Origin of the sequence: Maribellus maritimus, from assembly GCF_022267315.1 — a bacterium.
In the GTDB taxonomy this organism is placed as follows: Bacteria; Bacteroidota; Bacteroidia; order Bacteroidales; family Prolixibacteraceae; genus Draconibacterium; species Draconibacterium maritimum.
This window is the reverse complement of sequence record NZ_JAIKLE010000001.1, coordinates 230,686-461,371: the sequence shown is the minus strand read 5'-3', so window position 1 is coordinate 461,371 and position 230,686 is coordinate 230,686. Positions and strand designations below refer to the sequence as shown.

Genomic DNA, 230,686 nt, shown 5'->3' with positions numbered 1-230,686 from the left:
TAAATTCAGCAACTTCGATAATTTCATTTTCGCGTTCCGAGTTTTTACCCCCAAATTCAAGTTCCAGTCTCGGGTAACGAACCCAGGTGATGCTTACCAGTTTATTATCAGGATTATCGCCAACAAAACGATACAATTTTCCTTCTGCTTCTTCTATTTCAAAACGTTTTACATAGTAGTACTGCATTTCAGCGTCAAAATAAACAGCCGACAGTACTTTTCCTGAATCAAATTTTTCAATACAAAGAATGTCGTCATCAAAATGGTTACTCAAGTCGTAGTTGTATAGCTGGTATTCTCCTTTTTTGTATAGAACGAGAATTTTATCTTCGCCGGAAAATTCACCCAAATATTTTCCGCGTTTATCCGCATTTAATCGAAGCACGTCTTCATCGAACCAGATTTTGCGTCCTCCCAGTGTTGATACGCCTTTTTCTTTTAGGTTAATTTTGTGGACATCGTGTTTGGTGAGAAGATTTCCCATCGACTGGCGACCTTTTATAGCCAGTTCTCCCAAATCAACTTCAAAATGTAATTTTTTTAAACGCGGCTTGGGTTTTAAAATTACTTTCAGAACTTCGGCTTCGCCATTTGGATTCGCCGAGAAATAAGCAATGCGCGAACCTTTTGAACCTTTTGTTACATCGTATTCTTTGTCACGGGTAACTCCCGTAACAGAAAAACGTTTCATGTAGAAATTGCCTGATTTCCCATCTTTATAAACCACATTGTAAATGGTTCTTTTGTCATTCTTTTTGAAAACTGCAATGTGTAACGGATTTTTATCGATAAAAGCTTTGTCTGAAACTTTGGTTATAAAATAGGTGCCGTCGCGTCTGAAAACAATAATATCGTCAATATCGGAGCAATCGCAGATATATTCGGCTTTTTTCAGTCCGGTTCCCATAAAACCTTCTTTCCGGTCGATATAAAGCTTTTCGTTTTTTACCACAACTTTTGATGCTTCAATATTTTCAAAACTTCGGATTTCTGTTTTACGTTCACGTCCTTTTCCATATTTGTTTTTCAAATGGCTAAACCATTTAATGGTATAAGGAATAATGTTTTCAATATTATTAACAACATCGGCAATTTCATCTTCGATAGCACGCAATAAATCCTCAGCTTTGTCTTTGTTGAATTTAAGGATACGAGCCATTCTGATTTCCATCAGTTTTAAAATATCTTCGCGGGTAACTTCGCGTTTTAGCTTTGGCTTCCAGGGATCCAGTCTTTTGTCGATGTGCGCAATCGCCTGGTCCATGTTTTCCGAATCTTCAAATTTTTTGTCTTTGTATATGCGTTCTTCAATAAATATTTTTTCCAGCGAAGAAAAATGCCATGCTTCTTCCAGTTCGGCCTTTTTTATCTCCAGCTCCATTTTCAGCAAATCCACTGTGCTGTCAGCCGATCTTTTCAGAATTTCCTTTACCCCAATAAAAAGAGGTTTGTCGTTCTCGATAATACATGCATTGGGTGAAAGTGAAACTTCACAATCGGTAAAAGCATACAATGCATCAATGGTCTTGTCGGAAGAAACGCCTGAAGCCAGGTGAACAAGGATTTCAACATCCTGGGCTGTGTTGTCGTCAATCTTTTTTATTTTGATTTTTCCCTTGTCATTTGCTTTAATTATCGACTCGATTAAAGTTGTAGTCGTTTTTCCATATGGAATTTCTGTAATAACAAGGGTTTTGTTATCGAGTTTTTCGATTTTTGCCCGAACTTTAACCGAACCGCCTCTTAAACCATCGTTGTACTTACTGAAATCTGCCATACCTGCGGTTGGAAAGTCGGGGACGATTTCAAAGTCCTGCTTACGGAGGTAGGCAATGGATGCATCGATAAGTTCGTTAAAGTTATGAGGGAAAAGTTTTGAAGCCAGACCAACAGCAATCCCATCTACTCCCTGTGCCAGAAGCAAAGGAAATTTTACAGGAAGAGTAAGTGGTTCTCTTTTTCGTCCGTCGTAAGAAAGTTTCCACTCTGTAGTTTTCGGATTAAAAAGAACTTCCAAAGCAAATTTTGAAAGACGGGCCTCAATGTAACGGGCAGCTGCGGCTCCGTCACCTGTAAGGATATTCCCCCAGTTTCCCTGAGCATCAATCAATAAGTCTTTTTGCCCCAGTTGAACAATGGCATCGGCAATCGATGCATCGCCATGTGGGTGATATTGCATGGTTTGCCCGATAATGTTGGCTACTTTGTTGTAGCGGCCATCGTCCATTTCGCGCATTGCATGCATAATTCGACGCTGCACCGGTTTTAGTCCGTCGTTTATATAAGGAACGGCACGTTCCAAAATTACATAAGATGCATAGTCGAGAAACCAGTTGCGATACATCCCCGGCAAATAGGTAATTTCCTCTTTGATGTTATCGTCCCGGAGTTCCTCTTCATTTATATTTTCTTCTGACATTCCCTCTTTTTCGTCCATACTGTGTTAGAACAAATGGCTTGTATATGGTTAGTAAAAATTTATGCTACTTCGTCTTTTTCGACATACAAGTTGTCGATTATAAATTCCTGTCGGTCGGGAGTATTTTTTCCCATGTAAAATTCCAGCATTTGTGCAACCGATTCGTGCTTTTTCATCATAACAGGATCAAGGCGAATATCCTTCCCGATAAAATTTTTGAATTCATCCGGAGAAATTTCTCCCAACCCTTTAAACCGTGTGATTTCCGGTTTTCCTTTTAATTTTTTTATGGCTTTTTCTTTTTCTTCTTCCGAATAACAATAGTAGGTTTTTTGTTTGTTTCTCACCCTGAAAAGCGGGGTTTGAAGAATGTGAACATGGCCTTTCCGAATCAACTCGGGGAAAAACTGTAAAAAGAAAGTGATAAGCAGCAGCCGGATATGCATCCCGTCAACATCGGCATCAGTGGCAATAATTACCTTGTTGTAACGAAGGTCTTCCATACTTTCTTCAATGTTTAAGGCTGCCTGAAGAAGATTAAACTCTTCATTTTCGTATACCACCTTTTTGGTTAAACCGTATGTATTAAGCGGTTTTCCCCGTAAGCTGAAAACAGCCTGGGTGTTTACATCGCGCGATTTTGTAATTGAACCGCTGGCTGAATCCCCCTCGGTAATAAAAATACTCGATTCTTCGTTTCTTTCATTTTTGTCGTTAAAATGAACGCGACAGTCGCGCAATTTTTTGTTGTGCAGATTGGCTTTTTTTGCGCGCTGTTTTGCCAGTTTTTTAATTCCGGAAATGGCTTTTCTTTCCCGTTCCGATTCAACGATTCTTTTTAAAAGAATCTCCGCTGTTTCCTGGTTTTTGTGGAGATAATTATCCAGTTCTTTCTGGAGGAAATTTCCAACATGCGCCCTCACTGAAGGGCCGTTGGGGCCGATATCTTTTGAACCCAGTTTGGTTTTGGTTTGCGATTCAAAAACCGGTTCTTCTACCTTTATGCTAATTGCCGCAACAATGGAAGCCCTGATATCTGAAGGGTCAAAATCTTTTTTGTAAAATTCGCGGATGGTTTTTACCAACACTTCCCGAAATGCCTGTAAGTGGGTTCCTCCCTGTGTGGTGTGTTGTCCGTTAACAAACGAGTAGTAATCTTCTCCGTATTGATTCCCGTGGGTGATCGCAACTTCAATGTCCTCCCCTTTTAAATGGATGATGGGATATATGAGATCGTGGTTCATGTTTTCTTCCAGAAGGTCGCGAAGACCGTTGCGTGAATAAAACTTTTCCCCGTTAAATTCAACCGTTAAACCCGCATTCAAAAAGGTATAGTTTTTCATCATATTTACGACATAGTCGCTGATGAAACGAAATTTTTTGAAAACAGTTTGGTCGGGCTCAAATACCACCTGTGTGCCATTGGGTTCGTCCAGCCCTTTATAGTCTTTTTCATCGGTTTTTATACCCTGACTAAAAAATACTTCTTTCGCCACTCCCTCACGAACGGCTTTTATTGTAAAATTAGACGAAAGTGCGTTAACCGCTTTTATTCCGACTCCATTTAAACCCACCGACTTTTTAAATACTTTTGAATCGTACTTGGCCCCGGTATTCATTTTGCTGGCAACATCCACCAGTTTCCCCAAAGGAATTCCACGTCCGTAGTCGCGAACAACTACTTTCTCCTGATCGATGTTTATGGTTATTTTTTTCCCAAATCCCATCATAAACTCATCGATGGAGTTGTCCATAACTTCCTTTAAAAGAACATAAATTCCGTCGTCGGGTGCTGAGCCGTCGCCCAATTTTCCAATGTACATTCCCGGACGCTTCTGTATGTGTTCCTGCCAGTCGAGTGTTTTAATTGTCCCTTCGTCGTAATTCGGAGTCATAGTTATCTTCAATTTGGCACAAATATAACTAAAACAATGATGGTTTTCGAGATTAAAATACTTCAGTATTTAACAGTGTGTGGTTGAAAAGTGTGCTCTGTAAGTGCCGTTTTTACTGGGATTAGCTAAGTTTTCAACAATCATTTTTTAATATCGTGGATTTCTTTGACTCGACTAGAAAATTTAAATAATACCCATTTTTTTCATCAAAAAAGTAGCGTTCATGGTTCGTGTAACACCATCCGAAAGTTTGTAATCAAAAACCAGTTCATCGTTTTCAATTTTTATTTCAAAACATTTGTTAAACACCTGTTGCGGGAATTCTTCTTCCATTTCGCTAAGTTTTAAATCGTGTGTTGCAATCAACGAAACTGATCTAAACTCTACCAGTTTGCGAATAAGTTCTTTTGAGCCATTTAATTTGTCAACAGAGTTGGTTCCTTTGAGCATTTCGTCAAGAATTACAAAAATTCGCTCGCCTTTTTGTAGTCTGTCCAGAACGCCTTTTATCCTTTTTAATTCAGCGAAGAAGTACGATTCGTCCTTTAACAATGAATCGGTTGTGCGCATATTGGTATAAATCCTTACCGGCGTGAATTTCATTTCATTGGCGCAAACCGGTGCTCCAATGCGCCCAAGAATAAGATTAACACCAACGGTACGCAAAAAAGTACTCTTTCCGGCCATATTTGCTCCGGTTACAATCATGACTTTTGACCAGCCGTTTATTTCAAAATCATTACATACTCTTTTTTCCGACAGAAGGAGCGGGTGTCCCAATTGATTTGCCCGGAAAGTGAAACCTCCGTCGTGTATTTTGGGAAAGATAAAATCCGGTTGGTTATTGGCAAAATTGGCTAAACTTATTAAAGCGTCCATTTCTGCAATTACATCAAGCCAGGCGGTCAGTTTTTTATGATTTTTGTTATGCCATTTCCAAAGTTTATAAACACAACGAATATCCCACACGAAAAGTGAATTCAAAATAAATCCTACAATAATATTTCCCCGGTACTCAAATTCTGTTACCCGTTTTTTTAAGTTATTGAAAACATGACTTGCCGAATCGGGAGCAATAATCTTTTTTTGCAGCTCAAGAAGATATACGGTTTGGAACTCCCTTTCTTCGATAAGTTTCAACGATTGCATGTATTTTTCAAGCAGGTTCGATTTCTGTCCAAAGTAGCGAAAGTACTGACGAATCCTTTTCCCATAAAAAAACATCAGAATCCATTGTGCCAGAATTGCAGAGGAGATGTAAAAATTGGAAAAACCGGTAACTGCGGGTATTAGTGCAATAAACGTCAGCAGCGGCAAAATGCCAATTAGCCACTTTGTAGCTTTTCTGTTTTTTAAATCCAGTTTGGTGTTTGACCAGTTTTTAATTTCTCTGCTCATCTCCTCGGTTTCTTCAAAGAGTAATCCGTTTACTAAAAACTGAAGTCGCCACTCTGGTATTTCAGACAGCTCTTTTACGGCTTCCTGTTTTTTCTCGATTTCATTTTTATCCAGCGATGGATGAATGAGCCAGTTCGCCAGTTTTTTACGTCCGCTTTGGGTAGAGGTCCGGTTTAAAAACTGAAACAGGGAACCCTCGCCAAAAACATCGAGGTCGTATGTGAAAAAATGTTCGGTATTCAAAAAAGATTCCCCGTTTTCAAAATGCGAAAACGAATGCTGTAAAGCCAGAAGTTCGTTTTTTGTAATTTTTAAAAGAACAGAAATTTTTTTCTTTCTTTTTTCGTGCTCAATATTCTTTTTTACCAAAATGGAAAAAAGGACAAGAGCCCCGATAGTAAAAAACAGTGTTAGCCAGGTGTCGAAACCAAGTGTTGAAACGGGAATGAAAATTAAAATAAATGAGGCTAAACGATACCAGACAAAACGTCGAAGCAGGCCTGATACACTTTTTAAATCCTCTGTATATTTTTCTTTTCTATCGTTGTAAAAATCTGAAACGGGTCGGTTCATTTTACAGATAATTATAGTAGTGGAGAATGGAAACAACAATCAAAACAGTTGTTATTAATGTGAGAAATACAAGAAAAACTGTACCGGACTGTTTTAAGACTAAACCTGTTGCTTCAATTTTAGGCATTCGTGTGCCAAAAAAGTGAATGTCGAGAAAAATTAATGTTTTGAACATTATCCAACCAATACCCCATCCTAAAAGTGCACCAAAAAGAATATCGGTTGGGTAGTGAACTCCTGAGTAAATACGCGAATACGAGAGCAAAAGTGCCCAAAGTAATATTAGAATACTGTAACTGCGATTTTTGAAAATACGGGAAGTGAAAACATAAATACCAAAAGTGTTGGCCGCATGAGAAGATACAAAGCCATATTTTCCTCCTTTTCGTAAAACATTATGTACAAGATGTTCGATTTCCGGATTATATACAGGTCGCAGGCGTTCAACCCAATGTTTGATAAAAACTGAAATCTGGTCGCTGGCTAAAATTGTTAAAGCCAGAAAAATCACAATTAAAATTGATTTTTCACGGTAGTTTTTTACAAAATAATACAAAATAACAGCATAAAAAGGAAACCATGTTTCTTTTCGCGTGGCCATTAACATGATTGTGTCCCAGAAATCATTATGAAAACTGTTCAGGTATAAAAAAAGTTCGGTATCTAATTCCGATATTTTTTGAAGTAACTCCATTAACTGTTTAATATTTCCCAGATTTTATCTTTTAGTTTTTGAATGTTGAATCCCGTAACCGATGAAAAAAACATGTGCGGAATTCCTTTTAATTCGTTACTGATTTCTTTCATTAGTTCTTCATCCAGCATGTCTGCTTTTCCGATGGATAAAAAGCGCTGTTTATCAAGTAATTCAGGATTATATTTTTCAAGCTCATTTAAAAGAATTTTATATTCTTTGAGATGATCTTTGCTGTCGGCCGGTACAATAAAAAGCAACATCGAATTACGTTCAATATGTCTTAAAAAACGAATTCCCAAACCTTTCCCCTGGTGTGCACCTTCAATAATCCCCGGAATGTCGGCCATTACAAACGAACGTTGTTCCCGGTGTCCTACAATTCCTAAATTTGGTACAAGGGTAGTAAAATGATATTCGGCGATTTTAGGTTTTGCCGCCGAGACCACAGAAAGTAAGGTTGATTTGCCTGCACTGGGAAAACCAACCAGTCCAACATCAGCGAGAACTTTTAATTCCAGTATTTTCCAGCCTTCAACACCTTCTTCGCCTGGCTGGGCGTAGCGCGGTGTTTGGTTGGTTGATGATTTAAAGTGGTCGTTCCCCAGTCCGCCACGACCGCCTTCCATTAAAATTTGTGATTCGCCATGTTTTGTGATTTCAAACAGAAATTCGCCTGACTCGGCATCTCGTGCTACGGTTCCCAGCGGAACTTCCAGAATGATATCTTCCCCATCTGCTCCTGTACTCCTTTGTTTACCTCCTGCTTCGCCATGCCCGGCTTTGATGTGTTTCTGATATTTTAAATGAAGGAGAGTCCACATATTTTGGTTTCCTTGAAGGATAATGTGCCCGCCGCGGCCACCATCGCCTCCGTCAGGGCCTCCTTTCGGAATATACTTTTCTCTTCGCAAATGCGCTGAACCAGCTCCTCCGTTTCCCGATTTACAAAAAATATTTACGTAATCAACAAAATTTGATTCAGCCATTTTCTTCCCTTTTTGCTCCTTCTTTTTTAAATGATAATGTTTTTTGCTGTAAACTTCGCTGTTAAAGCGGAAATACAAACAAAAGCAATTAAAATTTTCCCACTACTTCTTTTAATCTTCCGGCAATTTCTTCGATGGTTCCCATACCGTTTATCCCAAAATGTTTGCCTTGTGGTTTGTAATATTCAATTAACGGCAATGTTTTTTTGTTGTATACATTAATCCGGTTTTCAATTACTGATTGATCCTGGTCATCTGCTCTGCCTGAAACTTTTCCCCGGCTCAATAAACGGTTTATCAATTCTTGTTTTTCTACCTCAAGACTCAACATACCTGAAATAGGTGTGTCATTTTCTTTCAGAAGCTTATCCAGTGCTTTTGCTTGTTCAACGGTTCGTGGAAAACCGTCAAATATAAAGCCTTTTGCATCTTTATTGCTTTCCAGTTTGCTTTTTATCATCCCGATAACTACTTCGTCGGGTACCAGTTCTCCTTTATCCATATAACTTTTGGCTTCCAGACCAAGCTCTGTTCCCGCAGCAATTTCACTTCGAAGTAAATCGCCTGTCGATAAGTGGTTCAATCCAAATGAGTTGATTAGAAATTCAGCCTGCGTTCCTTTTCCCGCTCCCGGAGGGCCAAACAATACAAGATTTAGCATTTTTTTGGTTTTTAATCGTTAATAACTGAGTAAATATCTATTAAATTTCTACCATAGCCATCGTAATCCAAACCATATCCAACAATAAAATCGTTAGGAATTTCCAAACCAATATAATCCAACTGAACTTGTTTTTGTAAAGCATCCGGTTTTAGTAAGAGTGTCGCAATTTTTACTTCTTTCGGATTCATTCCTTCGAGTTGTTTCAGAATATTTTCAATGGTGATTCCTGTATCCACTATATCTTCAAGCACAACAACCGTCCTGCCCTCAATTCTTTCGTTTATCCCGATTAACTGTTTAACATTTCCTGTTGTTTTATTTCCTTCGTAAGATGCCAGTTTTACAAAAGTGATTTCAGAATCCAGCAAATCGATACGTTTAAAGAGTTCGGCGGCAAACATAAATGACCCGTTTAATATGCAGATAAAAAGAGGATTTTTATTTGCTAACTCATTGTTCATTTTTTCCGCCATTTTTTCTACTTCGGAACGAATTTTTTCGTACGGAATAAAGAGTTTAAACTCTTTGTCAAGGATTTTTACCTGTTTCATCAAAGAAAAATGATTTTTTTTAGTTGTTAAATTGCCGTAATTTCGCCTTTGAAAAATAAAATGTACAAATTAACAAAACAATTCGATTAACTGAAAATATAAGTTATAAAACATGGAGCCAAAAGTAAGTATTATTATGGGGAGTACATCTGATTTGGATGTGATGGCAAAAGCAGCAAAATTACTCGACGATTTTGAAATTCCGTTTGAAATGAATGCGCTTTCAGCACATCGTACGCCGGATGAAGTGGAGGAGTTTGCAAAAGGAGCCAGGGACAAGGGAATTAAAGTGATTATTGCCGGTGCCGGAATGGCAGCTCACCTGCCTGGAGTAATTGCTGCAATGACTCCGGTTCCTGTAATTGGCGTTCCGATTAATGCGAGTCTTTCCGGTTTCGATTCAATTCTGGCTATCCTCCAAATGCCTCCGGGAATTCCGGTTGCTACCGTTGCTGTAAACGGTGCGATGAATGCTGCTATTTTGGCTGTTCAGATGATGGCTACAGGTAATGATGTGTTGATGCAAAAATTAGTAGATTATAAAGAGAGTCTGAAACAGAAGATTGTGAAAGCAAATTCCGAACTCTCAGAGGTGAAATACAACTTCAAAACCAATTGATTTTTAGAAAATAAGATATTTTAGTAAATTAGTGGGGACGGATTTTTCCGTCTCTTCTAATTTATGATGAAACAGTTTTTGTTTACAGTTAGCTTCCTGATTCTCGGTATTTTTGCATTTTCTATTGAGAATTACCATTCCGGTGCACGTTCACTGGCACTTTCGCATGCGTCAGTTTCTTTTTCCGATGTTTGGAGTACCTTTCACAATCAGGCCGGGTTGACTGCTGTAAATACTTTTTCTGCCGGTTTTTTCTACGAGTCGAAATTTCAGATTGAGGAACTTTCTCTTGTTTCAGGAGCCTTGGTGTTGCCAACTGCTTCTGGAAATTTTGGTGTCAGCTTTTTTCAATTTGGAAAGGGAAATTTTAAAGAAAATAAATTTGGACTGGCTTTTTCAAAGCTGCTGACAAAAAGGCTTAGCGCAGGAATTCAACTCGATTATCTGTCGCAAACATTTCCGGAAAACTTTCGCTCAAAAGGCTTTGTAACGATAGAGGGAGGCGTTATTTTCTCAGCTTCGGAGGATTTGGTGTTTGGGGCGCATGTTTTTAATCCTTTTTTGCGTGGAATAGAAACATTAAACGGGAAACAAAAGGTGCCTGCTGTTTTTCGTTTTGGGGGGCGCTATCATTTTGATACAATGGTTCTCCTGGCCTTTGAAGTCGAAAAAAATAACAGGAGTCCATTACTCCTGAAAACAGGAGTGGAATGTAAACCGGTGGAGAACCTGGCTTTACGTTTTGGAGTTTCGGGAAAACCTTTTAAATACACATCCGGACTTGGCTACACCTTTGGGAAGGTTACAACTGATATCGGTTTTAGCTATCACGGAAACCTTGGGCTTACACCGTCAGTTTCACTTCAGTTTAATTTATAATGAAATGGGGCAGAGAACATATCATTGCTTTTGCGCTTTTGCTTTTTGCCATAGGTTTATCTGCACAGGAAACAGATCCGGTTCGAACCATTGAAGCGATTTTGGAATCATTGGCAGGAACACTGGAAGAGGAGTCAGGTGCCGCACTGATAATTGAAGACTTGGAGCGTTTGGCAGAAAATCCTCTTAATATTAATTCTGCTTCGGTATCAGAACTTTCGCGTTTACACTTTCTGAATGACATTCAAATTCAAAATTTAATTCATTACCGCGAACAGTACGGTGCTGTTTATTCCATTTATGAACTAAATACCATTGAAGGGTTTTCACCTGATTTGCTTTTGAAAATGGAGCCATTTGTTTCGTTTGGTAATTTTGAAGAAGAACCTCAACGTTTTTCTGAAACCTTAAAATACGGGCGACATCAGTTGTTGATTCGAACGCTGACAACAATACAGATTCCAAAGGGGTATAAAAAAAGAGATGATGGTTCTATTCCTTATGAGGGGAACCGGTTCAGATATTATTCGCGTTACCGTTTTGAAGCTGGAGATAATTTCTCTGTAGGTTTTACCGCTGAAAAAGATCCGGGCGAGGCATTTTTTTTGGGCTCAAACAGAAGTGGATTTGATTTTTATTCTGGTCATATAAGCACCAAAATTAGTTCGGTTATTGAAAATGTTACCGTCGGTGATTTTTGGATTCGATCGGGACAGGGTCTGGTGCTTTGGCAGGGGTTTTCTATGAATAAATCGCTTAATGCCCTTGATATTTCTAAAACCAACCAGGGAGTGCGTCCATTTACTTCGACCGATGAAAACAAGTTTTTCAGAGGTCTTGCAACGTCATTAAAATTTGAAGACCTTGGCCTGATTTTTTTTTACTCTCACAAAAACGATGATGCAAATATCATTTTTACCGATTCGGTTCCAACAAGTTTTTCCAGTTTGCAAACTTCAGGTTATCATCGCACGGAAAATGAAACAGCCGATGAAAAATCGCTTGAAAATTTAAATTGGGGAGCAATTGTAACCTGGCAGTTTAACTACCTGAAGCTGGGAGCTACTTTTGTTGCAGAGCAGTTTGGTTTGTCTTTTGTTCGAAGTGATCAGTTATACAATAAGTTTCGTTTTTCCGGGTCGAAAAATTATACGGCCGGCACGGATTATCTTTTCAGCAGAGGAAAATACCAGTTGTTTGGCGAAGCAGCAATTTCAAAATCAAAAGGAAAAGCATTTTTGCAGGGTGCAGTAGCACATTGGCACGACCGTTTTAGTTTATCATTGTTATTTCGCCATTTCGATAAAGATTATCATGCACTTTGGGCAAATCCGTTTGCCGAAGGAGGTTCAGCCGAAAATGAAACAGGCTTGTATTTGGGCACCCGGATTTTGCCGGTTAAATATGTGACACTTTCAGCCTATACCGATTTTTACCATTCGGAGTGGGTGAATTATACAACTGCCGGTCCCGCATCCGGCTGGGAGGTTTTTGCACAAGCCGATTTTCGGTTTTCAGAGAAATTTCAGTTTTATCTTCGTTATAAAAATGAAGAAAAAGATCAGAAAGTAAAGCTTGATAAATTATATCAGAATAAAATTGAACAAAACAGAAAAATTCGTTTGCATCTTCAGTATAAACCGGGTGAAAAGCTTACTTATAAAACCCGTTTCGAGCATTCATTTTTTGAAGGACTGGAAAAAGAGAAAGGATTTTTAATGTTTCAGGATATACAATATTCATCGGTTTCGTTTCCGTTGAATTGTTCAGTCCGGCTGGCCTGGTTTTCAACCGGGGGATACAATTCGCGTATTTATGCTTACGAAAACGACCTGCTTTATACTTTTTCTGTTCCGGCGTTTTACGATAAAGGGTTTCGGGGATATTTAAATTTAAAATATCAAATTTCAGAAAAATTAGATTGCTGGTTCAAAATAGGACACACCATTTACAACGAACGGGAATCAATCAGTTCGGGCTACAATGAAATAGCCGGTAATCAAAAAACCGAACTAAAATTTCAATTGAGGTTGAAAATATAGATTTGAATTCATTACTTTGCCCTGTTTTACAAAAAAGCTAAAAATGCCTGAATTTAATTTTGATGACATACGCCCTTATACCGACAAGGAAGTTAAAGAGAAAATAAAACTGCTGACTAAAGACCCTGTTTTTGATGAGGTTTTAATGCACATGTTCAAAGTCCGGCCTAAGGTGGAGATGATAAAATTACAGTTGCGAATGGTGCGAACTGTGCGGCAGTTACAGGGAACTTTTGTATATGATATGCTCCGGATGATTATCAATAAAACCTCTGATGGGCTGACTCACACAGGACTTGATAAACTTGATAAAAAGAAAGCGTACCTTTTTATTTCCAATCACCGCGATATAGTACTCGATGCAGCATTTATAAATTATCTCATTTTTGAAAAGGGAATGAATACAACGAATGTTGCTATCGGGAATAACCTGCTTTTATATACCTGGATTGAACATGCAGTAAAACTTAACCGGGCTTTTGTTGTAAAGCGGAATCTTCCGCCGCGGGAATTAATGGAATCTTCAAAGAAAGTTTCTCACTACATACGAAAATCAATTGTTGAAGACAATGTTTCTGTTTGGATTGCACAGCGGGAAGGCCGCACTAAAGACGGATTTGATAAAACGCAGGTGAGTGTGCTGAAAATGCTGAATATGAGTAATACGGCAGGTTTTTCAGAAGGTTTTAACGAATTGAATATTGTTCCGGTATCAATCTCTTACGAGATAGAACCTTGTGGTTTGGCAAAAATGAAAGAGCTGATAAAAAAGGAACACTATGGCCAGAAAAAAACCAGCAAAGACGATTTGAAAAGTATGTCGATGGGAATGTTTAATCCAAAAGGAAGAATGCGTTTTTCATTTGGAACTCAAATTAAAATAGATCTTGAGGAAGCAAAAACAAGAGAAAAACAAAATCAACTGGCAGAGGTACTGGCTGCTAAAATTGACAGCCAGATATATTCCAACTTTAAATTGTGGCCAAGCAATTATGTTGCCTATGATTTACTGATGGGGGAGGACCGGTTCAGACATAAATATTCGGAAGAAGAGAAAAAACACTTTGAGTTGATGTTGGAACAGGCGATGATTTTTATCGATTTCCCGATTACAGATATTACCGAGCGATTTTTAAGAATTTATGCCAATCCGGTAATAAATAAACTTGCTGTAACAGAAGGATGAAAATGACAAAGTCAATTATCTGGGACTGGAACGGAACGCTTTTAAATGATCTTGATTTTTGTATTTCAACAATAAATATTTTACTAAAAAGAAGAGAGCTGCCCTTGTTAAACCGGAACAGTTACAAAGAGGTGTTTTCTTTTCCTGTGAAAGATTATTATAAAGCAATCGGTTTCAATTTTAAAAAGGAAGACTTTTCAATTCCCGCAAAAGAATTTATCGATTTATATGACGGCGGCGTCGGAAATTGTGGGCTGCACCCATCTGCTAAAGATGTACTTGAGTTCTTCAGGAATCAGGGATTCCGGCAGTTTGTTCTTTCGGCGATGAAACAAAATATGCTTGAAAAGACACTTCAACAAAACAAAATTTTTCATTTTTTTGAAGGAGTAGCAGGCTTAAATGATCACTATGCAGTTTCAAAAATAGAAAGAGGAAAAGAGTTGATTCAACAGTATCAAATTAACGTTGAAAGTTCATGGATTGTAGGGGATACGACTCATGATTTTGAAGTAGCTGAGCAACTTGGAATAAAATGTATTTTAGTTGCCGACGGGCATCAATCAGTACAAAGACTCAAAGGAACCAACATGCCGGTAATGGAAAAGCTTTTGGAGTTAAAAAGCTGGCAGGAATTTAGCATTAACGGGGCTTAAAAAATATCACGTTTTTTTATGTCGCGAATATATAACTGAAGGTTGGTTTTTCCCCTGTATTCATTTTCGGCGATGGAATAACATACATCAAACGGAAGTCCGGAAGTAATCAGGTCGAATTTGTCTGATTGGTTAAAAGCAATTCCGGGAAATATTCCAGAGTTCACATCGGGTTCAACCAAATCAAGTTTAAGGTGTTCCTGATTTTTTCCAACCAATCGGCTGGTTCCTGCATCAAAAACATCTTCCGTAACAAAAATCGGCGTCATATTATGTGGTCCGAATGGCGCGAATTGTTTTAAGATCCTAAAAAAACGCGGTGTAATTTCACTTAACGGGATTTTTGCATCAACCTCAATTGTTTGTGTTTGCTGAAGGTCGGTGATTTGCTCTGTAACAATTTCCTCAAAACGCTTTCTGAATTCCGGAATATTTTCAATTTTCATGGTTAGTCCGGCGGCGTACATATGCCCACCGTACGATTCGAGCAAATCGCTGCATTTTCCGATTGCTTCATATAGATCAAAATCTCCCACCGAGCGTGCAGAACCGGTTGCCTGTCCGTTTGATTCCGTTAAAATGACAGTGGGGCGGTAATATTGCTCTGTAATTCTGGATGCAACAATTCCAACAACGCCTTTGTGCCAGTCGCGGTTATATAAAACCGTACTGTTCATATTTTTCAGTTCTTCGTTCTCTTCAATTGTATCCAGCGCATCCTGAGTAATGTCGCGGTCAAGGGTTTTTCTGATTTCATTAAACGAATCAATTTCTTCACCCAGCAAATCCGATTTATCCTCATCGTTGGAAACCAGGATCTGAACCGATTTTTTACCATGTTCAATTCTGCCCGAAGCATTTAAACGTGGTCCTATTTTGAAAACAATATCACTTATTGTGATTTCATTTCCATTCAACCCCGCAAAATTGATAATGGTTTGCAGCCCAATTCCGGGGTTTGAGTTTAGCTTTTTTAATCCGTAATATGAAAGAACACGATTTTCTCCTGTAAGTGGAACAATATCAGAAGCGATACTTACCACAACCAAATCCAGTAAATCGTGAACCTCTTCCTGCTCGATATTATTTTTCTGACAATATGCCTGTAAAAACTTAAAGCCCACTCCACATCCCGATAAATCTTTGTAAGGATATTTACAGTCAGACTGTTTGGGATCTAAAACCGCTACTGCCGGAGGAACTTCATCATCAGGGTTGTGGTGATCGCAAATGATAAAATCAAGCCCGCGCTCTTTTGCATTTGCAATTTTTTCCACAGCTTTAATACCGCAGTCAAGGGCAATCACAAGCGAGAATCCATTGTCAACCGAGTAATCGATGCTTTTGGGTGAAATCCCGTACCCCTCGCTGTATCGGTCTGGGATATAATATTCAATATGCTGAAAACGCGATTTTAAAAAGGTGTACATCAGAGCAACGGAAGTGGTACCATCGACGTCATAGTCGCCATAAATCAGAATTTTTTCCTGGTTGGCAATGGCCTTTTCCAGCCGTTCAACTGCTTTCCCCATATCTTTCATCAGGAAAGGGTCGTGGAGGTCGCTCAATCGGGGTCTGAAAAATGCTTTTGCTTCGTTGAAGGTTTTTATTCCGCGTTGAACTAACAGTTTGGCAATTACCATATTTACGTTTAGGGCAACCGACAAATGTTTAATTTCATTTTGATCGCCCCGCTTTTTTAGATTCCACACTTTTTCCATAAATATTGTTCCAAACCGTTAATCTGCAAAGATAGAAATTGCCGGCTGAAATTTGAAAAATATTTATTTAACCTTACCATTTATTTTCTTTTCCTTTCAATTCTTCTGAGAACAAAAGCGATACAAGTTCTTTTATTATCTTTGCCGGAAAATTTTTCGAAAGAGATAAAATGAGTAATCAGGAATTAAGCGAACAGCAAGTTATCAGGAGAAATTCGTTGCAGAAATTACGCGAACTGGGCATCGATCCGTATCCTGCGGCTGAGTTTAGAGTAAATGCAACAAGCACCGAAATAAAAGCAAATTTTAGTGAGGAGAAGAGCAATTATCAGGATGTTGTTCTTGCCGGAAGATTAATGAGCCGGAGGATAATGGGAAAGGCCTCGTTTGCCGAAATTCAGGATTATAAAGGACGAATTCAGATATATGTAAACCGCGATGAGTTGTGCACCGGAGAAGACAAAACCATGTACAACGAGGTGTTTAAAAAACTGCTTGATATTGGCGACATTATCGGTATTAAAGGTTTTGTTTTTAAAACACAAATGGGAGAGATTTCTATTCATGTAAAAGAATTAACGGTTCTGAATAAATCGCTTCGTCCGCTGCCCATCGTAAAAGAAAAAGATGGCAAAACTTACGATGCTTTTTCCGATGCTGAACAACGGTACCGTCAGCGTTATGTCGATTTAATCGTAAATCCGCAGGTGAAAGATGTATTTATCAAGCGTACAAAAATCATCAATACCATGCGCGAGATGTTTAACGAGTACGGTTATTTTGAAGTTGAAACACCAATTTTGCAACCAATTCCCGGAGGTGCTGCGGCACGCCCTTTTATTACACATCATAATTCGCTGAATATTCCGCTTTATCTGCGTATCGCCAACGAACTTTATCTGAAACGCTTGATTGTTGGTGGTTTCGATGGTGTATATGAATTTGCCAAAGATTTCCGTAACGAAGGGATGGACCGCACACATAACCCGGAATTCACCGTGATGGAAATTTATGTAGCTTACAAAGATTACAAATGGATGATGAGTTTCACCGAGCAGATTTGTGAACGTGTGGCGCTGGCGCTTCATGGAACCACAAAGGTGCAGTTGGGCGAAAATATTATTGATTACAAAACACCCTATCCGCGTGTAACCATGACCGAAGCGATAAAAGAATATACCGGTTATGACATTTCGGGCAAAAGCGAAGAGGAATTGCGTGAGATTTGCGACAAACTGGGAATTGAAATAGATCCGAGCATGGGAAAAGGAAAACTGATTGACGAGATTTTTGGGGAGAAATGCGAACATAATTACATTCAGCCAACGTTTATTACCGATTATCCGGTTGAAATGTCACCGCTGACAAAAAAACACAGGGAAAACCCGGAGTTGACCGAACGTTTTGAATTGATGGTAAATGGGAAAGAGCTGGCAAATGCCTATTCGGAATTAAACGACCCGATTGACCAGCGCGAGCGTTTTGAAGAACAGTTGCGTTTGTCGGAAAAAGGCGATGACGAAGCCATGTTTATCGACCAGGATTTTTTGCGTGCGCTGGAATACGGAATGCCACCAACTTCCGGAATGGGAATGGGAATCGACCGTTTAACCATGTTTATGACCAACAGTCCATCGATTCAGGATGTACTTTTCTTCCCGCAAATGAAACCCGAAAAGAAAGTTACAGTTGAGCTTACCGAAGATGAAAAAGCGGTGATGGAACTGTTAAAAACGCAATCGCCGGTTTATTTAAATGAGCTAAAAGAAAAGTCTGGCCTTAGTAACAAAAAATGGGATAAAGCCATTAAAGGCCTCACCAAACACAAACTGGCCAAAGTAGAAAAAAACGATGATGGTTTGTTTGTGGAATTAGTGTAAAGTATGTAGCAATGATATGTGAGCCTTCAGTCTGTTGACTGGGGGCTTTTTTTGTGGATTGGGAACAACCAATGCTTAATAACACAATATTGAATTTCCAGAGGTTAAATATTGAAAGTTGAGTATTCGGTATAGGATATTTTGTGGTTCGATGTATTATGTATAATTTTTTTCTAAATTTTATTAACACCAGAGTGTTGAGTGTCAGTATTTTGTAAGTTTGAGGGATTTAAATATTAACCTGAATAAGATACATTCAAATACAAGAACTTTTTTTTCTGAAGAACTTATTGAGAAAATACCAGATGATTTAATTGACGGAGTAAGATATATATGTCGTGAGTACTTCAATAATATTAAAGATTTTGAATGAGGTTCAAATTTACAAATTGAACTTTTTGCTGCATACGCAGTATTAAGTAATTTCCTTAAAAATCACAATGTTGATTCAGGCAGTTTCTTAGAGTTTACGATGGATGTCAATAAACTTAAAGATAAGGTTAATGGCTACTTTCGACATTACTCAGCAATTAATAATAAATATGCATAACGAGAGGCTACCAGAAAATTCGAAGAGCTAAATGCTACAATTTCTTCAAAATTTGGAAATGACATCATTTATGAGTTATCCGAAGATCAAATAGGAAATATTCAAAATTTGATTAATGAACTTAGAAATAAAATTTTAGAATGTGATGTTATTGAGGAGAATCATCGTCAAAGAGTTCTGGAAAGGTTAGAAAAACTTCAAAGTGAGTTACATATCAAAATGACTAATTATGATAGAATTTTTGGATTTGTCGTGGAAGCCAACCTTTTATATCAAAACTATAAGGAGGCTAAACCAATATTTGAACTTGCTGTAAAAATTGCAAATATTACCTTAGAAACGATGGCGCTGGCCAATGGATTGCCGGCTGCTACTTTAATTCAACTACCTCTTTAAAAATTAATGTCCTAAACATAGACGTTTCTTTTGGAAGTTGCCACCTATCTTATAATTTAATCCAAAGATTAGATGATGAAAGTACATCCCTGAATGAGGAAATCAATAAGATCCACCCAATCAAATAGTAGCTAAAGTTTTATTTTGGTTTTTCAGTTGCTGTGTCGATTAATGTCGTACCTTGACCGTAATTAAAAACGAAGCTAACTGACTTATGAAAACCTTGTCCGGTAGAATTTTAGAAAAGTGTGGATGGCGAATAACGGGTGATTATGGCGATTTAAAAAAGTCGGTTACCATTTTTGCACCTCACACCGCACACATCGATGCGATTTACGGGAAACTCGGATTCACGGAGCTGGGTGTTAAATTTAAATTTCTTTCAAAAAAAGAACTCTTCTTTTTTCCCATGAATTTGGTTATGAGGAAATTTGGTTCGATTCCGGTTCGCGGGGTAAAAGGTAAAAATGCCATTTATCAGGTTGTTGATCTTTTGGAATCATCAGAAGAATTGCATATTGTTGTTTCTCCGGAGGGGTGGATAAAAAAGATGGAAAAATGGAATAAAGGGTTTTTCTATATGGCTCAAAAAGCTCAGGTTCCTATTGTTGTGGCTGCGCTTGATTATGGGAAAAAAGAAATGGGCGTACTTGGAATTATTTATGACACTTCTGACTTTACTGCTGTTATGGGGCAGATTAAAGAATTTTATAAAGAAGTAAAAGGGAAAAAACCGGAACAATTTGCCCTGCATGTGGATTAATTAAACAGGTAAAGCTGCTGATACCGGAGCTCTATTGTTTTCAGGGAGGAGCGTTTTGTTAAAATATCCGCATTTCTAATAAATACAGAATGTTTGATATTGGTTATTCTGTTGTAAGTATAAAAATCAGCGATCAACTTCATCGCTAATATTGAACCCCTCTTTTATCCGTTTGTTAGTTTATTTCGAAGTGTAAATCGTTTCTTTTCAATAGACAAACAAAATGTTGCTATTTTTGATAAACCAACTAAAAACAACAAGTATGAAAACTCAAAAGCTAAGCATTGCAACAGTTTTGATCCTGGCGTTTTCCGTTGCAATAACTACCATGTCAAAAGCAGAAAAACCAATTCGTCTGGCAGTGGCTGGAATGTCGCACGGGCATATTTCATTTATTTTAGGCCGGCCCGATAAGGGTGACTTTGAATTGGTAGGAGTTTGCGATACAAACCGGGTATTAACCCGGAATGTAAAAGTAAGGTACGAATTGCCTGCTGAAATTATTTATCACAATCTGGAAAAAATGCTCGATGAAACAAAACCGGAAGCTGTGGTCGCATTTGGTTCTATTTTCGACCATTTGTCGGTGGTTGAAGCCTGTGCTCCCCGCGGTATTCATGTGATGGTGGAAAAACCGTTGGCGGTAAATATGGAACATGCAAAACAAATGGCAGAATTGGCAGAAAAACACGATATTTTTTTGCTAACGGATTATGAAACTTCGTGGTACCCCACAACGGCGCAATCGCTGAAAATGGTGCGAGAAGATGATTTTGTCGGGAATTTGAGGAAAGTGGTTATTCACGATGGGCATCGGGGACCAAAGGAAATTGGTTGCGACCGGTTTTTTCTTGAGTGGCTGACCGATCCGGTTTTAAATGGCGGCGGTGCTATTATCGACTTTGGGTGTTATGGGGCCAATCTGATGACCGCGTTAACAAACGGGCAAGAGGCTGTTTCTGTTACGGCAGTAACCCGCCAGTTTAAACCCGATGTTTATCCAAAGGTTGACGACGAGGCGACCATAATTGTTTCTTATCCTGAAGCGCAGTGTATTATTCAGGCATCGTGGAACTGGCCGTTTAGCAGGAAAGACATGGAAATTTACGGAGATGAGGGATATATTTATGCACTTAACAGGTCGGATATAAAATTCAGAGGTGCTGATGTAAGTTCAGAAGTTCAAAAAAAGATTACACCAGACGATATCCCGGTTTACGAGGATCCATTTGCCTATTTTGCTGATGTGATCCACAAAAAAATTGTTCAGCCTGAATATGGTCTTTATTCGCTTAAAAACAATTTGGAAGTGGTAAAAATACTCGATGCAGCCCGTGAATCGGCCAGAACCGGCAGAGCAGTTTTTTTTTAAAAGTAGATTTTTTTTTAGCCTCCAAAATTCAATATAACAGATGTTTGCACCTTTGTTGTATGCCTACGTCTTTTGTAGCGGAGATTACCTTTTCCTGTTTTTCCGAATATATATATATATACAAAAGGACGCAACTAATTATAATTTTTGAAAGAAGAAGATGACTGTATCATTTCGGTACAGAAAGATCTTGTTTTTGAAGGCAAGATCGTTTGTGATGGTTTACAAACCCCAAACCACACTTTTTTTGGGATGGGTCACATTTAGTTTGGCGGGGTTATCTATATCCTGACAAATTCAGTATAAATTGTAAATGGCTTTTTTCGGGTCATTTACGTTTTTATACTTGATTTGAAACCAATCATTAAATCGCGATAGTATGAAGAAATTTTATTTGTTAAAAGAAATAACCCTTTTACTGTTTTTTCTATTATTCACGTATTCTGTATTTAGTCAGGAATCGTTGTTTATAACAACACCGGATATTGAACTGGCTCCAGGCGAGACAATTTCCGTAAGCGCCGGTTATACTGACAGTATGGGAATAGAGCAGGAGGTGAAAATAAAATGGAATACCGAGCCCGGCTATCTTGGCAAAGTAGACAAAAACGGATTATTTACTGCAAGTCATTCCGGAGAAGGGATTTTAATTGCTAAGTATAAGGAACTTCGCGATTCTGTGAATTTAAAAGTGACAGGGACCCCCAAAGGTACTGAAGAAGAGAATACTGCATATCCCAAAGTAAAGGTTACTCCCGGCAAAATTAAGGTAATGGCCGGCGATTCGGTTGAATTGGCTGCATTTTATATCAACGAACTGGATCAAAAGGTTGACACTATTTTTTCCTGGTCGGTTTGGCCGGCGGAACTTGGAAGCTTTTCCTATTCTTCAGAAAATATGTTTTATGCTCATAATGTTGGTAAAGGAATTCTTGTAGCATCGCTGGGAGAATTAGCTGATACGGTAAAACTTGAGGTTGAAGAGCCAAAAGTAAAAACCAACAACGGCAATAACAGCAGGCAAATGCAAATTCTGCCGGGCGACACAATAGTTGCGCTGGGCAGCTTAATGCAAATCCAGTACGATGCTGTTTATAAAACAAACGGGAATAAACACGACGATGCAGAAGTTGTGTGGAGCCTGTCCGGTGATTCGATAGGGGCAATTGACGTAAGTACTGGCTTGCTGACTCTGTCGGGTGAAACCGGGTTGGCCTTGATCAAAGCAGAATATAGTAATTTTAGTGAGTCAGTAGAGTTGCTGGTGGTTGATTCTCTTGTTGATCCGGTAGTAAATACAATAACCATACATCGCGTTCTTCCCGATGGAACAGAACTGCCGGCTAAATTATTTAATGAAGGTGAGTCATATAAGATTGGCGGATTACCCTTTCCCTTGAATATTTTGAATGGAGGAATGATTCATTTCCCCTTTGGATGTATTGATGAAGATATCCTTATTTATATGTTTATTCCTGACGAATATGCAGAAGTAGATGAGGACAGCGTTGAAGTAGAGTTTGAAAATGAAATTATTACCGGGGTGAAGTTTAATGTAATGCCTGTTGGGAGTGACTCAATTGTTGAGCCTTATTACTTTAATATTCCTTTGAACTTAAGCCTGGTTTATAAATATGGCCTGTTGGATTCGCTTGGTGTTAGCCCCAAAAATCTGGACGTATTTTTTGCGGAAAATACCGGATTTACAGATGATGGTACCGGAAGTGTAGCCGTTGACACTGTAAAAAACAAAATTTACGCAGCAATTGAGCATTTTAGTACTATTGTTGTAAAACAGAAAGAGATTGAAACTTTTTCCAAAGATTTAGAAGAAAACATAGGGGAAATGTTAATGGCTTATCCAAATCCGTTCAGCGTTTCAACACAATTGGCATTTAAACTTTCCAGAAAATCAGACATTGATCTCAGCATTTACAATTTGTACGGACAAAAAGTAAAAGTTTTGGTACACGAAAAGAAATCAGAAGGTCTTCATACTGTTGAATGGAACGGGATGAATGAAAATGGCACCCTTTCTTCACCCGGAATTTACTTTTGCAGGATGCTTCTGAATGGTGATAAAGCAGTTGTAAAACAACTTATTTTGAACAATAGGTAATAGGTAGTTTTAATTTTATCTTAGACAGTGGCCCCGGAGAATTCCGGGGTTTTTTTGTTTCCTTGCGTTTTTTGACCTATTATTTTGGAACGGCCAACCGGCCGGTTACTGGTTTGATGAATATTCAGAATAGTTACCTATTTTTAACAAATTATCTTTCTGCTTAAAATTTTGGAAATGAGTTCGTTTGTTAAAAATAAACAATATTACAAATTTAGTTTTTACGGATTTTTAAAAAATCTTCGGTTTTTTGATGCTTTTTTTATTTTGTTTTTGGTTGAAAAAGGATTGTCTTATACCGAAATAGGTGTATTGTATGCAGCAAGGGAAATCTGTATAAACATTTTTGAAGTACCATCCGGAATTGTTGCTGATACTTACGGACGAAAAAATTCGTTGATGGGATCTTTTGTAGCTTATATTTTATCGTTTGTTGTATTTTTTATTTCCGCTAACTTCTGGTTGTTTTTAGTTGCTTTTATTTTTTATGGTGTAGGCGATGCATTTCGGAGTGGTACCCACAAAGGAATGATTATGGAATACCTGAAAATTGAGAACTGGGAAGATCAGAAAATAGATTATTACGGGCATACTCGTTCGTGGTCGCAAATGGGCTCTGCAATTTCGTCGTTAATTGCAGGCGGAATTGTTTTTTATTCCGGAGAGTATCATAATATTTTTCTGTATTCCATTGTTCCGTACATGATAAATTTATTTCTGATCATGTCATACCCCAATGCATTAAACCATTCATCAAATCAGTCGGAAAAGAATAAGAAAGTGAGCTTTGTTTTTATGGTTAAGTCGCTGATTAAAATGGTTAAACGCCCTAAGGTCTTGAAAATAATAAATACGGCTGCGCTTCATTCGGCCTATTTAAAAGCGGTAAAAGATTATATTCAGCCATTAATGGCAAGTGTGGCGCTTTTAATTCCGGTTTTTGTAAACCAGGAAGATGAGAAAAGAAACGGGGCAATAATAGGAGTTATTTATTTTTTGATTTACCTGGGCACTTCCCGGGCGTCAAAATATTCATCAAAACTGGAAAAGAACAATAAAATTGACCTTCCTTTTGTTACACTGTTGTTTGGCTTTTTTCTTGGAACAGTCACTGGATTTTTTTACAGCTGCGAGATTTGGGTGGTGGCGTTGGTCGCTTTTATTGGGATTTATTTGGTTGAGAATGTACGAAAACCGGTTTTAACCGGATATATTTCAGATAACGTCCCTAACGAAGTTTTAACATCGGTTATTTCGGCCCAGTCCTTGCTCAAAACCATCTTAACATCTGTTTTGGCCTTTGTTTTTGGAGTGGTTGCCGACCATTTTGGAATTGGAATTTCGTTTATAGTGGTTTCTGTGTTTCTTGGAGTATTTTCAATTTTCATCTACTATCTCAAAGGTTTAAGAAATTAAATCAGTTAAGTATGTCTTCCAAAATTAAATATGTTCATACCAATATTGTTGCTGCAAACTGGAGAGAGTTGGCCGCATTTTATATCAAAGTTTTTGATTGCATTCCAATTTTGCCGGAACGGAATTTAAGCGGAAACTGGTTAGACCAATTAACAGGTTTGAAAAAAGCAGGTATAAGAGGAATTCATCTTCAACTCCCTGGTTTTGAAAAAGACCCGACACTTGAAATATTTGAATATTCGCCGGAGAATTTGGCGGAAAATAATCGTGTAATCAATCGAGCAGGATTTGCACACATCGCATTTCATGTTGAAGATGTGGAGGACGTTTTGGAGAAACTGGTTCAAAATGGCGGTGAAAAGTATGGCGAACTTATTAAAACAAAAATTGAAGGAGTTGGAATTTTAAATGCAGTCTATACCCGGGATCCTGAAGGGAATATTGTGGAGATTCAACATTGGGAAAACGATAAAGGAGTTAGCCGGTAAACTATTTTCCGTTTCCTTTAAAACTTACCATCAAGGTGTAAATTAGAATTTTAAAATCGATGTACAGCGAAATATTTTTCAGATACATCATATCGAAAGGCAATCTTTCAAGCATTTCTTCCACATTTGAAGCATAACCGTATTTTACTTGTCCCCACGAGGTTATTCCCGGTCGTAATTTGTGAAGGTGGGTGTAATGAGGTGCTTTTTGAATGATTTGGTCAATGTAATATTTTCTTTCAGGGCGGGGACCCACCAGTGACATTTCACCTTTAATTACATTTATAAATTGCGGAATTTCGTCGAGGTGTGTTTTTCGCATGAACCGCCCAATATTAGTAATTCGCTCATCGTTTTCGTTCGATAGTTCAGGAATTCCGTTTTCGGCATTAAAAACCATACTTCTTAATTTGTAGATTTTAAACGGTTGTCCGAAACGCCCCACTCTTTCCTGTTTATATATTATAGGGCCTTTCGATGTGGTTTTGATAACCACAGCTAAAACCAAAAAAACAGGGAAAAACAAAACCAATGCAATAAACGAGAACAATACATCGATTAAACGTTTGGTATTTTCCTGCCAGCCCGGCATCAAACCGTTTGATATTTTTATCAGGGGACTGCTGTAAATGGTATTTACTTTTACCGTGCCCGACAGAAAATCGTACAAATCAGGAATTCCCCAAATTGTTACCTGCCGGTTTTCAATTATTGTAAGAATGTCGCTTAATCTTTTGTGTTCAATGGTTTCAAGCGCAATTATTACCTCTTCAATCTGTTTTCTTTCAATAATATTTGTCAGGTCGTTTACACCGCCTAATTTTGGAATGTAATCGCTTAAAAGCGCATCGTTGTTGTTTTCAACTCCCACAAAACCAACAAATAAGTTTCCGGCAGGGCGCTGCTGGTTCATCATCTCATTATACACTTTTACTGCTTTTTCGTTGCTTCCTATAATAAGCGTGTTAAACCCTATTTTACGTTTGTGAATTCGATGTATTGTTCGTGTGGTAAGAATTAGGCGAAACGAATAGGTAAGGAAGAAGTGGAGGATAAAAAGAATAAAAAAGAGTTCGTAATAATCTTTATACGATGTTATAAAATCATCTAAAATCAAAGCAAAGAAAATAATTACTACACCTACAACCGATGTTAAAAAAGTCTGTCCGAGTTCAAGCAGCCGCGATCTGTGAAAAATGTTTTTATAAAATCCGGTGATATAATAAAAAGTAAGCCAAAAAACTGGAATAAACAGCAAGCCAAGAAAATAACGGTTGGTAAAATCCAAAGGTATGTCAATGCCAAAGCGCTGGGGCTCTATAACCAGTTTGCGGTAAATGAAAAATATAGTCCAACCAAGGGCCGCTGCTAAAAAATCAAAAACCAAGTATTTTGCAACCTGTCTTTTTTTGTTCATTCTTTGCCGGTTAAGTCTGGTAATTCAGCTAATGCATTAGTGTAACGGTTGCCAGACTGAAATATTGCCGCAAAAATAATTTTTTAGACGACTTAATGAGTGGAAAACTGCATTATCTTTTTGTTGATTTTCTGCACGGCGTATAAAACAATCAGATAGTCCTCTATATTGCTGATTTGTTTTGACTTTTTTTGAACCACATGGAGGAACCTGTCAATTTCATTTACAGGGGGGTACTCTGACAGATTGATGGGTTTATTGTTACATTGAAAAACTTTTGTGGAAAAGTTTAATGTTACAAACTGGCCTGGTGAGTATGATTTTATTTTGAATTCATTTAACGGAGGCAGATTTCCGTAATTGATATTCACCACAGAGGCATCACCAAATTCAAGCCTTACATTGTTAAATTTCGACTCGGTTTCTTTTGTCCGGAAAGTAACAGCACCAATTTTTTTTGGACTAGTTCCTGTTGTCCCAATTAACATTAGTAAAAGGGAAATAAGTGTGCTGTCGGTGATTGTTTCCTCTGTTACGTATGAAATATCAAGGAATGTAGGTGTAATTAAATGATTGTTCAGCCATTGGGTTGCCGGTGTAAAATAACGCGGATTTGTAACCTGAATAACCGACCCTGATTCATTCGCCAGGCTGACAAGCTGCGAACACTCATCAATAGTAAGTTTTAAATATTCAATGGTGAAAATGTGTTTCGATTTTTTTACGATATCACACAACATTTTAAAGGGTAAAATTGAAGAGTTGTCCATGATAATAATGTCTGCTCTTTCAATCAGTTCAATCCGGTTAATTTCCGGAATTGAAAAATGAAAACTATTTAAGTGGGCATCTGTTCCTACCGAGGTTTTTCCTACAATATTTACCCCTTTAATTTTTTGTATCCGCTTAACGTGCGGTTCCAAAATTTCTGTTTTCCCTATGAGTCCAATGTTCAGCATATTACAAATATAAAGTTCAAAACACTCTGTTTACCTTTCATTAAAAAGAACTTATCAACGTTAAATGTTAATATTGAAAAAGAATCTTTAAATTGAAATCAAGGGGATTTAGGTTATTTTAGTACCGTATTTTTTGAAGAATGGAAATGAATGATGATCTGAGACATCAGGGAATGAGAAAGAAACTGGCCACCGGATTAAAAATAAAGGGAATTCGGAATGAAAAGGTTTTGCAGGCTATTGAGCAGGTTCCAAGACATCTTTTTATGGAAAGTAGTTTTATAAATTTTGCTTATAAAGACCAGGCGTTTCCTATCGGAGCAGGGCAAACAATTTCGCAGCCCTACACCGTTGCATTTCAAACACAGCTGCTTCAGGTCAGTAAAAACGATAAAATTCTGGAAGTTGGAACAGGCTCAGGATATCAGGCAGCCGTTTTGCTTGAAATGGGGGCAAAAGTTTTTACGATTGAAAGACAAAAGGAATTGTATCAGAAAGCCCAGTCGTTTCTTCCCGAGATCGGGTACCACCCGGCTTGTTTTTTTGGAGACGGCTATAAAGGATTACCTCATTTTGCACCTTTCGACAGAATATTGGTAACAGCTGGTGCCCCGTCTGTGCCGGAGGATTTGAAATACCAATTAAAAATTGACGGTCGTTTGGTTGTGCCGGTGGGAACAGAAAAACGACAGGAAATGACCGTAATAATCCGGATCTCGGAAAATGAATTTAAAACCGAAAAACATGGAGGCTTTGTTTTTGTTCCTTTGTTGAAAGGAACGGTAAATTCGTAACTATGATAAAAATTAAAAAGTTTGTTGTAAATCCTCTACAGGAAAATTCATATATCCTATCCGACGAAACAGGAGAATGTATTTTTATTGATCCTGGTTTTTTTTATGAGGAGGAACATGATGAAATCAGAGAATACATTTCGGAAAATAATTTGAAACCAAAAAAAATTACCAACACGCATTGCCATTTTGATCATATTATGGGGGTTGAATTTTTACGGTCCGAATATCAAATACCTCTTTTTGCACATCCTGACGATGCATTTTGGATTGAACGCGCGATAGACCAGGGGCAGATGTTTGGTTTTGACATGCAACCGGTGAACCCTATTGATGCACTGTTTAAAGAAGGCGAAAAAGTAAAATTCGGAAATACTGAACTTGAAATTTTTCATGTTCCGGGGCACTCACCAGGGCATGTTGTTTTTTATAGCCGGAATAATGATTTTCTCATTGCAGGCGACGTACTTTTTTATGGTAGTATAGGACGTACCGATTTACCCGGAGGAAACCACCAACAGTTAATTTCAGGGATAAAAGACCAGCTTTTTAAATTGCCTGACGAGACAAAAGTGTATTGTGGACACGGCCCGGAAACAACACTGGGGTTTGAAAAAACAAACAATCCCTTTTTAACCTGACTAACAAAATGTAACCTTGATTTTAATTTGTGGTTTAAAATCATTTTTTACAAAAATTGGAAAATTTATACTTGCAAATATTTCACTATAAATAAAATAGATAGATGCCTTACGATAATTTTGTAACCCGCCATATTGGCCCACGTGAAAATGATGTAACAGAGATGTTGGAAGCAGTTGGTGTATCTTCGATGGATGAATTGATTGAACAAACTGTTCCTGCGAATATTAGGTTAAAAGAACCGCTAAAATTACAGGAGGGGCTCACCGAACGAAAATATTACCGGAAAATTCTTAGTCTGGCTGCCAAAAATAAGGTGTTTAATACCTATATCGGAATGGGATATTATGATACAATAACTCCCGCAGTCATTCTTCGGAATGTACTGGAAAATCCGGTGTGGTATACTTCTTACACTCCCTATCAGGCTGAAATTTCTCAGGGCAGGCTGGAGGCATTGTTAAATTTCCAGACCATGGTTTGCGAACTTACCGGAATGGAAATTGCCAATGCATCACTGTTGGATGAATCAACTGCTGCTGCTGAGGCGATGATTATGATGATGAATTTGCGGTCGCGTAAAATGGTAAAGAATGGTGTAAATGCAGTTTTGGTAGATGAGAAAATGTGGCCGCAAACTCATGATGTGTTAAAAACAAGAGCTTATCCGCTTGGCATCGAACTTCGAATTCAATCAAAAGAAAATTTTGAATTCACCGATGATGTGTTTGGTGTATTGGTGCAATATCCAAATTCTGACGGAGAAATTATTGATTATTCGGAACTGGTAACACAGGCACATGAAAAAGATATAAAAGTAGCTGTTGCTGCTGATTTGCTTTCACTTGCTATTTTAGTTCCTCCGGGTGAATGGGGAGCCGATATTGTTTTTGGAAACAGCCAGCGTTTTGGGGTGCCGATGGGATATGGTGGTCCGCATGCGGCTTTTTTTACAGCGAAAGAAGCATTCAAACGAAGCATGCCTGGCCGAATTATTGGAGTGACTAAAGACATTCACGGAAACCGCGCACTGCGAATGGCGCTTCAAACAAGAGAACAACATATCAAGCGGGAGAAAGCAACGTCAAATATTTGTACGGCACAAGCGCTTTTGGCAACCATGGCAGGCTTTTTTGGAGTTTATCATGGTCCCGAAGGTGTGAGAAATATCGCTGATAGGGTTCATAATATTGCCGCGTTTTTGATTGAAGAGATTGAAAAGCTGGGATACAAACAGCTAAACCGGAATTATTTTGATACCATTCGTTTTGCTTTGCCAAAACACGTAAAACACGAAGATATTGAGTGGCTGTCATTGGAGTTGGAGATGAACTTCAGATATTTCGAAAATGGTGAGGTTGGAATTAGTATTGATGAAACAACCAACCGGGAAGACATCACCTGGATTTTGGAAGTGTTTGCAAAAGCAGCCAACAAACGCTGGCAAGTCATTCATGAGTATCCCAAAGGATATTCTGTAGATAAAAAATATGCCCGAACTTCGGAATATATGACCCAGGAAGTATTTAACAAATACCGGTCGGAAACTGAAATGGTACGTTACATCAAACGATTGGAGCACAAAGATATTTCACTCACACATTCCATGATTTCGTTGGGCTCATGTACAATGAAGTTAAATGCGGCAACAGAAATGCTCCCGTTGAGCTGGATAGAGTTTAATGGAATTCATCCTTTTGTTCCCAAAAATCAGGCGCGTGGTTACCACGAAATGATGGAAGAATTGCGTCGGGATTTATCTGAGATAACCGGGATGTCAGATGTGAGTTTGATGCCAAACTCAGGTGCCGCCGGCGAATATGCAGGATTGTTAGTTATACAGGCTTATCACGAAAGCAGGGGAGAGGGCAAACGGAATGTGGTTCTGATTCCTTCATCTGCGCATGGAACAAATCCGGCAAGTGCAGTTATGGCGGGGATGAAAGTAATTGTTGTTGCCTGCGATGAACAAGGAAACATTGACCTGGAGGATTTACGCAAGAAGGCAGATGAACACAGAGAATTCCTTTCTTCTTTTATGGTAACCTATCCGTCAACACATGGTGTATTTGAGTCGTCGATAGTAGAGATGTGTGAGATCATACATAAAAACGGTGGTCAGGTTTATATGGATGGAGCAAATATGAACGCACAGGTTGGTTTAACCAATCCCAAAAGTATTGGAGCTGATGTTTGTCATCTGAATTTACATAAAACCTTTGCTATCCCTCATGGTGGGGGAGGTCCCGGAGTTGGACCGATAGCAGTAGCCGGGCATCTGGTTGAGTTTTTACCCTCTCATCCAATCATGAATAACGGACACGTCGGAATTAACGCGGTTGCAGGCGCTCCGTGGGGAAGTGCTTCTGTTCTTACGATTACGTACGGTTACATAAAAATGATGGGAGCAAAGGGCTTAACCGAGGCAACTCAAATGGCCATTTTAAACGCCAATTATATCGCAAAAGCATTGGAAGCAAATTACGGAATTTTGTATACCGGCGAAAATGGGCGTATTGCACACGAAATGATTCTGGAATGCAGGCATTTTAAAGCATCTTCCGGAATTACGGAAGAAGACATCGCCAAACGTTTAATGGATTACGGTTTTCATGCTCCAACGCTTTCTTTTCCGGTTCATGGAACTTTAATGATTGAACCTACGGAAAGTGAATCTAAAGAAGAACTGGATCGTTTTATCGATGCCCTGAATTCTATTTTTAATGAAATAAAAGAAATAGAAAACGGCACGGCAGATAAAATCGACAACGTGTTAAAAAATGCACCACATACCTCTGAAAGAGTTTGTGCCAATGAATGGGGACACGAATATTCAAGAGAAAAGGCTGCCTTTCCATTGGATTGGATCAGGGAAAATAAGTTCTGGGTGCCCGTAGGACGTGTTAATAATGCATGGGGTGACCGCCATTTGATATGTACCTGTGGTTCGCCTGAAGAATATGAATTGATGACTCAGGATTAATAGAAATCAAATAGTTTATTTGGATGGTCGTTTTTCCAAATGCAAAAATAAATATTGGCTTGAATGTGGTTTCCAGGCGGGAAGATGGATATCATAATCTGGAAACCATATTTTATCCGGTAAAACTCGCTGATGCGTTGGAAATTGCTGAATCGGATGAAACGGAGTTTTCGTATTCTGGCTTGCATATTGACGGTGCCCCTGAAAGTAATTTGGTGTACAAAGCTTATTCTTTGTTAAAAAGTGATTTCGAACTTCCCGGTCTAAAAATTCATTTGCACAAAGTAATTCCATTTGGTGCCGGGCTGGGAGGTGGTTCTTCTGATGCAGCTTTTGTACTAAAATTAATAAATGAATATTGCAGTTTAGGTTTAAACTCAACTGAATTAAAGCAATACGCTAAGAAAATTGGCGCTGATTGTCCTTTCTTTATCGAAAATAAAGCTTCTTTTGCCAGAGGAATTGGCGATCAGCTCGAACCAATCCAAATTGACCTTTCGAAATTTGAGATTGTTATTGTTAAACCTCAAATATCGGTAAGTACACCCGACGCTTACCGGAATATAAAACCTTCTCAGCCATCGTTTAATTTAAAAGAGCTAAATAAAATTCCGTTTGAAGAATGGAGAGATTTTGTTGTAAACGATTTTGAAAAGACGGTTTTTCCAAAGTATCCTGAAATCCAAAGTATAAAAGAGGCTCTTTATAAAATGGGAGCTTTGTACGCTGCTATGTCAGGCAGTGGCTCGGCGGTTTTTGGTATTTTTCGCCATTTACCGGCAAATACCGACAAATTCCTACCCAAAGGTATTTTTATTTACCGATAGTTTCTGACACTTACCGACCTTAAGGTTTCATTAACAAAATATTCATACTTTTTAACAAAAAGCAATGTAACCTTTGTGCTTGTAAATAGTCTATTATAGTGAAAACAAAATTTGGAAAACAAGAGAAGAAAAAGACGAAAACAAAAACAATTAGTAAGAAAGCAGAAAAAATAGAAACAATGAAAACAAGAATCAGTCAAGTAGTAGCCATAGCAATTTTCACCCTGATATTATTTGGAGGAAATAGTTATGCAAAAGGAACAGAATTAATTGCCTCAAGTTTGAAAACAATTGAAGAGCCAGCTATGGAAATGGAAAGCTGGATGATTGACGAAGCATACTGGAACAAAAACAATTCAGCTTATTTATTTGAAGAAGCGTCTGATGAAGTTTTAAATTTGGAGGCGTGGATGCTTAATGAAAGTAACTGGGGAAAAATTGATTTGAAATACACTGAAACAGAAGTTGAAAACAGTTTGGTTCTGGAATCATGGATGACAAACGAAAACCTTTGGGAAAAAGAAAAGCTAAGTTTTAATGAAACAGAAACAGAAAATAATTTGATTCTGGAGTCGTGGATGACAGACGAAAATACATGGAATATTCAATAGGGAAAAGGTAAAGTTAAAACGCGATAGCTTAATTGGATTTTTAAAGGAGGACTGTCAAAAGGCAGTCCTTTTCTTTTTTGCAAAAAAATAGGTCGGCTCGATAGTCGACCTATTTCATTTAATAAAACAGCCTTATTTTAATATTTTTGGTTTAATTTCAATCATAAGATGTCTTTTGGGTATTACATCTTCTTTTTTTACATAAATCTTTACAATCTCCCCGTCAAAGGGCATCCGAACCTGATTTTGCATTTTCATTGCTTCAAGCAGTAATAAAGTTTCACCTTCTTTAACTTTATCCTTTGGTTTGATATAGATGTCAATTATTGTCCCTGGGATAAATGAATAAAGCAGATTTTCATTTGGCGCCTCCCACATTAACCTATCTTCAAACTTTCGGGTATATGTGGTTTTGTAAATCGCCCCCTGAACAATGAGATTTTTATATTCTTTTTCTTCAGTCATAAATTTTAATTTTAGAATGGTGGTACACCATGTTTTTTAGCTGGCAAATGAACGCTTTTATTTTCCGAAACTTTTAGGGCATGTAAGATACGTGGCCTGGTTTCTTTGGGTTCAATTACTTCGTCAATATACCCCTGCGCTGCAGCAACATACGGATTTGCGAATTTTTCCTTGTACTCCAGAATTTTTTGCTGACGCATTTCTTCCGGATTTTCGGCTTCTGCGATTTCTTTACGGAATACGATGTTTGCGGCACCTTCCGGTCCCATTACAGCAATCTCTGCGGTTGGCCATGCAAATACAAAATCAGCACGTAAGTGGCGTGAGTTCATTGCAATATAACCACCGCCGTATGCTTTTCTTAAAATGACTGTTACTTTTGGAACTGTCGCTTCACTGTATGCATAAAGGATTTTCGCACCGTGACGGATTACACCTGCATGTTCCTGATCAACTCCCGGTAAATATCCGGGCAAATCTTCTAATGTGACAATTGGAATATTAAAAGCATCGCAATAACGAATAAACCTCGCTGCTTTGTCAGAACTGTCGGTATCCAGAACGCCTGCCAGAACCATTGGCTGGTTAGCTACGAATCCTACAGTTTCACCTTCCATCCTTCCAAAACCAATAATAATATTTGGTGCGAAATGTTCCATAACTTCAAAAAAGTCAGAACCATCGGTAATTCCTTTTATAATGTCGCGCATATCGTAAGGAATTCTTGGGTCGCCTGGAACTATGTCTTCAATTTTTCTGCCTTTTTGCGGCGATTTTGGCGGATAAGGAAGCGCTTTCCTGGAATTATTACGGGGAATAAAACTGATAAGTTTTTTTATTTGGTCGAAACATTCAAGCTCATTTTGAGCATAAAAATGGGCATTCCCTGTAATTTCCGCATGAACACGCGCACCACCGAGTTCTTCCATCGAAATTTCTTCGCCAAGCACCGATTTTATTACACTTGGCCCGGTAATAAACATCTTGGAGATATTTTCCACAACAAAAACGAAGTCGGTTAGCGCCGGCGAATAAACTGCTCCACCTGCGCATGGGCCAAGGATTACTGAGATTTGGGGAATTACTCCGGATGCCAGGGTATTGCGGAAGAAGATTTCTCCATATCCGGCCAGAGAGTTAACACCCTCCTGAATACGCGCACCACCAGAGTCGTTAATACCAATCAACGGAACCCTCATTTTTAAGGCATGATCCATGATTTTTGTAATTTTTCTGGCGTGCATTAGTCCGAGTGAGCCCCCTGCTACAGTGAAGTCCTGGGCGAAAATACAAACTGGTTTATTGTAAATGGTGCCTGTACCGATAATTACACCGTCGCCATGTAATACTTTTGATTCCATACCAAAATCTTTGGCGCTGTGTTCAACGAACAGGTCATATTCGTGAAAAGAATTTTTATCAAGAAGGGCAAGAATACGTTCGCGGGCAGTGAGTTTACCCATTTTAGCCTGTTTCTCAATGGCTTTATCCCCACCACCTTTTTGTACTTCTCTTTTCCTTTTTCGAAGGTCAAGGACATTGCTTCTTAGTGACATAAAGTTTGTTTTAAGTTAAAATTTCTCTTTTGCATTTATCAGCAAAAGGTTTTAATTAAGCATTTCAAAGTGGGAGCAAAATTATAATTTTTTTCTTTTGACTTTCGCTTTCACGAAATAGTACTACGTAATTTAAACTACAATGATTCATTCTGCTCGAATAATGGTACTTGTTGTTTGAAAAGTAATGCTAACGCGCAGCCCAGCGGAATACAAAGAAAGCGATTAAACTGTAAAATACGTTGGGGATCCAAACTGCAACGATAGGCGGAGTATTGCCGCTAATGGCAAAAACTGTAGATATTTGCATAAAAAGTATATACGAGAAAGCTAAAAGTAAACCGAGCCCCAGATGCAGTCCCAGTCCACCTTTTATTTTGCGGGAAGCAAGTCCGGCACCAATAATTGTTAAAATGAAGGCTGAAAATGGTCCGGCAACTCTTTTATGATTTTCTATTTCCCATTCGACGTAGTTGACACCACGCATTTTCATTTGTTTTATTTCCTGTTTTAATGCCGGTGTGGTAAATGTTTCCATTTGGTTTTTCATTACCTTATAATCATTTGGGGTCATATTTAAGGTTGTATCCATCCGGTAACCTTTTACGAAATCTTCCCCGTCTTCATGAATGTACCGTATAACATAATTATTAATTACCCACTTTTCTGTCTCTTCATTCCAGCGAATATTATCGGCGCTAATTTTTTCTTTCAGTTCAGCGCCGTCGAATTTTTCAAGTGTAAAGCGGTATCCTACATTGTTGGCATTAAAACTTTGCATATAAATATATACACCTGGCTCAATTTGCCGATGGATGTTTCTCTCAACAATAACTTTATTATTATCGATATATTTATTTCTAAAGTTATTTAAAGTTGCGTTTGCAGGCGGAATAACATAATTGCCCAGGGCAAAAGAAAAAGCTGCCAGAATAAATGCCGATGTTAAATACGGACGCATCAGGCGCGGGTACGAAACTCCACTGCTTAAAATGGCAATTATCTCTGTGTTGTATGCCATTTTTGAGGTAAAGTATATTACTGCAATAAAGGTAAACAACGGACTAAACAGATTGGCAAAATAAGGAATAAAATTCAGGTAGTATTCAAGTATAATAACCTTTGCAGGAATGTCTTTTGAAATAAATTCATCCAGATTTTCCGCCATATCGAAAACGATAGCAATACTTAGAATTAAAGCAATGGTGTAAAAGAAAGTTCCCAGAAACTTTTTAGTAATATATAAATCTATTGTTTTATAAATTTTCATTCCCGAGTTATAATCTTTCTTTTAGTTTTATCACCATTTCTCTTTTCCAGCTTTCAAAAATTCCGGCAATTACTTTCTGCCGGGCTGTTTTTACCAGCCACAAATAAAACGCCAGATTATGCTGACTGGCAATTTGTGCGCCAAGCATTTCGTTTGAAATTATTAAATGGCGAAGATAAGATTTTGAATACTGGTCGACAAATGAGTGTTCATCTTCGTCGATGGGAGAGTGATCGTTTTCCCACTTTTTATTTTTGATATTAATAATCCCCTTGCTCGTAAATAACATTCCGTTTCTGCCATTACGCGTTGGCATTACACAGTCAAACATGTCAATGCCCCTTTCAATAGATTCCAGAATATTTAGGGGAGTTCCCACACCCATAAGATACCTTGGTTTGTTTGATGGCAAATCAATCGTGCAAACTTCGGTCATTTCATACATTATTTCTTCAGCCTCACCAACAGAAAGCCCCCCTATAGCGTAGCCGTCTGCATCAAAATTTTTTACATGAGCAACAGCAGTTTTGCGTAAATCTTCAAATGTATTTCCCTGTACAATTGGGAAAAGTGATTGCCGGTAGCCGTACTTTGGTTCTGTTTTGTTAAACTGAACAAAACATCTCTCCAGCCAGCGTTGTGTTAATTCAAGCGAATTTTTTGCATAGTTGTAATCTGCATCTCCCGGAGAACATTCATCAAAAGCCATGATTATATCAGCTCCGATAGAACGCTGAATATCCATTACATTTTCCGGTGTAAACATGTGATACGATCCGTCGATATGTGATTGAAAACGGGCTCCTTCTTCACTGAGTTTTCTGATGTCGCCAAGCGAAAAAACCTGGTATCCGCCACTGTCTGTTAATATTGGTCCATTCCAGCGATTAAACTTGTGTAAGCCTCCTGCTTTTTCAATCACGTCAATTCCGGGGCGGAGATACAAATGATATGTGTTTCCAAGAATGATTTGAGCATTTATATCTTCATGCAGATCACGCGTGTGTATTCCTTTTACAGAACCGGCAGTCCCCACCGGCATAAAAATTGGTGTTTCTATTTTGCCGTGGTCGGTAGTAATAATACCTGCACGTGCACGCGAATTTTCTGAGGTCTTTAATAACTCAAATTCCATCTCTTTTTTTTGAGGGTTCAAATATAGTTATTCTGTCTGAATCAAGCGGACGTATTTTCTTTTGCCTCTGTTAATTATTTTTAAACCCTGTGAATAAAAATAAAATAGATTTTTTGTTGAATATTTTGTAGTTGGAGTGAATGTTTCCATTTTTGTGTTTGACTAATCTTTATCTGATTTATTTTTCTGAATGATCAACGATGTATTGAAAGTAATCTCTGAAGCAGAGATTTTTCAAATAGTACTTTTCTTTGTTTTGTTAACGCTCATTTTGATTCAGATTATTTTTAAAATCGTCTTTTTTGTTCAGATTTTAAGAGGAAAGAAATCTGCAAAAGGAGATGGGCAAAGCCCTGTTTCTCTATTAATGGCTGTACGAAACGAAGAAAATAACCTTTCTGAAAAATTACCGCATTTACTTGAACTTGACCGGGATAATTACGAAGTGATTGTTGTCGACGACTTTTCTCAAGACAATACTCTTTCTGTTTTGGGGAGACTAAAAAAGGAGAATTCAAAGTTAAAAGTTTCTGTTTTAAACCAGGAAACACGTTTTTCGATAAAGTTGTCGCAAAACATAGCTCTGAAATCAGCGAAAAACGACTGGGTGTTGTTTATTCCGCCTTCGATAACGCAATATCATGATAACTGGTTGGAAAGTATATCAGATTCGGTTGCCGAATCTCTGGATGTTGTTGTGAACTATTCAAATGTTTGCAAAAACGGAAAGTTCTTTAACAAACTCTATCGTATTGAAACATTTTTACTTTACTTAAAAAGTATGAAGTATTCTCTGACCGGATTTCCAATTGTTTATTTTGAAAATAATGTTGTTTTCAGGAAAGATAAATATTTTGGGTTGGGAGGCTATGGGAAAAAAATCAAGGAACCATTTGCCAATCTCGAATTATTAATTAACCAGTTTCTTTCGAAAAAGAAACTCAATATTGTATTAAATAGTGAGACTTCGATTCGTTTTTCAGAAAAAATTACACGACATGATTATTTTGATTTAATGCGAAAAAGTTTTCGAATAGAACAACATTTATCTTATATAAAAAGGGTTTTAATAACTTTAAGTTCGGGGCTCAAATTAATAACACTTCCTCTTGTAATTGCTGTAATCTTTTTATTTATTGATGTTTGGCCGTTTGTTTCTACAGGTATTGGTCTTCTTTTGATTTTACACTTGCTTATCATAAAAACAATGCAAAATCGTTTGAATGAACGTAAAATATTCATAACTTCGTTAGTATATGAGTTGATAATGCCCTACTATAAAATAGTTTTCCGAAGGCGTTTCAACGGTAAAATCCGAAGGCAAAATGGAAGAGCAAAATTTAAGATTATCTGAAAAAGCACGCCAGGATTATATTTTGGTTCTGGATGCTTTGAAAGGTGATGAAAAAGCTTTTGCACGTTTGCTCAGTAAATACAAGGATGCCATATATTTTATGCTTCTCAAAATGGTAAACAACCGGAGCGATGCTGAGGATTTAACACTCGAAGCTTTTGGAAAAGCTTTTAAAAATCTTCACCAGTATTCTCCAACTTATGCATTTAGTACATGGTTGTTTAAAATTGCATCAAACAATTGTATCGATTTTTTACGCAAGAAAAAAGGGGTACATATTTCAATCGAAAATACAAACGATCAAAATGAAAACGGGGAGCAATTACGACTTAAATCAAAAGATCCTGATCCAGAAGAGAAACTAATCCGGCAACAAAAAGCAATTCTGCTGCGAAAGGTTGTCAGGCGATTAAAACCCCGTTATCAAACGCTCGTTGAATTAAGATATTTCCGTGAATTTTCGTACGAAGAAATTGCAAAAGAATTAAATTTGCCGCTCGGTACTGTAAAAGCTCAGTTGTTTAGGGCGCGCGAAATGTTGTTTAAAATGATTGAAAGTACCGAAATGGCAGATCATTAATAATTCTTTTGAATGGATATTATCCTGAAATATTTTCCAAAACTCGACAACAGAAAAGTAGAACAATTCCGGTTGCTCGAAGAGTTGTATGCTGAATGGAACCAAAAAATCAATGTTATTTCAAGAAGAGATTTTTCATCGCTTTATGAAAAACATGTTTTGCATTCGTTAAGTATTGCAAAATTTGTGCGGTTTGCCGGCAATACCCAGGTTTTGGATGTCGGAACAGGAGGTGGCTTTCCGGGAATTCCTCTCGCTATTTTTTTTCCTGAGGTTCAGTTTCATTTGGTTGATTCAATCGGGAAAAAGATTAGAGTAGTAAATGGTGTTGCCGAATCGTTAGAATTAAAAAATGTTACGGCAGAACAGATTAGGGCAGAGCAAATAAAAAAGAGATATGATTTTGTAATTAGCCGCGCAGTGACACGTTTGCCGGAATTCGTTCCATGGGTAAAAAACAGTATTTCGCAAAAACAAAAAAATGCCATTCCCAACGGCATTTTATATTTAAAAGGAGGTGATATTCACGCCGAACTCAAACCGTTCAAAAACAGAGTCTTTGTCCAAAAACTTTCAGAATATTTTGAAGAAGAGTTTTTTGAAACCAAAAAGCTGGTTCATCTTTCTTTTTAACGTTTTTTACTCAATAAGTTGGTATTCATCACCAAACGAAACACCCATTTTCCGGGCTTTTGTAATTAGTGGGTGCCCAGGCTGAACCAACCTTAAATTGCTGCCAACTTCTTCCAGTGAAACAGTAGTCAGTTCGTTATTTTTCATAGCCACCATTGTCCCAAAATTACTTTCTGCAATACATTGCGCTGCATGAGCACCGTAACGTGTAGCTAAGATTCTGTCCATAGGTGTTGGACTACCGCCGCGTTGAATATATCCCAAAACGGTTTCCCGAGTTTCAATTCCGGTATAGGTTTGAATCGCCTCAGAAAGATGTGATGCAGCTGTTTGGTTTTTGGGATGATCGATTCCTTCGGCAACAACGACAATCGAATAAGGTTTGTTGTCTTCATACCGATTCTCAATTTTTTTACATACCGAACGAATGTTGTAAGGAATTTCCGGCAACAAAATTATATCGCCTCCACCGGCAACACCTGAATAAAGAGCCAGCCAACCTGCATGATGTCCCATGATTTCTATGATCATTACGCGCTGATGCGAGTTTGCTGTCGTATGTAAACGGTCGATGGCATCGGTAGCAATTTGTACTGCCGAGTCAAAACCAAAAGTAACATCAGTTCCCCAAACATCGTTGTCAATAGTTTTGGGAATTCCAATAACATTTAATCCTTCTTTTGCGAGCATACTGGCCGTTTTCATGGTTCCGTTGCCACCAATACAAACAATACAATCGAGGCCGAGTTTTTTATAATTCTTCTTTATTTTTTCGGGTTTATGCGTGTCTGTTTTCCCGTTTTTTTTAACCATTTTGTATGGTTTTTCTCTTGATGTACCCAAAATGGTTCCGCCTAAGGTTAAAATACCCGAGAGTTGAGATTCTTTTAATTCCGTGTAGTCGTTGTTTATCAGCCCCAAATAACCGGCGTTAAAACCAAGAACTTCCATTCCATATTCAACAATTGCAGTTTTGCCCACTCCCCGAATGGCTGCGTTTAATCCCGGGCAATCTCCTCCAGCTGTTAAAATTCCTATTTTTTGGGCTTTTTTTGAAGTTTCCATATCTGATATCTTTTATAAAAAACTTAAATCAAAATCGAATTTACAAAAGAATACCCGAAATTGTTAATTTTGTAGGAAACGTTTATTAACTATTAAGTAAATTTCAGAAATAAACGATAATTGGAAGGAAATAAAGCTTAATTTTTATATTTTCGTTTTACTTCGGAAAGGAATATTTAATTAACCAATAAAAAAACAACAAAATGAAAAGAGTATTCTCATTACTTTTAGCAGGAGCATTTGTTTTTGGTATGTCGTGTCAAAGCGGTCAGAAGAAAACAACTGATGAGCCTGAGGAAAAAGCTGCAGTTGAAGAAACTGTTGGACCAAACGAATTAACACAGGCTGAAAAAGATCAGGGCTGGGTTTTGCTTTTTGATGGAAAAACAAGCAACGGATGGCATAGTTACGGGAAGGAATCTTTCCCCGCCGGATGGCAGGTTGTTGACGGAACTTTGATGTGCAACGGTTCGGGAAGAGGTGAAGCCGGGGCAGAGGATGGTGGTGACATTGTTACCGATAAGGAGTACTCAAACTTTCATTTAAAAATGGAGTGGAAAATTTCGGAAGGTGGCAATTCCGGGATTTTTTATTTGGGAAAGGAAGACCCACGTTTTGACAAAATATATTATACTGCTCCTGAAATGCAGGTTTTGGATAACGAAAGGCATCCTGATGCAATGCTTGGAAAAGACGGAAACCGCAAAGCAGGTTCTTTATACGATTTAATTCCTGCTGATCCTCAAAACGCAAAACCAGCAGGCGAATGGAACTCAATTGAGATTATTTGCTACAAAGGCACAGTCGTGCACAAACAAAATGACGAAACTGTTTTGGAATATCACTTGTGGACGGAAGACTGGAATAGTCTTGTCGCCGGTTCAAAATTCCCGGAATTAAATCCCGATTGGGCAAATGTTGCACAATCAGGTGTAATTGCATTACAGGATCATGGTGATGATGTTTGGTATAGAAATATCAAAATCAGAGAATTGTAAGAAGGAGTTGACACATACTACGACAAAAAATCCCGGGTGGTTATCCCGGGATTTTTTATTCAGGGAAATATCCCGATTCATTTAATATTTTTTGGTAGTCAGTATTCTGCATCAGTTGAGGAAGCGTAATTTCCGGATGTTCGTTCATGTATTTCCGCACAATTTGCCAGCCAATCCAAACTCCGGTGCGCGCAGGCGATGCCAACGGAAATCCGTTCGTGTAGGGCCCGTCGTTGATGTACCTGATGATATCCATTCGTTTACTGGAATACAACATTTTCGTTTCTACCAGTCTTAGCCACATTTCTGCTTCGTTTTTTTTGCACCATTCCAACTGTTTTTCTGTATATCCGATTTTGAGCGAATCGTTCATTGCCGGTAAAAGTGCATCAACAAAATACATTAGCTTTCCCTGGTGAATCATGTTTCCTAAAAGGTTGGTTGCTTTATTGGTCTGGTCAAATTCAGTCATTCCCCAGGCAAACGCAAGGTCTGAAACAATCTTATTTTTATGCATGTTGAGGATTTTGTATTGCGGGGTTGTACTCAGTCGCTGATAATAGCTGCAATCTCTTCCTAAATATTTGTCCAGGCTTATACCGATAATATCTTCTGTTGTTACAACCGACTGGTTAAATCCTGAAATATAGGTGTAAACAGACGGAATATTTTTTTCGGGGAAATGGTATTTATAATATTTAAATGCCTTGGTCACTTGATTTTGTATTTCGCGAAAGTTTGAAAATTCCTCTTCAACCATCGAATTTATATTTAGTATCATGGTATCCGTAAGAAATGTATTCATATACCCCACAAAACCTTCGTCGTCAATTCCTCCAATATTTATGATTTTGTAAGTAAAAAGGTCAAAAAAACCGGGATGTTTTTCATGCAAATCAATAAGCTCCTGCAAGGTGTCTTTTTGAGGAAGTGAAAATAGTTCCTTTTCAAACCGAACAAATTCAGGTTGGGCATCAATTCCTGAAATGTCAACTTTTAAAGGGTTTCGCTTGCAGGAAATGAAAATCATAAATAAAAACAGAATCAGGATTCCTCGTTTCATTTTATAAGAATTTTAATTCAATACGCATCCTTTAGATAATTATTGCGAAATTGAACTAAAAATTGGAGATTTGCAATCATAAAGAATAATCGTGGTATACTTATAGTGAAAGCATAAGGAATTACAATAAATAATCCATTTTCACTACAGTTTGAAACAATGGTGGAAATTAATTTTTACGCAAATGAAAGTTGCACTGGCACAGTTAAATTATATCATCGGAGATTTTGAAGGAAACGCTGAAAAGATAATTCAAAATATCAATAGGGGAAAGAACGAAGGTGCCGACCTTGTTATTTTTTCGGAACTTTCGGTTACCGGATATTATCCGCACGATTTACTGGAGAAAAAAGAGTTTATTCAAAAGGCAGAAGATGCAGTCCTGAAAATTGCCGCCTCTTGCCACGGAATTGCCGCAATACTAGGTGCACCAAAAATTAATGAGCGGGAGCGCGGGAAAAAATTATACAACTCGGCTCTGTTTATCTCTGATGGGAAAGTGCAAAGCACACACAACAAGACATTGTTACCTACTTACGATGTTTTTGACGAATACCGCCATTTTGAGCCCAATCAGAATTTTAATGTGGTTGACTTTAAAGGCGAAAAGATAGCCATAACCATTTGCGAAGATTTATGGGATGAACAACCCACGGCAAACGAATTTGGTAAAGACAAATTGTACCAGACATCACCCATGGAAAAACTAAGTCCTTTGAACCCTGATTTTGTAGTGAATATTTCGGCTTCTCCTTTTTCGTATAATCAGGAATCCTGGCGAAAAGACATTTTAATAACAAAAGCTCAAAAATATAATGTGCCGGTTTTGTACGTGAATCAGGTTGGCGCACAAACCGAGTTGGTTTTTGATGGTGGCTCGGTTTGGATCGACAAGAAAGGAGAAATTTTGAAAGAACTGAAGTACTTTAATGAGGACTTTTTGATTTTTGATACCCAAAATCCAGGAGAGAAATTGGTACAAAAAGAAGCTGATTATATCGAAAAGATACATGATGCACTGGTTCTAGGTATTCGCGACTATTTTAAAAAGATGGGGTTTAAAAGCGCAACACTTGGACTTTCTGGCGGAATAGATTCAGCAGTAACCGCGGTTTTAGCGGTTCGTGCATTGGGAGCAGAAAATGTCAGGGTTTTACTTATGCCTTCAAAATATTCTTCGGATCATAGTTTGAACGATGCCCGGGAACTGGCTGACAATTTGGGAATACAATATGATGTTGTAAATATTCAAACAGCAGTTGATGCTTTTGAAAAAGAGCTGGCTCCGCTGTTTAAAGGGAAAGCCCCGGATATTACAGAAGAGAATATCCAGGCACGTGCCCGTGGAGTTTATGTGATGGCGCTTTCAAATAAATTTGGTCATATCCTGTTAAATACAACCAACAAAAGTGAGAGTGCGGTTGGATACGGAACATTATACGGAGACATGAACGGAGGCCTCGCAGTATTGGGCGATGTTTACAAAATGGATGTTTTCCGGCTTTCTAGGTTTATGAATAAAGATGGCGAAGTGATTCCCGAAAATACAATTGTTAAACCACCTTCAGCAGAGCTGCGTCCCGACCAAAAGGATACTGATTCATTGCCTGAATATGAAGATTTAGACAAAATTCTTTTCAATTTTATTGAATTAAATAAATCGCCAATAGAAATTGTTGCTTTAGGCTATGAAGAAGAAGTGGTGAGAAAAGTTATACGAATGGTAAATATGAATGAGTACAAGCGGTTTCAGGCGGCACCTATTTTAAGAGTTAGTTCAAAAGCATTCGGATTTGGAAGAAAGATACCTTTGGTAGCCAAATATTAGTAAAATGACAGATTTTGTATTGTTTACAATTTTCTAAATACATGATTTGTGACAGTTGCAATGTAAAATAACTGTTAAAAATGAATTCTATTTTTACAAAATTTTTAACTTTGATGCTTTAAAACATACAAGGCATTTATATGTTAAATTCAGAGTTGGGAGTAAAAGATATAGTTGATAATCCAAAGTCGATCTTTTATCTTTTGAATCAGGAAGAAAAAGATGAATTGCAGCATCATATTTCTCTCGCGCATTATAAAAAAAACGAATTCATTTTTAAAGAGGGCGATAAACCTACCGGATTTCTTTTATTGGTTGATGGCAAAGTAAAGATTTTCAAGGAAGGCGTTGGTGGAAGGGAACAGATTGTTCGTATGGCCAAACCTCTTGGTGTAATTGGTTACAGGGCGCTTTTTAGTGACGAAATCCACAATTCGTCGGCAGTTACTTTGGAAGAGTCTCTTGTTTGTACAATAAGTCCCGATTTTATTTTTAATCGTGCTTTAAAAAACAGTGATTTTTCGTTCAAAATCATTCGTAAGTTGTCAAAAGAATTAGGTTTTTCAAATTCAAGAACAGTAACACTCACTCAAAAACATATTCGGGGCAGGCTGGCTGAATCATTGCTTCTGCTTAAGGATAAGTATGGTTTTGAACACGATGGAACGACACTCCGAGTATACTTGTCAAGGGAAGATATTGCCAATTTATCGAACATGACAACATCAAATGCAATTCGTACGTTATCGACTTTTGCCAGCGAAAAGGTAATTGCTATTGATGGACGGAAAATTAAAATCTTGGATGCCAATCGCTTGGAGAGAGTAAGCAAGTTAGGATAGGTTTAATTGCATTCACAGCAATTTTCTTTCTTTTTTTATTCCTGCAAATAGATTCGTTTTACACGTTGCGAAATCCCCGTTAAAACTTCATACGGAATTGTACCCGCTTTTTCAGCTACTTCTGAAATAGTGTTGTTTGAACCAAAAAATTCTACCTCGTCACCCGCATTTACATCAATACCTGTTACATCAAGCATTAACATATCCATACAAATATTACCAATTATTGGTGCCAATTTCCCGCCGACAAAAGCAGAACCATTTTTATTACTGAGTTTTCTGTCCAGACCGTCGGCATAGCCCAGCGGGACCACTGCTATTTTGCTCGTTTTCTCAATTTTTCCCTTTCGGTTATAGCCTACCGTCTCCGTTTTTTGAACTGTTTTTACCTGAGAAACAGTACTTTTTAATGTACCAACATGTTCCAATCCCAGCCCTGTTTGAGAAACGCCGTAAAGACCGATGCCAAGTCTCACCATTTCAAACTGGTATTTTGTGAAACGCTCAATTCCTGCCGAATTCAATATGTGCCGATCTATATTATATGAAAACTGTTTTGAGATATTCCTGGCGATTTCATTGAATCTAGAAATTTGCGTTTTTGTAAAGTCATCCATTTCCGGATCGTCACTTGCTGCAAGATGCGAAAAAACAGACTTGACTTTTAGCCATCTGGTTGCCTTTATTGTTGAGATAGCTTGTTGTGTTTCAGAGTTAGTTTTGAAACCTAAACGATTCATCCCTGTATCAATTTTTAAATGAATCGGGAACTCCTCCAAGGCGTTTTGAGAAACGGTTTTAGTAAATGCTTGCAGCAGTTCCAGGCTGTAAATGTTCGGCTCCAACCGGTAGTCGATAAAATTTTGAAAGCTGTGTTCTTCCGGATTCATTACAATAATTGGTGTTTGAATTCCGGCATTTCGCAACTGTACACCTTCATCGGCAACTGCAACTGCAAGATAATCTACATTCTGAAACTGAAGCATTTTTGCAATTTCCACATCGCCTGTGCCATATGAAAAGGCTTTTACCATCACCATAACTTTTGTTTCGGGTTTTAAAAGTTTTCGAAACGCGTTGAGATTATAAACCAGTGCATTCAAATTAACTTCCAGAACCGTTTGATGTGTTTTCTGCTGAAGAAGAGCAGATATTTTTTCGAAAGTAAATTTTCGGGCACCTTTAATTAAGATTACTGAGTCTTTTAGATTTTCTTTCTGAAATGATTTTTTAAAGTCAATTAAATTGGAATAACACTCTTTTCTGACCGAAAATACTTCAAAATATTCAGTTATTTCAGGACCAATTCCTATGAGGTTGTCAATTTTCCAGTCCAATAAAAGTTGGTTTACCTGTTTATATAAATCTGGTTTTGGAATACCGGTTTGTTGAATATCGGAAAGTATAACTGTTTTTTGTAAATGACCTTTTGCTGCTTGCTGCTGAAGCACGGACAATGCAATGGAAAACGAATTAAGGTCAGAGTTATAGTAATCGTTGATAAGAAGGCAGTTGTTGATTCCCTGTTTAATTTCCAAACGCATGGCAACAGGTTCGAGTTTTTCAAATCTTTTTAAAACCAGATCTGGTTTTTGGGTCAGCGCCCATATACCTGCAAAACAGTGGCAGGCATTTTCAATGGATGAGGAGTCAGAAAAAGGAATTTTAAATACATATTTTTTTGACTCAATTTTAGCTGAAATTTTAGTGTAACTTTCCTTCTTTTCTGCCGAAAAAGAAAGGAACACATTTTTGTTTTTTTGCAACGACCAGCTAACCGGTGTTACAGAATGCTCTTCGCAGAAACGAGTAATCTTTTTTTTATACAATTGGTTGTCCACCGAAAAAATCAATTTTTCAGAGGATTTAAAAAGCTGGAGTTTTTCTTCTGTTTTTTGCTCGTACGATTCAAAATTTTCCTGGTGGGCATCTCCAAGATTTGTAAAAATCCCGATTTCCGGTTTTATAATTTCTGTCAGCTTTTTCATTTCACCAGGTTCTGAAATACCGGCTTCAAAAATTCCCAGGTTGTAATTTTTATTCATCAATAGTACAGAAAGCGGAACACCAATTTGAGAATTGTAGCTTTTGGGGCTTCTAACGATTGAGAAATTTTCAGATAAAATATCGTGCAGCCACTCTTTTACAATTGTTTTTCCATTGCTTCCCGTAATTCCCATAACCGGATACAGGTTTTTCCGGCGGTTAAAAGTGGCCAGTTTTTGTAATGCTTCTGTAGTGTTTTTTACAAAAACAAAAGAGGCTTTTGAGTTGACCCATTTTTTTTCAGAAACTACAAAGTTTTTTATACCCCGTTTCATCAATTGGGGAATATAGTTGTGTCCGTTATTTCGCGGCCCTGTAAGTGCAAAAAAAACAGCATTTCCTCCTGCGAAAAATGTTCGGCTGTCGGTAACAATATTTGTGATAATCTCATCTGAGGTGTTCGGAGATGAATATAATTTACCTTCTGTAATTTTTGAGATTTCTGAAATTGTGAATTGATTCATTTTTTTGAATTTGCCTCTCGGTAGCAACTGCGACAGAGGGGTTCGTAAATGTCTTTCTCTCCCAAAAGTACAACCTGTTCTTTTTCTGAAAGCCGGTGAGAAAACTGAGCGATATTTCCACACCTTACACAAATGGCATGTACTTTTGTAATATGATCTGCAATGGCCATTAATCCGGGAATTGGACCAAACGGAACGCCTTTAAAGTCCATGTCCAGTCCGGCTACAATTACACGTATTCCCATGTTTGCCAGTTTTGCAGCAACTTCAATAAGTCCTTTGTCGAAGAATTGTGCTTCGTCTATTCCAATAACGTCAACATCGTTTGAGTAAAGCAATATATTTGCAGAATTTTCTACGGGAGTTGAACGGATAGAATTTTCATCGTGTGAAACCACTTCTGTTTCTGAATAACGCACATCAATCATCGGTTTATAAATTTCCACACGCTGTTTTGCTATTTTTGCCCGTTTTAACCTACGTATCAATTCCTCAGTTTTTCCTGAAAACATTGAGCCCGCAACAACTTCAATCACCCCCACTTTTTTATGGGCGTTTACATCCCTTTCTATAAACATTTACGTTATATGAATAAGAAATTAGTACTTTTACAAAAATAATCTTTAAAAATAATAGGTCGGGCAAGAATGGAAAATAAAAAACTGGTAAATATTCTTTTAAAAGATATGGGCGAATTGGAGGAACTGGTTGTTGAAATAAAAGAAAAAGGGAATTTCGACTCGCTTGAAATTGAATTTCTGCATACCCGGGCAAAAGGTATTATGCAGCTTTTACAGATGTTAAACGGATATGAAAGTGAGAACCTCATTCCTGAAGCGATTCAGAAAATTGTTGAAGAAATTCCTGAAAATATAAATCCCGAAAAAATGTCACCAGCTCCGATGATTGAATCTACTGTAAAGGAAGAAGAGATTATTTCAAAGCCTGAAAAAGAAGAACCGGTTCCTGAGCCTGAAATAAAGGAGGAGCCTCAAATTTCGACTGAAGAAACGAAAGAAGAAGTTGTTGAAAGTAAGGTTGAAGAGTTTAAAGAAGATATTTCCGGTAATTTTGGAGGAGGTGGAGAAGAAGAGGAATCAGCTGATTTTGAAAATGGCGATGTGGAATTGGAAGAAGAGGAAGTAACAGAAAAAAATCCGCGTCTGGGTGATAGCTTTTTTAAGGGAAAATCAGTGAATGATATTATACATGATCAAAACAAACTTGAATTTAAGCTGTCTAATCGTCCGGTAGACAGTATTCGTTCAGCGATTGGAATTAATGACCGTTTTCAGTATATAAGGGAACTTTTTGACGGAAACCCTGAACGGTTTTCAGAAACGGTGACATCTATCGATGCTATGAAAAGTATAAATGAAGCAGTGACCTACTTGCAGCAAAACTTTAAATGGAAAAAGAACGAAACCAGCTTGAAATTTGTAAACCTTGTAAAGCGGCGTTTCACAAATGAATAGTTTTGGAAGATTGATTCTTGTTCCCACACCCATCGGAAACCTTGAGGATATTACGTTGCGGGCAATTAATGTTTTAAAAGGTGCTGATTTAATTTTGGCTGAAGATACACGCGTTTCATCAAAATTAATGAAACATCTGGAAATTGATAAAAGGCTAATTCCACATCACAAATTCAACGAACACAAAACACTTCAGAATATTATTTCCAAATTGAAGGAAGGTTTACATGTTGCAATGATTTCAGATGCCGGAACTCCCGGAATTTCAGATCCCGGGTTTTTATTGGTTCGAACCTGCATCGAAAACACCATTGATGTAGAGTGTCTTCCCGGAGCTACAGCTTTAATTCCTGCACTTGCAGTTTCAGGTTTGCCAACCGATAAATTTGTTTTTGAAGGTTTTCTTCCTCAAAAAAAAGGGCGGCAGAAAAGATTAATTCAACTCTCGGAGGAAAACCGGACAATGGTGTTTTATGAATCTCCTTTTCGGCTGGTAAAGGCGATTTCTCAGTTTTCCGCGTTTTTTGGTGCAGAAAGACAGGCATGTGTTTGCCGGGAACTCAGTAAAATGTTCGAAGAAATAAAACGCGGAACTTTAGCTGAACTTGAAAAATATTATTCAGAAAATACACCTAAAGGTGAAATAGTGATTGTTGTAGAAGGCTTTTCAAAAAAAGGAAAGTAAGATTATTTTTCAAGGTGAAGATACTAAATGATAAAAAAGTACAAGCATATATTTTTTGACCTCGATAACACTTTATGGGATTTTGAGAAGAATTCGAAAAATGCCATGGAAATAGCATTTGCACATTTTTTTGATAATACTCAACTACCATTTGCCGAGTTTTTTGAGACTTATTCCCGCATTAACGACTATTTGTGGGATGAGTATAAAAAAAGGAATATTCAAAAAAAAGAATTAATCTTTTTGAGGTTCAAACAGACTTTTAGCACTCACAAGCTTTCCGGGGTGGATCCTGAAGAAATGAATTCGTTTTATCTGGATGAAATGGCAAAGCAAAAGGACTTGAAAGTTGGAGCACTTGAAATACTTCAATATCTAAAACAAAAGAGTTACATATTACATATTATTACAAATGGTTTTAAGGAAGTCCAGTATAAAAAAATGGAAACCTCAGGCTTAATGCCTTTTTTTAAAAATATTTTTGTATCGGAGGATGTGAAGGTGCCAAAACCCGGATTTGAAATTTTTGAATATGCAATAAAATCTTCAAATGCCAGAAAATTGGAATGCCTTATGGTAGGGGATGATTGGCATGTGGATATTATTGGAGCAAATCAGTTTGGGATTGATTCGATTTATATTCCATTAGATAAGCATAGTGAATATGGTCGTTTCTGTGGAGAAGTAAAGAGTAGGAATAGTATTGATGTTGTTGACGAAATAATAGATTTAAAGCGGATTTTATAAAAAAAATCTTTTAAATACTTATGTTAATTACTTTTTGTAAGTTAAATCTTCTTTTTCAAAACAAAAAAATGTGTAATATTTATTTTTAATTTTCATTTCTTTTTATAACATTTGCAAGTGTTAATATTTTTAACATTTAACTAATTTTGCATAAAACATATTAAAAAGGGGGAACTATAAACGTTTTATACGGGATTTGGGGGAATTCCATCAAGACGTGAAAAAATCTTTATTCTATAAATAATGCTGTTTAATTATTAATTTAAAACTATTTCTATGAAAAAAATTGCGCTTTTTTTATCGATTCTTCTTTTCATGGGAATTTCGATGGCCAATGCTCAGACAAAGGTTTTAACCGGTACGGTTACTTCCTCTGAGGATGGTACACCGATTCCCGGAGTCTCGGTAGCAGTTAAAGGAACAACTCTTGGAACTATCACTAACATTGACGGTGAATATTCTTTGCAGGTTCCGGAAGATGCTCAGACTTTGGTTGCGAGCTTTGTTGGTATGAAAAAGCAGGAAATTCCTATTGGTTCTTCAACAACTATTGATATTGTTATGGAACCTGATGTTTTTGGTATTGATGAGGTCGTTGTAACGGCTATGGGGATTTCTCAGGAAAGAAAGGGTTTAGGTTATAACGTTCAGGAAGTTAGTTCTGAAAAGTTATCTACAAAACCAAATGCCGACATTGTTAACTCACTTTCAGGACAGACGTCAGGTGTTCAAATTACAAGTTCAGCTGGTGATGCCGGTGCTTCCACTTACATAACCATTAGGGGAGCTGCTTCGATTACGGGAAACAACCAGCCTTTGTTTGTTGTTAACGGAATGCCAATTATATCCAGCGGTGGTTCAGGTGACGTTGGGGGGGTAACTACATCCAGCCGGTCTATTGATATCAACCCTGATGATATTGAGTCGATTACTGTATTGAAAGGTGGAGCTGCAACTGCGCTTTACGGTTTAAGAGCCGCAAACGGCGCTTTAATTATCACTACTAAAAGTGGTAAAAGTGTTCAGCAGAAAAAAATCGAATTTCATACTTCTGTAAGTTTCGATGAAATTTCTCAGGTTCCTGAACGCCAGTCTATGTGGGCACAAGGAAATAACGGAAGCTGGATTGGGGGAAATGCAGCCTCTTTTGGTCCGAAAATCTCTGAATTGGAGTATGATGGAGATACCGATTACAAATGGGATCCTAATGGAAGGTTGGTACCCAAGGGAACGGGAAATGGAGTGCCTGCTAAGGCATATGATCAGTATAGCTTTTTTCAAACGGGTGTTTCTACTAATAATCGTTTGAATATCAGTAATGGGAACGATATGGGAAGTTATTACTTTTCTATTTCTCACCTGAATCAGGAAGGTATTATTCCCAATAACATATATAAGAGGTTAACCATGCGTTTGAATGCAACTACAAAATTGCATGAGAAAGTAACGATAGGAACTGATTTTGCTTATACAAATTCTGTGGCAACTCAAATTCAAAAAGGTTCTAACGTGTCTGGTGTAATGCTCGGTTTAGTTAGATCTGCGACTACTTTCGATAACAGCGCCGGGTATGAGTTCCCGGATGGAACGCAACGTAATTACAGAAATGGAGGTGGTTATGATAATCCATACTGGACTGCCAATAATATTGCTTTTGACGAAAATGTAAATCGTTTTACAGGTAGTGGAAATTTGAATATTCGGTTCACCGATTATTTAAGTTTGTCATATACAGCAGGTGTTGACTGGTTTAACAGAAGGTATCAGGATAAATTTGCAAATAATTCAAGAGCTTATCCTAGTGGTTATGTGGAAGAGTATATGAATTACAATGGTATTTTCAACTCGGATTTGCTGTTAAATTTTCAGACTGACATAAGTGAATCGTTCAATATTAAAGCTACTCTTGGCCATAATATGTATGAAACTTTCTTCAAAAGAATAACAGGTTCGGCTGAAGGTTTGGAGATAGAAAGATTTTATCAGTTATCAAATTCTGCTAACGCAGTTGTTAGTACTGCAACAAGTAACTATAGAACAGCTGCTATTTTTGGAGATATTCACCTCGCCTGGAACGACATGTTATATCTAGGTATAACTGGTCGTAACGACTGGTCGACAACGATGCCTGAAGCAAATTTATCAGCATTTTATCCTTCTGTTAGTTTAGGTTTTGTATTTACTGAATTGAGTGCTTTCGAAGGCAGTTTCTTAACTTTTGGTAAATTACGTGCATCAGCAGCTCGTACTGCTAATATCGCAGGGGCTTATAACACAACGAATTATTTCTACAGTGCGGGAACAGGTGACGGCTGGACAAATGGAGCAGGCTTCCCTTATCAGGGACAAACTGGTTTCCAGGTTGGAACAACTCTTGGAAGTCCGGATTTGAAACACGAAACCATGGATTCGTGGGAAGTTGGTTTGGAAGCACGCATGTTTAACGGACGTGTAGGATTTGATGTTTCGTATTTTGAAAATTTAAATAAAGACCTTTTAATGGAGGTTCCTATTGCACGTTCGTCTGGATTTGCATCAGTGTATAAAAATGCTGCTACAATGGAATCTAAGGGTATTGAGTTAAGCTTTGATGCTGCGATTGTTCAGTCAAATAGTTTCCAATGGGATATTTTGGCAAACTTTACCAAAATGACGAACACGGTTACCGAACTGGCAGAAGGTGTTGATAACATCTTCCTGGGAGGTTTCACTGTTCCACAGGTTAGGGCAGTTGTTGGAGAAGAGTACGGAAGTGTTTTTGGAAACGATTGGTATCGGGATTCAAATGGAAATGTTCTTATCAATGATGACCCGGGAGATAACCTTCGTGATGGATACCCATTCCCTGATACACGTTCGATGGTTCCAATTGGAAACACAAATCCTGATTGGACTGCAAATATTACCAATACTTTTACATACAAAGATCTTTCCCTGAGTTTCCTTGTTGATATTAAAAAGGGTGGTATGATGTACAACGGTACTGCGTTTGCAATGAATTATTTTGGTACGCACAAACGAACTGAAAACCGCGAAGTGTATTATACTCCCGAAGGAACTATAGACTTCGATTTAACGCCTTCTGAAAATATTGTTGTTTTTGATGGTGTATACGGACATGTTGATGCTGATGGAAATCCCGTTAGTTCAGGACAAGCCAACGTGACACCGGTTGTGTTGGATGAAGACTGGTTTGAAGGAAATGGCAGTAACTTTGGTGGTGGACCTTCTGTTGCTGCGATGGAACCTGCAGGATGGGTAAGACTTAGAGATATAACATTAAGTTATAGTTTGCCGGTAAAAAATACATTCCTGAGTGATGCAATGATTTATGTTAGCGGTAAAAACTTGTTGTTATTTACTCCATATACAGGTGTTGATCCGGAAACAAACTTGTTGGGTTCTTCGAATGCCCGTGGTATGGATTACTTTAACAACCCGGGTACTAAAACTTACATGGTTGGTTTAAAAGTAACCTTTTAATTATCACCTCAAAAAATAAGTAATCATGAAAAAATACAATAATATTTTAAAGACAGTAGGATTGGCGTTGATACTTATGTTGTCAATCTCGTCTTGCGAAAAATGGATAGATACTGATCTTAATATTGATCCAGACGCGCCTGCCGAAGTTCCAATGAAATTGATGTTGCCTGCTATTGAACAATCATACGGTTACATTATGGCCGGATTTGACTTGGTGGGAACAACAAACCTTTGGATGCAGCAAATTGATGGTGTTGCCCGTCAGGGACATACTATTGCCAGATACCAGCTACTACCGGCGGACGTTAACAATACATGGAACTCGATTTATACAGAGATTTTCATGAATGGTAAAATTATGGTTGACATAGCTGAAAATACAGAGGGAAGTTATTCTCCTCACAACGCCGGTGTAGCTAAAGTTATTATCGGAGCAACATTAGGAACTTCAACCGATTTTTGGGGTGATATGCCGTTTAGTGAAAGCTTTAGAGGGAATGAGAATGTTTTAACACCGGCATTCGATACACAGGAAGAAATTTATGATACGATAAATGTAATTCTAGATGAGGCGATTGCCGATCTGGGAGCTTCTGAAAATGCTGTGGATGTAGAGGGAGATGTTATTTACGGAGGAGATGTGGATCTTTGGACAAAAGCTGCATATTCTATTAAGGCTCGTCATGCGTTGCAGCTTTCCGTAATTAATGGTAATGCAGCGTACAATGCGGCATTAGCAGCGGCTGCAAATGGCTTTGCTTCTAATGATGACAACCTCGAAGTACCATGGGAATCATCCAACCATAACCCAATGTACCAGTTTATGGAACAACGCGGTGATGTTCGGATGGCTTCAACTTTTGTTGATATGTTGGTAGCTCAGGAGGATCCTCGGTTGCCATATTATGCCGAAGCAGATGAAGAAGAAAACTACAGAGGTAGTATCATCGGCTCACAGGATGAGTCTGCTTCATCGCTGGGTGCCTATATTGCAGGGGCAGAAGCATCTACCGTGATGATGTCATTTGCTGAATTGAAATTCATCGAAGCTGAAGCGTATTTTCAACTGGGAGAGACTGCTGAAGCTGAAGCTGCATTTGAAGCAGGTGTAAAAGCTTCTGTAGAAAGAGTAACAGGAACAGCCTGGGATGACGAAGATGCCAATTATCAAGATTGGTATGATACCAATTTGGGGAGTCAAACTTTGACACTGGATCTTATCATGAAGGAAAAATATATCGCGACATTTGGTACCAATCAGGCTTATGCCGATTACAGAAGAACAGGATTGCCGGTTTTGGAGATGCATCCGGACGCTGTATTGTCTGCTATACCAACTCGTTTCCCGTATTCTCAAAACGAGATGGATTATAACGGAAACAATGTGCCTTCTGTGACCATTAGTGACAAACTGTGGTGGGATAACTAAAATGTCATGCTTTAATTATTAAATGAAGAAATCATGAAAAATATTTTTAAAATCTTATTAACCATAATAATATCAGGGGCATTATTTATTTCCTGCGAGGAAGAAGAAACTAATTTTGATGCTCTAACAAATGACGTTGATCCAACAGTAGAGGGTAGTGTAGTGTTTTCAAATGGAAATAAAATTTTCGAAGTTGAAAATAATGCTACCGGTGATACAATTGTTCCTTTGACTGTTCAGGTTTGGGGAGTTCCAATCTCAAGTGATGCATCTGTTAATGTCAGCGTTGATGGATCCTCTACTGCAGTAGAAGGTACACACTATTCTATTGGAGCAACTTCATTGACAATTCCTGGTGGTTCAGGAGGAGTAGAGGTAGCTTTGACTATGCACACAGACAATTTCTCAAAGGGCGACACAGTTCTACTGGTATTGAATTTGAGCAGTGATAATTTTGGGACAGATTTATTTGCTTCAATGGCAGATTTGTATTTAAGTAAGAAGCCAGAGTGCCCATTTGATATCAAAACCTTTACCGGTGCCTATATTGCAAATGAGACAGGGTACGGAGAATATGACGTATCTTTTAAAGCTGACAGCGAGAATCCAAATCGTATCTGGCAGACAAATTTTTGGGACTGGACAAGCGATCTCTTAGCTTTTGATTTGGATCCTGAAACAGGAATTGTTACGGTTCCCGAGCAAAATATTACCATGGGAGATGGAAACTCATATCTTGTTGTTGGAAGTGGCACTTATGATCCTTGTACAGGGATCATGATTGTTGATTTTCAGGGAGATGTTGACGGAACTCATGAAGAATACAGACCTGGATCTCTTTAGGAAATTATTAAATAGGATTTTTTAGCCTTTTTAAAGCAAGATCTCCTATATTCTGATTAAAAAAATACAAATGGAACCCGGCGAGTAAATTTCTCACTGGGTTCCAAAACTAAATTTTCTTATATTTTTTTTTCTAAATGTTGACTTTTAAATTCTTTGAGTAGTAACAAACCACAATGTTATGAAGGGAGTTTTTTTATTTTTTACAGTTTGTGTATTCAACTTTGCTTGTTTGGCGCAGGATTTGAAAACAGTTGAGGTGCCGAGAGGGGCCCAAAGACAATCAAAACAGATAGTTGACGGGATTACAACTCATAATTATACAAAGAGAAGTAGTGTTCCCGTAAATGGTAATCCATATTTTGAGCAAGATTTTTTGCCAGGAATTCTTGAATTAAACGATGGGTCAAAGTCGGATGAAATGCCTTTACGATACAATATTGCGTCCGACGCATTTGAAGTAATTCAAAGTACTGACACTTTATCATTGAACCAACCATATAAGTTGAAACAAATAGTTTATGACGATAAGGTTTTTATTTTTGATCCGGAACTGAGATCAAAAGCAGAAAGAAAATATAATGGCTTTTTTGAATTAAAAGTCAAAGGAAAATTGTCGTTATATATAAAAAGAAACAAAGACTTATTGCTCGATAGTTTTACTTCAAATTACCAGGGAGGAAGTGGTACGAAAGAGTATTACTATGTTGACAAAGTGAGTTATGTCGGAAAATTTAACGATGGTTCAGGTTTTTTAATAAAATCGAAAAAAGACTTTTTAGACCAGGTTGAAGGTCAGGAAAAGGCTGAGATCAAATCTTTTATCAAGAAGAATAAGATAAAATTTAGAAGCGAGGAAGATATCATAAAGTTGGTTGAATACGTAAATAGTATTTGACAACCGGCTTTTCCCAGCGGCCGGGAATCGGGATAGTATTAAAGAAGTTCTGTTTAAAAAAATGTTGAAATTAAATTATAAAAGCCAGGGGGCGTTTTACACTATATGATTATAGTTTCCCTTCATAGATAAATTAATTCACTGCCTCCTGGCTTCTTTTTTTTCAACTGTTTTTTTTGAAAGCTATCTGAATCAGGTTTTCCGTTTCTTTTTCTTTGCAGCCGGAAACAAAACATTGTTTAGAATCAATCTATACCCTGGGGAGTTTGGATGTAAACTCAAATCGGTTGGAGGATCTCCAATTAAATGGCGATAATCCTCTGGATCATGTCCTCCGTAGAATGTCCAAAAGCCTTTTCCCGTTTCGCCATGTATGTATCGCGCTTCATTTGCAGGTTTATTTTCTCCCATAATTAATACATTGGGTTTAATAACTTCCTTTCTATATGAAGTGGTTTGTCCCATAAAGCCTTTAATCAAATTTTTATGATTTTGACACAACATGGTAGGAATCGGATCCCACTTGGCAGAGAATTCAAAAAGTGTAAAATAGTCGTTTTCGCGAATCACCTTCCGAGTTTCTGTTGCATCAATATCCGAAAATTCATAGACATAAGGATTCATCTGCAAATGAAAATTTTCGAAGGCAAATGTGTTTGAGAAATTTAGTTTTTCATTTGCTTGCTTATCTGCAGGATCGCCGTCAAACATTGGTTCACAAATGTCAATTCCAACAGACGCCAACGAAATATCATAGGTGTCGGTAGCTGCGCACATGGCAAACAGAAAACCGCCATTCATTACATATTTTTGTATTTCGCGCGTGATATATGATTTCATCTCTGAAACTTTCAGAAACCCCAAATTCTGCGCCAGCTGATTGTTGATACTAACTTCCTGCTGATACCATGGCATATGTTGGTATGTCCTCCAGAATTTTCCAAATTGTCCTGTAAAATCTTCGTGATGCAAGTGCAGCCAATCATATTCAGAAAGCTTGCCATTAACAATTTCCTCATCATAAATAATATCGTAGTTGATTTCCGCATAGGTAAGAACGAGCGTAACAGCATCATCCCAGGGTTGCTTGTTCGGAGGAGAGTAAACGGCAATTTTAGGTGCTTTATTCATGCTTACAGCGTCCTGGTTAGCATCGGGTTGTGCAATTTCGTTTAAAATTCCGTCAGCCTGCGTGTCGGTAATTGATTCGTAACTGACACCTCGAACGATACATTCGTTTTCTATTTCGGGATAGTGTTGTACCAAAAAACTTCCCCCGCGATAGTTAAGAAGCCATTTTACCTCGATGTCTTTTTCAAGAGCCCAGTAAGCAATTCCATATGATTTTAAGTGGTCTTTCTGAGCATCATCCATAGGAATTAAGATTTGGATACACTTTGCCTGAAAGGTAACAAATAAGCTAAAAATTATAAGCAAAAACTTTTGTTTCATTTTCTGTTTTCTTCCAAAGTAAGTACAAATGTAGAAAGAATAAGTTCACTGCATCAGAACGGTGTGTCATTGGTGGAAGGGTTCTGGTTATCAAAACTGTTATTCGATGAAATTCCAACTCCCAAATCATCATCATCTTCATTCATTTTTGAGCTAAATGTTTGTGCATCACCCAGCCCGTCGCCAAAATTTGTTTCCATATCCGAGAATTTGGCCAGTTCTTTTTTGAAGGACAAGTGCACATCTCCGGTAGCACCATTTCTATGCTTTGCAATAATAATTTCAGCAACACCGAGTAGCGAATTTCCAGATTCGTCTTCAGTTATTCCAAAATATTCCGGGCGGTGAATAAAAGTTACAATATCAGCATCCTGTTCAATTGCGCCGGATTCACGGAGGTCGGACAACTGAGGACGTTTGCCTTCTCTTGACTCCACCGAACGGTTTAACTGCGACAATGCCATAATCGGTACATCAAGTTCTTTTGCAATAGCTTTTAACGAGCGGGAAATTGTACTTACTTCCTGTTCGCGGCTACCTCGACTATCGGTTCCCGCAGTCATCAGCTGGAGGTAATCGACAATCACGGCCTGAATATCATATTGCATTTTCAGACGCCTGCATTTGGCCCGAAATTCAAAAATAGACAATGCCGGTGTGTCGTCAATAAATATTGGGGCCTTGTCAAGATTTGCTATTTTACGGTTCAGGTGTTCCCATTCCCAATCTTCCAGCTGCCCGGTTTTTAATTTGTTGGCACTAATCTCTGTTTCAGAAGAAATCAGACGGGTAACAAGCTGAAGTGATGACATTTCCAGTGAAAAAATAGCTACAGGGCGGTTGTGGTCTACTGCCATATTACGTGTCATGGAAAGAACAAAGGCAGTTTTTCCCATCGCCGGACGGGCGGCGATAATAATAAGATCGGTTTTTTGCCAGCCGTTGGTAATCCGGTCAAGGCCAGTAAAACCCGATGGAACTCCGCTTAATCCGTCTTTCTGGTTTCGCGCCTTTTCAATTTGTAAAATGGCATCGTTTAGAACAGGTTTTATCGGAACGGTTTCCTTTTTTATGTTTCCCTCTGCCACCTGAAAAAGAGACGATTCTGAGAAATCAATCAAATCGTCAACATCAATGGTGTCGTCATACGATTTTGCCTGAATTTCAGAGGAAACGCGAATGAGTTCTCTTTGGATATATTTTTGGGCAATAATTCTGGCGTGAAACTCAATATGCGCAGCTGAGGCAACCCTGCGTGTTAGTTGAGTAATGTATCCGGGGCCTCCTACTTCATCCAGTTGCTCCCGGTCTTTTAATTCCTGCGTAACCATTAACAAATCGACAGGTTTTTCCTTGCCCGAAAGTTTTTTTATGGCTTCAAATATTTTTTGGTGTTCTTCCTTGTAAAAGCTGGAGGTGTCAATAATATCGGCAACTGTAACATATGCATCTCTTTCCAGCATTAATGCTCCTAAAACCGCCTCTTCCACTTCAACTGCCTGGGGAGGTAGTTTCCCATACTGCGCATTTATCTGTTCAATTGAAAATTGTGCTTGTGTCTTTTTTCTTTCAGCCATAAATTTTTAATAAAATAATCAATCGTTTTCCATTGGAAGGTCAAAAGTAGAAAATCAAATAGAGCGAAACAAAATAAAAACGCTACTCTTTTTCAACCTTTGAAAACTCTTTTTAACTATCTGAATTCACAATTGTTAATTGGATTATTTTTCCTGTTTTCTTTCAGTTGTAAGCAAAATTGGTTCCGGAAATAAAGTCCTGGTGCTCCGATTTGATGCGGAATAATGCTGGTTTTTTCTCATCGGAAATAAATTATTCTATAGTATGGAGGTTTTTACTTCTTAATCGAAAATCTCTTTTTGCGGGAGATTCTAATTCCTTTGATTCATCTTTTTTTAGTGAGAACTTTGGGGCTTTTTTTCCGGGTATTTAAACTGTTTTCAATTTTCCGACGTTTTTTAACTCTTTCTATACCCACCTTTAATCTCCCAATAATCTGGCTTAAGGTTTTGGTTTGCTAGTCATTCCTGTACGCAATATAATTTTCCCATTTATCAATTACCGTACTCATGTCTTCGGGGAGTTCCGAATCAAACTGCATAAACTTACCCGTTGACGGATGTGTGAACCCGAGCGTCTTGGCATGTAGGGCCTGTCTTGGCAGAATTTTAAAACAGTTTTGTACAAACTGCCGGTATTTGCTAAAAGTTGTTCCTCTTAAAATCTGGTCGCCACCATAATTTGCATCGTTAAACAGCGGATGGTTTATATATTTCATATGAACCCGGATTTGATGTGTGCGTCCGGTTTCAAGTTTACATTCTACCAGAGTTACATAGCCGATTCGTTTTAAAACTTTATAATGAGTGACAGCATGTTTGCCGTAATCACTTTCAGGGAATACAGTAAAAACCTGTCTGTTCTTCAGGCTTCTTCCTATATTGCCGGTTATTGTAGCTTGATCTTCTTTTACACTACCCCAAACCAGGGCCTGGTATCTTCGCTCCGATGTTTTTTCGTAGAACTGAAGTGCCAGTTTGTTTTTTGCTGTTTCTGTTTTTGCTACCACCATCAATCCCGAGGTGTCTTTGTCAATTCGATGGACCAGGCCAGGCCGTGGATCCTCGCTGTTGAACAAGGGAAGATCGCGAAAATAATATGCCAGTGCATTTACCAAAGTGCCGGAGTAATTTCCATGTCCGGGATGGACGACAAAATCCGGTGGTTTGTTGATTACCAGTAATTGGTCGTCTTCATACACGATATCCAGCGAAATATCTTCAGGAATGATTTTTAATTCACGTCGCGGGTAATCCATGACGATAAGGATTTCATCGTTTGGCTTTACCTTGTAGTTGGGTTTTACGGACATCTGGTTAACCAATATATTACCTGCATCAGCAGCTGCCTGTATTCTGCTGCGCGAAGCATTGTCGATACGATTGGAAAGAAACTTATCGATACGAAGAGAAGACTGACCCGGATCAACTGTCAAACGATAATGTTCAAACATTTCGCCTTCTTCAACCTCTTCGCTATACTCGTTTAAATGGTCTTCCATAGTTTTAAAATTCAGGTTCCGATGTCTCTTCAATTTTTAATTCATCTATGGTAATCCAAATGTCAACCGAAGATCCGAGATTTACATTGCCTACAATTTTGGGATTTGGACTTTGTTTCCACACCCTGGCATTTACTGAGTCCTCTTCCGAAATAACTGTTTCGTCGTAAATTAATACCCCCATGTTTAGCATCGCGTGCGTCAATGTATTTTCGGCTTCTTCAATAGAAAGTCCAATTAGGTTGGGGAGGGGAGTTGCTGTGTTTCCCTGCGTGCGCCCGATAATCAAATCGATGTTTGTTCCTTTTGATATTTTTTTTCCGGGTTTTACTTTTTCTGAATTGATCAGAACACTCAGCACTAAATCGTTATATTCCGATGGTTGATAAGAAATCTCTCCGACTTTAAGGCCGCTGTTTTCAATCAAAACCTGGGCCTGCCTGTAAGAAATATCTGTAAGTTTCGGAAGGATTACCTGTTCCGGTTGCGTCGAATTAATCGTTAAAAAAATAGTCCTGCTTTCTTTTACTCTAAAGCCTGCTTCCGGCACCTGATCTATAATTTCGCCCGGCGCAACATCATCTGTATAAACCGAATCAACTATTTTCACCTTCAGATTCTGGTTTGCAGCAACCTGAGCAGCTTCATCCTGATTCATTCCCTCAAAATTGGGGACAGGGTAGGACTCTCCGTGTTTTGTGTATATTTTTAGCCCATGCATCGTGATAAAAATAAGCGAAGAGACGATTATGGCAGCAATAATTATCTGTATCAGAAATGTGCGGCTTAAAAGAAATTTTTTCAAACTCATATTTTAAAATATCGGTCAATTAGAAAACAAAAATAATCCAAAATTAGTATGCTGAAAGTGTTTGAAATGAATTTCTTAAATTTTAAAGATTCCGGGGGTAGTTTTTAATTGTAAAAATGAATACCTATAAACACAAAAAGGTAAAGAATTTGTATTCCTTACCTTCCCGCTAAAACTAATTGAGGTATAAATTATCTTTTATGCCTTGGTTCGTCTGAAACGGTCAATTTTTTTCTTCCTTTTGCACGACGTGATTTTAAAACTTTTCTTCCGTTTGCGGTTGACATTCTTTCTCTAAAACCGTGCTTGTTTTTTCTTTTTCTATTCGATGGTTGAAATGTTCTTTTCATTTCTATTTATTTTTTCGCGTTTACCCATTAAAATTTTCGGACTGCAAAAATAGCTGTTTTTTTATTTCTTCCAAAAACAAAAAGCTTTTTATTGGAATAATTTGTCAATCAGCCCAATTATTTTGAAATAATCATTTTTACAGCTACAAAAAGTAATAAAATTCAAAAAATCTTCCGGAGTATTTTATCTGGTATATTTACTGAGAATTTGGATCCCCAATAGGCTCCTACCACAAAGGTAAGCGAAAGAATCAATGCAAATTTCCAGTTTACATAATCTGCTTTCCAGTAGTTCCAGGCCGCAAGTATCCCAATTGGCGGAATCATAAATGCAAGGCTTGTGCCCTGCGCTTGGTGTTGGGTAAGTCCCATAATAAAAACTAATGCCGGAATAACAATAATTGCACCGCCAACACCAAAAACTCCGGCAAGCATGCCGGACAGCAGACCGATAATGACCAATAGTATTAATTGGTACAAACTCATTCTTGTATTTTTTTATCCTTCGTTTTTTACCGAAAACCGAAAGCCAATACCATGAAGATTGGTAATTTTTATGCTGGGATCCGCTTTGAAATATTTACGTAACCGCGATATAAAAACGTCGAGGCTTCGTCCGAGAAAATAGTCATTCGAGCCCCACACATTTTCCAAAATGTCATTTCGGCCTAAAACTTTGTTGGCGTTTTCAGCAAAATATTTTACCAGTTCGGCTTCTTTAAGTGTGAGGCTGCGCACATCTCCGTTAATGGAAAGCGATAATTCATCAGGTTGAAAGATAAAATTTCCGATTTTTATGTTTTTTGTTTGGAATTCTTCCCCGATTGGAACAGTTTGGCTGCGTTTTAAAAAAATTTTAATTTTTAACAGCAGTTCTTCCATGCTAAAGGGTTTCGGAATATAGTCATCGCCACCAATCGTAAGCCCCGCAATTTTATCTTCAGTCATCGACCGTGCCGTTAGAAAAATGATGGGTACATGCTCGTTTTGTTCCCTGATTTTTTTGGCTACCTGAAATCCATCAACTTTTGGGAGCATGACGTCTAAAATTATCAAATCGAAATTATTCTTGCTAAAAAGTTGAATGGCCTTCTCACCATCTTCAGCAACTAAAACATTGTAGTTATTTTGTTCAAGATTGTCTTTTACAATAAAACGTAAAGCATCGTCGTCTTCAACAAGTAATATTGTATAAACAGGTTTGTTCATTTTGTATTTTGTATTGTGAGTGTAAATATACTTCCTCCTTTTGGATTTTCCTCCACTCTTATTTTCCAACCCTGTGCATTAACGATTTTATAAACATAATCAAGCCCCAAGCCAAATCCTTTTACATTATGAACATTTCCGGTTGGTACTCTGTAGAATTTTTTAAATATTTTTTTCCGATGTTCTTTTGGAATCCCAATGCCGTTATCAATTATTTCGAGTTCATACTTACCTTTAATTTTTTTCAGTTCAATGTCGATTTCCGGTTTCTGTTCGCAATATTTTACAGCATTTTCAAGTATATTAATAACTAAATTGGAGAAATGAAATTTGTCTGCATAAATAACTGCATTAAAGCCATTTAGTTTTGTATTGATGTTTGCTTTTTGACCAAAATCAGACTGTTTAAAGTGTTCGATGGTTTCGCTTAAAAACGACGAAAGATGAATATCTTCTTTGTCCAGGTGAATCCGGTTTTTTTCAATCGAAGCCAGATTGAGCACATTCTCTACATTTTTGGATAAACGGTTGTTTTGTTCCTGGATTATTTTGGTGTATTCGAACAAACGCTGAGGTGTTTCCAGAATTTTTTTATTGTTGATGACTTTTGCCGACAAGCCAATCGATGAAATCGGCGTTTTTAGTTCGTGTGTGAGATTATTAATAAAGTTTTTTTGAATTTCGGAAAGTTGGCGTTGTTTGATAATTACCCACAGCGTATATCCGAAAAAGAAAACAACCAGCATCAGTAATGCTGTAAAAAAGTACCAAACAGATAACCGAGAATTAAAATATGATGTGCGATTAGGGAAATGAACACTAAAGTAATCGGTGCATCGTTCACTCAGCGGAAAGGTAAAATAAGTTTGTTTTTCATCCAGATCTGAGGTGATGAGTGTTCCTTCGCCCATTTGTTCCGTTTCGGGATTAAAAACGGCAAATTCAAAATTGGTATATATTTCATGTTTTTTCAGTTCTTCAATAAGTTGTTGTTTTAATAGTTCCCTGTCGAAAACCTGAATATATACTCTGTACATGTTGTCAGCAACAATCTCAACCGGGGTAATACTATCGAAATTTGCTGTGTTCCCTGTTTCCTGTAACAATTGCCAGGCCACCTCTTTTAAGGCTACGGCGGTACTCTCGGTAAATTGTTTTTCACTGTATTTGTATGAATTTCTTAAAAGAAAAAATTGGATAGACAGGACACCAGTGATAGAAACTAAGGCCAGAAAAATGATATATTTTAAGGTTTTGCCTTTCATCGAGTAAGTTGATTTGCCTCTAAACTAAACAAATTTTTGTTTGAAACTGTTTGTTAACAGTTCATTAACAAAATATTGGCCTTGGTTAACACAGTTTACAATAATGCTTTATACATTTGTTTATTAAACTGGATGGTAAAGGTATAAAATATAAAACCAACACATTTTAAAAAGCATATTATGAAACGAATTTTACAAATGATTACCGTTTTTGCTTTGGTAATTGCTGTAACTAATGCATTTGCCCAGGGAAAAGCTAAAATTGTTTTTGATGAACTTGAACACGATTTTGGAAACTTTAAAGAAGCTGAAGGTGTTCAAAAAACTTCTTTTAAATTTACCAATCGGGGAGAAACTCCACTTGTTTTAAACAATGTAAGAGCGTCTTGTGGTTGTACTACTCCCAGGTGGACAAAAGAGCCGGTTGCACCAGGAGGTGAAGGGGAAATTATCGTGAGTTATGATCCTAAAAATCGCCCGGGCTCGTTTAATAAATCAGTTACAGTTCAGTCAAATGCTGAAAATTCTACTGTAGTATTAAGGATAACGGGGAGTGCTCAGCAAAGGGAAAAGACGTTGGCAGAACTGTATCCCAGGAAAGTAGGTGCTTTAAGGGTGAAAACCAACCATATTTCTTTTTCCAGAATGAAAGAAAAAGATATAGAAACAAAAGAACTGGAGTTGGTCAATGATACTGATAGTCCGGTTAAGGTTGGATTCCGGAGCGTTCCCGGACATTTGACAGCTAAAGTTGAGCCAGAAACCATCCCTGCACATGAAACAGGGAAGCTTTTAGTTACTTACGATGCTGAAAAAGTAAATACTTTTGGTTTTGCATCGCATCGTATTTATCTTTCGCTTGATGGAAGTAACGATTATAAAAGTTCAATCGGGATTAGTGCAACTATCGAAGAAGATTTTTCGAACCTTACATCTGAACAACTGGCAAACGCGCCAGTAGCAAATTATCCGGAAAAAGCTTTTGACTTTGGTGAAATGACCCAAGGGGAGAAAAAAGAACATACGTTTACTTTAAAAAATGAGGGAAAATCAGATTTGATAATTCGTAATGTACGTTCTTCTTGCGGATGTACAGCCGTTGCTCCGGCTAAAAAGGTTATTGCAGCTGGCGAAACCGCACCCATTAAAGTTACTTTTGATTCACGCGGGAAACGTGGTCGTCAGAGTAAATCCATAACGGTTATCACAAACGACCCGAAAAATCCAACAACAACACTGCGCATTTCGAGCAATGTTGTTACAACTACTGAAAGTTAAAAAAACGTTTATTTATTAGTCATGACAAAGAGTGTCGCAGGTTATTGCCTGCGGCATTTTTTTATTGGTCACTTTAATTGAATAGTCGTATTTTTGCATAAAATTGGAGAAAAAGAATGGAAGATAATTCACTGGAACATGTTGAGAATAGTTCTGAATATAAGGGGCTTAAAGTAAATAAAGGAATTCCGCAACCCGAAATTGTAAACAATGAATCGGTGCAACGTTTTCTTACAAAAAAACGGAAACTACTGTCGGTTGATGAATATGTTAACGGTATTTTAAAAGGAGACATCACACTCTTGAGCCGGGCGGTTACTTTGGTTGAAAGCGCAAAGCCCGAACACCAGAAAATAGCTCAACAGATTATTGAAAAATGTTTGCCGCACAGTGGGAATTCATTACGAATTGGAATAACCGGAGTTCCCGGGGTTGGGAAAAGTACGTTTATTGAAGCTCTTGGAAAATATTTAACGGGACAGGGAAATAAGCTTGCCGTGCTGGCAATTGATCCGAGCAGCGAACGTTCGAAGGGAAGTATTCTTGGAGATAAAACCCGGATGGAAGATTTGTCTGGCGATAAAAATGCATACATCCGTCCTAGCCCCTCAGCAGGTTCGCTGGGAGGTGTTGCCCGAAAAACCCGAGAAACTATTGTGCTTTGTGAAGCTGCTGGGTTTTCCCATATTTTTATAGAAACAGTAGGAGTAGGGCAAAGCGAAACTGCTGTGCATTCGATGACCGATTTTTTTCTTTTACTTATGCTTGCCGGTGCAGGTGATGAATTACAAGGCATAAAACGCGGAATTATGGAAATGGCTGATTTAATTGCTATTAATAAAGCTGATGGTCATAATGTGGATAAAGCTAAGATGGCAAAACGACAGTATGAGAATGCTCTTCATTTGTTCCCTGCCAAAGAATCGGAATGGCGACCACAGGTTTTAACTTGTTCAGCCGCAACGAAAAAAGGAATAACGGATGTTTGGGATAAAATTGAAGAACATAAAAAACAAACGGCAGAAAATGGATATTTCTCCCGTAAACGAAATCAGCAGGCAATTTTCTGGATGCATGAAACCATTCAGGAACAATTGAAAAGAGATTTTTATCAGAATCCTTTCATCAAGGGAAAAATTGAAGAAATGGAGTCCAGTGTTTTAAATAGCCAAATGAGTTCTTTTGTTGCCGCAGGCGAACTATTAAAAATACATAACGAGAATCAAAAAGAGAGTTGAAAACTCTCTTTTTTTCTTTACTGTTTTTCTGTTTCTTCATCATTGTGAAAACCTTTTTCTTTCATTCTTTGAATAATTTTTTCTTTTTTTTCATCCGGAATTTTTTTCCATTTTTCATTCAAACGGCTGTGCCAGTATTTTTTCTTACGGTCTGAATGCCAGCTACGTCCATGGCAACCACCTGAAAACAGAATTTTTGATAAAATAAGTATGCCGGCGGCCTGCCAAAAGGTAATCGCTCCCAGGCTGAACAGGGCAGGCATTAACCAGTTCCAAAGCCACATTGTGACAAATATGGCCAGTACAAAAAATGCGGTTCCAAAAAATATTGCGCCTGTAATATACCTTACTTTTTTCATGACTTTATTGTTTTAATTGTTGATATAATCCTTTTAATTTTTCGCGTAAATAGACTACTGCGTATCTTTTTCGCGAAATGAGTGTATTTACTTTCTCTCCTGAAATCCGGCTTATTTCCCGGAACGAACGGTTTTCGAATTCATGGAGAACGAAGACTTCCCGCTGTTCCTCTGGCAATTCATCAAGGGCTTCTTCAATTTCTTCCCAGATTATTTTACGAAATAAGTCTTCTTCCGGACCGTCGTTTAGTGTTGGCAGAATATCTTCGAGATGTAAAACCTCATCATCGCTTGCAGAGTTTTTTATTTCTTTATCGCTGAACAAATCCGGCTTTTTTTTTCGTTTTAAATCGATAACACGGTTGATGGCTGTTTTGTACAACCACGAGGAAATATTTTCAACAGACCGAATGTGTTCGTAGCTACTAAAAAATTGGATGAAAACATCCTGCAAAACATCTTCCGCTTGTTCCAGGGGCAAATGTTGACGGATATAATTCAGCAAACTTTTATTTTGTTTGCGGAAAGTTTGTTCAACATGTTCTGTTTTCACCATTGTTTAATTGTCTTCTGCTTTTTGAGACGATCAACTCAAAAATATATTTTAGGAAATTTCGTATTATTTTTCTAATATGTTGAAATTGTTTTCGGTAAGCAGACTAATTCTGAATAGAACCATACACTACAGTATGGTTAAAAGCTTCAAATGCGTTAAATTTGTAGAACCTTTCAAAATTAGAAATGTTATAATAACTTAAAGTCAATAATCAAAAAAAACAGACATAATGAATTACGATGTAATTGTTGTTGGAAGTGGTCCTGGTGGATATGTTGCTGCCATTCGAGCATCGCAGCTTGGATTAAAAGTTGCCGTTGTTGAAAAAGAAAATATTGGTGGTATTTGTTTAAACTGGGGATGTATTCCAACCAAATCATTACTTAAAAGTGCGCAAGCCTTTGAATATGCCAAGCATGCTTCAGATTACGGAGTTTCAATAAAAGGTGATGTAAAACCCGACCTCGCTGCGATGGTAAAACGCAGCCGTGGAGTTGCTGATGGAATGAGCAAAGGAGTTCAGTTCCTTTTAAAGAAGAATAAAATTGAACAGTTGCTGGGCTTTGGTAAGTTAACTGCAAAAAATACTGTTGAAGTTACCGATGATTCGGGTAAGAAAAATTCATACACAGCAAAACATATTATTATAGCCACTGGAGCCCGCTCGCGTGAATTACCAAATTTAACGCAGGACGGAGAGAAGATTATTGGTTACCGCAAAGCGCTGGTTTTAGATAAACAACCTGAAAGCATGGTTGTGGTTGGCTCCGGAGCCATTGGTAGTGAGTTCGCATATTTTTATCAATCAATAGGAACCCAGGTGACTCTGGTTGAGTTTATGCCAACTTTGGTTCCGAACGAAGACGAGGAAGTTGCCAAACAGTTGGAGCGGTCTTTCAAAAAAATGAAAATGAAGGTGCTGACTTCTTCTTCGGTTGAAAAAGTGGATACTTCAGGTAAGAAATGTAAGGTTACTGTTAAAACTAAAAAAGGAGAAGAGGTTGTTGAAGCCGATGTTGTTCTTTCTGCCGTGGGAATTACTCCAAATACAGAAGGAATTGGTTTGGAAGAATTAGGCGTGGAAACCGATAAGGGGCGTGTAAAAGTTGATGATTTTTATCGCACAAATATTGAAGGAGTTTATGCCATTGGCGATATTCTGGCAGGACCCGCTTTAGCGCATGTTGCATCGGCAGAAGGAATTGTTTGCGTAGAAAAAATTGCCGGTCTGAATCCGAAACCGGTTGATTATGGTAATATCCCGGGATGTACATATACAAGCCCTGAGGTATCATCGGTAGGAATGACTGAAGCCAAAGCAAAAGATGCAGGTTACGAAATTAAAGTAGGAAAATTTCCTTATTCGGCGAGTGGAAAAGCAAGCGCTGCCGGCCAAAAAGATGGCTTTGTGAAATTAATATTTGATGCTAAGTATGGTGAACTTTTAGGGGCACACATGATTGGAGGGAATGTTACCGAAATGATTGCAGAAATGGTAGTAGCCAAAAAATTGGAAATTACTGGTCACGAATTGATTAAGTCAATCCATCCGCATCCGACAATGAGTGAAGCGATAATGGAAGCTGCAGCTGCTGCTTATGATGAAGTGATACATTTATAACAATATTAACATAAGACTTGAACCCGGGAGTTTTCTTCCGGGTTTTTTATTTTACGGTATTCGACGAAGCGATTGAATTGGTCGAAAATTCTGTAATTAATTGAAAATCAGAAAGAATGTTTTGCGGGTAAAGATTTAATTATAAATTTGCTTCCGTTAAATAAACAGCTACACACTGAATGAATATCTCATTTATCGATTTCAAGAGAAAATTGAATTTAATTAACACACTTAATAAATTTTAAACGAATGAAAAAACTAACGCTATTCGCAGCATTTTTTATGCTGATTCAGGTAACTTTTGCCGGTGGTATATTAACAAATACTAACCAAAGTGCCCAGTTCATTCGCATGATGTCGAGAAATGCATCAACCGATATTGATGCGGTTTATTTTAATCCTGCGGGTTTAATAAAGTTGGAAGATGGTTGGCATTTTGCCTTTTACAGCCAAACTATTTTTCAGGATAAAACGGTTGACAGTAAATTCCCTTTGCTAAACGATGGGCACTATGTAGGAGAAGTAGCTGTACCTGTTTTTCCTAATGCGTATGCGGTTTACAAAAAAGAAAACTGGGCATTCTCGCTGGGATTTGGTCCAAATGCAGGTGGTGGTTCTGCCGATTTTGACAGAGGGTTACCTTCGTTTGAAATACCAATAACCAAAGTTGTTCCCGGACTTGCTGGCTTAACTCAAATAGACCCTGCGTTGGATGTAACTGGATATAGTGCTGATTTGTCGTTTAACGGCAGTTCTATTTTTTGGGGGATTCAATTTGGCGCAACATATAAAATAAACGATATTCTTTCCGTTTATGGTGGCGTTAGATATATGCCCTCGAAAAATAAATATGAAGGTACTATCAAAAATATTCAGTTGCAGGTTGGCGGACAAAATTATGCAGCTCCTGCCTGGCTTTCAGGAACTGCTTCAACAGTTGGAGGGTTAGGAGACCAAATGCAAATGCTGGCTGATATGCCTCAGACACTATCACCTTACTTGGCTGCTGCTGGTGAATATACGCTTAGTCAATTAGAAGGAGCAGGTCAAATAACTACAGAAATGAGGGCCGGAATTGAAGCTGGTTTAGGGTTGATGGGGTTACCACAAGAGCAGGTCGACATAATGACGTTAAATCAAATAAATGGTGCCTATGTACAAGCAAGTCCTCAATTTCAGGGACAAGCAACAACACTGCAGACAACTTCAGCTACTTTGAATGGAACTGCAGAGCAATTAGGAGACAAAGAAGTTAAAACAGAACAAACAGGTGCTGGTTTTACACCAATGCTTGGGATACATATTTCACCAACCGAAAACCTGGATGTTGCGGTAAAATATGAGATGAAAACCATCCTTAAACTTACTAACGATACGGAAGTTGACGATCTTGGATTATTCCCCGATGGAGATGAAACAAGGAACGATATTCCGGCTATTCTTGGAATAGGAATTGGCTATAAACCGGTAAACTGGTTGGAAGCTCAATTTTCATATACTGGTTATTTTAACAAAGGTGTTGATTGGGGATACAACACAAGATATCTGGCAGGCGGAACGATGGTTAAACGCGAAATTGATAAGAATGGATATGAACTTGGCCTGGGACTTCAGTTTAATCTGAGTGAAAAATTTGCAGTAAGTGTTGGCGGACTTGTTGGAGATATGGGGGTGGCAGACAGCTACCAAAGCGACTTTAGTTACAGTAATCCTTCCTCTACCATTGGTTTGGGTTTTATGTGGAAAATTACGGACAAACTGGTATTTGATGCCGGTTTCTCCGATACATTTTATAAAGACCAGACTGTCTCCTTCACCGACCCTGATTTAGGTAGCTACGAGGAAACACTAGGTAAAACTACGCTTACATTTGCGGCGGGACTTTCTTACAGTATTTTCTAAAAAAAGATGATATAAGAGTTAAGCTGTCCGGTTTGGGCAGCTTTTTTATTTTAATAACCCCGAAACATTTGCAAAAACCATTTCAAAACTTTTATCTACCAATGCCGACTTTTCAGAGTTGTAAACCGGGAATGGATTTTCGTGTGAATACTGGTACGGAAAATCAATTGTATGAAGTTGAAAGTGAAATTTTTTATGACCACTTTTTAATGTGTTATTGATGTGTTTTGCCGGAATTACCTGATCCTTTAATAATCCAATGGCAGTTATTTTTTTTGATAATCTTGAAAGCCCCTTTTCTTTTAACTTTGAAAATGACGGAATCGGAATCATAGCTTTGAACGATTTTACGACAGAATGTAAGGGAGCTGATAGATTTTTTTTTGTTTCTGTATCAGATTTTCGTTCAAAGGTGTGGAGGTAGAAATCATTTAAATTGCGATAAGCAAGGTTGTCCATGATAAGTTTCGAAGTTCCGCTCATATTATCAAAAGTAGTTCCGCCGCAAAACAAAACAGCCTTCGATTTTTTTAAAAGATTTCCAGGATTAGCCATAAACATTATTTGGGTGAGGAATGCGCCAATTGAATATCCGAAGAAATTGATTTGCGTATCTTTTTCAAGCAAAGGATAATTGCCGTTTTTGATTTGATTTAGAAGCTGAATCAAATCATGGGCGCTTTGTAGTCCACCACGGTAAAAGCGCATAGGATCTTCGGATAAACGGTCGCTTAAAGCAGCATTCGCAAAAGAAGACTGAATAATATTTTGATACATATTTTTTCTTGAGCTAACCAGCACATTCATTACCCGCGGGTCGCTCCATTCTTTTTTCCCGCGGTTCATATGAAATGCCAGGGGGAAAAGAATGATGGTCCGGGCGGTTTGTTCTGCCAAATAAGTTGCCCAGGACAGGTACTTACTCCAGTCGCGTTCATTTAATCCATGTAATAAAATAATAGCCCGGTTATTTTTTTTGTCGGAAGGAGTGAATACAGGGTATTTAAAATGCCAGTTTTCTTCAATTTTTGAATCTTCAACACCAAATTGATTTTGGAAAATGCCATTTTTTAACAATGATGTTTGGAAGGAAGAATAAAAATCAAGATTTCGGATACAAACATCAGAATCAGGAACTTTGATAAAATCCTTGTTAAGGGAGAAAAGTGTTGTGAGTTGCTGGTGTAAGTGTGTGTAATTCATGTTCTTCCAATTTTGGGGAATGAAATTAGCTGGGTTTTTTCTGTGTTGCAAAAGAATGGGATTGCTTCCTGAAATCTGGGACAGAATTGTTGATTTAGGGGGGAGATTATTTATTTAGGGGTGAAAGTTTGCGATTAGATTCTACGATTCTGATGCGATTTCTTTATTTAAAGTTTATTTTTGAAAAAAATCTGGACTATGCTTATCTGGGAAAAAAAGATACCCGAATTTCTGATTTTTAGAAAAAACATTGTCAACCGAATTCTTTTTACGGCTGCTTTTGCTTTGGTATTCATAAATATTTATGCGCCGTTTGGAGTAAATACCTGGTACAATGTTACCAAATTGGAACTGTTTTTATATTCCAGCGGTTTAATCTTAACCGGGATTTTAGTTATGGTAATCAGTCGCATCTTAATGTTTCGGATAAATAAGAAGCATAAATTAAATTATTTACAGTACGGAAGCTGGGAACTGACAGAAATTGTTATAATGGCATTTGTTTACACATTGCTAAAAGTATTTTTTCTTCACGAAAAGAGCGATATTGTCGATGATTTTGTTGTTTCGCTTCAGATAACTGCCCTGGTTGTTATTTTGCCATATATGATACTCACCTTATATTTTTCCTGGCAGGACAAATCAAAAAAGCTGGAGAGCCTTGAGCAATTGAAAGAGGATATCAATGTAAAAGCAACCAAACTTCTCCCTTTCTACGACGAAAAGGAGGTTATGCGGTTTTCGATGTTGCCTTCAGATATTCTCTATCTTGAGGCCGCTGATAATTATGTAACCATCTATTTTTTGAATAAACAGAAAATATCACATTATCTTCTTCGTAACAGCTTGAAAAATCTTGGAGAATATCTTTCTGAATATTCATTTATTCGCTGTCACCGTTCGTTTATTGTAAATTTTGAAAAAGTAAAACTTATCCGCAAAGAAAAAGAGGGGTTAAAGCTTGAAATTGATGCGCCATCAGAATTAGTTATTCCGGTTTCAAAGACATATTCACAGGAAGTTTTAAATGAGTTTATAAAAACAGGCGGTTAATTCGAGGGTTTCCATCGGAAAGATTTGTTGTCAACAGCACGTTGCACTGCAAGAATGCCATCCAAATGATCAAATTCATGTTGTATAAGTTCCGCCATGTCGTCTTCCAACTGCCATGTTTGTTTTTCCCAGTTTAAGTCGTAAAATGAAAGTGTGAGTTTTTTGTGTCGTTTTACTTTTACGCACAGATTGGGAAAGCTCATACAATCGTCCCATAACTCAATCATCTCGTTGCTTGGGTTTTTAAGTTCAGGATTTATGATTGCAACAGGTTTATCAATGTTTAAACAAATAATTCGTTTTAAGAGACCAATTTGAGGTGCGGCAATGCCGCGTCCTGCACCGTATTTTTTTTGGAAATCAAGTACAGTTTCAAACATGAGATTAAAATGCGGTAGTAATTCATTGAGTTCTGTTTTTTTTACAGGGGCTGATTCTTCGTAAAGTTTTGGATCTCCCAGTAGTAATATATCCTTTACAGCCATTTATTTTTTATGTAAATATACTTTTTCGAAATGAAAAAAGGCTGCCCGAAAAATTCGGACAACCTTAAAGACTAACCTGGTATCAAAAAATAAAAAATACGGGTGATGGTTATTAATTAATTCAAATCAAAAATTTCTGAGTAATCTTCCCCGTCAGCTAATTTGGCTGTAAGAACAAATTCCGTTTTACCTTCTTGTTTAAGCGGTGTTAAATCGAACCGAAGTTCTTTGGTAAATAGTGCTTCACACATGTCTCCATTGGCGTTGTGCCTGATTTCCAAAGTAGGTATATTGGATGAACCAGTTACCCAGGGGTGCATACGTGCGAGATCTATCGTATGTTCCTGACACCCTCCACTGTACGATAGTTTTATCTGCAAACAATCGCCATCAACAAAAGCTTCATGAATAAAAACCGGATCGCGTGCAAGGCTGTCATAGTTGTTAAAGTTTAAGTTTATATATGGGGCACAATTTAACTCTTCCACATATGAAATGTCGCTGGCAGTTCCCCGGTCGCAAGTTGGGATAATATTTGGCAATTCTTTGTATTCAACCAAAACACGTTGCCCCTGAGTAAAAGTAAAACCATCGGGGAAATAAAGCGGTTGAATACGGTTACCATTGTCAAGCTCAATTACAACGCCACAACTTGCGGCACCCGCATAATCTACCACTGTGCCGGTTTCCATCAGCATTACTTCATCATCCTGCTGGCAACTTGCAAACAAAAAAACAGCAAATATTAATGTGATTAATAATTGTTTCATGGCATTTTGTTTCTGTTGAATAATTAACGCATAAACGAGATGCTTTATTTTGTCATCCTGATAAATTATTCATATACAGGATTTTTTACTGTTCCCATAAATAAGACAGCGCCGGTACTTTTTTCTGTAATGGCAAACAAAAATGGCTTGTTTGCATAAAACGGAATTGTGCTATTTCCTGTACCTGTAGTCCTGTATGCAATAGCAACCGCCGTAACTGCGGCGGCTTCCGTTCCTTCTTCGTTTACTTCAATAAAAGATTTGTGTTTTACGAAGTCGATGTATAATCCTCCGCCACTGTTGATTCCCTTGAAATCAGCGTAATCAGGCGAAAATGCAATCTCCATTCCCATTTCAGATAACACATCGTTTAGTTTTATTTCGTATTCATATTTGAATTTAGGGAATTCAATATCCGCATTTGTTTCGGTAAAGCTTTCCCTCCATAAATCCCAGTTTCCCTTATTCATATTTTCGGCAAGGTCCTGCAGGGTTTTGTCAGTTTGAGGTAAGAAAACATACATATTAAAGTTTCCTTGTCCGTATGGCAGTTGAATCGCTTCAAACAGCTCGTTTGATGTATAAAAAACTGAATTGGTTTGCTGCATGAAATCGGTTTGGATTGTAGTGCCGTCTTCCAAATAAAAATCTTTTTTTTCTGTATTTTTCTTATCAAATTCTGATTCCCAAATTCCTTTAAAGTAAATAGCATTTAAAAGAAACATTATCTGATTTTCTTTTATTTCATCTACAATGCTTTTAATTTTATTCTTTGTTTTATCTGCTACCCAGTTATTTATAATATCCACAACACCGGTGGCCGTAAAGTCGAGCGCACTTACCTCCGCATCGTAATAATTTTCGTTGGTATTTATAAAGTCTTGTTCCACCGGAAAGTTATTGCGATAATAAATGGCATTTGCAATTTCGAGAAGAACTTTGCTGTCCAGCGATTTTAAAGCCGCTAGCAAAGTCTGATAAGACGTATTGATTTCTTCAGGTGTCAGACCATGTAATTTCAGGGTTTCTTCCATGGCTGTTTTTGTTTCCCCCTTGGCTCCGTTATACGTCATTGCCAAAGCAAGTGAAACACTTAATGGCGAAATCATGATATTTTCGTATTCGGTTTCCGACGTATAAACATGTTGAAATAACTCGAAACCAAATGTATTATCAGCTTCTATTATTTGTGCAGACTTTTCGTCGATTTGAATTTCCTGGTATTCATTTTTTGAAGCATCTATCTCTTCTTTTTGACAGGAAAAGAAAGTAAAAAGAACGACGATGGTTAAAAAAGCTGTTGTTTTTTTCATTTGCCTGGTATTAATTTATTTGTGGTTTTTTTACAGTTCCCATAAAAAGGATTGCTTTGGTATCTTTTTCAGTAATGGCGTAAAAAAACGGGCGATTGGCATTAAATTCTACATATAATGGCATTGAGGTTGTCTCAATTCCAACTGAAGTGACGGCGGCAGCTTCCGTTCCTTCCTCGTTTACCTCAATAAAAGTCTTGTGTTTTACAAAGTCGATTTTTAGCTGCCCGTTTTTGTTCATTCCTGTAAAATCAGCGGCGTCGGTAAATGCAACTCCCATTCCCATTTCCGACAAAACATCGTTTAATTTTATTTCGTATTTGTATTTAAATTTTGGAAGACTTATTATGACGTCTTCCGTCTCTGCAAAACTTTGCATCCATGTTTCCCAATTGTCTTTATCCAGTTTGTCTACAATATCCTGAAGTGTTTTATCTGTTTCAGGAAGAAAAACAAGCATGTTGTATTTTCCTTTTCCATAGGGGAGTTGAATAGCGCTAAACAAATTGTTGGATGCCATCTCAACGGTTTGGGTTTGATTCATAAAATCAGTTTGAATAGTAGACCCGTTATCCAGATAAAAAGGATCTTTCGTTGTTTTATCTTTGTCAAATTCCGAAGCCCACATTCCTTTAAAATAAATGGCATTAATAAGAAACATCGCTTGTTCTGGTGAAATTTCATCTAAAATCTTGTCAATTTTATCATGTGTTTTTTCGGCAACCCATCCATTGATGGTTTCCAAAGCGCTGGGCGAACTAAAGTCCTGTGCCTCTACATCAGCGTTGTAATATTCTTTGTTCGTCGAGATAAAATCCTGCTCCACATCAAAACCTTCACGGTAATATATTGCATTTGCGATTTCAAGAAGTACTTTTTTATCCAGCGATTTTAATCCGTCAATCAATGTTTGGTACGATGTGTTGATTGCTTCAGATGTTAACCCGTATACTTTTAATGTTTTTTCCATCGCCGTTTTTGTTTCTCCGTTGGCTCCGTTGTATGTCATTGCCAATGCCAGGCTCACACTTAATGGCGACACCATAATATTGTCGGATTGGGTTTCAAAGGCATAGATGTTCTGGAAGAGTTCAAAACCAAAATTATTCTCGGCCTCTAGTAATTGAGCCGTTTTTTCAGTGAGTTTTATTTCATCAATTTCGTCGTTTGAATTTGCCAAATCGCAGCCAAAGACAAAAAAAGAAGCCAGTACGAGTGAGAAAATGAATTTAAGTTTCATAGCTTTTGTTTTATTTTCTGTTGTTCTCCTGCAATTGATGTTCCAAAGATGAGTGAACACAGAAAAAGGTTGCGTGAATTTGTTTAGTGGGAAAACGCAACCTTTTATTTTGTTATTTCGTCTGGATAATGTTTTCGTGTAGTTTTTATCGTTTGTAGTATAAAATTGAGGATAGACGTTCGGGATTGGTTAAAGGAATATTCCTTAATTTTGAACGGAATTTATGTAACCTGATTTGGAAGACCTTAAAAATATAGTTGAAGCTTGTGCTTCCGGTGATGTGCGTGCACAGGAGAAATTGTACAAAATGTTTGCTCCGAAAATGTACGGCGTTTGTCTTCGCTATGCGAAAGACGCTACAGAAGCTGAGGATAACTTACAGGATGGATTTTTTAAGGTCTTTACAAATATTAAAGGATTCAGACATGAAGGTTCTTTGGAAGGTTGGATACGGAGGATAATGGTGAATGTGTCATTGGAAAAGTACAGGAAACAAAACATGTTGCATCCGGTTGAAGATGTTTCAATTTATGACAGTCAGCATATTTCTGAAGATATTTTAGATAAGATTTCAGCAAAGGAGTTGATAGAACTTATTCACCAGCTTCCGCCACGATACAGGATGGTGTTTAACCTCTTCGTAATGGAAGGTCTGAGTCATCAGCAGATAAGTGAAGAAATGCAAATTACAGTTGGAACCTCGAAGTCGAACCTCGCACGCGCACGGGATATTTTAAAACGTAAAGTGACCGAGCTTTACAGAGTTGTTGGAACAAATGAAAATTACTCTGCATGAATATGGAGGAACAAAATATGGATAAGGCCATTCGCGAGAAACTGGAAAGGTTTTCGCAGCAACCGCCGTTGCATGTCTGGGACAATATCCAGGGGCAGTTGCAGGCGCAAAAGCGAAAACACAGGATTGTGTTTTTTAGTCGAATTGCTGCAGCAGCAGTAGTGTTACTGGCGTTTATGGCAGGATGGTATTTTAATGAGAAGTCGGGACAGATTACTCCTGTCGTAACACAAAATGAAATACAAAATACAAATAGGAATATTCAAAACGAAAATGCCAAATCAAACAGTGACAGTGGGAAAATAGACCCCAATGCGTTTAATGAGAATAACATAGCTGGAACAGAAAGTAAAAGCCAGACAAAGCATATTGAAAAAGAAACCGATCATGAATCGATTGTTCCAAAAGAAGAAACTGCAGATTTTATAGCCGATGCCAAAATTCATCAAAAACTGTCAGGAGAAGAATCATCTGAATCAGAGACAAAAGAAGTTGCTCATCTTGATTTGCTGGATAAAATTGAAACACTGTTTAAAACGAGTGAAGACAGAAATTTAAAGCTAAAAGAAAAATCAATTCCGGTAAATAGAATAAGTGAAGCTGATGAAGTTCTGATTGCTGAAAATATCAGGAATCTGAATGAATCCGGCGGAGAGGAATCAAAATGGAAACTGGGGCTTCAGGTGTCGCCGGGCTACTCTTCTCAAAATTCGAACTATTCCGAAAATTACTCTAATTCAATGACTTATTCCGGTCAAAACGGAAATGCAAATGTCACGGGTGGTATTTCGGTACAGATGAAAGCCGGGAAAAAATGGAGCGTTGAAAGCGGTGTGTATTATTCACAAAACGGGCAGCGATCGACAAATTCGGAGGCGTTTAATTCCAATTCGTTGATGTACGCAGCAGATTACGCACCATTGGGGGGAGAGAGAAAATCATATTTTAATACGGCAGTAAATTTGTCCAATGGTCAGATTGAAATGAATAGTACCGCGGGAACAATTCAGTTCTCTTCTGCTCCGGCAGGTACAGAGGTTGGTTCTGAACTTGACGGAGATGAATTTAGTCCAAGTCCCGCAAGTCCCAATACACTGTTGACTGAAGGAGAATTTTCACAAGTTTTTGATTTTATTGAAATTCCTTTGTATTTGCGTTATTCATTGGTCGACGCAAAATTTGGTGTTGAACTGCTGGGGGGTGTAAATGCCGGAATTATTGCCGGAAACAAAGTTTATATGGAAAATCAGTACGGCAACGAGAACATTGGTAAAACCAAAGATATTTCATCTGTAAACATATCCGGAACTGTGGGAGTGGGCTTAAATTATGCGTTAAACAAAAATATCTCTTTGGCTGTGGAACCTCGTTTTAACTACTATCTGAATTCCATTAATCAAAATCCTGATGTGAGCTTTCGTCCTTATCGTATTGGTGTTTACACCGGGCTTTATTATGAGTTTTAATTTTTTTTATTGTTTGGTTGCGCTACAAAAATTATTCATCGGTGATATTTTTATGATTAACTTGTTAATAACAAACCACAAATTATTTTTAATAAAAAGGCCTGGTTAACCGAAATTGAAACTTTGTCTAATGGAGTGAAGCGCTTAAAGCTAACTTATCATGAAAAACCTTTTGTTTTATGCAAAGAAAATTCAGGTCTTAAATGGCTGCCTTTAAAATAAGGAAAATAAAATACCTTCCTTAATTAATTTGTTTATACTGAAGGCATTTACAAAGCAACGGATTAAGCGCACTTCTACTGAATAATATCTCCAAAGAATACTCCGTTCATAAACATTTTATTGGTTCCAAGCCAGAATCCACGGAAGGTCATGTTTTCATAAAAACTAATCAGATTCCCGCGACCAACTGATTGAACTGAAACCACCGGTGCATTTTTTATTCGTTCAATATTTTTTTCTGAAACATAACCGCTCACATAAGGTTCGGAAGTATATTTTACCGGTTCTGTGTATTTTTTATCCAGAGTTTCAGCAACAGAAGCACCGGTTTTAAAAAATGCCAGGTTGTTTCTTGTATATCCGTAACAAAGCGGGTGCGTGATATCCATTTCTGTATTCAAAATTATTCCGCTTATCGAGTGAATGTTATATTCTTTTGAACGGTCGGCATACGAAAAGTTCAGGGTGGTATCATTTTCAATGTTGTTTTTGAATTTGGTTTTTCCTATTTCGTTTTTGCTTGCCCAGGAAACCGCATTTTTATAAGCGATTAAAGTTCCGCCATCCTGCACCCACGATTTTATTTTTTGAACATCAGAATTGCCAAGTTCATAGTACGAACCACCAGGCATAATCAATGTTGTATACTGGCTTAAATTTACTGAACGTAAATCTCCGGTTTCAGTCAAACAAATTGGAATTTTAAACCGTTGATCAAACATGTGCCATATTTCCCCGGCATCACTGCTTCTTGTGCTTCCGGCAACAAGCATTAAAACTTCGGGGCGTTTTAATACATCAAAATTACCACTTCCCAAATCAATTCCTTCCGGCGAGAGTCCGGTGTCCATTCCGTAAAAATCGACGCCTGTTTTTTTTGCAACTCTTGTTACGAGGCTGTAGATCTGGTTTTCATCCAATCGCTGACCACTTACCGGAATCAGAATCGTTCCATAAGTAAAATTTTCCTTTTTCCCTTCAATGTCAAAGGTGAAACTTTTGGTGGCAACCTTGGTAATAAGCCCTGCTTTTTGAATTGTATACAAAGCTTCCGGTGTGTAAAAGTCGTTCCAACGGAAAAGATAAGCCAGATTGCTTTTTCCTCCAACAATTTTTCCCTCTGGGGTTTCGGAATAGATTTCTGCAGACGATTGTTGAATATCTTTTAGTGCAGTGATCTCTGCATAAGGAATATCGTATGCAAAAGGGAAAGTCCATGTGGAAACATCGTAGAATGTGCTATCGGTAAAAGTAGTCGCCTTTCCAAAAATCGACTTTAAAAGCCGGTATTGAATTTGTTTTACCGGAACAACAAAAGACTGATTCGCTTTAAACAGGACTCCTTCTTTAATAATATCCTTTTGATTTGTATAAACTTTTATTTGGTGTCGGTTCAACAGGTCGATAAACAATTGTGTTTTCATTTGATCGTTTTCATCACCAAACAAATAAGCTTTTACAGCGTCTTTTCCTGCCAGACCGAAAGCTTCCACATTACATTCTTTTTGGAAACGGAGCAGTTCATTTTTCAGGTTTAAAGCTGCTTCCAGTGTCGAAAGTGTAACCGTAAACTGGTTTCGAATGGCAAATGCAAGTGTTTTTTTTCCGTTTATGGTATTTCTTGTTCTTCCTCTAAAACCAGCTTGCTCGAACAGGATACCTACGCTTCCGTTTACATCGGGATACGAAGAACCTTTCCCAAAGTAATAGTCGTCATATTGTTCTTCCGAAAAATAAGGTGAACCAATTTTATCCAGAAACTGAGCATGGTAACCGGCAATTTCGTGCGTGAGTTCATAATTTTTTTCAGGTGTTAACGGGTTATTCCGGCTTGGTACACCCGGTTGAAAGAAAAAAGTACTGTTGGCTCCCATTTCATGATGGTCGGTAACAATATTGGGTTTCCATTCATAAAACTTAGCAACCCGTCCACGACTTTCGGGATGAACCTGTAAAAGATAGTCGCGGTTTAAATCGAACCAGTAATGATTGGTTCTCCCCCCCGGCCATACTTCATTAAACTGCCTCGACTCTGATTTACCCACCGGAACGTAACTCTGATGCATATTGGCCCAGGTGCTGTGTCTTGTAAATCCGTCCGGATTTAAACACGGATCAACTAAAATTATCGTATGGTTTAAAAGCCGGTCAATTTTATCGCTGTTTGCAGCAGCCAAATAGTAAATTGTTAGCACCGAAGAGTTGGTTGCACTCGATTCATTCCCATGGACGCCATATCCCAGTGTTACAACCAGTGGAACATCATCGGCATTTAAATTTGAATTGACTTCCGAAAATGAATTATGGAGATTTTTTAACTCCTCAAGTTTTTTTTGATTCTCCTGCGAAGTAAAAATCATATGAACTAAAGGTCGGTTCTCATACGACCGGGCATATTCCTGAATAATTGCCCTTCCTGATAAACGATTTATCTCATGGAAATAGCTTAAAATTTGTTCGTAATTTAAATGCCATTCTCCGATTTTTTGTCCAAAAAATTCCTCGGGCGTAGGAATATTCTTATCATAGACAACATCTTTTGGAAGGAAATATTCCATTGTTTCCTGTGCACGTGCAAATAGCGAAATGCAGGAAAACATAAAAATTGCAAACAGAATTTTTTTCATTTTGATCAAATTAAACAGCCTGTAAACAGTATTTTGAAGTATTTAAATATTGGAAAAAAAAATGACGGAATCAAAAGCTGAGCTAAAATTGTGTGTAAATGTTAATTTTGGGTTTAATTTTTATGCACGGAATAGCATTCATTTGTAATTAGTTTATTGGAGCATTTGTTTGAAAAAAAATAAGCATTATGTTTTAGAATATAATTCGAAGAGTAGGGTTTTTTGAATTTAAATTGTAATCTTTACAAAAAACATTAAATTTTTTTATAACACACAGCCCAAAATATCACGAATAGAATTGTTTGTTGACCTAAATTAAAATAACTTAAACTAATCAGAACCAGGTTGAAACCAAAACACATTTATACATTATTTATTTTGTGGGCAATATTAGCCTGTTTAATTTCCCGGGAAGGATATGCTCAAAGCATTGATGAAATTCAAATTAGCGGTAATTTCCAAGATGTACCCCTTTCTTCTTTTTTTGATGCACTTGAAGAACAGTATGGTGTACAAGTCTATTATAAAAGGGCCTGGGTTGACAAATATTCTGTAAATATTTCATTCAATAATAATCCATTGTCGCGCGCCTTGAACAGTATTTTTGTGAGTCATGAGTTAACTTATGAAGTTTTTCAGGATAATTCCATTGTTGTTTTTCCACGGAGATTAGATACTAGATCCAATTTAGAAGGTGTCAACCAAACTTTGGTAATAGGAAATCCGATAAACAAAGGACGTTACAAAAAAGCTTTAATTACAGGTAAGGTAATCGATGGGAAAACAGGAGAACCACTTCCCGGAGCGGTTATTTACAATTCGAAACTTGATAAAGGTGCAACAACAGGTAGTGGCGGATCATTTAAGTTTGAACTGCCAACGGGAGAACATTATCTAAGTATTTCATTTATGGGATTTCAGGGCTACGAAAAACAAATCAACTTAATTGAACCCGGAGAGGTTGAATTTGAGCTTTTTGAAGAATCGCACAGTATTGGAGAGATTTTGGTTGTGGCTGATGAGTTCAACACATCACGTACCCAAATGAGTATGGTCCAGATGAGTGCAAAAGATATAAAAAACCTTCCTTTATTAATGGGAGAGAGAGACGTGATGAAAAGTATTGTAATGCTCCCCGGTATCCAATCGGTGGGTGAACTTTCATCTGGATTTAATGTGCGTGGAGGCAATTCGGATCAGAACCTTATCTTGCTCGAAAATTCGCCTATTTTTAATACTTCACATTTATTCGGATTCATATCTGCTATCAATCCTGATGTGGTAGAAGACATGAGAGTATTTAAAGGCGGTTTACCGGCGCGTTTTGGTGAACGTGTTTCATCAATTATGGAAATTGAAATGAAGGACGGGAATGAAGACAAAATAAAGTTCTACGGAGGGTTGGGAGTCATTAACTCAAGACTCGCACTTGAAGGGCCACTTACAAAAAATAAAAAACTTACATTTATTGCCGCGGGCAGAATGTCGTACACTAATTGGGTGCTCAAGCAAGTTCCTGATGCTGATATTTCCAATAGTGTAACTGATTTTTACGATGTAAGTGGAAAGATCTCCTATAAATTTGATAAAAATAACTGGCTAAATATTTTTGGTTATGCAAGTAATGATGAGTTTAGTACCAGTGCTCAATCTATAAATGATTACGGGAATGCCTTATTAAATTTTGAATCACATAATAAATACGGCGAGGAATTAAATGCTGAGTTCAACTTATCTTTTAGTCGATATAAATTTCGATTGACAGATTTTGCAAATGGGAAGGAATTTGAGGCTTATTATCTCGACAACCAGATTCAATATGGCTCAGCAAAATATAACCTTATCTGGCACCCGCATCCGCAACATAATATTCAGGCTGGTTTTAATGCCATTAATTATTTGAATGATCCGGGCAAGATTACTCCTGTAGCTGAAAATACGATCATAAATAGTGATGAACTTGACAGAGAAAATGCATTTGAGGGAGCGCTTTTTTTGAGTGATGAGTTTGACATTTTCCCTGGATTAACTGTAAATATTGGTATGAGATACAGTTTGTTTGCACTTTTGGGTGAGAAGACTGTTTTTTTATACGATGAGAATCAGGCAAAAAGTGCATCCACTGTTGTTGATTCACTTGTTTTTGATAAAAATGAAATTGTAAAAAGATATGGAGGTATTGAACCTAGGTTAGCCTTAAACTGGGAAACGGATGGTGGTTACTCCTATAAAGTAAGTTACCAGAGAACAAAACAATACATAAGTCAAATAAGTAATAATGCTGTGATGTCACCCGCAGAAATGTGGAAGACCAGTGATTACGATCTCGAACCTCTGGTGAATGACCAAATTGCTATAGGAGTTCAAAAAGAGAATATATTCAATGAGTATTCTTTTTCTTCGGAGTTGTACTACAAGCAACTTCATAATTTGATTGAATATAAAAACGGTGCGCAAATTATTATGAATAAACATCTTGAAACCGATTTAATTCCTTCAGATGGTTATTCTTACGGTGTCGAGCTATCGCTCAGAAAACCATATGGTCGTTTAACAGGCTGGATGAACTACACATTTTCCCGAACCATGCGAAAAACAAACGGTGAGTTTGACGACGAACAGATCAATAAGGGAAAGTATTATCCGTCGATTTACGACAAACCACACGATTTATCAATTGTTGCTAACTATAATATAAGTCGCAGATGGCGTGTTTCCGGGAATTTTGTGTTTATTTCGGGCCGTCCGGTTACTTTGCCTGAAGTTACCTACCAGTATGCCGGTGAAACGTTGATATATTATTCGGATAGAAATAAATACCGTATGCCACCATATCACAGGTTTGATATTTCCGTAACTTTTGATGAAAATCTGCGGAGAAGAAGAATGTGGAAAGGAAGTTGGACGCTTTCTGTTTATAATTTATACGGAAGAAAAAATCCATATTCTGTTTATTACAGGAAAACCATTGCTGATGGCGGAACAGATTATAAGTCGTATTCTTTGTTTAAACTGGCAGTGATTGGAATACCTGTTCCTTCAATAACGTATAATTTCACTTTCTGACATGGTGAAGCAACTTATATATATCATCTTATTAATTCTGTCAATTGTGGCTTGCGAGGAAATTTACAGGCCGGTGCTTGAAGAGGTAGATGATTTATTGGTTGTAGAAGCTGTTTTAGTTTCAAATCAAACAGAAAACGAAATATTTTTATATAAAACAGTTAATTTCAATAACTGGGATAATAGTTATCCTGTTGTTTCCGACGCGCAGGTTTATGTGGTTGACGAAAACAACAATCGCATTCAATGTGAAGAAACTGCCCCCGGAACCTATAAATTAGTTTATCAGTTGGAAGCAAATGGTTCATATTATCTTTATATTGAATATGCGAGGGAGAAATACCAGTCGAAGGTGCAAGCGGTTCCCGAACTTCCGGAAATAGATTCAATGTATACTGATTTTACAACAAAAACATTTGTTTCCGGGGTTTCAAATTCAACAGACAAAATTTCAACGGTGGAAGGAATTCAGGTATATACAGATATAGACTATAAAGGCGGCCTGAATCATTATCGTTTTTATGCCCGTAAAATACTTCAGCATATCGATTTTTTTGAAGAAATAACAGGAATGTCTCCAATACCTGATGTATTTGCCGAGTACCGTTGGATGTCTTATTATCCTACCGGAATTTTTAATATTGCCGGTCCACGGGAATACAGTTCAGAAAAAAGTATCATAAAGCATGAACTGGATTTTTTCGAATCCAATTATAATAAATATATAGACGACAGTTTGCTTTTTTCTGGCTGGATATATATTCTTTATCAATATGGAATAAATGAAGACACGTATAATTTTTATTCTGATTTAAACAGCCAGTTGGATGCTGAGGGTAAGATTTTCGATCCAGTGTATACCCAGACAAAAGGAAATATTTCGTGTATTTCAGATTCTACAAAGGTAGTGCTTGGCAATTTTGAAATTTCATCTTTTAGTGAAAGACGTTTTTTCATTGATTACAGTAAATTTAAAGATACTGTAACTGCTTTTGAAACAATTCCTGATTTTTATGATATCCCTGAAAGAGGACAGCAGAAAAAAATTAAGCCGGAATTTTGGGTTCCATATTTGAATAGTTAAAACATGCGTGAACAACCTGAAAATATCACTTTATTCGTATCGAAAGTTTTGCTTCTTGTAAAATTGGCTTTGCCCTGAATTTTATGTTGAAATGATAAAACGAATTATATATATTCTAATGGTCTTTTTTACGATTGTGGCTTGTGAGGAAATTTACAAGCCTGATTTGGAGGAGGTAGATGATTTATTGGTTGTCGAAGCTGTTTTAATTTCAAATCAAACAGAAAACGACATTTATTTATACAAAACGATTAATTTTAACAGAGAAGATAATTCTTACCCGTCTGTTTCTGGCGCACAGGTTTACCTGGTAGACGCAAACAATAATCAGGTGAAATGTGAAGAAACTGCTCCGGGAGCCTATAAACTAAATTATCAACTGGATGCAAACGGTTCGTATTATCTTTATATTGAATACGCCGGAGAAAGGTATCAATCGGGCTTACAAACTGTCCCCGAACTTCCACATATTGATTCTGTTTACACTGATTTTATAACAAAAAGTGTTGTTGTCGGCGCCTCGAACTCAACAGATAAAATCACAGAAGTGAGAGGCGTGCAGATTTATGCAGATATGAAGCATAAGGGAGGAGTGAATCATTACCGTTTTTATGCCAGGAAGATTGTTCAGTATATAACTTATTTCGATTCAATAGTGCTTCCTTCATTGTTTCCTCAGGAATTTTCTGATTTCCACTGGTCTTCGTTTTATCCAAAGGGTACCTATAATATTGCCGGGCCTCAGGAATTTAGTACTGAAAAAGATATTACCATGCATGAACTGGATTTTTTTGAGTCAGATTACAGCAAGTATAAACCACTTGATGGTCTGTTTGCGGGCTGGATTTATATTGTTTACCAATATGGAATAAGTGAAGATGCCTATAATTTTTATTCCGATTTAAACAGCCAGCTGGATGCTGAGGGAAAAATTTTTGATCCCGTTTACACCCAGACAAAAGGAAATATTCAGTGTGTTACTGATCCTGAAAAAGTTGTATTAGGTAATTTTGAAATTTCTTCTTTTAGTGAAAAGCGTTTTTTTCTTGATTATAATAAATTTAAGGATACGGTAAGAACTCTTGAGAGTATTCCCTTCTTCTACGATATTCCTGAAAGAGGTCATCGTAAAATTACGAAACCCGATTTTTGGATTCCAAATTTCAATAATAAAACAAATGAATGAAAAGTTTGGAAATATTAGTTTGTATCTGTCAAGTATTTTGCTTCTGATTGTTTTGACTATACCAACAAAGGCTCAAGAACAAATTTATTTGTTTCCCGACAGAAGTTTGGCAGTTTCAGGTGATACCATCTGGTTTAGTATCAGTGTTTTTAACAGTGAACAGGAGGAAATGAGTAATGTTGTTCATGTTCAGCTCGATAATATGGAGAATACTCACATTTCAAAAGTATCAGTACTCTGCGATAATGGAACGGGAACAGGTTATATTCCCGTTCCTGATTCGCTTTCCTCCGGGATATATGCGCTTCGGGCGTTTTCGCTAATACAAAATAGTAATTATGAATCAGAGGTAAACCAGAGGTTTGTTACCGTTTACAACCGGTTTGAAGAAGAGCTGTTTACATTTGATTTTCCGTTGCCGGAGAATGAAATAAAATATCAATACAGTACTGCTGTACATATTGAAACGGAAAAGGAAGATTATAAAAAAGGAGAGGAGGTTGTTGTCAGTTTGGATATTTTGCAAGATGTTTTGGCCAATACTTCTCAGGTAATAGTAACAGCAGGATTGGAAGAGGCTTCTAACGTGGATTTTGCAACTTCCTGGTATCCGGCAGCTCATAAATCGGCAGTAAAATTGCCCGTTCCTGTGGTGGAGAAAAACGGAATTTTAGTTTCAGGGAAAGTGCATTCTGCGGAAGATAATCAACCTGTACCCAATGCTGTGGTTATTCTTAGTATTCCGGATTCAATTCCATATCTTGATTATTGTGTTTCGGACTCATTCGGTGTTTTTTATTTCTATTTGCGGAATGCTTTTGGAACAGCCGATATTGTGTTACAGGCACTAGCAAAAAACTCAATGCCATGTACCATTGATTTGTTTGAGGACTATATTGATGCGGACAGACTTGTCGTTTCAGAAAAGATGCTCAACCACGAAGAATTGGTATTTGGCGAGAGTGTGATAAAAGCGTCCTATTTTACGAAGCTTTTTAGCGGTTATAAAATCGAATCTTCTCGCTCTTTCGCAATGCAGCGGCAGTTTAGGCATCCGTTTTATGGCGAGCCAACTAAAACATTTTATCCCGATTTGTTTGTCGATTTGCCTGATTTTCAGGATGTATCCCGCGAAATTTTACACGGTGTGCAATATCGCGAAAGAAAGGGGGAGACAACAATCAGGTTATTAAATCTGGGAGGAGATGCCGTTTTTAAAGAAGAGCCTTTAAAATTACTGGATGGTATTCCCGTTTTTGATCCCGAAGTGTTTGCACCTATGGGCACAGACGATATTGCCCGGGTAGATGTGGTTTACGAAAAGAAGTTTTTTGGCGACTTGTCATTTTCAGGAATCTTGTCGATTTATACAAAGAACAGGTCATTAAGCTGGGTTGACGTAAATCAGTCAACAGGGCATTTTGAATATCCCTGCTTGCAAATGCAAAAAACATGGAGTTTTAAAAACCATGATGTTGACAATACTCACATTCCGAATTTTAGAAGGGTATTGTACCGAAATAAATTTGACTCTTTAAACGGTAAAAAAGAGTTGCGTTTTGTAACGTCAGATTTAAAAGGAGATGCTATAATTCGCGTGATTTTGATTCAGAAAGACCAAAAAGTATTATATAGTCAAAAAATAATAAAAGTTGAATGAATGTCCGGGGTAAAATAGTAATGTCGGTTTTGGCCGTTTTTATGGTCGCAGCGGTTTCTGCTCAGCAGTTTTATAATTCTGTAAACCCTTTAACCACAGCATCGAACACATTAAATTATAAACTCACCGGTAACCAATATTATTTCTGGCCGAAATATATTGGATCGGTATATTTAAATGAAGAATGGTGTCATGCAAAGCTGGAGCTTGAAAATGGTGATATCTATGAAGACGTATACGTCAAATTGAATACTTATCTCGATGAAATGATAATGTATAACGAGAGAGTAGGCTCTGTAATCTCACTCGATAAAACTATTATTCACGAGTTCGAAATGGAACAGGGGTATGGAACTTATGGTTTATTTCGAAAAGTTAATTTTGATAGAATTCCTAAAGGTTATCACTATGTGAATGTGTTGTACGATGGTAGTGTAAAGCTTTATCTTTGGCATAAGACAGAGGTTGTAAAAAGGTCGCTGTACAAAGATGAAATTCATGGAGGAATGCGGGATTCAGAATACAAGCATATGTTAAACTATTATATCATTTTTCCTGATGGTTCGATGAATAAAGTTTCTCTAGACCGCCGTTCTTTCTTGCAGCTTTTCCCTGAACAAAGAAGAACATTAAAAAGACTATTCCGAAGAAATAAAATTCATTTTTATACTGCAACTGACCTCGTTCAGGCAACAAAAATTATTGAAGAAGAAATATTTTAATGCCTTTTTATATTTGACCGTATTTTCGGCACTGAGAATAAATAGGTTTTCTATATAGTATTTCCGCAAAAGAACCCAAATGTTAAAAAGTTTTTAGGTTAACGCAACCTTTTGCATCTGCTTTCCCATCTTCTACAAAATTACAAACAAATGATTTTCAAACCTGTTGTCTGAAAGGCAGAAAAGAAAATTCATTTAGCCGTTTAATAATTAAGCTTATGAAGAAATTGTTGCTCTTCTTTTTTGCAATTTTTGTTGCATTTCCGGTTTTTTCACAATTGGAAAAAGGACACATTCATTTAAAAAACGGAACGGTATTAAAAGGGAAATATCAATACTCCGATGATAAAATCCATATCATTTCAGCGGGAAACTTATGGACATTTGAAGCCTCAGAAGTAGATACAATAATAGATACCCGAAATAAAAAATTAAATTTTAACAGAAATTTCTCAGGCGAATCAGCACTTTTCTACAGAATTGAAGCAGGGCTTCTGGTCGGTAACTCACAAAACAGTCAATCGGCCCCTTTTAGTTTGACGGGTTCTGTAAACTACCGGCTTGAGCCTAGGTTTTCTTTAGGTGTGGGATTTGGTGCCGAGTTTTTTAATGAATCCTATCTGCCGGTATTTTTAAACCTGGAATATAAACTCAACGATAATTTTTCTTCACCTTATGTTTTTTTGAAAGGAGGTTACCAAATTGCTTTGGAGGATGGGAGTATGTTTTATTACGATGTTTATCCTGCATGGAACAGCATTTGGCCAGGGTATTATTATGCCCAGGATAATCTGAATGCAAAAGGGGGAGTTCTGATACATCCGGGCGTTGGGTATACACATATGTTTTCGTCAGGTATCGGGATGTCGTTCGCAGTTGGATATCAGTTCCATCGTCTGCAGTACAAAGCTGAAGAAGATGATTACCGGCTCGATGTAGACTATAACCGGTTGGTAATAAAAATCGGGATTCTTTTCAATTAAAATCATTCGAACATGAAGACGATCAGAAATATATTCACATTACTAATTTTGTTTGCAGGAATAAATTCCTGTATGGATGAATACACCGAGGTTTTTACCGCTAATTCACCGGTTTATATGGGCTGGGACGAATTGCGGACCTCGGTAAAAATGGCGGAATCACGTGATTTGATAAATCCCGGTAAAATTTACTTTAAAGACGGCTATATTTTTATCAACGAAGAGCTTAAAGGAATTCATATTATCGACAACCAGGATCCAACTAACCCACAAAATATAGGTTTTATCGAGGTGCCGGGTAACGTCGACATCGCCATAAAAAATAACATTTTATATGCCGACAGTTATGTTGATTTGGTTGCCATTGATATTTCAGATATAAGCAATCCGCAGGAAGTAAACAGAGTTGAAGACATTTTTCCGTACACAACACCTCCATACGATGAGGAGTATCGTGTGGCCAAAGTGGATGAGGAAAAAGGTGTGGTAATTGACTGGGAAATTAAAGAAATTCGTCAGGAAATGGAATACCATTATTATCCTGTATTTCGCGGTGTAGATGAGGCGTTTTATGCCATGGATGCAGCGAATGGTGGCGGATCATCAAACGGAAGTGCTTTTGGTGTAGGAGGCTCAATGGCCCGTTTTGGTTTGTATAATGATTATCTCTACACCGTTGATAATTCAATGTTATATATGTTCGATGTAAATAGTCCGGAAAGTCCGAGTGACATAGGTAATATGAATGTGGGCTGGAATATTGAAACCATGTTCATCACCGATGGACACATGTTTTTCGGAACCCGGGATGGTATGCTCATTTACAGTCTGGAAGTGGCGACTGTTCCCAGTTATATCGGCCAGTTCTGGCATATAACCAGTTGCGATCCTGTGGTAGTTGCAGATGGTTATGCCTACGTTACTTTGCGTGGAGGAAATGCTTGTGGCAGCAACGTTAACCGGCTCGATGTATTAGAGCTTTCCGACGATTATACTGATATAAGCTTACTCGAATCCTACCCATTGCACGGACCTTACGGTTTAGGCATTGACGACCAGACGTTGTTTGTTTGTGACGGCGATGCCGGTTTAAAAGTTTACGATGTGACAGACAAACAGCACATCGACGACCATCAAATTGCGAGTTTCCCAAATATCAACACATACGATGTTATCCCGGTAAATGGATATTTGTTTATGATAGGAGACGGAGGATTCTATCAGTACGATTATTCAGATATCCAGAACATCTCCCAGGTTAGTGTTATTCCAGTTGCTACTGAAGAGTAGATCTTAAAGCTAACCAAAGTTAAAAGCCCGGTGAGTGGCCGGGCTTTCTTCTTTGTCATGCTACAGTAATATTTCTCGCAGTTGTTCTTGATTGGGCAAAAAACGCAAAGCGATCGGAATCACCCTGGCTGTTTATTAAAATTGTAGACTGTCGATTACCATGTATATATCGAATCATGTGTTGTCAGCTACCAAGCAATTTTCCAAGCTTGTTGAACAGAAATTTTTTAGCACTATCTCATAAACTGTATAAATAAAAATACCGGTTAAGAATGGTTTAATCGGGAAATCACCAGTTACTAAACATTTTATTTGTTTACTGTCAGACAAAAAATGAACGATTGCCACTTCACAGTTCTCAGGCTTTCTCATCTGTTGGCGACTGTATTTCAACCCGAGGTTAAAAAATAAAATGGGATCGATAATTTTTTTGTCAGTAAAAATGAAAAATCCGGTCTCAAAAGTGAAACCGGATTTTGTATTTATATTGAAAGTCAGGTAAAGAATTATACAAGTCCCTGTGCCATCATTGAATTGGCGACTTTAACAAATCCTCCAATATTTGCACCTTTTACGTAGTTAACAAAATCATTGTTTTCTTTGCCGTATTTGACACACATTTGGTGGATGTTTTTCATTATCGAATGTAATTTGTTGTCCACTTCCTCTCTGCTCCAGGCAAGACGCATACTATTTTGAGTCATTTCAAGCCCCGAAACGGCAACACCTCCCGCATTTGCAGCTTTCCCGGGGCCAAACAGTATTTTTGAATTCAGGAAATGGTGTACTGCATCCATTGTGCTTGGCATGTTGGCTCCTTCGGCAACCGCTATACATCCGTTTTCAACCAGTGTTTTTGCTTCTTCTCCGTTAATTTCATTTTCAGTTGCACAGGGCAATGCAATATCGCATTTAATACTCCATGGGCGTTGTTTATCCAGGTAGCTTACACTAAATTTATCAGCATATTCACGAATCCTGCCCCGGTGAATGTTCTTTAACTCCATTACAAAATCAAGTTTTTTCCGATCAATTCCATCCGGATCATAAATAGAACCACTTGAATCTGAAAAAGTGATAACTTTTCCACCAAGCTCAATTACTTTTTCAGCTGCAAACTGCGCTACATTCCCCGAACCTGATATCACTACAATTTTGTTTTTAAAACTTTCTCCAATGGTTTCAAGCATTTCTTTTGCAAAGTAGACGGTGCCATAGCCGGTAGCCTCCGGTCTTATGAGTGAGCCTCCCCATTCAACACCTTTTCCGGTAAGAACACCGGTAAATTCATTTCGTAAACGTTTATATTGTCCAAATAGGTAGCCAATTTCGCGTCCGCCAACGCCGATATCCCCCGCTGGTACATCGGTGTACTGACCAATGTGGCGCGCGAGTTCAGTCATAAAGCTCTGGCAGAAACGCATTACTTCACTGTCCGATTTATTTTTCGGATCAAAATCAGAACCACCTTTTCCTCCTCCCATGGGGAGAGAGGTCAGACTATTTTTTAACACCTGTTCGAAAGCAAGGAATTTCAATATACTTTGATTCACAGTTGGATGAAAACGAAGCCCTCCTTTATAAGGACCAATCGCACTATTCATTTCAATTCGGTAGCCACGGTTGATGTGAATACTTCCCTGATCATCGGCCCAGGGAACACGAAATTGAATTATTCGTTCCGGTTCAACCATTCGTTCAAGGATTTTAGAATGAAGGTATCGGGGATTTTTCAAAAGAAAGTCGGATAATGATTCTACAACTTCTTCCACAGCCTGGTGAAATTCATGCTGAAGTGGATCTTTTGTTTTTACATATTGCATAAAATCATCTACAAATGCCTTTGGATCATTGATATTCATGATGTTCCGGTTTTTATATTTCATAAATCAATTTACAAAAAGAAAGAGGTTTGTACCAACTTGTTTTTCAGCATATTGTATTTCTATTGTTTGGATAGAATGAAAAGAAATATACCCTGGAGTTTATAATTCAGAAGTTATTCTGGTTCTTTGCTTTAAAAGTATTACGAACAGGATAAGTTATTGAAACTCTAAATATGCTGGGAAGTTCAGTTTTTCTCAGATTAACATGCAATCGCTTGGTTTTAATCCTCTTTGATGTCGGAGAAACTCTTTTTTGAAAATATCAAAGGTTTTATAGCAGCATCGTTTAAAGCAACTCCATCCTTTGGACAAAATCTTTATCTTTGCGGCTTTAAGTTCAGAATCTTATTCAAAAAAGAAAAAATGGAATATAATTTCGCGGAAATAGAACCCAAATGGCAAAAGTATTGGGAGGAGAATAAAACGTTTAAAACTCCCGACGATTTTTCGAAACCAAAATACTATATCCTTGATATGTTTCCATATCCGTCGGGTGCGGGTTTACATGTTGGCCATCCGGAAGGTTACACGGCCACAGATATTTTAAGCCGCTATAAAAGGATGAGAGGTTTTAATGTGCTTCATCCGATGGGATATGATGCATTTGGTTTGCCTGCTGAACAATATGCCATTCAAACCGGAACACATCCGGCAATAACCACGAACAAAAATTGTGATAATTTTCGTCGCCAGATAAAATCAATTGGTTTAAGCTATGACTGGGACCGCGAAATAAATACCACCGACCCAAAATATTTTAAATGGACACAGTGGATTTTTAAACAGTTATATAACACCTGGTTTGATGAAAAACAGCAGAAAGGTCGTCCTGTTTCGGAACTGGTTGTACCCGATGAAATTAAAGAAAAAGGCGAAGAGGCCGTAAAAAAATATATCGGAGAAAAGCGTCTGGCGTATTACGACAATGCTCAGGTTTGGTGGTGCGACTCGTGCAAGACGGTTTGTGCCAACGAAGAGGTTTTAACCGACGGTTCGCATGAAAAGTGCGGGAATCAGGTGGTTCGTAAAAATTTGAAACAATGGTTGCTTCGTATTCCTCATTACGGGGAAAGACTATTAAGCGGATTGGAGAAACTTGACTGGCCGGAAGGTGTAAAAGATATGCAACGCAACTGGATCGGAAAGTCAACCGGTGCAGAGGTAGATTTTGAAATTGAAGATTTAGAGAAAGATTTACGTGTTTACACCACCAGACCCGATACTTTGTTTGGTGCAACATATATGGTTATTGCACCTGAACATGAATGGGTAAATGAAATTACCACTTCAGATAAAAAAGATGCAGTTGAAACTTATGTAAAAGCTGCGGCATTAAAATCGGATTTGGATCGTACTGATTTGGCAAAAGAGAAGACCGGGGTTTTTACCGGGCGTTATGCCATTAATCCGGTGAATAACAAAAAAATACCGATTTGGGTAGCCGACTATGTTTTGATGGGATACGGGACCGGCGCAATTATGGCAGTTCCCGCGCACGACACACGCGACTTTGAGTTTGCAAAAGAATTTGATATCCCGGTGGTTTGCATCCTGGATCCGAAAGATGTTGAGAACCGTGATGAGATTTTGAAAGGAGATGCTTGCTGGACCGAAGATGGCGAATACATCAACTCAGCAAATAAAGAAACCGGGTTGGATATAAACGGATTAAACAAAGTAACCGGAATTCAAAAAACGGTGGAGTGGCTCGAACGTAAAAATTTAGGTAAAGCAACCGTGAATTTTAAATTGCGCGACTGGTTATTCTCCCGCCAAAGATACTGGGGTGAGCCTTTTCCGGTAATTCACTGGGAAGATGGAGAAGTTACTTTGGTAGAAGATGAAGATTTGCCACTTGAATTGCCTGATCTTGAAGAATATAAACCAAGTGAAACCGGTGAGTCTCCGCTGGCAAATGCTAAAGATTGGCTTTTGGTTACCGACAAAAATGGCAGAAAAGGACGACGCGAAACCAACACTATGCCCCAATGGGCAGGTTCGTGCTGGTATTATTTGCGTTACATCGATCCTTTGAATGAAGATTCAATTTTTGATGTAAAAAAAGAACAGTACTGGATGCCGGTTGATTTGTACATTGGCGGTGCTGAACATGCAGTATTACACTTGCTGTATGCGCGTTTCTGGCACAAAGTATTGTTTGATTTGGGAGTTGTTTCTACCGATGAACCCTTTCAGAAATTGTTTAACCAGGGGATGATTCTGGCATTTGCGTATGAAACAAACACCGGTGCAAAAGTTTCTTCTGATTTGGTGGAGGAAAAAGAAGGTAAATATTTCCACACAGAAACCAGGGAGGAACTGAAGCAGATTGTGGCTAAAATGTCAAAATCGTTAAAGAATGTAGTGAACCCGGATGATGTAATTGATCGGTATGGTGCCGACTCGTTACGTTTATATGAAATGTTTATGGGCCCACTTGACGAACGGAAACCATGGGCCGAAAATGGCGTGAAAGGGGTGTTTAATTTTTTGGGTCGCGCTTACCGTTTTTTTGCAGAATCTGAGAATATTGTTGAAGGAACAGAAGATAAAGAAGTAGCCAAATTACTGCATCAAACAATTCAAAAAGTTGAATTTGATTTGGAACATCTGAAATTTAACACTGCAATTTCTGCATTGATGGTTTTTAATAATCTGGTTATCAAAAAAGGAAAAGTAAACAAAGAAACGGCTGAAACATTTGCAAAAATATTGGCACCGTTTGCCCCTCACATGGCCGAAGAGCTTTGGTCGAAATACGGGAACAGCAAAACATTGGCATACGAAAGCTGGCCGGCTGTTGATGAAAGTTTGTTAAAAGAAGATAGTTTTGAATACCCCGTTTCGTTTAACGGGAAAATGCGATTTAAAATTGAAATTGCTTTGGATATGCCAAAAGACGAAATAGAAAGAGCTGTGTTGGCCGATGAAAAAGCACAAAAATGGCTGGAAGGTAAAACAGTAAGGAAATTTATTTTTGTTCCCAGGAAAATTATAAATGTTGTTGTGGGATAAATTTGAATAAACATAAAATAATTATAAAAGAAGACCGGGTAGATTTATTTCTACCCGGTCTTCTTTTATATGAATAAGGAGTTCTTTAAGTTTCAATACCAGTATTTGGTCCGGAGGGCGGTTTATTCCTCTGAAATAAGTTAGCATCGAATGAAAGTGTCCTTCGAGGTATTCTGAAGGTTTTACCATTTTAGCTGTGAAATCAGTAGGACATTCAGAACATTTCAGTATCATTGGGCTTTTAATTTTTTCCATTGTCTCTTTTATCAAATCATCCGAAAGAAAAAATCGAAGCATACAAAACTCATCATCAAAATACTGATGAATTATCTCAGCTGTCCACTCCCCGTTGGTTGTTTTGTATGTTTTTTTCCGATCGGGAAATAAACGAGGTAGTCATTTCTGGAAAAAATTCCTATTTGCTCTGCATCAATCGGGCAGGTATATTCCAGACAAACCGTGTCTTTAAATTGGAACCGGTTAAAACGAAGGTTCTCTTTGACTATTTTATGAAAGTTCAGTATTTTGTTGGATTTTTTGTATGTGTCAGAAAAAAGTTGATTATGTTCGCGAGAACAAAGAAAAGGATATTTAGGTATTGATTTTTGTTGAATTTGGGGAGTCGTTACAAGATGCTGATATACAGTAAAAAGAAAGTCGGACCTCATATTAGCCCGACTTATCGATATTTTTAGAATTTTTGTGTTAAAGAAAGAAAGAAATTTCTTCCCGGTGCAGAAACTCCTGAACTGTAAGAACGATAACGCCGATCTGTCAGGTTTTCTATTCCGGCACTAAACGATAAACTGTTGTTTACATTGTACATTCCTTTAAAATTGAGTGTACACCAGGCCGGGGAATAAGGATTTCCATTTTCATCCAGAGCGTAGATTTCCGTTTTTTCCTGTTCACTTACAGCCAGGTCGTCATAGCTATATTCAGCCTGGTACGCAGCATAAAGTTCCAGTCGTAATAAATCAGTAACGTAAGTAAGTTTTGTAATTCCAAAAACAGGTGCTGCATGACGCGAAGGACTGGTTGTTCCGTCATCAAGTTCTTCTTCTCCTTTTTGATAATTAAAATCAGAAGAAAAACCAAATCCTTCCGGTAATTTTACTTCAATTCCTGCCTGAATACCGTATACATTGGCTTCAGCTGCATTTTGAATCGCTTGCACTTTACTCATCATTCCGTCGTACATGATGCTGTCTAAGCCATTTAGTGTAAAGTCGCGACGAACTAAAGCATTGTTCAGTTTAGTGTAATATGCAGAAAGATCAATTTTAACAATATCACCAAAAATTTTTGCTACTCCCAGATCAGCAGAATATGCATACTCTGCATCCAAATCCGGATTTGGAACAACAACTGCTCCGGGTTCTGAATCAAAAACTTTGCCCATGTCGTCCACATTGGGAGCACGGAAAGCTGTAGCTAGGTTGGCAGAGATGACCCAGTCTTCTGTTGGGCGAAAAATTCCTCCAATACTTCCGGTTAAGGCTCCTTTATTCATGTTGGCTTCTGTAAAAGGAAACGGATAGAACCGGGTGTCAAATTCTGCATCAATTTTGAACTGGTTATAACGGACTCCAGCCTGAAGTAAAAACTGATCCGAAATCTTAAACTGGTCGTTTAGATAGAAGGCTATCGACTGCCATGTAGCCTGAGGATAGCGTGATGGCCCATCCTCAATAATAGTTGTGCTGATGTCTTCCACTTTCCCGGTCGATTTCACATCATTTAGAACATATTCGAGTCCGTAATAAAGCGTGTTTTTTGTTCCCGTAGATTTTACAAAATCAAAATTTGCAGAGTAGGCTTTTACTTTTTCTGTATTGGTTGTGCGGTCACTTTTATTCAACGAACGATCGATTCGGCTTTCTTCAAAAGCCTGTTGGGCTAAACGTAAAGTTGACTGGTCGTACAACACATTGTCTCCTTTATGTGTAACGCTAAAATTATTCATCATCCAAATTTGCGGACCATAATTCCATTCCGCATAACGCGGCAGTCCGTTTCTTATCCGGTTATGCCTGTCGTATCGGCCATAAGGAGAAGTTTCGGAATAGTGGAATCCATATTGAAAGTCAAATTTTTCTGTAGGTCTGAACTGGACTTTCTGCATCATGTTTATTTGTGAATAAGCCGTTGGGATTTGCAGCAACTTATCGTCCTGATAAATTACAACATCAGTTTCATCTTGTCGCTGAATGTGGTAGGGTTTTATGTATTCGTCGGGACCATGACTTCCCTGCCGCAGATGATCATAGTCGAATGAACTGACACTGGTTACAAATGCCCATTTCCTCCAACCTACATTCACATCAAAATGCCCTGTTTTTTCGTTATTTGCAGATGAATATCTTGCTACGGCTTTACCCGAAATAAGTGTGGATTCGGAGTAAGACAATTGCGGTGTTAGTGTCTGAAAACTCATTACGCCGCCAATGGCATCGCTTCCGTATATTACCGATCCCGGTCCGAATAGTACTTCTGAGTTTTCCAGAGAAAACGGATCAACGGATATGACATTCTGGATATTTCCTCCACGGAAAATAGCTGTATTCATTCTTACTCCGTCAACGGAGTATAGAAGACGGTTGGTTGCAAAGCCGCGAATCATTGGGCTTCCGCCACCCTGTTGGCTTTTTTGAATAAATACTTTCCCCGAAATCCCAAGTAGGTCAGCGGTTGTTTGTGGATTTTGCATTGAAACTTTTGCTGGTGAAATGGTTATAACTTTAAGGGGAATGCTACTTGAAGATTGTTGCCATCTGGCCGCTGATACAACAACTTCATCAATATTTAAATTTGTTTTTTCAAGTTCAATGCTAAAATCTTGAGATTCAATGTCGGAATAGGTAAAAGAAACCTTTTTATATCCAAGAAAAGTTACATTGATCTTTTCCGACCCTTTAAAGTCGGTAATATCCGACTGCCCGTTTTTATTTGTTGTTGCGTATGCTTTCGGCGACTCGCTAATTAAAACCACAAACTGCAGAGGTTCCCCGCTATCGTTATCTGTTATTGTTATTGTTTGAGAAAAACCCGAAACGGCAAGTCCTAGCAATAACAATAACAAGTATATATTTTTCATTATGCTTGTTTTAAACTGTATTTTGTCCTGAAAGGACATAATTTTTCCTTTTGCGTTATCCGCGTAGCTGTTTGTTTTTTATTTTGTTAGGAAAATTTGGGCGGTGGTTTTAATGGTGTCAGAAAGAAAGATGAATAAAATATAAAATAGTCCGGGTTTATTTTTTTTATGTTCCTGGCAAAAATCTCTTCAATTTTTTGAACTTCCTGACAAAAAGGAGTTGGGATAAAAGTTACAGTATTTTGGTGATTTTTGTTGCTCCGTTTTTCCTCAGCCTGCTCAAATTCTGACAGTTTTTCAAGTTTTCGGTTAAGTTCTGTCTCTTCTTTATCCCACCAGCACCAGTAGTAAACCGAGTCGCCAACTGTTTTTGTGCGAATAATATCATACATCTGCTCGTTGTATTCAAACTCTCCGGAATGCTCCCATCTTAGTTTTGTTTGTGTTTCTTCCAGCGTGAATTTTAATAAGATTTTTCTTTCACCCTCCTTTTTTGAACTCAATACATGGTTTTTGACTTGCGTTTTCACTACAAGCTTTTTTTGTTGTAACCACAGATAGACTCCGGAAAGCTGAGAGAAAAGTATAAATACCAGTAATATGACAGCGACTTTATCCTTCAACAGATTTCTTTTTGTTTTTACAAATATATTAAGGTGTTGCTTAATTAACATGATATTTAATATAAAACCAGAGTTAGTAGCCTTTTTCCAAAAATATTCAATGTGTTTTAAATCTATGTTAATTCGATTTTCTCTGACAAAGCTCACTATTTTTTAGTAAAGCGGTTTGTTCTTTTGCGCCCGTTTTAAACTATAATTCACAGGAAATCATTTATTTTGCGATGTTTACACATTTTATTGAAATGAATCCAAAATTAGCGACAGCTCTTAAAGATTATGTTATTATAACCTTTGGCTTGTTGATGTTCACAATGGGGTGGGTTTTGTTTCTGATCCCCGCAGAAATAACAGGCGGCGGTGTGAGTGGTATTGCTGTTGTTGTTTATTTTGCAACAAAAATTCCGGTGAGTTTGACTTTCCTGGCAATTAATGCGGTTTTGGTACTTGTAGCAATAAAAATACTGGGAGCAAACTTTGGAATAAAAACCATTTACAGTATTGCCGTTTTAACCCTGTTTTTTGCCCTTTTTCAGAATATTCTGAAAAAGCCGATTGTGGATGACACTTTTCTATCGGCGGTTTTGGGCGGAATGTCAGGCGGAATTGGTCTGGGGATTGTTTTTTCACGGGGCGGAAGTACCGGAGGCACTGATATTTTTGCCATGATAGTCAATAAATACAGAAATATAAGTCCCGGAAGAATTATATTATATTGCGATGTAATAATTATTGCCTCTTCGTATTTTGTATTTCAATCACCTGCAAAACTGGTGTATGGTTACGTAACGATGTGGGTGGTTTCTTATTCGCTTGATTCTTTTTTGAGCGGGGCAAATCGTTCGGCGCAAATGTTTATTTTTTCCAGGAAATATGAAGATATAGCGAATTTTATTAACAATGAGGCAATTAGGGGTGTTACAATATTAGACGGAATGGGATGGTATACAAAGGAAGATACTAAGGTCATCATGTCGGTCGTTAGAAAAAGGGAAACCAGTGCTATATTTAGAAAAATAAAAGAAATCGATCCGGAAGCATTTATTACCATGGGAAGTGTAATGGGAGTGTACGGACAGGGATTCGAAAAACTAAGATTGTAAGATGGGATTATTGAAGGAAAGATTTTTAAAGGTTATTTTTGGGGTATTTTTTATTGGTATAGTTTTTTCGTGTCAGAACAAAAAGTCAGGGAAAAATGTTGGCGAAAACGTTGTGCCCGACACATTGATTCCGATTGAACCGGTATTAAGATACGGAATTCCCATTGATTCTTTTCATCTGGTAGAAGGCGTGATAAAATCGAATGAATATCTCAGCGAAATTTTAAATGATAATGGGGTGGGCATGGTTACCATAGATAAGCTGGCGCGAAAATCAAAACCCATTTTTGATGTTCGTAAAATACGTAGCGGACAAAAATACACAGTTTTCCAAACTGCCGATTCATTGCAGGAAGCCCGTTATTTTGTATATGAAAATTCTCCTACAGAGTTTTTTGTTTACGAGTTGTTCGATACGCTGAAAATATATCGGGGTGAAAAAGAAGTAATGACCCGGCAGCGAATAGCACAAGGCGTAATTGAAACATCGCTATGGAATTGTATGGAAGATAATGATTTAGATCCAATGCTGGCCCTGGATCTTTCGGATATATTTGCATGGACAATCGATTTTTTTGCCATTCAAAAAGGTGATCGCTTCAGAGTAATATACGACGAATTGTTTGTAGATTCCATGTCGATAGGAATTGGTGAAATTTATGCAGTTCAGTTTGACCATTACGGAGATGAAAATTATGCTTTTCGTTTTTTTCAGGAAGAACGCTACGATTATTTTGATGAAACGGGTGTGAGTCTCCGCAAAGCTTTTTTAAAAGCTCCTTTGCAATTTTCGCGCATTAGCTCAAGGTTTTCAAATTCCAGAATGCATCCCGTTTTGCGCATTCGCCGTCCACACCACGGAGTGGATTATGCTGCGGCCAAAGGGACTCCGGTAGTTAGTATTGGAGACGGGACTGTAATTGCCCGCGCTTATCAGAAAAATGGGGGCGGAAATTATGTAAAAATTAAACACAATTCGGTTTATACAACTACTTATATGCACCTTTCCGGTTTTGGTAAAGGAATAAGCACCGGCTCGCGTGTGAAACAAGGTCAGGTTATCGGCTATGTGGGTGCTACAGGTTTAGCTACCGGTCCACACCTTGATTTTCGGGTTGCAAAAAATGGAAGTTATGTCGATCCTTTAAGAGTAGAGGCTCCGCCTGTAGAACCGGTAAAGGAAGAAAATTTACCGGAATATATGATTTTGAAAGATTCATTGATCAATGAACTTCAAAAAATTGAGTGGGCGGGGGAAGAACTTATTGCCGAAAGCCAAAAACAATAAAGCGAATTGTTTAAGACTTTTCTCGTTTGACAGATACAATTGTTTCGTTCGTATTTTACGCAGTAAGAAATCTGCTTTTTTTTCCAAAGAATAGTTGTGACCTTTTGTCGGCCAGGTAGCACAATGAATTTAGCCATCAATCCTGCCGATTATTTCCCTAATTTTTTTTCAAACAATTAAACATAAAAGTATACCCCTGCTTTTGAGAAAAGAAAAACGGTTTGTACCTTGCAATCATCAAAGAAGATAAGTTTGCCCTGGTTATAACACATGGATTAAGTACCAGATTAATAAGAGATATTATACCCCGGCAGTTTTTCTGAATATTGGTGTTTTGAATTGTTTGAACACCATTTGTGTATGCGGGAGAATTAATACGATATTTTGCTTTTGCAGAAAGAAGAACGACTTTACTAAAAGTAATCAGAACAATTAAAGTTATTTAAAATGAAAATATTTTTATCGGTTTTTGTTTTTGCCTTTGTCCCTTGTTTATATGCAAACTCGCAAAACAGCACTAATATCCGGTTTCCAGTTGAAAAAGAATTAGAATATAAAGTGATTAAAGTGGATCCTGTAATTTTTGCTGAAACTCCAGGAGTTGTTATTTCAGCGAATAAGTTTATTTTTATGCGTTCGTCCTTTGAACCTTTATTTTTTGTTTTCGACATACCTTCTTTTAATCTTACAGGTAGTTTTGGGAAGAGAGGTAACGGGCCCAACGAATTTAAAATACCGGATTCCCGTAATGCGGTAGCTACTGAAAATGGGTTTAATCTGTTTGATATTCATAAAGGGTTAATATTTGTTGATATTTCAGAATTTGGCGGCGATGCTTCTGACGTAAAAATTGAACAGATTAAACTACCGGGTGAATTATTTATGTTGAATGATGCCGTCTTGTTAAATGATAGTACAATTATAGGTTTGCATGAATATTGGAGAAGCGATAGTATGTATGTATCGTACAATTTGGAAAGTAAAAAAATTGAGTATTTTGGTCAGTATCCCGATTTTAGTAAAAGATTAGAAGAGGATGCGGTTTGGGGGGCATTCTGGCGACATTCTGTCATCAAACCCGACGGGACAAAAATTGCTTCTTTTTTTGAAAATTTTAAAATGTTTCGGATATATGATAATTGTGGTACCCTTGAAAAAGAAGTTGTTATGAATATTCCTGAAAAGGTATTTTTTAAAAAGCCCAAAGAAAGTATAGCTACTTTTTATCAGCTCGTTAAGTCCACTAATAAATATATATATGCAATGTGTATCAACGGCTATCCTGAAAAATATCTCGAATTAATTCCTGAAATAGAAGTGTGGGATTGGGAGGGAAAACCTGTAGCCAAATTCAAGTTGACGAATCCTGTTTTTTCGTTTGATGTAACCGATGATAATAATACTATATATTGCATCGACAGAGTGGAAATTGATAAAATATACATGTATAATCTGGATTTAAATTGAGAATGGGAGTGAAGTTTAGCAGACTTGTTTTGATAGCCCTGAAGGTTTGTTTGCCCGGAATGCTTTTTTACAAAAGTTGGTACTAAAACGATAAACTCCCGTAACTACAATTTCACTATCAACAGATAGAAACACTTTCTGCATAGCATTCGGTTTAAAAAGCACAGGAAATAGTTGTGTGAGGGCTAATCATCTTTTTATTAAATGCTTACGGAGCTATACTAAAAAAGAAAAGAGAGACGATCATTTAATACCCGCGGTATTCTCCTTTCATTACGTTTAGTGTTTCGCGAATCCATACTTTGTAGCGGGTGTTTTCGTCCCAGGTGTTTCCGGCTGAGCTAAAATCGCAAAAGTGTACGGATTTAGCTTGACGAAATTCGCCTTCCAAATCGGTACCCAAAACCAGTGGTACAGTAAATGCCATCCAAACATGTGCAGGTTTCTGGGGCGCAGGTGAGAGTTCAACAACACCATCTTTGTTTTGAATTGCTGCGGTTTCGTCTGTAAAACCATCATTAAAACGCGAGTCGCGGGCCAATACCAGCGGGCCACGTGTAATAGCCTGGTAGTCGCCTTGTTTTATAAGTCGCCCGCGTAAATCCAAAGTCAGTTCAATTTGGTCGCCTTTTTTCCAGTTGCGCTGAATATTTTTGTATGTTCCCGCTTGAATATCTAAAATTTCATTGCCGTTTATTTGTATCGAATTTATTTTACTCCACTCCGGAATGCGTAAAGAAATCCCAAAACTGTTTTCTTTTTCCGGCTGAATTTCAATGATAATTTTCTCGTTTTCCGGATAGCTGGTTTTCTGGAGCAGCAAAACTTTGTTTCCACTGTTTCGTTCAATTTCTGCTTTTGAATTGCTGTAAAAATTCACAACAATATTGTTTTTTGTGCTCATATAAGCAAATCCCGGCATGAGTGTAAAACCACGCGGGCCATTGGCGTTGCAGCAATTAATGTGCATTCCGCATTGTTCTTCACCGGCATGGCGACGGCCTTCCAGCGGACTGTATTTTGCAATCTCGCCGGCATCAAACTTCATGGAAGCCAACAGTGCGTTGTAAAATGTTTTTTCAATCTGGTCGGCATAACGTGAATCGCCGGTAACCTGAAGCAGGTTATAGCATAATTTCATCCAGGTTATGGTTACACAGGTTTCCATGGTGTGGTAGGTGGGGCGTGTCTGATTTTCAATTCCATGATACCAACATTCAAAAGCTGAACCCGAACCAGCAATATTTATTTCCGTATTGATGATGTTTTCGACTACATCGACAACGGCTTTATAATATTTTTGATTTTCGGTAACCAGGTACAACTGTAACAGTCCTTCGTAACACGACATCATTTCATAAGCCTTTTGCCCGTTGTCCCAGCTCCACCACGTTTCAGGATGAGGAAAGCGCTCGCTTACCCAAATTCCTTCCAGTGCTTTACTTATCAGTTGGGGGCCATCTTTTGTTTCCCATTGTTCTACAATGTATTCAGCAAAATCGAGGTATTCTTTTTTGCCGGTGTGTTTATACAAATAAACCATTGGCTCAAGCACCGAACTGCTTGCCATTCCGTGATAATTTCCTGTGTATGTAATATCTTTTTTGTCTGGTCCAACCTGCGTAAGCAGATGGTTGGCCGCATCTTGTGCAGCTTTTAATGCTTTTTTGTCGTTTGAAACTTCGTAATAACGAATCAAACCTAACATGCTGTATTTTCTTCCCCAAATATCCCACTGCTGCAATTGGCTTTCCGGTGCATAATTTCCAATGTATCCGTTTTTTAGCTGGGTTTCCAGCAGCCCGTCCACTGCATTTTTCATAATGTCCAACAATTCCGGGTCTTCAGTATATTTATACGCCGCTACTGCCGACAACATCCATTTTCCCCAAAATTCGCTTTGCCACAATCGGGTTTCAGTTTTGTGCCGGAAAGGTTCAATCAGATGATCAATGTCTTGCTTTTTTATTCGCTCTGCAATACATAAATCAATTTTCTCTCCTGCATGACCTTCTATTTTAACAAGAGAAGGGTTTATAGCGTTTAGTTGTATCAGTGGATTTTTCTTTTCTTTTTCGGAGCTTGTTGCAGGAAGGATTATAATCGCGGATAAAAGAAGAACGAGGATGAAAGTTTTATTTGTCATTTTTTAGCTGGTTAAAAGAATAATAGTAGGTTTTTCAGATCAATGTTTGAAAGTAAAAAAATATTTGAATATCCGGTTCAATTTTATGTTTAAAAGACTTGAAATATGCTTTTGTTAAACCAGAGATATTAATGACCGTGGGGAAGCGAAAGATTATCTTAAAGTGGAACGGATCCCGAATACGATGGCGCTTTCCGGATCTAACAGGTTTTATGCTCCAAGGTTTGCTTTTTTTGATTAAGATTGGTTCCATTTTATCCCTTTTGCTAAGCTTCGAACATTTGATTGTTTGGGAATAACTGAACTGTTATTTCAAGGATCTTCAGGACGCTGATTGTCGGAACATTTGGCTATCAAATAAACGCATTACTCCTGTTATTACAGTTAATACTCCGGCAAAAATTCCGAATATTTTTTCTATGGAAATTCCTTGTGAGATTAAAATAAAAGCAGCTAACGGGATTAAAATTAAAAGAATAAGGTACTGAATATTCCGCCATTTTCCTTTTAATCCCAGTTTCTTTTCAATTGCCTTCACATCCGACGGTTCCATACTTTGATTGACAAAAATTCGAAAGTCCTCTGAAAACAATCTTGGAAACGGAGCCGGGATAATTAGCTTTTTGTTTACAAGTCGTTCAATCATCGCTTTGTTTTTCCGGTTTAGTAAACCATCGTCGGCTAAATCGTACAACACAATTTTTTCATATCCGGTTAGGTTATCCCAAATGTTTATAAATTGAGTTTCGTTGTCATCAATTTCCCACTCCTTGTGTTCAAGTCTGTTTCGTTGGTTTCCGGACACTTGCTTAACATCCTCCAACTGATTGTCTGCTGCTTTGTGGTTCAGATAACCGTTAAATTCAAAGAAATTTTTAAAGGTTGTTTTCCATCTTTTTTTCAAAAGATAGATACGTCTTATGTCTTTCTGTTTGATTTCGTTTTCATCAACATAATCGTCATAAAATTCATCAATCGATTCAAGATCAAAAGGGATGTCAACCACTACTTTTCCTTTTGTATTCCGGCAAATTTCCTGTAATCTAATCAGTAAAAACTTATGCTTATCTATCTCATAAATTGACAGATCAAGACCATTTATCCATATCAGACTGGTATTTTCAACAAGAACGTCGCATTCAAATTCAGGGTCAATTAATTGTAAGGTGCTGATGGTTTCAATTGAAGTTTGATTGTTCCGGTTCGGCTCATTTACATACTCTTTTGTTTTTTTTAGGTAATATTCTCCGTTAAACGAGTGGAGTAGTATTTTCCTGATCGCTTTATTTTCAAAGAGGGTTTCCCACCACGAAATATTTGATTCACTCCATTGTTCACTATTTAAATTGAGCAACACACCTGCGATATATTGTAATAAAATCCAAACGGCGATAGCTACAAGTGAAAAGGTTATAATTATACTTAAAAGCCATTCTGCAATGTTTGTATTTAGTGTTGTGTTTGAAACGACTTGAACAGCTCCATCTGTTCCGCCTTTCGAGTATACTAACGTAGTGTCGTTTGCAATCCATTCTCTTGTATAAACAGAATCTCCCGGATTTTTTTTGATTCCGTAATCTTCATTTACCGGGTCGGGTAGCAAATTATAAATTATATCCGCCTCATTAAAATTTCCTGAATTTTCCAGTAAGTCGGTTTTTTTTATATCGGAATAATCTACAAAATTAACTTTCAGATTATCGATCCCGTTTCCCTGAATTCGTTTAAGCCATTCTGTATTTTTCTGGTCGGGGTAATTTGCTTTCAATTCCAGATTATCCATAGCTACAGAAAACAGTTGGTCTTGTTTCCAGTATTTTTCTTCCTGGTATTTTATTGAAAAATAGTACTGCACAACAGGAACTGCGGAGATGCTGGTTAACCATAAAAACAGAAAGGCAATATAATTTCTTCTTATCCGCGAATTGTGCCGCGAAATGTATCTTTCTGTAAGTTTGGGTTGCTTGTCGATAAACTGCAAAATCCGGGGGATGTTGAGAGTAAAAACAGTTAATATTGTTAGCGGGATAAAAATGGGCCATCCGGGGAAAAACCGGAATAACAAAATAATACTCATAATTACTGTTACCAGAAGAATAATGTTCTCGGGATAATATTTTTTCCGGAAAAGACTTCTCAGGCGCAGTTTTTTTCGGTTGAGGAAAATGAGGGTTACAAATGACGTATAGATAACAAAAATGAGTTGATACACCAAAACAGAGAATGGTTTTTGGATATACAGGATACCACTGAACTGAACGATAATTAATGCAATTATTATCAATGATAAATAGAAATACTGACGGTAGTTTTTACTTTGAAAATGGAGCCAGCTTAAGAACCAAATTGGCTTTTGTACAGTGTTTTCCGGTGGGATAATCCACCGCATAACCAGCATGCCAAGCCCAATAAAAACGAGCGATACAAAAAGAAAATAGAATGTAAATAAAAATATCCTGGCATTTTTGTTATCGGTTTGGCCAATGTCGAGTAAAGTAATGTGATAAAGAGGACTTTCATTTATTGGAACAACCCGGGCTATCCATTTTTTTTCATTGTAATTAATGTGAACAATCTCCTCGCTTCGTAAATCGATAGCTTTTAGTAGTTTAGGGTTGGATTCGCATTCGTCGAAAAAGTTTTCGTGCAGGTTTTTGGCTTTTATCGAGTGGTATAATACATTGCCTGTAGCATTCACAATAACATACTCGATGTCTTTGGGGAGTACCTGGAAATAGAAAGAAGGAACTGCTGAAGTGATTGCAGTAACCGGAAGCGAGTCATTTTTTACGTTGTGGAATGAAAATGCGGTTTCACCCTTTCCGGTGTTGTACGATTTTATGGATTCAATATAAAAATTAACGTTATAAGACGGAGAAGGCCAGGTATTTGCCTTGTCAACAGCTTGTGTAAAATAGTTTCGTGCACTTAAATCAAGAGGAACAACCTCCGAAAAACGTGTTCTGGTTACAGCTTTGTTTACGATTCCATTGGGTTGAATCAGAATGATTTCATTAATAGGGAGCGGTTTGTCAAGTGTGTCTCTGGTCAACTGGTAAAATTTTCCATCCGGTTTTTTAAAGTGGTCTCTCACTTTTCCTGATAACGACGATTGTTCGTGTGTTGAATCATTGATTGAAACATACAGGCTTTTTATTGAATTTATATCAGAATCCACATACGAATAAAGCGAATCAGAGACCAGTTTCAGGCGGTCTTTTAAAATCGAACGGTCAACAAACTGATGTTTGATGACACCAATTACAATGAGAACCAGTAATCCTGCACCAAAAATGGTAGACATTGCGCTTCCGCTGGCATCCATTGCTTTGAGTCTTTCCTTTTCATCGATGAAAATTATTTTTAGAATGGGCATTCCTATAAAAATCAACAGAAGAATAGCTGCGATCAGAATTAAAATCTGACTGTTAATGGTGCGGGTTTTATCCCGGAAGTCTTCATCCACAATAAGCCCGGCAATACAGAACCTTTTCCCCAGGAAATCAATGGGTAGAATCATTACATGTTTGTCCTCTCCTCTGATATTAAGCGTTTCCCAAATTCCGCCCTGAACATTTTCAATACTATCACAAAGCGCTTTTGGATTTGTAATATCGGCAACCAAATCAAATTTTGAGTTGTAGTAAACCAACGAATCGTCAAACAGGATAATATTTTCAAAAAGCCTGTCGAACTTTAACCCCTGCATTAGAATATCAACAGGGACTTTGTACTTCACCGGGTTGTTAAGAAGTGTTTCTACGTTTGATATATATGCAACCCGGTAATTGGGTAAATAAAAATCTTTCACCGAATCAATCGATTTTTTACTGATTGTGTCAGGGATTTGGGGGCCGTAATCAATAAAAAGTTTGTTTTCTTTTTTTAAATAGATAAATATCGATTCAGGAGTTTTGTCTTCATTTTCAAGCTGAACATAGGGTAGAAGTCCGTCAACAACTTTTTGCACATCTTGCAGTTGAGGCGTATTTGTTGTATTTAACCAACTCTTCCGGCTCATTTGGTTTGTATTGTTGTAGTGTCTTATTTTATAATACAGGCCGTAGTTTTTAAAATGGTTTTGGTAATAATCATTTTTGCCAAACATATTATTTCCATATTCTTTTAATATGCGAAAAGCCCTTTGTTGAAGTTTTGATTCCTGGTTGGGGATATATATAAAGAAGTAAGAAAAATACAATAAGGCAAATGCCAGAATAATAACAATCCAACCAATGTAGTTGGCGCTTTTATGGAACTGTATTTTCATAATCTAATGGTTGGTCGTAAACAAATATACGGTAATTTGTAATTAAAGTCAATGAAGGCCTTTTTGTCTTTTATTTCCCGGGTTTTATATTTGATAAGTGATTTAAAATTTTTATACGTTTAGTTTGTTCAACAAAAAATTGCTATTGGCTGTTATTTTGGAAATGATTGTTCAGAGAGAAGAAATATGTATCTGATGTATTTTGCTCCTGTTAAAATGATTTTAATTTTTATATTCGCTAGTCGATAAATAAATAAAAACATGAAAATGAATATGCTGAGAGTTTTTGGAATAGTGATGTTGGTTATTGTGTTTTCTTCTTGTGTAAGAAATAAAAGCGGAGTACCTGTTCAGAATGAAGTGCCTGCAAATGCCAATGTTTTTGAAGTAAAGGAAGTGGTACAGGGCAGTACCTATACTTATATGAATGTTAAAGAAGGAATGGCTGAAAAGTGGGTGGCAGTTACAAAACAGGATGTAGATGCGGGCGATGTTTATTATTACGACAATGAGCTGGAAATGAAAAATTTTCACAGCAAAGAGATCGATAGGACTTTTGATATTATATATTTTGTAAGTCACATTAGCAAAACGCCGGTGGCCCAGGCTCCTCAAAATCCAATGGGAGGAATGATGCCGGGAATGGGAGGAGGAGACATGGCTGCACACAGCGGACGTGTTACTACGGAAGAACACAACGAAATTTCGCTCGAAAAGTCGGGGAATGAAGTTACCGTCGCCGGGGTTTTTGATAACCGGGATAGTTATTCAGGAAAAGAAATAGAGATTCGTGGTGTAGTAGTTAAAGTAAACAAAAGTGTGATGGGAAAAAACTGGATTCATATTCAGGACGGAACCAGCGGAAGTGATGGAAGTTATGACTTAACAATCACCAGCCAGGATGTTGCCGAGGTAGATGATGAAGTAACTTTTAAAGGAAAAATTACTTTAGAGAAGGATTTTGGTGCCGGCTATTTTTACGAAGTTATTATGGAAGATGCAACCTTGGTTGCTACTTCTTCAACAGTTAATTTATAACACTAATATTTTCACAGTCTGAATCTTTTACAATTTTGGCGCCTTCTTCTCTCCAGGAAAAAATTCCGGGGTAAAGAATTTGTGCGTCTTTCACGTCGTTCAGAATAAATGCCGGTCGCACATTGTCTCCTTTTATAAAAAGCTGGACATTGTTGAATGTGATATTCTTAACGTGACGCACGAAAAATCCGGAAGCCGGTAAAATATCGCCAAACATTCCGGCAGTCGGATATCCTTTATCATTTTCCCGTACTTCAAGTGCTGCTTCTTTTTCCGAACCATCGCTGAGATTGGTAATAAAAATGTTACTTAAATTAATGTTTTCTGCATAGTTGCCGGGGAAACCTGTAATGTTTGATGTTGTTTTTGATGAGGTGGTTGCAGTTACATTCGAAATTGAAACATTTCGCAGTGTTCCAATTCCCGGTTCTTTGGCATCGGGAGAATATTTTCTGGACCGGTTTCCCAAGCGCACAAAAATGGGGCAACCTGTTTCCAGAATGGTAATGTTGTTAATGTTCACCTGATCGAGCAGTCCACCGTCAACCATTTCAACAGAAATTGCCGACTGGCCTTTTTGCGTGCCGTAAATTGGGTCGGGATCTACAGAAGGGCTCACTGTACAATTGCTAAAAATAATGTTCTCAAAACCACCGGTGGTTTCTGTACCAAGTTTTAATGCGTTACAATGCGATTTTACTACACAATTTGTTACCAATACATTTTTACAGGATCTCGGACTTGTGCTTTTCAGACAAATTCCGTCATCGTCGCTGTCAACAAAACATCCCGAAACAACAACGTCGGTACATCCGTCAATATCAATTCCGTCGTTGTTGTAGTTACAGTGATTATAAACATTAATTCCTTTTATTTCGAGGTTTTCGCACGCCAGGTAATGTTGCATCCAACCTCCTGAATTGCGCATGTCTACATTTTTTATGCGAACATTTTTGCAGTCGATAAGCTGAATCAGATGCGGGCGCGTAATTCCGGGTTCGTCGCCTGTTTCAGCTCTTTCAAAAGCAGCTCCCTGTCCGTCTATGCTTCCTTCGCCGGTAATTCCGATATTATTTTGCCCTTCAGCAAAAATGAGTTGTTTGGTAGCCTGACCCGTACGAAGCGCTACAAAATCTGGTTGTATACTTAGATAATCCTCCAGATTTTTGCTTCCCAAAAGGGTAGCTCCTTTTTGAATCTCAAGGGTAACACCATTTTTTAATATTATCGAACCAGTAATAAATTTTCCCGGAGGTATTATTACCTTTCCGCCGCCACGTTTAGAAACTTTATCAATTGCATTTTGAATAATTTCTGTACAAGGCCTGGTGTCATCTGATTTTGCACCAAAATCAGTTATATCAATGTTTTCACCAATAGAATGAATATTATGTGCGGACAGCGATAAAATCAGAATAAGTTTAAAAAACGTTTTCATAATAAATGTTAGTTTTTACCTGTTTCTCAAAAGTAATAAGAATCTGACAGGTATTGAGTTTATTAAAAATTATATTGTTTCATTTTAATTAACTTTGTTTCAATAACCCAACTAGCTTCATATGATGATTAAGTTAAAGAATCTTATTGTTTTCATTTTTCTTGCAATTTTTTGTGGAAGTATTGCAAATGCCCAGGAGAATTGGGTTAGTTTATTCAACGGTAAAAACCTCGATGGTTTTATTAAAAGGAGTGGTACTCCAGGTGGTTTTGACAAAAGTAAGGGTCTTGCCGAATATATTGTTGACGGAGATCAATTGATAGGAGTTTCAACAACCGATATTCCGAGTACTTATTTGTGCACAAAAAAGATGTATTCCGATTTTATTTTGGAAGTGGATGTAAAAGTTGATGTAGGGCTGAATTCAGGTATTCAATTCAGAAGTAATTCATCACCTGATTACCGTGGGGGAGAAGTTTTTGGTTATCAGTGTGAAATTGATCCCTCGGAAAGAAAATGGAGTGGAGGTATTTTCGATCAATCTCGCAGAGGATGGATTTACCCGGTAACAATGAATGAGCCGGGACGGGAAGCCTTCAAAAACGGAGAATGGAACAAATATAGAATTGAAGCCATCGGAAATCAGATCCGCACATGGGTAAACGGGGTACAGGTTACCAATCTTGTGGATGATATGACTGCAGAGGGATTTATTGCATTTCAGATTCATTCCATTGGAAATAATAAAGCGCACGAGGGTTTGCAGATAAAATGGAGAGGTGCCCGCATTATGACCGAAAACCTGGAAGAAAACAGATGGCCGCTTGAACCAAATGCGAAAGAATTCAGTTACCTGAAAAATGAATTAACAGATTATGAGGTCAGGAAAGGATTCCGATTATTGTGGGATGGAAAAACAACCAATGGCTGGCGGGGAGCTAAAATAAATAAATTCCCGGAAGAAGGATGGGAAATTAAAAATGGTGAACTTTCTGTTTTGGAAAGCGGTGGTGCCGAATCTCGAAATGGGGGAGATATTGTTACCATTGACCAATTTAGTAGTTTTGAACTCGAACTTGATTTTAAAATCACAGAAGGTGCAAACAGTGGAATTAAATATTTTGTTGATACTGATTTAAACAAAGGAGTAGGCTCGACAATTGGTTGTGAGTTTCAGATACTCGATGATGTAAGGCATCCCGACGCTAAAAAGGGTGTAAACGGGAATCGAACAGTGGGATCTCTTTATGACTTAATCACAGCCAAAAGTTATTCAGAACCTAATAAAAATAAACGTGGCGCCAGTCCGGGACAATGGTGTAAAGCACGTATTATAGTAAAAGGAGGACACGTTGAACACTGGCTAAATAATATAAAAGTGGTTGAATACGACCGTTTTTCACAAATGTTTGATGCTTTGGTTGCATATAGTAAATATGCAAAATGGGAAAACTTCGGACAGGCTCCTTTCGGTCATATTTTATTACAGGATCACGGAAACAGCGTAACATACCGAAGTATAAAAATCAGGGAATTTTGAAGCATTCGGTGAATAGGCATTTTCGTTTATTTTACTCAAAAAGTAAAGTTCTTTTTTGGGTAAAATAAATGTGCTATTTTGTTTCTTAAAACTAAACCAACAAAAACGAAACTATGAAAAGGCAATCTTTGAATTTGATTTTAACTTTTCTGTTTTTCTCTTTTTTATCAACAACCTACGCACAAGATAAAAAGGAATTATCGGTGCTTGCAACGGAGGCAGAACAATGTCTTAAAAAAGGTATTGCCTTTATGCAAACACTGGCAATAGAGGGTGGTTATGTATATCATTACACCTTAGATGGAAAAGAAAAATGGGGCGAAGGAAAAACAGATGATCGAACAATTGAAGTTCAACCTCCCGGAACTCCGGAAGTTGGAATGAGTTTTCTTAAAGCTTACCACGTAACAAAAAACAAAGATTTTTTAAAAGCAGCGGAAGATGCTGCAAATGCTCTGATTAAAGGGCAAAATGATTTGGGTGGTTGGGACCACAAAATTTATTTTGACCGGCCCAAAGGAAACTGAGTAAGTTTTGATGATAATCAAACTCAGAGTGCCATAAGCTTTTTAATGGCTCTTGATCAGGAGATTGACAGGCCTGAACTAACTAAAGCAGTAGATAAAGCCCTGAATATGATGCTAAAGTCTCAACTGGACAACGGCGGCTGGCCACATCAATATCCATGGCAGGGAAATTACCATGACTATGCTACTTTTAACGATCAGGGAATCAACGATTGTATCCGGGTAATGATTGAAGCCGACACATATTATCAAAGAGCCGATATAAAACAAAGCCTGCAAAAAATTGGGCGGTTCATGATGATTTCACAACTGCCTCCGCCTCAGCCGGGTTGGGCGCAACAATACAACGAATTTCTCCAGCCGGCGTGGGCGCGAACATTTGAACCTCCTGCTGTTTGCCCATCTGCAACGGTACATAATATAAACAGTCTTATTGACTTATATCTTCACTCCGGTAGAACAAATTATCTGGAGCCTGTTCCTGATGCTATTCGCTGGCTGAAAGCCTCACAACTGCCCAACGGGAAATGGGGCAGGTTTCTGGAATTAGGAACAAATAAACCATTGTATTACGACCGGGGACGCATCCGGGTTGAATCGTTGGAGCAGCTGTCGCTGGAACGAAGAACAGGGTATGGATATGAAACGGATATAAAAAGTGCACTTAAAGCTGTAGAAATACGTTATCTGCAGGTTTTAGAGAAGGCGACTGTTGACCGGATATCAGTGCCTTCGTTGGACGAGTTGGCAAGGGATGCTGAAGCTGTTATAGAAGCTCAGGATGATTTCGGCCGATGGGTAGTGCAAAATGATAAATTCCGGCAGGATATGGAAGTGAGCAAATGGAATGGAGAATATCGAATTGAGGACCGGATTTCAAGCGCTCTTTTTAATCGAAACGTGAAAGTTCTTTGCGATTATATGGAAGCTTACAAACGTGTTGCTGGGAAATAATCTAACGCAGGCAGGAAGATTATCTTTCTGAAAAATAAAAAAGTATATTTGCACCCTTAAGATTAAATTGAATTTCTGGTAACCGGGAACAATTACCAGTTTTACACCATTTGTGTAATTTTTAGTATGCAAAAATCAATTAAACCTAAGCTGAAATCCCTAATCATTGTCGTGCTGATTTTTTCTGCTGTCAGAGTTGGTGCGGCAGATTTTGAAACCTGGACCTTTGCAGGTGGTCAGACAAAAATCAGAAACATGGATTTCTTTTTTCACAGTGCAAATTTTTTCAGAGACGGGGGAGATTATTTTCTGAATCATACACAGCTAACGCTGGATTTTCCTTCAGAAAAGAGTATAAGTTTTGGCGTGGGCTATAAACAGGAATATGTTGAATTCCCAACACGATGGAGGGCAGAGTACCGTCCGATGTTGCACATGTATTATAATAAAAGTTTTGGGAATTTTAGTTTCAGGGATCGCAGCCGCTGGGAGTTTCGATTTTATGATGGTGAATTGATAAACCGCTACAGAAATCAACTTCAATTAATGTACAAGAAGTTTAAGGTTGTTAGCCCATATATTTCTACTGAATTTTCCTTTTATTTTGATGAATTCGGATACTCAAGGCAAAGAACGATTTTAGGTTCATTTATTCATGTCAAGAATGTAAACTTTAACCTTTTTTTAGGCCACCAGATTAATGAAGATTACCTTGATGTCTGGAAGCACAAACTTATTTTAGGTACAGGGATGAGCTACAAATTTTAAATTGAATTTGATAAGCTTAATTTTCTTTCACCATTAATAGTTTTAATTCATGCGGTTGAAAGGTAATTTTCTGGCCTTTTTGAGCTAATGTGGCTTTAGCTGTAAATTCGTCTAACCACCATTGATTTCCTTTAACTGGCACACTTATTTTTGTTGTCACTGAAGTTTCCTGTTCATTAAAAAGAATATAATAATGAACTCCTTCTTTTATAACATGGCGATAACGTATATTTTCGGATGAAGGCGAAAGAAAAATATCAGGCTGAATTAGTTTTTCCGTTTCTGCATTTAGTTCGGCTCCAGTTTGAGCTACTTTTGCTTTTGGGAAAGTTGAAATAAAAGGTGAATCCTTAAAAATAATTAGTTGGTCGTTTTCGGCTAATTTGTTAAGTATCGGTTTAATATTATCAGGAATTATTTGTAATCCATCCAGAATTACGGCTTTGTAATTCATTCCTGCAATATGCACACCGCTTTTGTCGACTGTGGCATCATTAATTAGGTGTGTTAATTCCAGGTAGTTGAAATCTTTCTGATTTTGGAAAAACACCTTGGCTGATCGATCCGGTAGCCAGTTGGCGTCACCAAGTACAGCGATTTCACATACCTGGCGCGAATCGGTGTTTAACCAGCTTAGCCTTCGGCAGGCGTCAGCGTAACCTTTATAGTTGCTCCACCATTTTGCATGTGGTCCAACATCCGGCGGTCTTTCATCGTAGCGGGCACCCCTTATTGAATAATAAAATGCGTGGGGATAAAGTAAATTCTGTCCTCTTACAAAACACCAGTTGGCCAGCCAAACCATTTCATCGTAGGTTAGGTTATGCCCGTAAGCACCATAGAGTTCGTTGGAGTTCCGGCGACGATTTAAATGAACCATTGCACTTGAGGCATTTTTTGCCATGGTCGAATGTTGTCCATTCAATGCCTTTTCACCCGGTTCAACATAGCGCCAAACCAAATCCTGACCAGGAATCTGGAAATATTTCTGGGCTCCCAAATCCATAGAGCCGGCCGGGTGCCCTGTGAGTGCGATTCCGTGACTTTCACACCATTTGCTCAATCTTCCATAATAATTCTCTTCCAAACAGATTGCAATAGCCCGGTGATAATCTTTTCGGTGTTGTTCCCAATTTTCATGATCTTCGTACCACAAATCAGAAAAGTAAGGTGTAAAATCGTAACCGAGTATTTTGTTTATCTGCGGCAGTAACTTTTTGTTTCCAGGTACTATGCCTCTTTTGCTTCCACGTCCCAGCGGATCGGGTTCATCCGTAAAAACAGCAAGTACTGTTTTCCCAAAATATGGTTTAAAGTTATCTGCAAACCGGTCATATACCAGTTCAATGAAGCTACTAACTGCTTCGGGGTTTAATATATCCCCGGCGGGTGGGAGATCTTCTTTTCCTTTTGCTTCGTCAACCCAGTGAATTCCCCGAATATGTCCATTTGAAGGTTGTTCAACAACTGCCATCTGTTTTCCATTGGGGCGTTGCAGTACCGTTACCAGGTTCCATCCATCTTCCAAAACCGGCTTTTCTCCGGTTTCTAAATCAATTTTTGCCAGCCCCCTGGCGGCATGTGCAGGATTCTTTGCCACTACCTGGCCTTCGCAAGAACCAGAAGGATAGGAACCTTCGTCGTAAAGTATAACCTTCATATTTCTTCGCTCTGCTTCTTCAATGGCAACTTTCATTAGGCTTAGCATCTCCTCGGAAAGAAAATCCATGCCAATGGGTAATCCCATTCTCGGGTGAATTACAAATCCATAAACCCCATGATCATCAAAGTCTTTTATTTGTCTGAGAATCTCATCTGCTTTAAGTGTGTCATTCCAAAACCAAAATGGCATAACTGAAAATTCTCGCGGAGGCTCAACGAAATTTTTGTCGATGTTCTGACCATTTATGAAGGAAGTAAAGAAGAGCAAGAAAAGAATTACAGAGAAGCTGCTTTTTATTTTCATTTTTAATTGTTTAAGTCGTTTAGCATTTTTAACGCCATTGCGTCGTTGGTTTGATTAGCATGTTCTTTTAAATATTTGCGGTGTTGTTCAAGAATTTTTTTATACACAGGATTCGCAGCCTGGTTGACCATTTCCAAAGGATCGGAATCCATGTCTCCCAGGGATTCCCGATCATTCCCTTCGCTGTAAATACAATATTTGTAGCGTGAACTGCGAACCATTCTTCCCTGGGGTTTGTAATTTCTTCCGTCAACAGGCTCGCATTGAACCATATGATTTTCCGTTACAACATATTCCCGTTTCCATTCTGGTGCTTTCCCGGTTGCCGTTGCCTTTAAACTTTTCCCGGGAAGTCCTTTGGGGATTTCAATACCAGCAAAGTCGCAAAGGGTTGGAATCATATCTGTTCCGGTATTTAAAAGCACATCCGAAGTACCTTTTATGGTTTTACCATCCCATTTCATAATAAACGGTACACGAGCTGATTCATCATAGAATACGGTTTTTTGGTTCCAGTGATGACTGCCCGCACAATCGCCGTGATCGCTGAGAAAAACCACCAGCGTATTTTTTTCCTGCCCTGACTCTTTCAGCGCATCCATAACTGTGCCCACAAATGCATCGGCACGTTCAATTAACCTGTAATATCCCCATTGTAATCTGCGCCAATCAGCATCTGTATAATCGCCAACCGGGAACAAACGAAGATTTGCCTGGTATGATTTCCGCATAAATGCCATAATATCGGTTTCGTTTTCAGGTGGAAAGAAGTTCGTTTTGAGAGGCGGTAAATCCTCCAGTTGCGGCATTTCACTTATCGGTCCTCCGGGCAAATTCTGCTTTCGTGACCATTGGCAAACTTCATGAGGGCTCAAAAACGAAGCTACAACAAGAAAAGGTTTTTCATGTTTTTGTTTCAAAAAAGTTGCAGCTGGTTCAGCATCCAATTGGCTTCCTTTAGCTATTGGATTATCAAATCCGTGTATTTTTTTCTGTTTTTCATCAAAAGCCACATGCCATTTCCCAAAATATCCGGTCTCATACCCGGCATCTTTAAACAGTTTTCCAAGGAATACAAAATCTGATGGGCTAATATCTTCGTCGTCGTTTGTTAATACACCGGTTTCATGTGGAAATCTGCCGGTCATCATTGAAGTACGCATGGGCATGCATAAGGGGTTAGGACTATATGCATGCGTAAACCTGATCCCCTTTTCTGCCAATTTATCCATATTTGGAGTGTGTATGTATTGCTCGCCCATCACGCAACTCATTGCATCAGCAAATTGCTGGTCGGTCATAATAACAACAATGTTCGGTTTTTGAACAGCCTGTGAATAAGCTCTTTGCAAAAGAAGTGTAATTAATACCAGGCTTAAGGTAATTTTTATGGCTGTTTTAATTTTCATATTAATTGTTTTAGCGAAATTTTTAATTCAGCTGATCTTGAATTTTATTTGATAGTAATGATAAATAGCTGTTCCGTTCCGTCATCGGTAATTCCCTGTACTAAAACCTGATTGTTTTCACGGTTCCATCTTGGGGCAGAATCAATTCTTACATCGCCTGAATATTCTCCTTTATCAATACCTTCACTCCTTGTCCATTCTCCATCTTTTAGGCGAATAATGTTGTAAAAGTTTTTACCATCTTTTGCGGAACCATTTACAAACCAGTTTCCATCAGGAGATAAGCTAATATCGCCTTCCGGATTGGGAATTGCTTCCGGTGTACCAATCTTTCCTACAATTTTTTCATTGATAATATCGAAAATTACCTGATCATCACCAATTCGGCCAATCATGTTTTGCCCAATTCCCCATTCAGGGTGACCTCCAATAAACTGACGTCCCACATGTAATCCGGTGCCATCTGAGTTCATAGTGCAAAATACATTGGTTCTTTTTTCTTTTCCTGTGCCCTTCCATCCGGCCCTAACAAAAAAGCAAAAGAGCTTTCCATCCCGATTCCACAATGTGTGATTAATAAATAAAGATTCACCACCTGTATCAAATCCTTTTTTCTGAAGTTCAGCCTCCAATGTAGCAAATGAAACCAATAAATCTTTTTTGCCGGATTGAATATCGATTTTAAAAATGCCATCATCTTTGGGAGCCCTTGCACCTTCTGTCCAGTCGGTGGCGCCTTTATATCCGGTTACTGCCCGCAGTCGTGCCATTCTTGCGTAATTAATAGCCAGAAAAGTTTTTCCTTTTGGGCAAACTCCACTATTGCCAACAGGTGTATCATTAAATTTATATTCATAAACACGCTTGTTCTTAGAAATATCAAATAGCGCGGTAAACACTTTACCTGTTTTTTTGTCCCGGTCGTTAAAAAAGAACTGGTTCGCAGCATTATCAGGATTCCAGTAAAACATGGTACCCTGTTGTGGATTCCAACCCAAAGATTCATCTACTTTTTCAATTTTATAATATTTCCCTTCAGGTTTGTCCAAATGAACCAGGCAAACGCCGGCAGGTTCGCCTCCATCAGGAAGATGGTCGATAAAAGGCGAACTTAGGGTAAGCAATCGTTTACCCGTTGAATTCCAGGGAATAGTTAATGATTGGCCTATATAACCAAATAAATGATGCAGGGGGCCGTTGGTTATTTGTCGAGCGGAAGTAGTAAAACTGGCAGAGCTATGTATTGCTGGAGCGGGGAGTCCTAAAATTGCGATACTTCCCAAAGCAGTTGTGTGTATAAAATCTCTTCTTTTCATAACCTGTTATTTTATAGCCTGTAATTCCGGAAAGCAGGACGACAATAATAGAAATGGTTTTCAAACGTTACCCAACATTCATTTCAGAAGATTATCAGTTTAACGAAGTAATCGTTTTTCCCAGCCATCTTTCAGCCAGTCCGGGCCAGGTCTCACCTGCTACATTACCCGGTCGCATTCCATATCCGTGGCCGCCTTCCGGCAATAAGTGTAATTCAACGGGTACTTTTGCATCGCGCAAGGCAGTTGCGTAAACCAACGAACTGTTTCCTAAGCGGTCGTCGGCAGTTTGAAAAATAAATGTGGGCGGAGTGTTTTCAACCACTTTCAATTCCGGAGTAAGACTTCGGTTTTCTCCCTGATCAAGATAAGCAGGGTAAATCAATAGCGCAAAATCAGGTCGACAGGAAAGTTCGTCGTTTTCGTCAACTTTGGGGTATGTTTGTTTTTCATACAAGGTACTGGCGCGTGCACTTAAACTTCCGCCGGCCGAAAATCCCATCACACCCAGTTTATCCGGGTTTAGATTCCATTTTTCAGCCCGGTCTCTCATTATTCTTAGGGCTCGTTGTACATCCTGTAAAGCACCATCCTGTTTTTTGGGAACCCGGTATTGAAGTACTGCAGCTGTAAATCCCAGTTTATTAAGCCACAGTGCAATTTCATATCCCTCTTTGTCGATGGCCAGAATATTGTATCCTCCACCCGGACAGACGACTACACCGGCGCCATTGTTATTGTTGCTGTTTGCCGGGAAAACGATCATTCCCGGATCGGTTATATCTGTTAAGCGTGTGACATCCCCGGAGGTATTGTCGGTAACAACAGGCTCGTGTTTGGCTTCTGTTTCACCGGGTACAGCATCAGGCCAAAGTTTTATTATCACATTTTTTTGTGCTGAGGTTCCCATAAACAGTAAAAGTGCAATTGTACAGTTTAGTAATGTTTTCATTTTAACGTTTTATTTTGTAAATATTTCTTCATGAACCATTTCTCCATTAACATCGTAATGCTGGAAAGTAAGTTTTGGTTTTCCATTTTCCCGGGAAACCTCTCCTCTCAGAAAACCTCCTTTTACCCGCAAAAACCGATGCTCAGGGCGCAGGTCTTCCTGATCCCATCCCCCGGCATGCATGTCAGTACCGGCACCGCAGCTAAATTCCCAGAGATTTGTATCGGGCAGGTGTGTTACATATTGCCAATGACGATCGCCGTTACACAGATATACATTGTCAAATTGATTCAAGAAATTGCGTATTTGATCCCCTTCAAAAGCGTACTTTGAATTTGAATAATTATCGTTTTTATTCTCGCGGTCGGGGCCTAAAACGGGATTGGCATTGATAATTACTTTAAACGTAGCATCCGATTCCTTTAATGTTTTAAATAGCCAATCGATTTGTTCCTTCCCATAAATGGTTTTTTCCGGCCCGTCCGGTATATTGTTGGAACTCCGGTAGTTTCTTCCTTCTGTAATCCAAATCTGCAGGTCTTTTCCCCAACGAATGGTTTTATAAAACTTGTTGTGATAAGGAAATTGTTCTTTTTCAAATATTTCAATGCCTCTGTCCCAGGGTACTGTCCCATAGGTTTGACCGGGCCAGGCATCATTTTTAAGTGCATCATGGTCGTCTTTCATAAAATAGGAGGTTACTTGTGTCCAGAATTTGCGTTGCAGAGGAAGCGCGAATAAACGATCCCATTTAAAGCGCATCAATTCTTCAGTAAGCGCATAGGGTTCGGGTTTATCGTAATATTCAATATCGCCTGTATGCACATAAAAATCAGGGAACATTTTTATCATGGAATTGTAGATTTTGTGCCCGTCAGTTGTGTCCTTTCTCCAATAATCATGACAGGTAACGATACAAAATTCAATGTCCTCTTCTGTTTTTTCTGTTGGTGGCGTGCGGAAAGCACCTTCAATTTTATCCGAAACTTTTGATTGGTTATTGAGCCTGGCTTCAATTTCAACAACATATTTTATGTTGGGCTGGAGGTTCTCAAGTTGCCACTGGGTTGTATAGTTTTTTTTCTCATCAACGGCAATCCAATCGGTTTCTGTTTTGTTGTCAGAATTTAACAAAGGATAGTAGATAAGTTTGACTTCACCTGGTGCACCGGGACAAGCACCAACCATGTTTTCCAATGTCATTCCTTCCGGAATTTGTGCTTTATGAATTTTTTCGGGATTGGCTTCTTTATCCAATCGTCGGTGTTCTTCAGCCGATGGGATAAGAAATTTTGTTCCATTGGTATTCCCTTCCGGGGTATGGGTCAGCCGTGTCCAGATTACGATTGAACTTTGGTCAGCCCATCCATTGTGAAAGCCGTTTCCAAAATAAGGCCCGTCGGTTTCTTTTTTGAGGCTGCACCCCAAAAACAGAAAGGCTAAAAATACTGTGAAAATGAAGCGTTGATTTATATTTAGTTTCATTTTAGTTGTTTTTTTCATTCGTTCTTTTCAATTTGACTGGATTTCCATTCCTCGAAAAGCTGCTCCATCTCTTTAACTTTTTCAGGATTACTATTGGCAAGGTTTTTTGTTTCGGTCGGATCCTGCTCAATATTATACAGATCCCATGGTTCCTCCAATCCTTCTTTGACTATTTTCCATGAATCGGAATAAACTGCTCTTCCCCGGCGCCATTCCCAAAAAATGGGCTTTTCTCTGCTTGTTTTTTCTCCGTTGAGTACAGGAAGTAAACTAACCCCCTGCATAGGTGTTATTTTTTGGTTGTTAAATTCCGTTGGGTAAGTAGCTCCCGTAATATCCACTACCGTGGCCATGATATCGATAAAATGCCCGGGGAATTCAGAAAATGTTTTAGGTGTGATTTTTCCCGGCCACCATGCAATCAATGGGGTGTTGATGCCTCCTTCATAGCTGAAGTTTTTATAAAAACGGAAAGGAGTATTTCCTACATTTGCCCAATTTTCGCCAAGCGACGACCACCGGGTCATTGTTCCAATCTCTCCGTAATCGTCCTCTATATGCACCATTTCAGCCGATGCTCCGTTGTCGGATACAAACAGGATAAGCGTATTTTCATCTTTCTCTGTTTCTTTTAGTTTCGCAAGCAACCGACCGATGTTTTGATCCATTCTGTCGATCATCGCCGCATAAACTTCCATTTTACGGATTTCGTCGTTTTGAATGGAATCTGCTAAATCTTCCCAGTTGTCATAAGTTGGAGCTGACAAACTGTATGAATCATCAATTAGGCCGATTTGAAGTTGTTTTTGATACCGTTGGTTGCGGATTTTTTCATAGCCTGCATCGTATTTCCCTTTAGATTTGGCAATATCTTCCGGCCAGGCCATTAATGGGTCGTGTGGCGCATTGAAAGCAAGGTAAAGGAAAAATGGTTTGTTTTCATTTTTATATTCATCTAACCAGCCCAACGCATAATTTGTAAAATAATCGGTTGTGTAAAAGTCTTTCGCTTCCGGCGTGTAAGGATGATACATTACAGAGTCGATACACCACCAACGTTGGGTTTTATTTCCGGGTTTTCCTTTGCGCGCCGGTGCACCTTCACCCGGCCGTTGGTCGCCCGGATTAAAATAGTTACAGGCACCGTCTTTTAGACCATAGTATCGGTCAAAACCCCGGGTAAAAGGATTTTCCAAACCGTGATGTTTCCCTGACCAAAGTGTGCGGTAACCCGCTGTACGAAGAACTTCTCCCAGCGTAACTGCATTGGTGATGGGGTTGGTGTGTGTGTTGGAATAACCGTTTTGCTGTGCATAAACTCCGGTAAGCAAGCATGCTCTTGAAGGGAAACATTTTGATGTATTATGAAACCTGGTGAATCGTATTCCACCTTCCCCCAGCTTGTCGAGGTTAGGGGTCTGTACTTCGCTGCCGTAACATCCGATATCCGACCAGCCCAAATCGTCGGCACTGATTAATATAATGTTTGGTTTTGGTTGTTCTTTTTTGCAGGATAAAACGATTAAGACACAAAAAAGAAAAATAAATATTTTTTGGCACATATCCGTTGGTTTAGTTTTTATTGTTGTTGTTTCAAATGTATAAAATAAAGCGACAAAATCTCTGTCATCTTCTGTTTAAGGTGGTGTTAACTTTTTATATGGCAGTGTGTATTTTTCCAATATGTTGCCGAACTGATCGATTAGCCTGAAAGTAACAGCAGGTGTATCCTCCTGAATGTCAAAAGTAAATTCACCAAAGGCAACGGCCGCTGTTCCGTGATACCCAAATAACTGGTTTGTACTTTCTTTGGCCATTGCATCGGGCCCCGGAACACCACCAAGCGAAGCGGCCTCAAATTCATAAAATTCAAATCCCGATGGCCGGGGAATTGTAAATCCACGTGCTCCGTGGCGGTCACCGCTAATTAATAAAACACCGGATATTTTTTCTGATTCGATAAAAGCAAAAATTTCTTCTCGTGCTTTTGTATCCCAGGTTCCCCATGAATCCTTTCCGTTACTAACATAATCGCTCCACATGGTGCCACTGCTAACAATTTTGAACGGAGCTTCGGAGCTTTTTAACGTTTCTTTTAACCATGTGAGTTGTTCCGGGCCCAGATACGATCCGTACCGGCCTCTTTGTCCGTTTTCCCGGCATGAGCGGGTATCGAGCATTATTATTTCCACCGGACCGATACGTGAGTTAAAATAAATACCTGGCTTTTTGTTTTCCGGGTTGTTCCAATTTTGCTGCCATACCGCCCTGACTGCTTCGCGGTCTGCTGTGGTGAATCCTTTAGGTGTCCCACTAAGGTCATTGTTATAATAATCGTGATCATCCCAGGAAGTATAGAGCGGAACATTTGCTGCGAGCTCCTTCCATGGTTTTGAAACATCACGAAGCATATAATCAGACCTGTGCAAATTAATTCGGTTCTCCCTGTCGTCCACTGCAATATCTCCCAGAAGCATCATAGCCTGAGGCTCTCTTTTTAGAATTTGATTGATTAAATTGGGATTGTGTAAACCTATTTTATGAAAACATGACCCAAAGGCTATCCTGAAACTATTTTTTTCGCCGGAAGCAGGTGTGGTAGTAAAGCTGCCCTCTGCAACTCCTTTCCCATTTGTGTAAACTGTATATTCGTATTCGGTAGCGGAAGACAGACTGTCCAATACAATTCTTTGGTCCACGCCTGGTTCAACTGAAGTTTTTGTATATGATTTTTCATCGCTGCTTCCCGATTTTTTTACTTTCACAACCAAAGGCTCTGAGGTCGATGGACGTATCCAAATGTTAACACTGTTTTCGTTTAATTTTCCAAGCATGGGGCCACCCATTATTGGTAAATTGTATTTACGGGCAGCCGCAATAATCCCGGGATTTGTAAAATCAGCATCCGGTGTACCAAAAAAAACAGAACGAGCATCAAAATAAAACTGCCTGATATTTTCAGGTAAAAGTCCGTAACTGTCAAGTAACCTGGTGTCGATATCCAAATTTCCAACATGTGCTTCAGGAAGTGTAACCTTATAACGCGGAACAATGGTATCGCTTTCAGAACCAAAGCAGTTCGTGCTGTCGAAAAGTAAAACTGAAAGGAAGAAGCAGCATTGAAACAGAATAGTATATTTATTCATTGTTTGTTCTTTTGTCGATTAAATTTATTGTTTCTCAAAATAAGGTAACCGATCAATCGGCACGTCGATAATGTATGATTTTCCACCTTTATATTTTTTCCCGTCATCAGCAATCCATGTGCCATTGGGAAGGATCACTTCTCTTGAATATTCTTTTTTGTAAACAGGCGCTATCAACAGATTTTCGCCTAAAAGGAATTCATCTTTAATATTTTCAAATCCCTGGTTAGGGTAGAAATATTCAGGATTTGAAATGACAGGTTCACCTGTCTTAGCTGATTCTTTTGCCCGTTTTAAAATCAGAGGCGTAAATTTTTTGCGTATTTCCACCGCTTTTTTTACGGCCTCAAAGTTCTTTTCATTTAAAACCCGCCACGGCGCTACCGAAAATTGCATCATGGGCATCAGTGCGTGGCATTGTGCTGAGCGAACAACAAGCTCTTCGTCATAGCTGTTTAAATCGAGAAAACTGCTAAATTCGCCACCGCCAATCATGTCGGGACAAGAGAATGTATAACCCGCAAGGCCTTCTGCAATCATGTGTGGAATTAACATTTGCATGTCGCTCCACGAATGTTGTTTATCGCGTAAACGTTGGGCAAGTGGCTGCCCTGCCATTTTCCAGCACGCCCGATATTCGTTTAGCGGGTAACGTAATCCAATCATGGCGTACAGCTCGCATTGTTTATTGGGGCTTACATTTTCTTTACTTATAGCATTGGGCGGGTAGTACTGCATATCTCCTGCATCAAGCTTAAAACCATCCACTCCGTATTCGTTAACGAGGCGGTCGAGTTGATTGTTAAACCAATCTACTGCAGCCGGATTACTAAAATCGAGCAACGCTGAATACCCATTCCACCATTTGATAATGGCTGGCTCCCGGGCAGTTTCCCATGTAGTTGTTTCATCTATCTTTTTAAGAAGAAATCCTTTACCTTTCATAATTTCGCGTACAATCAATGCCTGGTCCGGACTTACAAAAGGACAAACCCATAACATTACCTTGAATCCCATTTTATGTAACTCATCCATCATCTGGCGTGGATTGGGGAAGCGACCCGGGTGGAAATTCCAAAGTCCGTAGTCTTCCTGCCATGTATCGTCAATCATAAAAACCCCCGGAGGAAATCCGTTATTAATTATTGCATGGGCATATTTTAATATGTCTTCCTGGTTTTGGTCGTAGGTCAACTCGATCCATGTGTTGTACTGTGGCTCAGTAAACAACATTTCATCGGGCATTTTCCCCGACGCAGGAAAGAAATGTTCTGACGCAAATTGTCTGGCCTCTTTCAGCGTGGTCCCATTTCTACCGTGTTCAACTTTTCCATAGTTTTCAGAAATGATAATCTCATTATTTCCGATTTCAAATTTGTAAGGTTTCTGGCTCCATACATACAAACCTTTATTGCTTAATAATAAAGGTTGTGTTTGATTTCCCTGATTATTGGCATAAAAGTCAAATTCAAATCCACCGGCGAGCGGCATTTTGTGCCCGTCGGTGATGACACCCGACCAGATTTTTTCACCCGGAAGCAAATCGATTTTAAACGGTTGATTTTGCGCAACCAATACAAGGTTTGGAAATAATATAAAGCTTAAAAAGAGTAATCTGAATTTCATATTTTTATTTTTTATACGATTCTTTGATGTGTTGAAGCCACCACGAGATGCCGGGATTGCAAGGTGTTCCGTCGCCACCTGGCTTACAATTTGGCGGTATACACTGTAACCAGGTTGAAGCAAAAATGTACCCCATTCCATTCTGCAAATGCTTATCAGTGTTTTTCAATTGTTCACGCTTTTTTCCTTCGGTGTAAATCCCAATGTTAATATAGTTGTACACTCCCTGCTCTTTACTGTACGCTCCCCAATAATCGGTCATTGTTCCTTCGCTCTCGATATAATGTTTGTTTTCCGGTTTATCTGAAAAATGTAAAGCCAGATCAGCATTAGCAGGAGGCAGGCCATGGTTGTTGTATCCAATCATTATTTCAGGATCCACTTTTTTCCCGGCAGCAATCATTTTTTCAATATCAAAACCCTTTTCGCGGTGTGCCATTCCTTCATTGTCGGGATCAACAAAAACATTTTTATAATCATTCTCTGAAAGCCATTTTACCGTATTTGCCACGGCTGCATTAGCTTCCTTTTGAGTCCAGTTTTCCCATTTTGCCTCGGAAGTACCCCAGTAAAGACATCCTGCCAAAACTACCATGTCACGTTTGTCACAGGCTTTAATAATTTTAGCCATACGGTTGGTATACACCGGATTTAAGGTTCCGTCTTTGTAGTATCCTGTTACGTCGCCAAAACGTGATCCCATAAAAAATACACTGATGGTATTTACCCCAAAAGACTTGTACAAATCCAAATGCCCGATTAAATCATCAGTGGTTTTTTCTGAAATTAAGGCATTGGAACAGCGCAATCCGATGCTCAAAAAAGCCTCATCATTCAAATATGCTTTGGTCCCCTTAACGGAGAAAATATTTTTACCCGCGTTTACATTTATTGCCAGGAAGATTCCAACAATGAGTATCCCGATTCTTGTCATACTTTTTGGTTTTGGTTCAGAAATATATCATAAAAGTTCTTATCTGATCATGTCCGATGGTAAAGTGAAACTGTGTGCTGTCCGTTTTAATTTCACTTCGTTGTTCAATTGGTTCTTCCAAATGGTTGCATTCGTTTACAGATTTTGCTTCATACGGCAGCCGTACGGTTACATTTTCATCACTTCCCTCGGTTTCAATGATGCGTAAAATTATGGGATTGGTTTCATAGGCGTCCTGTTTTGTTTTTAGGCTCGAAATAATAACATGATCGCTGTTGATTCCAAAGAACGATTTTTCCAAAGGGAATGACAAATTGCTGTAAGTCCAGCCAGAGATCTCCCCGGGATGTTGATTTTCCTGTTTGGCAATTAACGGCTGATTAAATTCCCATGCCCGTAATGGAATATTTGCATCCCGCCAATCACCTTCATGAACATTTAGCGCATATTTAAACGAATGTTTTCCTTCATCCATTCGCGGATCCATGTCTCTGGCACCACGCACTATCGACATGGTCAGTACACCATTATTGATTGTAAATCCGTATTTCCCGTTATTTAAGAGTGATATTCCACAATTTTTTTCCGAATAATCGACCCATTTTTGAGCCGGAAACTCTCCCTCGGTTTCTTCCCGCTGCACATAGCCATATGCTTGATCATAACAGGCTTGTCCGTTTGCTAAAACGGTTGGAAAGGCAAGGCGCAGTATTTTATTGTGACTGTGCCAATCCACTTCCATTTCAAAATTGATTTGCTCTGAATTTGCATAAACAGTCATATAGCGTACAAATTTTGACGACTGGAAGTAATCTTCCCATTGAACAGTTACTTTTTCGGGTGAAGAAAATATGATTCTTGGTGGAGTTAGTTGATTCACGGGATATTTTTTACCTGTCAATTTCAAACTCCAGCTGTTGCCATTGTCCTCAAACAACTGAAGCGTATTTGCAACACCATTAACAAATTCTTTTTGTAATTTTTTATTGAAGATATTTGTAACGCCTTCGTCGTTCCATCTTACTACAAAGAATTTGTTCTCAATTTGATTTTCTGTAACATCAATATCCGTTTTAGGCATTTCTGTTTTTTCATTCGTAACAGTGTAAACTTTATATCCAAGTGCAGGGATATTTGTTGCATCCATTGAAACGGTGACCGTTTGTTTATCCTCCGACTCTTTGATTATTGAATAAAGGATGCTTTCCCCTTCTGAATCTTTTAAGCTAAATTCGGCTGGTCGTTTTACAAATGAAACTTCAGCATCAACAAACTGGCTAACCTCCCATGAATGCGGATTATAAACTACCAGCGGAATTCCATCTGTTTCCGTATCGATTCGGTTTCCGATATTCTCAAGCCCCGCGGTTAACAATTCTGATGAAATTTGTTCCAGCTTGTTATAGTCTTTAAATACATCGTTGGCTCCCAATCCGGTAAGAGTGCCGGGAATAATGTCATGAAACTGATTAAAAAGTAATATTTTCCATGCTTCCAAAAAGTCTTCACGCGGATAAAAAGGTTTTCCTTTATGCATGGTACCAATGGCAGAGAATTTTTCGGCGGCAATCAGTTGGTTTTCCAGGCGCCGGTTTTGCTTTTTGATTTTTGCCTGTGAGGTATAACAACCGAGCCACTGCCCGCCGTTAGGTTGATATCCGAATTCTTTATTTTGAACAGGCCAGTTAAAATCTGCCTGATTTAGTTCATTGAAATAGTCTTCAGGCGAAATAAATTTAAATTGCAGCGGAAACTCATTGGAAAGCAATTCCAGACTCCGCATGTCTGTTTCCCCGGGGCCGCCTCCATGGTCACCTTTGCCTACTGCAATCAATGGTTTATTATAACCTGAAATTTTAATCCATTCTTCCACTTGTCCGGGTAAAATCTTGTAATCAGGGATGTAATGCCCCGGAATTTTATACGCCAGAATCCGTGAACCGTCCGCTGATTCCCACCAGAAAATCCGCTTGTCTTTTGGTGCTTCGCGACTAAATACATAATTTTTTATTCCACACCCTGCATATATTTTAGGAATTGTACTCGAATGGCCGGTAAACACATCCGGTAGCCATGCAATCGTTACGTTTTTGATGCCGAGGTTTTTTGTATAATAATCACGTCCGACCAGAAATTGTCGGATGAGGCTTTCGCCGGAAGGTAACGTTTCGTCTGTTTCAACCCACTGGCCTCCAACAACACTCCATCTTTTGTCTGAAATACGTTGTTTTACCTTTTCAAAAAGTTTGGGAAAACGGTTTTGAACGGTTTCATAATAAAGCATATAGCTTTGGGCAAATTGAAGCTCGGGATACGTATCCAGTTCTTTCAAAACATCAGAAAACGTTTTGGAAATTTCGCGGTTTTCTATCTCATTCCAACGCCACCGGTAAACCGGATCCATGTGGGCATGTCCGATAACTTTTACATCTGTCGGTTGCCTTTTCTCCTGACTTTGACTTTGTTTAAAGGGAAATATCAGAAAAATGAGAATTAAAACGGATTGAATGGAAAAGACAGTCGAATCGTTCCGTCGGTTTAGTTTCAGATTCATACTATGTTATTCAATTTCTGTATACAAATATAATTTTTAAAAGAAAACGTGTTGAATTCATTTATTTATTTATTCAGTTGAATAATATTTTAGATTTTACCTGAAAAACTCCGATTCGTTTATAAAATTCCCTGATTGGTTGATTCCTTTTTTTCTCTGAGAGTTAAGATAGCAAACTTGGCGTATGAAAACATGAATTAGGTTATTATGGAAACAAGGAAAACAAGAGTAAACAGATTTTCGGAGACGAAAACACGAGGGGTGACAACGATAATTCTTGCCGTTTTTATCTCGGATGGTGCTTGCAACGAAGATGAAATCTTGCCGCAGCAACAGGAAGAACAGGATAATTTACCGGTGCCGGAATTGTTATATACAATTGTTGGCACCAATCAGACAACATTTTACGACGACTTTGATGTCATTTCAACACCTGCTGTTGGTGAGCCTTTTTTACCGACAGGATGCCTTCTATTCCTCTAGAGCCAGACTATACAGATAATGGCGGGGAACAATTACGGATAACCTGACAGGGCTGATGTGGTCACAAAGTTCTGATATTAATGTTTTATATCAACAACTCAAATAACGAGTATGTAATTTAATTTTTACATTTTTGTTGCAACAATAACAAACCAATAATTTGCTTGAACCGAATAGTCAACATATTGGCAAAATTTGAGCCTGTTTTGCTCGGCGAAACCACGGAGATAAAGCTGATGAACAGGATAGACCGAAAATATTGGTTTACTTTGGCACAATTGCCCGGACTGCTGGAAAAGGCTTTTCCTTTTTATCGTATTCTGGAAATAGAAGGGCAAAGACTGATGGAATACCACACAACATATTTCGATACGGAAAAGAATGAAATGTATTTGACCCATCACAACCAAAAATTGAACCGGTATAAAATACGCCGGAGAAATTATGTTAATTCAAATACCGGATTTTTTGAAGTAAAATTAAAGAATAACAAGTGCCGTACAATAAAAGAAAGAATAGCGACAGATTTTGAGAATTCTGAAATATCCCGAACAGAAGACAATTTTTTGGAAACAAGTTCTCCTTTTGGAAACAAAAACCTCCAACCGGCATTAAAAAACAGGTTTTACAGGATAACGCTTGTTCATAAGCAAAAAACAGACAGGTGTACCATCGATTTGAAACCAAAATTCTGGAACACCAAAAGCGAAATTCAATTTGATGATCTTGTGATTTTTGAGCTAAAACGCGGGAGTAGCTTAAAATCTTCGCCCATGGTTTTGTTGTTGCGCGAAATGAAAATCAGACAGCGCGGTTTGTCTAAATATTGCACAGGAAGAGCCGTGCTTGAACCCTCGCTTAAACAAAATGCATTTAAACCCAGACTGCGTTTTTTACAAAAACTAAAAGAAAATAACCCAACAGAAAATGAAGACACTGCAAATAGTTGGAATTGAACCGACACAGATAGATGACTTTTTATTTATGGCTATTCGCTTTGGATTTAACCTGGCAGCCACCTTTGTTGTTGTTGTGCTCTTGTATGCGCGCAACAGTAAACGTAAAGATTTTTATTTTAGTTATTTCGCCATAAGCATTGCTGTTTTCCTACTTTGTTTTTTGTTGGAAAATGTAAAACTGGAACTGGGCTTCGCACTTGGTTTGTTTGCCATTTTTGGGATTATCAGGTACAGAACCGATACTATTCCGATAAAGGAAATGACCTATCTTTTTGTAATTATTGCAGTTTCAGTTATAAACGCACTTTCAAAAGCGCATTTGGGGTATATCGAACTTACTTTTGTAAATGTTTTGCTTGTAGGTGCTTTGTGGACACTTGAAAAGGTTTTGATGTTACGCCAGGAAGATTCATTGCTGGTTATTTATGAAAACATCGAAAATCTTCATAAGGAAAAAGAAAAGGAGCTTGTTGTTGATTTGGAGAGCAGAACAGGGATTAAGATAAAGAGGTATCAGGTTGAAAAGATTGATTTTCTTCGTGATGTAGCGCAGATAATGATTTATTTCGATGTGAAAAATTCAACTAAACAGGAAAAGAAATGAAGCAGAAAAGATTGATTTTATTGTTGGTTCTGGGTTTTGTTGCATTAAATTCTTTTTCAAAAACCAAAAAGTATGGAACCTGGATAGAGTTTGAATTTTCAAAAGAATTTTTCGATAAATTTGAAATAAGTTTTATTCCTGAAATCCGTTTTCAGGATGATTTTACAGTTGATGAATACATGTTTGACGGGAAACTTAGCTATTCTCCTCTCAATTTTTTGGATTTTGCTGTCCTATATCGTGTGAATACCAACATAAAAAACAAAGGCAATGAAACCCTCGGAAGGTTTGCTTTTGATGCTACGCTACAGAAAGATTTTGGAAGGTTCGAAGCTTCTATCAGGGGCCGTTATACCAATTATCTCGAACTGGAAGAAGATGACTCAGACAAAAAATATTTAAGACCGCGGGTAAAATTGGAATACGATATCAAAGGCAATAAAATCAGACCATTTGCCAGCTTTGAACTGTTTCAGAATCTGACAGACAAAGAATTCGATAAGTCAAGAATTGATATCGGAGCTACCAGAAAGATTGGGGATTTACACCGGGTGGGTGCTTATTATCGTTTACAAAACTATTTCAGCGACAAAAATTCAATTCATATTTTAGGTTTGGAATACAGGTTGAAGTTTTAGCCGCAGATTTATTTGCGGTGGAAAAGAACGTGATCTTCAAAAATAAAAAGAGCATGTAATTTTTATTCTGAAAATTATACTAGTAATTTTACGGTGCAACCAAAACTGAAAAAATGAAACAGCTTGGACTTTTTTTGGGAATTCTGTTCCTTATCCTTTCATGTGCTCCCAAAAATCAGGAGCAAAAAGATGAAGCAACACAAACCCAGAATGCAAAAATGGAGTGGTGGCGAGATGCACGATTTGGTATGTTTGTTCACTGGGGATTATATGCTATTCCGGCCGGTGAATGGGAAGGCAAGGAAATTCCGGGAATAAGCGAGTGGATAATGGCACGTGCTGAAATTCCTGTAAAGGATTATGAAAAGCTGACCGAAGAATTTAACCCGGTGAAATACAATGCAGAAGAATGGGTAAAACTGGCCAAGTTTGCCGGGATGAAATATATTGTTATCACCTCGAAACACCACGATGGGTTTGCCATGTTTCATTCCAAAGCCAGTTCATACAATATTGTTGATGCTACACCTTTTGATCGTGACCCGTTAAAAGAGCTGGCCGACGCTTGTGAAAAATACGGCATTCGTTTAGGATTTTATTATTCGCAGGCGCAGGACTGGCACGAGCCGGGTGGCACCTATTACAACATTGAACAGGGAGAGCCGCATTGGGATCCGGATTTAAAACGTGAACCATTAATGAATTACATCAACGGGAAAGCGGTTCCGCAGGTTAAAGAAATACTGGAAAATTATGGTGGCCTTGATATTTTGTGGTGGGATACCCCGCGCGGAATGACTGAAGAAGCGGCAAAAGCCTTGCAGGCCGAGGTTGACAAATACCCCGAAATATTAACCAATAATCGTTTGTACCGGCCATGGCCGGGGGATTTTTCAACACCGGAGCAACATGTCCCACCAACCGGGCTCGATTACGACTGGGAAGTTTGTATGACCATGAACACCAGCTGGGGATACAAAAAGAACGATGACAACTGGAAATCATCGGAATCTTTAATTCGAATGTTGGTTGACATCGCCAGCAAAGGTGGAAATCTCTTGCTGAATGTAGGTCCAACTGCCGAAGGATTGATTCCGGATCCCAGTGTGGAACGTTTAAAGGAAATAGGGCAGTGGATGCAAAAAAATGGAGAGTCGGTATACGGTACCTCTGCAAGCCCGTTTTTTAAACTTCCCTGGGGGCGCTGTACTACAAAAGAAGCTGAGTCGGGCAACCTGCTTTATCTGCATGTTTTTGATTGGCCAAGAGATGGAGTTCTTCGTGTACCCGGACTGGATGCTCGTATTAAGGACGTGTATTTGCTAACCAACAAAAAGCAAAAATTCTCCTATAAATTTGAAGGGGAAGATCTGTTGATTCATGCGCCGTCAGTGATTTTTGACCCGATAAATACGGTTGTTGTTGTGAAAACGGGTAAAAAAATGGAAATCACCAGCAATATGCCGTCATTAAAAGATGGAAAGATTCTAATGCCCGCAGATTTTGCTGATATTCATAATCCGGGATACGGAACACATGCCGTTCTTTCCGGTTCCGGAACTGAATCGGTAATTCAAAACTGGGTAGATCACCGGGCGCGTCTGGAATGGATGTTTAATGCCGCTGAGGCCGGGAATTACAGAATAGAAGTATTGGTAAAAGCCGAAAAAAACAGCAAGTTGAATATTAAAATGGGAGATAAAAGTCTGGAAGCTGAAATACCGGCAACCAATGATAAGTTTGAAATCGTTAATCTTGGTGAAATTGAGATAACCGAGACCGACGACAAAATTATTTCTTTAACACCTGTTCAGGAAAACTGGGGAAATGTGGAACTGATGTATCTGGAACTGATAAAAATCTAAAATCCGACGTCGGTTTATTGAATTGTAGAAATTAAAATTGGTTTTGGGATAAGCGGAAAGCTTGATTTCATTTTTAATCTCTCGGCGCGTAATCCGGGTTGGGTTCCGGAAATTTGGCATTTGTTTCAGCCAGCTTTTTATCCAGAAGCTTTTTTAGCTCAGCTACTTTTTCCGGGTGAGTTGTGGAAATGTCCGTTGTTTCCCCTGGATCACTATCCAGGTTAAATAGCTCAATCTTATTGTCTTCATAATGCACAATCAGTTTCCACGTGTCTTTCCTGATGGCAGAACCTGGTTTCCACGCACTCCCGTGATAATGCGGATAATGCCAAAAAAGCTCGTCGCGGGTTAAAGTTGTGTTTTGGGTTAAAATGGGTGAAAGATCAACGCCGTCGGATGGGAGCAGTTCAATTTCAGCCAGGTTTAAAAGGGTGGGGAAGAAATCCATACTCACTACCGGCGTATTTTCCGTTCTTCCCGGATTTGTTACCTCCGGACCTGCTATAATTAGCGGAACACGGATTCCGCCTTCGTAGCACCAGCCTTTTCCCGCACGCAGTGGACCATTGCTGGTTGGGGCATTTTCCCGGTAAAGCGTGGAAAGCCCGCCGTTGTCGCTGGTGAAAATAATCCATGTATTTTGGTCCAACCCTTGTTGTTTGAGTGTTTCAACAATACGTCCTACATTTTCGTCCATTGCTGCCACCATCGATGCAAAGTCCGCATTTTCCTGTAAGAGTTTTGTAAAACCTTCCCCTTCCTTTTTATGCGGAACCTGCTCTATATTCAGACTCTCACGTTTTTTTCGGTATTTTTCAATGTGTTTATTTGACGCCTGAATGGGCGTGTGAACTGTGTAATAGGCAAGATAAAGAAAAAAAGGATTGTCTTTACTTTTTGTAATAAACCGGATACTTTCATCGGTCAGCCGATCGGTTAAGTATTCCCCTTTCGGGCCGTCAGTTAGTTTGGGGTTGTTGTACGGCGAATAATAACCTCCCGGAGGGCTTCCTTTTTCGTGTCCTCCAATATTGATGTCAAAGCCCTGATCTTCCGGAAAGAATCCCTCGTCACCCAAATGCCATTTCCCGATAAAACAGGTTTGGTATCCCGCTTTATTTAGCTTTTCTGCAATCGTAATTTCCTCCAAAGCCAATTCATTTCTGTCCTGTGGCCCGAGCAAGGGGCGCATTCTCGGGTCGGCACCGGGAATCCAATCGGTAATATCCACGCGGTTGGGATGTTTCCCGGTCATAATAGCAGCGCGTGTGGGACTGCACACCGGGTTGGCGGAATATGCCTGTGTAAAACGAACACCACTTTTCGCCAGTTGGTCAATGTGGAGTGTTTCATAAAATGTTTCCGGGTAGTTGCATTGAACATCCGCCCATCCCAGGTCATCAACCAGAATAAAAACAATGTTTGGCTGTTCGATATCTGTTTTACATGATGATGTAATGAACAAAGCGACTAGTAGCATTAAAATGATTCTTCCGGACATTTCAGGTATAATTGATTCGGTTCCAAACTTACAATAAAGAGGCGAAAATTGAAAATGTGTCGGGGATGTTATCTTTCAAACAGCCACTGACACAGTTTTATGAATACTACCTTTTTTGATACGATTAAAAATTGTATCATCTTTATCTTTCAATTTAATGATTTCAGTATAAAAACCTATCTTTGGTTGAAACATCATTTCTTATGAACCGACGTGATTTTCTTCATTATACAGGAGCCGCTTCACTTATTACCACAGGAATTATTTCGCCAACTACATTAATGGCAACTCATCCGTTTCCTGATTTTTCCGGTTTTCAGGAACTTGTTGATAATCTTGTTCTGCTAAACGATGAGCAGGTAGAAAAGATTGCGGCACTACAAAACCGGGACACAAGCTCCAAATATTATGGCGGTGTTTACGATACCTGGAAAATAGTTACACCGCAGTCAACCGGTGGATTGTTTAAAACACTGGCCATTGCTTATTCTCAACCTAAATCGAAATATTATCTGGATAATTCACTGTTGGACAAGATGGAAATGGCAATAAAATACCTTTTGAAGGTTCAGCATTCGGATGGAACCATTGACTTGCTTTCCACTAATTTTCATTCTACACCTGATACCGGTTTTGTGGTTGAGCCGCTGTGTGCCAGTTATGATTTACTAAAACAACTTCAGTTTCCTCAGAAGGAAAGTTTGCTGCGACCTCTGGAGCTATTTTTAAAAAATGCAGGGGAGGCATTTGTTGTTGGAGGGATTCATACGCCAAACCACCGTTGGGTTGTGAGTATGGCGCTGGCCAGGCTAAATACGCTTTTCCCTGATGAACGTTATTTAGAACGAATAGACCAGTGGTTGCAGGAAGGTGTAGATATTGATGCCGACGGGCAGTACGAGGAACGAAGCACATATATTTACACCCCTTTAACCAACCGGTGTTTAATATATATATCCCTTTTGGCGGGCCACCCGGAATTAATGGATATTGTCCGGAAAAATTTGGAAATGACGCTTTATTATGTGCATCCGAATGGAGAGGTAGCCACCGAAGCATCGGGCCGACAGGATCAATTCAGGGTAGGATTTATGGAACACTATTATATTCCTTACCGCATGGCAGCGCTTACCTTTAACGACGGGCGTTTTAGTGCAATGGTACGCCAGATTGAAAGTACGGTTCCTGAAAAATTGCTGACCTATTTACCCTATTTTCTTACCACAAAAGAGCTGGGGAAAGAATTACCGGCCCCGGATGAATTACCCCGGAATTATGTAAAAGAGTTTAAACACTCTAATCTTGTGCGTATTCGCCGGGGAAATATAGACGCAACGATTCTTGGTGACAATCCCACATTTTTTACGTTGAGTAAAGGAAAAGCTGTGCTCGCATCGGTTCGGCTGGCTTCGGCATTTTTTGGTCGCGGACAGTTCCAGTCTGAAAGAATAAACCGTACAAACGATGGTTTTGAGTTAAACTGGAGTTTTGATTGGGGCTATTTTCAACCTTTGCCTAAGGGAGAAAAGCCTAATTATGAAATCCCTTTTGATGAAGATCGGAAACGTCGGAAAAAAAGTGAAGTTCAGCATTTAAAAATGAAGGTTGTCGTAACTGAGAATGAAGGTGTTTTTACCCTTGATTTCGATTTGGAAGGAAATGAAAATGTTCCATTTGCCATAGAGCTGGCTTTTCGGAATGAAGGAACTTTGCAGGAGGTTAAGAAGGTGCCAGAGGCAGAAGATGTATTTCTTTTGAGAGCAAAGAATGGATTTTACCAGGTTGAAGATGATAAAATTAAATTTGGCCCAGGAAATGCTGCTCATGAATGGACCGAAATAAGAGGAGCTCTGCCAAGACCAAATGGAAAGTGTGTTTACCTGACGGGATTTACACCTTTTAAAAAACATATAGACTTTCAGTAAAAATAAAAGAACCGTCATAAAAAAGGCGGTTCTTCTTATATTTTACAATTTAGTATTATTTGTTCATTTCCGCAAAATATTTATAGAACAGCGGAATGGTTTTGATGCCTGTAAAAAATTGTTCCAGAGGGTAATTTTCGTTGGGAGAGTGAATAGCATCCGACTCAAGTCCAAACCCCATCAGCACCGATTTTATGTCCAGTACCTCTTCAAAAGTTGAAATAATTGGGATACTTCCACCCGAACGAACCGGCACCGGTCGTTTACCGTAAACATCGGTATAAGCTTTTTCTGCTGCCTGGTAGGCCGGAATATCAATGGGGCAAACATAGCCCTGTCCGCCGTGAAGTGATGTAACTTCTACTTTTACCGATTTTGGTGCTATATTTTCAAAGTGGTTTTTAAAAAGTTCAGCAATTTTCAGGTGGTTCTGATTGGGTACCAAACGCGACGAAATTTTTGCATATGCTTTTGAAGGCAAAACAGTTTTAGCGCCTTCACCGGTATAACCGCCCCAAATCCCGCAAACGTCAAAAGTAGGACGAATTCCGGTATGTTCAGTTGTGGAAAATCCTTCCTCTCCGGCCAGCTCTTTTACATCAATTGCCTTTTTATATTTTTCTGCATCAAAAGGAGCACGTCCCAGCAGTTCACGTTCTTCTGAGGAAACTTCCAGAACATCGTCGTAAAAACCGGGGATAGTAACTTTTCCTTTTTTATCTACCATCTTATCAATCATTGAACAAAGAACATTGATTGGGTTAGCAACGGCACCACCAAACATTCCAGAGTGTAAATCTCTGTTCGGACCGGTAACTTCCACCTGCCAATAGGCCAGGCCCCTCAGGCCTGTTGTTATCGACGGAGTGTCGGGAGCAAGCATTGTTGTATCCGACACCAAAATTACATCGGCAGCAAGCATTTCTTTATTTTCTTCACACCATTTTCCCAGATTTGGCGAACCAACTTCTTCTTCGCCTTCAATCATAAATTTTATGTTACATGGGAGTGTATTGGTTTTTACCATCAGCTCAAATGCTTTGGCATGCATCATACTTTGTCCCTTATCATCATCGGCTCCACGTGCGTATATTTTACCGTCGCGAATTTCCGGTTCAAAAGGATTGGAATTCCATTTTTCAATTGGGTCAACAGGCATTACATCCATGTGTCCGTAAACCAAAACCGTGGGTAAAGCGGTGTCAATAATTTTTTCGCCATAGGTAACCGGATTTCCGGGAGTTTCAAAAACTTCCGCTTTATCAGCTCCTGATTTTAACAGCGTTTCCTTCCAGTACTCAGCTGCTTTGTACATGTCGGGTTTATGGCTTTTGATCGAACTGACAGAAGGGATCCGGATTAATCCAAACAACTCTTCCAAAAAACGATCTTTGTTTTCTTCAATATAATTGTTGATGTATTCCATAATAGTGCTAAAAATTTATTTGCAACGGAAAATAGGGTTTATCGCCAAGATAAAAAAGGATTTTTTACATATTTACTGGTATAAACGAACCTGTTTAATGTATAACTTTCTTTTCCCGTTTGGAGAATCGATTTTAAATTCAATATCCAATCCAAATTTATCAAAAAGGCAATTGCACGAGTGTGGTACTTCATAGAAATAGTGTTTTTTGATATGCATACAGTATCTTCCAAGCTGGTATAGTTCGGAATCTGTTAACACATTTTGGCCTTTAAACTCTTCAATATTGGAATGTGAAAGATATTCAATGGTGAAATTGTCTGACTCGCTGAGAGAGTAGGTATATAAGATGACCTGGTCGTGCAAAACTCCGGGCTCGGGAAAAACGATACTGTATTCTTTAAACTGGGCGTTCACAATAAACCCCGGATTTATATTGTAAAGGTTTTTGGTAATAAGCACGCCGTTAGCATCTTCGTCGGGAAAGGAGCGGTGTATTAATATTCCCATTGCTGTTGAGAGGTGATCGATTTTATAGTACTCGCGTTCTTCAAAAGCCCTGAAATTCCATAAGCTGGCCCAAACTTTTTTAATGGCATTTTCAATGGTTTTGGTATCGTGATCTTTTTTTGCGGAATAGGAATCGTACAAGCCTGCACCAGAGAAAAATTCCAGATCTTCGGCATTGGTTGAGGAGCGGAAACGGTAGGCATCAAAATCCTTAAAATTTTCGATTTTTTCACTTACCATATTGACTAAGGCAGGGTCTATTGGTGCATCAATAATTTTGTTTCTTAATTCTTCGAGTTTTGTTTTTCGGTATTCCTGGTCGGTTTTAAATGTTTGATCAGCCAGAAGTTCTTCGATAAATGTTTGTAACTGATTATTTTTTATATGCTGCGAATAGTAATAAAACGGAATGGCAAAAGGATTTTCCGGAGTGGGAATCTTTGGATTGCTCAATTTCAGAAGTTCGGCAAAATTAGCTGCCTTGCCACCAATTAAATTTACAGCGGAGTGGTTAACTTCTGTCAGATTAACAAGGCCTGATGTTTTTTCGTCTTTTGCCAGTACTGTTGTTGCCTGTGGTTCGTTTTGCTGCCAGAATGAAGTGGCTTCTTCCAGGTTTGCTTTTCTTACAACAAATGAATCGGCAAGCACATTCAGGTAAATTAACTGCCCGGCCAGCGAATCGAGTTTTGGATTTGTCCAGCCATCGCGCAAAGCCATATTGGGAGTACCACGGTTGTGGCTTAAGATATTAATATGGCTGAGCGGCGTTTGAAATTCGGTCGTGATTATTCCCGAAACTACAGAAACATCGTTTGGAATACCGCTCAGAATAATAATATCATGTTTGCCCAGGTAGGTTTCATTGAGTTCATTCAGCTTAACCTTTCGTAAATAGCCATAACCTTCAGCAAGGTTCAGTGCCTGATAATTTTGTCCTTCAAATAATTCGTCGGATGTAATAATGGGGATACTGCTGCATTCTTCCCACTTTGAGTTGTTTGGGTATAAAAAAAGTTTTCCGGCCAGATACGTGGAGGAATGTATTTTTTCGAAAATCTCCTGTATTTTATTACAATTCATTTCGTCGCCGGCATAAAACCGGATGACATATTTATTTAATGATTTGTAATAGTTAATCTCACCCGGATAAAGATATCTTTGACCGGAGTTGGAGTATTGCGTCATATTAAAATGGTAGTGTCCTTTTTTATATCCCAGGAATTGTTCAGCAAAAAAATAATGAATCTCATAACGTTTGCTGTTCATATAATAAATAAGGTTTTCCTTTTCACTGTATATAAATTTTACTGATTGTACGTCTCCCTGGTTGGTGATAAAAGGGCTGCTTTGCAAAAGATTAAAGGCATTATAGTCGGGCAGCCCGTTTAAATAGTTTACATCATTTTCTGATTTTGCAAGTAATTTTGCGTGTATGATTGTGTCGGTGGAGGGTACAATGATTTCGGCACTATAATAACCTTCTTTGGAAAAAACAACGGTATCCCGGATTGGCGAATTTTTATGAGTATATAGATTTTGAAGGAGTATAATTTCGGTGCCGTTTGAATAAAGTTTTAACGTTTCTGTCTGGTGTTCAGAAACCACCTGTAGAATATAAATTCCCGTTTTCAGATATGGCAAAAGATAAGTTCCACCCTGGCCCAATTTTCCGGTTTGTAGGATTCGCTTTCCATCAACAGTAAACAGTTGTAACAGTACATTTTCTTCGGGTGGTGAAAAAAACATGTTAAATACAATTTGAAATTTTGATTCTTTTTCCGGATTATTAAAATCCCAGGCAAAGGCACCGTTGTTGTCAGAAGTAATTTCAATCGTCAGGCGTTTATGAAATATGGAAACATCAGCAATAGGCCTTTCTGTTGCCAAATCACTGGTTCGTCCCCAATACGAATATTGAGCAAAAGCCTGCAAGGGAAGCAGCATTGCAAGAGAGGTACAAAGGGCCAAAATCCGGAGTATGGCATTCATACTTTTTTAGATGTAATTTAGCGGGAAAAGGTTGCTGATAAAATTGGGGAGCAGGGGTGTTTTTAAAATAGAAAAGGGCAATCCTTTTCAGATTGCCCTTCATAATATGATGTTTATTTATTGTTATCCTACAATTGCTTGGAATTTTGGATTATCGAAATATTTTGCAAATTCGATATCGTTTTTTGCTTTGTCTTTCAGGTCAGGATTGATTTCAACCGCTTTTTGAAGGCTTTCGAGAAGCAGGTTTTCTTTTGCAGTGCGTGCTCCGATAACTGCTTTCAGGTATTCTTTCATAAAACAGTTTGGATTATCAAAAGCTTCCAAATCTTTCAAAGCACCATTGTTATCACCGGCTAATATTTTTGCCAATGCAGTGTTAACGTCTTCATATTTGCTGAAATATCTTACAGCCTGATCGTAATTTGCATTTTTAACGCTAACAATTCCCTGGTTGTAATTTACTTCGTCGCCTGCGCCTGAAGCAGCTCCAAACAATGTTTCAGCTTCATCAACTTTTTCTTCATAAAGAGCAATTGCGCCAAGGTTATTTTTAACAACCGGTTCATTGTTTTTCAAACGTTCTGCTTTTTCAAACATTGGTTTTGCATCTTCGTATTTCATTTGTTTTACCAAAACATAACCTGCGTTGTTTGGTCCTCTCCAGTCGTTCGGATAAACTTTAATAAATGAATTATATATTGAAAGTTGTTCGTTCAAATCTTCAAATAAAGTTGCTGCGTACAATAATTCTGCTGGATTTAAAGAAGAAGGATTTGATTTAGCCGCAGCCATCAGTTCTTCATCTGTTTTTCCAATCAAATCAACGCTGGTAGCCAGTTTTGCTCTACGCAATTGTGGTAAAATTTCGTCAGCTACGTCAGTAAATGCTTCAGAAAGATTTCTGATTTCACGTTCGCGAACCTCAGGATCATTGTACATGGAAAGTACGCGCAAAATCAATTCTTTATCCTGAATATTTGATTTTTCCATCAACTCTTTAAAACCATCCCAGTCTTCCGGAGTATATTTGGTTTTTAATTCAATATCAACTCCAGCTTCTTTTAGTTTTTTTGCAAGGAACGCAGAAGAAGTATTTTTTCTGTCAGCAGCTAAATCCGTATTGAAATCAATTTCACCATCAGGAGAAGCGTAAGCTGAAACCTCAACACCTTTAAGGTCGATACGTTCTTCTTCATTTGCTTTTTTGGTATAATCTTCCAGCGCTTTCACGTCGCTGCCTTCTGTTTCTTCTCTGCGAAGATTTGAACGGTTGATGAGATAGTGAATATCAGCAACCATTTCGTCTGGAACAATTCTTTGGAAAGCATCAATATTTGGATCATATTTGCCCGAAGTATTTTCTTCACGTTGTACACCCAAAATCGGTTTTGGATAATTCATAACCAATTCGCTGGTAGCAATCACACCATCAGCAATTTTGATTGGTTCAAAATCCAATGTTTTAGCTCCTTTTGAAGCAGTCATGTAAACATAGAGTTCAGATTTGTTCATGTCGTCGACATATTCAACGGCATCTTTGTAGCTAAAACTTCCACCAGTTGTATAACTGATAACTTTGTTATTCGCTTCCACTTTTTCTCCCTGCACAGTAACTGGTTCATACTTGGTTTCGCCTCCGTCATATTTCAGAACCGGAGTAGCAACCAAAGTGGCCTTTTTATTAAAATATTTTGCTGGGAATCGACCATCGATAGCAACATCCACATCACCGGCGTGGGCTTCGAGAATTTCCGGGGTTACCTTAAATTGAATCTGATCAGCATTTTTTTTCATTTTTTGCAACCCTGCACATCCCGAAAGTAGCACTGCTGCCACTGCTACAAGCATAAAAGGTTTAAAGTTGAGTTCTTTCATAACAGACAATATTTAAAATTTTAAAATTTGTTCCAATTAGCACACAAAAATAACAAGCTTTTTTTTATAAAAAAGCCGCTAAACGAGTTTTTATCACAATATTAATCGGTTTAGCCCTTTTTTATACTTGTTATTGAAAATTGCCTCTTTCAACTGAATATAATGTTCGTGATTTTTTACAAAATCCAAATTATTTGTATCGATGATTAAAACGGGGAAGTTATGAACTTGTTTAAAAAAGTTGAAATATCCCTGTTTTATTTTTTCAAGATAATCGGGTTGGATATATTTTTCATAATCTCGACCTCTGATTTCAATGTTTTTTAACAGATTCTGAACATTGGTGTGAATGTAAACATACAAATCGGGTTTGGGCATCGATTCTGATACGATGTCGTAAATCTGCCGAAATAACCTGTATTCGTCGTCTTTTAGTGTGTTTTGGGCAAATATTGAAGTTTTTGAGAAATAGTAATCAGAAATCAGCATCGAATGGAAAAGATCGAGGTTGAGGACTTCTTTTTTTATTTGGTTGTAGCGGTCGGCTAAAAACGAAAGTTCAAGCGGGAAGGAATATCTTTCCTGATTTTTGTAAAATTTTGGTAAAAACGGATTATCGGCAAACTGTTCCAAAATAAGCTTGGCATTTGATTCTTCTGCCAGCATTTTTGCCAGCGTTGTTTTTCCTGCTCCTATATTTCCTTCAATAACTAAAAATTGCATTTGCCAGAATATTCCTGAAAGTGATCTTTTATCTATTTTGAAAAGAATATTTGATGTTTAAAATTACATCAGTTTTTTGTTTGAACGGATTTTTTTGTCTTTAAAAAAACCAACAAAATACCCTGGAAGTAGACCCAGTACAAAACCAAGTATAAGCATTTCCCAGTTTTGGGCTGGTATAAATTTTTGCAAAATATAACCTATCAGGAGGCCTGCAACCATTCCAAAAAAAGAAAACAGGTAGGTGTAATAATAAGGTGTAATAAAACCATGTTGTTTATGCATGTGGCTTGAAAGACGACTAATCAACCTGTCGTATTCGCGCCGGCTTTTTCCGGGTACTTGTATCGCTTCATTTATTTTTTTTGTAACCTCGGTAATGTTCAGCTTTTCTTTTTGGCAATAAGGGCAACTTGAGGAGAATTCTCCCACTCTTTTTATGTTTCGTTTGAGTTCTTCAACCCTGTAAAAACGGATTTCCTTGTCCCTGATTCCTTCAAGATTTTTGTCAATCTCAGCAATTGTTTTTGTTGCCCAGCTTTCCATTAATGTAGATTTTAAAACCAGTTTCAAAGGTAAAAATAATGCCGGTACCAGTGTTTAATTTTTTGGAAATATGGAAATATAGTCAGGAGAGAAGACAAAAAGACTCTGTTTTGAGCGGTTTTTGTTATGTTGTTCTTTCACAATTAATTTCTTCGGAAGGGAATCATGTTTGCAGTTTTTCAGAATTGGTTTTAGTCACATATTCGGATGTTGTAATTATTACATAACAAATACAATGGGCATAAAAAACGCCCTGCCGGTTGACAGAGCGTTTATATTATTTTCGCTTACTTTAGTCATTATCGCGACGCGGGCGAAAGTCCCTTCGGTCGCCGCCACGGCGATCGTTCCTTCGGTCGCCTCCTCTGCGGTCGTCGTTCCGGTTGTCCCTGCGGGGTGGACGATCTCCTCTTGGAGGACGCTCAACATATCCTTCCGGTTTTGGAAGAAGGGCTTTTCTTGATAGTTTTAACTTGCCGGTTTTTTCATCAACACCAATAAGTTTAACTTCCATCATTTCACCTTCTTTAGTGAATTTTTCTGCCGACTCAACCCTGTTCCAGTCCATTTCTGAAACGTGCAACAGTGCTTCTTTTCCGGGAAGTATTTCGATAAATGCTCCAAAAGAAACTACTGATTTTACTTTTCCGGTATAAACCTCTCCAACTTCGGGGATTGCTGTTATCGCCTTAATTCTTGCTTTTGCTGCTTCAATTGGCTCCAGCCCTGCACCCGAAATTTCAACATAGCCAACGTCTTCTTTTTCTTCAATAACAATTACGGTTTCGGTTTCCTCCTGAATGGCCTGGATAATTTTACCTCCCGGTCCGATAACTGCACCAATCATATCTTTTGGTATCTGAATGGTTTCGATACGCGGAACATTTGGTTTGTATTCGGCGCGGGGTTCCGGAATTACTTCCAGCATTTTCCCTAAAATATGCAAACGGCCTTCTTTTGCCTGCTGCAAGGCCTGCGCCAAAACTTCGTATGATAGCCCATCAACTTTAATATCCATCTGTGTGGCTGTAATTCCGTCGACTGTTCCCGTTACTTTAAAGTCCATATCGCCCAGATGATCTTCGTCTCCGAGAATGTCGGAGAGAACTGCGTATTTGTCAGAACCTTTATCGGTAATTAACCCCATTGCAATTCCTGAAACCGGTTTTTTCATTTTCACACCAGCATCCATCAATCCCATTGTTCCTGCACAAACCGTTGCCATCGATGATGAACCGTTTGATTCAAGAATGTCGGAAACAACCCGCACAACATAAGGAAGATCTTCAGGGATCATATTCTTCAATCCCCGTAAAGCAAGGTTTCCGTGTCCAATTTCGCGTCTGCTTGTTCCACGCGGTGTTTTGGGATCTCCAACACAAAACGGAGGGAAATTATAATGTAATAAAAAACTTTCGTTGCCCTGAAAAGTTACATTGTCAATTTTTTTGATGTCCATTTTTGTACCCAATGTAACCGAAGTTAAAGACTGAGTTTCACCACGGGTAAAAATAGCAGAACCATGGGCTCCGGGTAAATAATCGATTTCACCCCAAATTGGGCGAATTTCGTTTGTTGCTCTTCCGTCCAACCGAATGCCGTCGTCGAGAATCATTCTGCGCATAGCTTCTTTTTCAACATCGTGGTAATATCTTTTTATTAAACCAATATGTTGTTCCAGGTCTATTTCTTCGTTTTCTGCATTTGCTTCGGTGTAAGCTTCAATAAATTCATCGCATATTGCTTCAAAAGCTTCCAAACGTTCACTTTTGTTTGCGATTTGTTTCTTTGCAACTTCATAGCAGGCATCGTATGTTTCTGCTTTTACTTTTTCACGAAGTTCCTCATCGTTGTTCTCGTGGCTGTATTCACGTTTTACTACACCGAGTTCGGCTGCCAGTTCTTCTTGTGCTTTACACTGTTTTTTTATTTCATTGTGCGCCGTTTTTATGGCTTCAAGCATCACTTCTTCTGAAACCTCCTGCATTTCTCCTTCCACCATCATAATGTTGTCAAATGAAGCACCAACCATGATTTCCAGATCAGCTTCTTCCATTTGTGAGCGCGTTGGGTTTACAATAAATTCCCCATTAACTCTTGCTACACGGACTTCAGAGATTGGGGTTTCAAAAGGAACGTCGGAAACAGAAATTGCAGCAGAAGCTGCCAATCCTGCCAAGGCATCTGGCATTTCTTCTTTGTTTGCAGAAATCAATGAAATCATCACTGCAGTTTCTGCATGGTAGTCATCGGGGAAAAGTGGACGTAATGCCCGGTCAACCAAACGCGCAACAAGAATTTCGTCATCGCTTGGTCTTCCTTCCCTTTTTAGAAATCCGCCGGGGAATCGGCCTGCAGCCGAGAATTTTTCACGGTAATCAACCGATACCGGCATAAAATCTACATCTTCTTTTGCTTCTTTTGCTGACACTACTGTGGCCAGCAACATGGTTTCACCCATTTTTACTACAACTGAACCATCGGCCTGTTTGGCAAGTTTTCCGGTTTCAATGGTAATTGTTCTGCCGTCGGCGAGTTCAATTGTTTTAACTGTTGCGTTTACCATAATTTTTTACATCAATAAATATTAAATAATACAATGGGTGGTGAGGTTTTGCAATTTACAAAAAAGAAAGGCAATACACTGCATTGCCTTTCGATTATTTTACTTACGTAAGTTCAATTCTTTAATCAGCGAACGATAACGTTCAATATCTTTGCTTTTCAGGTAGTCGAGCAAGCTGCGTCGTTTCCCTACCAGTTTAATCAAAGCACGTCGTGTGCTGTGATCCTTTTTGTTTTGTTTCAAATGTTCTGTCAGGTGGTTAATCCTGAAAGTGAACAATGCAATCTGGCCTTCTGTGCTGCCAGTGTCTTTTTCATTTTTACCATATTTGGTAAAAAGCTCTGTTTTTTTCTCTGATGTTAAATACATTTTTAAAAGAACAATTTTAATTATACAATGTTTAAGCCGCAGCATCGCGTTAGATAACAACGGCTTAAAATTAATCGGGTGCAAAAATAGCAAAAGATTTTGATTTACAAATGTTTTTAGATCGAACAACCCGTAGCTCACTGAAGAAAAAAACACTTAACAAACTTAACGCCGAAAACAATAGAAGTTTTTTAAATTTCAAGTTTTTCAGCAAGGAGCCAAAAAATCAGGTAAATGTCTCTGATTTTTGTTCGCCTTTATTTTTGGTGGAACCATGCTTTTTATAAATGTTGTGCTTTACTCCTAATGTTTTTAAAACTGCAAATATTATTATTCCAAAATATAATTGATTTGTGTTTGATAAGGCAAGGCTTTTTAGTGAGAATTTGTCGGAGAAAGAACAGTTAAAAGCTGATTGTTGACAACAGGTAAAAGACTAAAAATACTACTTAAATATAAAAAAATGGCACAAATTCAGGTGCTGTTTTTTTTATGTTAACTGGTCTGACGTGTTTTTACGTACCGCTAAAATCAACGCTTTCAAATAATACTGAGGGAATGAGCCACGACGAATTGGTATTTATATCATTTCCAATTTCACCAATATTTGACCATAACTCAAGCATATTTCCGGTAATATTCATTTCCGAAACAGGTTGAATAATCTCCCCGTTCTTAATTAAAAAACCTTCAATTCCAAAAGAGAAGTCTCCCGTTGTCCCATTGCTGTTTCCGCCGTTGAATCCGGTAACCAGAACTCCCTTTTTTACGGCATGTATCAAGCCTTGCAAATCTTTATTTCCTGTTTCAAAAACCAGGTTTGTAATGCTCCCGCTTGTTGGTTCAGTGTTCAACTTTTTTGCGTAATAAGTGTCTATGTAATAGGTTTTTAAAATACCTTTGTCAAAAATGGTCCTCTTTGTCGTTGCCAGGCCCTCTCCATCAAAGTGCCGGGAGCCACGACCTCCAATAACAAATGGATTGTCGGTTACAGAGAGTTTTTCTGAAATCACCCTTTTCCCCAGTTTGTCAATCAGAAATGAGTTTTTTTGTTGAATTGCAGAACCTCTAAGCGCTGAAACTAAGGGGCCAAAAATTCTTCCCATTTGACGATTTTCCACAATCATCGACATTTTTCCTGATGCGATTTTTTTCTGCCCTATTTTTTTCAATGCTTTATCAAGTGCAATTTTCCCGATATTATTTTTGGAGAGTTTGTCAAAAAATATAGCGCTTTCACTCCAGTCAGCCGAAGGTCGGGCATCTCCACTTTTTACTGAAACGGAGGCGTCAATTCCATAATACGAACTGGATGTATCTCCTTTAAAACCATTGCTTGCCAGCATCACCCTTTCATTTAGTCCGTCGTAATATGAAGTGGAAACTGAAATTATTCTTTCATCTGTTCCTAAAACTTCTTTTTCAGCTGCAAATGCCATTTCTATCTTTTTTTCGGGAGAAACAGAATTAAATGCTGTATCAAGAATTTGTAGATCTTTCCCATCACCTTTATAATACAGTTCAGGCTCGGGTAAGGTGCGGAGTTCATCTTCAGCCAGATATTTTGTTCCTGCAATGGCTTCCTCTATAAAACCTGCTAATTCATCCTTTTTTAATCGGTTCGTAGAATGTGCCGAATATTTTTTATCAACAAACAAGCGAATGGTAAGATTATTTTGTGTTGCCTGTTCCAGCTTGTCGATTTTTTCTTCGCGTACTTCAATACTGCTGTTTTTGCTGTTCGATATATTTACACTAACTTGCTGGGCTCCGGCTTTAAGAGCATGGTTCATGGCCCATTCCGCCAGAATATATTTTTCTTCCTTTGTCATGATGTTCAAAATTTTGGATTTTTGTTCAATTGATTTAGGCATTGGTTCCGCCAACGGTAAGACTTTTTACCAAAACTGTTGGAAGGCCACAGGTAACCGGAACTGACTGGCCACTTTTCCCACATGTCCATGTTCCGTTGTCAATTGCATAATCGTTGGCTGCCATCGATATATCGGCAAGTGCCTCGGGGCCGTTACCTATAATATTAATATCTTTAATGGGCTGTGTTAACTTGCCTTTTTCGATTAAAAATCCTGATTTAACAAAAAAAGTAAAATCACCGGCTCCGATTTTAACTTCTCCATTGCTAAAGTTGTCAACATAAACACCATAGTCAACACTTGAAATAATATCATCTTTTGAGTGAGGTCCTGCTTCCATGTATGTTGCTCTCATCCGTGGAAGAGGAACATTCCTGAATGATTCCCTTCTTCCGTTTCCGGTTGGAGTAACATGATAATGATTAGCGCTGATTCTGTCGTGAATGTAGCTGTTTAATACGCCGTCTTTTACGAGATATGTTTTCTGCGCGTCATTCCCTTCGTCATCAATGTTTATGGAACCGCGATTGTTTGGCAAGGTTCCGTCGTCGATAATATTAATAAAATTTTCAGCCACTTTTTTGCCCATTTTGTCACTAAAAATGGAAGTGCCTTTACGGTTAAAATCAGCTTCGAAAGTATGCCCGATGGCCTCGTGAAGTAATATTCCTGAGCCACCGGCTCCCATTACCACGGGCATCTCACCTGCTTTGGGCTTCCCTGCTTCAAATAAAAGATTGGTTCCGTCAACAACTTCGCGTGCCAGTTCGGCAACCAAATCATCGTTAAGCCATTCAAATCCTTTCCTAAAAGAACGGGCAGAATAGAAGTTTTCAATTTTGTCGCCTTTTTGCATGGTACAAACAACTCCAAAATTAACCATCGGCCTATAATCGTAAGTAAGTCTTCCTTCCGAACTGTAAAAAAGGATATAGCTGGTTTCATCATTTAAAAAAGCATTCACTTTTATCACTTTTTCGTCCAGTTCAAAAACTTTGTCGTTTATTTTTTGAACAAAAGGAACCTTGTCTTTAACGGATATGTCGTCCCATTTTTTTGAAATGGAGTAAAAATCAGAAGGAATTTTTTCCTCTGTTTTATTGGGTCTAAAAGTGCTGTTTTCATTTGCAATGCTGGCTGCCAGTTTCGCTGCATTTAACATTTCGTTTAACGACAATGTTTCGGTATAAGCAAAGCCTGTTTGGTCTCCTTTCAAAACACGGATGCCGACTCCAAAATCAACATTTGAGAATGCCCGGTTTACCTTTCCGTCTTCCAGTCCGAGGTTTCCCGAAGTTTTGTGTTCAAAATATAAATCGGCATAATCGCCTCCTTTGCTCATTGCAGCAGCAATAACTTTTTGTAATGTTTCTGTTGAAACTTCAAAATGATCCAAATAATTTCTCACGTGAGAAGAATTTTTAATTGTTTGCTAAGATTGTAAAAAACGGCGACAGGAATAAACCGCCTGTTGCCGCAACTCTACTGGTTTTAAATTTCATCAGTTGACATCCATATTTTGTTGATTTCAATTTTATTTGTCATTCAAAATCATTTGGTATGAACGCCCCGGCAAAATTACAGTTTTTTATTAACGTGCAGATAGAAATAAAGTTTCCGTCCTGGTTGAAATGGCTAAAGTGAAATACAATCGAAAATTTATAGGTTAGAAAAATTGTTGGTTGAGTTTTATTTGCTCTGTTTTCTTTGGTTGAAGATTATCTCTGGCGACAGTTTTTTTCGGGGGGGGTATGTTGAAAAAAATATATATTTTGTGAAATTTACTTGCTAAAAAGTAATTTTTTTTCAGAAAATTGTATATAATTTTACTTTTAGGTAGCTTGGACTTGGGGGGAGTTGACAAAAGTCTAGTTTTAATGTGAAATTAGTATTAATTTTTTACAAATTGCTACAAAAACGGTATTGGTAATTTCATTTTAAAATATTTTTGTATTGGATTTTTAGAAAATATCTTAATTAATAAATAAATTATTACATCATGAAATCAAAATTGGAATACATTTGGCTTGATGGTTCTGTACCAACTCAACAGCTAAGAGCAAAAACCAGAATTGAAGAAAATTTTAGTGGTAAACTGGAGGATTGTCCGGTTTGGTCATTCGATGGTTCTTCAACCAATCAGGCAACTGGTGGGGCTTCTGATCTTTTGTTAAAGCCGGTTTTTATTTGTCCAGATCCGGATCGTAAAAACGCATATCTGGTAATGACTGAGGTACTGAATCCAGACGGAACGCCACATGAAACCAATGGACGTGCTCATATTGAAGAAGAAGATGAAGATTTCTGGTTCGGTTTTGAACAGGAATATTTCTTGTATGATCCACAAACCCGTCTTCCGTTAGGATTTCCGGCTGGAGGTTTCCCCGGACCACAAGGACCATATTATTGTGGTGTTGGAGGTTCAAAAGCATTTGGTCGTCAAATTGTGGAAGAACACCTGGATTTATGTTTGGAAGCTGGTTTAAATGTTGAAGGTATCAATGCCGAGGTAGCTGCAGGTCAGTGGGAGTTCCAGATTTTTGCAAAAGGTGCGCATAGTGCAGGTGACCAAATCTGGATGGGGCGTTTCCTTTTGGAACGTACAGCTGAAAAATATGGTGTTGATGTTGAATGGCATCCAAAACCACTGGGTAAAGAACTTGACTGGAATGGTTCAGGTATGCACGCTAACTTCTCAAATGGATTGATGCGTACATGTGGCGATAAAGCTGTGTTTGAATCGATTTGTGAAGAATTTGGAAAGCATATCATGGAACACATCGAGGTTTACGGAGCTTTCAACGATCAGCGTTTGACCGGTTTACACGAAACTCAGTCAATCGACCAGTTCAGCTATGGTGTTTCTGACCGTGGTGCTTCAATCCGTATTCCCGTTGGAACTGTTGAGGATGGTTGGAAAGGTCGTTTGGAAGACCGTCGTCCTGCTTCAAATGGCGATCCATACAAAATCGCTGCAAGGATTATTAAAACGGTTAAAAGTGCAAGCTAGAATTTAACTGAATTTTTATATATATTCGGAAGCTGTTCGCCTATTGGCGGGCAGCTTTTTTTTAGGTCTTAACCGTAAATTTTTCCGGCAAAATGTATAAAAAGAAAATAAAAATCAATCATCATTTATTTTATGACACTTCACATTCGCCTTCGCTTGTTGATATTGTCGGAGAGGAAATGTTGGAGCAGGTAACTGATTTTTGTTTTATTGCCAATCCGTATTATCCTACAACTTCGCTGTTGCGCAAGCTCAAGAAAAAGTTACCGGTAGTTATTAAATCGTATCCGTCGAGTAATCCTATTCTGGCGCAGAAAGATTTGGCATCGGTACTTAATGTAAATCCCGAATATCTGGTTGTTGGCAACGGTGCGACTGAGTTGATAACACTCCTTCAGAAGCATATTATTGAAAGTATTGCCATACCAATTCCAACTTTTGGAGAATATATTGAAAAATTAAGAAGTTTGGATCAGGCAAAACTGTTTCAACTACCTGCCGAAAATGATTATCAGCTCAATTTGAACGAATACGCGGAATGGATCAATCTGGGAAAATTAACTTCTGCGTTAATTATCAATCCCGGAAACCCAACCGGGCAGTTTATTTCAGTGAAGGAAATGGTTGAATTTCTTGAGAAAATGAGACATCTGAAACTCATTTTGGTTGACGAATCGTTTATTGATTTTTCAGGAAAGGAAATTCCAAGTTTGATTCCATTTGTGGAGGAGTTCCCAAATCTGGTGATTGTTCGCAGTATGAGTAAACACTGTGGTATTCCCGGATTAAGGTTAGGATATTGCTGTACTTCCAACAAGGATTTTTTAAAACAAATTAGAAATGCACTGCCGGTTTGGAACATCAATACCTTGGCTGAATATTTTCTGACTCAATTAAAAAGTACAGATCGTGAATATCATGTTGCCCGAAAGAAAGTGATTGATGACATGGGCGTTTTGTATGATAAACTTTCAGCAATAGATGGCTTAAAAGTGTATCCTTCGGGGAGTAATTTTCTATTAATAAAAATATGTCATGGGCCAACGGCGACTGAAATTCAAAAACAATTGCTCGAAGAATACGGTGTTTATGTTCGCGACTGCAGCAATAAAGTTGGTTTAGATAAATTTCATATTCGTGCTGCTTCTCAGGGAAGACAAAAAGACAAAATTTTGGTTCGGGCGCTAAAAAAGGTACTTGACTCAAGAATTATTCAATAACCGCCGAATCACAAACATAGGTTGGGATAATTCCGGAACTCCCAATTCTTATCTTGGCCATGTCTGGAAGTGTATTTCCTGAAAGAACCAGTGCTGTGTCCAGTCCAAATTTATTGCCGCCAATAATGTCAGTAAACAACGTGTCGCCAACCATTAAAATTTCGTTTCTTTTTACCTGAATATCCTTTAACGCACGTTCGTAGGCCAGCAGAAACATCTGTGCATCGGGTTTTCCAAAACGGATAAAACTTTTTCCGATGATATTTTCAACCAAGTCGGCAAGTCCGCCAATGGCAACCGAAATGTCATTTCTGCTCACCGGGTAGTTAATATCGGTGTTTGCAACAACAACTGTCATATTTTTTTTCCGAAGTAAGTTAATTGTTTTGTTCAAATCATCATTCCAGCTAAATCCTTCATCGTCTAAAAAAGCAAAAGATTCAATATGCTCCAGATTGTTTAAATCAACATCGGCAACGGGTATTGTATTTAATCCAACCGATTCAATGTAATGCGCTGAAGCACTTGTTCCAAGATAGGCAACTGAATTTCCATTGGTAACTTTTGTTTTAAAGAATTCCATCGCCAGCATTCCTGAAGAAAGAATTTTATCGGTAGTGATGTAATGAATTCCTCTTGTTTGGTACCATTTCGCGAGCTCCTCAGGACTTCTCGACGAATCGTTGGTTAATACATAATAATGTATCCCTTTTCTTTCGAGGTATTCAAACGTTTTTTCTATACCGGGGATTAATCCTTTGTGATTCTTCAACACACCAAATGCATCAAAAAATACGGCCTTGTAGTTTTTAACTACACTTCTGAAACTTTTTGTTCGCATTTTATTTTTGATTAAATATTTAATTCTCTTAGTATTTTTTCCACTCTGTAATTTGCATCCAAAGCAGGGAAATAAGTTTCGTAAGCTTCTTTGATTAATTTTTTCGAATAGTATTGGCGGAAAAAATACGGACCATCTTTTACAACATAGTTTAAAATAAAGAAACGGTAAGCTTCCTTTATAAACCGTACTTCCGGCTCAGTTAAAGGATAAATTCTGTGATATTCTTTCAGGAACATCATAAACCTGTCTTCCATCAGAGTGTTTACAAGATAACTGAATACTGTACGATCTCCGACATCGGAAACAACCCGGCTGAAAAAATAGAAATCCATTACCCGTGAAGACATCCGGAACCAATCGTAATCCCATCGCGAGTGAAATTTTCCATCGCCGGTAATCGAAAAATTTCCAATATTCCAGTCAACAAATACTGGTATGTTTTCAAATTCACTTGCATAGTTTACTTTATCTGCGTTTACAAGAAAATATTCACAATGTTTTTGAATCGTGGTTTTGTGCGATTCATCCATCTCAATTTCATTTCTCTCAATCGATTTCTGAAGATGATGGATATCGGTAATTACCGTTTTTGAAGGATTGGGGAGTTGGTTGCAAATATTTGTACAAGCTTTATGAAATCTTGCAAGTTCTCTTCCAAGTTTTTTTATGTGTTTTTCTTCCAGGCGGCGCGGGAGTTTGTTTCGAATCTTTATCGGATTATAAAAAATAACCCATGCGCTGTTTTCAACCTGATGAAACCGGTAAATAAAAAGTTCGTTCTTTTTCACCAATGATTGAGCGAGAAAATTCTGGTATGGCATTTCAAGGTTGTTTGCCAGGTTGTTGATGATAATATGATCTTCTCTGAAATCGTCAAATCTACCATAGTCAGAAAGTTTGGCAAAAACTGGTTCTCTTTCGTAAAACGAAACTTTATATACCTGGTTGGTAGATACGTGTGCACTAACATCGTAAATACCTTTTATTTCATGTCTGTCGTCAAATTCGCGCCAGGCATATCTTATTATTAAGAGTGGATCTATTTTTTGCATCTGTTCTTCAGATTCTTGATATCGGTTAAATTATTTCAAAATATCGCTTTAATTCCCAGTCGGAAACATTCTTCTCAAACTGTCGCCATTCCCATTCACGTGTTTTGGTGAAATGCTCCACGAAGGCTGCTCCAAAAAGTTCTCTGGCGACAGTGGAATTTACCATCTTTTCTGTTGCATCAGCCAGGTTTGTGGAAAGCCTTCCTTTTCCTGTTTCATTGTATGCATTTCCCTTTGTATCAGGTGTTTCAAGTTTTATTTTGTTCTTAATGCCGTAAAGTCCGGAGGCCAGCGAGGCAGCCATAGCAAGATAAGCATTTGTGTCGGCACCAGGTACACGAAGTTCAATTCTTGACGATTTTTTGCTGCCCGGAATCACCCTGATTGCTGCAGTCCGGTTATCAATACCCCATGTTGGTGTTGCCGGAGCCCAGTCGCCGTGCCCAATTCGTTTGTAACTGTTTACGTTCGGAGCATACATGGGTAAAATTTCAGGGAGACAAACTAACTGCCCCGCAATATAATGCTCCTGTAACTCTGTTGTTTTTAAATTCTCTTTTTCTGAAAAAAATAAATTTCTGGTTCCCGATTCATCCCACAAACTTTGATGAATATGTCCTCCGCAGCCTGGAAGATTTGCATTCCACTTGGCCATAAAAGTAGCAACAAAGTTATGTAGGTAAGCAATTTCTTTCACACTCGTTTTAAAAAGCATTGCTTTATCAGCCGCTGCCAAAATATCATCGTAAATTACGGTTGCCTCATAAACTCCGGGGCCCGTCTCTGTGTGAATTCCTTCAACCGGCACATTGAATTTTTCAAGAAGGTCAAATAACTCGGCAACATAATTTTGGTTTAAAGATGTTCGTATCCCGGAATACCCAAACATTCCAGGAGTAATGGGCTGCAATTGATGAAAATCAGAATCATGAATTTCAGAAGGTGTACCTCTAAAATTGAACCATTCAAATTCCTGGGCAAAAATGGCTTTAAATCCCATTTCGCTACACTGTTTTTTTACGCGTTTTAATAAACTTCGCGGACAAGAGGTTGATGCGTATTTTTCATCGTTGCTAAAATCGGCAATAAAAAACGGAACATCATTTTCCCATGGAATTTCACGAAACGTCGCAATGTCTAATTTTGCTTTGGCATCCGGGTAACCCGAATGCCAGCCGGTAACCATTGAGTTGTCATAGCACAGGTCACCGGAATCCCATCCAAAAACTACGTCGCAAAATCCAATTTCACTTTTAGCAGTTTCTAAAAATTTATTTTTGTGAATGTATTTGCTTCTCAAAATCCCATCTACATCGGGTATCCCGTACTTAATTTTTAAATGGTCCGATTCCTTGATTTTTTTTATAATTTCTTCCTCGTTCATTTCTTCCTCGTTCATTTCTTCCTGAAATTTTAAGTAAAATAATTGATGTTTCAGCAAATATCAAATTCATTTTGTCGAAAATCGATACAGAAGGGCATAAAAACGCTTTTAAAGTAAAAATCGAAATAAAGAGATAAGATATTATGATTTTTGAGAATTTTATTTTTTTTCTCTACAGGTTGTCGGTTTTTAGGGGTGTGTGATGGAAATGTGTGATTTTTTTTGAGTTTGAGTTTAAGATTTTGATGGGGTGTGATGGAAAATATATTAATTTTGAATTCAACTTAATAAAATTAACAGACTTAATACTTTACAGACATGGCTCAATTCAGATTTAATGCGTTGAAGGAAGTCCTCAATCGCCAACCTGTGGAATTTGTTAGAGAAGACAATTTAGTTTCCGATTATTTTGGAATGCTGGTATTCGACCAGACAAAAATGAAAAAATATTTATCGCGTGAAGCATATAAATCGGTAGTGGACGCGATAGAAAATGGAACAACCATCGATCGGAAGATGGCTGATCAGGTGGCACAGGGAATGAAAGCCTGGGCAATAGAAAATGGCGCGACACATTATACACACTGGTTTCATCCGTTGACCGACGGAACAGCGGAAAAACATGATGCTTTTATCGTCAATGGCGCTGACGGAGGTGTTATTGAATCGTTTTCAGGGAAATTGCTCGCTCAGCAGGAACCCGATGCATCGTCGTTTCCAAGTGGCGGAATTCGTCAAACATTTGAAGCCCGCGGCTATACTGCCTGGGATCCGACCTCTCCCGCTTTTATCAGCGAAACAACTTTAACCATCCCAACCATATTTATATCGTATACAGGTGAAGCGCTTGATTTTAAAACTCCGCTTTTGCGCGCATTGGGAACTGTCGATAAAGCTGCTACTGCCGTTTGTCAGTACTTCGATAAAAATGTTACTCATGTGCAGGCAAATCTGGGCTGGGAACAGGAATACTTTCTTATTGATGAAGCTTTGTATATGGCTCGCCCTGACCTGGTGTTGACCGGACGCACGTTAATGGGGCACGCATCATCAAAAGATCAACAGTTGGACGATCATTATTTTTCATCCATCCCAACACGTGTTAATCGTTTTATGCAGGATGTTGAAAATGAGGCTTACAAACTGGGTATCCCTATTAAAACAAGACACAATGAGGTGGCTCCCAATCAGTTTGAAGTGGCCCCGATTTTTGAGGAAGCAAATCTTTCAAATGATCATAACCAATTGATGATGGACATTATGCAAAAAATAGCCCGTCGTCATAAATTCAGAATACTTTTTCATGAAAAACCATTTTCGGGAATTAATGGGTCCGGGAAACATAATAATTGGTCACTTTCCACAAATACGGGAGTGAATTTGTATTCACCCGGGAAAAATCCAAAAACAAATTTACAGTTTCTCACTTTTGTTGTAAACACTTTAAAAGCGGTTTACGACAACCAGGATTTATTAAGGGCTAGTATTTTGAATGCGTCAAATTCACATCGTTTGGGAGCAAATGAAGCACCTCCTTCTATTTTATCGGTTTTTCTGGGAACTGAAGTTTCAAAAATGCTCGATTTAATGGAAGAAGCGGTGGTTGACCGAAAAATGACACCAGATGAAAAAACAGCATTAAAACTAAATATTGGTCGGATTCCTGAAATTATTCTTGACAATACCGACCGTAACCGCACGTCTCCTTTTGCATTTACCGGTAATCGTTTTGAATTTCGTGCTGTTGGGTCTTCGGCCAATAACGCATCGGCGCTTATTGTACTGAATACAGTAGTTGCTAATCAGTTAATAGATTTTAAGAAGGCGGTTGATAAACTTATTGAAGAGGGAGTTAAAAAGGATGAAGCTATCTTTCAGACTTTAAAAGGCCTGATAATCGACTCGAAACCTATCCGGTTTAATGGCGACGGATATAGTGCCGACTGGGTGGATGAGGCGAAAAAAAGAGGACTTACAAATATTACCAATGTGCCTGATTCGCTGGCTTCTTATCTTCGTCCGGAAAGTATCGCTCTGTTTAATTCAATGGGAGTCTTTAATGAGTCGGAGCTACACGGAAGAGTGGAAGTTGAATACGAAAAATTTGTAATGAAAATACAGATTGAGGCTCGTGTTTTGGGAGACCTGGCAATCAATCATATCGTTCCAACTGCTGTTGAATATCAAACCATGCTGCTGGAAAATGTAAAAAACCTGAAAGAGGTATTTTCTGCTGATGAATTTAATTCTTTAGCTGGAGCAAGAAAAGAATTGATAAAAGAAATCGGGGAACATATTTCTGCAATAAAAGCGCTTCGAAAAGAGATGATTGAGGCAAGAAAGGTTGCTAACGTTGTGGAAGATGTTAAAGAAAAGGCAAAAGCTTACGATACCAATGTAAAACCATTTCTTGATGAAATCCGTTATCATGTCGATAAGCTGGAATTGATCGTTGATAATGAAAAGTGGCCACTTCCAAAATATCGAGAGTTGTTGTTTGTTCGCTAAATAACTGCATAATAATTTGAGAGAAAGGTTTCGCTGTTGAGGGACCTTTTTTTTGCTATTAATTTTTAATAATGCTTTTTTCGGGAGGAGGGCTAAATTTATTTTTAAGTCAGCAAGCATAAAAGTTAAGTAGAAGGATATTTTACCTCATTAAAAGTGGAGGCCTTTTCATAGATTGAGAAGATGATTATAAATTAATGAAAATTCAGACAAATCTGATATACTTATCTGCCTAAAGAGACGTTATTGTAACAGTCATTAAAAAAAAACATTTACTTTTACTTCCCGAAATTTTGGATGGGTATGAAGTTAATCAGATTAGCGCTACTTTTTTTTATCGTTTTATTTTTGGCTTCTTGCGGAGCCAGCAAGCTTGGAAGAGACGCATTGTTGGCTCATGATATCGGTGAATATTACAAAGCCATTGAAAAATACAGAAAGGCCAGCCGAAAGGAAAAAGATCGTACAAAGCGCATGGAATATGCCTTTTCGCTGGCAGAATGTTACCGTTATATAGGCGATTATGAAATGGCAGCTTTGTATTATAAAAATGCTATCCGACGCGGTTACCCCGATCCAATTGCTATCTATTACAATGCCGAAATGTTGAGAGCCGCCCAGGACTATGAAGAGGCAATTGAAAATTACCGTATTTTCCTTGATTCAGTTCCGGGTGATGAAAGAGCACAAGCTGGTTTGGAAGCGATTCGGAAGACGCAGGAGTGGGTAGCTCACCCCACACGTCATATCATAAATCCGATAAAGGAAATTAACTCACGGGAAAGTGATTATGCACCGGTGTTCGTTGGTGGTCGCGATAATGAAGTAATTTTCACCTCTACCCGTAAAGCTGCTACCGGTAAGAAGGAAAGTATGATTACCGGGCAGGATTATGCTGATTTGTTTCGTGCAACTTTTGGAATCCAGCGCCAAAAATGGGAAGAACCAAAATTGCTGGAGGAAAATTTTGTAATCAACACAGGCGATGAGGAAGGTGCAGCCACTCTGTCATCAACAGGAGAACAGATGATTTTTACCCGCTGTCGTTATGAAAAAACACAGGCTATGGGAACCGAATTGTATTCCACATCCCAATCGAGAGGAAATTGGTCGGAGCCTATAAAAATTCAAGTTGCCGGCGACAGTATTGTTACTGCACATCCTGCATTTAGCCCGGATGAGACGGTGTTATATTTTGTTTCTGATATGCCGGGTGGGCAGGGAGGAAAAGATATATGGATGGCGCAGGGCTCCGGTGGGAGTTTCAGTAATCCGGTAAACCTTGGGCCGGTTATTAATACACCTGGCGATGAAATGTTTCCATTTGTAAGAGATAACGGTGAATTGTATTTTTCATCCAATTATCATATGGGGATGGGTGGGTTTGATATTTTTGTTGCCAATACAAATGAAGATGGAGATTGGGTAGTTAATAATATGGGATCGCCAATGAATTCACCTGGCGATGACTTTGGAATTGCGTTTGTTCAGGGGGAAAACAAAGGAATGTTTTCTTCCAACCGGAAAGGTTCGCGGGGAGATGATTTGTATTCTTTTCTGGTTCCACCAAAAATTTTTCAGGCAAGTGGTGAGGTGTTTGATAAGGAAAGCGGAAACAAAATTGATGGCGTAACAGTCCGAATTATTGGAACAGATGGAACAAATCTGAAAATGCGAACCAAAAACGGAAAATTCCAACTAAAACTTCAACCCGAAACCGAGTATATTTTCGCAGCATTTAAAGATGGCTATTTACGTGATAAAGCAGCAGCAAATACAATTGGCCTGGAAGACAGTAAAGATTTTACATTTAATATGTATCTCACTCCAACTGATGCTCCGATAAAGGTGGAGAATATTAATTACGAGTTTGGTAGCTGGGAGTTGTTGCCCGAATCAAAGATTGCGCTTGATACACTTGTGCAAATTCTTATATTTAATCCTACAATTACAATTGAATTGATGGCACATACTGACCACGTTGGAAGCGATCTGTTTAATTTCGATCTTTCACAGAAACGTGCACAAAGTGTTGTTGATTACCTCATTGAAAAAGGGATTAACCCCCAGCGATTGGTTGCAAAAGGATATGGAGAAACGTGGCCCAAAACGGTAACAAGAGAAATGGCCCGTGAATACGATTTTCTAAAAAGAAACGATGAATTAACGGAAGAATTTATCAACCAGTTAACACCGGAACAACAGGAAATTGCAAAAGCCATCAACCGGCGTACCGAATTCAGAGTGCTTTCTACCGATTTTATTCAGAAATATGATGCAGAACCAGAGAGATAATGAGTGTTATATTTTGAATCTGAAATTTACTTCCCAAAAACCGGGCTCGTAAATTTCTATTTCAAAATCGTTTAATAAGGCACCTTTATTATTAAACTGGTTAACCATATAGTTGACAGAACTATTTACCTCGCATTTGAACGGAAAAGTAATATTCTCATATCCTTTTTTATTCCCCGTAACATGAAATACGCCGCCGTTATTCGAAAAGTCGATATAGTTGGGGATGCTATTTTTTCCGTTGTTTATCGAAAACAAAACAGTACTTCCATTTCCAACTCTTCGGACAGTGTATCGTAAAGTTGGATTGCTTCTGATTACTTTATACGCTACAGTTGTATCTTTCTTCCCGGCTTGAATTGCTCCTCCGGCAAAGTTCGTTTTGGAGATCACCTCCGATTTTTATATTCTCCAGTAAGTTCTGATTTTTTTATTTCTAACATAAGCATTGCGCGGGACTTGTCTGGATACCATAAAAACGCCCAGGCAATCCACACAGGCGCCAAATGAATTCCACACAATAATATGCTCCAAAAGACTATTACTACCAACAAGCGCCAAAATAATAATTCCGAGTAGGGAAATAATAATAAGCGGGGCAAGTAGTATTACAATAAAACGGTTTCGTTTCATTTCACCAATGTAAGCTGCGAAAAATGCAAAACCTGCCATTGTAAAGCCAACGAAGATATTATCCGATTTTAGTTTCTCGGGAAAGAAAAGAGCATGGATAAATTCGTGAATTGGCATTAATATAAGGAAAGATAAAAATATGTTGGCTGGCTCTAGTGCAAAAGTAATCCCCATAATTTTTAAAATAAGAATTATAACCAGGGGATTGATTATCATAAATGGAAGCGCCCATAATTGCGAAGTCCATAAGTTATCAGGTTCTTTTAACGGAGTCCATTTATCTTTTTCAGGACTAAAATTTTCATCGTCAGGGAATTTGTTGTATATAAATTTCATAATTTGAAGAGTCTAAAAAAAGTCAGAACTCGTAATTTCTAGTCATCAGAAATCATCACTTCCTTCAGCTTACTAATTTGTGTGGGATTTCCCAGAACAAAAAGCTGGTCGTTGCGTGATAATATCATTTTGGGGTCGGGATTAAAAACGTATCGGGCACCACTAATTTTTATTCCAATAATATTTGCTCCTGAAACTTCTCTTACCTTCAACTCGGCAATTGATTTTCCAACAAAACGTTGTGCCAGATTTTTACAGGAAAGCTCTTCCAGACTCACATCCTGCGATTTTTGTAAAAGAACATATTCCAGAAATTCTACTACATCGGGTTGGTGAACCAGTTTTGCCATTCGTTGTCCGCCAATCCGCTCGGGCATTATCACGTTGGTTGCTCCTGCCCGTTTTAGTTTCATTTGCGATTCAAGTTCGGAGGCGCGGCTGATAATGGTTAAGTTCGGATTCATACTTCGGGCAGTTAATACAACAAATACATTGTCGGCATCGTCGGGTGTTGTGGCAATTAAAGCACGGGCGTTGTATACCTGAGCCTGCTCCAGAATTTCTTCATGTGTTGCATCTCCCTTGATGTATAGTAATTCGGGATTTTCGCGCACCCTTGAAATCACATTATCGCGTTTGTCTACAATAACAAAATTTACTCCATGTTCGGCCAGTTCCAAGGCGGCCTGCTCGCCATTCCGGCCGTAGCCCACAATAATTACGTGGTTTTTTAGTTTTGCAATTTTTTTGTCCACCCTGTATGTTTTTATATAGTTTGCCAATTCGCCATCAAAAACAAACCTCGCCATATTTGATCCCACGTAGGCCAAACTCCCCAAGCTTGTAATGATTAAACCCATTGTAAAAATTTTTCCCTGTTGAGAAAGTGGTTCGGCACCCACTTCCTTAAATCCTACGGTAGAAATGGTAATAACAGTCATGTACAGACTGTCAAGAAGATTCATCCCTTCCAGAAGGTGATAACCTAAAGTTCCGAATGTAACAATCGAAAGCAAAAGACCAACTCCGATTTGTAAGGTTCGGCTCGATACTTCCTGGAATTTATTATACGGTTGGCTCATCCGGTTGAATCAATATTGATTTTTACAAGTTTAACACCTATTTGGCAATTTAAACAATTTTTCTTTTCGCAATGTATGTTTTTTAACTGAATCAGTGCCTGTGATTCAAATGCGGAACGACTTTCTATTCCCAGTTTTTCCCATTTTGTTGTAATCGAATTTTTTTCAGGAGGCAATTGTTCAAGAAAGTCAAGTGCCCGGTTTTTTAATTGCGTTTTATTTTGTGTTTCGCCATAAACAAAAAGAAATGGAATTACTACATTAATAATTAGAATGTTTACAGCACTTTCCCCAAGTCTTTTTGTTGTGTTTTTTTGAGATTCTTTATTAAAGTTGTAGTGAGAATTCCAGTATTCCGAAGCCTGAACATCAAATAGTTCTTTTAGTTTTTCGAGAGAATCAATTTCAATAATCTTTGAAAACAAACTCTGCGAACGATGGATCAACGCAGCCAGTTGTGAAATTCGTACAGTTGGAAAATTAACGGGGCGTAATCGCATAAATTTCCACAGGTGGCCTTCAATAGGAACCAATTTGTATTTCTGGTATAAAAAGGAAAATTCCTCTCTGAGTTTCAGATAATAATCATCGCCGAGAAGTTGCTGGTTTAGCAAACCCGAATTTCCAAATAGCAAAGCTTCGAGCTGAAAAAGATTACTTTTGTGTTTTGCCAGCGTTGAAATGGGCAGCGATTTTGCAAGTAGCTCAAAAGGAAGATTGTTTACTTTAAAACCAAACATCCGGGTAAGTCCCTGGTAAAATGTTTCGTTCCAGTTGTTGTTATTTTGCTCTAGCCGCTGCATTATTTCACCTGTTTTATTTTCCAGCCGTTCAATCATCAGCCGGTTAAATCCGAGTTGCAGAATTACCGGATTTATTTTGTGAAATTGTTCTTCACAGGCAATCCAGGTTTTAGCATCAAGCAGTTTCTGATAATTGGTTTTCAAATGTTCGGGGTATTTTATTTCAAACGAGGGGATTTCTTCTCCTGACGTACGAAAGACAGGCTTGTCGTGCTCTTCAACAACATGTAAAATGACATTGTCGTAAGCTTTGTCGCTTTGATGGTTATGCAGGAACCAATCAGATGATTTTTTGTGAATCTCTATATTTCCGGCCCATAACGTTCCATTAATTCTGATTTTTGCATTGAAAAAATCAGGACCGGAATCAGAATTCCGTTTACCGGTATCCAAAATTTCAAACGATTGATTTGAAGTAGTTGCTAAGGGCCGGGAATTAAAAAGATGTTGTTCCCAAACGTAATGGAGGAATTCTTCAGACATAATATCCGGGTTAACGAAGTTTATTTTTGCTTTTGAATTTAATTCAAAAAAACAGTAATGTCAAATTAATTTCTTCAACCTCAGTTTTCCCGCATTTTTTTCTTCGTTCATTTTCTGAAATAAATCCCACAAAATAATTCCGGCGCTTACCGAGATATTAAAAGAATGTTTTGTTCCAAACTGTGGGATTTCAATACTTCCGTCACATAAATTCACCACTTTTGGCTGTACCCCTTTTACTTCGTTTCCAAATACAATTGCCAGCTTTTCGTTCGCTTCCGGTTTAAAATCGGGTAAAGAAATACTATTTTCTACCTGCTCGATTGCGTAAACATTAAAGCCGGCGTTTTTCAACTCCGTAACAGCATCTTCCGTTTTTTCGAGGTATTTCCATTCAACTGATTTTTCAGCATCAAGAGCGGTTTTATGAATTTCTTTGTTGGGAGGGGTAGCCGTTATTCCACAGAGGTAAATTTTTTCAATAAGAAAGGCATCCGAAGTCCGGAAAACAGAGCCGACATTATTACAGCTTCTTATATTGTCAAGTACCACTATCAGGGGAGTTTTTGATGTCTCTTTGAATTCGTCAACTGTTAATCTGTTTAGTTCGCTGTTTCGTAATTTTCGCATTCGATTATGTTTTCTGAAAAAAGATAAAAGTTCTGATTTTTAAAAGTGATAATTTCATGTAATGTTTTTTCACCCCCTCTTTCGGATGGGTGGAGAAGGTTTCCTACCAACTTACTTCTGCTCTTCGCACCGGCATTGTCATACAACGGGCACCACCACCTCCGCGCGCCAGCTCCGAACCGGCAATGGTAATTATACACTTTTTATAATCGTCAATAGAGACTTTATTTTCTATCAAATCGGTTGCTTTTAAAACTTCAAATCCGTTTTTGTTTAGTTCTTCCACTGTGTGAACGTTACGCTCATATCCAATTACTTTTCCGGGAGCCAGTGCAAAAAAGTTAGCACCGCTGTGCCACTGCTCACGTTCCTGAACCCATAAATCTTCTTTTCCTCCACAGGAAACTGATTTCAGATCGATTCCCAGTTTTCGTAAGGCCGAAGGAATATTAGCCTCCTCACCAATTTTAATGACTTTCCCGTTTTCAATTTGAATATGAATGGTGCGAAAACGACTGGTTCCAAAAATAACCGGGTCGTAGGCCATGCAGGTATCCACATCCAGAAAAGTAAAAATCATATCGAGGTGGATAAAAGACTCCGGAGTTGAAGGTAGTTCCTGAACAATGATATGATGTGGTTCTTTTTTTTGTTGTTTGATGTGCTCAATAATAAAATCAATGCCTTGCGTACTGGTTCTCATCCCGGTTCCTATAACAAATACATCAGGACGCGCTACCTGAAAATCACCACCTTCAATTTTTATTTGGGCGCTTTTTAAAATGCTGCTTTTATTGTTTAACGGATTTACTACCTGCGTTTCAAATACCGGATGATTTTTAAAAATGGCTTCCATAATCAGCGTTTCCCTTTCGCGCACAGGATTAGCCATTTTCCCGATTAACATCGACTGGTTCATTCCCATCGCCGAGTCGCGGGTGAAAAATAAATTGTGTAGCGGACGTAACAAAAAACGCTCATTGTTCAGGTAATTTGTCAGGTTGTTCTTTTCCAGTATTAGCCCCTCTGTCAATAAAGCGGCAAGGTCTTCCTCTTTATGCTGGAGCAATTCATCTGCAAGGCCGGGAATCTGTTCATGAACACAAACATCTTTTAAAAGTTGTTCTTTGCATGTATCGTTTTTTAAAATATCGCTTAACAGTTTTTTTACTTCCAGTACCTGCGTTGTTTTTCTCAATACGCCAATCATTTGAGCATACTCGCGGCTTGCAATGGAAAGGTTAAGAATGTCACTGTAAAGCGCACGTTCAGCATTTTCCGGAGTCATATTTTCAACTTCTGCTCCCGGTGTATGAACAACAACACCTTCCAATTTACCAATTTCAGAGTTTATACTGGTTTGCATCTTCAATTTTCATTTTTATTTTATAGTGAACAAAGATATAAACTTTGTTTTTTTGATAATTGAAAAATAAATTATTCGTTCTACTTTTACACTTGAAAGAATAATATGCTGAAAAGATGTATTTACATATTGATTTTCATCGTTTTACCTGCTTTTTCAGTTGTAGGACAGGAGAAGGATTCATCCGATTTTGTTATCGGTTTGATTGAAGAGGGAGATACGGTTGTTTATAAAAAACTTGACGAAATAACCATTAATCCCAAAGAACTAAACCGAAGACAACAAAGAAGATATAGTCGTTTGGTGGCCAAAGTAAAAAAGGTTTATCCGCTGGCTCTTGAAGCCCGTCATCTGTTAAAGGAATATGAACCCAAATATTTTGCGTTGGAAGATCAGCGAGATCGAAGAAAATTAATGAAAGGACTCGAAAAGGAGTTGCTTGACAAACATAAAGATGAGTTAAAAAGGTGGTCGATGTCTGACGGGCGTTTATTATTAAAGTTGATTAACCGCGAAACGGAACGAACACCCTATAGTTTGATTCGGGATTTTAGAGGTGAATTCAGCGCTGTATTCTGGCAGGGAATTGCCCGTATTTTCAAAAATAACCTGAAAGATGAATACGATCCTTACGGAGAAGACAGAATGCTGGAAGAGATAGTGACTTTGGTTGAAGTTGGATATTACGGCCCCATTTAGATTTATGAATTCAAGTTCAAATATCAGAACATTTATCGCTGTTAAAATTAAACCCGAACCTGAGTTGGTTAATTTACTTCACAATTGCAGGGATGTGTTTGAAAGGGAAGCAATAAAATGGGTGGAAGAAAACAATCTGCATTTGACTTTAAAATTTTTGGGAGAGACCTCTCCTGCTCAAATTCAAAAGATAAAAAACTGTATTGAAAATAGTGGTGCAAAATATTCTTCTTTTGTATTTCAATTGAATGGTTTGGGGTATTTTGAATCAAAAGGGCAACCACGGGTTTTGTTTTCCGGTATCCGCAACTTTGAACAAATAGAATTTTTTGCCGCCGATTTGGAAACCTGTTTGAATACTTTGGGATTTGAAAAAGAAAACAGGGAATTCAAACCGCATTTGACAATCGGACGAATAAAGTTTCTAAAAAATAAAAAGAGTTTTTATCGGTTTGTGGAAGAACGTAAAAATCAAACATTTCAGATTGTAAAGGTAACCGAGGTTATTTTTTACCAAAGTATTCTGAAGACCGGCGGACCTCAATATATTCCTTTACATGTTGTTCAACTAAATTCTTAAACAATGATAGCCAAAACACCGGAACCTCCTTATTATGCTGTAATTTTTACTTCGTTGAAAATGAAAGAAGATAGTGGTTATGCCGGGATGGCGGAAAAAATGACACAGCTGGCGCAAAAACAGCAAGGTTTTCTGGGGGTTGAATCGGCTCGCGAGAATCTTGGAATAACGGTTTCATATTGGGAAGATCCGGAATCCATCAAAAAATGGAAGCAAAATTTTGAGCATCAGGAGGCACAACAAAAAGGTAAATCTGTTTGGTATAAATCGTACAAAACGAGAATAGCCAAAGTGGAACGCGATTACGAGTTTGGAAAATGATAAACCGGTTCATATTTATCGTTTTTTAACCAGAATATATGCCAAAGTAATTTATAAACCGTTTTATTCTGGTTATTTTTGACGTTTTAAATTTATTAGAAGCTATGAGAATTTGTATTATTTTATTATTCGTTGTTGGTATACAGAATATTGTATGGAGTCAGGAAGAAAAGATTGTTTTACAGGATGAACCTGTAATTTTTGGTGCAGACGGATTTTATGTGAAGGAAGTTGTTGATAAAAGAGAAAACAAAGAGAATATTGGGTTTGTGCAAAAAGGTGTTTTTAAAAAGACAAAGGTAGCAGCCAACCTCGAAGAGGGCGTAGAAAAATCAGTATTCAACTTTTTAAAGGAGAATTTTGAACAGGATTCAAATGGCATTCCAATTGTTATCGGCATTTTAGAACTAAACATCTCAGAAAGTTCTAGCCTGCCGGTTAAAGGGAAAGCTGAGGTGAAGATGGAGTTTTACAAGGAAAAAAACGGTAGTTTGGGGAAATTGTACGCGGCGGAAGCCTTTGTTGAACAGCCCGCAGTAAATGTCACAAAAACGCACGAACAAAGAATTCGGGAGGTGATTTCAAATTGCCTTGAAAATTTTAACACTTCAGATTGGGAAGACATTAATCCGATGTACATTAAAGAAGAAAGAAATAATTAAGCAGGTTTATAATTATTTTCGCATCTTTTGCAGCAATTTACCCGGAGTTTATTAGGGCTTATTGAATACCGGCAAAATTAAAGTTTTTAGTGTCATAATTTTTTTGTCGCTTAAACATTTTACGATTAAAAATCAATCTAATCAAATCTTATCCAATGGAACCAAACCACACTGCAACAATTTTTTTGCTACTCTTTTTCCCGTTTTTTGTTGTCGGCCAAAATTCAGAAAACGCGGGTTTATCCAAAAAGATTTCAGTCGGAATCCTGTTTTCTCCTGATTATTCTTATCGACACCTTAACAGCTCAGAAGAGGATTTAGACGGTTTTATTTCGTTTAGGGATAAAAATGAATTTGCTCGCTTGGGGTTTACCACCGGGATTGTTGTTCATTCCCAAATAAGTAACAGACTAGCTTTGGAATCGGGTGTTCGGTTCTCAGATAAAGGAGAGAAATATGAAATAGATTTTAATGATTTTGAAACTTTTGATGAAAATCCTGCTGAAAATGATCCGCTAATACCAAAAAAGCATACAGTAAGATATCATTACTATTATTGGGGGATTCCTGTAAAAATAAATTATTATTTTTTGCAGAGGAATGTTCGCTGCTTTGTTTCTGCCGGAGTTGCCAGCGACTTTTTTCTTTATGGAAAATCTACGGCTGTTTCAAAATTTGAAGATAGGATTGAAGAAAGCGCATACAAAATTGATGCAGATTTTAATAAAGTAAATTTTGTTGGCCTGGCAGGATTAGGAATGGAAACACGCATTTCAGATCACATACAACTTCAGGCCGGGCCTTTCTTTCGTTATTCCTTTACGCCTGTATTTAATTCTACTTTGGAAGGGCATTTATATTCTTTGGGAATAAATATTGTTTTATTGAGCCGCTTATAGTTTTACATACAGGTTTTAGTAATTCTTTTAAAATAGTTACCTTTATTTTTTTCTAAAAACTGTTGTAAAATGCAAACCAACAAACAACTGGAACTAGCCTTTGACTTTGTACAATATACCGGGCAAAATATTTTTCTTACAGGAAAAGCCGGAACCGGTAAAACCACTTTTTTAAAAAGTTTAAAAGAACGTTCACCAAAGCGAATGATTGTAGTGGCGCCAACCGGTGTTGCTGCGATAAATGCAGGAGGAGTAACTATTCATTCTTTTTTTCAGCTTTCTTTTGCACCGCAAGTTGGTATGGAAGAAGACCCAAACAGGCAGATGCGTTTTAATAAAGAAAAGATCAATATTATCCGTAGTCTCGATTTGTTGGTTATTGACGAAATTAGTATGGTTCGCGCTGATATTCTGGATGCTATCGACAAAGTGATGTGCCGGTTTAAAAACAAGAGGAAGCCTTTTGGCGGTGCTCAGTTACTTATGATTGGCGACTTGCAGCAGCTTTCTCCGGTAGTAAAACGTGAAGAGTGGGAATTGCTGAAACGAGAATATGAAACAGCCTATTTTTTTAGCTGTAAAGCGCTAAAAGAGACACCTTATGTGAGTATCGAACTTACGCACGTTTTTCGGCAACAGGACGATAAATTTATTTCGATATTAAATAAAGTGCGCGACAATATTCTTGATAAGAACGCGCAGGAAGAGTTAAACCTGCGATACAACCCGCGTTTTGTTCCGGGAGACGAAGAAGGGTACATTACACTTTGTACACACAATGCACAGGCACATCGAATGAATGATTCAGAGCTAAAGGAGCTGCCTTCAAAAGCAAAATTGTTTACGGCGCATGTGGAAGGGAATTTCCCCGAATATTCATTCCCAACGGATTATGAACTGCATTTAAAAATTGGTGCACAAGTGATGTTTGTAAAGAACGATCCCGAGCCGGAGAAACGTTTTTTTAACGGCAAAATCGGACAAGTAACCAGTATAGGAGAGAACTCCGTTTTTGTGCAGTGCCCCGGTGAAGAGAATGAGATTGAAGTGACATCACTATTATGGGAAAATGTAAAATATTCTATCGATAAGAAAACGGCTGAAATAAAAGAGGAATTAGAAGGTTCGTTTAGCCAGATTCCCTTAAAACTGGCCTGGGCGATTACCATCCACAAAAGCCAGGGACTTACATTTGAGCGCGCGATAATTGATGCCGAAGCTTCGTTTGCCCACGGGCAGGTTTATGTAGCGCTTAGCCGTTGTAAGACCCTGGAAGGACTGGTGCTGAAAACACCCATTCGGGAGCACAGCATTATTTCTGACAAGACGGTGGGTGGTTTTATTCAACAAGTGGAAGAAAATCAGCCGGGTGAAACGGAACTGAACAAGGCGAAATTAGCTTTTCAGCGTGAGCAGTTAAGCGAGCTTTTCCGTTTTTACAGAGCTGTTTATTTGGTAAATTCAATCGGTAAAATAATGGAGGAGAATCCGGGGAGTTTTACTGATATTTTTGTCGGAGATTTCCGAAAAATGCGGAATGGATTGCGAAATCAGTTGGCTGATGTTGGCGATAAATTTCAGCAACAGATTGATAAATACCTGAGACAAGAGCCCAATGTGGAGAAAAACAGCGAGCTTTTGGAACGAATAAAAAAGGCAGCTGATTATTTTTCTGAAAAAGTGCAGGAAGTATTGCTTGATGGAATAGAACAGGTCGATTGGGATATTGATAACAGCACTGTGAAAAAGAAAATAAAACAACGCGTGAACGATTTGGCAGGAGAAGCGAAAATCAAATTGGCCGTTTTGGCCGTTTGCCGCAATCAGTTTTCGGTGAAAGAAATTATGGAGGCTCGTGCCAGGGCAATGATTGAAAGCAGTGGTGTTAAACCTAAAAAACAAAAAGCCCGCGAAATCCTGAATTATGGCGATATTCCTCACCCTGAATTGTATCAGGAGTTGCGCGAGTGGCGAACAGTAACTGCTGCGGGGCAGAATATTCCCGCATATATGGTGTTTTCTCAAAAATCGTTGGTTGAGCTGGTAACTTATTTACCATCGGGTGAGGCCCAGTTGCAGTTAATTAATGGGCTTGGGAAACGAAAAATTGAACAATATGGGGCTGACATTCTCGAAATAATTCAAAATTATTGTGCTGAAAATAATGTTAAAAGGGGCGAAATTCCACTGCAACAAAAACCAAAAGCAGAGAAAATGCCAAAAATCGATACAAAAAGGGTAAGTCTGGAATTGTTTCAGGCAGGAAAGTCAATTGATGAAATTGCGAATGAACGTGGATTAGCAGAAACAACTATTGCGGGACATTTGGCTCATTTTGTTCGGCAGAATGAATTGGATGTGGCGCTGTTTCTCGATAAAGAAAAGGTGGAGAAAATAGTTCAATATTTTAAACATACAGACAACCGAAACTTAACACCAGCCCGGGAAGCTTTGGGCGAAGCGTTTAGCTACGCCGATTTACGTATGGGACTGAGTTACTTTGAAACAATAAGTGATTAGTTGGAAATGGCATTTTGAAGCGGATTAATATTTTTGAATCAGAAAAATTCCACCCAGCAGAAGCAGTATCCCTGCAATTCGCCCAACAGAAATCGGGTGAGTAGCCAGACCAAAAAAACCAAAGTGGTCGATTACAGAAGCCGCGACTAACTGTCCGGCAATGGATGCTGCCAACGCCGTACTGACACCAATTTTGGGTATAAAAAAAATAACCGATGAAACAAAAATTGCTCCCAGTAACCCGCCGATAAAAAGATGTGCCGGTGCCGTTTTTACATGTCCCCAATCCGGTATTTGTGTTCTGAAAATAAAATTAAGGGCCACTAGACATAAAAAGCCAACCAGAAAATTTACCAATGCTCCTTGTAACGGATGTTTGAGAAATGTAGTCAACTGCGTGTTTATGCTTCCCTGGATAGCCAATAAAGAGCCAATCAGTAGAACAATAACCGTGTAAAATATCTTCATATTTCAAATTTTGAAACGCAAGTTTACATAAATTAAATTTGTTATGGTTTGTTGAGGCTATAAAACCGGAAATCTAATTTAGATAAATTTTAGTCGTTCAACCAAATCTTCATGAATTTCCGGACGGGTAACCAGCAATTGACTGTTTTTTCCATCCCATGTTTTTCCTTGCCAATCAGTAAAAACACAACCGGCTTCCTGAGTGATAACCATTCCGGCAGCAAAATCCCAAAGTTCATCGCCCACACAAATAAATCCGTCCACGGCTCCGCTTGCCACCTGAATGAGTTCAATTGCAGTTGTGCCAAGTTTTAGTGTGTTGTAGGAAGAAGCAGTAGCGGCAGTAAATTTTTTGAATTTTCCACGATGATTTTCATCGTAGCCGTGATTCAGAAAAATCATAGGAATATATTCTGTGTCAAACAAAGGGAGCGTAATGGGTTTTCCATTGCAAAAAGCACCCCCCCTTTTAGTTGCGTAATATTCTTTCTTGTGAACAGGATCGATAATTACTCCAATCAACGATTCTTTGCCTGACATAAGTCCAATGGAAACACCAAAAAGCGGGATGGAGCGTGCAAAATTATTGGTTCCGTCCAGCGGGTCGATAACCCAAATCGGACCGTCGGAATTTCCTGTAACACCGCTTTCTTCACTTAAGATAGGATATGTTGAATTCTCGGTAAGAATTTTAACGATGGCCCTGTCGGCTTCCAAATCCGTTTCGGTAACCAGTCCTTTCGACCCGTCTTTTACACTTGAATTCTGTGTTTTATTATAATTCTTTTCAATGATTGTCGCCGCCGCACGAGCGGCTTTAAGCGCTGTTTCTAAATCGTTGGAAAGGTTGAGCATACACACAAATTTATTTAAATTTCCGGCGCATTTGCCAGCAAATATTCCTCAGCTTCCACATTCCACAAGCCTTTTGTTTTTGCTACCAATTTTGCCAGTTCCGCATAAAGCGGATTAGTTTTTCCCATTTCTTCAAAATCGGAAATGGCTGCCAAAGGTAAGTTTTTATGTGTGTAAATCAATTTTTTTCCGCCGGGAACATTTGGAAGATTGAGTGTGGTTTCGGCAACAGCATTCAGTCCTCCAACGTGTGTAATTAATCCGGCCGGGTCCAATCCTTTACTCATACAATCGAGTGCCTCAACCATGTCGTCGTTGTTTCCGCCCGATGTTCCCACGATGTGTGTATATGCATAGTGAACGTTGTAAAAATTTAATTTTGCGGAGAATTCAGGGTTCGATGGACCTGCAAAAAAGTTTAAACAACCATCGTGTGCCAAAATTGCATCAGCCTGTTCAACTACCGGAGCTACCGGAGCAAAAACAAAAACATCGTCGTAACCACCACCTGAAATTTCTTTTAGTTTTTCCACCGGATTTTCAATATCGCCGGTATTCAGATAAATCAATTCAATTCCGTTTTCTTTTGCCCATGCTGTTGGGAAAATTTCGGCAGCACGGTCTAAGCGATCCTGGGCAATATCAGTAACCACCATTAACGAGGGCTTGCGATCTTCGCGGCTAACTACGTAGTTAATTGCAGCGAGTCCCATTGGTCCAACTCCGGCAAGAATCGCCATTTTTCCACCTTGTTTAATTTCCATTTGGTGAATGTACGAACCAGGTGTGGTATGATAATTCGCATGCATTGCGCCAATTACGCAGCTCAGAGGCTCGGAAAGCGAGGCAGGGTAAAAACCAGGGCCTTCGTAAGCCAGCAAACAATCCTGAATAAGTACGTCTTTTGGAATAATTACATAAGTAGCGTCGCCGCCAATATTTTGATAGGAATAGCCCGGTGCACTTAAAATTCCTACCGGCCCGTCTTCATAATAGATAGCCGGTTGAATCGAAAATTTTTGTCCCGATTTAAATTTGTGCTGCCACTGCGCGCCAACTTCTACAATTTCGCCTGCAAATTCATGCCCGATAATTATCGGATTTTCGGCGGCATCGTTCGGAACGCGCTTGTGGTCAGTTCCCTGTGTTGCAGCTTTGTAGCTCGACATACAAATACTGTCCGACACTACTTTTGCTAAAATCTCGTCATCTTTAATTTGCGGAAGTTCAAATTCTTCCAAACGCAAATCTTTTTTTCCGTATAATCGTACTGCTTTTGTGAGGGCCCCTCCTGACCTCCCCGAAGGGGAGGAAAAAGACGAAGTTGGTTGAGTGTTATTTGTATTTTTCATATCTTTTGTTTTTAATCGTTTCGGTACTTTCTTTATCCTTTTCCTTGGAAGTGGCTTTTCTTGCTCCCCTCCCTCGGAGGGGCTGGGGGAGGCTTTTTATTTCAACATATTTTGTCCGCCGGTAACGGGTACTGCCTGCCCGGTTTCGTATTCCTGGTCGATAACATAAAAAATGGCCTTTGCTACGTCTTCTGCGGTGCAACCACGTCCGGCAGGAACCTGTGCTTCATAAAACGCTTTAACATCGCCAATGGTTTTGGCGCCAGGTACCTTTCCTGCTTTTAAATATTGAACGAATAACCCATTTTCCGGGTCGCTCCACAACGGGCCGTCAAAAAAGTTTCCCGGACAAATGGAATTCACCTTGATATTAAACGGCATTAATTCAAGAGCAAATGACTGGGTGAGACCGATTCCTCCAAATTTTCCTCCGGCGTAGGCAAAATTTTTGTTGCTGCCTTTTAGCCCCGATTTTGAGTTGATTTGGATGATGTCCATGTAAAATCCGGGTTTGTATTTATGCTGGATTTTCATCACTTTTTGTGCGTATTTCGAACAGAGGAAATAACCGGTGTAATTTACTTTTGTCATGAGCTCGAAAGTAGCCTGATCCATTTCATCCAAACTGCCCGCGCGCAAAATTCCGGCGTTGGAAATCATCACATCCAAACCGCCAAACTTCAATGTTGTTTCTTTTACCAGATTTTCCACGGAAGCGCCTTCTGAAACGTTTACTTTTGCAAAAAAAGCTTTATTTTTTGTGCCTTTAGCATTCAGTTTATCGGCAAACTCTTTTCCTTTTTCTTCGTTTAAATCGGCAATAATAATGTTGGCCCCGTCGTTGTGGAGAACCTGAGCAACGCCAGCTCCAAATCCCTGGGCTGCACCGGTTACAACTATTATCCGGTTTTCCAGCCGGCCTTGTGGTTTTCCTCCCAGCGAAACTTTTTTGCGATAATTTTCTACTTCCCAGCTCTCAATAAAAGCTACCTGCTCGGGAGTCATCGGGTGCTGGCCACCAAAGTTTTCGGAAAGTTTGCTAATCTGGCAAAAATCGTTTACAATATCTTTTAAATATTCAACAGACGCAGCTGAATCTTCCGCTGCAATTACGCCTTCATTTTGAATAAAAATGATTTTGGGCATTACACCTCTGCGCGATTTGAATTCTTCAATTTTTGATTGTGTCTCTGAAATAATATTTTCTGAAGTTTCACTATTTTCAATAAAAAGATATTCCGCCATACAATACACCATTTGGTCGGGATTGAACGGACGGGAAAGTCCTTTGTCGAAACTTTCTTTATTTTCAATAAAACCCAAAATCCAGGAGCTGTTAAAAGCGGTGGCAACTTTTAATTTTTCTTTAGAAAGCAACATTCTCGCAGCCGGCAGAACTTCTACCATTTTGTCGGATACTGCGATTTCTTTTTCTTCCGGAAATACTTCAAAAGTGCTTTTTAATTTTGATTCTATTCCTGCATAAATACCGTTGATTTCATCTATTGAATTGGCAGCCACAAATATTCCATGGTTTTGGATAAGCACAATTTTCGGGTCGCAGCTATATTTTTCGTTGTATTTTGCAATTTCGTCGGCTATTATTTTGAACAAAATGTATCCCGGATCGGAGTAGGGAACATAAAGTACTTCTTCTCCAAAAATCTCCAGTGTTTTTTCTTTTGCCAGTTGACTGCACATTAATCCGTTTATCAAAGTCATGTGGGTATGCACCACAAAACTGTAGCTAAACAGGTTATGCAGCGAAGTTTCTACCGATGGGCGCAAGCCGGAATCCGGATTTATACGCGCATTTAAAAGTGCATTTTTTACCTGTTCTTCACGTGCGGCCGAATCTTCAGAAAATTGTTGGTTCGGAATGTCGTTTAATTTTTGACGATCGAGCACGCAAAAACCATCTTCATCAATATTTCCGAGGTTGGTGCCGCTGGCTTTTATCCAGAGATTATTTTCATCTTTATAAGAAGTGTTTCCGCCCCCTGCAATTACGTATCCTTTGTTTTGTCCGTAAAAGCGTGAAACGTCGATTAAATCTTTTATTTCCGGTTTCATGATTTTTGTTTTTACATTTAAAAACCTTGAAGATTTTTAGGGCTTCAAGGTTAATCGATCTATTAGGTTTACTGAAAATAGGCAATTACAGCTTTTCCCAGTTCAATAAAATATTCTTTTTCTCCGGTTTTTGCTTTTTTCCCGTTAAGGTAACCTTCTTTTCCTTTCGCAATTAAATATTGATGAGCTGCAACCACTGCTGCACCTTCGTAATTAATTGTTTTTAATTCGTCGTCGAGTTCAATACCTCCGCCACCGCTTAATTTTATCGGGTCGAGTTTGGGCGTGTTGTGTTCGCTTCCAAAGGTGATTGCAAAACCGTTTTTATTAAAGAATTTTACAAAGTTTTTAAATATATCGTAGTTGTTTCTTGCCGGAATAAGTTCAATGGAATAAACATCATTTTTTAGTAATTCCTGAAGTAGCTTTTCTTTGTCGGCTTCGTAATCGGTAAAGTTTCCATTTCCAAAGTCGAGTAAAACCGGATAACACGGAATTCCACCAGCGTCGATAATAATTTCTTTTACTTCCTCCAGCGAAAGAAATGCTTTTGGATCTTCAGGAACAAAAGCCGCACCTCCTGATTTTAGGAGGTTGCCGCGAATTTCATTTTCCAAGCCGGCAAAATCGTCAATGGCCGACTTTATTGTTTTCCCCTGAAAAATGGCATTTAAAAGTGCAGCGCGCCCAAGGTCTGTTTCTTCTTTTTCAAAAACTGCAATCCGAATGGCCTGCGCAATGTGCCGTTCGCGAAACAGGTTTTTTGCCAGTCGCTGTTGCACTTCTGCCGCATCAAACTGAATATCAATTTTATTTTCCGCAAAAAAAGCATTTAGTTTTGTTACCATCTCAAAAGTCTGGCGGTTACTTTCTTCCTGTAAATCTTTAATTTTTTTGAAGGAAGTTTCACTCATTTTTGCGGGTTGCCGTAGTCCTTTTCCACTAAAATAAGTTCTTCCCGGATTGCTGGGGTCGTTTACCCGAACTCCGGCTTCCTGCAAGTCTTTTTGCAAAGCCATAAATTCGATATTAAACAGCGGAAAGATTTTATATTTTTTTGCCAGTGCTGCAAATTCGTCGTAGCCATCGGTTGTATAAAAATCGTTGATTCCCAAAACAGAAACACCCGCTTCATCTGTTAACTGAAATGCCTGCTCTATTTCAGAAAAAGCACTAAAAGAATGGGGCGTGTGAATGTGTCCGTTAATATCGGGAAGTGGTTTTTTTGTTTGCTTTTTATACCCGTTCAACAGTTCTTCCGGCTCAGGGAAAGAAATAAATATACTTTCGTTCAGTTCCATTTTTTTCGATTTAATCCAACTGCAAAATAAGAAAAGTGATTTAAATGGGCTGTCCTTTGGTGTCCTGTTTTTGTTTTATTTCTTCGAACAAAACAAAACTTCCGATATCTGTAATTGTTAATCAAACTAAATCATTTAAAAATTGAAGGAAATGAGCAAAACAATACTTATGTCCGCCTCCTTGTTAATGGCACTGGCTGTTGGCATTGGTGCTTTTGGGGCACACGGATTAAAATCACACTTATCTGATGAAATGTTACAAACATACAAAACAGGCGTTGAGTATCATTTTTACCATGCCTTGGGATTATTGCTTGTTGGTGTGTTATCAATCTCAATGCCTTCGGTGTATTTAAAATGGTCAGCTATTTTATTAGCTGCCGGAATTGTGTTGTTTTCAGGAAGTTTGTATGTTCTCGCAGTTTCAGGAATAAAAGTTTTGGGGGCCATAACTCCGCTGGGCGGTTTGAGTTTTATCGCCGGATGGATTTTGTTATTTGTTGGCGTTTGGAAGAAGCTTCCATTTTGAGCTATTGTTAATACTTCTCAAATGAATTGTTTGTGTTTGTAAAAAGTTGCTGAGAAAGAAAAATAGAATTTATTTTTTGATTAGTATTGCGGGAAATTGGAGTTTTATGTCCGGAAAATACCTTTTACCGCTATGCTTATTTGTTTTTGTTTTGAGCTTTGTACAAGTGCGCGCCCAATATGTAAATACGGATTCTTTAATTGTTGTCCCTGGATATCTTTCAGCAGTAACGATTTTTCAGTTTGATTCTATTCAAAAACAAAAAAACGACACAAATCAATCTTATTTTGCTGAATTTGATGTTCCCGGTGAAGGCAGAAAAATAATCAGTCGTTTTGGGCCGCGTTCGGGCAGAATGCATTACGGAACCGATATAAAAATGCAAAAAGGCGATACCATTTATGCAGTATGTGGTGGTGTTGTTTCCCGATCGAGCTATTATTATGGTTTTGGAAATTTGGTCGTGCTTCAGCACAAAAATAATTTGGAAACTTATTATGGACATTTGTCTAAATTTTTGGTAGAAAAACATTCGTGGGTGAACAAGGGCGAAGCAATTGGACTGGCAGGCTCAACAGGAAGAGCAACTACCAGTCATTTACATTTTGAGATACACGAAAACGGACGTGTATTTGACTCAGAGCTGGTGTTTGACTACGAGAATCAGAAAGTGAGAAATGATGCTTGTCATGCCAAAACTTTGGCGGCCCTGCACAAAGAATTAAAACCAAAAGGCTATTCAAATAATGTTGCAGTACCTGAGTATTATAAAGTTTGCTCAGGCGATTCGCTGTGGGTGATTTCCCGAAAGTTCAAAACTTCAATAGCGGAAATCTGTCGTTTAAATGAGATTACTGAAAATTCGGTTTTACAAATCGGACAGCCATTACGGTTATACTAAAAAATCCGACCTTTTTCAAAGTCGGATTAAGATTACTTTTTGGCAAAGTAGTATAAGCGGGGAATTCTGAACTTCCTTTTTTACTTAAAATTCCCCGTTATTTTTTTTAGATTCCTTTTGCATTTCTGTCAAGCTGTTCTTCTTCCGTAAAGTCATTTTCAGGTGTATATCCCGGAATTGGAAGAATACGTTCGTGGATGGCATCAATAATCCACTCGGGTTGAGGGAAGAAGTAGTCTTCCAGTTCGTGTGCCGGTGTAATCCAGTTACGCGAACCAACAACAACTGGTGGAGCATCTAAATAATCAAATGCCAGTTCTGTAATATTTGAGGCCAAATCGCGCAGGAACGAACCGCGTCCGGAAGCATCGCCCGAAATTACAATTCTTCCTGTTTTTTTGATGGATTCAATTACCAGATCGTAATTAAATGGCACCAGTGAGCGGGCATCAATTACTTCAGCTGAAAGATTGTATTTTTCCTCCAGTGTTTTAGCCGCATCCAGAGCGCGATACAAAGTTGCCCCAATGGTTAAAATGGTAACATCGCTTCCTTCTTTTTTGATATCCGGTTCGCCCATTGGAATTTCATAATAACCTTCCGGTACACCACCTTCGTGGAATTGTTCGCCAATATCGTAAATACGTTGGCTTTCAAAGAAAACCACCGGGTCAGTTCCCTGAAGTGCGCTGGTCATTAACCCTTTTGCATCGTACGGCGTAACCGGGAAAACGACTTTTAATCCGGGAATATGAGCAGCCAGCGCTGTCCAGTCTTGCGAGTGTTGTGCCCCATATTTTGAACCAACAGAAACACGAATTACAACCGGCATTTTAAGTACATTTCCACTCATGGCCTGCCATTTTGGAAGTTGGTTAAAAACCTCGTCGCCGGCACGACCCAAAAAGTCGCAATACATAATTTCAGGAATTACACGGCCTCCGCACATGGCGTAGCCAATGGCAGTTCCCACAATCGATGCTTCTGAAATAGGAGAATTAAACAAACGATGGTAAGGCAGTGCTTCTGTTAACCCGCGGTAAACAGCAAATGCGCCACCCCAGTCGCGGTTTTCTTCTCCGTAGGCAATTAAAGTTGGATCTTTATAAAAACGGTCAACGATTGCTTCGAAAATTCCATCGCGTAATCCGTAGGTTTTTATTTTTGAATGCGGTTTTCCGTTTTCATCAAACATAAACCGTTCTTTTTTTGCCAGTTGCTGAACACGGGGATTTTCTTCCATCGGGTGATTTACTTCCACCGGACGATCTTCCATTTTATCCAGGCTTTGGTTGCTGAACATCATATCGCCAATCAAATTTGGATATTTTTTCATGTCCATGTGTGGCGAAACTTCGTCGTCGATAGCCAGTTTGAGCGAACTTGTAATAATTTCTACCGTTTCGTTTTTAATGGCCTCCAATTCTTCTTGTGTGGCAATGCCGGCTTTTACCAATTCGCTGCCAAACCAAACAATCGAATCCTGTTTTTCCCAGGCTTCCACTTCTTCTTTTGAACGGTAGGAAGAGGCATCGGAAGGAGAGTGCCCGCTGTAACGGTAGGTAAGAACGTCAAGTAAAACCGGGCCGCGTTTTTCTTCAATGATTTTTCTTTTACGTTTGTAGGCGTCGATTACTGCCAACGGATTGTAACCGTCAACGCGTTCGGCATGCATCTGATCTTTGTTTAATCCGGCACCAATTCTGGCTGCAATTTCATAACCCATAGTTTCTCCGCAGGTTTGTCCGCCCATTCCGTATTGGTTATTCATAATATTGACAACCAGGGGAAGTCCGCCTTTCATATCGCCTTCCCACAGTTCAGAGAATTGGTCCATGGTAGCAAAAGTTAATCCTTCCCAAACCGGACCGCAAGCCATGGATGCGTCGCCAATGTTGGCCACAACAATCCCTTTTTTACGGTTTACTTTTTTGTACAAAGCTGCTCCCACCGAAATATCGCCGGAACCACCAACAATAGCGTTGTTCGGATAAACTCCAAAAGGAGTGAAGAACGCGTGCATCGAACCCCCCAGCCCTTTGTTGAATCCGGTTTCGCGGGCAAAAATTTCAGCCAGTGTTCCGTAAATAAGGAATTTAACAGCCAACTCTTTTGTGGAGCCCTTGTGGCCCGCTTTTACCGGAGCCAGGGTTTTTCCATCAAAATGGGTTTCCATTATTTCTTCCAGTGTTTTGTCATCCAATTTTGAAATAGCAGACAAACCTTTTGCTAAAATTTCACCGTGGCTGCGGTGCGAACCAAAGATAAAATCATCAACATCTAAAGTGTAAGCCATTCCAACAGCAGCAGCTTCCTGCCCGATGGAAAGGTGAGCTGGTCCCGGATGATTGTATGGAATCTCGTTGTATTCTCCGCGGGTTTTTATCAGGTTTAACATGGTTTCAAATTCGCGAATAACAACCATGTCATGAAATATGCGGATAAAATCTTCTTTTGAAAAATTTTCTTTTTCTTCTTCAATCGTTTTTTCGTACTGATTGATTGGAATTGGTTTGAATTCCAGTTGGCGAGGTTTTCTGACCTCTTCAGGATTTATAAATTGTACTTTTGGCATCGTATTAAGTTTAATATTAAAGTGAAAGAGTTTCAATCTGATTTTTAATTTCAGCAAGGAATAGAGTTGCTTCTCCTCCGTCCAGCGCCTGGTGATCGTAAGTTAACGAAAGTCCCATCATTGGAACAAAACCGTAAACCCCATCTTCAATTTCTTTTGGGCGTGGGATGATTGTACAAACTCCCAAAATAGCAGTTTGCGGAAGATTTATTACCGGAGTAAACATTTCCACGCCATAATTTCCAAGGTTAGAAACTGTAAATGACGCTGCTTCCGGACTTAATAAGTCAGGATTGATACTTCCGGCACGGCTTTGTGTGGCAACTTGCTGTAGTTGGTAAGAAAGTCCTGTGATCGATAAATCGTCAGCGTTTTGAACGGCAGGAACCATAAGGCCACGATCCGTGTCAACTGCCAGTCCAAGATGAACTTTTTTGAACCATTTCATTTTGTCGCCCAGATAATGCGTGTTTGCCTGTGGAAATTTTTCCAACGCACGAATTACTGCGAAACAAACCAAATCATTAATTGTAACATTTTGTTTGATTGTTCCTTCGGAATATTCTTTTTTGAATTTTTTGCGCAATTTCATGATTTGTCGCGCATCAGCACTCATATGGTGTGTAAGTTGTGCCGAGTTTTGCAACGACTGGTGCATTGCGTTTGCAATCAGTTTGCGAATATTTGGAATCGATTTTACCTCAAAATCACTTCCCGATTCAAGAATAACTGCGGGTTTTGACGGAGCAGCTGCAACAGGTGCCGGTTTGGCTTTTGTTTCTGTATTTACTGCCGGTTCTGGTGTTGTTGTTTTTGAGGCTTCTTCTATATCACGGGCAATAATTCTGCCGCGGGGGCCGGAGCCTTTTAATGTTGAGATGTCAACACCCATCGACTCCGCCATGTTTTTTGCCAATGGGGATATTCGAATTCGACTACCAGATTCGCTTTCTTCCATCTCGAATTCAATTACTTTAGGTGCTTCTTCTGCCGTTTCTTTTTCTTCCGATTCCTGAGTTCCTTCTTTTCCGGGAGCGAACTCGTCAAAAGATTCTCCCGCTTTTCCGATAACCGCAACATTCGCGAGTACCGGAATCTCATCACCTTCTTCAAAAAATGTGGCTAAAAGCACACCGCTTTCTTTTGCTTCTTCTTCAAACGATGCCTTGTCGGTTTCGTAAGAGAAAAGGATGTCTCCTTCACTAACTTCTTCTCCAACCGATTTGTACCATTGCCCCAAAATGCATGATTCTACTGACTGGCCCTGGCGCGGCATTAATACTGGTATTGCCATAATCTTACTGGTTTGTTATTTTGATTTACTTGTTAATACAAATTTTAATTATCTGTTATCTTTAATGTATTGAAAATCAATATTTAATTATTTGTGTTGTTTAAGCCGGTGTAAAAATATATTTTATAACTTGTATTTACAAGTTGTTTAATATGTTTTAAAAATTTTTTAACTTTGGGGCAAAATGGGGAGCATACCACAATACCGTCAACTATATGAGATTCTTCGAAAACACATCATGAATGGTGTTTACGGGGAAGGAAGTTTACTGCCGTCTGAAAATGAATTGTGTGCAGCACATAATATGACCCGCCCGACAGTGAGGCATGCGCTTGATTCACTTGTAAAAGACGGATTGATTTTGAAAAAGCAGGGGAAAGGAAGTATTGTAAAAAAGCCGGTTCGGGATATCGGCATTTTATCTATTGCCGGAACAGCGTCAGCAGTTGGTGTTCGTTATCTGAAAACCGATATTTTACAAAAGCCGGTTATTCAGAAGTGGGAGGAGTCGTTTCCCTTTGAACTTTCGGAACTGGAACAGGAAGCCGGATGTGTTTATATGGAACGACTTCGTTTTGTTGAAGGAGCTCCTGTTTTTTACGACATTAATCATCTTCCGAATATTCATATTCCCCGGATTACCAATCGTTCATTTGAAAATAAATCACTGTTTGACATTTTACGGCAGACTTATCAGATTGAAATATTGGGAGGCGAGCAAAAACTTAAGGCTATTAAACCTGATGCCAAGATTAAAAAACTCCTTCAACTTAAAAGTGCCCAACCGGTTTTGTATATCGAACGAAAGCTTGCAACAAACAAAGAAGGATTTAATATTTATTCTACTATATATTTTAATTCGGAAAAGCACGCCATTTTCGGCCGTTTTTAAATCTAAATAAGCAGCTTTCAGTAAAATAAGCGCTTAAAAATTTTTAACTCCAATCATATAATCCTACTTTTGACCGCTATTTTTTTAAACCAATTCATTTACAGTACAAAAATGAATTGGAATTTACTCATGTTGTTCTGCCCGGGAATTTTTTGGAATGTATTTATCGGGCGGGAAATAAAGTAAAAGTATGATTGCAGAGAATTTGGAACTGGTTGAACCGGTTAATAAAGAAGGAATAAGGGCTACATTTCAAAATGAAAAATACGGTCGGCATCCAAGGAATAACTTTGATATATGGATGGCAGATTCTGTAGAACCCACACCTTTGGTTATATACATTCATGGCGGAGGTTTTATTGGCGGAGATAAATCAAAATATTACTCATCTGATGATATGGTTCGTTTTCTTCGTTCGGGGGTTTCAGTTGCGGTTATTAATTACCGGTTTATGAATGAGGCGCCCTACGGGATTTTAGCCAGTTTAAATGATTCAAAGTGTTGTCTTCAGTATATTCGTTACAATGCAAAAAAATATAATATCGATAAAAATCGTGTTGCATGTTCAGGAGGGTCTGCGGGGGCAGGCACATCATTGTGGCTTGCTTTTTCTGATGACATGGCCGAACCGGAAAGCGAAAATCCGGTGCTTCGGGAGTCGACAAGGCTGACGTGCGCGGGAGCATTTGCTACACAATCAACTTATGATATTTGCCGTTGGGACAAAATTATAGGTCTGCCTAAAGATAATTCACCGGAGAAGATGCTGGAAATTGCGCAGGCATTTGGTTTTAACTCGGCCGATTACATAAGAACCCCAGAGGCAGAAGTCGTTCGAAAGGAGCTCGATTTTTTGGAGAAAATGAATAAAAATGCCTCTCCGTTTTTTGTATTTAATAAACAAGCAGGTGGCGCACCAATGAATCAGGATGAATTAAATCATCATCCAAATCATGCCATGGCATTACTTGAAAGAGCTAAGGAGGTGGAAGCCGAAGCCATTGTTTATGCTCCGGAAATCGGAATCATTGATTCTTCAGGAAAGGATTTAGTTGATTTTTTTCTTGATAAATTTGAATTGAAAGAGAAGTAATATTTATTCAATATGGTCGGATAAATATTCATTTTTACTGTAAAAGCTTTCAAAATTATATAAAAATATCCATCTTTGCGGCCGATAAAAATGTTGATAACGAAAAGGATACAATGAAGGTTTTAAAATTTGGTGGTACTTCGGTTGGTTCGCCCGAAAATATGAGAGCGGTAATGAAACTGGTTACCGATGGAGAACAAAAAATTGTAGTTTTATCAGCCATGTCGGGTACTACAAACTCCTTGGTTGAAATAGCAAATTATCTTCATAAAAGAAATAAGGATACCGCCCGTATTTTTATAGGGAAACTGGAAACCAAATACAAAAAGGTTGTTGAAAAGCTTTTCAATACAGAAGAGAATAAAACACTTGGGCATAAGGTGCTAAAAGAAAGTTTTAACACCATAAAATCGTTCACGTCAGGAAAATTTACCCTGGTTGGAGAGAATACTATTTTGGCTCAGGGCGAATTAATTTCAACACAATTGTTTGCCTTGCTGATGGAAGAAAACGGGTTCAATGTGAAATTGCTTCCTGCACTTGATTTTATGCGAATAGATGAAGATAAATCGGCAGATCAGACAGCTATTCGGAAAAACCTGAAGAAAGTGCTTAAAAAGACCGGAGAAGCCGATTATTATATCACTCAGGGATTTATCTGCCGGAATACAGAAGGGGATATTGACAATTTGCAACGAGGGGGGAGTGATTATACCGCTTCTTTAATTGGGGCGGCGGTTGATGTGGAAGAAATTCAAATCTGGACTGATATTGATGGGTTTCATAATAATGATCCGCGATATGTGGAAAATACCAAAAAAATAGAACAGCTTTCATTTAACGAAGCGGCTGAATTGGCTTATTTTGGAGCGAAGATTTTGCATCCGCATACGGTGCTTCCTGCCCGGGTTCATAATATTCCTGTTCGTTTAAAAAATACTATGAATCCTTCTGATAGTGGAACGTTGATTACAGCTGAGTCTGACGGGACAGGTATTAAAGCTGTTGCTGCAAAAGACGGAATTACAGCGATTAAAATTCGCTCCGGAAGAATGTTTATGGCTTATGGGTTTTTGAAAAATGTATTTCAGATTTTTGAGAAATACAAAACGCCCATCGATATGATTTCAACTTCAGAGGTTGCCGTTTCGCTAACAATTGATAATGTAGGGAGTTTGAGTCAGATCCGAGCTGAGCTTGACCAGTACGGGACTGTGGAAATTGACGACGAAATGACTATTATTTGTATTGTTGGCGATATTATTCAGGAGGAGAAAGGTTTTGCTTCAAAAGTATTTAATGCGCTTGATGGAATTCCAATTCGTATGATTTCTTACGGAGGGAGCCGACACAACATTTCGGTACTTGTGCCTACTTCGCGGAAAAAAGAAACGCTTCAGGCACTTAGCGACGATTTGCTAAACAATGGAAACTAAATAACTGCAATAAAGAAAAATGGCATCTTATTACGGGGTGTCATTCTTTTTGTTTAAATTTTTATTTGCATCACTTCACCCGCTTCGTAACGCGAAGTTAGTTTTACCTTGAACCGGGTTTCCAGAGCTTGGATTTCTTTAAAAGCAATTTCCGGTGAATTGTTCTCTTTTGATAAATGACTGAGAAAAACACATTCCAGATGATCCCCCGCATGATTATTGAGAAGTTGGAAAGCCTGGTTGTTGGATAGATGTCCGTACGCAGAGGCTATTCTTCTTTTTAATATGTAAGGATAACGCCCTTCCCAGAGCATTTTTTCATCGTAGTTGGTTTCGAGAAAGAGCGCGTCACATTTTTCCAGATGAAACTGAACGTTTTCGCAAGCTTCTCCGATATCAGTAAAAACGCCAATATTTTTTCCAGCGTATTCAATTCTAAATGAGCAAGGTTCTGCTGCATCGTGGTTTTTTAGAAACGGATAAACTGTAAATTCTCCAATATTAATTTCGCTTGCAGGTTCAAAAAAACGCGGATAATCGGGCCTGAGATTTTTGTAGGCTGCATTGTATGTTTTTGCAGTAATGTAAACAGGAACATGCAATCGTTTAGCTAAAACCCTTGCTCCTCGCAAATGGTCGCTGTGTTCGTGCGATATAAAAACTGCCTTTATTTTGGCCGAATTCAATTCTTTTTCCTTCATACGAAGCAGAATTTGTTTACACGAAATTCCGGCATCAACTAAAATGGCATCTTTTTCATTTCCAATATAGTAGCAGTTTCCGTTGCTCCCTGATGCTATAGCACAAATCTCCAGCATTTTTCCTTCTTTTTGCGCTCGTGAAAGTAATTATTTTTTTGCTGAAATCCGGTAATTTCCACCTTTAAGCTGCAACAAATTTCTAGACATACCGAGATAGTGGATTTGAGAAGCAGGAGTATAATTTTCGCCGTTTACCAATATATTATTTAACTCTGAAGGAATAAGAACAAAGGTTTCACTGTTCCCCGGAACCGACAGTTCCATTTCCCATAAGCCAGCGTTTGAATTTAAAGAACACTCAATGCCTCCTCGAATGGTAGGTACCCTGATTTCAAGTTCTTCCAGTCCGGTTGGCTGAGGATTTACCGTAAATGTTTTAAATCCCGGATCTAGAGGCTGAATACCCAGTAAACGTCGGGGAATAATATTTCCCGGCGCTGCGCCCCATGCGTGGTTCCAGGTTAGATTGGGCTTGTAATATTCATCCCAGGCTTCAGTGGTCATGGTTGAACCAACATTTAACATGTTTATCCAGCTGCGTTTACTTTCCGATGTTATCAAATCCAGAGCATATTCTGCTTCGCCCGCATTGTATAACGCTTCCAGCAAGTATTGCGCACCGTAAACACTACAGGCCATCCCCTTGGTTTTTAGAAATTCGGCAACTGATTTTATGTTCTCCTGGGGAACCAGATTAAAAGCGAGAGGAAGCATATTAGCATGTAAACTTGAATGATCGGTACCAATGCCGTCTGTAAAGATTCCGTTTTCTTTATTAAACATGTTTTTCATAATACTTCCCTGGACTTTTTTTGCCTGTGTTTTAAAGAAATCTGCATCTTCTTTTTTCTTTAGGGCGCCGGCAATCTCGCTCATGCAATTAAGCGCATAAAAATGAAAGGCGTTTACCACCGTATTGTAATCGGTAAAAACATATCCATCGCGTTCGCCTTCGGGAGTTGGGCCTGCATTGCTGGCCTGCTTTTGTCCCACAGGTGTCCCTGCCGGCCAGTCAACAATATCTCTAAAACCCTCTCCTGTATAATGAATGCTCTTAAGGAATTCAGGTGTTACTTTCCCCGTTCTTGTGCTGATTAATCCATCCTCCCTCGCAAGATCAATAAGCGTTTTCTTTTTCAAATCGTCGTAAACTGTTGCCAGAAATTCCGTGTCGCCGGTGTACATATAGTGCTCACGGGCCATCATTACCGAATGCATTTGCCACTCGGTTGGCCAGCTTGCATGTGCGATTAAAAAAGCTGCTGTATACTGAGCTGCTGAGTATTCACGGTCAACGGAATAATGCCCCAGTTGCTGGATGTAGGCATCGGCCTCATAGGGCATACGTTCCCGGTTTCCGTCACAATATACTCCCAAAAAAGGAGTGGCTTTTAATGTGTATTTACACAAATCCCACACTTTGTTTAAGTTATTGTCCGGACTTTCAAAATGTGATGCTTCGTCGTCGAAATAATAAAAGAGCGCCTTTTGGACCACATTGGTTACTTCCATATTTTCGGTGCCGTTTATTTCAGTATAACGAAAAGGAAGAACTTCAGGGTAAAAGGGCGCGAGCTTCTGGCTGTGCGGATAAAGTGCGTCGTGACGAGGAATTTCGACCTGATAATTGTGCGTTCCTTTTTTTACAAGGGTTTCGTATTTGTAAAATCCGATGTTGGAAACCCCGGGATTTTTATTTACTGTAAAATCAACGTTTTTTCGTTCTCCCAAAAATATAATGAGTCTCTCACCTTCCTTTTTTGCAGTTACCTGAATATCAAGTGTAGCAAAAGCTGCTTTTCCAAAGTCAGCAAACCAACTGTTGGCCGAAGATTTTTCAAAGGTAACCGGAAGCAACGAAAAGAAACTTGCCATTTGGCGGTTTTCGGCAACCCATTTTTCTTCCTCAAGCTGAACCCACTTGCTTTGCCCCGGCCATTCTTTATTTTGGTTTAAATCACCTGTGATAAATTTTTGCGCCTGGCTGTATTTACTTTCATAGCTATTTTCTCCCCACACTTTTACTTTCCACCAGTAACTTGTGTTTGACTGTAGTTTTTTCCCCTGATAAGAAATATTCTGTGACTTTGCCAACTGCATTTTGCCACTGTCCCACAAATCTGCTTTGTTTTCCTGAAGTAAATCCGACGAACTGGCTACAAGAATTTGACAGGCGGTTTGGGATATCCCTTGTTGCGGGAAAATCCATCCAAATTCAGGCTCTGAATCTGTGATAACGGCTATTTCGGGAGCCCTCAACAGTTCTGTCAATAAACCGGTTGGTTCGGAAGAATCTTGACCGAAAGTGGAAAAACCAACAAAAATAAAAGCGATAAGTATAAAATTTTTCATGGTGCAGGTTACAATTCGTTTTTTATTCAAAAATAGTAAAGAGAATCAACTTTTCCTTTTTTAATATTTATTAGGAGCAAAATATCGCCGCCAAAAAGGCAGTCGGGTAAATGATGTATATGTAATCAGCCAGTTGAAAAAACGATAGCGAAGCAGGAGATGCAGGATTCTGTAACTGAAAAACACAACAGGAAGCCCGGTAATAAAGATCGTTGTCCACAAAACGAGATTAGAATGGGCGTGCATAAAACTGTCTTCAGGGGCTAACTTTGAAGTGAAAAAAAGTGGAATTATGGAAAAAATTAACCACCATACGACTGCTACAAAAAGATGTGGTGTTTGAATGGCTTTTTTGGGGCAAATATTCATACAGTGCATACAACTCTCACACTTTCCGGTCCAAAACGGACGATTGTTTTTCATCTGAATGGCTTGAACCGGGCATTGTTTTTCACAAATCCGGCAGCCATTGCATTTGTTTCCTGCAATATATGTTTTAGTCAGTGCAAATCTTCCAAAGAGATAATATCCTATTGAGATTGGACTGACCGCCAGATCAAGAGGAAGCGAGAGTAACCCTTTGAAAAAACGTTTCTCTGTAATCAATTTTATGGCAACGTTTTGAGTAATTCTTTTACAACGTATAAAGATAGATTCTACAACTTTTTCCCGTAAACCCGGGTGAATTGAAATCCAGTTTGATGGCAAATCCATGGGTTGCATCCCAATAATTTGAAAGCCTTTCAATTTTAAAATCAAAGCCGGTAAAAGTTGAGCAAGCCCGCTCATGCCGGGGGTAAATAATTTTGAAAGTTTCATTCCCGCCCGCGTATTTATAAGAAAAACTTTGTTTTTCTGTTTTGGAAAGCGGAGTAAAAAGTCGATAACAACAGGAGGGGCATTAAAACCGTGTGTGGGGTAGCAAAAGCCTATTAAAGAATTTTCCCCAACTTCATCAGCGCCGATGCGGAGAGAAGGAGATATTTTTGTGATTTCTGTTTTGATTTTGTTTTCCGAAAAGTATTCAGCAATCCAGTTGGCAACAGCCTGGGCATTACCAGTACCGGTAAAATAATAGATTTTCAGGTTGTCAATCATAGCCGAAGGTTTTTCTGTAAATTTAAGTAGAAAAAACAAAAGGGCTAAGAAGACTAAGAATGTTTTAAAAGAGACAAATTTGTTCCAAACTGGTTTGTGGTTGCAGGTAAATTTAAATAACGGCACCGTTGTGACCCGGAAAATTGTTTTTGTACATTGAATTATTTCACCAACTTCGAAATAGCCCTGAATTCGGGTGCTCCCGCAGTTCGTGTAAGCTCGAACAGAATTGATTCGTAAGAAGTCATCATAATTCTTTCATAACGAAAACGCTCTTTTGCTATATCTATGCTTTCTTTTGAGCGCGACGAAACACAATCCATAACAACCACCGGGTTTAAGCCTGCTTCTTTTAAATCAACTGCAGTTTGTAATACACAAACATGTGATTCAATCCCGCAGATAATTACATTTTCAGCACCCGATACCTTTAATTTTTCAGCTACTTTGAGCTCGTCGCAACAGCTAAAATCACGTTTTTCAACGTAATTAAAATCAGCAATTGTTGCTTTAATTTCCTGAAGTGTTTCACCCAAACCTTTGGTATATTGTTGGGTTACTATGGTTGGTAAGGAAAGCTCTTTTAACCCGTTTAGTAAAATCGCACAATTTTTTAGCAAATTTTCTTTTTCCCACATTACAGGAAACAGACGTTCCTGAATATCAATAACCAATCCTATCGTATTTTCTTTCGTAATCCTCATTTTTAGCCAACTATTTTTTTAGCCAGCGAGTTTTAAACCTGGCATCTGTTTATTATTTTGTCTTGTCTTGTTCTTCTTTTAGTATCCTCGCCTGCAAACGAGACTTATCGCCCAGATAGCCACCGTGGTGGCGTTTAGCGTATTCTTCGCTGGTAAAACCAATTTTATTCATAAGTGAAACTACCAATGCATCACCAATTACCGTCATCACAGTTGTCGACGTTGTTGGGGAAAGCCCAAGAGGACACACTTCAGAAGGATTTCCGGTGTAAATAAATGCATCTGCAGATTTTGCCAGAATGCTTTCCGGGTTTCCGGAGATAACGATCAATGGCAACCCGGGATGAAGTATTTCTGCGAGCTCAACCAATTCCAATATTTCACGGGTTCTCCCGGAGTTTGAAATCAGGAATAATACATCGTTTTCCTGCACAACACCCAAATCTCCATGTTGCGAATCACTTGGGTGTAAAAATACCGATGGAGTTCCTGTTGAACTGAATGTAGTGGCGATATTAAGTGCTATTTGACCTGCTTTTCCCATACCACTGGCAACCAGTTTTCCTTTTTTTTCATGCACTCTTTCAAAGATTAAGTCAACGGCTTTTACAAAATTATCTGTTACAGGAATACCTTGAATTGCTTCTGCTTCCTGCTTAATTACTTTTCTGATGGCTTCTTTCATGTTGGAAAATTTGCCGCAAATCTAAGTGAAAAAAACGAGCAAACAGAATTTATATTTTCAGGGTGTTAATGATTTTAGTCAATAATAAATTACATATCTGGATTTTGTTTATGATGCACACATGTTAAATGTCATAAAAAAAATCTACATATTGATAGGTATGAATATATTAATATTTGGTACTTTTGCGGCATATTTTTTACTTCTATATTCTAATAAATAAAGATGAAAATTCACGAATATCAAGCCCGAAATTTATTCAGGAAGTACGGGATTCCTGTTCCGGATGGTGTTGTTTGCCATTCGGTAGAAGAAGTTTTAGAAAAAGTTCCTAACGACGACAAACTTCGTGTGGTTAAAGCACAGGTTCATGTTGGTGGCCGCGGGAAAGCTGGTGGTGTAAAACTGGCAAAAACCAAAGAGGAAGCAGTTGAAAAAGCAAAGCAAATCCTCGGTATGGACATCAAAGGACTGACAGTCGAAAAAGTGCTGGTTGCCGACGCAGTTGACATTGAAAAAGAGTTTTACGTTGGGTTAATTAATGATCGGAATGCAAAAGCAGTGACTTTAATGGCCAGTGCCGAAGGAGGTGTAGAAATTGAAGAGGTTGCCCGTGTTTCTCCGGAAAAAATTATTAAAATGGCAATCGATCCCACCATGGGATTGATGGATTGGCAGGCACGAAAAATAGCTTTACAACTATTTAGCGACCCGAAAGAGGTGCGTCAGGCAGCAGCCATTTTGGTAAAACTGTACAAATTGTATGTTGAAAGCGATTCTTCGCTGGCAGAAATCAACCCGCTGGTTCTGACACCCGACGGACAGGTTTTAGCCATCGACGGTAAAATGAATTTTGATGATAACGCTTTGTATCGTCAAAAGGAAATTCTGAAAATGCGCGAAGTTACTGAAGACGAGCAAAAAGAAATTGATGCCAACGAAAAAGGACTTTCGTATGTAAAGCTCGACGGTAATATTGGTTGTATGGTGAACGGCGCTGGCCTGGCAATGGCTACAATGGATATGATTAAGTTGTATGGTGGTGAACCGGCCAACTTTCTCGATATCGGTGGCTCTTCCAATCCGCAAAAGGTGGTTGATGCTATGAACATCCTGCTAAGCGATAAAAACGTTACAGCAGTAATGATTAACATTTTTGGTGGTATTACCCGCTGCGATGATGTTGCACGCGGTTTGGTAACGGCTCTTACTGAGATTAAAACTGAAATTCCGGTTGTAATCCGCTTGTCGGGAACAAACGCCAAAGAAGGCCTGGAAATTATTAAGGATTATGGGTTACCAACAGTTTCAACCATGAGTGAAGCTGCTCAGAAAGCGATCGAGTTAAGTCAAAAGTAACATGTCAAAAAGAAGAAAGCAATGAGCATTTTAATAAATAAAGATACCAAAGTTTTAGTACAGGGAATTACCGGTCGTGACGGTGCATTTCACACTTCAAAGATGTTGGATTACGGTACCAATATTGTTGGTGGAATTTCTCCAGGAAAAGGAGGAAGTGATGTTGGCGGAGTTCCGGTTTTTAATACCGTTGAAGAAGCGGTTAAAGCAACCGGAGCCAATGCGTCTGTGATTTTTGTTCCTGCTCCGTTTGCCGGAGATGCTATTTTGGAAGCAAGTTATGCAGGTGTGGAACTGGTGGTTTGTATTACCGAACATGTCCCGGTTCAGGACATGATTAAAGTTACTCCGGTTTTAAAACGTAACGGTACGAAATTGGTTGGAGCCAATTGCCCCGGCTTGATTACTCCGGAAGAGTGTTTGATTGGAATTCTTCCGGCTATGATTTTCAAAAAAGGAAATATTGGTTTGATTTCCCGTTCGGGAACTTTAACCTACGAGGTTGTAAATATGCTTACCGAAAATGGATTGGGGCAGTCGACTTGTGTAGGAATAGGAGGTGACTCTGTTTCAGGATTGTATTTTATCGATTTGCTTGAGAGATATGAAAAAGACCCGGATACGGATGCAGTCGTTTTAATCGGTGAAATTGGTGGTGATGCTGAAGAACAGGCAGCCGCATTTATCAAAGAAAAAATGACCAAACCTGTAGTAGCATTTATCGCAGGCCAGTCGGCTCCTCCCGGAAAACGAATGGGACATGCCGGGGCTATTATTTCGAGTGGTGCAGGTACAGCTGAGGAAAAAGTAAAAGCATTTAATGAGGCTGGGGTTCCAGTAGCAAAAGAGCCAAACCAAATACCCGGTTTAGTAAAAGAAAAGCTGGGATTGTAAAAAACTACTATCATATTTTTATCAAACAAAGCCGATCACTGAGAAAGTGGCCGGCTTTTTTGTTGTAAATTTTCCAAGTCGATGTCAGTTCACAATGAATTGTGAGTGCTCTAACTTCAGTTGTAGCTTGTATTTAGTATTGATAATCATTAAATTATAAATATGCGTATGTTTTTTTAATATATTTGAGGAAAACCTGGGCAAACTTATGAAATCAGATTCCTCTCATAAAAAGAAAAATTTTCCAGAAGAAAGAAAATCAGGGAATGAAGAGTTGGTTGCAGAATTGCTAAAGCAAAAGCAAAAACTGGAAAACGAGATTCAACAAAAAGATAAGAAGCTTCAGCAGTTGGAAACAATTTCTAATCTAATGCCGGGAGCCTCTTTCCAATTCTCAGTTGACAAAAAAGGTAATTTTCATATGGATTATCTTAGCAAAGGAGCGGAGAAGATTTTTAACAAGCCGATTTCCGAATTACAGGACCCGAATAAAATGATGGGGGGACTGCACCCAAATGACCAAAATGAATTTTTGTTATCCATAAAAGAATCGATGGATGAAATGTCGTTATGGGATCATAAATATCGCGTAAAATCAAACAGAGACAATTCGTATATATGGATACACGGTAAATCTCAACCGGAAAAAGCAGCAGATGGGAAGGTTATTTGGAATGGATTACTAATGGATGTAACACATCAGAAAAATACGGAGGCGGAAGTATCCCGACAAAAAGATGAATTTGAAATCCTGATAAACAAAATGATTGACGGGTATGCAAAACATAAAATTATTTGTGATAAAAAGGGAAATGCAATCGATTATGAAACACTGGAAGTAAACGCAACATATGAAAATCTTTTAAATATTAAGAAAGAAGATGTTGTTGGAAAGAAAGCAAGTGAAATTCTAACAGCTGAAGAATTGAAAAAATGGCTGGAAAATTTTGGTCCGGTGGCTTTAAAAGGCGAGACAAAAAAATATGTAATTTATTCTGAAAATAACAAAAGGTATTTTGAAGGAACTGCTTTCTCCCAGAAAAAGGGACAGTTTACAGTAACCTTTTCTGATATAACCCAACACAAAAAGACACTTGAAGAAATAACTTCCGTTAATGAACATCTTAAGGCAAGAGAACATCAATTAGAAGCCTCCAACCAGCGCTTAGCTGCAAATGATGCAGAACTTCGGAGAAGTAAAGAAATGGCAGAAAGCTATCTTAATATTGCCGCTGAAATTATTTTGAGATTAAATCGTAAAGGAGAAGTAATTTTACTCAATGATAGTGGATATAAATTACTTGGATATGAAAAAGGTGAACTGGAAGGCAAAAATTGGTTTAATACATGTTTGCCAAAAGATTCAGGCAAGAAGCTTGGTAATCGTTTCTATGATAAAATTGAAAGAAAGGAGGAGTTCCTGAACTTTGATTCGGAAATTGTCACAAAAACAGGGGAATATAAAACTCTTTTATGGCATAATACATTTTTAAAAGACGAGAAAGGTAATATTATCGGTACGCTTAGTTCTGGTGAAGATATAACAGAAAGGAAAAAAGCAGAAAATGAAATTCAAAAACATAATATATTTTTAAATGCCATTATTGATAACAGTCCGATTGCAATTTGGATTGCGGACCCGGAAGGAACGGCAATCAAAATCAACAAGTCGCTGTTAAAACACTTGAATCTGAAAGAAGAACAAGTTGTAGGGAATTACAATATTTTTCAGGACAGGAATCTGGCTGAACAAAATCTTTTAACAAAAGTTGAAGAAGTTTTTAAAAAGAAAAAATCTGCCAGATTTACACTGCAATGGTTTGGGGAAAGATCGGGTTTTGACAGTTATGTTAATGCTAATAATCCCTGGATTGATGTTACAATGTTTCCTATCCTGGGCAGTGATGGGAATTTATTAAATGTAGTTTGTAAATGGGTTGATATAACAATTCAAAAAGAAGCTGAAATCGCCTTGCAGACGAACGAGTCAAGATATAGAAAGGCACAGGAGGCCGGGCATATTGGTAGTTGGGAATATAATATAGAAGATGGTACTTTTTGGGGGTCTGACGAGGGGAAAAGAATTTACAATCTTGATTTGACAAAAAAGGGGTTTTCAGCGGAAGAGATCATGGATTTAGTAATCGAAGAAGACAAAGACAGGGTTAATCAGGCACTTATTGATTTGATAAATGAAAATAAGCCCTATGATATTGAATTTACAGTTATACCGCAAAATACCAATGAATTTAAAATTATTCACTCTACAGCAGAATTATTACGGGATAAAAAAAATAATCCGCTTAAAATAACAGGTGTATTAAGGGATGTTACTACACAGAAGGAAACGGAGAAAGAACTTATTAAAGCGAAAGAAAAGGCAGAAGAAAATCAAAAAAAGCTAATTAACTCACAGGAAATAGCAAGACTGGGCGGATGGGAACTTAACACAGAAACCGGTATCTTCACCTTTACTGACAGTTTTTACAAAATATTTCACACTACGGCCAAGGAAGTGGGAGGCTATCAAATGACCGTCCAGGAATATGTTGAGAAGTTTGTTCACCCTGATGATTTGTCTGTCGTTACGGATGAATTAAAAAAAGCTATTGCAACAGGTGACCCTAATTTTAATCGACACATTGAACATCGGATTTTGTATTTCGATGGGGGAAATGGATATATCGGAGTACGTTTTTTCGTTGAAAAGAACGTGCAGGGAAAGACTATAAAAGCATACGGAGTAAACCAGGATATAACTGAAAGAAAAAATACTGAAATAGAATTGCGGAAAGCAAAGAAAAAAGCTGAAGAGGCTGATAAATTAAAATCGGCATTTCTTGCAAATATGAGCCATGAGATTCGCACCCCGATGAACGGAATCTTAGGCTTCACAAGTTTGTTAAAAGAACCCGGATTAACAGGACAAGAACAGAATAAATATGTTGAGATTATTCAAAAGAGCGGTGAGCGTTTGTTGAATACTGTAAACGATATTGTAGAAATCTCGAAAATTGAAACAGGAAATGTAAAAGTTATTTTGAGAGTAATGAATATTAGTAAGCATATTTTAACGCTGTACGATTTTTTTAGTCTCGAGGCAAAAAGGAAAGGACTTAAATTACTTATTGAAAATAAGCTGTCCAATGATGAATCGTTAATAAAAACCGATAAAAGCAAATTAAGCTCTATCCTTTCAAATTTGTTAAAAAACGCAATTAAGTTTACAAAGAGCGGAACAATAAGAATAGGATGCGAAAGAAGAGCGGACATGATTGTGTTTTTTGTTCGTGATACCGGAATAGGAATTCCTGAAAATCGCAGGAAAGCGATTTTTAATCGATTTGAGCAGGCTGATGTTGAGGATTCACGAGTTTTTGAAGGTTCCGGACTAGGTCTTTCAATTGCCAAATCTTATGCGGAAATGCTTGGAGGGAAAATGTGGGTTGAATCAGAAGAAAATAAAGGCTCGACCTTTTATTTTACAGTACACCACAATGCTGAGATTCAATTGAAAAAAGGAGAGGAAAAGATGAGCTCAGAAGAGGGGACGTACGAAAAACTAAAAATACTTGTTGCTGAAGATGATGAAGTGAGTCAGATACATTTGGATATTATTTTAAAAAATGAAGTTCGGGAAATTTTATTTGCAAAAACTGGAATTGATGCGATTGATATTGCAAAAAAGAATCCTGACATTGATGTCATTTTGATGGATATTAAAATGCCCAAAATGAATGGTCTGGATGCTGTGAAAAAAATAAAGGAGTTTAACCGGGACGTCGTTATTATTGCGCAAACAGCTTTTGCTTTGGAGGGTGACAAACAAAAGGCAATTGATGCAGGATGCGACGATTATATTTCAAAGCCAATTATAAAAAAAGAGATAATTTCAATGATTCAAAAAAATATGAAAAGAAAAAAGGGTCCAGCTATAAATAGCTAAACCCTCAGTATTTTTTATTTACACATTTTGTAAAATAATATCATTTTTTTCGTTATCGCTCGCTGTATTTCGGTTTTCAAAATTTATTTGAGAACTTTATATTTCTTACCATTTATACTCCATAAATTTTCCATTTCCTCCAATGTTTTTCCTTTGGTCTCAGGAACCATTTTCCATACAAAAAGTAAAGAAATAATACTCATCAAACCGTAAAACCAATAAGTCAACCCGCTGCTAAATTCCATCATTGCCGGGTAAGTTGAAGAAATGAAATAATTGGCTGCCCACTGTGCAGCAACAGCAACAGCAACAGCCTTTCCCCGTATTTTATTTGGAAATAATTCTGAAATCAGAACCCAGCAAATTGGTCCCCATGACATCATAAATGAAGCTGTATAAATAATTATAAAAATCAAAGTGCTTATTCCGATAATTTTAAGAAAGGCCAGCGTCCCTATTGCAATCATTCCTATTGCCATACCGACCGAGCCAATCATTAACAAGGGTTTTCTTCCCCATTTGTCGACGGTTACAATAGCAACAACCGTGAAAATTACATTTACCAAACCCATAACAACGGTTTGCAGCATCGAAGCATCTTTCCCCGCACCCATACTTTCAAAAATGCGTGGTGCATAATACAAGGCTACATTTATTCCAACAAATTGTTGAAAAACAGAAAGCAAAATTCCGATAATAATAACTACTTTCCCGTAAGAAAGAAGTTTGGCTGAAGATTTTTTAACGCTGTTTTTTATATCAGTAAAAATTTCTTTTGCAATATCAGGTCCATTTATCTTAGTAAGAATTTTTAAAGCTTCTTCATCTTTGTTTTTTATAGCAAGGTAGCGAGGAGTTTCCGGTACAAAAAAGAGCAGAATTCCAAACAACGCTGCCGGAATAGCTTCTGAAGTAAACATTCTTCTCCAACCAGTATTATTAATCCATTCCAGAGATTGCCCGTTGGCAATTCCCCAGTTTACGAAATATACCACCAGCATTCCAAAGATTATTGCAAACTGATTCAATGAAACCAATCTTCCACGAATGTCAGCAGGAGCAATTTCTCCAATATACATTGGGCTTACCGCAGATGCCAGTCCAACACCAATTCCTCCTAAAATGCGATAAAAGTTAAACATAAAAAGTAAAGACAGCGAAGGTTCTCCTTTGGTAAAAAAAAGAAACTCCGGATTTCCCGAACCCAGTGCAGAAACAAAGAACAACCCTGAAGCCAGGAAAAGTGTATTTCTACGTCCCAGTTTAGATGCCAGAATACCTGAAATGCTTCCGCCAATAATACAGCCTATTAGTGCACTTGATATGGTAGCTCCATGAACAAGAGAACTTAATCCCATACTGTCAATCAGAAATGACTGAATAGATTTTTCAGCTCCTGAAATAACAGCTGTGTCGTAACCAAATAAAAGGCCACCTAAAGTGGCCACTATCGTTATAAGAGTAATATAAAATGAATTTCTATCTTTCATTAAATGTACCAGTTGATAAGTTGTTCGAGCAGTTCCTGTTTGCCGCTGATTTGTTTTGGCTCACCAACTTCTTTTGCAATTTCGCGTAAATCTTCAATCGATAATTTTCCATTTTCAAAGTCGGCACCTTTACCACCGTCGAACGATGCGTAACGTTTTTTGCGCATCTCCAGGTAATTTGAATCACTCAATATCTTGTCGGCAATAATTAATGAACGGGCAAAAATGTCCATCCCGGAGACATGGGCAATAAAGATATCTTCCAAATCGGTAGAGTTTCTGCGGGTTTTTGCATCAAAATTTATACCTCCGTTTGTAAAACCTCCGGCTTGTATAATTTCGAGCATCGCTTCAGTAACTTCGTATATATTTGTAGGGAATTCGTCCGTGTCCCATCCGTTCTGGTAGTCACCTTTATTTGCATCAATTGAACCCAACAATCCTGCATCGGCAGCCATTCTTAGGTCATGTGCAAATGTGTGCCCGGCGAGCGTTGCATGATTTACTTCAATATTTAGTTTGAAATCGTTTTCCAAACCGTTGGCTTTCAGGAATCCGATTACTGTTTGCGCATCATAGTCATACTGATGTTTTGTTGGTTCCATCGGTTTTGGTTCAATGAGGTAAGTTCCGTTGAAGCCTTGTTTCCGACCGTAATCACGAGCCATTCTCAGAAATTGTCCCAAATGTGCCAATTCGCGTTTGGTGTCGGTATTGTGCAATGTCATATAACCTTCACGTCCACCCCAGAAAACATAATTTGTTCCGCCTAAAGCAATGGTTGCATCGATCGCATTTTTAATTTGAACAGCGACATTGGAAAGCACATTAAAGTCAGGGTTTGTAGCAGCTCCGTTCATGTAACGCGGGTTGCTGAAAACATTGGCTGTCCCCCACAGAAGTTTTACTCCGGAAGCGTCCTGTTTTTCTTTTGCAACTTCAATCATGGTCTCCAGTCTTTTTTCGATTTCAAAAACAGACCCGTCTCCCACAACATCGGTATCATGAAAACAATAAAACGGAATATTCATTTTTGTTATGAATTCAAATGCGGCATCCATTCTTTCTTTCGCTGCGTCCAGTTTGTCAGTCGTTCCGTCCCATGGAAAAATTTGCGTTCCCGGACCAAAGGGATCTTCTCCTGTTCCGCAGAAGGTGTGCCAATAGGCCACTGCAAAACGCAAATGTTCTTTCATGGTTTTTCCTGCAACCACTTTGTTTTCATCGTACCATTTAAAAGCCAGCGGATTTCTGGATTCCGGGCCTTCATATTTTACCTGATCAATTCCTTTAAAATACTCTTTGTTTCCTTTTAATACTTCCATGATAAATTATTTTATGAGTTATTATTTTTGTTTTGAAAATTACCACCGGGTAATTTATTATTGCAGATAATTATGTGATTATTTTAACTGATTGCTTTTTTGAGCTGAAGCTTCCATGTTTCATAAGCAGCTTCGTATTGCGCTTTTTTTGAAATATCTGGTTCAACAATGTCGAGTTTTGTTAGATTATTAAAAGCTTCATCAAAATTTTTGTAAAACCCGGAACCAATACCGGCTCCCCGCGCTGCACCAACAGAACCATCTGTATTATAAAGTTCGATAGTTGCACCTGAAATTGCGGCCAGTGTTTCCCTGAAAACAGGACTTGAAAACATATTGGCTTTACCGGCACGGATAATTTTTGCATCAATGCCTATATTTTGCATAATCTCCATTCCGTATTTAAAAGAGAAAACAATGCCTTCCTGCGCGGCTCTCAGTAAATGTCCTTTTTGGTGAATGTTAAAGTTTATCCCGCTGAAAATTGAAGAAATATTTTTATTGTTCAGGACCCGTTCCGAGCCGTTTCCAAAAGGAAGAATTGAAATACCTTCTGAGCCAATTGGGATGTTAGTGGCCAGCTTGTTCATCTCTTCATAGGAAAGATTTTCTCCAATTATTCTTTTTAACCACGCATTCAAAATGCCTGTTCCGTTTATACAAAGCAGAACGCCCAAACGAGGATTTTCAAGAGAATGATTAACATGTGCAAACGTATTTACCCGTGATTCCGGATCGTATTTTATTTCGTCGCTGACACCATAAACTACGCCGGAAGTTCCGGCTGTTGTAGCAATTTCGCCTGGATTCAGTACGTTTAACGAAAGTGCGTTATTGGGTTGGTCTCCTGCCCGATAACTTACTGTAGTTTTTGATGAAAGCCCGAGCTCAGAAGCAGCTTTTTGGGAGAGTTGTCCCTGAACTGCGAATGAAGGGACGATTTCCGGAATAATATCAGACGAGAAACCGTACTGCTGAAAAAGAACGCTGGCGAGCGAATTTTCTTTAAAATTCCACATAATACCTTCTGATAGTCCGCTAACGGTAGTTTGTGGAATACCTGTCAGTTTCATTGCGATGTAATCGCCCGGAAGCATAATCTTATAAAGTTTTTCAAACAATTCCGGTTCATTTTCTTTTACCCATTTTAATTTTGAAGCCGTAAAATTTCCCGGCGAATTCAGCAAATTCGTGAGACAGCGTTGCGCTCCGATTTCTTCAAAAGCTTTATCGCCAATTGAAGCTGCCCGGCTGTCGCACCAAATAATGGAAGGTCGCAAAACCTGAAGGTTTTTATCAACCATCACCAAACCGTGCATTTGATAAGAAATACCAATTGACAGAATATTTTTAGTATTTACTCCGGATTCGTTTAACACATCTTTTAACGCCATTTTAAGGTTAGTCCACCATAGTTCCGGTTCCTGTTCTGCCCATCCTGCCTGATGCGCGGTTATTTTCATTTCCTGTTTCGGGTAAAACGAAGAGGCAATACAATTCCCGCTTTCACCTTCAATTAAGGAAACTTTTACCGAAGAACTTCCAATATCGAATCCAAGTAAATACATTTTTAAACGTGTTATATTTATAATTTAAGTTGAACTGTTCTGTTCTGGTATGTTTGCAAAATTACGTTCAAAACTGAAGGTTTCAAAATTTTAAAAATATGTTCTTTAACACTTCAGACAGAGGATCGCAATTTTAGTGTCGTAGGAACTTCAAACTGTACTTTTTCTCCCGAGCTTACAAATTCAGCTGCTTTTTTCCCCATTTGCTCAAAATCAGTGGAAATAACAGAAATTCCGTTTTTTACATATTTTTTCATGGGAGTCTCGTTATATGAAATAACGCCAACTTCCCGCCCGGGTTCAAATCCTTTTTCAGCACATTGGTCAAGAAAACCAGCTAGTGTACGGTCGCTCACTAAAAAATATAATCCTCCTTTTTTGATTTTAAATTGCTCCGGTTCAAAAATCAATTCGTGTTTTATTTGATAAGCAGTACAAAATTTTTTGAAATAATCGATTGTGATTTTTGGATGATAAGTAAACGGAGGGTAGAAAAAAGTGAACTCGTTATATTTTGATATTTGGGATATGTTTTGCTCAAGACATTTATAAACAGGATTGCCGAAATTTTGATAAACAAATGACAAGGAGGATGTTGAGTGTATTTTCCAGTCGATAATTAATAAATGTTCTTTAGGGATTCTTTTTATAATTCCCGGAACTTTTGGCGAGTCGAAGTTCATGACAATGTATTTGCTGTATTTTCCCAGACTTTCGTTGATGATTTTTTCAAAAACGCCAATATTATAATGATGAAAATGCAAATCAACGCTGATGTTTTTGGGAAGGTGTTTCAGAAATGATCCGTAAAGAACTTCTTTGTATGCTTTGAAAGTGTCAAGAAACAGAAAGACTTTGGTTATATTTTTGGTCACAAAATATCCGCGGTTGGGCACCGATTCTACAATTCCACGCTTTTTTAATTCTGCATAGGCTTTAAAAACAGTATCGCGTGAGAGTTGTGACTCCCTCATAATTTGATTAACAGAAGGTAACATTTCGCCTTGTTTTAATTGGTTTCGGCTGATTGAATCAACGATCCAATCTACCAACTGTTGAAATTTTAAAACGTTTGAATTGTCGTCGACTGTAAATTTGAATTTGCTCATTTGCAGAATTTAAATTTTGAAACAGAATAGTTGGTGTTCTGTTCTGTTCTACAAAACTAAAAATAAATTCGAATTAATCGGATTATTTGGAATTGAATACAATAGATGTTTGGAAATGGCGTTTAAGGAAAAAGGATAGAGCATAGTTAAACTTTCTAAGTGGTTAAGTTTGGTCAGCAATTTTGTTTAACTGTCGGCTTTATCCTTTTTTTCTGAAGTAAAATTAAAATAACTTTACGTTTTTCGAAGTTTTATTTTGATATTCTTTACTAAAAATCAGTAAAAATGCTACGAGACCTTATAATTAAAAACCGCAGTTACCGTCGCTTTGACTTTTCTTTTAAAATTCCGGAAGAAAATTTAAAAAACTGGATTGAATTGGCTCGCTTTTCAGCCAGCGGGAGAAACATGCAGCCACTCAAATATTTAATTTCAACCAACGAAAAGATAAATGAGCAGATCTTTCCAAATCTTGGATGGGCTGGCTATTTGTCCAATTGGAAAGGCCCGGCGGAAAACGAAAGACCTGTTGCATATATTATCGTTTTAAACGACAAATCACTGGCTGCAAATTATTTTTGTGACGATGGTCTGGCCATGCAAAATATTTTACTTGGTGCCGTAGAAGATGGCTTTGGTGGATGTATTATTGGCTCGGTAAACAAAGGCAGGGTTGCCAAGTTACTTGAATTACCGGAACATTTGGAGATACTGTGGATTATTGCTTTGGGGAAACCGGCAGAAGAAATTGTTTTAGAAGAGATGCAGGAAAATGATGTAAAATACTGGCGCGATGAAAATGGCGCTCATCATGTGCCGAAACGACCGGCAAAAGAAATAATATACAAAAAATTGTAAATGAAAAAGGATGGCAAAAGCCATCCTTTTATAGTTTAACTCCCAAAATATACTACCCCCTTATAAAGATTGCCTTAATTATATGGTTCGCCATTTTTGGGTTCTCTTTTAGCCTGCGTGTGGAATATCCAAACCAATGCTTTCCAAAAGGTACGTAAACCCTCATTAAATGTCCCTGATCTACAATCGACTGACGTAATTCAGGAGTCACACCATAAAGCATCTGAAATTCGTACCTGTTTTTGGGCGTTTTGTATTTTTCCAATAGTTTGTTTGCGTTTTCAATCAGGAATTTATCATGGGTGGCAATGGCTGCATACATATTATTCTGTAGCATATATTCCAGATCTTCGAGAAAATGTTCCCTAACTTCCTGGTAATCTTTAAACGCAATTTTTGCGGGTTCAACATATATTCCTTTACAGAGTCTGAAATTTATCGGATTTTCGTCCGTGTTTAAATCTTGCAGGCCTTTTATGTCAGCCAAAGTTCGTTTCAGGTAAGCCTGCAATACCAACCCCACATTTTTGGGAAATTTGGTCCGGAGTTTCCTGAAAATTTCTATTTCCATATCGACACATTGCGAGTCTTCCATGTCGATTCTCACAAATGAATTTTTTTCAGCTGCATGTTTTACAACTTCATGTACATAATTATAACAGGCCTCGGCGTTAATAAGTAAACCAAACATAGTCGGTTTTAACGAAAAACTACCTTTTATTCCTTCACTGGTAAATTCGTCAATAATTTTAATGTAGTAGTCTTTATTCTGCTCCGCCTCTTCTAGTGTTTCAATAAATTCGCCAAGCAAATCAACTGTTACTTCAATATTTTTCGCATTGAGTAATTTTGAAGCTAAAAGGCCTTCTTCGATTGTTTCACCAGCGATATACCTTTTTGAAAATACCCAGACCAGTTTTTTGGGCATATAAGGCAGCATGTTCGCAATTAACTTATTCAACATTATAAATTTTAAGTCGTTTGAAATAGAAATAGTTGTTGACGTAAAAATACTACCGCAAACGTGCTTTTTTCAATGATGTTTATCAGCATAAACTTATGATTTAATGCAGGTTTTTTTTGAAATAAGTTGATTTATAATGAAGTAAAAAAAGTAGTAAATTCAGTTATTCGTTTTCATCTAAAAAATTATCTTTGTCAAACTTTATTTTTACACTTTAAAATTGTTAAAGAATGAAAGGAACATCATTAATCGTAAGCATTGTACTTTTTGTAGCAGTAGCTGTTTTGTATGTACTTCACTTTACCGGTTCAGGAGGCAACAGCCCTGAGATTGCAGAAACAAATGTTGGCAAATCTGAATCAGGAGGAGGTTTGAAAATTGCTTACGTAAAAGCTGACTCTGTTCTTTTAAATTATGACTTAGCACAGGATCTGCATGACGATTTCTCAAAAAAACAGGAAGCTTACACCAGTGAGTATGGAACGAAGAGACAATCTTTTGAAAAAGAAGCTGCAGCTTTTCAGGAAAAAGTTCAGCGCGGAGGTTTTTTAACTGAACAAAGGGCAATACAGGAGCGCGATCGTTTGTTGGGAAAAGAGCAGGAAATCCAAAAACTGGATCAGGAGTTATCGACAAAACTGGCCGAATTGCAAACCAATAACAATCAACAGTTACTGGACAGTTTGATGGGCTATATTGAAATTATAAATGCTCAAAAAAAATACGATTATATTTTTAGTGCTTCAAATATTTTAGTAGGTGATGAGGCGAACAACCTTACCGCTGATGTTTTGAAAGCTTTAAATGAAAGATATTCAAAGGCAAAAGAATAAAATATTAATACATATTTTTATTAAATCCGGGAATTTTCCCGGATTTTTTTTGCCCGTTTAGTTAGTTTTGTATTGAAATTGTCTGATAATGTTTGCAGAAAAATATCTTTTGAAACAGGATAAGAAATCTTTAATCGGGAACTCGCCTAAAGCGGGGACAAAGCTGATTGTAGTAATTCCCTGTTATAATGAACCGGATATCTTGCAAACGCTGGTGTCACTTTCCGCCTGTAAAACCCCTGATTATCCTGTAGAAGTATTGATTGTTCTTAATCATTCGGAGGTTGAAGATGAGCTTATCAAGGATTTTAACTGGAAAACAAAAAAGCAGGTTGAATCCTGGCTTTCGGAGAACAAGTTTAGTAACATTACCTTTTATATTGTGGGCCCCGTTAAATTAAGAAAAAAATGGGCTGGGGCAGGATTGGCAAGAAAAACAGGAATGGATGAAGCCTTGTTCCGCTTTGACTTACTCAAAAATCCCAATGGATTAATTGTTTCGCTGGATGCTGACACTTTAGTAGCTGAAAATTATTTTGTTGAAATTGAAAGACATTTTAGCGAGCATCCGAAAAACGTAGGAGCAACTATATCCTTTCAACATCAAACCACTGGGTTGGAAGCAAGGCATTTAAAGGGTATTCAACTTTACGAAAAATATCTTTGGTTTTATAAAAATGCAATTCATTTTACCGGGTATCCGTATTCCATGTTTACAGTAGGCTCTGCATTTGCGGTTAAAGCAGAAGCCTATGTAAAACGAGGTGGAATGAACCGACGGCAGGCAGGCGAAGATTTTTATTTTTTGCAGAATCTGGCTCAAATAGGTGAAGTAGGTGAAATTACTACAACCAAAGTTTATCCCTCAGCCCGCTTGTCAGATCGTGTACCGTTTGGCACCGGTCCTATTCTTCAAAAATGGATGAAAGGAACTGAAGACCTGACCCAAACCTACAATCTTCAGGCTTTTGCAGATTTAAAGGAACTTTTCGATACGAAGGACAAACTGTTCAAAATGAATGAAAAGGAATATGAGGCGGTAATTTCAAAACTGCCGAAACCTGTTTTTGAATTTCTCCTGCATGATAATTTTGGGAAAGAACTAAACGACGTAAACAACAACTGTGCAAATCAGCAAACGTTTCAAAGGCGGTTTTTTCAAAAATTTAATGCGTTTAAAATTTTAAAATACCTGAATTTTGTCCACGAAGAATTTTATTCAAAGGCAAATCTTAATGAACAGGTCGACAAACTAAATAAATATTTAAAATGAAAATAGTTCGAAATATTATTTGTGTTGCTGTTTTAATTGTATTTTCTGTTATGACTTCCAGTTGTCAGAAACAAAGCAATTTTCTCTCTGAAGACTGGGCATTCGCTTGTTCAATTCCGCTTGAAGGAAACTGCTGGCTTACAAATACAACTCAAAATAATCCCAAAATTAATGAAGGTGGTTTAAATAACTGGACAGATTCCAATGCTCAGGCGCAAATCTATTTCAAGACGGAGTATAACGGAGAATTGCAGTTGGCTTTGCTTGCAAAAGCTGTCTCTGGCCCGTCTGAACTGGTTATAAAGTTGGAGGGCCAAACAAAGAATTGCCTCATTGAGAATACAGATTTAGACACCGTTTATGTTGGCAGTTTTACTGTTGGGGAAGCAGGCTACCATCAGGTGGATATTCGTGGATTAAAAAAAGAAGGCGAATATTTTGCAGAAGTGAAATCACTTTTAATTGGCGGACAAGCGGCGGAAGGTAAGGTATATTTCGCAAAAGATGATTTTTATTGGGCTCGCCGGGGGCCTTCTGTTCATTTGAACTTTGAAATACCGGAAGATGCCGGTGACCTTGAATATTTTTATAATGAAATTACCGTACCTGAAAATAACGATGTTCAGGGATCGTATTTTATGGCTGACGGATTTGCCCAGGGGTATTTTGGAATGCAGGTAAACTCCTCCACTGAACGCAGAATACTATTCTCGGTTTGGAGTCCTTTCAAAACTGATAATCCCGGAGAAATCCCCGATGAGTATAAAATATCGTTGTTAAAAAAGGGAGACGGTGTGCATACAGGAGAGTTTGGAAACGAAGGCTCGGGCGGCCAAAGTTATCTTGTTTTTCCATGGAAAGCCGGGACAACTTATAAATTTCTGTTAAAAGGAAAACCGAGTGAGAAAGGGATGACTGATTTTACCGCCTGGTTTTTTGCCCCTGAAGTTGGCGAGTGGAAGCTGATTGCAAGTTTTCGGAGGCCAAAAACAGATACTTATCTGACACACCTCTATTCTTTTCTTGAGAATTTTAAGACGGAAACCGGAAATATAACACGGATGGCAAAATATTCAAATCAATGGGTTTATACCAGAACCGGGAACTGGAAAGAACTTTCAAAAATCAAGTTTACCGCTGATGCCACTGCCCGAAAAGAATCAAGAATGGATTATGCCGGAGGTGTTGAAGGCAATGATTTCTTTTTAAAAAACTGCGGATTTTTTAACAAAACAACACCCATCGATACTTTTTTTGAACGAGAAAAGAACAACAATCCACCTCAAATTAATTTTGAAGAATTACCATAAAAAAGTCCGCCGGGGATACCCGACATTTTTTCATTTAGTTGATTTTTAATTTTCGTAAGTCTTTAGCTACTTGAATTACGGGTCTTCTGTCAATTTTCAGAAAGTCGGCAAAAGAATCAGGCATTCTTCGGTAGTTTAATTTTGCTTGCAGAAAGACTTCACCCTCTAAATTTTCAGGTATTTTAAAAGAGTATTTCTCTTTTCTTATTTCCAGCGGTTTTAATCGGTTTTCTATTTCTTTTACACAAAACCATTGGGCAAAAGTAAATTCTCCTTCGCTGTCGAGGAAGGCGCTATGATACAAACGGTCGCCTTCAGGAAGTGCATCTCTTGCGATTGGTTCTGATATTTTGCTGTGCGATGGATAAGCAACTTTTTGGTTGCTGGTAATAAAATATTTGTCGTTCGGGTCGCCGGGATTTTTAGAAACCGGAATATGGAACAGTTCTTTTCCATTTTTGTCAACCAACGAAAGACGAAGCCAAACATCACGTTCTTCGGTAGAACCTGTCGGGAATTTATGACCGGTAGCAACTGCTTGTACGTCAACAAAAAAGTTTACTTCCTCTCCTGCTTCCAATTCAGTGGAGTTTAGTTTAATTTCAACTCGTGCCGCTCCTTCAACAAATTCGGTAAATCCGCCTCCCCACCAGTGATCGGAATTCACCGGGCGAAGTATTCCCATTTTAGCAGGTTTTCCACCCATGGGTTGCATATGGCAGGTTTGGCAAATTATTCCTTGTTCAGGATAGACACTTTCTTCATATTCAGTAAAAGTTGCTTTTACCCATGTATCATAAGGATTTAATTCGTTGTGGCATGATGAACACATCATCGGGTCTTCATAGATTTCAGAAGTGGCTGTTTTGTGATGCGGCGACCAGGGAAACTCCAAATCGCCAAATTTTGTATCAACGGCTTCGGTCGCCGCTGAAACATAATCGTGATTATAAGGCGGCTCATTTTTAAAATGTGAAACGGTGTGGCAGAAATCACAAAAAACACCTCGATCTGCCATCGATACGTCGCCGTTGCTTTTATTCCAGAAATTATCGGGATTTGTTGTTCGGGAAGGAACAAAATCCTGTGCTAAAAAAGCGCTTGGTGCATGACACCCAATGCATCCTTTTACGGCTTCTTTTACTTCAGGAGCAAATGATTCCGAGGCCAAAACCAATTCGTAAAATTGTTTTTGAAAAAAGTCGCCGGTAAATGCTCTGGAATGTTGCGATACATTCCAGCGTTTAAATTTATCCACATGGCAACCTTCACAAACTTTTGGGTCTTCAAAATAATTATAAGGTTTGACCTGATTTTTAATCTGCATCTTTAGCTCAGATTTTGTTTGCGCTGTAATATTTTCCGTAATAAATATCAGTACAATAATATATATAAGTCTTTTCATAATTTTTGATTTTTGAACGTTTGCTGATTAAAAAAATCCGATTGATAAAATGGATTTAAACACAAAATTATCTGCCGGATCGCTTAGTCCAAACCCGGCTCCTGTGTGCCAGATTAATCTGCCGTGTTTTCCCATTATTATGTCAATGGCAGGGAAAATGTATGTTTTGGATTCATTAAAAGGGGCCATTTCTGCCAGTTCTCCCCATTTAGTATAAAACTCAATGCCAGGTTGAAAAGTCAGGCTTTTTTTTAGATACCATCCACCGTTTAGAGCAAATTCCACACCTTCATCAACATCAGGGCCGGCGATATTCTTTTCAAAAGTTGGGTTAAGTACTACTGTATGAAAACCATAGTCCTTTTCCATTATGATTTTAATTTCAATTTGTTCGGCATCTTTGTATTCTTTTTTTGGAAGAATATATTCTACATAGAGTCCCAAGTCTACCGGACGTTCCCCTTTTTCCCAAAATCTACCGTGAAACATCAGGGCTTTTGTTTTAATGTGTTTTAGTTGTTCTCCGGCAGGTTGCTCAAAATCGAGATATAAGCCGGCGGTCCATTTATTACTTAAACCATATTCCAGTTCCAGCGAATGTGCCATGAGCCCGTTTCTGTCAACGTTTTTTCCAAAAAAAGAATACTGATGATCGGAGTTTATGGCACTGAACCAGTAAACCAGTTCTTTTTCGCCTGCCTCGGGAGTCATGTATGGATACACTTTGAAAAATTGTGCTGAAGTAAAAAGCGGAAGTGCCAAAGTTAGTATTACAATGATTTTTTTTAGCATGATGTTGTTTGGTTTAGTTTTTTGCTACAATTTAATTAAAATAACAGTTGGTTAAAAAAACCATTGCTTATTTAAAATCAGAATAAAAAATGGCTGCCTGAAAATCAGACAACCATTTTAAATATAGTTTACTTAAACCAACTATTTTAATCCATTTGCCAACATGTAGTACATTTCGTTCCAGCGAAGTTCTTTTTTGAAGTCGCTTACATTTGTGGTCTTATCAATAATAACAAATTCAATATCGGCATATTCCGCAAACGTTTCGATGTATTCCGGAGTTAACGCCAACGTAAATGCAGAATGATGTGTTCCACCTGCATAAATCCATGCTGCTGCACCATCTGCCAGATTGGGATGTGTTTTCCAGAAAGCACTAGCAACGGGAAGTTTTGGCATTTTGTCAAGCGGTTCAATTACGTCGAGTGTATTTACAATAATTCGGAATCGATTTCCCATATCAATTAATGTAACATTCATGGCATCGCCGGTTGCACTTTCAAAAATCAGTCGGGCCGGAGCATCTTTTCCTCCAATTCCCAAAGGCTGAACTTCCAGACGAGGCTTTTGGGCAGCAATTGAAGGACAAATTTCCAGCATGTGTGCTCCCAGAACTGCTTCGTTGGCCGGGTCTAAATGATATGTGTAGTCTTCCATAAATGAACTTCCACCCTCCATTCCTTTCGACATTGTTTTTACAATACGAAGTAAAGCAGCCTGTTTCCAGTCTCCTTCGGCACCAAATCCGTAGCCGGCAGCCATCAGGCGTTGTGATGCCAACCCCGGCAATTGTGAAAGACCTGTTAAATTTTCAAAGTTTGTGGTAAAAGCTTTAAAATTTCCGTCTTCCATAAAACGTTTCATTGCAATTTCATATCGTGCCTGAACACGCACATTTTCATGAAATTCGCCACCGGATTTGCAGTTTTCTGCTACATCATACAAACTTTCATATTCTTTGTAAAGTGTATCTACTTCTTCTTCGGTTACTTTTTCAACATAAGCAACTAAATCACCCACTCCGTATGCACTGATTTGCCATCCGAATTTAATTTGGGCTTCTACTTTATCACCTTCGGTTACAGCAACCTCACGCATGTTATCGCCAAAACGGGCTACTTTTAACCCCTGCGAATCGGCCCAGCCAATGGCAGTACGGCACCACACCGCTACCTGATCCTGAACGTTTTCGTCCTGCCAGTGCCCAACAACCACTTTGCGGTTTTTGCGCATTCGGGCGTTTATAAAACCATACTCGCGGCCACCGTGTGCACTTTGATGCAGATTCATATAATCCATATCGATCTCACTCCACGGAAGGTCACGGTTAAATTGTGTGTGCAAATGCATATATGGTTTGCTTAGCGCTTTTAAACCTCCTATCCACATTTTTGAAGGTGAAAAGGTGTGCATCCAGGTTATCAATCCGATACAGTTTTTGTCTGCACTGGCCTGAACGCAAACATCAAGTATTTCATCGGGTGTTTTGACGACCGGTTTAAAAACAATTTTTACGGGCATTTTCCCCGATATATTTAATCCGTCTACGATGGTTGAAGAATCAATATCAACTTGTTTGAGTGTTTCAGGGCCGTATAAGTGTTGGCTTCCTGTTACAAACCAAACTTCCATTTGCTTAGTATCTGTCATTTTTTATTGATTTAATTTCAGGTAAATGTAATAAAAATATTTTAAAGGTAAAATTTACACTTTTAGTTTTTCATCAAATTATTCTTCTGAAAAAAACATCTGTTTTCCGAGTGGCTTTTACAAGGATTTAGCAGTTCTTTGAATGATGTCCCACGCATTTTTTACATGTGCTTCTTCTGTGTTGGTTTGCCCTATGCTCATTCGCAAAACAACCTGTCCGTTTAGCTTTGTATGGGTGAAGAAAATTTTTCCTGTTTCGTTGATTGTGTTCATCAGTTTCATGTTAAAATCGTCACCCTTCTTATGCCTGAAGCAAACCAAATTTAAGGGAGGTTCAACAAACAGTTCAAAATCATCAGAATCGTTAACCCACTTTGTAAACTTTTGAGAAAGTTCTACATGTTTTCGAATATGAAATTGTAACCCTTCCATGCCATAATGCCGGATAACAAACCAAAGTTTTAGCGAACGAAACCGGCGCCCCAGTTGCACATGCCAGTCGCGGTAGTCAAACACGGCACCCGACTCTGTAGCTTTGTTTTTTAAGTATTCGGGAAGAATGGAAAAGGTATGGATGAGTTCATTCCGGTTGCCTACCCAAAACACATCACAGTCGAAATTGGTAAACATCCATTTGTGTGGGTTAAATACAAAACTGTCGGCCAGTTCAACTCCGTCCATTAAATATCGAAACTCAGGACAAAGCATGGCTGTTCCTGACATGGCTCCGTCAATATGGAACCAGCAGTTTTCCTTTTGAGCAATTTCACCGATTTTCCGCAACGGATCCATTGCGTTAGATGAAGTTGTACCCAGGGCGCCACAGATAAAAAAGGGAATAAAGCCAGCATTTTTATCTTTTTGAATTTGCGTATCCAGCATGTCCGGTTTCATGGCAAATTTTTCGTCCACATCAATCAAACGCAGGTTTTCTTTTCCAATACCTGCCATCTTTATGGCCTTCTCAAGTGAGGAATGCGTTTGTGTGGAAATATATGCGACAAGTTTTTGCTGCACTCCCTTTTCATTGGATTCAAACTTTGTAACTCTTTCGCGTGCCGCAATAATGGCTGTTAATGCCGATGTTGAAGCTGTATCCTGGATTACACCACCCCCGGTTGATTTTGATTTGAATTTTTCCGGCATCGCCATCATCTCGGCCAGCCAGTCGAGAACCCGGGTTTCAAGTTCTGTAGCCGCCGGGCTGGTAGCCCAAATCATTCCCTGAACACCCAACCCGGAAGAAACCAGGTCTCCTAAAATGGATGGGAACGACGTATTTGATGGGAAATAGGCGTAAAAATTTGGCGATTGCCAGTGTGTGATTCCCGGCATAATTTTTTCATCAATGTCCCGCATCATTTTATCCATTGTTTCTCCTTTTTGAGGAGGATTTTCGGGCAGTGACGAAATAATTTCACCTGGTTTTACCTGCGAAAGCACAGGGTATTTTTCAACATTTTCGTAGTAGTCAGCAATCCAGTCAATGACTTTCTTGCCTTCTTCGCGGAACTGTTCCGGCGACATGTGGTAGTTTTTTTGATTCAATTTTAGTGGTTTTTAGTATTTGATGCTAAAATTATCAAAATCACTTAAAACATTGTTTTCTGAGGTGAATATTTTATCTACTCGCGCCATAGGCGGCCCTATTTTTAAATAATCAATAAAAGTATCCAGATCAGTTTTCTCTGCCTGGGCAATCACCAAAACATTACCGTCGGGCAAATTTTTTACCCATCCTTTTATGCCTGTTTCTTTTGCTTTTTCTTCTGTAAATTTTCTAAACCACACACCCTGCACGCGTCCGCTTACTTTTATTTCATACTCTTTCATTGGTATTTTAATTTTTTGTCTTCATTCAAAAAATGAAAATGGTTTTATGAATGGAACATTCAAATTTGTTTCAAAAAGACAAACTTATCGAAGAAAACGGAAAAAGAAGATGATTTCCTTTATTGATTTTATGCTGATTCGATATAAGTTGTATACCGTTCTTTGGTTGACTTATTTTTGTTTGATTCAACAGACAATCTCCGGAGGCAGATATTTTCTCTTTTATTTGGGGTAAAGTGACTTTTCAGAAATAACTTGTAGCCTATTTTTTGAAGTGCTCCACAGTCTCCGGTTGAACAAGTGCCCAGATGGAGTACACTCCAACAGCAGTGCCTAATGGAAAATTAAACAAATCGAGCACTGAAATAATTAAAGTGAGAATGCGTGCCCACTCTTTTCTTTTAAATAAACCTATACCGGCAATAATTCCGGGAATACTTAAAACAGCAAAAAAGATGATTAAAACATTGGCCACAATCGATAAAATGAACTGTGCCTCGTGGTCACCTGATATATCTCCGGCAAAATGCAGGATTGCAAAAACTACAGCTCCGATTATTATTCCCAGAATGCTAAACCCAATTTGAAGGGCAGCAACAATATTAATGTGTTTTTCCATGATGCTTTTGTTTTTTGTTTGGTATTAAAATTACAAAAAACAAGGCGAAAGAAGGAAGAGATTTCTTTTTTTTAGATAACCACAACATTTCGTTAGGTAAACGAGTTTATTTTATAGGGAAACTAAAAATAAAGATGTATTTTTGCGGTCAATTTGGAGGTTAGAAATGGAAGTTATTAAAATTATCTTATTATCAGTTGCATTGGTAGCCATTGCAATGTTTGGATTAGCCATTCGGATTTTGTTGTTGAAAGGTGGGAAATTTCCGAATACACATGTGAGTGGAAATAAATTTTTAAAAAGCCAGGGAGTCTATTGTTCGCAAACACAGGATAAAATGGCACAGCGGGATGCCCGTAAAAAAGTAGAGTTTGAAAGTTTGACTTTTGCACCAGATAAAAAATAGAAGCCGGATTTTTCCCGGTTTTTTTATTTACGGAGAAACTGCTCAAAACCATCCGACATATAAATCTGGTTTTCACCATTTTCGTCGGCATAGATAAAGTACACGCTAATTTCCGGAACCTTCCCGGCAATTTCAATTCCTTTTTCCAGTCCCAAAACCATAAATGCAGTTGCGTATGCATCGGCTGTCATACAGTTGTCGGCCAAAACGGTTGAGCTTAAAATACTGTGTTGAACAGGGTAGCCGGTTTTTGGGTCAATGGTGTGTGCATATTTTTTGCCGTCTTCAATATAGAAGTTCCGATAGTTTCCTGACGTAGCCATTGCATTTTCCGGCAGTTCAACCACTGCGTCGTAATCATTGGCAGCAAAAAAGGCATCTTCTTCAGGGCGGCTGATACCAATGCCCCATGTTTTACCATTTTCGTTTGTGCCTTTGGTTACAATTTCTCCGCCAATGTCAATCATATAATTTTTACATCCTTTTGCAGCGAGAAAGTTACCAATTAAATCGCAGGTATATCCTTTGGCAATGGCGCTCATATCTATTTTCATTTGCGGATTTTCTTTTACAACTTTTTCGTTTTCCAGTTTTATTTTCTGGTACCCGGTAAAAGTAAGCAGGCTGTCTACTTTTTCCTGCGTCATTTTTTCTTTGTCGTCCGGGCCAAAACCCCAGGCGTTTATCAGTGGTCCGGCAGTAATGTCAAAAGCACCCCCGGTAATTTTCGAAATTTCTATTGCCCTTTCAAAACAGTTGACAAATTCAGGTGTAAGTTTTACATTTTCATTGTTGTTTATTTTTGAAATTACCGACGCTTTGTCGTAGGTAGAGAACATGGAGTTGTATTCACTTAGCTTTTTTTGAATTTCTTCCTGTAAATCTTTCCCCTGAGGACTTTCATATACAACATGATAAATGGTGCCATATACAAAACCTTCATTGTAGACGTATTTTGAGGGTGACTGTTGGCAGGCACCTAAAGCCAAAATCAGCAGACCTGTGATAAAGAAAATTCTGGTATTCATTTCGGTGAATTTTTATTAAGGGCGAAATTAAAAAAATGAATGAGTATGGCGGGCATATTTTTTTAAGAATCATTATCACATACTTAACTTTTTCGAATAAATAGGCGAGTGATGTTTGGGCTCCGTTTTATTTCATTCTTTGCAAATCGCGATCGTTTATCTTTGTTGAGCTTGTTATAAGGAAAATTACATGAGAATTTGAATTGGAGTTTCTGTATTTGTTTTTATCTTGGAGTAGAAGTATCAAAATTCTATTGGGCTTAACTATTTTTATTTCAAATGCTGAGCTGCCTGAAGAAGCAACCATATGAGAATAAAAAACATCATAGAAACAGGTATTAAAATGTGGGAAATGAAAATTTTGAAATTTACACTAGTTGTTTCCATTTTGCTAAGTGGGTCGATTTCTTGCGAAACTGATACGATTCAAATTTCCGGTGACCTTCAAAAAATGGAAGCGACAAAATATTTTGCCGCAGAGGTGTTTGCCGAACCTTACTTAAAAGTTTACGGTACATGGAAATTGTTTGAGGTTTCAGGAGGTTTTGCAGGAAATGGACATGACTTAAATTTTGAGTATTTGGAGATTAAAGAATATGGAATATATGGTTTTTTGAGTAATGACACTCTTCTCGATTACGGCAAAATGTCTCCTGCGGCGCAGACAGCGAATGACTTGCGGCTTAAAGTCGATTTTGAAGCAGATGAGGAATCTGATTTATTTTTTTCGGACAGCGAGAAATATGTGGAATTTAGCGGAAGTGATACTTTACATCTAAATTCTCCCTGTTGCGACCGGTATAATTATCATTTAAAAAGAGTTAAATAAAAAATAAAATAGCATACCGGCATCTCCCGACAATTTGAATGTGACATGTGGGGCTGATAGTCTGACAGATGAAATCACTGTTGTTACATTCGGGTTTTTTGAAAAATAAAATGTTAGAGCTTTCCATATATAAATCGAAAAGTAAAAATTCTTTGACTTTTGAAACCCTCATTTTAGGGAGTGCAATAGTTATTTTATACCATCTTTTCCCTGCAATAAATCGTAATTTATTAGTTCATACCGATTATGGTGTTTATTTTATATATCGCGCTTAAAAACGACAAAGATGAATCTATCGGTAAAATTTATTTAACAAACCATCACATTAAGGTAAAAACAGAGTCAAATGATTTTCAGATTAATTTAGGTGGCCTTGATAAGTTTCAGCTGATTTACAGCGGATATCGCGGACAAATATTAAAGGGAGATATTATTGGTCCTTTTAATACATTCTCCGGAATTGACAATTATCTGGCGATGGGGAAAGATAATTCTGAATTCAGATGCCGGTTTATGGTTGAGAGTTCAGAAAGAGAGGGTGAACTGTTGGCACTAATTAGAGACTGGGAGTCATTTGGGTATGATATTGGCAACATCAGGATTAACAAATAAAAATAACCGCCGGCAATAATCTTTTAGCTTATTCAGGAAAACTAACTCCTGTAATTTTTTTACACAGATTTAGAAATTGTTCCTGAACTTGAACATTGGTCGCTTCAGGCACATGGTATTTTTGTTTTTTGTGGTAAAAATAGCAGCCGCTCACTTTGGCTTCTTTATCATTGCTCACCGCGAGCCACGCCTGTGTTTCAAATCCTTTCTGAAGGTTGCCGGGCGCACCGGGTCCCCCCATTTTAGTGGGCACCCATCCCGGGTCCACCGCGTTGGAGTATACATCGGGCCATTTGCGGGCTGTGGCCATACACAGGATTACATCGTGTAGTTTTGAATCGGAGTAACTTACACGACCACTTTCCATATTTTTAAGGCCGGAGTCTCCGCTCAGATGCATACCTGAACTGAGATACACCAAACGTTTTGGCTTTTGAATAAGACATGTAAGAATATATGGTGCGAGAGTATTTACCGCAAAAATCAGATCACCGCTTACCTGGTACACTCCGGCATTATGAATAATTGTATCAAAACGACCCAGAACATTTACTTTTTCAGCTAACTGTTTTGTCTCTTCCATATCTGACAAATCAGCCGTCAAAACGTTTTCCGCTCCGGGAATTTTTTTTAGTGCCTCTTCGCCGCGTTTTTGATTTCGTGCATGCAGCACCACCTGGTGTCCCTGGCTAACCAGCATCTTGGCTGCCATCTGTCCCAATCCATCTGCTGAGCCGGTGATAAATATTCGTGCCATAACGTTTTTGATTTATTTCATTTTTTGTTTAAAACCTAAACAACGAAACCAAAGTAAGTGTTCCCTGGATTATAAAATCTAAGAAAAACTTTCAGTTGAAAGCGTCGCATAGCTTAAATTTCACACAAACTTTTACAACAAAAATGCAATTTGTAATTTTAAACAAATTAAATCAGAGTAAATGAATATAGCAATGTTAGGTACCGGATTAATCGGTACATTTTATACGATGTCACTCCACGGGCTGCGCAGTCGCGACAAAGTCGTTTCCGTTTATTCGCGCTCGGAAGAAAGGGGGGCGAAATTTGCCAAAGAGAATAATATTCGCAGATGGACCACCAATTTGCAGGAAGCTGTTTCGGATCCTGAAGTGGATGTAGTGGTAGTAGGCTTACCCAACGACTTGCATAAGGAAGCAATTTTTGCCGCTGCGGATGCGGGTAAAGCTGTTTTATGCACCAAACCGCTGGGCAGAAATGGGAAAGAGGCGTGGAAAATTTTACAAAAAGTAGAACAGGCGGGTGTTTTTCATGGTTACCTTGAGGATTTGGTCTATTCACCCAAACATCTGAAGGCACACGCTTCAGTAGAAAATGGTGCTATCGGGAAAGTGTTATGGGTGCGTTCACGTGAAGCACATCCCGGTCCGCACAGCGACTGGTTCTGGAATCCGGAAAAATCGGGTGGGGGAGCCATTATCGATTTAGGATGCCATTGTATCGAAATCGGAAGGAGTTTTATCGGGAAAAATATTCGTCCTGTGGAAGTCGTTTGCTGGGCCGACACGCAGGTAAAACCTATTGCAGCAGAAGATCATGCCATTGGTTTGGTAAAATATCAGAATGGAGCCATCGGACAATTTGAGGTGAGTTGGTGTTTTCGTGGAGGAATGGAATTAAAGGATGAAGTGGCCGGTGTGCATGGCTCCATCCGGCTGGATAATTTCCTGCGCACCGGTTTTGAAATGTTTTCTGCTCCAGGGAAAAAGGGATATGTGGCAGAAAAGGCTGAATCTGATTCGGGCTGGTTATTTCCTGTGGGTGATGAAGTGCATGAGTTGGGATATAACGATATGTTTGCTGATATGTTTAATGCTATTGAACAAGGGAAAAAACCGATCGAGGATTTTTATGACGGTTATGTGGTTAATGCGATTATGGATGCCTGCTACAAATCAGCCAAAACCAAAAAGTGGGAGCCGGTAGAAATAAAGGAGTGGCGCGGATTGGATGAAGTGGAACCGCTTTCTGCTTTTGTTGAATACGATGAAAACCATTGGCTGGTAAAAGAGGAAATTTTACCCGACGGACGTAAAAAAGTGATTCTGAAAGAAAAAGGGAGTGGTAAGATAATTGAGAAAGAGATTTAATTGTGGGAATTTGCAAATAGAAATTATTTCTCACCCGCAATCAACAAATCTTTAAGGTCTTCTTTTTTCCATGTGAGGCGATGAAGATATCTTGAAGGCTTCCCTTTTTGCCCGGGCTGGGTTAAATCTTAAACGCTTCCCTTTGTTTTGGGGAAGTAATGGAGATATCTTAATAGCCCCACTTTTTACCCGGACAAGGTTTAAACAAATCTCTAAATCTTTCTTTTGCTCCGGGGAAGCAATGGATAAATTTTAAAGCCGGCTTTTTCTTCCGCGCAGACAATGGCATCATGCCACCGTGTCAAACCGCATTTTTTGCGGGAGCAATATTTTCGGTTATTCTGTTTTAGGCATAAGCCGACCTGCACTTAAACGTGTTCAGGCACCACAAACGGTTCGCGGTATTCGCGCGTAAGCATTGTGTCTGCTTCCGGATCGTTTATAAATTTCATCGTTTCCGGGTCAAACTCCAGTGTTCTTCCCAAACGGTAAGAAATATTTCCCAGATGAATAAGCGCACAACTGTAAAAACCTTCTTCGATATCTGCTTTTGCCAGTTTTTGATCATTGGCCCGAATAGCATGAATAAAATTCTGATAGTGGTTGCCCAATCCGTCACCCGACGCTCCCGCTTCTCGCTTCTGTCCTTCAAAAACCTGCCAGTTGTTTACGGTTTTGCTCATAAAGCCTTCTGAACCATAAAACAGATTTCCAATTTCGTTAGTGTCGCTCACCATATAAGTATTGCCGGTCTCGCCTGCTTTGCTTGCCAACTCCCGGTTGCTCATCCAATGGCGTACTTCAAATTGTAAGATTTTCTTTTTATCGCCGCTACCATCAGGATTTGGAAATTCAAAAACCGTTATCTGGTCATTGGGAGTGGTTTGTGCATCATCAAAAATAAAATGACCGCCAATTGAACTTATTTTTGCCGGAAGTTTTACGCCCAGTCCCCAGCGGGCGATATCCATTTCGTGAACGCCCTGATTCCCCATATCTCCGTTTCCGTAAAGCCAATTCCAATGCCAGTTGTAGTGAAAGCGGTTTCGGTTAAAAGGTAATTCAGGTGTTGGCCCCAGCCACATATTATAATCAACTTTTGATAAATATTCTTTGGTATAGGGTGTAACATAATTTTTACTTCCCACAGTAAACGCAAATTGTTCGTCTTTTTCCATTGGCCCGTCAGGATAACTGCCAATTGAGTCGCGCCATTTAAAACACAAACCTTTGGCCATATATACCTCGCCCAGTTTGCCCGAGTGGAGATGGTCGGCCATTGAAATGGCACAAGGATTGCTTCGTTGTTCGGCACCATCCTGAACAATTACATCATATTTCTTTGCAGCTTCTACCAGTTTTTGTCCTTCATAAATGTTATGGCAACAAGGTTTTTCAACTGAAACATGTTTCCCTGCCTGGATGGCCCAAATGGCAGCCAGCGAATGCCAGTGATTGGGCGTTACTACCGAAACAGCATCGATGTTTTTGTTTTCAAATAATTTTCGCATATCGGAGTAAAGTTGCGGAGTCTTCAAGTCCTTATCCGTAAAATGTTTTTTTATTCGCTCGGCAAAAAGGTTTTGGTCCACATCGCAGAGCGCAGCTACTTCTACATTTTCAAGTTTCTGGTATTCCTGAATATGATTTTGTCCCATTCCCCTGACTCCAATAACAGCTAAGTTTACCCTGTCGTTAGCGCCTTTCCATCGATTGCCGGTGAGGATTGTTGGAACGGTTGACACCGCCAAACTACCGGCTGCTGTTGTTTTTATAAATTTCCGTCGTTCCATAAGTTGAGTTAGTAAGTTATAGTTTTTTTAATTTGATATTTCTGAAATAAATTTCGCTATCGTGATCCTGTAATAAAATGTGTCCTTTGGTATGCTGTCCAAAATTAGTAACATCTTTAAATTTACTGGCCGCAACTTTTTCTTTGAAGTTGCCACTGAATCGGTCGTATTCCAGCACTTTTTCACCATTTAACCAGTGTTCAACTTTCCCGTTTTTTGAAACGATCCTACTGCTGTTCCAGGCACCCGGTTTTTTTGTTTTTTTATCGGGCGATGGAGGATACAATTCATAGGCAGCGCCGGTGGTATGAAAATCGTTGGTTTTCATTTGCCCCGATTTTATATATTCCGGGTCGTCGAGTAACTGGTATTCAATTCCATAACCATACCCACCGGTGTCTCCTTCTCTTTCTGCAACAAAGTATTTGATACCTGAATTGGCAGCAGGCGAAACCATTTTCCACTGCCACGAGAGTTCAAAATCTCCAAATTTTTCTTTTGTAATGATACTCCCACCATCTTCACCTGTGCAGGTTATCGTGTTGTTTTTTACCGCCCAGCCTTTTGCCGGGAAAACATCTTTATTTACTCCTCTCCACCCGGTAAAGTCGGTTCCGTTAAAAAGGAGTTGCCATCCTTCTGCTTTTTCTTTTTGCGAAAGCTGGTTGTGCGATTGTGCGACTGAAAATTGTATGGACAAAATAGTCAATAAAACTACAGCAGCTAATCCGGATAGTTTTTTTTCTTTCATTTTTTTAGTTTTTTTCTTCACCATATTTATAAAAACGGGTTGTTGGATAAGCAAATTGAATGTCATCGTGATTTTTAAATTGAAGCAGAATGTTTTGCCAGATTTCGTTTTCCGATCCTCTTCGTTTTCTTGGATTGCACAGATAGCGAATTGTAAGTTGTACTCCAAAATCTTTTACTTTTGTGTATACAATCGGTGTAAGATGATGGTAATAAATCATATAGTTTCTGCTTGCCTTAAATATTTCTTTTTCAGCATCTTTGCTGATATGTTCGGCATGTTCATTTATAATTTGCTGAAGAATGTTTTTCCCTTTCTCCCAGTTGCTTTCAAAAGTGAGGGTTACTTTTATTTCATTCCAGATGAATTCAAAGCCGGTGCTGTAATTGGCCTGGGCTTCCATAAACACTTTCCCGTTGGGCAAATGAATTATTCTTCCTGTACTTTGGTCGGCCTCCACCCAATTGCCAATTTCAAGAATGGTGAACTGAAAAAGCCGGATATCAATCACGTCTCCGGCATGTTCTCCAATCTGCACCCGGTCGCCAACAATAAAAGGTTTTCGAAACATGATAAAAAACCATCCCGCAAGATTGGTCAGCGGGTCTTTTAATGCAATTGCCAAACCTGCCGAAAACAGACCAAGAAAAGCTCCAAACTGGCGAAAAGCCTGTACCCAGACACTGCCCACCAAAATAATTCCGATAAACGGAATAATCATAGAAATAGACCGCTTCCACTGGTAGCGTGTTTTTACATTTTTTGTTTGACGCCAGACAATTCGCAGAATGATTAAACGTAAAAGCCACAAAATAAAAATAATAACAAGCGACAATATTATTTTATTAAGGCTTTCGTGGGTTAATCCGGTGGTTTCTGTTAAATAGGTGCGAATGGCATCCATTGTTTAAAACGCTTTAAAAAGTAGCAGAGGAAGTTACGAAATATTTTTATTTTAACCCGCTTTCACAATTTCTTTGATTGCAATTTTTACGGGAGTGGCTTTCATTTTAAAAACAGTTTCAAATTTCGAACTGTCGAAAACATAATCCCTATCGTATTGATACAACATTTCAACAAGTTCTTTCATAACAGGATTAAACAATCCCATAACAGAAATCAGGAATTTTGAGGCTACTTGAAATTTCGGTTTTACACCGGT

184 protein-coding genes and 1 pseudogene (2 of these 185 running past the window's edge) are annotated in these 230,686 nt (G+C 38.4%); 86 read left to right on the top strand and 99 right to left on the bottom strand.

Translation table 11 applies throughout. The features are described from left to right. The 7 genes from K5G00_RS01895 to hpt form a co-directional block, all read right to left on the bottom strand. On the bottom strand, nucleotides 1-2,437 hold the 5' portion of the coding sequence (locus K5G00_RS01895; RefSeq protein ID WP_238763820.1) for a DNA gyrase/topoisomerase IV subunit A. 218 nt of this gene lie to the left of the window's left edge; 2,437 of the gene's 2,655 nt are visible here — the first part of the coding sequence; it begins with the start codon at nucleotides 2,435-2,437; its stop codon lies off the left edge, out of view. Nucleotides 2,438-2,478: 41 nt separating this feature from the next. Further along, nucleotides 2,479-4,314, bottom strand: coding sequence for a DNA topoisomerase IV subunit B (locus tag K5G00_RS01890; RefSeq protein ID WP_238763817.1), 1,836 nt, complete (start codon nucleotides 4,312-4,314; stop codon nucleotides 2,479-2,481). Nucleotides 4,315-4,497: 183 nt separating this feature from the next. Next, nucleotides 4,498-6,285 carry a MutS-related protein gene (locus K5G00_RS01885; protein WP_238763814.1) on the bottom strand — a complete coding sequence of 596 codons (1,788 nt, stop codon included), beginning with the start codon at nucleotides 6,283-6,285 and terminating at the stop codon, nucleotides 4,498-4,500. A gap of 1 nt (nucleotide 6,286) precedes the next feature. Continuing rightward, nucleotides 6,287-6,979 carry a phosphatase PAP2 family protein gene (locus K5G00_RS01880; protein ID WP_238763812.1) on the bottom strand — a complete coding sequence of 231 codons (693 nt, stop codon included), beginning with the start codon at nucleotides 6,977-6,979 and terminating at the stop codon, nucleotides 6,287-6,289. Next, nucleotides 6,979-7,968, bottom strand: coding sequence for a GTPase ObgE (gene obgE / locus K5G00_RS01875; protein WP_238763811.1), 990 nt, complete (start codon nucleotides 7,966-7,968; stop codon nucleotides 6,979-6,981). Before obgE ends, K5G00_RS01880 begins: the two co-directional genes overlap by 1 nt. A gap of 88 nt (nucleotides 7,969-8,056) precedes the next feature. Beyond that, nucleotides 8,057-8,629 (bottom strand): adenylate kinase, encoded by a 573-nt coding sequence (locus tag K5G00_RS01870; RefSeq protein WP_238763809.1) that lies wholly within the window; start codon nucleotides 8,627-8,629, stop codon nucleotides 8,057-8,059. Nucleotides 8,630-8,640: 11 nt separating this feature from the next. Further along, entirely contained in the window at nucleotides 8,641-9,183 is a 543-nt protein-coding gene (hpt, locus tag K5G00_RS01865) for a hypoxanthine phosphoribosyltransferase (protein ID WP_238763807.1), read from the bottom strand. A 112-nt stretch (nucleotides 9,184-9,295) separates the two neighbouring features. Here hpt and purE point away from each other — a divergent pair, with 112 nt between their 5' ends. From purE to K5G00_RS01840, 5 genes are all read left to right on the top strand, one after another. Next, nucleotides 9,296-9,802: a 5-(carboxyamino)imidazole ribonucleotide mutase gene (gene purE / locus K5G00_RS01860; protein ID WP_238763805.1), complete on the top strand. Its 507-nt coding sequence runs from the start codon at nucleotides 9,296-9,298 to the stop codon at nucleotides 9,800-9,802. Nucleotides 9,803-9,865: 63 nt separating this feature from the next. Then, complete coding sequence (locus K5G00_RS01855) at nucleotides 9,866-10,681, top strand: hypothetical protein (RefSeq protein ID WP_238763804.1); 816 nt, start codon at nucleotides 9,866-9,868, stop codon at nucleotides 10,679-10,681. Next, nucleotides 10,681-12,723: a helix-hairpin-helix domain-containing protein gene (locus tag K5G00_RS01850; RefSeq protein ID WP_238763802.1), complete on the top strand. Its 2,043-nt coding sequence runs from the start codon at nucleotides 10,681-10,683 to the stop codon at nucleotides 12,721-12,723. The genes K5G00_RS01855 and K5G00_RS01850 overlap by 1 nt, the downstream gene beginning before the upstream one ends. A 43-nt stretch (nucleotides 12,724-12,766) precedes the next feature. Further along, entirely contained in the window at nucleotides 12,767-13,909 is a 1,143-nt protein-coding gene (locus tag K5G00_RS01845; protein ID WP_238763800.1) for a 1-acyl-sn-glycerol-3-phosphate acyltransferase, read from the top strand. Between the two features lie 2 nt (nucleotides 13,910-13,911). Then, nucleotides 13,912-14,565 (top strand): HAD family hydrolase, encoded by a 654-nt coding sequence (locus tag K5G00_RS01840; RefSeq protein ID WP_238763799.1) that lies wholly within the window; start codon nucleotides 13,912-13,914, stop codon nucleotides 14,563-14,565. Here K5G00_RS01840 and recJ read toward each other — a convergent pair. Further along, nucleotides 14,562-16,286: a single-stranded-DNA-specific exonuclease RecJ gene (recJ, locus tag K5G00_RS01835; protein ID WP_238763796.1), complete on the bottom strand. Its 1,725-nt coding sequence runs from the start codon at nucleotides 16,284-16,286 to the stop codon at nucleotides 14,562-14,564. The two genes, K5G00_RS01840 and recJ, sit on opposite strands and share 4 nt — an antisense overlap. Nucleotides 16,287-16,456: 170 nt before the next feature. Here recJ and lysS point away from each other — a divergent pair, with 170 nt between their 5' ends. The 7 genes from lysS to K5G00_RS01800 all read left to right on the top strand — a co-directional run bounded on the left by lysS (nucleotide 16,457) and on the right by K5G00_RS01800 (nucleotide 25,270). Next, the gene (gene lysS, locus K5G00_RS01830) at nucleotides 16,457-18,166 is read left to right on the top strand and encodes a lysine--tRNA ligase (protein WP_238763795.1); all 1,710 of its coding nucleotides are present in this window, start codon (nucleotides 16,457-16,459) and stop codon (nucleotides 18,164-18,166) included. 658 nt (nucleotides 18,167-18,824) lie between these two features. Then, nucleotides 18,825-19,112 carry a hypothetical protein gene (locus K5G00_RS01825; RefSeq protein WP_238763794.1) on the top strand — a complete coding sequence of 96 codons (288 nt, stop codon included), beginning with the start codon at nucleotides 18,825-18,827 and terminating at the stop codon, nucleotides 19,110-19,112. 214 nt (nucleotides 19,113-19,326) lie between these two features. Further along, nucleotides 19,327-19,875, top strand: a complete 549-nt coding sequence (locus K5G00_RS01820; RefSeq protein WP_238763792.1) for a 1-acyl-sn-glycerol-3-phosphate acyltransferase — start codon at nucleotides 19,327-19,329, stop codon at nucleotides 19,873-19,875. 262 nt (nucleotides 19,876-20,137) lie between these two features. Next, nucleotides 20,138-21,247 carry a Gfo/Idh/MocA family protein gene (locus K5G00_RS01815; protein ID WP_238763791.1) on the top strand — a complete coding sequence of 370 codons (1,110 nt, stop codon included), beginning with the start codon at nucleotides 20,138-20,140 and terminating at the stop codon, nucleotides 21,245-21,247. Between the two features lie 379 nt (nucleotides 21,248-21,626). Next, nucleotides 21,627-23,366: a T9SS type A sorting domain-containing protein gene (locus K5G00_RS01810; protein WP_238763788.1), complete on the top strand. Its 1,740-nt coding sequence runs from the start codon at nucleotides 21,627-21,629 to the stop codon at nucleotides 23,364-23,366. Between the two features lie 177 nt (nucleotides 23,367-23,543). After that, the gene (locus K5G00_RS01805) at nucleotides 23,544-24,782 is read left to right on the top strand and encodes an MFS transporter (RefSeq protein ID WP_158868107.1); all 1,239 of its coding nucleotides are present in this window, start codon (nucleotides 23,544-23,546) and stop codon (nucleotides 24,780-24,782) included. Between the two features lie 11 nt (nucleotides 24,783-24,793). Next, nucleotides 24,794-25,270, top strand: a complete 477-nt coding sequence (locus tag K5G00_RS01800) for a VOC family protein (RefSeq protein WP_238763785.1) — start codon at nucleotides 24,794-24,796, stop codon at nucleotides 25,268-25,270. A gap of 1 nt (nucleotide 25,271) precedes the next feature. On the opposite strand, the gene K5G00_RS01795 is transcribed toward K5G00_RS01800, so the two are convergent. Together K5G00_RS01795 and K5G00_RS01790 are read right to left on the bottom strand one after the other, a co-directional pair. Next, nucleotides 25,272-26,687, bottom strand: a complete 1,416-nt coding sequence (locus tag K5G00_RS01795; protein ID WP_238763782.1) for a sugar transferase — start codon at nucleotides 26,685-26,687, stop codon at nucleotides 25,272-25,274. Between the two features lie 92 nt (nucleotides 26,688-26,779). Continuing rightward, entirely contained in the window at nucleotides 26,780-27,646 is an 867-nt protein-coding gene (locus K5G00_RS01790) for a hypothetical protein (protein WP_238763779.1), read from the bottom strand. Nucleotides 27,647-27,792: 146 nt separating this feature from the next. On the opposite strand from K5G00_RS01790, the gene K5G00_RS01785 reads away from it, so the two are divergent. The 5 genes from K5G00_RS01785 (at nucleotide 27,793) to K5G00_RS01765 (ending at nucleotide 33,503) form a co-directional block, all read left to right on the top strand. Further along, nucleotides 27,793-28,440: a protein-L-isoaspartate(D-aspartate) O-methyltransferase gene (locus tag K5G00_RS01785; protein WP_158868115.1), complete on the top strand. Its 648-nt coding sequence runs from the start codon at nucleotides 27,793-27,795 to the stop codon at nucleotides 28,438-28,440. Between the two features lie 2 nt (nucleotides 28,441-28,442). After that, complete coding sequence (locus K5G00_RS01780) at nucleotides 28,443-29,081, top strand: MBL fold metallo-hydrolase (protein WP_158868117.1); 639 nt, start codon at nucleotides 28,443-28,445, stop codon at nucleotides 29,079-29,081. Between the two features lie 104 nt (nucleotides 29,082-29,185). Next, nucleotides 29,186-32,065, top strand: a complete 2,880-nt coding sequence (gene gcvP, locus K5G00_RS01775; RefSeq protein ID WP_238763777.1) for an aminomethyl-transferring glycine dehydrogenase — start codon at nucleotides 29,186-29,188, stop codon at nucleotides 32,063-32,065. A 23-nt stretch (nucleotides 32,066-32,088) separates the two neighbouring features. Beyond that, nucleotides 32,089-32,892 (top strand): 4-(cytidine 5'-diphospho)-2-C-methyl-D-erythritol kinase, encoded by an 804-nt coding sequence (gene ispE, locus K5G00_RS01770; RefSeq protein WP_238763775.1) that lies wholly within the window; start codon nucleotides 32,089-32,091, stop codon nucleotides 32,890-32,892. 179 nt (nucleotides 32,893-33,071) lie between these two features. Next, a complete protein-coding gene (locus tag K5G00_RS01765) occupies nucleotides 33,072-33,503 on the top strand; it encodes a hypothetical protein (RefSeq protein WP_238763774.1) in 432 nt (143 codons plus the stop codon). A 132-nt stretch (nucleotides 33,504-33,635) separates the two neighbouring features. Here K5G00_RS01765 and K5G00_RS01760 read toward each other — a convergent pair whose 3' ends face one another. The 4 genes from K5G00_RS01760 to tgt all read right to left on the bottom strand — a co-directional run bounded on the left by K5G00_RS01760 (nucleotide 33,636) and on the right by tgt (nucleotide 37,929). After that, nucleotides 33,636-33,968 (bottom strand): acetyl-CoA carboxylase biotin carboxyl carrier protein subunit, encoded by a 333-nt coding sequence (locus K5G00_RS01760; RefSeq protein ID WP_238763772.1) that lies wholly within the window; start codon nucleotides 33,966-33,968, stop codon nucleotides 33,636-33,638. An 11-nt stretch (nucleotides 33,969-33,979) separates the two neighbouring features. Next, a complete protein-coding gene (locus tag K5G00_RS01755; protein ID WP_238763771.1) occupies nucleotides 33,980-35,524 on the bottom strand; it encodes an acyl-CoA carboxylase subunit beta in 1,545 nt (514 codons plus the stop codon). Between the two features lie 190 nt (nucleotides 35,525-35,714). Beyond that, nucleotides 35,715-36,794, bottom strand: coding sequence for an LptF/LptG family permease (locus tag K5G00_RS01750; protein ID WP_238763769.1), 1,080 nt, complete (start codon nucleotides 36,792-36,794; stop codon nucleotides 35,715-35,717). A gap of 7 nt (nucleotides 36,795-36,801) precedes the next feature. Continuing rightward, nucleotides 36,802-37,929, bottom strand: a complete 1,128-nt coding sequence (tgt, locus tag K5G00_RS01745; protein WP_238763768.1) for a tRNA guanosine(34) transglycosylase Tgt — start codon at nucleotides 37,927-37,929, stop codon at nucleotides 36,802-36,804. 190 nt (nucleotides 37,930-38,119) lie between these two features. On the opposite strand from tgt, the gene K5G00_RS01740 reads away from it, so the two are divergent. From K5G00_RS01740 to rsmG, 3 genes are read left to right on the top strand one after another with little or no spacing between them, the layout of a single operon-like run. Continuing rightward, a complete protein-coding gene (locus K5G00_RS01740) occupies nucleotides 38,120-39,283 on the top strand; it encodes a glycosyltransferase (RefSeq protein WP_238763766.1) in 1,164 nt (387 codons plus the stop codon). Then, the gene (locus K5G00_RS01735) at nucleotides 39,255-39,863 is read left to right on the top strand and encodes an RNA polymerase sigma factor (RefSeq protein WP_238763763.1); all 609 of its coding nucleotides are present in this window, start codon (nucleotides 39,255-39,257) and stop codon (nucleotides 39,861-39,863) included. The genes K5G00_RS01740 and K5G00_RS01735 overlap by 29 nt, the downstream gene beginning before the upstream one ends. Before the next feature lie 12 nt (nucleotides 39,864-39,875). Beyond that, a complete protein-coding gene (gene rsmG / locus K5G00_RS01730; RefSeq protein WP_238763761.1) occupies nucleotides 39,876-40,496 on the top strand; it encodes a 16S rRNA (guanine(527)-N(7))-methyltransferase RsmG in 621 nt (206 codons plus the stop codon). Nucleotides 40,497-40,502: 6 nt separating this feature from the next. Here the strand turns inward: rsmG and K5G00_RS01725 are convergent, their stop codons facing one another. Beyond that, nucleotides 40,503-41,561 carry an ATP-dependent 6-phosphofructokinase gene (locus tag K5G00_RS01725; protein WP_238763760.1) on the bottom strand — a complete coding sequence of 353 codons (1,059 nt, stop codon included), beginning with the start codon at nucleotides 41,559-41,561 and terminating at the stop codon, nucleotides 40,503-40,505. Between the two features lie 203 nt (nucleotides 41,562-41,764). On the opposite strand from K5G00_RS01725, the gene K5G00_RS01720 reads away from it, so the two are divergent. Further along, nucleotides 41,765-42,559, top strand: a complete 795-nt coding sequence (locus K5G00_RS01720) for a 3-keto-disaccharide hydrolase (protein WP_238763759.1) — start codon at nucleotides 41,765-41,767, stop codon at nucleotides 42,557-42,559. A gap of 55 nt (nucleotides 42,560-42,614) precedes the next feature. Here the strand turns inward: K5G00_RS01720 and gldB are convergent, their stop codons facing one another. Beyond that, the gene (gene gldB / locus K5G00_RS01715; protein ID WP_238763758.1) at nucleotides 42,615-43,622 is read right to left on the bottom strand and encodes a gliding motility lipoprotein GldB; all 1,008 of its coding nucleotides are present in this window, start codon (nucleotides 43,620-43,622) and stop codon (nucleotides 42,615-42,617) included. A gap of 184 nt (nucleotides 43,623-43,806) precedes the next feature. Here gldB and K5G00_RS01710 point away from each other — a divergent pair, with 184 nt between their 5' ends. Both K5G00_RS01710 and K5G00_RS01705 read left to right on the top strand, forming a co-directional pair. After that, complete coding sequence (locus tag K5G00_RS01710; RefSeq protein WP_238763757.1) at nucleotides 43,807-45,450, top strand: NAD+ synthase; 1,644 nt, start codon at nucleotides 43,807-43,809, stop codon at nucleotides 45,448-45,450. Between the two features lie 140 nt (nucleotides 45,451-45,590). After that, complete coding sequence (locus K5G00_RS01705; protein ID WP_158868151.1) at nucleotides 45,591-46,292, top strand: Crp/Fnr family transcriptional regulator; 702 nt, start codon at nucleotides 45,591-45,593, stop codon at nucleotides 46,290-46,292. A gap of 35 nt (nucleotides 46,293-46,327) precedes the next feature. On the opposite strand, the gene K5G00_RS01700 is transcribed toward K5G00_RS01705, so the two are convergent. After that, nucleotides 46,328-48,802, bottom strand: a complete 2,475-nt coding sequence (locus tag K5G00_RS01700; protein ID WP_238763756.1) for a bifunctional UDP-N-acetylmuramoyl-tripeptide:D-alanyl-D-alanine ligase/alanine racemase — start codon at nucleotides 48,800-48,802, stop codon at nucleotides 46,328-46,330. Further along, nucleotides 48,799-49,380: a thymidine kinase gene (locus K5G00_RS01695; RefSeq protein ID WP_238763755.1), complete on the bottom strand. Its 582-nt coding sequence runs from the start codon at nucleotides 49,378-49,380 to the stop codon at nucleotides 48,799-48,801. The genes K5G00_RS01700 and K5G00_RS01695 overlap by 4 nt, the downstream gene beginning before the upstream one ends. 69 nt (nucleotides 49,381-49,449) lie before the next feature. On the opposite strand from K5G00_RS01695, the gene K5G00_RS01690 reads away from it, so the two are divergent. The 7 genes from K5G00_RS01690 to K5G00_RS01660 all read left to right on the top strand — a co-directional run bounded on the left by K5G00_RS01690 (nucleotide 49,450) and on the right by K5G00_RS01660 (nucleotide 58,365). Continuing rightward, a complete protein-coding gene (locus tag K5G00_RS01690; protein ID WP_238763754.1) occupies nucleotides 49,450-50,277 on the top strand; it encodes a hypothetical protein in 828 nt (275 codons plus the stop codon). Beyond that, complete coding sequence (rsmI, locus tag K5G00_RS01685; RefSeq protein WP_238763753.1) at nucleotides 50,270-50,962, top strand: 16S rRNA (cytidine(1402)-2'-O)-methyltransferase; 693 nt, start codon at nucleotides 50,270-50,272, stop codon at nucleotides 50,960-50,962. The genes K5G00_RS01690 and rsmI overlap by 8 nt, the downstream gene beginning before the upstream one ends. 27 nt (nucleotides 50,963-50,989) lie before the next feature. After that, a complete protein-coding gene (locus K5G00_RS01680; protein ID WP_238763752.1) occupies nucleotides 50,990-51,709 on the top strand; it encodes a YjjG family noncanonical pyrimidine nucleotidase in 720 nt (239 codons plus the stop codon). 276 nt (nucleotides 51,710-51,985) lie between these two features. After that, nucleotides 51,986-55,192, top strand: coding sequence for a SusC/RagA family TonB-linked outer membrane protein (locus K5G00_RS01675; protein WP_238763751.1), 3,207 nt, complete (start codon nucleotides 51,986-51,988; stop codon nucleotides 55,190-55,192). Nucleotides 55,193-55,217: 25 nt separating this feature from the next. Next, nucleotides 55,218-56,624, top strand: coding sequence for a SusD/RagB family nutrient-binding outer membrane lipoprotein (locus K5G00_RS01670; RefSeq protein ID WP_238763750.1), 1,407 nt, complete (start codon nucleotides 55,218-55,220; stop codon nucleotides 56,622-56,624). Between the two features lie 33 nt (nucleotides 56,625-56,657). Then, complete coding sequence (locus K5G00_RS01665) at nucleotides 56,658-57,467, top strand: DUF4843 domain-containing protein (RefSeq protein WP_238763749.1); 810 nt, start codon at nucleotides 56,658-56,660, stop codon at nucleotides 57,465-57,467. A 181-nt stretch (nucleotides 57,468-57,648) separates the two neighbouring features. Beyond that, on the top strand, nucleotides 57,649-58,365 hold the full coding sequence (locus tag K5G00_RS01660) for a hypothetical protein (RefSeq protein ID WP_238763748.1): 717 nt from the start codon (nucleotides 57,649-57,651) through the stop codon (nucleotides 58,363-58,365). A 192-nt stretch (nucleotides 58,366-58,557) separates the two neighbouring features. Here the strand turns inward: K5G00_RS01660 and K5G00_RS01655 are convergent, their stop codons facing one another. The 8 genes from K5G00_RS01655 to K5G00_RS01620 all read right to left on the bottom strand — a co-directional run bounded on the left by K5G00_RS01655 (nucleotide 58,558) and on the right by K5G00_RS01620 (nucleotide 66,531). Continuing rightward, nucleotides 58,558-59,817, bottom strand: coding sequence for a hypothetical protein (locus K5G00_RS01655; protein ID WP_238763746.1), 1,260 nt, complete (start codon nucleotides 59,815-59,817; stop codon nucleotides 58,558-58,560). 53 nt (nucleotides 59,818-59,870) lie between these two features. After that, a complete protein-coding gene (gene dnaB / locus K5G00_RS01650; RefSeq protein WP_238763745.1) occupies nucleotides 59,871-61,394 on the bottom strand; it encodes a replicative DNA helicase in 1,524 nt (507 codons plus the stop codon). Between the two features lie 458 nt (nucleotides 61,395-61,852). Beyond that, nucleotides 61,853-62,896 (bottom strand): RluA family pseudouridine synthase, encoded by a 1,044-nt coding sequence (locus K5G00_RS01645; RefSeq protein WP_238763744.1) that lies wholly within the window; start codon nucleotides 62,894-62,896, stop codon nucleotides 61,853-61,855. A 4-nt stretch (nucleotides 62,897-62,900) separates the two neighbouring features. Beyond that, entirely contained in the window at nucleotides 62,901-63,707 is an 807-nt protein-coding gene (locus tag K5G00_RS01640) for a PASTA domain-containing protein (RefSeq protein WP_238763742.1), read from the bottom strand. A 191-nt stretch (nucleotides 63,708-63,898) separates the two neighbouring features. Further along, on the bottom strand, nucleotides 63,899-64,057 hold the full coding sequence (rpmH, locus tag K5G00_RS01635) for a 50S ribosomal protein L34 (RefSeq protein WP_158868179.1): 159 nt from the start codon (nucleotides 64,055-64,057) through the stop codon (nucleotides 63,899-63,901). A gap of 162 nt (nucleotides 64,058-64,219) precedes the next feature. After that, complete coding sequence (locus K5G00_RS01630; protein WP_238763740.1) at nucleotides 64,220-64,543, bottom strand: sulfite exporter TauE/SafE family protein; 324 nt, start codon at nucleotides 64,541-64,543, stop codon at nucleotides 64,220-64,222. Nucleotides 64,544-64,555: 12 nt separating this feature from the next. Next, complete coding sequence (locus tag K5G00_RS01625) at nucleotides 64,556-65,266, bottom strand: response regulator transcription factor (RefSeq protein WP_238763738.1); 711 nt, start codon at nucleotides 65,264-65,266, stop codon at nucleotides 64,556-64,558. Beyond that, nucleotides 65,263-66,531, bottom strand: a complete 1,269-nt coding sequence (locus K5G00_RS01620; RefSeq protein ID WP_238763736.1) for a sensor histidine kinase — start codon at nucleotides 66,529-66,531, stop codon at nucleotides 65,263-65,265. The genes K5G00_RS01625 and K5G00_RS01620 overlap by 4 nt, the downstream gene beginning before the upstream one ends. Nucleotides 66,532-66,711: 180 nt before the next feature. On the opposite strand from K5G00_RS01620, the gene K5G00_RS01615 reads away from it, so the two are divergent. After that, complete coding sequence (locus K5G00_RS01615; RefSeq protein ID WP_238763734.1) at nucleotides 66,712-67,809, top strand: DUF1573 domain-containing protein; 1,098 nt, start codon at nucleotides 66,712-66,714, stop codon at nucleotides 67,807-67,809. Between the two features lie 116 nt (nucleotides 67,810-67,925). Further along, nucleotides 67,926-69,047 carry a methylmalonyl Co-A mutase-associated GTPase MeaB gene (meaB, locus tag K5G00_RS01610; RefSeq protein ID WP_238763732.1) on the top strand — a complete coding sequence of 374 codons (1,122 nt, stop codon included), beginning with the start codon at nucleotides 67,926-67,928 and terminating at the stop codon, nucleotides 69,045-69,047. Between the two features lie 17 nt (nucleotides 69,048-69,064). Here meaB and K5G00_RS01605 read toward each other — a convergent pair whose 3' ends face one another. Together K5G00_RS01605 and K5G00_RS01600 are read right to left on the bottom strand one after the other, a co-directional pair. Next, a complete protein-coding gene (locus tag K5G00_RS01605; protein WP_238763730.1) occupies nucleotides 69,065-69,406 on the bottom strand; it encodes a hypothetical protein in 342 nt (113 codons plus the stop codon). Between the two features lie 4 nt (nucleotides 69,407-69,410). Beyond that, nucleotides 69,411-69,962: an RNA polymerase sigma factor gene (locus K5G00_RS01600; protein WP_238763728.1), complete on the bottom strand. Its 552-nt coding sequence runs from the start codon at nucleotides 69,960-69,962 to the stop codon at nucleotides 69,411-69,413. Nucleotides 69,963-70,191: 229 nt separating this feature from the next. Here K5G00_RS01600 and lpdA point away from each other — a divergent pair, with 229 nt between their 5' ends. After that, on the top strand, nucleotides 70,192-71,583 hold the full coding sequence (lpdA, locus tag K5G00_RS01595) for a dihydrolipoyl dehydrogenase (RefSeq protein WP_238763726.1): 1,392 nt from the start codon (nucleotides 70,192-70,194) through the stop codon (nucleotides 71,581-71,583). A 249-nt stretch (nucleotides 71,584-71,832) separates the two neighbouring features. Beyond that, the gene (locus tag K5G00_RS01590; protein WP_238763724.1) at nucleotides 71,833-73,485 is read left to right on the top strand and encodes an OmpP1/FadL family transporter; all 1,653 of its coding nucleotides are present in this window, start codon (nucleotides 71,833-71,835) and stop codon (nucleotides 73,483-73,485) included. A 45-nt stretch (nucleotides 73,486-73,530) separates the two neighbouring features. On the opposite strand, the gene K5G00_RS01585 is transcribed toward K5G00_RS01590, so the two are convergent. Continuing rightward, entirely contained in the window at nucleotides 73,531-74,688 is a 1,158-nt protein-coding gene (locus K5G00_RS01585; RefSeq protein WP_238763722.1) for a DUF6051 family protein, read from the bottom strand. A gap of 180 nt (nucleotides 74,689-74,868) precedes the next feature. Between K5G00_RS01585 and K5G00_RS01580 the strand changes: the two genes are divergently transcribed. Then, entirely contained in the window at nucleotides 74,869-75,741 is an 873-nt protein-coding gene (locus tag K5G00_RS01580) for a LytR/AlgR family response regulator transcription factor (protein WP_238763720.1), read from the top strand. Here K5G00_RS01580 and K5G00_RS01575 read toward each other — a convergent pair. From K5G00_RS01575 to K5G00_RS01560, 4 genes are all read right to left on the bottom strand, one after another. Continuing rightward, nucleotides 75,738-76,226 (bottom strand): peptide deformylase, encoded by a 489-nt coding sequence (locus K5G00_RS01575; RefSeq protein ID WP_238763718.1) that lies wholly within the window; start codon nucleotides 76,224-76,226, stop codon nucleotides 75,738-75,740. The genes K5G00_RS01580 and K5G00_RS01575 overlap by 4 nt on opposite strands. A 116-nt stretch (nucleotides 76,227-76,342) precedes the next feature. Further along, entirely contained in the window at nucleotides 76,343-76,996 is a 654-nt protein-coding gene (locus K5G00_RS01570) for a NigD1/NigD2 family lipoprotein (RefSeq protein ID WP_238763716.1), read from the bottom strand. 65 nt (nucleotides 76,997-77,061) lie between these two features. Continuing rightward, a complete protein-coding gene (locus tag K5G00_RS01565) occupies nucleotides 77,062-78,309 on the bottom strand; it encodes a serpin family protein (RefSeq protein ID WP_238763714.1) in 1,248 nt (415 codons plus the stop codon). A gap of 10 nt (nucleotides 78,310-78,319) precedes the next feature. Further along, on the bottom strand, nucleotides 78,320-79,549 hold the full coding sequence (locus K5G00_RS01560) for a serpin family protein (protein WP_238763712.1): 1,230 nt from the start codon (nucleotides 79,547-79,549) through the stop codon (nucleotides 78,320-78,322). A gap of 235 nt (nucleotides 79,550-79,784) precedes the next feature. Here K5G00_RS01560 and K5G00_RS01555 point away from each other — a divergent pair, with 235 nt between their 5' ends. Further along, nucleotides 79,785-80,345, top strand: a complete 561-nt coding sequence (locus K5G00_RS01555) for an RNA polymerase sigma factor (protein ID WP_238763709.1) — start codon at nucleotides 79,785-79,787, stop codon at nucleotides 80,343-80,345. After that, a complete protein-coding gene (locus K5G00_RS01550) occupies nucleotides 80,342-81,811 on the top strand; it encodes an outer membrane beta-barrel protein (protein ID WP_238763707.1) in 1,470 nt (489 codons plus the stop codon). The genes K5G00_RS01555 and K5G00_RS01550 overlap by 4 nt, the downstream gene beginning before the upstream one ends. Before the next feature lie 296 nt (nucleotides 81,812-82,107). Here K5G00_RS01550 and K5G00_RS01545 read toward each other — a convergent pair whose 3' ends face one another. Further along, nucleotides 82,108-84,660, bottom strand: coding sequence for a M14 family zinc carboxypeptidase (locus K5G00_RS01545; protein WP_238763705.1), 2,553 nt, complete (start codon nucleotides 84,658-84,660; stop codon nucleotides 82,108-82,110). Nucleotides 84,661-85,005: 345 nt separating this feature from the next. On the opposite strand from K5G00_RS01545, the gene K5G00_RS01540 reads away from it, so the two are divergent. The 7 genes from K5G00_RS01540 to K5G00_RS01510 all read left to right on the top strand — a co-directional run bounded on the left by K5G00_RS01540 (nucleotide 85,006) and on the right by K5G00_RS01510 (nucleotide 94,651). After that, entirely contained in the window at nucleotides 85,006-87,726 is a 2,721-nt protein-coding gene (locus K5G00_RS01540) for a carboxypeptidase-like regulatory domain-containing protein (RefSeq protein ID WP_238763702.1), read from the top strand. Nucleotides 87,727-87,772: 46 nt separating this feature from the next. Continuing rightward, entirely contained in the window at nucleotides 87,773-88,810 is a 1,038-nt protein-coding gene (locus K5G00_RS01535) for a DUF4249 family protein (RefSeq protein WP_238763700.1), read from the top strand. Nucleotides 88,811-88,901: 91 nt separating this feature from the next. Continuing rightward, nucleotides 88,902-89,996, top strand: coding sequence for a DUF4249 domain-containing protein (locus K5G00_RS01530; protein ID WP_238763698.1), 1,095 nt, complete (start codon nucleotides 88,902-88,904; stop codon nucleotides 89,994-89,996). Further along, nucleotides 89,989-91,656, top strand: coding sequence for a hypothetical protein (locus K5G00_RS01525; protein ID WP_238763696.1), 1,668 nt, complete (start codon nucleotides 89,989-89,991; stop codon nucleotides 91,654-91,656). The genes K5G00_RS01530 and K5G00_RS01525 overlap by 8 nt, the downstream gene beginning before the upstream one ends. After that, a complete protein-coding gene (locus tag K5G00_RS01520; RefSeq protein ID WP_238763695.1) occupies nucleotides 91,653-92,378 on the top strand; it encodes a hypothetical protein in 726 nt (241 codons plus the stop codon). The genes K5G00_RS01525 and K5G00_RS01520 overlap by 4 nt, the downstream gene beginning before the upstream one ends. Nucleotides 92,379-92,596: 218 nt before the next feature. Next, complete coding sequence (locus K5G00_RS01515) at nucleotides 92,597-93,361, top strand: hypothetical protein (protein ID WP_238763692.1); 765 nt, start codon at nucleotides 92,597-92,599, stop codon at nucleotides 93,359-93,361. A 12-nt stretch (nucleotides 93,362-93,373) separates the two neighbouring features. Then, nucleotides 93,374-94,651 carry an LVIVD repeat-containing protein gene (locus K5G00_RS01510; protein ID WP_238763688.1) on the top strand — a complete coding sequence of 426 codons (1,278 nt, stop codon included), beginning with the start codon at nucleotides 93,374-93,376 and terminating at the stop codon, nucleotides 94,649-94,651. A gap of 506 nt (nucleotides 94,652-95,157) precedes the next feature. Here K5G00_RS01510 and gdhA read toward each other — a convergent pair. After that, complete coding sequence (gene gdhA / locus K5G00_RS01505) at nucleotides 95,158-96,513, bottom strand: NADP-specific glutamate dehydrogenase (protein ID WP_238763686.1); 1,356 nt, start codon at nucleotides 96,511-96,513, stop codon at nucleotides 95,158-95,160. A 387-nt stretch (nucleotides 96,514-96,900) separates the two neighbouring features. Between gdhA and leuS the strand changes: the two genes are divergently transcribed. After that, nucleotides 96,901-99,552 (top strand): leucine--tRNA ligase, encoded by a 2,652-nt coding sequence (leuS, locus tag K5G00_RS01500; RefSeq protein ID WP_238763683.1) that lies wholly within the window; start codon nucleotides 96,901-96,903, stop codon nucleotides 99,550-99,552. 21 nt (nucleotides 99,553-99,573) lie between these two features. Here the strand turns inward: leuS and K5G00_RS01495 are convergent, their stop codons facing one another. The 3 genes from K5G00_RS01495 to K5G00_RS01485 all read right to left on the bottom strand — a co-directional run bounded on the left by K5G00_RS01495 (nucleotide 99,574) and on the right by K5G00_RS01485 (nucleotide 103,179). Beyond that, a complete protein-coding gene (locus K5G00_RS01495; RefSeq protein WP_394800850.1) occupies nucleotides 99,574-99,879 on the bottom strand; it encodes a hypothetical protein in 306 nt (101 codons plus the stop codon). 364 nt (nucleotides 99,880-100,243) lie between these two features. Next, nucleotides 100,244-102,649, bottom strand: a complete 2,406-nt coding sequence (locus K5G00_RS01490; protein WP_238763678.1) for a TonB-dependent receptor — start codon at nucleotides 102,647-102,649, stop codon at nucleotides 100,244-100,246. A gap of 86 nt (nucleotides 102,650-102,735) precedes the next feature. After that, entirely contained in the window at nucleotides 102,736-103,179 is a 444-nt protein-coding gene (locus K5G00_RS01485; RefSeq protein ID WP_238763675.1) for a hypothetical protein, read from the bottom strand. 335 nt (nucleotides 103,180-103,514) lie between these two features. On the opposite strand from K5G00_RS01485, the gene K5G00_RS01480 reads away from it, so the two are divergent. From K5G00_RS01480 to K5G00_RS01470, 3 genes are all read left to right on the top strand, one after another. Continuing rightward, a complete protein-coding gene (locus tag K5G00_RS01480; protein ID WP_238763673.1) occupies nucleotides 103,515-104,372 on the top strand; it encodes a YitT family protein in 858 nt (285 codons plus the stop codon). 1 nt (nucleotide 104,373) lies between these two features. Then, nucleotides 104,374-105,660: a M23 family metallopeptidase gene (locus tag K5G00_RS01475; protein WP_238763671.1), complete on the top strand. Its 1,287-nt coding sequence runs from the start codon at nucleotides 104,374-104,376 to the stop codon at nucleotides 105,658-105,660. 447 nt (nucleotides 105,661-106,107) lie between these two features. After that, nucleotides 106,108-107,127, top strand: a complete 1,020-nt coding sequence (locus tag K5G00_RS01470) for a BF3164 family lipoprotein (RefSeq protein WP_238763668.1) — start codon at nucleotides 106,108-106,110, stop codon at nucleotides 107,125-107,127. Nucleotides 107,128-107,374: 247 nt separating this feature from the next. Here K5G00_RS01470 and K5G00_RS01465 read toward each other — a convergent pair whose 3' ends face one another. Both K5G00_RS01465 and K5G00_RS01460 read right to left on the bottom strand, forming a co-directional pair. Beyond that, nucleotides 107,375-109,273 carry a glycoside hydrolase family 127 protein gene (locus K5G00_RS01465; protein ID WP_238763666.1) on the bottom strand — a complete coding sequence of 633 codons (1,899 nt, stop codon included), beginning with the start codon at nucleotides 109,271-109,273 and terminating at the stop codon, nucleotides 107,375-107,377. Nucleotides 109,274-109,595: 322 nt separating this feature from the next. Then, the gene (locus K5G00_RS01460; RefSeq protein ID WP_238763663.1) at nucleotides 109,596-113,543 is read right to left on the bottom strand and encodes a hypothetical protein; all 3,948 of its coding nucleotides are present in this window, start codon (nucleotides 113,541-113,543) and stop codon (nucleotides 109,596-109,598) included. Between the two features lie 267 nt (nucleotides 113,544-113,810). On the opposite strand from K5G00_RS01460, the gene K5G00_RS01455 reads away from it, so the two are divergent. Beyond that, nucleotides 113,811-114,581 (top strand): hypothetical protein, encoded by a 771-nt coding sequence (locus K5G00_RS01455; RefSeq protein ID WP_238763661.1) that lies wholly within the window; start codon nucleotides 113,811-113,813, stop codon nucleotides 114,579-114,581. Here the strand turns inward: K5G00_RS01455 and K5G00_RS01450 are convergent. Further along, nucleotides 114,571-116,019, bottom strand: coding sequence for a glycoside hydrolase family 28 protein (locus K5G00_RS01450; RefSeq protein WP_238763658.1), 1,449 nt, complete (start codon nucleotides 116,017-116,019; stop codon nucleotides 114,571-114,573). The two genes, K5G00_RS01455 and K5G00_RS01450, sit on opposite strands and share 11 nt — an antisense overlap. A gap of 121 nt (nucleotides 116,020-116,140) precedes the next feature. Between K5G00_RS01450 and K5G00_RS01445 the strand changes: the two genes are divergently transcribed. The 5 genes and pseudogenes from K5G00_RS01445 (at nucleotide 116,141) to K5G00_RS01430 (ending at nucleotide 119,808) form a co-directional block, all read left to right on the top strand. After that, nucleotides 116,141-117,559 (top strand): 3-keto-disaccharide hydrolase, encoded by a 1,419-nt coding sequence (locus K5G00_RS01445; RefSeq protein ID WP_238763655.1) that lies wholly within the window; start codon nucleotides 116,141-116,143, stop codon nucleotides 117,557-117,559. Between the two features lie 113 nt (nucleotides 117,560-117,672). Further along, complete coding sequence (locus K5G00_RS01440; protein WP_238763652.1) at nucleotides 117,673-118,086, top strand: hypothetical protein; 414 nt, start codon at nucleotides 117,673-117,675, stop codon at nucleotides 118,084-118,086. An 18-nt stretch (nucleotides 118,087-118,104) separates the two neighbouring features. Next, nucleotides 118,105-118,473: pseudogene (locus K5G00_RS30120) on the top strand (pectate lyase); the annotation flags it as partial. 33 nt (nucleotides 118,474-118,506) lie between these two features. Further along, entirely contained in the window at nucleotides 118,507-119,040 is a 534-nt protein-coding gene (locus K5G00_RS30115) for a pectate lyase (RefSeq protein ID WP_394800849.1), read from the top strand. Nucleotides 119,041-119,166: 126 nt separating this feature from the next. Next, nucleotides 119,167-119,808 (top strand): DUF2490 domain-containing protein, encoded by a 642-nt coding sequence (locus K5G00_RS01430; protein ID WP_238763646.1) that lies wholly within the window; start codon nucleotides 119,167-119,169, stop codon nucleotides 119,806-119,808. A 16-nt stretch (nucleotides 119,809-119,824) separates the two neighbouring features. Here the strand turns inward: K5G00_RS01430 and K5G00_RS01425 are convergent, their stop codons facing one another. From K5G00_RS01425 to K5G00_RS01380, 10 genes are all read right to left on the bottom strand, one after another. Further along, nucleotides 119,825-121,774: a glycosyl hydrolase family 2 protein gene (locus tag K5G00_RS01425; RefSeq protein ID WP_238763643.1), complete on the bottom strand. Its 1,950-nt coding sequence runs from the start codon at nucleotides 121,772-121,774 to the stop codon at nucleotides 119,825-119,827. Between the two features lie 2 nt (nucleotides 121,775-121,776). Continuing rightward, a complete protein-coding gene (locus K5G00_RS01420; RefSeq protein WP_238763641.1) occupies nucleotides 121,777-123,183 on the bottom strand; it encodes a sulfatase family protein in 1,407 nt (468 codons plus the stop codon). 44 nt (nucleotides 123,184-123,227) lie between these two features. Continuing rightward, entirely contained in the window at nucleotides 123,228-124,499 is a 1,272-nt protein-coding gene (locus tag K5G00_RS01415) for a hypothetical protein (RefSeq protein WP_238763638.1), read from the bottom strand. Nucleotides 124,500-124,593: 94 nt separating this feature from the next. Further along, the gene (locus tag K5G00_RS01410) at nucleotides 124,594-125,451 is read right to left on the bottom strand and encodes an alpha/beta hydrolase (RefSeq protein ID WP_238763634.1); all 858 of its coding nucleotides are present in this window, start codon (nucleotides 125,449-125,451) and stop codon (nucleotides 124,594-124,596) included. Nucleotides 125,452-125,460: 9 nt separating this feature from the next. Beyond that, the gene (locus tag K5G00_RS01405; protein WP_238763632.1) at nucleotides 125,461-126,936 is read right to left on the bottom strand and encodes an alkaline phosphatase D family protein; all 1,476 of its coding nucleotides are present in this window, start codon (nucleotides 126,934-126,936) and stop codon (nucleotides 125,461-125,463) included. A 14-nt stretch (nucleotides 126,937-126,950) separates the two neighbouring features. Beyond that, nucleotides 126,951-128,498 carry a sulfatase-like hydrolase/transferase gene (locus tag K5G00_RS01400; protein ID WP_238763630.1) on the bottom strand — a complete coding sequence of 516 codons (1,548 nt, stop codon included), beginning with the start codon at nucleotides 128,496-128,498 and terminating at the stop codon, nucleotides 126,951-126,953. 75 nt (nucleotides 128,499-128,573) lie between these two features. Next, nucleotides 128,574-130,082, bottom strand: a complete 1,509-nt coding sequence (locus K5G00_RS01395) for an alkaline phosphatase D family protein (protein ID WP_238763628.1) — start codon at nucleotides 130,080-130,082, stop codon at nucleotides 128,574-128,576. A 24-nt stretch (nucleotides 130,083-130,106) separates the two neighbouring features. Beyond that, complete coding sequence (locus tag K5G00_RS01390) at nucleotides 130,107-131,708, bottom strand: glycoside hydrolase family 31 protein (RefSeq protein ID WP_238763626.1); 1,602 nt, start codon at nucleotides 131,706-131,708, stop codon at nucleotides 130,107-130,109. Between the two features lie 4 nt (nucleotides 131,709-131,712). After that, nucleotides 131,713-132,642: a hypothetical protein gene (locus K5G00_RS01385; protein ID WP_238763623.1), complete on the bottom strand. Its 930-nt coding sequence runs from the start codon at nucleotides 132,640-132,642 to the stop codon at nucleotides 131,713-131,715. A gap of 16 nt (nucleotides 132,643-132,658) precedes the next feature. Next, on the bottom strand, nucleotides 132,659-135,196 hold the full coding sequence (locus K5G00_RS01380; protein ID WP_238763621.1) for an alpha-mannosidase: 2,538 nt from the start codon (nucleotides 135,194-135,196) through the stop codon (nucleotides 132,659-132,661). 207 nt (nucleotides 135,197-135,403) lie between these two features. Between K5G00_RS01380 and K5G00_RS01375 the strand changes: the two genes are divergently transcribed. The 5 genes from K5G00_RS01375 to K5G00_RS01355 all read left to right on the top strand — a co-directional run bounded on the left by K5G00_RS01375 (nucleotide 135,404) and on the right by K5G00_RS01355 (nucleotide 139,745). Continuing rightward, nucleotides 135,404-135,679, top strand: coding sequence for a hypothetical protein (locus K5G00_RS01375; RefSeq protein WP_238763619.1), 276 nt, complete (start codon nucleotides 135,404-135,406; stop codon nucleotides 135,677-135,679). Nucleotides 135,680-135,843: 164 nt separating this feature from the next. Beyond that, nucleotides 135,844-136,635 (top strand): polyphosphate polymerase domain-containing protein, encoded by a 792-nt coding sequence (locus tag K5G00_RS01370; protein WP_238763617.1) that lies wholly within the window; start codon nucleotides 135,844-135,846, stop codon nucleotides 136,633-136,635. Next, the gene (locus K5G00_RS01365; RefSeq protein WP_238763615.1) at nucleotides 136,607-137,242 is read left to right on the top strand and encodes a DUF4956 domain-containing protein; all 636 of its coding nucleotides are present in this window, start codon (nucleotides 136,607-136,609) and stop codon (nucleotides 137,240-137,242) included. Before K5G00_RS01370 ends, K5G00_RS01365 begins: the two co-directional genes overlap by 29 nt. Continuing rightward, nucleotides 137,239-137,880: a DUF2490 domain-containing protein gene (locus K5G00_RS01360; protein WP_238763611.1), complete on the top strand. Its 642-nt coding sequence runs from the start codon at nucleotides 137,239-137,241 to the stop codon at nucleotides 137,878-137,880. Before K5G00_RS01365 ends, K5G00_RS01360 begins: the two co-directional genes overlap by 4 nt. Before the next feature lie 113 nt (nucleotides 137,881-137,993). Next, the gene (locus tag K5G00_RS01355) at nucleotides 137,994-139,745 is read left to right on the top strand and encodes an alpha-L-fucosidase (RefSeq protein WP_238763609.1); all 1,752 of its coding nucleotides are present in this window, start codon (nucleotides 137,994-137,996) and stop codon (nucleotides 139,743-139,745) included. A 73-nt stretch (nucleotides 139,746-139,818) separates the two neighbouring features. On the opposite strand, the gene K5G00_RS01350 is transcribed toward K5G00_RS01355, so the two are convergent. Then, on the bottom strand, nucleotides 139,819-141,246 hold the full coding sequence (locus K5G00_RS01350) for a sulfatase (protein ID WP_238763605.1): 1,428 nt from the start codon (nucleotides 141,244-141,246) through the stop codon (nucleotides 139,819-139,821). 203 nt (nucleotides 141,247-141,449) lie between these two features. Here K5G00_RS01350 and K5G00_RS01345 point away from each other — a divergent pair, with 203 nt between their 5' ends. Beyond that, complete coding sequence (locus K5G00_RS01345; RefSeq protein WP_238763602.1) at nucleotides 141,450-143,171, top strand: hypothetical protein; 1,722 nt, start codon at nucleotides 141,450-141,452, stop codon at nucleotides 143,169-143,171. 55 nt (nucleotides 143,172-143,226) lie between these two features. On the opposite strand, the gene K5G00_RS01340 is transcribed toward K5G00_RS01345, so the two are convergent. The 9 genes from K5G00_RS01340 to K5G00_RS01300 all read right to left on the bottom strand — a co-directional run bounded on the left by K5G00_RS01340 (nucleotide 143,227) and on the right by K5G00_RS01300 (nucleotide 156,463). Next, on the bottom strand, nucleotides 143,227-144,597 hold the full coding sequence (locus K5G00_RS01340) for a dipeptidase (RefSeq protein WP_238763600.1): 1,371 nt from the start codon (nucleotides 144,595-144,597) through the stop codon (nucleotides 143,227-143,229). A 72-nt stretch (nucleotides 144,598-144,669) separates the two neighbouring features. After that, nucleotides 144,670-147,099, bottom strand: a complete 2,430-nt coding sequence (locus K5G00_RS01335) for a PEP/pyruvate-binding domain-containing protein (RefSeq protein ID WP_238763597.1) — start codon at nucleotides 147,097-147,099, stop codon at nucleotides 144,670-144,672. A gap of 123 nt (nucleotides 147,100-147,222) precedes the next feature. After that, entirely contained in the window at nucleotides 147,223-148,977 is a 1,755-nt protein-coding gene (locus tag K5G00_RS01330; protein ID WP_238763595.1) for a tetratricopeptide repeat protein, read from the bottom strand. Nucleotides 148,978-149,070: 93 nt separating this feature from the next. Beyond that, entirely contained in the window at nucleotides 149,071-149,700 is a 630-nt protein-coding gene (locus K5G00_RS01325; protein WP_238763593.1) for a deoxynucleoside kinase, read from the bottom strand. Nucleotides 149,701-149,763: 63 nt separating this feature from the next. Next, the gene (locus K5G00_RS01320; RefSeq protein ID WP_238763591.1) at nucleotides 149,764-150,246 is read right to left on the bottom strand and encodes a SoxR reducing system RseC family protein; all 483 of its coding nucleotides are present in this window, start codon (nucleotides 150,244-150,246) and stop codon (nucleotides 149,764-149,766) included. A gap of 292 nt (nucleotides 150,247-150,538) precedes the next feature. After that, nucleotides 150,539-152,812, bottom strand: a complete 2,274-nt coding sequence (locus K5G00_RS01315) for a polyribonucleotide nucleotidyltransferase (RefSeq protein WP_238763589.1) — start codon at nucleotides 152,810-152,812, stop codon at nucleotides 150,539-150,541. Between the two features lie 99 nt (nucleotides 152,813-152,911). Then, the gene (rpsO, locus tag K5G00_RS01310) at nucleotides 152,912-153,181 is read right to left on the bottom strand and encodes a 30S ribosomal protein S15 (protein ID WP_158868311.1); all 270 of its coding nucleotides are present in this window, start codon (nucleotides 153,179-153,181) and stop codon (nucleotides 152,912-152,914) included. A gap of 515 nt (nucleotides 153,182-153,696) precedes the next feature. After that, nucleotides 153,697-155,013 carry a TldD/PmbA family protein gene (locus tag K5G00_RS01305; protein ID WP_238763585.1) on the bottom strand — a complete coding sequence of 439 codons (1,317 nt, stop codon included), beginning with the start codon at nucleotides 155,011-155,013 and terminating at the stop codon, nucleotides 153,697-153,699. Between the two features lie 34 nt (nucleotides 155,014-155,047). Next, nucleotides 155,048-156,463 carry a TldD/PmbA family protein gene (locus K5G00_RS01300; protein WP_238763583.1) on the bottom strand — a complete coding sequence of 472 codons (1,416 nt, stop codon included), beginning with the start codon at nucleotides 156,461-156,463 and terminating at the stop codon, nucleotides 155,048-155,050. A gap of 591 nt (nucleotides 156,464-157,054) precedes the next feature. Between K5G00_RS01300 and K5G00_RS01295 the strand changes: the two genes are divergently transcribed. Beyond that, nucleotides 157,055-158,065 carry a glutamine synthetase beta-grasp domain-containing protein gene (locus K5G00_RS01295; RefSeq protein ID WP_238763580.1) on the top strand — a complete coding sequence of 337 codons (1,011 nt, stop codon included), beginning with the start codon at nucleotides 157,055-157,057 and terminating at the stop codon, nucleotides 158,063-158,065. A gap of 92 nt (nucleotides 158,066-158,157) precedes the next feature. After that, entirely contained in the window at nucleotides 158,158-159,285 is a 1,128-nt protein-coding gene (locus K5G00_RS01290) for a pyridoxal phosphate-dependent aminotransferase (protein WP_238763578.1), read from the top strand. Here the strand turns inward: K5G00_RS01290 and K5G00_RS01285 are convergent. The 3 genes from K5G00_RS01285 to K5G00_RS01275 are packed head-to-tail and all read right to left on the bottom strand — an operon-like array spanning nucleotide 159,275 to nucleotide 162,580. Continuing rightward, complete coding sequence (locus tag K5G00_RS01285; RefSeq protein WP_238763576.1) at nucleotides 159,275-160,126, bottom strand: HAD-IIA family hydrolase; 852 nt, start codon at nucleotides 160,124-160,126, stop codon at nucleotides 159,275-159,277. The two genes, K5G00_RS01290 and K5G00_RS01285, sit on opposite strands and share 11 nt — an antisense overlap. Nucleotides 160,127-160,137: 11 nt before the next feature. Continuing rightward, nucleotides 160,138-161,181: a hypothetical protein gene (locus K5G00_RS01280; RefSeq protein ID WP_238763574.1), complete on the bottom strand. Its 1,044-nt coding sequence runs from the start codon at nucleotides 161,179-161,181 to the stop codon at nucleotides 160,138-160,140. Between the two features lie 25 nt (nucleotides 161,182-161,206). Further along, nucleotides 161,207-162,580, bottom strand: coding sequence for a glutamine synthetase family protein (locus K5G00_RS01275; RefSeq protein WP_238763572.1), 1,374 nt, complete (start codon nucleotides 162,578-162,580; stop codon nucleotides 161,207-161,209). Nucleotides 162,581-162,883: 303 nt separating this feature from the next. Between K5G00_RS01275 and K5G00_RS01270 the strand changes: the two genes are divergently transcribed. After that, nucleotides 162,884-165,073, top strand: coding sequence for a glutamine synthetase III family protein (locus K5G00_RS01270; RefSeq protein WP_238763570.1), 2,190 nt, complete (start codon nucleotides 162,884-162,886; stop codon nucleotides 165,071-165,073). A 303-nt stretch (nucleotides 165,074-165,376) separates the two neighbouring features. Next, complete coding sequence (gene porE / locus K5G00_RS01265; protein WP_238763568.1) at nucleotides 165,377-167,368, top strand: PorE family type IX secretion system protein; 1,992 nt, start codon at nucleotides 165,377-165,379, stop codon at nucleotides 167,366-167,368. Between the two features lie 6 nt (nucleotides 167,369-167,374). On the opposite strand, the gene K5G00_RS01260 is transcribed toward porE, so the two are convergent. From K5G00_RS01260 to K5G00_RS01235, 6 genes are all read right to left on the bottom strand, one after another. After that, entirely contained in the window at nucleotides 167,375-167,761 is a 387-nt protein-coding gene (locus K5G00_RS01260) for a hypothetical protein (RefSeq protein ID WP_238763566.1), read from the bottom strand. 9 nt (nucleotides 167,762-167,770) lie between these two features. Next, entirely contained in the window at nucleotides 167,771-168,337 is a 567-nt protein-coding gene (locus K5G00_RS01255) for a DUF3267 domain-containing protein (RefSeq protein WP_238763562.1), read from the bottom strand. Between the two features lie 38 nt (nucleotides 168,338-168,375). Next, nucleotides 168,376-169,419 carry a potassium channel family protein gene (locus tag K5G00_RS01250; protein ID WP_238763560.1) on the bottom strand — a complete coding sequence of 348 codons (1,044 nt, stop codon included), beginning with the start codon at nucleotides 169,417-169,419 and terminating at the stop codon, nucleotides 168,376-168,378. Further along, on the bottom strand, nucleotides 169,416-170,705 hold the full coding sequence (locus K5G00_RS01245) for a DUF2851 family protein (RefSeq protein WP_238763558.1): 1,290 nt from the start codon (nucleotides 170,703-170,705) through the stop codon (nucleotides 169,416-169,418). Before K5G00_RS01245 ends, K5G00_RS01250 begins: the two co-directional genes overlap by 4 nt. A gap of 60 nt (nucleotides 170,706-170,765) precedes the next feature. Then, entirely contained in the window at nucleotides 170,766-171,335 is a 570-nt protein-coding gene (locus K5G00_RS01240) for an RNA methyltransferase (protein WP_238763555.1), read from the bottom strand. A gap of 103 nt (nucleotides 171,336-171,438) precedes the next feature. Beyond that, nucleotides 171,439-172,701 carry an arginine deiminase gene (locus K5G00_RS01235; protein ID WP_238763552.1) on the bottom strand — a complete coding sequence of 421 codons (1,263 nt, stop codon included), beginning with the start codon at nucleotides 172,699-172,701 and terminating at the stop codon, nucleotides 171,439-171,441. A 105-nt stretch (nucleotides 172,702-172,806) separates the two neighbouring features. On the opposite strand from K5G00_RS01235, the gene K5G00_RS01230 reads away from it, so the two are divergent. The 6 genes from K5G00_RS01230 (at nucleotide 172,807) to K5G00_RS29990 (ending at nucleotide 178,382) form a co-directional block, all read left to right on the top strand. Then, nucleotides 172,807-173,400, top strand: coding sequence for a DUF4294 domain-containing protein (locus K5G00_RS01230; protein ID WP_238763551.1), 594 nt, complete (start codon nucleotides 172,807-172,809; stop codon nucleotides 173,398-173,400). Nucleotides 173,401-173,404: 4 nt separating this feature from the next. Further along, nucleotides 173,405-173,980, top strand: coding sequence for an RNA 2',3'-cyclic phosphodiesterase (thpR, locus tag K5G00_RS01225; protein WP_238763549.1), 576 nt, complete (start codon nucleotides 173,405-173,407; stop codon nucleotides 173,978-173,980). Nucleotides 173,981-173,983: 3 nt separating this feature from the next. After that, a complete protein-coding gene (locus K5G00_RS01220; RefSeq protein WP_238763547.1) occupies nucleotides 173,984-174,301 on the top strand; it encodes an antibiotic biosynthesis monooxygenase family protein in 318 nt (105 codons plus the stop codon). A gap of 104 nt (nucleotides 174,302-174,405) precedes the next feature. Further along, nucleotides 174,406-174,963 carry a hypothetical protein gene (locus tag K5G00_RS01215; RefSeq protein ID WP_238763546.1) on the top strand — a complete coding sequence of 186 codons (558 nt, stop codon included), beginning with the start codon at nucleotides 174,406-174,408 and terminating at the stop codon, nucleotides 174,961-174,963. A gap of 155 nt (nucleotides 174,964-175,118) precedes the next feature. Beyond that, nucleotides 175,119-175,862, top strand: coding sequence for an outer membrane beta-barrel protein (locus tag K5G00_RS01210; RefSeq protein ID WP_238763544.1), 744 nt, complete (start codon nucleotides 175,119-175,121; stop codon nucleotides 175,860-175,862). 69 nt (nucleotides 175,863-175,931) lie between these two features. After that, nucleotides 175,932-178,382: a helix-turn-helix domain-containing protein gene (locus tag K5G00_RS29990; RefSeq protein ID WP_317235524.1), complete on the top strand. Its 2,451-nt coding sequence runs from the start codon at nucleotides 175,932-175,934 to the stop codon at nucleotides 178,380-178,382. A gap of 24 nt (nucleotides 178,383-178,406) precedes the next feature. Here the strand turns inward: K5G00_RS29990 and K5G00_RS01190 are convergent, their stop codons facing one another. The 5 genes from K5G00_RS01190 to K5G00_RS01170 all read right to left on the bottom strand — a co-directional run bounded on the left by K5G00_RS01190 (nucleotide 178,407) and on the right by K5G00_RS01170 (nucleotide 184,431). Continuing rightward, nucleotides 178,407-178,850 carry a DMT family transporter gene (locus K5G00_RS01190; protein WP_238763542.1) on the bottom strand — a complete coding sequence of 148 codons (444 nt, stop codon included), beginning with the start codon at nucleotides 178,848-178,850 and terminating at the stop codon, nucleotides 178,407-178,409. A gap of 78 nt (nucleotides 178,851-178,928) precedes the next feature. Continuing rightward, a complete protein-coding gene (locus K5G00_RS01185) occupies nucleotides 178,929-179,705 on the bottom strand; it encodes an inositol monophosphatase family protein (RefSeq protein ID WP_238763540.1) in 777 nt (258 codons plus the stop codon). 14 nt (nucleotides 179,706-179,719) lie between these two features. After that, nucleotides 179,720-181,057 carry a zinc-binding dehydrogenase gene (locus tag K5G00_RS01180; protein WP_238763536.1) on the bottom strand — a complete coding sequence of 446 codons (1,338 nt, stop codon included), beginning with the start codon at nucleotides 181,055-181,057 and terminating at the stop codon, nucleotides 179,720-179,722. Nucleotides 181,058-181,153: 96 nt separating this feature from the next. Next, nucleotides 181,154-183,130, bottom strand: a complete 1,977-nt coding sequence (locus K5G00_RS01175; protein WP_238763534.1) for an SDR family NAD(P)-dependent oxidoreductase — start codon at nucleotides 183,128-183,130, stop codon at nucleotides 181,154-181,156. Nucleotides 183,131-183,198: 68 nt separating this feature from the next. Then, on the bottom strand, nucleotides 183,199-184,431 hold the full coding sequence (locus tag K5G00_RS01170) for a PHP domain-containing protein (RefSeq protein ID WP_238763532.1): 1,233 nt from the start codon (nucleotides 184,429-184,431) through the stop codon (nucleotides 183,199-183,201). Nucleotides 184,432-184,582: 151 nt separating this feature from the next. Here K5G00_RS01170 and K5G00_RS01165 point away from each other — a divergent pair, with 151 nt between their 5' ends. Both K5G00_RS01165 and K5G00_RS01160 read left to right on the top strand, forming a co-directional pair. After that, a complete protein-coding gene (locus tag K5G00_RS01165) occupies nucleotides 184,583-184,960 on the top strand; it encodes a DUF423 domain-containing protein (RefSeq protein WP_238763530.1) in 378 nt (125 codons plus the stop codon). Nucleotides 184,961-185,066: 106 nt separating this feature from the next. Continuing rightward, nucleotides 185,067-185,861: a M23 family metallopeptidase gene (locus K5G00_RS01160; protein WP_238763528.1), complete on the top strand. Its 795-nt coding sequence runs from the start codon at nucleotides 185,067-185,069 to the stop codon at nucleotides 185,859-185,861. 106 nt (nucleotides 185,862-185,967) lie between these two features. Here K5G00_RS01160 and K5G00_RS01155 read toward each other — a convergent pair whose 3' ends face one another. After that, nucleotides 185,968-188,436, bottom strand: coding sequence for an alpha-ketoacid dehydrogenase subunit alpha/beta (locus tag K5G00_RS01155; RefSeq protein WP_238763527.1), 2,469 nt, complete (start codon nucleotides 188,434-188,436; stop codon nucleotides 185,968-185,970). 16 nt (nucleotides 188,437-188,452) lie between these two features. Further along, on the bottom strand, nucleotides 188,453-189,730 hold the full coding sequence (locus K5G00_RS01150; protein WP_238763525.1) for a dihydrolipoamide acetyltransferase family protein: 1,278 nt from the start codon (nucleotides 189,728-189,730) through the stop codon (nucleotides 188,453-188,455). A 184-nt stretch (nucleotides 189,731-189,914) separates the two neighbouring features. On the opposite strand from K5G00_RS01150, the gene K5G00_RS01145 reads away from it, so the two are divergent. From K5G00_RS01145 to K5G00_RS01135, 3 genes are all read left to right on the top strand, one after another. Then, nucleotides 189,915-190,622, top strand: coding sequence for a GntR family transcriptional regulator (locus tag K5G00_RS01145; RefSeq protein ID WP_238763523.1), 708 nt, complete (start codon nucleotides 189,915-189,917; stop codon nucleotides 190,620-190,622). Nucleotides 190,623-190,812: 190 nt separating this feature from the next. Next, nucleotides 190,813-191,715, top strand: coding sequence for an alpha/beta hydrolase fold domain-containing protein (locus K5G00_RS01140; protein ID WP_238763522.1), 903 nt, complete (start codon nucleotides 190,813-190,815; stop codon nucleotides 191,713-191,715). Between the two features lie 113 nt (nucleotides 191,716-191,828). After that, nucleotides 191,829-193,151 carry an aspartate kinase gene (locus tag K5G00_RS01135; RefSeq protein WP_238763520.1) on the top strand — a complete coding sequence of 441 codons (1,323 nt, stop codon included), beginning with the start codon at nucleotides 191,829-191,831 and terminating at the stop codon, nucleotides 193,149-193,151. 53 nt (nucleotides 193,152-193,204) lie between these two features. Here the strand turns inward: K5G00_RS01135 and K5G00_RS01130 are convergent, their stop codons facing one another. The 5 genes from K5G00_RS01130 to K5G00_RS01110 form a co-directional block, all read right to left on the bottom strand. After that, nucleotides 193,205-193,969, bottom strand: coding sequence for an MBL fold metallo-hydrolase (locus tag K5G00_RS01130; RefSeq protein ID WP_238763518.1), 765 nt, complete (start codon nucleotides 193,967-193,969; stop codon nucleotides 193,205-193,207). A 30-nt stretch (nucleotides 193,970-193,999) separates the two neighbouring features. After that, nucleotides 194,000-196,264 carry an alpha-L-rhamnosidase-related protein gene (locus K5G00_RS01125; protein ID WP_238763516.1) on the bottom strand — a complete coding sequence of 755 codons (2,265 nt, stop codon included), beginning with the start codon at nucleotides 196,262-196,264 and terminating at the stop codon, nucleotides 194,000-194,002. Nucleotides 196,265-196,324: 60 nt separating this feature from the next. Further along, complete coding sequence (locus K5G00_RS01120; protein WP_238763514.1) at nucleotides 196,325-197,362, bottom strand: EFR1 family ferrodoxin; 1,038 nt, start codon at nucleotides 197,360-197,362, stop codon at nucleotides 196,325-196,327. A gap of 161 nt (nucleotides 197,363-197,523) precedes the next feature. After that, nucleotides 197,524-198,066: an isochorismatase family protein gene (locus tag K5G00_RS01115; protein WP_238763512.1), complete on the bottom strand. Its 543-nt coding sequence runs from the start codon at nucleotides 198,064-198,066 to the stop codon at nucleotides 197,524-197,526. A gap of 52 nt (nucleotides 198,067-198,118) precedes the next feature. Further along, nucleotides 198,119-198,751, bottom strand: a complete 633-nt coding sequence (locus K5G00_RS01110) for a KpsF/GutQ family sugar-phosphate isomerase (protein WP_238763508.1) — start codon at nucleotides 198,749-198,751, stop codon at nucleotides 198,119-198,121. Between the two features lie 225 nt (nucleotides 198,752-198,976). Between K5G00_RS01110 and sucC the strand changes: the two genes are divergently transcribed. The 3 genes from sucC to K5G00_RS01095 all read left to right on the top strand — a co-directional run bounded on the left by sucC (nucleotide 198,977) and on the right by K5G00_RS01095 (nucleotide 204,950). Further along, nucleotides 198,977-200,110, top strand: a complete 1,134-nt coding sequence (sucC, locus tag K5G00_RS01105; RefSeq protein ID WP_238763506.1) for an ADP-forming succinate--CoA ligase subunit beta — start codon at nucleotides 198,977-198,979, stop codon at nucleotides 200,108-200,110. A gap of 21 nt (nucleotides 200,111-200,131) precedes the next feature. After that, the gene (gene sucD / locus K5G00_RS01100) at nucleotides 200,132-201,004 is read left to right on the top strand and encodes a succinate--CoA ligase subunit alpha (protein ID WP_238763504.1); all 873 of its coding nucleotides are present in this window, start codon (nucleotides 200,132-200,134) and stop codon (nucleotides 201,002-201,004) included. A gap of 208 nt (nucleotides 201,005-201,212) precedes the next feature. Beyond that, on the top strand, nucleotides 201,213-204,950 hold the full coding sequence (locus K5G00_RS01095) for a PAS domain S-box protein (RefSeq protein ID WP_238763502.1): 3,738 nt from the start codon (nucleotides 201,213-201,215) through the stop codon (nucleotides 204,948-204,950). A gap of 83 nt (nucleotides 204,951-205,033) precedes the next feature. On the opposite strand, the gene xylE is transcribed toward K5G00_RS01095, so the two are convergent. The 4 genes from xylE to K5G00_RS01075 form a co-directional block, all read right to left on the bottom strand. Next, complete coding sequence (gene xylE, locus K5G00_RS01090; RefSeq protein WP_238763500.1) at nucleotides 205,034-206,440, bottom strand: D-xylose transporter XylE; 1,407 nt, start codon at nucleotides 206,438-206,440, stop codon at nucleotides 205,034-205,036. Continuing rightward, nucleotides 206,440-207,765, bottom strand: coding sequence for a xylose isomerase (xylA, locus tag K5G00_RS01085; protein WP_238763498.1), 1,326 nt, complete (start codon nucleotides 207,763-207,765; stop codon nucleotides 206,440-206,442). Before xylA ends, xylE begins: the two co-directional genes overlap by 1 nt. Before the next feature lie 83 nt (nucleotides 207,766-207,848). After that, nucleotides 207,849-209,333 carry a xylulokinase gene (locus K5G00_RS01080; protein WP_238763496.1) on the bottom strand — a complete coding sequence of 495 codons (1,485 nt, stop codon included), beginning with the start codon at nucleotides 209,331-209,333 and terminating at the stop codon, nucleotides 207,849-207,851. A gap of 113 nt (nucleotides 209,334-209,446) precedes the next feature. Beyond that, nucleotides 209,447-210,442 carry a winged helix-turn-helix domain-containing protein gene (locus tag K5G00_RS01075; protein ID WP_238763494.1) on the bottom strand — a complete coding sequence of 332 codons (996 nt, stop codon included), beginning with the start codon at nucleotides 210,440-210,442 and terminating at the stop codon, nucleotides 209,447-209,449. Between the two features lie 285 nt (nucleotides 210,443-210,727). Here K5G00_RS01075 and K5G00_RS01070 point away from each other — a divergent pair, with 285 nt between their 5' ends. Continuing rightward, nucleotides 210,728-211,300, top strand: a complete 573-nt coding sequence (locus K5G00_RS01070; protein WP_238763492.1) for a nitroreductase family protein — start codon at nucleotides 210,728-210,730, stop codon at nucleotides 211,298-211,300. Nucleotides 211,301-211,352: 52 nt separating this feature from the next. Here K5G00_RS01070 and K5G00_RS01065 read toward each other — a convergent pair whose 3' ends face one another. Continuing rightward, nucleotides 211,353-212,264, bottom strand: a complete 912-nt coding sequence (locus tag K5G00_RS01065) for a proline dehydrogenase family protein (protein WP_238763490.1) — start codon at nucleotides 212,262-212,264, stop codon at nucleotides 211,353-211,355. A gap of 230 nt (nucleotides 212,265-212,494) precedes the next feature. On the opposite strand from K5G00_RS01065, the gene K5G00_RS01060 reads away from it, so the two are divergent. The 3 genes from K5G00_RS01060 (at nucleotide 212,495) to K5G00_RS01050 (ending at nucleotide 215,680) form a co-directional block, all read left to right on the top strand. Further along, complete coding sequence (locus K5G00_RS01060; protein ID WP_238763488.1) at nucleotides 212,495-213,097, top strand: OmpH family outer membrane protein; 603 nt, start codon at nucleotides 212,495-212,497, stop codon at nucleotides 213,095-213,097. Between the two features lie 88 nt (nucleotides 213,098-213,185). Next, entirely contained in the window at nucleotides 213,186-214,370 is a 1,185-nt protein-coding gene (locus K5G00_RS01055; RefSeq protein WP_238763486.1) for a glycosyltransferase, read from the top strand. Next, the gene (locus K5G00_RS01050) at nucleotides 214,367-215,680 is read left to right on the top strand and encodes a DUF3472 domain-containing protein (RefSeq protein ID WP_238763484.1); all 1,314 of its coding nucleotides are present in this window, start codon (nucleotides 214,367-214,369) and stop codon (nucleotides 215,678-215,680) included. Before K5G00_RS01055 ends, K5G00_RS01050 begins: the two co-directional genes overlap by 4 nt. A 34-nt stretch (nucleotides 215,681-215,714) precedes the next feature. On the opposite strand, the gene K5G00_RS01045 is transcribed toward K5G00_RS01050, so the two are convergent. The 6 genes from K5G00_RS01045 to K5G00_RS01020 form a co-directional block, all read right to left on the bottom strand. Continuing rightward, complete coding sequence (locus K5G00_RS01045; RefSeq protein ID WP_238763482.1) at nucleotides 215,715-217,085, bottom strand: multiheme c-type cytochrome; 1,371 nt, start codon at nucleotides 217,083-217,085, stop codon at nucleotides 215,715-215,717. Nucleotides 217,086-217,112: 27 nt separating this feature from the next. Further along, on the bottom strand, nucleotides 217,113-217,877 hold the full coding sequence (locus K5G00_RS01040; protein ID WP_238763480.1) for a hypothetical protein: 765 nt from the start codon (nucleotides 217,875-217,877) through the stop codon (nucleotides 217,113-217,115). Nucleotides 217,878-218,018: 141 nt separating this feature from the next. Next, nucleotides 218,019-219,527, bottom strand: a complete 1,509-nt coding sequence (gene araA, locus K5G00_RS01035) for an L-arabinose isomerase (protein ID WP_238763478.1) — start codon at nucleotides 219,525-219,527, stop codon at nucleotides 218,019-218,021. A gap of 117 nt (nucleotides 219,528-219,644) precedes the next feature. Further along, a complete protein-coding gene (locus K5G00_RS01030) occupies nucleotides 219,645-221,075 on the bottom strand; it encodes a pyridoxal-dependent decarboxylase (protein WP_238763476.1) in 1,431 nt (476 codons plus the stop codon). Between the two features lie 12 nt (nucleotides 221,076-221,087). Further along, the gene (locus K5G00_RS01025) at nucleotides 221,088-221,360 is read right to left on the bottom strand and encodes an acylphosphatase (RefSeq protein WP_238763474.1); all 273 of its coding nucleotides are present in this window, start codon (nucleotides 221,358-221,360) and stop codon (nucleotides 221,088-221,090) included. A gap of 262 nt (nucleotides 221,361-221,622) precedes the next feature. Then, nucleotides 221,623-221,979, bottom strand: a complete 357-nt coding sequence (locus K5G00_RS01020) for a hypothetical protein (RefSeq protein ID WP_238763472.1) — start codon at nucleotides 221,977-221,979, stop codon at nucleotides 221,623-221,625. 166 nt (nucleotides 221,980-222,145) lie between these two features. On the opposite strand from K5G00_RS01020, the gene K5G00_RS01015 reads away from it, so the two are divergent. Then, nucleotides 222,146-222,385, top strand: a complete 240-nt coding sequence (locus K5G00_RS01015; protein WP_158868411.1) for a hypothetical protein — start codon at nucleotides 222,146-222,148, stop codon at nucleotides 222,383-222,385. Between the two features lie 23 nt (nucleotides 222,386-222,408). On the opposite strand, the gene K5G00_RS01010 is transcribed toward K5G00_RS01015, so the two are convergent. After that, on the bottom strand, nucleotides 222,409-223,413 hold the full coding sequence (locus K5G00_RS01010) for an FAD:protein FMN transferase (RefSeq protein ID WP_238763470.1): 1,005 nt from the start codon (nucleotides 223,411-223,413) through the stop codon (nucleotides 222,409-222,411). A gap of 352 nt (nucleotides 223,414-223,765) precedes the next feature. Between K5G00_RS01010 and K5G00_RS01005 the strand changes: the two genes are divergently transcribed. Both K5G00_RS01005 and K5G00_RS01000 read left to right on the top strand, forming a co-directional pair. Beyond that, nucleotides 223,766-224,242 (top strand): hypothetical protein, encoded by a 477-nt coding sequence (locus K5G00_RS01005; RefSeq protein WP_238763468.1) that lies wholly within the window; start codon nucleotides 223,766-223,768, stop codon nucleotides 224,240-224,242. 246 nt (nucleotides 224,243-224,488) lie between these two features. Beyond that, a complete protein-coding gene (locus K5G00_RS01000; RefSeq protein WP_238763467.1) occupies nucleotides 224,489-224,854 on the top strand; it encodes a hypothetical protein in 366 nt (121 codons plus the stop codon). 28 nt (nucleotides 224,855-224,882) lie between these two features. Here K5G00_RS01000 and K5G00_RS00995 read toward each other — a convergent pair whose 3' ends face one another. Beyond that, a complete protein-coding gene (locus K5G00_RS00995; RefSeq protein WP_238763465.1) occupies nucleotides 224,883-225,611 on the bottom strand; it encodes an SDR family NAD(P)-dependent oxidoreductase in 729 nt (242 codons plus the stop codon). A 181-nt stretch (nucleotides 225,612-225,792) separates the two neighbouring features. Here K5G00_RS00995 and K5G00_RS00990 point away from each other — a divergent pair, with 181 nt between their 5' ends. Then, the gene (locus K5G00_RS00990; protein WP_238763463.1) at nucleotides 225,793-226,980 is read left to right on the top strand and encodes a Gfo/Idh/MocA family protein; all 1,188 of its coding nucleotides are present in this window, start codon (nucleotides 225,793-225,795) and stop codon (nucleotides 226,978-226,980) included. A gap of 368 nt (nucleotides 226,981-227,348) precedes the next feature. Here K5G00_RS00990 and K5G00_RS00985 read toward each other — a convergent pair whose 3' ends face one another. The 4 genes in view from K5G00_RS00985 to K5G00_RS00970 are tightly spaced (at most 51 nt apart) and all read right to left on the bottom strand, a layout consistent with a single transcriptional unit that may run on beyond the window. Continuing rightward, on the bottom strand, nucleotides 227,349-228,773 hold the full coding sequence (locus tag K5G00_RS00985; RefSeq protein WP_238763461.1) for a Gfo/Idh/MocA family protein: 1,425 nt from the start codon (nucleotides 228,771-228,773) through the stop codon (nucleotides 227,349-227,351). Between the two features lie 16 nt (nucleotides 228,774-228,789). Then, on the bottom strand, nucleotides 228,790-229,524 hold the full coding sequence (locus K5G00_RS00980; protein WP_238763459.1) for a 3-keto-disaccharide hydrolase: 735 nt from the start codon (nucleotides 229,522-229,524) through the stop codon (nucleotides 228,790-228,792). Between the two features lie 4 nt (nucleotides 229,525-229,528). Next, on the bottom strand, nucleotides 229,529-230,428 hold the full coding sequence (locus K5G00_RS00975; protein WP_238763457.1) for a mechanosensitive ion channel family protein: 900 nt from the start codon (nucleotides 230,426-230,428) through the stop codon (nucleotides 229,529-229,531). 51 nt (nucleotides 230,429-230,479) lie between these two features. Further along, on the bottom strand, nucleotides 230,480-230,686 hold the end of the coding sequence (locus tag K5G00_RS00970; protein ID WP_238763455.1) for an NAD-dependent epimerase/dehydratase family protein. The gene runs 711 nt beyond the window's last position; only the last 207 of its 918 coding nucleotides appear in the window; its start codon lies beyond the right edge, outside the window; it ends in the stop codon at nucleotides 230,480-230,482.

Coding starts and splice junctions, on each gene's coding strand:
- K5G00_RS01890 (WP_238763817.1), bottom strand. CDS start 4,314: ATGACTCCGAATTACGACGAAGGGACAATTAAAACACTCGACTGGCAG.
- K5G00_RS01885 (WP_238763814.1), bottom strand. CDS start 6,285: ATGAACCGACCCGTTTCAGATTTTTACAACGATAGAAAAGAAAAATAT.
- K5G00_RS01880 (WP_238763812.1), bottom strand. CDS start 6,979: ATGGAGTTACTTCAAAAAATATCGGAATTAGATACCGAACTTTTTTTA.
- obgE (WP_238763811.1), bottom strand. CDS start 7,968: ATGGCTGAATCAAATTTTGTTGATTACGTAAATATTTTTTGTAAATCG.
- K5G00_RS01870 (WP_238763809.1), bottom strand. CDS start 8,629: ATGCTAAATCTTGTATTGTTTGGCCCTCCGGGAGCGGGAAAAGGAACG.
- hpt (WP_238763807.1), bottom strand. CDS start 9,183: ATGAAACAGGTAAAAATCCTTGACAAAGAGTTTAAACTCTTTATTCCG.
- purE (WP_238763805.1), top strand. CDS start 9,296: ATGGAGCCAAAAGTAAGTATTATTATGGGGAGTACATCTGATTTGGAT.
- K5G00_RS01855 (WP_238763804.1), top strand. CDS start 9,866: ATGATGAAACAGTTTTTGTTTACAGTTAGCTTCCTGATTCTCGGTATT.
- K5G00_RS01850 (WP_238763802.1), top strand. CDS start 10,681: ATGAAATGGGGCAGAGAACATATCATTGCTTTTGCGCTTTTGCTTTTT.
- K5G00_RS01845 (WP_238763800.1), top strand. CDS start 12,767: ATGCCTGAATTTAATTTTGATGACATACGCCCTTATACCGACAAGGAA.
- K5G00_RS01840 (WP_238763799.1), top strand. CDS start 13,912: ATGACAAAGTCAATTATCTGGGACTGGAACGGAACGCTTTTAAATGAT.
- recJ (WP_238763796.1), bottom strand. CDS start 16,286: ATGGAAAAAGTGTGGAATCTAAAAAAGCGGGGCGATCAAAATGAAATT.
- lysS (WP_238763795.1), top strand. CDS start 16,457: ATGAGTAATCAGGAATTAAGCGAACAGCAAGTTATCAGGAGAAATTCG.
- K5G00_RS01820 (WP_238763792.1), top strand. CDS start 19,327: ATGAAAACCTTGTCCGGTAGAATTTTAGAAAAGTGTGGATGGCGAATA.
- K5G00_RS01815 (WP_238763791.1), top strand. CDS start 20,138: ATGAAAACTCAAAAGCTAAGCATTGCAACAGTTTTGATCCTGGCGTTT.
- K5G00_RS01810 (WP_238763788.1), top strand. CDS start 21,627: ATGAAGAAATTTTATTTGTTAAAAGAAATAACCCTTTTACTGTTTTTT.
- K5G00_RS01805 (WP_158868107.1), top strand. CDS start 23,544: ATGAGTTCGTTTGTTAAAAATAAACAATATTACAAATTTAGTTTTTAC.
- K5G00_RS01800 (WP_238763785.1), top strand. CDS start 24,794: ATGTCTTCCAAAATTAAATATGTTCATACCAATATTGTTGCTGCAAAC.
- K5G00_RS01795 (WP_238763782.1), bottom strand. CDS start 26,687: ATGAACAAAAAAAGACAGGTTGCAAAATACTTGGTTTTTGATTTTTTA.
- K5G00_RS01790 (WP_238763779.1), bottom strand. CDS start 27,646: ATGCTGAACATTGGACTCATAGGGAAAACAGAAATTTTGGAACCGCAC.
- K5G00_RS01785 (WP_158868115.1), top strand. CDS start 27,793: ATGAATGATGATCTGAGACATCAGGGAATGAGAAAGAAACTGGCCACC.
- K5G00_RS01780 (WP_158868117.1), top strand. CDS start 28,443: ATGATAAAAATTAAAAAGTTTGTTGTAAATCCTCTACAGGAAAATTCA.
- gcvP (WP_238763777.1), top strand. CDS start 29,186: ATGCCTTACGATAATTTTGTAACCCGCCATATTGGCCCACGTGAAAAT.
- ispE (WP_238763775.1), top strand. CDS start 32,089: ATGGTCGTTTTTCCAAATGCAAAAATAAATATTGGCTTGAATGTGGTT.
- K5G00_RS01765 (WP_238763774.1), top strand. CDS start 33,072: ATGAAAACAAGAATCAGTCAAGTAGTAGCCATAGCAATTTTCACCCTG.
- K5G00_RS01760 (WP_238763772.1), bottom strand. CDS start 33,968: ATGACTGAAGAAAAAGAATATAAAAATCTCATTGTTCAGGGGGCGATT.
- K5G00_RS01755 (WP_238763771.1), bottom strand. CDS start 35,524: ATGTCACTAAGAAGCAATGTCCTTGACCTTCGAAAAAGGAAAAGAGAA.
- K5G00_RS01750 (WP_238763769.1), bottom strand. CDS start 36,794: ATGAAAATTTATAAAACAATAGATTTATATATTACTAAAAAGTTTCTG.
- tgt (WP_238763768.1), bottom strand. CDS start 37,929: ATGGAATTTGAGTTATTAAAGACCTCAGAAAATTCGCGTGCACGTGCA.
- K5G00_RS01740 (WP_238763766.1), top strand. CDS start 38,120: ATGATCAACGATGTATTGAAAGTAATCTCTGAAGCAGAGATTTTTCAA.
- K5G00_RS01735 (WP_238763763.1), top strand. CDS start 39,255: ATGGAAGAGCAAAATTTAAGATTATCTGAAAAAGCACGCCAGGATTAT.
- rsmG (WP_238763761.1), top strand. CDS start 39,876: ATGGATATTATCCTGAAATATTTTCCAAAACTCGACAACAGAAAAGTA.
- K5G00_RS01725 (WP_238763760.1), bottom strand. CDS start 41,561: ATGGAAACTTCAAAAAAAGCCCAAAAAATAGGAATTTTAACAGCTGGA.
- K5G00_RS01720 (WP_238763759.1), top strand. CDS start 41,765: ATGAAAAGAGTATTCTCATTACTTTTAGCAGGAGCATTTGTTTTTGGT.
- gldB (WP_238763758.1), bottom strand. CDS start 43,622: ATGAAACGAGGAATCCTGATTCTGTTTTTATTTATGATTTTCATTTCC.
- K5G00_RS01710 (WP_238763757.1), top strand. CDS start 43,807: ATGAAAGTTGCACTGGCACAGTTAAATTATATCATCGGAGATTTTGAA.
- K5G00_RS01705 (WP_158868151.1), top strand. CDS start 45,591: ATGTTAAATTCAGAGTTGGGAGTAAAAGATATAGTTGATAATCCAAAG.
- K5G00_RS01700 (WP_238763756.1), bottom strand. CDS start 48,802: ATGAATCAATTCACAATTTCAGAAATCTCAAAAATTACAGAAGGTAAA.
- K5G00_RS01695 (WP_238763755.1), bottom strand. CDS start 49,380: ATGTTTATAGAAAGGGATGTAAACGCCCATAAAAAAGTGGGGGTGATT.
- K5G00_RS01690 (WP_238763754.1), top strand. CDS start 49,450: ATGGAAAATAAAAAACTGGTAAATATTCTTTTAAAAGATATGGGCGAA.
- rsmI (WP_238763753.1), top strand. CDS start 50,270: ATGAATAGTTTTGGAAGATTGATTCTTGTTCCCACACCCATCGGAAAC.
- K5G00_RS01680 (WP_238763752.1), top strand. CDS start 50,990: ATGATAAAAAAGTACAAGCATATATTTTTTGACCTCGATAACACTTTA.
- K5G00_RS01675 (WP_238763751.1), top strand. CDS start 51,986: ATGAAAAAAATTGCGCTTTTTTTATCGATTCTTCTTTTCATGGGAATT.
- K5G00_RS01670 (WP_238763750.1), top strand. CDS start 55,218: ATGAAAAAATACAATAATATTTTAAAGACAGTAGGATTGGCGTTGATA.
- K5G00_RS01665 (WP_238763749.1), top strand. CDS start 56,658: ATGAAAAATATTTTTAAAATCTTATTAACCATAATAATATCAGGGGCA.
- K5G00_RS01660 (WP_238763748.1), top strand. CDS start 57,649: ATGAAGGGAGTTTTTTTATTTTTTACAGTTTGTGTATTCAACTTTGCT.
- K5G00_RS01655 (WP_238763746.1), bottom strand. CDS start 59,817: ATGAAACAAAAGTTTTTGCTTATAATTTTTAGCTTATTTGTTACCTTT.
- dnaB (WP_238763745.1), bottom strand. CDS start 61,394: ATGGCTGAAAGAAAAAAGACACAAGCACAATTTTCAATTGAACAGATA.
- K5G00_RS01645 (WP_238763744.1), bottom strand. CDS start 62,896: ATGGAAGACCATTTAAACGAGTATAGCGAAGAGGTTGAAGAAGGCGAA.
- K5G00_RS01640 (WP_238763742.1), bottom strand. CDS start 63,707: ATGAGTTTGAAAAAATTTCTTTTAAGCCGCACATTTCTGATACAGATA.
- rpmH (WP_158868179.1), bottom strand. CDS start 64,057: ATGAAAAGAACATTTCAACCATCGAATAGAAAAAGAAAAAACAAGCAC.
- K5G00_RS01630 (WP_238763740.1), bottom strand. CDS start 64,543: ATGAGTTTGTACCAATTAATACTATTGGTCATTATCGGTCTGCTGTCC.
- K5G00_RS01625 (WP_238763738.1), bottom strand. CDS start 65,266: ATGAACAAACCTGTTTATACAATATTACTTGTTGAAGACGACGATGCT.
- K5G00_RS01620 (WP_238763736.1), bottom strand. CDS start 66,531: ATGAAAGGCAAAACCTTAAAATATATCATTTTTCTGGCCTTAGTTTCT.
- K5G00_RS01615 (WP_238763734.1), top strand. CDS start 66,712: ATGAAACGAATTTTACAAATGATTACCGTTTTTGCTTTGGTAATTGCT.
- meaB (WP_238763732.1), top strand. CDS start 67,926: ATGGAAGATAATTCACTGGAACATGTTGAGAATAGTTCTGAATATAAG.
- K5G00_RS01605 (WP_238763730.1), bottom strand. CDS start 69,406: ATGAAAAAAGTAAGGTATATTACAGGCGCAATATTTTTTGGAACCGCA.
- K5G00_RS01600 (WP_238763728.1), bottom strand. CDS start 69,962: ATGGTGAAAACAGAACATGTTGAACAAACTTTCCGCAAACAAAATAAA.
- lpdA (WP_238763726.1), top strand. CDS start 70,192: ATGAATTACGATGTAATTGTTGTTGGAAGTGGTCCTGGTGGATATGTT.
- K5G00_RS01590 (WP_238763724.1), top strand. CDS start 71,833: ATGAAAAAACTAACGCTATTCGCAGCATTTTTTATGCTGATTCAGGTA.
- K5G00_RS01585 (WP_238763722.1), bottom strand. CDS start 74,688: ATGAATTACACACACTTACACCAGCAACTCACAACACTTTTCTCCCTT.
- K5G00_RS01575 (WP_238763718.1), bottom strand. CDS start 76,226: ATGGCTGTAAAGGATATATTACTACTGGGAGATCCAAAACTTTACGAA.
- K5G00_RS01570 (WP_238763716.1), bottom strand. CDS start 76,996: ATGAAACAATTATTAATCACATTAATATTTGCTGTTTTTTTGTTTGCA.
- K5G00_RS01565 (WP_238763714.1), bottom strand. CDS start 78,309: ATGAAAAAAACAACAGCTTTTTTAACCATCGTCGTTCTTTTTACTTTC.
- K5G00_RS01560 (WP_238763712.1), bottom strand. CDS start 79,549: ATGAAACTTAAATTCATTTTCTCACTCGTACTGGCTTCTTTTTTTGTC.
- K5G00_RS01550 (WP_238763707.1), top strand. CDS start 80,342: ATGAATATGGAGGAACAAAATATGGATAAGGCCATTCGCGAGAAACTG.
- K5G00_RS01545 (WP_238763705.1), bottom strand. CDS start 84,660: ATGAAAAAAATTCTGTTTGCAATTTTTATGTTTTCCTGCATTTCGCTA.
- K5G00_RS01530 (WP_238763698.1), top strand. CDS start 88,902: ATGATAAAACGAATTATATATATTCTAATGGTCTTTTTTACGATTGTG.
- K5G00_RS01525 (WP_238763696.1), top strand. CDS start 89,989: ATGAATGAAAAGTTTGGAAATATTAGTTTGTATCTGTCAAGTATTTTG.
- K5G00_RS01520 (WP_238763695.1), top strand. CDS start 91,653: ATGAATGTCCGGGGTAAAATAGTAATGTCGGTTTTGGCCGTTTTTATG.
- K5G00_RS01515 (WP_238763692.1), top strand. CDS start 92,597: ATGAAGAAATTGTTGCTCTTCTTTTTTGCAATTTTTGTTGCATTTCCG.
- K5G00_RS01510 (WP_238763688.1), top strand. CDS start 93,374: ATGAAGACGATCAGAAATATATTCACATTACTAATTTTGTTTGCAGGA.
- gdhA (WP_238763686.1), bottom strand. CDS start 96,513: ATGAATATCAATGATCCAAAGGCATTTGTAGATGATTTTATGCAATAT.
- leuS (WP_238763683.1), top strand. CDS start 96,901: ATGGAATATAATTTCGCGGAAATAGAACCCAAATGGCAAAAGTATTGG.
- K5G00_RS01490 (WP_238763678.1), bottom strand. CDS start 102,649: ATGAAAAATATATACTTGTTATTGTTATTGCTAGGACTTGCCGTTTCG.
- K5G00_RS01480 (WP_238763673.1), top strand. CDS start 103,515: ATGAATCCAAAATTAGCGACAGCTCTTAAAGATTATGTTATTATAACC.
- K5G00_RS01475 (WP_238763671.1), top strand. CDS start 104,374: ATGGGATTATTGAAGGAAAGATTTTTAAAGGTTATTTTTGGGGTATTT.
- K5G00_RS01470 (WP_238763668.1), top strand. CDS start 106,108: ATGAAAATATTTTTATCGGTTTTTGTTTTTGCCTTTGTCCCTTGTTTA.
- K5G00_RS01465 (WP_238763666.1), bottom strand. CDS start 109,273: ATGACAAATAAAACTTTCATCCTCGTTCTTCTTTTATCCGCGATTATA.
- K5G00_RS01460 (WP_238763663.1), bottom strand. CDS start 113,543: ATGAAAATACAGTTCCATAAAAGCGCCAACTACATTGGTTGGATTGTT.
- K5G00_RS01455 (WP_238763661.1), top strand. CDS start 113,811: ATGAATATGCTGAGAGTTTTTGGAATAGTGATGTTGGTTATTGTGTTT.
- K5G00_RS01450 (WP_238763658.1), bottom strand. CDS start 116,019: ATGAAAACGTTTTTTAAACTTATTCTGATTTTATCGCTGTCCGCACAT.
- K5G00_RS01445 (WP_238763655.1), top strand. CDS start 116,141: ATGATGATTAAGTTAAAGAATCTTATTGTTTTCATTTTTCTTGCAATT.
- K5G00_RS01440 (WP_238763652.1), top strand. CDS start 117,673: ATGAAAAGGCAATCTTTGAATTTGATTTTAACTTTTCTGTTTTTCTCT.
- K5G00_RS01430 (WP_238763646.1), top strand. CDS start 119,167: ATGCAAAAATCAATTAAACCTAAGCTGAAATCCCTAATCATTGTCGTG.
- K5G00_RS01425 (WP_238763643.1), bottom strand. CDS start 121,774: ATGAAAATAAAAAGCAGCTTCTCTGTAATTCTTTTCTTGCTCTTCTTT.
- K5G00_RS01420 (WP_238763641.1), bottom strand. CDS start 123,183: ATGAAAATTAAAACAGCCATAAAAATTACCTTAAGCCTGGTATTAATT.
- K5G00_RS01415 (WP_238763638.1), bottom strand. CDS start 124,499: ATGAAAAGAAGAGATTTTATACACACAACTGCTTTGGGAAGTATCGCA.
- K5G00_RS01410 (WP_238763634.1), bottom strand. CDS start 125,451: ATGAAAACATTACTAAACTGTACAATTGCACTTTTACTGTTTATGGGA.
- K5G00_RS01405 (WP_238763632.1), bottom strand. CDS start 126,936: ATGAAACTAAATATAAATCAACGCTTCATTTTCACAGTATTTTTAGCC.
- K5G00_RS01400 (WP_238763630.1), bottom strand. CDS start 128,498: ATGTGCCAAAAAATATTTATTTTTCTTTTTTGTGTCTTAATCGTTTTA.
- K5G00_RS01395 (WP_238763628.1), bottom strand. CDS start 130,082: ATGAATAAATATACTATTCTGTTTCAATGCTGCTTCTTCCTTTCAGTT.
- K5G00_RS01390 (WP_238763626.1), bottom strand. CDS start 131,708: ATGAAATTCAGATTACTCTTTTTAAGCTTTATATTATTTCCAAACCTT.
- K5G00_RS01385 (WP_238763623.1), bottom strand. CDS start 132,642: ATGACAAGAATCGGGATACTCATTGTTGGAATCTTCCTGGCAATAAAT.
- K5G00_RS01380 (WP_238763621.1), bottom strand. CDS start 135,196: ATGAATCTGAAACTAAACCGACGGAACGATTCGACTGTCTTTTCCATT.
- K5G00_RS01375 (WP_238763619.1), top strand. CDS start 135,404: ATGGAAACAAGGAAAACAAGAGTAAACAGATTTTCGGAGACGAAAACA.
- K5G00_RS01365 (WP_238763615.1), top strand. CDS start 136,607: ATGAAGACACTGCAAATAGTTGGAATTGAACCGACACAGATAGATGAC.
- K5G00_RS01360 (WP_238763611.1), top strand. CDS start 137,239: ATGAAGCAGAAAAGATTGATTTTATTGTTGGTTCTGGGTTTTGTTGCA.
- K5G00_RS01355 (WP_238763609.1), top strand. CDS start 137,994: ATGAAACAGCTTGGACTTTTTTTGGGAATTCTGTTCCTTATCCTTTCA.
- K5G00_RS01350 (WP_238763605.1), bottom strand. CDS start 141,246: ATGTCCGGAAGAATCATTTTAATGCTACTAGTCGCTTTGTTCATTACA.
- K5G00_RS01345 (WP_238763602.1), top strand. CDS start 141,450: ATGAACCGACGTGATTTTCTTCATTATACAGGAGCCGCTTCACTTATT.
- K5G00_RS01340 (WP_238763600.1), bottom strand. CDS start 144,597: ATGGAATACATCAACAATTATATTGAAGAAAACAAAGATCGTTTTTTG.
- K5G00_RS01335 (WP_238763597.1), bottom strand. CDS start 147,099: ATGAATGCCATACTCCGGATTTTGGCCCTTTGTACCTCTCTTGCAATG.
- K5G00_RS01330 (WP_238763595.1), bottom strand. CDS start 148,977: ATGAAAGAACTCAACTTTAAACCTTTTATGCTTGTAGCAGTGGCAGCA.
- K5G00_RS01325 (WP_238763593.1), bottom strand. CDS start 149,700: ATGCAATTTTTAGTTATTGAAGGAAATATAGGAGCAGGAAAAACAACG.
- K5G00_RS01320 (WP_238763591.1), bottom strand. CDS start 150,246: ATGGAAAGCTGGGCAACAAAAACAATTGCTGAGATTGACAAAAATCTT.
- K5G00_RS01315 (WP_238763589.1), bottom strand. CDS start 152,812: ATGGTAAACGCAACAGTTAAAACAATTGAACTCGCCGACGGCAGAACA.
- rpsO (WP_158868311.1), bottom strand. CDS start 153,181: ATGTATTTAACATCAGAGAAAAAAACAGAGCTTTTTACCAAATATGGT.
- K5G00_RS01305 (WP_238763585.1), bottom strand. CDS start 155,013: ATGACAAAGGAAGAAAAATATATTCTGGCGGAATGGGCCATGAACCAT.
- K5G00_RS01295 (WP_238763580.1), top strand. CDS start 157,055: ATGAAATCAAAATTGGAATACATTTGGCTTGATGGTTCTGTACCAACT.
- K5G00_RS01290 (WP_238763578.1), top strand. CDS start 158,158: ATGTATAAAAAGAAAATAAAAATCAATCATCATTTATTTTATGACACT.
- K5G00_RS01285 (WP_238763576.1), bottom strand. CDS start 160,126: ATGCGAACAAAAAGTTTCAGAAGTGTAGTTAAAAACTACAAGGCCGTA.
- K5G00_RS01280 (WP_238763574.1), bottom strand. CDS start 161,181: ATGCAAAAAATAGATCCACTCTTAATAATAAGATATGCCTGGCGCGAA.
- K5G00_RS01275 (WP_238763572.1), bottom strand. CDS start 162,580: ATGAACGAGGAAGAAATGAACGAGGAAGAAATTATAAAAAAAATCAAG.
- K5G00_RS01270 (WP_238763570.1), top strand. CDS start 162,884: ATGGCTCAATTCAGATTTAATGCGTTGAAGGAAGTCCTCAATCGCCAA.
- porE (WP_238763568.1), top strand. CDS start 165,377: ATGAAGTTAATCAGATTAGCGCTACTTTTTTTTATCGTTTTATTTTTG.
- K5G00_RS01255 (WP_238763562.1), bottom strand. CDS start 168,337: ATGAAATTTATATACAACAAATTCCCTGACGATGAAAATTTTAGTCCT.
- K5G00_RS01250 (WP_238763560.1), bottom strand. CDS start 169,419: ATGAGCCAACCGTATAATAAATTCCAGGAAGTATCGAGCCGAACCTTA.
- K5G00_RS01245 (WP_238763558.1), bottom strand. CDS start 170,705: ATGTCTGAAGAATTCCTCCATTACGTTTGGGAACAACATCTTTTTAAT.
- K5G00_RS01240 (WP_238763555.1), bottom strand. CDS start 171,335: ATGCGAAAATTACGAAACAGCGAACTAAACAGATTAACAGTTGACGAA.
- K5G00_RS01235 (WP_238763552.1), bottom strand. CDS start 172,701: ATGCAAACCAGTATAAACTCTGAAATTGGTAAATTGGAAGGTGTTGTT.
- K5G00_RS01230 (WP_238763551.1), top strand. CDS start 172,807: ATGCTGAAAAGATGTATTTACATATTGATTTTCATCGTTTTACCTGCT.
- thpR (WP_238763549.1), top strand. CDS start 173,405: ATGAATTCAAGTTCAAATATCAGAACATTTATCGCTGTTAAAATTAAA.
- K5G00_RS01220 (WP_238763547.1), top strand. CDS start 173,984: ATGATAGCCAAAACACCGGAACCTCCTTATTATGCTGTAATTTTTACT.
- K5G00_RS01215 (WP_238763546.1), top strand. CDS start 174,406: ATGAGAATTTGTATTATTTTATTATTCGTTGTTGGTATACAGAATATT.
- K5G00_RS01210 (WP_238763544.1), top strand. CDS start 175,119: ATGGAACCAAACCACACTGCAACAATTTTTTTGCTACTCTTTTTCCCG.
- K5G00_RS29990 (WP_317235524.1), top strand. CDS start 175,932: ATGCAAACCAACAAACAACTGGAACTAGCCTTTGACTTTGTACAATAT.
- K5G00_RS01190 (WP_238763542.1), bottom strand. CDS start 178,850: ATGAAGATATTTTACACGGTTATTGTTCTACTGATTGGCTCTTTATTG.
- K5G00_RS01185 (WP_238763540.1), bottom strand. CDS start 179,705: ATGCTCAACCTTTCCAACGATTTAGAAACAGCGCTTAAAGCCGCTCGT.
- K5G00_RS01180 (WP_238763536.1), bottom strand. CDS start 181,057: ATGAAAAATACAAATAACACTCAACCAACTTCGTCTTTTTCCTCCCCT.
- K5G00_RS01175 (WP_238763534.1), bottom strand. CDS start 183,130: ATGAAACCGGAAATAAAAGATTTAATCGACGTTTCACGCTTTTACGGA.
- K5G00_RS01170 (WP_238763532.1), bottom strand. CDS start 184,431: ATGGAACTGAACGAAAGTATATTTATTTCTTTCCCTGAGCCGGAAGAA.
- K5G00_RS01165 (WP_238763530.1), top strand. CDS start 184,583: ATGAGCAAAACAATACTTATGTCCGCCTCCTTGTTAATGGCACTGGCT.
- K5G00_RS01160 (WP_238763528.1), top strand. CDS start 185,067: ATGTCCGGAAAATACCTTTTACCGCTATGCTTATTTGTTTTTGTTTTG.
- K5G00_RS01155 (WP_238763527.1), bottom strand. CDS start 188,436: ATGCCAAAAGTACAATTTATAAATCCTGAAGAGGTCAGAAAACCTCGC.
- K5G00_RS01150 (WP_238763525.1), bottom strand. CDS start 189,730: ATGGCAATACCAGTATTAATGCCGCGCCAGGGCCAGTCAGTAGAATCA.
- K5G00_RS01145 (WP_238763523.1), top strand. CDS start 189,915: ATGGGGAGCATACCACAATACCGTCAACTATATGAGATTCTTCGAAAA.
- K5G00_RS01140 (WP_238763522.1), top strand. CDS start 190,813: ATGATTGCAGAGAATTTGGAACTGGTTGAACCGGTTAATAAAGAAGGA.
- K5G00_RS01135 (WP_238763520.1), top strand. CDS start 191,829: ATGAAGGTTTTAAAATTTGGTGGTACTTCGGTTGGTTCGCCCGAAAAT.
- K5G00_RS01130 (WP_238763518.1), bottom strand. CDS start 193,969: ATGCTGGAGATTTGTGCTATAGCATCAGGGAGCAACGGAAACTGCTAC.
- K5G00_RS01125 (WP_238763516.1), bottom strand. CDS start 196,264: ATGAAAAATTTTATACTTATCGCTTTTATTTTTGTTGGTTTTTCCACT.
- K5G00_RS01120 (WP_238763514.1), bottom strand. CDS start 197,362: ATGATTGACAACCTGAAAATCTATTATTTTACCGGTACTGGTAATGCC.
- K5G00_RS01115 (WP_238763512.1), bottom strand. CDS start 198,066: ATGAGGATTACGAAAGAAAATACGATAGGATTGGTTATTGATATTCAG.
- K5G00_RS01110 (WP_238763508.1), bottom strand. CDS start 198,751: ATGAAAGAAGCCATCAGAAAAGTAATTAAGCAGGAAGCAGAAGCAATT.
- sucC (WP_238763506.1), top strand. CDS start 198,977: ATGAAAATTCACGAATATCAAGCCCGAAATTTATTCAGGAAGTACGGG.
- sucD (WP_238763504.1), top strand. CDS start 200,132: ATGAGCATTTTAATAAATAAAGATACCAAAGTTTTAGTACAGGGAATT.
- K5G00_RS01095 (WP_238763502.1), top strand. CDS start 201,213: ATGAAATCAGATTCCTCTCATAAAAAGAAAAATTTTCCAGAAGAAAGA.
- xylE (WP_238763500.1), bottom strand. CDS start 206,440: ATGAAAGATAGAAATTCATTTTATATTACTCTTATAACGATAGTGGCC.
- xylA (WP_238763498.1), bottom strand. CDS start 207,765: ATGGAAGTATTAAAAGGAAACAAAGAGTATTTTAAAGGAATTGATCAG.
- K5G00_RS01080 (WP_238763496.1), bottom strand. CDS start 209,333: ATGTATTTACTTGGATTCGATATTGGAAGTTCTTCGGTAAAAGTTTCC.
- K5G00_RS01075 (WP_238763494.1), bottom strand. CDS start 210,442: ATGAGCAAATTCAAATTTACAGTCGACGACAATTCAAACGTTTTAAAA.
- K5G00_RS01070 (WP_238763492.1), top strand. CDS start 210,728: ATGCTACGAGACCTTATAATTAAAAACCGCAGTTACCGTCGCTTTGAC.
- K5G00_RS01065 (WP_238763490.1), bottom strand. CDS start 212,264: ATGTTGAATAAGTTAATTGCGAACATGCTGCCTTATATGCCCAAAAAA.
- K5G00_RS01060 (WP_238763488.1), top strand. CDS start 212,495: ATGAAAGGAACATCATTAATCGTAAGCATTGTACTTTTTGTAGCAGTA.
- K5G00_RS01055 (WP_238763486.1), top strand. CDS start 213,186: ATGTTTGCAGAAAAATATCTTTTGAAACAGGATAAGAAATCTTTAATC.
- K5G00_RS01050 (WP_238763484.1), top strand. CDS start 214,367: ATGAAAATAGTTCGAAATATTATTTGTGTTGCTGTTTTAATTGTATTT.
- K5G00_RS01045 (WP_238763482.1), bottom strand. CDS start 217,085: ATGAAAAGACTTATATATATTATTGTACTGATATTTATTACGGAAAAT.
- K5G00_RS01040 (WP_238763480.1), bottom strand. CDS start 217,877: ATGCTAAAAAAAATCATTGTAATACTAACTTTGGCACTTCCGCTTTTT.
- araA (WP_238763478.1), bottom strand. CDS start 219,527: ATGACAGATACTAAGCAAATGGAAGTTTGGTTTGTAACAGGAAGCCAA.
- K5G00_RS01025 (WP_238763474.1), bottom strand. CDS start 221,360: ATGAAAGAGTATGAAATAAAAGTAAGCGGACGCGTGCAGGGTGTGTGG.
- K5G00_RS01020 (WP_238763472.1), bottom strand. CDS start 221,979: ATGGAAAAACACATTAATATTGTTGCTGCCCTTCAAATTGGGTTTAGC.
- K5G00_RS01015 (WP_158868411.1), top strand. CDS start 222,146: ATGGAAGTTATTAAAATTATCTTATTATCAGTTGCATTGGTAGCCATT.
- K5G00_RS01010 (WP_238763470.1), bottom strand. CDS start 223,413: ATGAATACCAGAATTTTCTTTATCACAGGTCTGCTGATTTTGGCTTTA.
- K5G00_RS01005 (WP_238763468.1), top strand. CDS start 223,766: ATGAAAATTTTGAAATTTACACTAGTTGTTTCCATTTTGCTAAGTGGG.
- K5G00_RS01000 (WP_238763467.1), top strand. CDS start 224,489: ATGGTGTTTATTTTATATATCGCGCTTAAAAACGACAAAGATGAATCT.
- K5G00_RS00995 (WP_238763465.1), bottom strand. CDS start 225,611: ATGGCACGAATATTTATCACCGGCTCAGCAGATGGATTGGGACAGATG.
- K5G00_RS00990 (WP_238763463.1), top strand. CDS start 225,793: ATGAATATAGCAATGTTAGGTACCGGATTAATCGGTACATTTTATACG.
- K5G00_RS00985 (WP_238763461.1), bottom strand. CDS start 228,773: ATGGAACGACGGAAATTTATAAAAACAACAGCAGCCGGTAGTTTGGCG.
- K5G00_RS00980 (WP_238763459.1), bottom strand. CDS start 229,524: ATGAAAGAAAAAAAACTATCCGGATTAGCTGCTGTAGTTTTATTGACT.
- K5G00_RS00975 (WP_238763457.1), bottom strand. CDS start 230,428: ATGGATGCCATTCGCACCTATTTAACAGAAACCACCGGATTAACCCAC.